173 protein-coding genes and 3 pseudogenes (2 of these 176 cut by a window edge) are annotated in these 179,702 nt (G+C 41.7%); 87 read left to right on the plus strand and 89 right to left on the minus strand.

Going from position 1 to position 179,702, the window contains the following annotated elements; all coding sequences use genetic code 11:
* Positions 1–2: a 2-nt sliver of a LytR/AlgR family response regulator transcription factor gene (locus tag G5B43_RS08505; protein ID WP_165294310.1), read on the minus strand. Its footprint begins 736 nt before the window's first position; a 2-nt sliver of its 738-nt coding sequence is all that appears in the window; the start codon is cut by the window's left edge — 2 of its three bases fall inside, at positions 1–2; its stop codon lies beyond the left edge, outside the window.
* Positions 1–1,044, minus strand: partial view of a histidine kinase gene (locus G5B43_RS08510; protein WP_165294311.1) — the 5' portion only. Its footprint begins 12 nt before the window's first position; the window shows 1,044 of its 1,056 coding nt (coding positions 1–1,044); the start codon lies at positions 1,042–1,044; its stop codon lies off the left edge, out of view. The genes G5B43_RS08505 and G5B43_RS08510 overlap by 14 nt, the downstream gene beginning before the upstream one ends.
* 79 nt (positions 1,045–1,123) lie before the next feature.
* The gene (locus tag G5B43_RS08515) at positions 1,124–2,119 is read right to left on the minus strand and encodes a hypothetical protein (protein ID WP_165294312.1); all 996 of its coding nucleotides are present in this window, start codon (positions 2,117–2,119) and stop codon (positions 1,124–1,126) included.
* A 91-nt stretch (positions 2,120–2,210) separates the two neighbouring features.
* Positions 2,211–2,348, minus strand: coding sequence for a hypothetical protein (locus G5B43_RS08520; RefSeq protein ID WP_165294313.1), 138 nt, complete (start codon positions 2,346–2,348; stop codon positions 2,211–2,213).
* 587 nt (positions 2,349–2,935) lie between these two features.
* Positions 2,936–3,880, minus strand: coding sequence for a homoserine O-succinyltransferase (gene metA / locus G5B43_RS08525; RefSeq protein ID WP_165294314.1), 945 nt, complete (start codon positions 3,878–3,880; stop codon positions 2,936–2,938).
* 430 nt (positions 3,881–4,310) lie between these two features.
* On the opposite strand from metA, the gene G5B43_RS08530 reads away from it, so the two are divergent.
* Positions 4,311–4,736, plus strand: coding sequence for a nuclear transport factor 2 family protein (locus G5B43_RS08530; protein ID WP_165294315.1), 426 nt, complete (start codon positions 4,311–4,313; stop codon positions 4,734–4,736).
* Between the two features lie 67 nt (positions 4,737–4,803).
* On the opposite strand, the gene dnaB is transcribed toward G5B43_RS08530, so the two are convergent.
* The gene (gene dnaB / locus G5B43_RS08535; RefSeq protein WP_165294316.1) at positions 4,804–6,390 is read right to left on the minus strand and encodes a replicative DNA helicase; all 1,587 of its coding nucleotides are present in this window, start codon (positions 6,388–6,390) and stop codon (positions 4,804–4,806) included.
* A 416-nt stretch (positions 6,391–6,806) separates the two neighbouring features.
* Between dnaB and ubiE the strand changes: the two genes are divergently transcribed.
* From ubiE to G5B43_RS08550, 3 genes are read left to right on the plus strand one after another with little or no spacing between them, the layout of a single operon-like run.
* Positions 6,807–7,547, plus strand: coding sequence for a bifunctional demethylmenaquinone methyltransferase/2-methoxy-6-polyprenyl-1,4-benzoquinol methylase UbiE (ubiE, locus tag G5B43_RS08540; protein ID WP_165294317.1), 741 nt, complete (start codon positions 6,807–6,809; stop codon positions 7,545–7,547).
* 15 nt (positions 7,548–7,562) lie between these two features.
* Entirely contained in the window at positions 7,563–8,336 is a 774-nt protein-coding gene (locus tag G5B43_RS08545; protein ID WP_165294318.1) for an SDR family NAD(P)-dependent oxidoreductase, read from the plus strand.
* Positions 8,337–8,365: 29 nt separating this feature from the next.
* Entirely contained in the window at positions 8,366–8,815 is a 450-nt protein-coding gene (locus tag G5B43_RS08550) for a GatB/YqeY domain-containing protein (RefSeq protein WP_165294319.1), read from the plus strand.
* On the opposite strand, the gene G5B43_RS08555 is transcribed toward G5B43_RS08550, so the two are convergent.
* Complete coding sequence (locus G5B43_RS08555; RefSeq protein WP_165294320.1) at positions 8,807–9,763, minus strand: GNAT family N-acetyltransferase; 957 nt, start codon at positions 9,761–9,763, stop codon at positions 8,807–8,809. The genes G5B43_RS08550 and G5B43_RS08555 overlap by 9 nt on opposite strands.
* A 3-nt stretch (positions 9,764–9,766) precedes the next feature.
* Positions 9,767–10,600, minus strand: a complete 834-nt coding sequence (locus G5B43_RS08560; RefSeq protein ID WP_165294321.1) for a 1-acyl-sn-glycerol-3-phosphate acyltransferase — start codon at positions 10,598–10,600, stop codon at positions 9,767–9,769.
* Between the two features lie 194 nt (positions 10,601–10,794).
* On the opposite strand from G5B43_RS08560, the gene G5B43_RS08565 reads away from it, so the two are divergent.
* The 6 genes from G5B43_RS08565 to G5B43_RS08590 all read left to right on the plus strand — a co-directional run bounded on the left by G5B43_RS08565 (position 10,795) and on the right by G5B43_RS08590 (position 17,244).
* Positions 10,795–11,457: a CBS domain-containing protein gene (locus G5B43_RS08565; protein WP_165294322.1), complete on the plus strand. Its 663-nt coding sequence runs from the start codon at positions 10,795–10,797 to the stop codon at positions 11,455–11,457.
* Positions 11,458–11,509: 52 nt separating this feature from the next.
* On the plus strand, positions 11,510–12,403 hold the full coding sequence (locus tag G5B43_RS08570; RefSeq protein ID WP_165294323.1) for an NAD kinase: 894 nt from the start codon (positions 11,510–11,512) through the stop codon (positions 12,401–12,403).
* A 92-nt stretch (positions 12,404–12,495) separates the two neighbouring features.
* Positions 12,496–13,233, plus strand: coding sequence for an isoprenyl transferase (locus G5B43_RS08575; RefSeq protein ID WP_165294324.1), 738 nt, complete (start codon positions 12,496–12,498; stop codon positions 13,231–13,233).
* A 124-nt stretch (positions 13,234–13,357) separates the two neighbouring features.
* Positions 13,358–15,946, plus strand: coding sequence for an outer membrane protein assembly factor BamA (gene bamA / locus G5B43_RS08580; RefSeq protein ID WP_165294325.1), 2,589 nt, complete (start codon positions 13,358–13,360; stop codon positions 15,944–15,946).
* A 61-nt stretch (positions 15,947–16,007) separates the two neighbouring features.
* Positions 16,008–16,541 (plus strand): OmpH family outer membrane protein, encoded by a 534-nt coding sequence (locus G5B43_RS08585; protein ID WP_165294326.1) that lies wholly within the window; start codon positions 16,008–16,010, stop codon positions 16,539–16,541.
* A 118-nt stretch (positions 16,542–16,659) separates the two neighbouring features.
* Positions 16,660–17,244 carry an OmpH family outer membrane protein gene (locus tag G5B43_RS08590; RefSeq protein ID WP_165294327.1) on the plus strand — a complete coding sequence of 195 codons (585 nt, stop codon included), beginning with the start codon at positions 16,660–16,662 and terminating at the stop codon, positions 17,242–17,244.
* 603 nt (positions 17,245–17,847) lie between these two features.
* Here the strand turns inward: G5B43_RS08590 and rplT are convergent.
* The 4 genes from rplT to thrS all read right to left on the minus strand — a co-directional run bounded on the left by rplT (position 17,848) and on the right by thrS (position 21,036).
* Positions 17,848–18,192: a 50S ribosomal protein L20 gene (gene rplT / locus G5B43_RS08595; protein ID WP_105724249.1), complete on the minus strand. Its 345-nt coding sequence runs from the start codon at positions 18,190–18,192 to the stop codon at positions 17,848–17,850.
* A gap of 100 nt (positions 18,193–18,292) precedes the next feature.
* On the minus strand, positions 18,293–18,493 hold the full coding sequence (rpmI, locus tag G5B43_RS08600; RefSeq protein ID WP_105715938.1) for a 50S ribosomal protein L35: 201 nt from the start codon (positions 18,491–18,493) through the stop codon (positions 18,293–18,295).
* Positions 18,494–18,535: 42 nt separating this feature from the next.
* Entirely contained in the window at positions 18,536–19,063 is a 528-nt protein-coding gene (gene infC / locus G5B43_RS08605; RefSeq protein WP_410528481.1) for a translation initiation factor IF-3, read from the minus strand.
* A 47-nt stretch (positions 19,064–19,110) separates the two neighbouring features.
* Complete coding sequence (thrS, locus tag G5B43_RS08610; RefSeq protein ID WP_165294329.1) at positions 19,111–21,036, minus strand: threonine--tRNA ligase; 1,926 nt, start codon at positions 21,034–21,036, stop codon at positions 19,111–19,113.
* Positions 21,037–21,253: 217 nt separating this feature from the next.
* Between thrS and G5B43_RS08615 the strand changes: the two genes are divergently transcribed.
* Positions 21,254–21,877, plus strand: coding sequence for a 7-carboxy-7-deazaguanine synthase QueE (locus G5B43_RS08615; RefSeq protein ID WP_165294330.1), 624 nt, complete (start codon positions 21,254–21,256; stop codon positions 21,875–21,877).
* A gap of 5 nt (positions 21,878–21,882) precedes the next feature.
* On the opposite strand, the gene G5B43_RS08620 is transcribed toward G5B43_RS08615, so the two are convergent.
* Positions 21,883–22,953: a Gfo/Idh/MocA family protein gene (locus tag G5B43_RS08620; RefSeq protein ID WP_165294331.1), complete on the minus strand. Its 1,071-nt coding sequence runs from the start codon at positions 22,951–22,953 to the stop codon at positions 21,883–21,885.
* 2 nt (positions 22,954–22,955) lie between these two features.
* Positions 22,956–24,233, minus strand: coding sequence for a Gfo/Idh/MocA family protein (locus G5B43_RS08625; RefSeq protein ID WP_165294332.1), 1,278 nt, complete (start codon positions 24,231–24,233; stop codon positions 22,956–22,958).
* 66 nt (positions 24,234–24,299) lie between these two features.
* Between G5B43_RS08625 and G5B43_RS08630 the strand changes: the two genes are divergently transcribed.
* Entirely contained in the window at positions 24,300–25,565 is a 1,266-nt protein-coding gene (locus tag G5B43_RS08630) for a DUF819 domain-containing protein (protein WP_165294333.1), read from the plus strand.
* Positions 25,566–25,614: 49 nt separating this feature from the next.
* Positions 25,615–26,058, plus strand: coding sequence for an acyl-CoA thioesterase (locus G5B43_RS08635; protein WP_165294334.1), 444 nt, complete (start codon positions 25,615–25,617; stop codon positions 26,056–26,058).
* Between the two features lie 18 nt (positions 26,059–26,076).
* Here the strand turns inward: G5B43_RS08635 and G5B43_RS08640 are convergent, their stop codons facing one another.
* From G5B43_RS08640 to G5B43_RS08650, 3 genes are read right to left on the minus strand one after another with little or no spacing between them, the layout of a single operon-like run.
* Complete coding sequence (locus tag G5B43_RS08640; RefSeq protein WP_165294335.1) at positions 26,077–27,588, minus strand: bifunctional GNAT family N-acetyltransferase/carbon-nitrogen hydrolase family protein; 1,512 nt, start codon at positions 27,586–27,588, stop codon at positions 26,077–26,079.
* Between the two features lie 4 nt (positions 27,589–27,592).
* Positions 27,593–27,919, minus strand: coding sequence for a DUF3467 domain-containing protein (locus G5B43_RS08645; protein WP_165294336.1), 327 nt, complete (start codon positions 27,917–27,919; stop codon positions 27,593–27,595).
* Positions 27,920–27,970: 51 nt separating this feature from the next.
* On the minus strand, positions 27,971–29,089 hold the full coding sequence (locus G5B43_RS08650; RefSeq protein ID WP_165294337.1) for a M42 family metallopeptidase: 1,119 nt from the start codon (positions 29,087–29,089) through the stop codon (positions 27,971–27,973).
* Between the two features lie 275 nt (positions 29,090–29,364).
* Between G5B43_RS08650 and lgt the strand changes: the two genes are divergently transcribed.
* Positions 29,365–30,180 (plus strand): prolipoprotein diacylglyceryl transferase, encoded by an 816-nt coding sequence (gene lgt / locus G5B43_RS08655; RefSeq protein WP_165294338.1) that lies wholly within the window; start codon positions 29,365–29,367, stop codon positions 30,178–30,180.
* 18 nt (positions 30,181–30,198) lie between these two features.
* On the opposite strand, the gene aroQ is transcribed toward lgt, so the two are convergent.
* Complete coding sequence (gene aroQ / locus G5B43_RS08660) at positions 30,199–30,615, minus strand: type II 3-dehydroquinate dehydratase (protein WP_165294339.1); 417 nt, start codon at positions 30,613–30,615, stop codon at positions 30,199–30,201.
* 37 nt (positions 30,616–30,652) lie between these two features.
* On the minus strand, positions 30,653–32,281 hold the full coding sequence (locus tag G5B43_RS08665; RefSeq protein WP_240904806.1) for a gliding motility protein RemB: 1,629 nt from the start codon (positions 32,279–32,281) through the stop codon (positions 30,653–30,655).
* A gap of 142 nt (positions 32,282–32,423) precedes the next feature.
* Between G5B43_RS08665 and murI the strand changes: the two genes are divergently transcribed.
* Positions 32,424–33,248 carry a glutamate racemase gene (gene murI, locus G5B43_RS08670; RefSeq protein WP_165294340.1) on the plus strand — a complete coding sequence of 275 codons (825 nt, stop codon included), beginning with the start codon at positions 32,424–32,426 and terminating at the stop codon, positions 33,246–33,248.
* A 14-nt stretch (positions 33,249–33,262) separates the two neighbouring features.
* Here murI and G5B43_RS08675 read toward each other — a convergent pair whose 3' ends face one another.
* Positions 33,263–33,682 carry a SufE family protein gene (locus G5B43_RS08675; RefSeq protein ID WP_165294341.1) on the minus strand — a complete coding sequence of 140 codons (420 nt, stop codon included), beginning with the start codon at positions 33,680–33,682 and terminating at the stop codon, positions 33,263–33,265.
* 2 nt (positions 33,683–33,684) lie between these two features.
* Complete coding sequence (locus G5B43_RS08680) at positions 33,685–34,908, minus strand: cysteine desulfurase (protein ID WP_165294342.1); 1,224 nt, start codon at positions 34,906–34,908, stop codon at positions 33,685–33,687.
* Positions 34,909–35,008: 100 nt separating this feature from the next.
* Here G5B43_RS08680 and G5B43_RS08685 point away from each other — a divergent pair, with 100 nt between their 5' ends.
* From G5B43_RS08685 to G5B43_RS08710, 6 genes are all read left to right on the plus strand, one after another.
* Entirely contained in the window at positions 35,009–36,004 is a 996-nt protein-coding gene (locus G5B43_RS08685; RefSeq protein WP_165294343.1) for an acyl-ACP desaturase, read from the plus strand.
* A gap of 88 nt (positions 36,005–36,092) precedes the next feature.
* Complete coding sequence (locus G5B43_RS08690; protein ID WP_165294344.1) at positions 36,093–36,551, plus strand: MarR family winged helix-turn-helix transcriptional regulator; 459 nt, start codon at positions 36,093–36,095, stop codon at positions 36,549–36,551.
* The gene (locus G5B43_RS08695; RefSeq protein WP_165294345.1) at positions 36,548–37,552 is read left to right on the plus strand and encodes an NAD(P)/FAD-dependent oxidoreductase; all 1,005 of its coding nucleotides are present in this window, start codon (positions 36,548–36,550) and stop codon (positions 37,550–37,552) included. The genes G5B43_RS08690 and G5B43_RS08695 overlap by 4 nt, the downstream gene beginning before the upstream one ends.
* Positions 37,553–37,882: a 2Fe-2S iron-sulfur cluster-binding protein gene (locus tag G5B43_RS08700; RefSeq protein WP_165294346.1), complete on the plus strand. Its 330-nt coding sequence runs from the start codon at positions 37,553–37,555 to the stop codon at positions 37,880–37,882.
* Between the two features lie 68 nt (positions 37,883–37,950).
* Positions 37,951–39,264: an NAD(P)/FAD-dependent oxidoreductase gene (locus tag G5B43_RS08705; protein WP_165294347.1), complete on the plus strand. Its 1,314-nt coding sequence runs from the start codon at positions 37,951–37,953 to the stop codon at positions 39,262–39,264.
* Positions 39,265–39,270: 6 nt separating this feature from the next.
* Entirely contained in the window at positions 39,271–40,938 is a 1,668-nt protein-coding gene (locus G5B43_RS08710; protein WP_165294348.1) for a DNA polymerase/3'-5' exonuclease PolX, read from the plus strand.
* 39 nt (positions 40,939–40,977) lie between these two features.
* On the opposite strand, the gene G5B43_RS08715 is transcribed toward G5B43_RS08710, so the two are convergent.
* The 4 genes from G5B43_RS08715 to G5B43_RS08730 all read right to left on the minus strand — a co-directional run bounded on the left by G5B43_RS08715 (position 40,978) and on the right by G5B43_RS08730 (position 43,890).
* Positions 40,978–41,784, minus strand: coding sequence for a M48 family metallopeptidase (locus G5B43_RS08715; RefSeq protein ID WP_165294349.1), 807 nt, complete (start codon positions 41,782–41,784; stop codon positions 40,978–40,980).
* Positions 41,785–41,870: 86 nt separating this feature from the next.
* A complete protein-coding gene (gene plsY / locus G5B43_RS08720) occupies positions 41,871–42,518 on the minus strand; it encodes a glycerol-3-phosphate 1-O-acyltransferase PlsY (protein ID WP_165294350.1) in 648 nt (215 codons plus the stop codon).
* Between the two features lie 27 nt (positions 42,519–42,545).
* A complete protein-coding gene (gene nadC / locus G5B43_RS08725; RefSeq protein ID WP_165294351.1) occupies positions 42,546–43,400 on the minus strand; it encodes a carboxylating nicotinate-nucleotide diphosphorylase in 855 nt (284 codons plus the stop codon).
* A gap of 82 nt (positions 43,401–43,482) precedes the next feature.
* Positions 43,483–43,890, minus strand: coding sequence for a DUF4783 domain-containing protein (locus G5B43_RS08730; protein ID WP_165294352.1), 408 nt, complete (start codon positions 43,888–43,890; stop codon positions 43,483–43,485).
* 106 nt (positions 43,891–43,996) lie between these two features.
* On the opposite strand from G5B43_RS08730, the gene gpmI reads away from it, so the two are divergent.
* Positions 43,997–45,532: a 2,3-bisphosphoglycerate-independent phosphoglycerate mutase gene (gene gpmI / locus G5B43_RS08735; RefSeq protein ID WP_165294353.1), complete on the plus strand. Its 1,536-nt coding sequence runs from the start codon at positions 43,997–43,999 to the stop codon at positions 45,530–45,532.
* A 28-nt stretch (positions 45,533–45,560) separates the two neighbouring features.
* Complete coding sequence (locus G5B43_RS08740; RefSeq protein WP_165294354.1) at positions 45,561–46,112, plus strand: hypothetical protein; 552 nt, start codon at positions 45,561–45,563, stop codon at positions 46,110–46,112.
* Here the strand turns inward: G5B43_RS08740 and G5B43_RS08745 are convergent.
* The 4 genes from G5B43_RS08745 to G5B43_RS08760 are packed head-to-tail and all read right to left on the minus strand — an operon-like array spanning position 46,072 to position 50,240.
* On the minus strand, positions 46,072–46,605 hold the full coding sequence (locus G5B43_RS08745) for an adenine phosphoribosyltransferase (protein WP_165294355.1): 534 nt from the start codon (positions 46,603–46,605) through the stop codon (positions 46,072–46,074). The two genes, G5B43_RS08740 and G5B43_RS08745, sit on opposite strands and share 41 nt — an antisense overlap.
* A gap of 41 nt (positions 46,606–46,646) precedes the next feature.
* Positions 46,647–47,540 (minus strand): helix-hairpin-helix domain-containing protein, encoded by an 894-nt coding sequence (locus tag G5B43_RS08750; protein ID WP_165294356.1) that lies wholly within the window; start codon positions 47,538–47,540, stop codon positions 46,647–46,649.
* Between the two features lie 5 nt (positions 47,541–47,545).
* Complete coding sequence (locus G5B43_RS08755) at positions 47,546–48,859, minus strand: efflux RND transporter periplasmic adaptor subunit (protein ID WP_165294357.1); 1,314 nt, start codon at positions 48,857–48,859, stop codon at positions 47,546–47,548.
* Between the two features lie 10 nt (positions 48,860–48,869).
* Positions 48,870–50,240: a TolC family protein gene (locus G5B43_RS08760; RefSeq protein ID WP_165294358.1), complete on the minus strand. Its 1,371-nt coding sequence runs from the start codon at positions 50,238–50,240 to the stop codon at positions 48,870–48,872.
* 59 nt (positions 50,241–50,299) lie between these two features.
* On the opposite strand from G5B43_RS08760, the gene G5B43_RS08765 reads away from it, so the two are divergent.
* Positions 50,300–50,908: a polysaccharide deacetylase family protein gene (locus G5B43_RS08765; RefSeq protein ID WP_165294359.1), complete on the plus strand. Its 609-nt coding sequence runs from the start codon at positions 50,300–50,302 to the stop codon at positions 50,906–50,908.
* On the opposite strand, the gene G5B43_RS08770 is transcribed toward G5B43_RS08765, so the two are convergent.
* The 6 genes from G5B43_RS08770 to G5B43_RS08795 form a co-directional block, all read right to left on the minus strand.
* On the minus strand, positions 50,909–51,730 hold the full coding sequence (locus G5B43_RS08770) for a DUF4249 domain-containing protein (RefSeq protein ID WP_165294360.1): 822 nt from the start codon (positions 51,728–51,730) through the stop codon (positions 50,909–50,911). It lies immediately after the preceding gene.
* A gap of 4 nt (positions 51,731–51,734) precedes the next feature.
* Complete coding sequence (locus tag G5B43_RS08775; RefSeq protein ID WP_165294361.1) at positions 51,735–54,053, minus strand: TonB-dependent receptor; 2,319 nt, start codon at positions 54,051–54,053, stop codon at positions 51,735–51,737.
* An 8-nt stretch (positions 54,054–54,061) separates the two neighbouring features.
* Complete coding sequence (locus tag G5B43_RS08780; protein ID WP_165294362.1) at positions 54,062–54,877, minus strand: alpha/beta hydrolase; 816 nt, start codon at positions 54,875–54,877, stop codon at positions 54,062–54,064.
* 9 nt (positions 54,878–54,886) lie between these two features.
* Positions 54,887–55,528, minus strand: a complete 642-nt coding sequence (locus G5B43_RS08785; RefSeq protein WP_165294363.1) for a hypothetical protein — start codon at positions 55,526–55,528, stop codon at positions 54,887–54,889.
* Positions 55,529–55,606: 78 nt separating this feature from the next.
* The gene (locus tag G5B43_RS08790) at positions 55,607–58,525 is read right to left on the minus strand and encodes an FAD-binding and (Fe-S)-binding domain-containing protein (protein ID WP_317167501.1); all 2,919 of its coding nucleotides are present in this window, start codon (positions 58,523–58,525) and stop codon (positions 55,607–55,609) included.
* 163 nt (positions 58,526–58,688) lie between these two features.
* Positions 58,689–59,192: a hypothetical protein gene (locus G5B43_RS08795; protein WP_165294364.1), complete on the minus strand. Its 504-nt coding sequence runs from the start codon at positions 59,190–59,192 to the stop codon at positions 58,689–58,691.
* Positions 59,193–59,457: 265 nt separating this feature from the next.
* On the opposite strand from G5B43_RS08795, the gene G5B43_RS08800 reads away from it, so the two are divergent.
* From G5B43_RS08800 to G5B43_RS08815, 4 genes are all read left to right on the plus strand, one after another.
* The gene (locus G5B43_RS08800) at positions 59,458–59,940 is read left to right on the plus strand and encodes an Lrp/AsnC family transcriptional regulator (protein WP_206367291.1); all 483 of its coding nucleotides are present in this window, start codon (positions 59,458–59,460) and stop codon (positions 59,938–59,940) included.
* A gap of 7 nt (positions 59,941–59,947) precedes the next feature.
* Entirely contained in the window at positions 59,948–61,063 is a 1,116-nt protein-coding gene (locus G5B43_RS08805; protein WP_165294365.1) for a DMT family transporter, read from the plus strand.
* 156 nt (positions 61,064–61,219) lie between these two features.
* The gene (locus tag G5B43_RS08810; protein ID WP_165294366.1) at positions 61,220–61,957 is read left to right on the plus strand and encodes a DUF4397 domain-containing protein; all 738 of its coding nucleotides are present in this window, start codon (positions 61,220–61,222) and stop codon (positions 61,955–61,957) included.
* Positions 61,958–62,132: 175 nt separating this feature from the next.
* The gene (locus G5B43_RS08815; RefSeq protein WP_165294367.1) at positions 62,133–63,092 is read left to right on the plus strand and encodes a glycoside hydrolase family 43 protein; all 960 of its coding nucleotides are present in this window, start codon (positions 62,133–62,135) and stop codon (positions 63,090–63,092) included.
* On the opposite strand, the gene G5B43_RS08820 is transcribed toward G5B43_RS08815, so the two are convergent.
* From G5B43_RS08820 to G5B43_RS08840, 5 genes are all read right to left on the minus strand, one after another.
* The gene (locus G5B43_RS08820; protein WP_165294368.1) at positions 63,093–63,755 is read right to left on the minus strand and encodes a response regulator transcription factor; all 663 of its coding nucleotides are present in this window, start codon (positions 63,753–63,755) and stop codon (positions 63,093–63,095) included.
* Between the two features lie 11 nt (positions 63,756–63,766).
* Positions 63,767–64,549, minus strand: coding sequence for a sensor histidine kinase (locus tag G5B43_RS08825; protein WP_165294369.1), 783 nt, complete (start codon positions 64,547–64,549; stop codon positions 63,767–63,769).
* Positions 64,519–65,172, minus strand: coding sequence for a hypothetical protein (locus G5B43_RS08830; RefSeq protein ID WP_165294370.1), 654 nt, complete (start codon positions 65,170–65,172; stop codon positions 64,519–64,521). Before G5B43_RS08830 ends, G5B43_RS08825 begins: the two co-directional genes overlap by 31 nt.
* Before the next feature lie 11 nt (positions 65,173–65,183).
* Positions 65,184–65,942 carry a hypothetical protein gene (locus G5B43_RS08835; RefSeq protein WP_165294371.1) on the minus strand — a complete coding sequence of 253 codons (759 nt, stop codon included), beginning with the start codon at positions 65,940–65,942 and terminating at the stop codon, positions 65,184–65,186.
* A gap of 428 nt (positions 65,943–66,370) precedes the next feature.
* Entirely contained in the window at positions 66,371–66,985 is a 615-nt protein-coding gene (locus G5B43_RS08840; protein ID WP_165294372.1) for a helix-turn-helix transcriptional regulator, read from the minus strand.
* 237 nt (positions 66,986–67,222) lie between these two features.
* On the opposite strand from G5B43_RS08840, the gene G5B43_RS08845 reads away from it, so the two are divergent.
* The 6 genes from G5B43_RS08845 (at position 67,223) to msrA (ending at position 77,319) form a co-directional block, all read left to right on the plus strand.
* The gene (locus G5B43_RS08845; RefSeq protein ID WP_165294373.1) at positions 67,223–67,450 is read left to right on the plus strand and encodes a hypothetical protein; all 228 of its coding nucleotides are present in this window, start codon (positions 67,223–67,225) and stop codon (positions 67,448–67,450) included.
* 127 nt (positions 67,451–67,577) lie between these two features.
* Positions 67,578–70,628, plus strand: a complete 3,051-nt coding sequence (locus G5B43_RS08850) for a collagen-like protein (protein WP_165294374.1) — start codon at positions 67,578–67,580, stop codon at positions 70,626–70,628.
* A gap of 267 nt (positions 70,629–70,895) precedes the next feature.
* The gene (locus G5B43_RS08855; protein ID WP_165294375.1) at positions 70,896–72,029 is read left to right on the plus strand and encodes a clostripain-related cysteine peptidase; all 1,134 of its coding nucleotides are present in this window, start codon (positions 70,896–70,898) and stop codon (positions 72,027–72,029) included.
* Between the two features lie 116 nt (positions 72,030–72,145).
* On the plus strand, positions 72,146–75,682 hold the full coding sequence (smc, locus tag G5B43_RS08860; protein WP_165294376.1) for a chromosome segregation protein SMC: 3,537 nt from the start codon (positions 72,146–72,148) through the stop codon (positions 75,680–75,682).
* A gap of 88 nt (positions 75,683–75,770) precedes the next feature.
* Positions 75,771–76,493: a DUF4198 domain-containing protein gene (locus G5B43_RS08865; protein ID WP_165294377.1), complete on the plus strand. Its 723-nt coding sequence runs from the start codon at positions 75,771–75,773 to the stop codon at positions 76,491–76,493.
* 151 nt (positions 76,494–76,644) lie between these two features.
* Positions 76,645–77,319: a peptide-methionine (S)-S-oxide reductase MsrA gene (msrA, locus tag G5B43_RS08870; RefSeq protein WP_240904807.1), complete on the plus strand. Its 675-nt coding sequence runs from the start codon at positions 76,645–76,647 to the stop codon at positions 77,317–77,319.
* 4 nt (positions 77,320–77,323) lie between these two features.
* Here msrA and G5B43_RS08875 read toward each other — a convergent pair whose 3' ends face one another.
* From G5B43_RS08875 to G5B43_RS08890, 4 genes are read right to left on the minus strand one after another with little or no spacing between them, the layout of a single operon-like run.
* Positions 77,324–77,725: a glyoxalase gene (locus tag G5B43_RS08875; RefSeq protein WP_165294378.1), complete on the minus strand. Its 402-nt coding sequence runs from the start codon at positions 77,723–77,725 to the stop codon at positions 77,324–77,326.
* 3 nt (positions 77,726–77,728) lie between these two features.
* Positions 77,729–78,181, minus strand: a complete 453-nt coding sequence (locus G5B43_RS08880; protein ID WP_165294486.1) for an SRPBCC family protein — start codon at positions 78,179–78,181, stop codon at positions 77,729–77,731.
* Between the two features lie 21 nt (positions 78,182–78,202).
* Entirely contained in the window at positions 78,203–78,568 is a 366-nt protein-coding gene (locus G5B43_RS08885) for a DoxX family protein (RefSeq protein WP_165294379.1), read from the minus strand.
* A gap of 18 nt (positions 78,569–78,586) precedes the next feature.
* Positions 78,587–79,012, minus strand: a complete 426-nt coding sequence (locus G5B43_RS08890) for an SRPBCC family protein (RefSeq protein ID WP_165294380.1) — start codon at positions 79,010–79,012, stop codon at positions 78,587–78,589.
* 138 nt (positions 79,013–79,150) lie between these two features.
* Between G5B43_RS08890 and G5B43_RS08895 the strand changes: the two genes are divergently transcribed.
* Together G5B43_RS08895 and G5B43_RS08900 are read left to right on the plus strand one after the other, a co-directional pair.
* Positions 79,151–80,128, plus strand: coding sequence for a GlxA family transcriptional regulator (locus G5B43_RS08895; protein WP_165294381.1), 978 nt, complete (start codon positions 79,151–79,153; stop codon positions 80,126–80,128).
* A gap of 4 nt (positions 80,129–80,132) precedes the next feature.
* Positions 80,133–81,554, plus strand: coding sequence for an RtcB family protein (locus tag G5B43_RS08900; RefSeq protein ID WP_165294382.1), 1,422 nt, complete (start codon positions 80,133–80,135; stop codon positions 81,552–81,554).
* A 16-nt stretch (positions 81,555–81,570) separates the two neighbouring features.
* On the opposite strand, the gene G5B43_RS08905 is transcribed toward G5B43_RS08900, so the two are convergent.
* The 3 genes from G5B43_RS08905 to G5B43_RS08915 all read right to left on the minus strand — a co-directional run bounded on the left by G5B43_RS08905 (position 81,571) and on the right by G5B43_RS08915 (position 85,199).
* Positions 81,571–81,804, minus strand: a complete 234-nt coding sequence (locus G5B43_RS08905; RefSeq protein WP_165294383.1) for a hypothetical protein — start codon at positions 81,802–81,804, stop codon at positions 81,571–81,573.
* A gap of 81 nt (positions 81,805–81,885) precedes the next feature.
* Positions 81,886–83,013 (minus strand): PepSY-associated TM helix domain-containing protein, encoded by a 1,128-nt coding sequence (locus tag G5B43_RS08910; RefSeq protein WP_165294384.1) that lies wholly within the window; start codon positions 83,011–83,013, stop codon positions 81,886–81,888.
* Positions 83,014–83,021: 8 nt separating this feature from the next.
* Positions 83,022–85,199, minus strand: a complete 2,178-nt coding sequence (locus G5B43_RS08915; RefSeq protein ID WP_165294385.1) for a TonB-dependent receptor — start codon at positions 85,197–85,199, stop codon at positions 83,022–83,024.
* A 232-nt stretch (positions 85,200–85,431) separates the two neighbouring features.
* Here G5B43_RS08915 and G5B43_RS08920 point away from each other — a divergent pair, with 232 nt between their 5' ends.
* The 4 genes from G5B43_RS08920 (at position 85,432) to G5B43_RS19510 (ending at position 87,890) form a co-directional block, all read left to right on the plus strand.
* Positions 85,432–86,187, plus strand: coding sequence for an SDR family NAD(P)-dependent oxidoreductase (locus tag G5B43_RS08920; protein ID WP_165294386.1), 756 nt, complete (start codon positions 85,432–85,434; stop codon positions 86,185–86,187).
* A gap of 63 nt (positions 86,188–86,250) precedes the next feature.
* Positions 86,251–87,195: a helix-turn-helix domain-containing protein gene (locus G5B43_RS08925; RefSeq protein WP_165294387.1), complete on the plus strand. Its 945-nt coding sequence runs from the start codon at positions 86,251–86,253 to the stop codon at positions 87,193–87,195.
* Between the two features lie 33 nt (positions 87,196–87,228).
* On the plus strand, positions 87,229–87,747 hold the full coding sequence (locus tag G5B43_RS08930) for a hypothetical protein (protein ID WP_165294388.1): 519 nt from the start codon (positions 87,229–87,231) through the stop codon (positions 87,745–87,747).
* An 11-nt stretch (positions 87,748–87,758) separates the two neighbouring features.
* The gene (locus tag G5B43_RS19510) at positions 87,759–87,890 is read left to right on the plus strand and encodes a hypothetical protein (protein WP_262887171.1); all 132 of its coding nucleotides are present in this window, start codon (positions 87,759–87,761) and stop codon (positions 87,888–87,890) included.
* Here G5B43_RS19510 and G5B43_RS08935 read toward each other — a convergent pair.
* The 5 genes from G5B43_RS08935 to G5B43_RS19515 are packed head-to-tail and all read right to left on the minus strand — an operon-like array spanning position 87,853 to position 94,010.
* Complete coding sequence (locus G5B43_RS08935) at positions 87,853–88,758, minus strand: NAD(P)/FAD-dependent oxidoreductase (RefSeq protein WP_165294389.1); 906 nt, start codon at positions 88,756–88,758, stop codon at positions 87,853–87,855. The genes G5B43_RS19510 and G5B43_RS08935 overlap by 38 nt on opposite strands.
* A 12-nt stretch (positions 88,759–88,770) precedes the next feature.
* Entirely contained in the window at positions 88,771–89,967 is a 1,197-nt protein-coding gene (locus G5B43_RS08940) for a GTP-binding protein (RefSeq protein WP_165294390.1), read from the minus strand.
* Positions 89,968–89,987: 20 nt separating this feature from the next.
* Entirely contained in the window at positions 89,988–91,013 is a 1,026-nt protein-coding gene (locus tag G5B43_RS08945) for a DUF4625 domain-containing protein (RefSeq protein ID WP_165294391.1), read from the minus strand.
* A gap of 38 nt (positions 91,014–91,051) precedes the next feature.
* Complete coding sequence (locus tag G5B43_RS08950; RefSeq protein ID WP_165294392.1) at positions 91,052–91,534, minus strand: DUF4625 domain-containing protein; 483 nt, start codon at positions 91,532–91,534, stop codon at positions 91,052–91,054.
* Positions 91,535–91,589: 55 nt separating this feature from the next.
* Positions 91,590–94,010 (minus strand): TonB-dependent receptor, encoded by a 2,421-nt coding sequence (locus tag G5B43_RS19515; protein WP_165294393.1) that lies wholly within the window; start codon positions 94,008–94,010, stop codon positions 91,590–91,592.
* 177 nt (positions 94,011–94,187) lie between these two features.
* Here G5B43_RS19515 and G5B43_RS08960 point away from each other — a divergent pair, with 177 nt between their 5' ends.
* Complete coding sequence (locus G5B43_RS08960; protein ID WP_165294394.1) at positions 94,188–95,018, plus strand: helix-turn-helix transcriptional regulator; 831 nt, start codon at positions 94,188–94,190, stop codon at positions 95,016–95,018.
* Positions 95,019–95,154: 136 nt separating this feature from the next.
* The gene (ygiD, locus tag G5B43_RS08965) at positions 95,155–96,018 is read left to right on the plus strand and encodes a 4,5-DOPA dioxygenase extradiol (protein WP_206367293.1); all 864 of its coding nucleotides are present in this window, start codon (positions 95,155–95,157) and stop codon (positions 96,016–96,018) included.
* A 12-nt stretch (positions 96,019–96,030) separates the two neighbouring features.
* Here the strand turns inward: ygiD and G5B43_RS19695 are convergent.
* Positions 96,031–96,200, minus strand: a pseudogene (locus G5B43_RS19695) (helix-turn-helix domain-containing protein); the annotation flags it as partial.
* A gap of 702 nt (positions 96,201–96,902) precedes the next feature.
* On the opposite strand from G5B43_RS19695, the gene hxlB reads away from it, so the two are divergent.
* The 3 genes from hxlB to G5B43_RS08985 all read left to right on the plus strand — a co-directional run bounded on the left by hxlB (position 96,903) and on the right by G5B43_RS08985 (position 99,115).
* Positions 96,903–97,469, plus strand: coding sequence for a 6-phospho-3-hexuloisomerase (gene hxlB / locus G5B43_RS08975; RefSeq protein WP_206367294.1), 567 nt, complete (start codon positions 96,903–96,905; stop codon positions 97,467–97,469).
* Between the two features lie 30 nt (positions 97,470–97,499).
* Positions 97,500–98,129 (plus strand): 3-hexulose-6-phosphate synthase, encoded by a 630-nt coding sequence (gene hxlA, locus G5B43_RS08980; protein WP_165294397.1) that lies wholly within the window; start codon positions 97,500–97,502, stop codon positions 98,127–98,129.
* A 110-nt stretch (positions 98,130–98,239) separates the two neighbouring features.
* A complete protein-coding gene (locus G5B43_RS08985) occupies positions 98,240–99,115 on the plus strand; it encodes an AraC family transcriptional regulator (protein ID WP_165294398.1) in 876 nt (291 codons plus the stop codon).
* Positions 99,116–99,200: 85 nt separating this feature from the next.
* Here the strand turns inward: G5B43_RS08985 and G5B43_RS08990 are convergent, their stop codons facing one another.
* Both G5B43_RS08990 and G5B43_RS08995 read right to left on the minus strand, forming a co-directional pair.
* Entirely contained in the window at positions 99,201–100,196 is a 996-nt protein-coding gene (locus G5B43_RS08990) for an alpha/beta fold hydrolase (RefSeq protein ID WP_165294399.1), read from the minus strand.
* A gap of 80 nt (positions 100,197–100,276) precedes the next feature.
* Positions 100,277–100,429, minus strand: a pseudogene (locus tag G5B43_RS08995) (helix-turn-helix domain-containing protein); the annotation flags it as partial.
* 222 nt (positions 100,430–100,651) lie between these two features.
* On the opposite strand from G5B43_RS08995, the gene G5B43_RS09000 reads away from it, so the two are divergent.
* From G5B43_RS09000 to G5B43_RS09040, 9 genes are all read left to right on the plus strand, one after another.
* Positions 100,652–100,855, plus strand: coding sequence for a helix-turn-helix transcriptional regulator (locus G5B43_RS09000; protein ID WP_165294400.1), 204 nt, complete (start codon positions 100,652–100,654; stop codon positions 100,853–100,855).
* Complete coding sequence (locus G5B43_RS09005) at positions 100,855–101,190, plus strand: HipA N-terminal domain-containing protein (protein ID WP_165294401.1); 336 nt, start codon at positions 100,855–100,857, stop codon at positions 101,188–101,190. Before G5B43_RS09000 ends, G5B43_RS09005 begins: the two co-directional genes overlap by 1 nt.
* Positions 101,183–102,121, plus strand: a complete 939-nt coding sequence (locus G5B43_RS09010; protein WP_165294402.1) for a HipA domain-containing protein — start codon at positions 101,183–101,185, stop codon at positions 102,119–102,121. Before G5B43_RS09005 ends, G5B43_RS09010 begins: the two co-directional genes overlap by 8 nt.
* Positions 102,122–102,306: 185 nt before the next feature.
* Positions 102,307–102,762 carry a hypothetical protein gene (locus G5B43_RS09015; protein WP_165294403.1) on the plus strand — a complete coding sequence of 152 codons (456 nt, stop codon included), beginning with the start codon at positions 102,307–102,309 and terminating at the stop codon, positions 102,760–102,762.
* Positions 102,763–102,854: 92 nt separating this feature from the next.
* A complete protein-coding gene (locus tag G5B43_RS09020) occupies positions 102,855–103,469 on the plus strand; it encodes an RNA polymerase sigma factor (RefSeq protein WP_165294404.1) in 615 nt (204 codons plus the stop codon).
* Positions 103,470–103,557: 88 nt separating this feature from the next.
* Positions 103,558–104,736, plus strand: a complete 1,179-nt coding sequence (locus tag G5B43_RS09025) for a FecR family protein (protein WP_165294405.1) — start codon at positions 103,558–103,560, stop codon at positions 104,734–104,736.
* Positions 104,737–104,936: 200 nt separating this feature from the next.
* Positions 104,937–108,284, plus strand: coding sequence for a SusC/RagA family TonB-linked outer membrane protein (locus G5B43_RS09030; RefSeq protein ID WP_165294406.1), 3,348 nt, complete (start codon positions 104,937–104,939; stop codon positions 108,282–108,284).
* A gap of 38 nt (positions 108,285–108,322) precedes the next feature.
* Positions 108,323–109,708, plus strand: a complete 1,386-nt coding sequence (locus tag G5B43_RS09035; protein WP_240904809.1) for a RagB/SusD family nutrient uptake outer membrane protein — start codon at positions 108,323–108,325, stop codon at positions 109,706–109,708.
* Positions 109,709–109,732: 24 nt separating this feature from the next.
* Complete coding sequence (locus tag G5B43_RS09040) at positions 109,733–110,806, plus strand: TlpA disulfide reductase family protein (protein WP_165294408.1); 1,074 nt, start codon at positions 109,733–109,735, stop codon at positions 110,804–110,806.
* 100 nt (positions 110,807–110,906) lie between these two features.
* Here G5B43_RS09040 and G5B43_RS09045 read toward each other — a convergent pair whose 3' ends face one another.
* From G5B43_RS09045 to G5B43_RS09065, 5 genes are all read right to left on the minus strand, one after another.
* Positions 110,907–111,827, minus strand: coding sequence for a helix-turn-helix domain-containing protein (locus G5B43_RS09045; protein ID WP_165294409.1), 921 nt, complete (start codon positions 111,825–111,827; stop codon positions 110,907–110,909).
* Positions 111,828–111,893: 66 nt separating this feature from the next.
* The gene (locus G5B43_RS09050; RefSeq protein ID WP_165294410.1) at positions 111,894–112,667 is read right to left on the minus strand and encodes an SDR family NAD(P)-dependent oxidoreductase; all 774 of its coding nucleotides are present in this window, start codon (positions 112,665–112,667) and stop codon (positions 111,894–111,896) included.
* A gap of 101 nt (positions 112,668–112,768) precedes the next feature.
* A complete protein-coding gene (locus G5B43_RS09055) occupies positions 112,769–113,683 on the minus strand; it encodes a helix-turn-helix domain-containing protein (protein ID WP_165294411.1) in 915 nt (304 codons plus the stop codon).
* 54 nt (positions 113,684–113,737) lie between these two features.
* A complete protein-coding gene (locus G5B43_RS09060; protein ID WP_165294412.1) occupies positions 113,738–114,577 on the minus strand; it encodes an SDR family NAD(P)-dependent oxidoreductase in 840 nt (279 codons plus the stop codon).
* A gap of 131 nt (positions 114,578–114,708) precedes the next feature.
* On the minus strand, positions 114,709–117,060 hold the full coding sequence (locus G5B43_RS09065) for a TonB-dependent receptor domain-containing protein (protein ID WP_165294413.1): 2,352 nt from the start codon (positions 117,058–117,060) through the stop codon (positions 114,709–114,711).
* A gap of 447 nt (positions 117,061–117,507) precedes the next feature.
* Between G5B43_RS09065 and G5B43_RS09070 the strand changes: the two genes are divergently transcribed.
* The gene (locus G5B43_RS09070) at positions 117,508–117,945 is read left to right on the plus strand and encodes a carboxymuconolactone decarboxylase family protein (protein WP_165294414.1); all 438 of its coding nucleotides are present in this window, start codon (positions 117,508–117,510) and stop codon (positions 117,943–117,945) included.
* Between the two features lie 44 nt (positions 117,946–117,989).
* Here G5B43_RS09070 and G5B43_RS09075 read toward each other — a convergent pair whose 3' ends face one another.
* Positions 117,990–118,313, minus strand: a complete 324-nt coding sequence (locus G5B43_RS09075) for a hypothetical protein (RefSeq protein ID WP_165294415.1) — start codon at positions 118,311–118,313, stop codon at positions 117,990–117,992.
* 33 nt (positions 118,314–118,346) lie between these two features.
* Positions 118,347–119,390, minus strand: coding sequence for a hypothetical protein (locus tag G5B43_RS09080; RefSeq protein WP_165294416.1), 1,044 nt, complete (start codon positions 119,388–119,390; stop codon positions 118,347–118,349).
* Positions 119,391–119,663: 273 nt separating this feature from the next.
* Between G5B43_RS09080 and G5B43_RS09085 the strand changes: the two genes are divergently transcribed.
* Together G5B43_RS09085 and G5B43_RS09090 are read left to right on the plus strand one after the other, a co-directional pair.
* A complete protein-coding gene (locus G5B43_RS09085) occupies positions 119,664–120,641 on the plus strand; it encodes a hypothetical protein (protein ID WP_165294417.1) in 978 nt (325 codons plus the stop codon).
* Positions 120,634–121,740, plus strand: coding sequence for a hypothetical protein (locus G5B43_RS09090; protein ID WP_165294418.1), 1,107 nt, complete (start codon positions 120,634–120,636; stop codon positions 121,738–121,740). Before G5B43_RS09085 ends, G5B43_RS09090 begins: the two co-directional genes overlap by 8 nt.
* On the opposite strand, the gene G5B43_RS09095 is transcribed toward G5B43_RS09090, so the two are convergent.
* A complete protein-coding gene (locus tag G5B43_RS09095) occupies positions 121,697–122,971 on the minus strand; it encodes a tetratricopeptide repeat protein (RefSeq protein ID WP_165294419.1) in 1,275 nt (424 codons plus the stop codon). The two genes, G5B43_RS09090 and G5B43_RS09095, sit on opposite strands and share 44 nt — an antisense overlap.
* A 349-nt stretch (positions 122,972–123,320) precedes the next feature.
* Between G5B43_RS09095 and G5B43_RS09100 the strand changes: the two genes are divergently transcribed.
* Entirely contained in the window at positions 123,321–123,833 is a 513-nt protein-coding gene (locus G5B43_RS09100; protein WP_165294420.1) for a MauE/DoxX family redox-associated membrane protein, read from the plus strand.
* On the plus strand, positions 123,830–124,120 hold the full coding sequence (locus G5B43_RS09105) for a hypothetical protein (RefSeq protein WP_165294421.1): 291 nt from the start codon (positions 123,830–123,832) through the stop codon (positions 124,118–124,120). The genes G5B43_RS09100 and G5B43_RS09105 overlap by 4 nt, the downstream gene beginning before the upstream one ends.
* Positions 124,121–124,168: 48 nt before the next feature.
* On the opposite strand, the gene G5B43_RS09110 is transcribed toward G5B43_RS09105, so the two are convergent.
* From G5B43_RS09110 to G5B43_RS09120, 3 genes are read right to left on the minus strand one after another with little or no spacing between them, the layout of a single operon-like run.
* Entirely contained in the window at positions 124,169–125,554 is a 1,386-nt protein-coding gene (locus tag G5B43_RS09110; RefSeq protein WP_165294422.1) for a RagB/SusD family nutrient uptake outer membrane protein, read from the minus strand.
* A 19-nt stretch (positions 125,555–125,573) separates the two neighbouring features.
* Entirely contained in the window at positions 125,574–128,768 is a 3,195-nt protein-coding gene (locus G5B43_RS09115; RefSeq protein ID WP_165294423.1) for a SusC/RagA family TonB-linked outer membrane protein, read from the minus strand.
* An 8-nt stretch (positions 128,769–128,776) separates the two neighbouring features.
* Positions 128,777–130,822, minus strand: a complete 2,046-nt coding sequence (locus G5B43_RS09120) for a peroxiredoxin family protein (protein WP_165294424.1) — start codon at positions 130,820–130,822, stop codon at positions 128,777–128,779.
* A 140-nt stretch (positions 130,823–130,962) separates the two neighbouring features.
* Here G5B43_RS09120 and G5B43_RS09125 point away from each other — a divergent pair, with 140 nt between their 5' ends.
* The 18 genes from G5B43_RS09125 to G5B43_RS09205 all read left to right on the plus strand — a co-directional run bounded on the left by G5B43_RS09125 (position 130,963) and on the right by G5B43_RS09205 (position 146,071).
* Positions 130,963–131,241 (plus strand): hypothetical protein, encoded by a 279-nt coding sequence (locus G5B43_RS09125; RefSeq protein WP_165294425.1) that lies wholly within the window; start codon positions 130,963–130,965, stop codon positions 131,239–131,241.
* Positions 131,242–131,572: 331 nt separating this feature from the next.
* Entirely contained in the window at positions 131,573–131,815 is a 243-nt protein-coding gene (locus G5B43_RS09130; protein ID WP_165294426.1) for a helix-turn-helix domain-containing protein, read from the plus strand.
* Positions 131,816–131,917: 102 nt separating this feature from the next.
* On the plus strand, positions 131,918–132,259 hold the full coding sequence (locus G5B43_RS09135; protein WP_165294103.1) for a hypothetical protein: 342 nt from the start codon (positions 131,918–131,920) through the stop codon (positions 132,257–132,259).
* Positions 132,244–132,471, plus strand: coding sequence for a hypothetical protein (locus G5B43_RS09140; RefSeq protein WP_165294427.1), 228 nt, complete (start codon positions 132,244–132,246; stop codon positions 132,469–132,471). Before G5B43_RS09135 ends, G5B43_RS09140 begins: the two co-directional genes overlap by 16 nt.
* 220 nt (positions 132,472–132,691) lie before the next feature.
* Positions 132,692–133,192 carry a hypothetical protein gene (locus G5B43_RS09145; protein WP_165294428.1) on the plus strand — a complete coding sequence of 167 codons (501 nt, stop codon included), beginning with the start codon at positions 132,692–132,694 and terminating at the stop codon, positions 133,190–133,192.
* Positions 133,193–133,548: 356 nt separating this feature from the next.
* Positions 133,549–134,652, plus strand: a complete 1,104-nt coding sequence (locus G5B43_RS09150) for an SIR2 family protein (protein WP_165294429.1) — start codon at positions 133,549–133,551, stop codon at positions 134,650–134,652.
* Entirely contained in the window at positions 134,630–136,522 is a 1,893-nt protein-coding gene (locus G5B43_RS09155) for an ATP-binding protein (RefSeq protein WP_165294430.1), read from the plus strand. The genes G5B43_RS09150 and G5B43_RS09155 overlap by 23 nt, the downstream gene beginning before the upstream one ends.
* Before the next feature lie 12 nt (positions 136,523–136,534).
* The gene (locus G5B43_RS09160) at positions 136,535–137,356 is read left to right on the plus strand and encodes a hypothetical protein (protein WP_165294431.1); all 822 of its coding nucleotides are present in this window, start codon (positions 136,535–136,537) and stop codon (positions 137,354–137,356) included.
* A gap of 12 nt (positions 137,357–137,368) precedes the next feature.
* Complete coding sequence (locus G5B43_RS09165) at positions 137,369–138,616, plus strand: Shedu immune nuclease family protein (protein WP_165294432.1); 1,248 nt, start codon at positions 137,369–137,371, stop codon at positions 138,614–138,616.
* The gene (locus G5B43_RS09170; protein WP_165294433.1) at positions 138,606–141,167 is read left to right on the plus strand and encodes a P-loop NTPase fold protein; all 2,562 of its coding nucleotides are present in this window, start codon (positions 138,606–138,608) and stop codon (positions 141,165–141,167) included. The genes G5B43_RS09165 and G5B43_RS09170 overlap by 11 nt, the downstream gene beginning before the upstream one ends.
* 126 nt (positions 141,168–141,293) lie before the next feature.
* On the plus strand, positions 141,294–141,857 hold the full coding sequence (locus tag G5B43_RS09175; RefSeq protein WP_165294434.1) for a hypothetical protein: 564 nt from the start codon (positions 141,294–141,296) through the stop codon (positions 141,855–141,857).
* Positions 141,858–141,876: 19 nt separating this feature from the next.
* A complete protein-coding gene (locus G5B43_RS09180) occupies positions 141,877–142,623 on the plus strand; it encodes a class I SAM-dependent methyltransferase (RefSeq protein ID WP_206367296.1) in 747 nt (248 codons plus the stop codon).
* Positions 142,624–143,186: 563 nt separating this feature from the next.
* A complete protein-coding gene (locus G5B43_RS09185; RefSeq protein ID WP_165294435.1) occupies positions 143,187–143,780 on the plus strand; it encodes an ORF6N domain-containing protein in 594 nt (197 codons plus the stop codon).
* A gap of 36 nt (positions 143,781–143,816) precedes the next feature.
* Complete coding sequence (locus G5B43_RS09190) at positions 143,817–144,563, plus strand: metallophosphoesterase (protein WP_165294436.1); 747 nt, start codon at positions 143,817–143,819, stop codon at positions 144,561–144,563.
* Positions 144,564–144,644: 81 nt separating this feature from the next.
* Positions 144,645–144,797 (plus strand): ORF6N domain-containing protein, encoded by a 153-nt coding sequence (locus tag G5B43_RS19520; RefSeq protein ID WP_262887174.1) that lies wholly within the window; start codon positions 144,645–144,647, stop codon positions 144,795–144,797.
* Between the two features lie 32 nt (positions 144,798–144,829).
* Positions 144,830–144,946 carry a hypothetical protein gene (locus G5B43_RS19525; protein WP_262887175.1) on the plus strand — a complete coding sequence of 39 codons (117 nt, stop codon included), beginning with the start codon at positions 144,830–144,832 and terminating at the stop codon, positions 144,944–144,946.
* A gap of 54 nt (positions 144,947–145,000) precedes the next feature.
* Positions 145,001–145,708 carry a DUF2071 domain-containing protein gene (locus G5B43_RS09200; protein ID WP_165294437.1) on the plus strand — a complete coding sequence of 236 codons (708 nt, stop codon included), beginning with the start codon at positions 145,001–145,003 and terminating at the stop codon, positions 145,706–145,708.
* Positions 145,709–145,717: 9 nt separating this feature from the next.
* On the plus strand, positions 145,718–146,071 hold the full coding sequence (locus G5B43_RS09205; RefSeq protein WP_165294438.1) for a hypothetical protein: 354 nt from the start codon (positions 145,718–145,720) through the stop codon (positions 146,069–146,071).
* 33 nt (positions 146,072–146,104) lie between these two features.
* Here the strand turns inward: G5B43_RS09205 and G5B43_RS09210 are convergent, their stop codons facing one another.
* Entirely contained in the window at positions 146,105–146,293 is a 189-nt protein-coding gene (locus G5B43_RS09210; RefSeq protein WP_165294439.1) for a hypothetical protein, read from the minus strand.
* Positions 146,294–146,412: 119 nt separating this feature from the next.
* Between G5B43_RS09210 and G5B43_RS09215 the strand changes: the two genes are divergently transcribed.
* Positions 146,413–146,574, plus strand: coding sequence for a hypothetical protein (locus G5B43_RS09215; protein WP_165294440.1), 162 nt, complete (start codon positions 146,413–146,415; stop codon positions 146,572–146,574).
* Between the two features lie 340 nt (positions 146,575–146,914).
* On the opposite strand, the gene G5B43_RS09220 is transcribed toward G5B43_RS09215, so the two are convergent.
* Positions 146,915–147,055, minus strand: a complete 141-nt coding sequence (locus G5B43_RS09220; protein ID WP_165294441.1) for a hypothetical protein — start codon at positions 147,053–147,055, stop codon at positions 146,915–146,917.
* A gap of 127 nt (positions 147,056–147,182) precedes the next feature.
* Between G5B43_RS09220 and G5B43_RS09225 the strand changes: the two genes are divergently transcribed.
* Together G5B43_RS09225 and G5B43_RS09230 are read left to right on the plus strand one after the other, a co-directional pair.
* Positions 147,183–147,398, plus strand: a complete 216-nt coding sequence (locus G5B43_RS09225; RefSeq protein ID WP_165294442.1) for a hypothetical protein — start codon at positions 147,183–147,185, stop codon at positions 147,396–147,398.
* 181 nt (positions 147,399–147,579) lie between these two features.
* Positions 147,580–148,206 carry a hypothetical protein gene (locus tag G5B43_RS09230; RefSeq protein ID WP_165294443.1) on the plus strand — a complete coding sequence of 209 codons (627 nt, stop codon included), beginning with the start codon at positions 147,580–147,582 and terminating at the stop codon, positions 148,204–148,206.
* Between the two features lie 561 nt (positions 148,207–148,767).
* On the opposite strand, the gene G5B43_RS09235 is transcribed toward G5B43_RS09230, so the two are convergent.
* The 4 genes from G5B43_RS09235 to G5B43_RS09250 form a co-directional block, all read right to left on the minus strand.
* Complete coding sequence (locus G5B43_RS09235) at positions 148,768–149,268, minus strand: DUF4411 family protein (RefSeq protein ID WP_165294444.1); 501 nt, start codon at positions 149,266–149,268, stop codon at positions 148,768–148,770.
* Positions 149,269–149,274: 6 nt separating this feature from the next.
* Positions 149,275–150,417: an ImmA/IrrE family metallo-endopeptidase gene (locus G5B43_RS09240; RefSeq protein WP_165294445.1), complete on the minus strand. Its 1,143-nt coding sequence runs from the start codon at positions 150,415–150,417 to the stop codon at positions 149,275–149,277.
* A 65-nt stretch (positions 150,418–150,482) separates the two neighbouring features.
* Positions 150,483–151,370: a sce7726 family protein gene (locus G5B43_RS09245; RefSeq protein WP_165294446.1), complete on the minus strand. Its 888-nt coding sequence runs from the start codon at positions 151,368–151,370 to the stop codon at positions 150,483–150,485.
* A gap of 29 nt (positions 151,371–151,399) precedes the next feature.
* The gene (locus G5B43_RS09250) at positions 151,400–151,945 is read right to left on the minus strand and encodes a hypothetical protein (RefSeq protein ID WP_165294104.1); all 546 of its coding nucleotides are present in this window, start codon (positions 151,943–151,945) and stop codon (positions 151,400–151,402) included.
* A 227-nt stretch (positions 151,946–152,172) separates the two neighbouring features.
* Here G5B43_RS09250 and G5B43_RS09255 point away from each other — a divergent pair, with 227 nt between their 5' ends.
* From G5B43_RS09255 to G5B43_RS19395, 4 genes are all read left to right on the plus strand, one after another.
* Positions 152,173–152,466: a hypothetical protein gene (locus tag G5B43_RS09255; RefSeq protein WP_165294447.1), complete on the plus strand. Its 294-nt coding sequence runs from the start codon at positions 152,173–152,175 to the stop codon at positions 152,464–152,466.
* A gap of 273 nt (positions 152,467–152,739) precedes the next feature.
* Positions 152,740–153,099, plus strand: coding sequence for an ORF6N domain-containing protein (locus G5B43_RS09260; protein WP_206367297.1), 360 nt, complete (start codon positions 152,740–152,742; stop codon positions 153,097–153,099).
* A complete protein-coding gene (locus G5B43_RS09265) occupies positions 153,096–153,803 on the plus strand; it encodes a DUF2071 domain-containing protein (protein WP_165294448.1) in 708 nt (235 codons plus the stop codon). Before G5B43_RS09260 ends, G5B43_RS09265 begins: the two co-directional genes overlap by 4 nt.
* 8 nt (positions 153,804–153,811) lie before the next feature.
* Entirely contained in the window at positions 153,812–154,006 is a 195-nt protein-coding gene (locus G5B43_RS19395) for a hypothetical protein (protein WP_240904810.1), read from the plus strand.
* A 4-nt stretch (positions 154,007–154,010) separates the two neighbouring features.
* Here the strand turns inward: G5B43_RS19395 and G5B43_RS19700 are convergent.
* The 15 genes and pseudogenes from G5B43_RS19700 to G5B43_RS09340 form a co-directional block, all read right to left on the minus strand.
* Positions 154,011–154,115 (minus strand): annotated as a pseudogene (locus G5B43_RS19700) (hypothetical protein); the annotation flags it as partial.
* 248 nt (positions 154,116–154,363) lie between these two features.
* Positions 154,364–156,286: a glucosamine-6-phosphate deaminase gene (gene nagB / locus G5B43_RS09275; RefSeq protein ID WP_165294450.1), complete on the minus strand. Its 1,923-nt coding sequence runs from the start codon at positions 156,284–156,286 to the stop codon at positions 154,364–154,366.
* A 44-nt stretch (positions 156,287–156,330) separates the two neighbouring features.
* The gene (locus G5B43_RS09280) at positions 156,331–157,857 is read right to left on the minus strand and encodes a DUF4434 domain-containing protein (protein ID WP_165294451.1); all 1,527 of its coding nucleotides are present in this window, start codon (positions 157,855–157,857) and stop codon (positions 156,331–156,333) included.
* Between the two features lie 27 nt (positions 157,858–157,884).
* The gene (locus tag G5B43_RS09285) at positions 157,885–159,228 is read right to left on the minus strand and encodes a hypothetical protein (protein WP_165294452.1); all 1,344 of its coding nucleotides are present in this window, start codon (positions 159,226–159,228) and stop codon (positions 157,885–157,887) included.
* 61 nt (positions 159,229–159,289) lie between these two features.
* On the minus strand, positions 159,290–160,390 hold the full coding sequence (locus tag G5B43_RS09290) for an SGNH/GDSL hydrolase family protein (protein WP_165294453.1): 1,101 nt from the start codon (positions 160,388–160,390) through the stop codon (positions 159,290–159,292).
* 84 nt (positions 160,391–160,474) lie between these two features.
* Positions 160,475–161,872: a hypothetical protein gene (locus G5B43_RS09295; RefSeq protein WP_165294454.1), complete on the minus strand. Its 1,398-nt coding sequence runs from the start codon at positions 161,870–161,872 to the stop codon at positions 160,475–160,477.
* An 18-nt stretch (positions 161,873–161,890) separates the two neighbouring features.
* Positions 161,891–163,483 (minus strand): RagB/SusD family nutrient uptake outer membrane protein, encoded by a 1,593-nt coding sequence (locus G5B43_RS09300; RefSeq protein WP_165294455.1) that lies wholly within the window; start codon positions 163,481–163,483, stop codon positions 161,891–161,893.
* Positions 163,484–163,493: 10 nt separating this feature from the next.
* A complete protein-coding gene (locus G5B43_RS09305; protein ID WP_206367298.1) occupies positions 163,494–166,661 on the minus strand; it encodes a SusC/RagA family TonB-linked outer membrane protein in 3,168 nt (1,055 codons plus the stop codon).
* Between the two features lie 50 nt (positions 166,662–166,711).
* Positions 166,712–168,103: a DUF4434 domain-containing protein gene (locus G5B43_RS09310; protein WP_165294456.1), complete on the minus strand. Its 1,392-nt coding sequence runs from the start codon at positions 168,101–168,103 to the stop codon at positions 166,712–166,714.
* A gap of 17 nt (positions 168,104–168,120) precedes the next feature.
* On the minus strand, positions 168,121–169,176 hold the full coding sequence (locus G5B43_RS09315; RefSeq protein WP_206367299.1) for a glycerophosphodiester phosphodiesterase: 1,056 nt from the start codon (positions 169,174–169,176) through the stop codon (positions 168,121–168,123).
* Positions 169,154–170,596, minus strand: coding sequence for a calcineurin-like phosphoesterase C-terminal domain-containing protein (locus G5B43_RS09320; protein WP_165294457.1), 1,443 nt, complete (start codon positions 170,594–170,596; stop codon positions 169,154–169,156). The genes G5B43_RS09315 and G5B43_RS09320 overlap by 23 nt, the downstream gene beginning before the upstream one ends.
* A 2-nt stretch (positions 170,597–170,598) precedes the next feature.
* Positions 170,599–172,155, minus strand: a complete 1,557-nt coding sequence (locus G5B43_RS09325) for an ADP-ribosylglycohydrolase family protein (RefSeq protein ID WP_165294458.1) — start codon at positions 172,153–172,155, stop codon at positions 170,599–170,601.
* Between the two features lie 34 nt (positions 172,156–172,189).
* A complete protein-coding gene (locus tag G5B43_RS09330; protein WP_165294459.1) occupies positions 172,190–173,386 on the minus strand; it encodes an AGE family epimerase/isomerase in 1,197 nt (398 codons plus the stop codon).
* 46 nt (positions 173,387–173,432) lie between these two features.
* Positions 173,433–174,833, minus strand: coding sequence for a sugar porter family MFS transporter (locus tag G5B43_RS09335; protein WP_165294460.1), 1,401 nt, complete (start codon positions 174,831–174,833; stop codon positions 173,433–173,435).
* 32 nt (positions 174,834–174,865) lie between these two features.
* A complete protein-coding gene (locus G5B43_RS09340) occupies positions 174,866–175,984 on the minus strand; it encodes a DUF4434 domain-containing protein (protein ID WP_206367300.1) in 1,119 nt (372 codons plus the stop codon).
* Between the two features lie 221 nt (positions 175,985–176,205).
* Between G5B43_RS09340 and G5B43_RS09345 the strand changes: the two genes are divergently transcribed.
* The 3 genes from G5B43_RS09345 (at position 176,206) to G5B43_RS09355 (ending at position 179,095) form a co-directional block, all read left to right on the plus strand.
* Positions 176,206–177,426, plus strand: a complete 1,221-nt coding sequence (locus G5B43_RS09345) for an ROK family protein (protein WP_165294461.1) — start codon at positions 176,206–176,208, stop codon at positions 177,424–177,426.
* A gap of 646 nt (positions 177,427–178,072) precedes the next feature.
* Positions 178,073–178,660 carry an ORF6N domain-containing protein gene (locus tag G5B43_RS09350; protein ID WP_165294462.1) on the plus strand — a complete coding sequence of 196 codons (588 nt, stop codon included), beginning with the start codon at positions 178,073–178,075 and terminating at the stop codon, positions 178,658–178,660.
* A gap of 27 nt (positions 178,661–178,687) precedes the next feature.
* Positions 178,688–179,095: a GNAT family N-acetyltransferase gene (locus G5B43_RS09355; RefSeq protein ID WP_165294463.1), complete on the plus strand. Its 408-nt coding sequence runs from the start codon at positions 178,688–178,690 to the stop codon at positions 179,093–179,095.
* 9 nt (positions 179,096–179,104) lie between these two features.
* Here the strand turns inward: G5B43_RS09355 and G5B43_RS09360 are convergent, their stop codons facing one another.
* Positions 179,105–179,308, minus strand: a complete 204-nt coding sequence (locus G5B43_RS09360) for a hypothetical protein (RefSeq protein WP_165294464.1) — start codon at positions 179,306–179,308, stop codon at positions 179,105–179,107.
* Positions 179,283–179,702: zeta toxin family protein (locus G5B43_RS09365; RefSeq protein WP_165294465.1), on the minus strand; the 420-nt coding region annotated here is incomplete at its 5' end. The genes G5B43_RS09360 and G5B43_RS09365, both read right to left, overlap by 26 nt.

Here is a 179,702-nt window from a genome sequence, read left to right on the forward strand (position 1 = left end):
ATGTTTACTTTGTTTAATCGTTAGCTCCACAAAGAAATAGCCTAAACGCTTGCCGTAGCGCAGACTGTATCGCTGTTGTGCCAAAAGATCCAAACGTTCCTGAACACTGGATAGTCCAATACCGCTACTACGTCCAAATCGTCTTTTACCTTCGAATTTGTTGATGGCAACAAATGTAAACATATCTTTTTGACAGTCTAACTTTATTTTAATGGAACGACAAGTTCCCTTAACAGAAGCGTACTTTAAGACATTGTCCATAAAACTCAATAGTAAAACAGGTGGTACCAAATGTCCTTCCAGTGTTCCCTTTTTCACATACTCGACCACATCATTATTCCCATGTTGGAGGCGGATAACATCGATCAAACTTTCTACTTGGTTGACCTCCTCCCGTAAGCTGATCATCGTAAGCCGGGCTTGCGTTTTTTCGTAGCTGTATCGTTGAACGCTTCCTAACCTACCCAATGAGCGTGCAAATTCCCAATTTCCTTTCAGCGCAAGCTGATTCGCTATCGACGAAAGAACATTATATTGAAAATGACCGTCCAATACAAAACGCAGTTGTTGCTCCTTTAGCTCACTGTTCTCACTTTTCTGTTGCTTAAGAATAGTTAAAGCATGAAAACCCCATATAATCAGCTTAAACAGAAAGACATGTGACAACAGCTTACAATATTCGACAATCCATGTAACAAAAAGATCACCCCAAGTTAGCCTGTATTCACTATTATAGAATACAATTCCATACAAGGGAAACAGTTTATAAATCATCAAATAAGCCATGCTCACCAATGCCGGGTAAAGTAGAAGCAGCATAAAAACGCAGTATATCCAGGCACGTCTGGCTGCACTGTACCTGATAATAAACCATACGATATAGAAAAGGGGGACGTAAAGCAAAAGGAAACTCACCACTGCTACATATATATTCCCTTCAAATTCACTTTGATTACGTGAAACCGTCAACCAATAGTATGCCACCCACCCTAATAGATGGATGAGGATGTGAACAGGAACTTTAAGTTCGGCTATTTTCTTCATCGCGGTTGAATAAGGTAGTGCTTCACATAAGTTTAGGATGTCAACACAAACTTTCTCCCGCTAAAATTACAAAAAATATTTAACTCTTCATCAGTCTTATCAAACGTTTCCAGCTGTCCATCCACAAAAAAGATAATTTCCCGATTTCCTGACAGGTGTATCGAGGACTGATCATCATATAGTACCGCGTCCCCACACGACAGGGCCAATATGACTGATTCCGTCTTCTTTTATTACCTCCTTCCCGCTTTCCGGGCATGGTATGCACATATAGCCAGCCCTCCCATATTTCAGGTCTTGGAGAAACAACTTCCTGCAAATGCTGATATAGCGTCTGGAACATACGCGATGTATAATATTCCAAAGGTTCCTCACTATTGGGGAGGATGGTCGGATAACTTTTATAAAATGTGTCGTCGTTATCATCCAAAGAGGAAAGGATGGGGTATATAGGAATATTTAGTTTATGTGATAGTATAGCTAAGCCTTTACGTACGAGAAGGTCACAATTGAAAAACTGCACCTGCTCACCCTCTGTCCCATCTTTTGCCGGTATAGCCCCGTGATTTCCATCCATATAAACTAAAACGTGAAAACCATTCCGTAGGGCTCCCAGCAACTTGATGAGACAATTGCTTGCATCCGCGTCGATCAACTGTAAAGCTCCGGCATTTCCCATTTTCGCATGTTGCGCAAGCAGATATTCGCCTTGCTCAGCTATAATCTCGTTAGACATAATAATAGCTACCTGTAGCCCTTGTATACACATAACACGGTTAAGTAGTCGATATGACCCCGTGTGGAAGGTAGCTAAAATACCAGGTCGATCCTTGATTTGTCCAATATATGACGTCAAGCCCGCTAAAACTTCTTGTTTGACTGGTAGCACTTTCGACAACTGATCATCCGAAGCACGATATCTAGACATTACTAAACGGCGATAGATATCGGGATAATTAGAGGTTTCTATATGGGGACAGAACCTATATAGATTAGCGGCGAATAACGCGTAAAGCCAAGATGTTGCTACGTCACTCTCGCTTGCTGTGCTTCTTTCCAAAAAATCCATTATCATAATGTTTCTTATTGAATTTCCTAAATCCAGAAGATAAAAAGAAAACCTGACCTCTGTTAGATCAAGTCAGGCTTTCTATAGCTAATTTAACTTAGATTGTTCTGAAAAAACACTTTGGTTCTTTCTTGGATGAAGCTTCTGCATCCCAAAACGCTACCATGGTTGGCAAAGCCACCTGTGCCCGGCGACCTGTAATCGCCTTACGTAACCATACTTTTAAAATCTTCATGTTTTTCAAATTAAGTGTTCATACTAAGCTTTCATGGTGTGGACAGTTCCCATGCCCATACCTCCGTCCGGATCGGAGCCCGATGAAATGCTTCAAAAAATTAAGTAAATATTTTGAAGTTAAAGATATCTAGGGACAATGTATATGATCTTAGTGACAAACCTATAAAAGAACACCACAAAATAATATATACCAGAAAACGAAAGTTTAGTCGTCGATTAGATGACATTGACCCCATCAACAAATTGCCACCCAACAAATTTTGTATACATTAAACATCTACAGAAAAGGAGTTCTCCTATTATCTACCCCTTAAAAACAGCCATACACCGTTACAAATATGCCTTCTACAGTTTTATTTGGCGGTAAAAATTTAAATATACAATTTGGCATCATCGTGAAGAAGAGAGTCATTGTGTATGTTTCTGATGTCTAGAAGACGATATGATGACGATGAAGAGGGAAAGACATCTTTATAGAAACATCGGGGGGAGAAAAATAGTCAGGTCGCGGAAACCGGGCGTGCCGCGTACCTGACTACTTCCTTTTATTCTTTCGAATTGTAACCGCAACGAAGCCGGTCTGCATTATCCCTGTAGCTTGATCTCGCCCAAATTTGGGACGTCTTTTAAATTAAATGGCGTTGCTTGGTAAACATAGTAGTTCAACCAATTGTTAAATAATAAGTTTGCATGGCTTGTCCAGCGAACCAACGGGGGATTATTGGGGTCGTTATCTACATAATAGTCTAAGGGCATATCAATGTCCAACCCCTTTTCCAAATCCCTTTTGTATTCATCATCCAATGTGAGAGGTGCATATTCGGAATGACCGGTGAAATAGAACTCGCGTCCTCCTCTGGAAGAAAGGATAGCAAGCCCCGCATCCTTAGATTCGGACAAAACAGAAATTGATTTCTTATCTGTTATTGATTTTTTCAAAATCGTAGTATGACGGCTGTGCGGAATAAAAAACTCATCATCAAAACCTCTGAATAGCGGATGCCGTTTCTCGGTAGCCGTATGCTTAAATACGCCGAACAATTTTTCTTCTAAAGGCGATTTCTCTACACCATAGAAATGATAGAGCGCCGCTTGAGAAGCCCAACAGATATATAATGTGGAAGTAACATGGGTTCTCGCCCAATCAAATATGCTCTTAATCTCTTCCCAATAAGATACTGCCTCAAAATCCATCATCTCCACCGGTGCTCCGGTGATGATCATACCATCATAGAAATCATCGCGCACTTCACTAAATCCCTTGTAAAACATTTCCAAATGCTCCTCAGGTGTATTTTTTGAAGTATGGGTGTCCAGCCGTACAAATTCTATTTCGACTTGTAAAGGATTGTTGGACAACAGCCTTATGAAATCAGTCTCCGTCGTTATCTTAAGGGGCATTAGATTAAGAATAAGCACACGCAACGGGCGAATGTCCTGTGCCGCCGCTTGTAAATCGCTCATCACAAATATATTCTCTTTCTCCAAAAGTTGAATAGCTGGAAGATTATCTGGTATCTTGACTGGCATACTATTTCCCTCGCTTAAGTTGATCTAAAAACTGACTGCAAAAATATAAAGAATTAACCGGAAGAAAAAACATCCTGTAGTAAACACCTTCCAAACTCATTAAAGATGATACGTCCACATACGCACACCTTTTGTTCATATCCGAACAACCTGCAAAACAAAGAAAATCACAAATAGCTCACAATGAAACATTTCATTTTTTGGCAATGCGATTGGATAGTATCGCACAGAAGATATGGACAATAAAACCATAACGATAATCGGTAAAAAAATTCACCGAATATTATACTGGTTTTACCGAGGAATATCAAAGACTGGTCTAATTGGCATTTCGTACTATCCAGCACGAGGCTACTTTTGAATCATCAAAACAGTTAAAACATAAAAAGATTAAAAAAATAAATATTAACAACATTAAAAACTTACTACAATGAAAACGACAATCGCAACCATCGCAACAGCATTTATCATGATGACATCATTCAGTTCTTTTGCAGCTGAAAAAGTTAATCCGCTGAAAGATCTAAATTCCATGTACATTATCGCTACTTATTTAGAGGCCGCTACCGCTGGCAGCATCGAATTCAACAAGTTTCTGTTTTCAGAGGATTTTGAATATCGAAACACCGCTAACAATGTATGCTACAACAAAAAGACATATACTAATTTTTTAAAGACAAATAAAGGGTTGAAATTCAATTGTGAAACGACCTATGAAATGCTGGATGAATGTGGCAAAGCATGCGTCGCTAAAGCCACAATGAAATTCGACAACTTTACACGTATTGATTATATTACGCTAAACCACAGCGAAGACGGATGGAAAGTAAATAAAGTGGTAACGACCTACCCATAGGACCTGGGTATTTGTTTCAATGTTTAGTTTAGTGAAAAGCCTACATGATGTAGGCTTTTTATCTTTTTTAGAATGGAGCATCGTCTGGCATATCGTTCATTCTTGAAGGCATGGTAATGCCACCACCACCGCTGAAACCTCCAGTCCCACCGAATGCATCAGATGGTCCAATTGCAGAGAAGTTATCCGCTCCTCCTCCAAAGGAATCCACACCTCCAAAATCTTCTTCCAAATCCACGAACTTCACGTACTTACCAATAAAGCGTAAAGGGACTATTCCTGTTTCACCATTCCGGTGTTTCGCAATAATAACCTCCCCTACACCTGCTGTAGGACGTCCTTCTTCGTCTTCAGTAAGTCCATAATATTCGGGGCGATAAAGGAACAATACCATATCAGCATCCTGCTCTATGGACCCCGACTCCCGCAAATCCGACAACATTGGACGCTTACTATTTCCTGGCCGGGATTCTACGGCACGGCTTAACTGGGAAAGCGCCAATACCGGAATATTCAGTTCTTTGGCAACAGATTTCAATGCTCGTGAAATACTACCGATTTCTTGTTCCCGGTTTCCTCCGCCTTTTCCTTCACTCTTTCCGTGCATAAGCTGTAAATAATCCACGATCACCATTTGGATATCATGTTGCGCCTTCAAACGACGACATTTCGCTCTAAACTCAAAGACATTTAATGCAGGCGTGTCATCAATAATAAGAGGGGCTTCTGTTAGTCTCCCTATTCGGGAATGCAATTGCTGCCATTCGTGATCAGCCAGATTCCCTTTTTTTAATTTTTCCTGTTCAATTTCTGTTTCACCCGCTATCAAACGATTAACTAACTGCACCGACGACATCTCCAACGAAAATACCGCCACCGGACGTTGATGGTCTACCGCTGCATTTCTTGCTACAGAAAGAACAAATGCAGTTTTTCCCATCGCCGGACGAGCCGCAATAATAACAAGATCGGAAGGTTGCCAGCCAGACGTCATCCGGTCTAATGCGGTCAACCCAGAAGGAATACCTGTCAATCCGTCCGTACGGTCACGAAGCGCTTCCAAATTGGTGATCGCTTCCCGCATGATATCATCCATCTTCCGCGAATCGCGACGTAAGTTATTTTGTGCGATGTCAAATAGAGATTTCTCGGCGTGATCCAACAAATCAAATATATCGGTCGTTTCGTCGTAAGAGTTGTTTATAATTTCTGTCGATACCTTAATAAGTTCCCGCTGAATGTATTTTTGGGAAATAATACGGGCGTGGTACTCGATATTAGCAGCGGAAACAACTCTATCTGTGAGTTGCGTAATATAATAAGCGCCTCCCACCATTTCCAACGCGCCCATTTTCCGAAGTTCGGCGGTCACGGTTAACAGGTCAATAGGTGACGTTTGCTGAAACAAATTGAAAATGGCTTCGTAGATTTTTTGGTGTGCTTCTTTATAGAATGAATCTGGTTTAAGAATATCGATAACTTCACTAAGTGCATTCTTCTCCAACATCAAGGCTCCTAAAACGGCTTCTTCCAAATCTAAAGCTTGTGGAGGCAATTTCCCTAATCCACTGACTAAATTATTCAAGCTAGCCCGTTTCTTAGCAAAATTAGTTCTGCTCCCCGCATTGTTCGAAAATTCATTCTCTATCGCCATTCCAAAAAAATTCTTCTGTTTATTGTTGATGCTGATCGTAACGAATAACAAAAATATAAAAAATAAACAGGAACAATCCATCTATTTGTACACACTTCGGTGTATTGTAAAAAAGCGCCGTTATAACTCCCTTGCGGATACGGGTTTCCATACTAGTGTTTTCCACACCACCTGTTAATAACCTGTGGAAGGAAAAAAAAGTCTCTTTCAAAACAAAGAGTTACAGGAATGTTAATAACTCCAGAGGGTGTTAAGAACTGTTACGGCAGATATTACCTAAAGCAAAAATAAGCATACCTATACCCTTTTGATTAAGTACCAAATAGTTAATGTTATTTAATGCATATTTCTCCACCCCTGACATACGAAAGAACACAGTTTTAGCAGGATAAAAATCAATATCGTATCTTTGCTTTATGGCAAATGATACCCGAACGATAAAACCTTACAAAGCGCAGAAAGGTGGAAAGAAAGAACAAGTAACAAATATGTTCAACAACATATCCAAAACGTACGATATGTTGAATCGGATGATGACGATGGGTATCGACACGATTTGGCGTAAAAAGGCGATTCGGTCGTTACGCAGCATCCATCCGCAGCTTATTCTCGATGTAGCTACAGGCACTGGTGATTTTGCATTGGAGTCTATCAAGATATTGAATCCCAAAAAGATTATCGGCGTAGATATTTCTGCGGGTATGCTCGATGTCGCTCGCGAAAAAATTGAGAAGAAAGGCCTACAGGAACAGTTTGAAGTTCAGCTTGGCGACTCCGAAAAACTGCAATTCGAGGACGATACGTTCGACGCCGTTACCGTTGCCTTCGGTGTTCGTAACTTCGAAAACCTAGAACAGGGGCTCGCGGATATCCGTCGTGTACTAAAACCGGGCGGCAAAGCTGTCATCTTGGAGCTATCTAACCCAACCACCTTTCCCATAAAACAATTGTATCATTTCCATTTTCATACATTGACACCAGCATTGGGCAAATTGATCTCGAAAGATTCGAGCGCTTATTCTTACCTTCCCGAATCCGTTGCTAATTTTCCGGACGGTGAGCGGTTTGCCGCCATTACGCAAAAGGTGGGGTTCAAGGAAACTAAAGTAAGGCCACAAACGTTCGGGTTCTGTACCATATACGAATGCACGAAATAATAATTTTCAACAACAATGAGAACGGTACTTATAACAGGAGCAAGTTCAGGAATCGGTGAAGCTTGTGCGGAGGTTCTAGCGAGCGAATCCAAATACAGGCTCTTACTTTGTGCTCGCCGTTTGGAAAGGCTGGAAGAATTGAAGACGAAAATTCAATCTGCCTATCCCACTTGCGATCTGTTTTGCTTTCAACTTGATGTACGCGAGAACAACGAAATAGAAAAAACGTGGCGTAATCTCCCTACAGCATGGCGGAATATTGATATCTTAATTAACAATGCAGGACTTAGCCAAGGACTGGAACCTATACAAAATGGGAATATAGGAGATTGGGACAGGATGATAGATACAAATATCAAAGGATTACTTTACGTCACGAAGCATACTATCCCCTTGATGGAACAAAGTGAAGCACCGCATATTATCAATTTGGGTTCTATTGCAGGTAAGGACGTCTATCCTAACGGAAACGTGTACTGCGCAACCAAACATGCCGTGGATGCGCTGACAAAAGCTATGCGCATAGATTTGCTGGAAAAAGGAATTAAGGTAACTTCTATTGACCCAGGTATGGTCGAAACAGAGTTTTCGGAGGTTCGTTTCAAAGGTGATAAAGAGCGTGCGAAAAATGTATACCGGGGATTGACTCCGCTTTCTGGAAAGGATATAGCGGAGATTATCGCATTTGTACTTTCAAGACCAGCTCACGTAAACATCAATGACCTTTTGGTCATGCCCACGGCACAGGCCAATGGAACAGTTGTTGTTCGTGATTCCTCTAATATTTAAATACTATAAATACTAAATACTAAATCAACATGTCATTAGAACAAAAAATCAATCAGGATATTAAAGCGGCCATGATCGCTAAGGACAATGCTAAACTACGTGGTCTACGTGCTATCAAAGCAGCTATATTATTAGCAAAAACTGAAAAGGCCCAAGTGGAAGAGCTCAGTGAAGACACAGAAATCAAAGTCTTACAAAAACTGGCAAAACAACGTAAGGAATCAGGAGATATTTACAAAACCCAAAATCGGGAGGATCTGTATCAAATCGAGATGGAAGAACTGCAAGTCATTGAGGAGTATCTACCTAAACAACTGGATAGATCTGCCATTGAAGAAGTTGTGAAAGGCATTATAGCAGAAGTTGGGGCAACGTCCATCAAAGAAATGGGTAAAGTAATGGGTGCGGCAAATCAGAAACTTGCCGGCCAAGCAGATGGAAAAACGATATCAGAAGTAGTGAAGTCACTGCTAAGTTGACCTCACCCCTTTATCTTTATCCCGTTCATACGTGGTCATGTGCCGCTCTTTTTTGGCGGGATAAATATCTTCCAATGTAATCATGATACCCGTTTCTTCTACCTCACCAAACTCGTCATTCAACGCGGTGCCGAAAGTACGCATGGTAGGTGATAAATTCATATAGGTATTGATAAGCGGCGGTATATTTTCACCTAATTCCCGGACCTTCGCGTTAAGCAGTTTGTATCCATCTTTATAGGCCAACCCATCGAACATCCCTACAAACGGTGTAATATCCGTTTTATATTTTAAATTTAGGTGTTCAAAAGGAACGACTAATTGATCTTTATCCGGAAAGTAATATTCCATAAAATAAATTAGCAAATCGCGTGCGGTTTCGTTATAATGCGGATACATCGTCACTTTTCCGAACAAATACTTTACATCAGGATTAATAACAACCAACGCACCTAAACCATCCCATAAATTATCCAACGAAAATAATCCTTTCCTGTTGTCTATAGAAGGTTGAAACCGAGGCTGTACCCAAGAGCGCCCAAGTTCCAATGTATACGGCAAAAACTCTTTTTTGAATTTATCGGAAAAGTGAAAATAATGCGCTGTAGACAGATGAAGGTTTCCCTCTTTATCAATGGCATTTAAACATTTTATAACGCGGTAGCCGGCGATGATTTCTTCTTCTTCTGGATTCCAAGCAATAAGTTGGTCGTAGTTATGTTCGCATGTATCATTCTCATCAATATCAAGCGGTAATCCTGTTCCACCCCCTGCTCCGCGAAAAGTGACCTCGCGGAGGCGGCCGATTTCGCGCATAATATTGGGAGCAGTATGATAGTTAATTAAATAAACCTCATTATTTCCATTATTGGTATAGCGTACAAAAGCATCTTGTGTCAATTCCTCTTTTATTAACACTCTGTCTACCGGTGGTATAATCTCCTGCATATATTATTTTTTGTCTCCCATTCTGTATACTATCTCTCTCACGTGATGAGCCCATTCGCGTTCACTTCTGGATCGGTCAAATTCCTGGTAAGGAATTCGTTTTCCGACGCGTATAGTTACCGTATGGTTTCGTTGAGAAAACATCTCATCCGGCAAATATAACATCTCCATGTTTACTTTTAGTCCAAATTTTTGTCTCAGTCTAGCTAAATTATAGAAAAAATTAGAATTTTTCCCATCAATGTAAACCGGTACGATGTCTCTTTTGTATTTTTTTGCTTTTGAAATGAAGCTCTTCTTCCATTCCAGATCTGCAATCTTCCCTCGTATTTTGCGTGAAACCAAACCTGCCGGGAATACCAACAACGCATTATCAGATGCATAAGCTTGGTCGATTGCCATAATTCCATTTTTTGCCTGTCCTCCCACTTTGTTTACCGGGACAAAAAGAGGTTCTAGGTTTCGGATATTCATCAATATATCATTCACCAGAAATTTGACGTCGCGCCGATGCCGACCTATTGCCTGCATGATAGCAATACCATCCAGTCCTCCGAGGGGATGATTAGAAGCAAATATAACACTATCGTTAACGGGGATGTTCTCTTCACCTTCCAATACTACTTTTACACCCAAATCCGCAATTAAAGCGTCAACGAAATCTAAACCATATAAGTCCCGGAATCTGCTCATAATATCGTTTATCTCATCTTCATGGATAACGCGCTCCAAATAGCTTATTAACGGGCTCGGAATCCATTTGGCCAACTTTGGACTTTTTTTTCGAATTACTTCACGAATCTGAATAAACTTTACCTGCTCTTCTTCTCTGGCCATTTGTTTTTTAATAAGTCCCGTGTTTGCATAATTATTGGCGTAAAAATAATAAATTTAAATTTTAATGATGTAAAAAGTTATTTACATGAATAGTATACTCGATAAAGGTAATATTGTTAATTTAGCATATAATTAAACAAGAGAACAGAAAACGGTTTTAAGTTTTCTTTGTTTAATTTTTAAAACAGCTCATCATGTATATAGGTGAAATTCTAGCAAAGAACTATTTTGACGTTCAATCAGACGATAGCATTGGGTTCACATTAGATAAAATGAATGAGCTCCATACCACGCAGCTTCCCATTGTCGACGAACGTGACTTATTGGGTATTGTTACAGAAGATCATTTGCTTTCTGCACATGACGAAACACAAACCGTAAGCAGCTTAATGGTGTCTTTACGTTTTGTTTATCTATACGAATATCAACATATTTATGATGCGCTTCAGTACATGGATGCGCATCAATTGGAAATACTTCCTGTCTTGGATAAAGAAAACGCCTATATTGGTGTCGTTTCTATTATAGACCTATTATCTGCTATCAACGAAACCTTGGGCAATAAAGACCCCGGTGCCATCATTGTGCTGGAGTTGGGGAAAAATGATGTATCATTTTCACACATCGCCCATATCTTTGAATCGGAAAATGTACGTATTCTAAATACAGCCGTTCGTGACATTCCAGATACGACTAAAATCGAGATGACCATCAAGGTTGACAAACAAAATATTTCGACGGTAGTTGCCTCTCTGTGGCGTTTTGATTACGTTGTCAAAGCTACGTTCAACGACGGCAGCCAAGATTCAGACATCAAAGAACGCTACGATATCTTAATGAATTACCTAAATTTATAAAACTCATCTTAATTTTATTAGGTTTGCGTAAGTTTTGACAAAACCGCTTTTTATGCAACAAAAATCCATCGCTATATATGGCAGGGCTTTCAATTCATCCGTTGTTCCTTATGTTGAACAATTGTTTTCCTATTTGAAAGAAAAGGATATCACCATTTATATTTATTCTGATTTCTACGATTTTTTGAAAGAACAACTAGATTGCCCTGATACGTTCCTACGTTATTATAACCATCGCGATCTCCCACATGATATTTTGTTTTTACTGAGCCTCGGCGGCGATGGCACAATGCTTTCTGCGGTATCACAAGTTCGAGATTCCGGGATTCCAATTGCTGGGATCAATTTTGGACGACTTGGTTTTTTGGCTTCCATTCACAAAGCAAAAATAATCCAAGCACTCGATGATATTTTTGCGGGGCATTACACATTGCAATCACGGGATTTACTGGAGGTAAGCAGCGATCAGCAACGTATTTTTGGTGACGCCAATTTTGCGTTGAACGACATCACCGTTTTCCGCCACGACACATCGTCCATGATTACAATCAATGTGACCATAAATGGAGAGCTTTTGAACGCTTATTGGGCTGACGGTATTATTATTGCCACACCTACAGGATCGACAGCGTATTCCCTAAGTTGTGGAGGCCCAATTATCATGCCGGGAAGTGGTAATTTTGTGATCACGCCTGTTGCCCCGCATAATCTGAATGTACGGCCGATCGTCATCTCAGCAGACAGTGAGCTGGAATTAGAGATTGAAAGCAGAACCGATAAATATATACTCAGTTGCGACTCACAAAATGAAACGTTGGACACCACAACTAACCTGCGCATTAATCGCGCTCCTTTTCGAGTACACCTTATCCGCTTACCGTCTGATAGTTTTTTCGGCACGTTACGTGAAAAACTACTGTGGGGCTTAGACGTTAGAAACTATTAACGACACATTTTAACACAATTTAATACGTCCTTATTGTTCGAAAACGCCTATCTTTACACCATAAAATCCCCTGTTGGGGAGTCGATTAAAAAATGAGTTTCAAACAAAAGATAAATCCGAAAGCGCTACCACAACATATAGCTATTATTATGGACGGTAACGGTAGATGGGCAAAAGGCTTTGGAAAGTTGCGTATCTTCGGCCATCAAAATGGGGTGACCGCTGTTCGGGAAGCACTAGAAGGTTGTATAGAAATCGGTGTGCCTTATTTAACGCTTTATGCTTTCTCATCTGAGAATTGGAATAGGCCGAAGATCGAAATCAACGCGTTGATGGAGCTGCTGGTTGATACATTGGCAAAAGAAACCAAGACTTTTCTTGAAAATAATATTCGTTTAAACGCTATTGGCAATATAAGCGATTTGCCACAAAACTGCCAAACAAAATTGGAAGATACGATAGCGCTGACAAAAAATAACAGCCGATGTATACTTACACTCGCATTGAGTTACGGTTCCCGAACAGAAATTATTGATGCGACCAAATCCATCGCTAAACAAGTAGCCGAAGGCAAATTGGCAGTGAAAGATATTAACGAACAAACTTTCCGTGACAACCTATACACCAGCGAAATACCTGATCCTGACCTCATGATTAGGACAAGCGGTGAACAGCGTATAAGCAATTATCTTCTGTATCAAATGGCGTATACGGAATTTTGCTTTTTGCAGAAAATGTGGCCTGAATTTACACGTGAAGATCTTTTCGAAGCCATTTACAATTATCAGCGAAGAGAAAGAAGGTTCGGCAAAACAAGCGAACAGCTATAATATTATATTTATTACCTTTGCACCATCAATTCAGAGCCTAATTTAAAAGGCTGGTTATTAATTATTTCTTTTAACAAAAATTAACAAGAGATTGGTGTACTTTAGCACCGAGAAAATAGAATAAATGAAGCGCTTACTATATTTAATAACATTTACACTAGTTTTCGGAGGGCAACCATTATTCGCTCAAATCCAAGGAAACAACCCGATTAACCTAAACGACCCTGATGACATCAGTTATTTAGATCCTAAAAATTACATCATAGGCGGCGTACGGGTTTCCGGTACGGAGTATCTGGACAACGACGTATTGATTACTATTTCTAAGCTTGTCGTCGGTCAATATATCGAGATCCCTAGCGAAGAAACGGCGAATGTCATCAAAACCCTGATGGCGCAAAACTTATTTGACGATGTACAGCTATATGCTGATAGATTTCAGGGAGACAATGTGTATTTGGAAATCCGCGTTCGGGAACGTCCGCGTCTTACCCGCATTGAGATTGAAGGTCTGAAAAAAGGAGAGAAAGAGGAAGTACAAAAACGCTTGAATACCAGTTCGGGTAAGATTGTTAACGAAAACCTGTTGAAAACTACCCGTTCCACCATCCAAAAATTCCTCCGGGAAAAGTCTTTTCTTTATCCCGAAATAGAAATTACAACCAAAAAGGACAGTGCGGAAGCGAACAACGAAATTGTTATCGCCAACGTCACCAAGAACAAAAAAATAAAGGTTCACCGTGTATATTTTGATGGAAACGAAGCGTTTTCCGAACGCCAGTTACGTAAATATTTAAAAGGGGTAAAACCTCGTCGCTGGTATCGTATTTTCGGACCGGGTAAATTTAAAGACGACAAATACAAAGAGGCCAAAGAGAACTTAGTTGCCAAGATGCAAGACAAGGGATATCGGGATGCCCAGATTCTTGTTGACAGTATTTCCCGTTATGACAATAACGAGGTAGACGTGCATATCAGCCTTCATGAAGGCCCCCGTTACTATATAGGAGATATTCAATGGTCTGGAAACTCAAAATATACCGACTCTGTCTTGAACCTATTACTGGGAATGGAGAACGGAGATGTATATAGCGAGGAAAAGTTGAGTACAAAACTGATGGGACCTACCCGGAACAGTGATGACATCAGTTCATTATATCAAAACGATGGTTACCTTACTTTTGGCGCACAGCCTATTATTAAACGTATCTATAACGATACCGTAGATGTAGAAATTGTCTTAAATGAAGGTAAACAATTCACGATTAACAATGTCATCGTCAAAGGAAATGATGTTACGAATGATCGCGTGGTTTTACGTTCCATTTATTCCAAACCCGGACAAAAGTATTCCCGAGAGCTGATTATGCGCAGTATCCGTGAAATTTCCCAGTTGGGTATGTTTGATGAACAGAAGATCCAACCTGACATTCCACAATCGTCGATGAACTACGAAGAAGGGACAACAGATCTTGTATTCAACGTAGCAGAAAAGCCGTCGGATCAAGTTGAACTTTCGGGGGGATATGGTGCCGGACAGGTAATCGGTACATTGGGATTAACTTTCAATAACTTCTCTACAAGTAACTTTTTTAAAAAAAATGCTTGGAAACCGCTTCCGCGTGGCGATGGACAAAAGTTGAGTATTCGTGGTCAGACATCCGGAAAACGATACCAATCGTATAGCTTCTCTTTCTCTGAACCATGGTTAGGTGGTAAAAAACCAATTTATTTTGGTTTGAGCGCTTATACATCTAGCTCTGCTATGTTCGGATTTGATCCTTGGACAGGTAGACAAATAGTCGCAGATTCCGATCTTAGCCGTATTTGGATGACTGGTGTAACGGCTACATTAGGTAAACGTCTGCAATGGCCAGATAACTATTTTCAAGTAAATACATCGTTATCTTTCCAACGCTACAAATTACAGAATTACGCAGGCTACTTTTTATTTGATAACGGTACTTCCTACAATATGAACATTACACAGGAAATCAGTAGAAATTCGGTGGATGCACCTATCTACCCGACTTCCGGATCACATTTCAAATTTTCCGTACAGTTGACTCCTCCCTATTCTGCTTGGAACAATATTAACTATCAAACGGATGCTCCCGAGGTAAAGTATAAATGGACGGAATACCATAAATGGAAATTTGACAGTCAGTGGTATACAAGGATTGTTGGTAAACTGGTCTTGAAAAGCCAAGCACAGTTTGGTTATTTGGGTAATTACACCAATAGAACGGAAACTTCTACTTTCGAACGGTTTAAGCTTGGCGGTGACGGTATGATGGGCTTTGATTTTTTACAGGGTTCCGAAATTATTGCCATGCGGGGTTATGCTAACGGTACCATTATTCCCGAATCAACGGGCTCACAAAACGATGGTATACGTAGAGCTATCAACTCAGGTAGTCCTATTTATGCGAAATATCAATTAGAGCTTCGTCATCCTGTTATGCTGAATGAGCAGGCGACGGTGTTTGTTTTGGCTTTCGCAGAAGCCGGTAATACCTGGAATAAATTCAGCGAGGTCAATCCATTTAAGATGCGTCGTTCGGCCGGCATAGGCGCGCGTATCTTCTTGCCTATCTTTGGTATGTTGGGTATAGATTATGGTCATGCCTTTGATCCAATCCCTGGATTACAGGCCAGCCAATGGAAACAGAACTTCACTTTCAGCATATTACAAAACATGGGTGGCTTTTAAACTTTTTGGAACTATAATTGTCCTAAAATTTAGAGAAATAAGTAGCGTAAAAATTTATAAAATGAAAAAGGTAATATTTGTCATCAGTTTGATTATAGCTTCAGTAACCCTAGCTTCTGCTCAGCGGTTGGCTTATGTGGATTCTGAATATATTTTAAAACACATCCCGGAATATACCACGGCTCAAAAGCAGTTGGATGATCTATCTACGAAGTGGCAGGCTGAGGTCGATAAGCAGTATGAGGAAATTGAAAAGTTGTATCAAGCCTATCAGAATGACCAAGTCTTGTTAAATGAAGATATGCGTCGTCGTAGAGAAGACGAAATTGTCAATAAAGAAAAGCAAGTAAAGGATTTTCAGCGTCAAAAATTTGGTTTTGAAGGCGATCTTTACAAAGAGAGAATCCGTTTGATCCAACCTGTTCAAGATCGCGTATCCAAGGCTATACAGGAGCTAGCAAAAAGTGAAAGTTTGGATTTAATCTTGGATAAGGGTAGTGAAATAGCGATATTATTCGCAAACCCCAGTTTGGATAAAAGTAATGACATCATTACAAAATTAGGTTTAAAACCGAATCCTAGTTTGGCGAATTAATTTTTTTATTATACTTGTGTCAAGAAATCACAATTAATTATTAACGTTATATTTTATAAAACAAAAAAGTGTATTGGTTAATAAAAGAGAACCAAACAAAATGATTAAAATGAGAAGAATGAGAAATTTATTTAGAAGTGTAGCTTTAGTAGCGGTGGTATTTTTGGGCGTACAGCATGTAAGTGCTCAACAAAAGATTGGTCATATCAATGCCGATGAAATTTTTCAGTTGACTCCTGAATTTAAAACGGCAAATGATCAGTTGAGAACGCTTAACGATACGAAGACCCAAGAATTACAAGGCATGTATGCGGAATTTCAAAAAAAACAAACGGAAGCCAACGAAAAATACAGAAGCCGTAGTGAAGCAAACAAGGATAGTATTGACGCACAACTCCAGACATTAGGCCAAGAGCTTCAAAACATCGAACAACGTATACAGGAAGTACAACGTGTAGCTCAGGAAGATTTACAAAAGAAGCAACAAGAGCTTTTGACACCTATCCAAACAAAAGTAATGAACGCCATCAATTCGGTAGCGAAAGAAAAAGGATATGCTTATGTACTTGACACATCCGCAGGAAATGTCATTTATTTTCAAGGTGGAGAAGATATATCAATGGACGTGCGCGCAAAATTAGGGATTAGCCCAGATGCTAAACCAGTAACACCAGCCGTACCTACTGGGCAACCTCAGCAGTAATCCTTTAGCAAACGAACAAACAAAGGAGACCATTTAGGTCTCCTTTGTTTGTTATATACGCCATGGTCTCGATCCAGTATTTTAAACCTGTTTTATATCCCTGGGGATCAGCAGCAGACCTAAAAATGAGATTCCCTTTAAAAAAATATACATGTTTTAACGGCGTAATATTTTTTAATATCTCCTCACATGAGTTTGAGGAGATATTTGTATACAGTTTCGACAAAAGCGCTTTATTGTACTGATGAAACGCTGTATATTATATAGTGGAATAGTCGGCACGTTACTGCGAAATACTTCAACAAAAAAGCAGTCGTCTTAAAAGAGAAAATAAGCCTTCATAAAATAATATAAAAAGTTGATAAGATCCAAATAGACGCTTAAATCGCACATCGATGATTGGGTTGATAAACACCGGAACCTCCTGTCGCTTTATAATGGCTAAACTTATTGTAGTAACATATACTGATAATTGTGAAGCAAACATCGCTAAATCTAAAGTATGAGCTGTAGAAACGGTTATAAAAAGAAAATTTGATGTAAAAAAAGAGCCTAAAAGGCTCTTTTCCTAAATATCTAACAAATTGATAACGGGTTAAAACTCTATTTTACGGTATCAATTACGGCTTTAAAAGCATCAGGGTTGTTCATTGCTAAATCAGCCAACACCTTGCGATTTAGACCGATATTTTTAGCATTTAACTTCCCAATCAACTGTGAATACGAAATTCCATGTTGACGAGCACCTGCGTTGATACGCTGAATCCATAAAGCTCTGAACTCGCGTTTTTTGGTTTTACGGTCGCGATAAGCGTATTGTAAACCTTTTTCTACTGTATTTTTAGCAATAGTATAAACTTTGCTTCTTGAACCGAAATAGCCTTTGGCCATTTTCATGATTCTTTTTCTTCTTCTTCTCGAAGCTACTGCGTTAACCGAACGTGGCATATTATTTTAAATTTAGTTTGGTATCAGGCGTTACGTTTTTCAGCAATCTTACTACCTAATACCCGGTTAAAAAATTATTATTATAAAATCGAAATAAAACTTATTTACCGATGCCAAGCATACGTTTTACGTTGCCCATATCTGCATCAGAAACATAACTTGTTTGTGTCAAATTACGTTTTTGCTTTGTTTCCTTTTTTGTCAAGATATGGCTTTTATAAGCACTTTTTCTTGCAATCTTACCTGTTCCAGTCAATTTAAAGCGTTTTTTCGCGCTGGAATTGGTTTTTACTTTTGGCATAATGAAATTAAATTTTATATCAATCTGTTAGATTTTCGTATTTTATTTTTTTGGAGCAGTCTTTGGAGCAATCGTTAAAAACATCCGCTTACCTTCAAGTTTAGGCAACAGCTCTACTTTTCCGTAGTCCTCCAATGCTTGTGCAAAGCGTAATAATAATATTTCACCTTGTTCTTTAAAAACAATGGCACGCCCTTTAAAATGTACGTACGCACGGACTTTCTCCCCGTTCTCCAAAAACTTGATTGCATGTTTTAGCTTAAACTCGAAATCATGATCATTGGTATTTGGACCAAAACGAATCTCCTTTACAACGGTTTGCTTGGCATTCGCTTTAATCTCTTTTTGCTTCTTCTTCTGCTCGTATACAAACTTACTGTAATCAATGACCCTACAAACAGGAGGATTGGCATTTGGCGAAATCTCCACTAGGTCAAGTTCCAATTCGTCTGCTAATTCTAATGCTTTACGAGTAGGATAAATGCCTTGTTCAACATTATCACCCACCAGACGCACCTCTGGTACCCTGATGAATTCGTTAATGCGATGTTCTGGTTCTTTCTTTCTCATTGGCGGTCTAAAACCACCCGATCTTTTTAATGCCAAATGTTTAAATATTAAACGGTTATTTCTTTAATTAATAATTCCTTAAATGCTTGTGGACTCATTGAGCCTAAATCTATCGACCCGTGTTTACGAACAGAAACTGTGCCACTTTCGACTTCTTTCTCCCCTACAATCAACATATAAGGGATTTTTTTCAATTCCGCATCACGAATCTTACGACCAACTTTCTCATCACGAAAGTCAATCAGTCCGCAAATATCGGAATTATTTAGCGAATCTAAAAGGTTTTTTGCAGTTTCTTCATATTTTTCAGAGACCGGCAAAATTATAAATTGCTCTGGTGCAAGCCATAAGGGGAATTGCCCTCCACAATGTTCTATAAGCACCGCAACAAATCGCTCTAATGAACCAAATGGCGCACGGTGTATCATTACAGGACGATGCTTTTGGTTATCGCTACCTGTATATTCAAGTTCGAAACGCTCAGGCAAATTATAGTCTACTTGAATGGTTCCCAGTTGCCATTTACGCCCCAATGCATCTTTCACCATGAAATCTAATTTAGGCCCATAGAATGCTGCTTCTCCATACTCTACAACCGTGCGGAGCCCTTTCTCTGTTGCAGCGTTTATAATAGCCGCTTCTGCAAGATCCCAATTTTCATCGGTACCGATATATTTTGCTTTATTCTCCGGATCACGTAAGGAAACCTGTGCCGTATAATCATCAAATCCCAATGCTCCGAAAACGTATAAAACGAGGTCAATCACTTTTTTGAATTCCTCTCTAACCTGATCGGGTCGGCAAAACAAATGCGCATCGTCTTGCGTAAACCCACGTACCCGTGTTAATCCGTGCAACTCGCCGGATTGTTCATAGCGATAAACTGTACCAAATTCCGCATAACGAACGGGTAGATCTTTGTACGAACGAGGTTTTGTTTTATAAATCTCACAGTGATGCGGACAGTTCATTGGCTTTAAAAAGAATTCCTCCCCCTCGACCGGTGTTTGGATAGGCTGAAACGCATCTGCGCCATATTTTTCGTAATGACCCGAAGTGATGTACAGCTGTTTATGGCCAATATGTGGTGTCACTACCGGTTCATAGCCAGCTTTTATTTGTGCCCGTTGTAAGAAGTCTTGCAATTTTTGACGTAAAGCGGTGCCTTTAGGTAACCAAAGCGGTAACCCCGCCCCTACTTTTTCCGAAAACGCAAACAGTTCCAACTCTTTTCCAAGCTTACGGTGGTCACGTTTCTTTGCTTCCTCGATAAATTTTAAATACTCTGTCAGCTCAGATGCTTTTGGAAAACTGACCCCATATATGCGGGTAAGTTGCTTACGTGTTTCATCTCCACGCCAATATGCTCCCGCCACATTTGTCAATTTAATTGCCTTGATAACACCCGTGTGCGGAATATGTGGTCCTCGACAAAGGTCTGTAAAATTACCCTGTGTATAGAAAGTAATTTTACCATCCTCCAAATCCTTGATCAAATCCAGCTTATACTCATCACCTTTCTGTGTGAAATACGCCAAAGCATCCGCCTTCGAAACCGACTTACGTTCAAACGTTTCTTTTTGCTTTGCCAGTTCCAACATCTTATCTTCAATCTGCTTGAAGTCGTCGGAAGAAAACTCGCGGTCGCCAAAATCCACATCGTAATAGAATCCTGTCTCAATTGCCGGGCCTATACCGAATTTTATCCCTGGGTACAACACCTCCAAAGCCTCTGCCAATAAATGGGCAGATGAATGCCAAAAGGTGGATTTTCCTTTATCATCATTCCAGGTCAATAATTTAACAGAGGCATCCTCTTCTATCGCTCTCGAAGCATCCCATACTTCACCGTTCACCTCGGCGCCTAATACATTTCTGGCCAAACCTTCGGAAATCGATTGGGCTATCTGCATCGCAGTCGTTCCCTTTTCATACTGACGGACAGATCCGTCAGGCAGTGTAATGCTAATCATCTACGAATATGATTTTAATTTATTAAAAAATTGAAGTTTAACTATTTACAGACAGCCAGCATACTACGCTGTAAATTATCTATAAGTTCGAACGCAAAGATATTCAATATATATAAGAAACGGAAGTCGTTTTTGTATAGGAGACATCTATAGGGAAATACATACATACACGTGTCCGTCTTTTTTTCGTACCTTTGTCCTCTCAAAGGAAAAAGCAATGTCAAATCAAGTTCCGGAAGACGGCACACTACTTCCTCTCATGGAAGAATTCTACACGATACAAGGCGAAGGATACCATACTGGAAAAGCGGCATATTTCATTCGTTTAGGAGGTTGTGATGTGGGATGCCATTGGTGTGACGTCAAAGAAAGTTGGAACGCAGAACTGCACCCACTAACGTCAGCAGATGCCATTATAGAAAATGCAAAAAAATTCCCTGCAAAAACAGTTGTTATTACAGGAGGAGAACCCCTACTCTACAATTTAGACTACCTCACAAAAGGGTTAAAGGAAGCAGGCATACAGACATTTATAGAAACCTCAGGTGCTTATCCGCTATCTGGTTATTGGGATTGGATATGTTTATCTCCAAAAAAATTCAAAGGCCCACGCCCTGATGTGTTGAATGCTGCAGGCGAATTAAAAGTAATTGTTTTCAATAAAAGCGATTTCCAATGGGCAGAAGAACACGCCAGATTTGTCGGCAAAAACTGTAAGCTATATTTACAGCCGGAATGGTCTAAAACCACAGAAATGACACCCCTGATTATTGAATACGTAAAAGATAATCCGCAGTGGGAAATTTCCCTTCAAACGCATAAGTATCTGAATATACCGTAAGCATTTCACAACTTCACCATCCCACCCGTCTTAACGGATTCATCGCAGGCAAAAGCAATTCTTAAACTGTTAACGGCATCTTCCATCGATTTGGACAAATCCAGATCCTCGCGTATTGACTGTAAAAAATGCAATTGCTCCCTGTCGCATAGTTCCTGATGGGATGGCTCATCAGTTAAATCTATCCATTCATCGGGTCTAATAAACTTATTGTTGCTGTCGATATCAGCATAATGCACACGTAAAGATTCTGTTTGGGTATGAGCTTCTACAGAATCAGATTGACCTTTTGCCCCAGCTTTATTAGCGACAATAGAGACCGCACCTTTAGGCCCAATCACATCTTTGACAAAAAAAGCCGTTTCGCTTATCATCGGTCCCCACCCAGCTTCATACCAACCTACAGAGCCATCATCAAAATGAATCTGTAGCTGTCCGTAGTTATAGTTATCCAATGGTATATCATCCGTTAAACGGGCGCCTATAGCAGATACCCGAATGGGGCGAGCTTCCGTCATCTGACACATCACGTCGATATAATGTACACCACAGTCTACAATAGGACTCAAACTCTTCATTAAATTCCGATGTACATCCCACATATATCCCTGACTTTGCTGATTTAAATTCATACGAAACACCAATGGGTTGCCCAATGTTTTTCCTATTTCTATAAATTTGATCCAAGAGGGGTGATAACGAAGAATATAACCAATTACTAACTTCTTACCCGATTCCTTAGCTGCTTGAACCACCCGTTCAGCCCCCACAACACTATCAGCTAACGGCTTTTCGATGAAAACATGTGCTCCGGCCGAAAACGCCTTTAATGCATACTCTTCATGTGTATCGGGATATGTCGCAATACATACCGCGTCCGGTTCTGTTTGGCTCAAAGCATCATCATAATGATCAAATGTCGGATAAGCCGCCTCAAGCATGGTGTTAACACGATGTTTACTATCTCCTCTGGACACCAACCCAACAATCTCAAACCCTGCTAATTTATGATAAGCGGCAGCATGCGATGCTCCCATATTACCACAACCTACAACCAATATCCTTATTTGTTCCATCGCTACGTAAACTTATAATGACCGGGTCTCGGAATTGCTAATTCATCTATTTTCATGTCCCAGTGATAGTCCTCCACAGGTGGCCCCAAAACTTCTTCCGAATGGATAACCTCATCGTAGGACAACGTTCTGCCCGAATATGTTGACAATCTCGCCCAAATCGCCATTAGCGTTGAGGTTATCATGAAATCACCATCATTGATGACTTGCTTCTCTTTTATCGCCTTAAACAGTTCATCATGTTGTGTTTGGTACATATTGTTGAGACGTTCGGTATTATGCCAAGGTTGATCCCCAAAAATCTCATAGTTGGTATTAATTCCGACCTTCATGTATCCCTTTGTTCCCATGGCTTCTACCGTATTGCGTGGTGTTGTTCCATTCTGCTGTCGACCAAAATGGAAACTTCGGAATCCATTTTCGTATTCATATTCAACAGCGAAATGATCATAAACATTTCCATACTTATTCCATGGACGGCTTTGACGCCCACCTGTGGCAGTCACCTTTTGTGGAAGTTCATTATTCAATATCCACGACATATAATCTACACTGTGTATCGTCTGTTCGACAATCATATCACCTGAATATCGTTGGTAATAGTACCAATTTCTTAATTGATAGGCTAAATCATTCCATTCTGGTTGTCTTTCTTTATAACTTAGCTCACCACCGTGGCGAAACGAAGAAATAGCTTTGATTTCTCCGATAGCGCCATCATGCACACGGGAAATAATCTCTCTATTTGGGAAGGAATAGCGGAAGCAAAATCCACTAACCAAACACAATTTCTTTTCTTTTGCCAACTTGATGGCCGCTTCCACTTGGTGGAGTCCAGGTATATCCACGGCCACGGGTTTCTCACAGAAAACATGCTTGCCATGTTTGACGGCCAACGCCAAATGGGCAGGTCTAAAATTCGGCGGTGTGCACAATAACACAACGTCCACTTTCGATTTAATCAGTTTTTCATAAGCGTCAAAACCGAGATAGGAGGTCTTTTCCGTTACGGTTATACGATCACCATACTTTTGTTTTAAAGCTGATAACGTGTTGTTCAGGTTATCTTCAAAAATATCTGCCAACGCGGTTACCTGTACATCGGGATCTGCTGCCAGCGCTTGAAATACCGCTCCTGTTCCTCTTCCTCCACATCCGATCAATCCAACGCGAATGTTTTTTTTCTTTGTTTCTGCAGCGGCTCCAAATATAGGGGTACTCATAGCTGTCGAGCCGATAACCAGTCCGCTATTCTTGATAAAATCTCTACGATTAATCATCTTATGTGTTATGGTTTCAAAAAAGAATATATAAATTCACGAGCAATTTAGCAATTACCACAAAATATGCAAAATGCTATCAGAGAAGTTACACCACTTATCACGGATAATGCCGCTGTACTGGGGTTATTAATGGTCGTCTTAGGTATCGTATTTTATACGGCAAACCTCAAAAATAAATATATAGCAAAGTTTTATTCAGTTATTCCACCGTTGTTACTTTGTTATTTTATTCCTGGGCTGCTTAATTCCGCCAATATTATAGATGGAGAAAATTCTCCCCTTACTGGTATCGGTAGTCGTTTCTTTCTCCCGTCGTGTTTGATTCTTTTTACTTTAAATCTGAATCTGAAAGAAATGTGGAATCTACGCAAACGAGCTGGTTTGATGTTCTTGACCGGCACAGTAGGTATTGTATTGGGTGGACCAATTGCTGTTTGGATTACCTCGCTGTTTGCTCCCCAAATAGTAGGTGGTGCCGGCCCCGATGAAGTATGGCGTGGATTGGGTACACTAGCGGGATCTTGGATTGGCGGAAGTGCGAACCAAGTAGCTCTTAAAGAAATACTACAGCCCTCCCCAAGATTGTTTTCTTCTATCATTGCTGTAGATGTATTTGTTGCCTATATATGGATGGCTTTCCTGCTATATGGAGCAACCAAACAACAAAAATTCAATCAGTTTTTTAATGCAGACGCTTCGGATGTAGAAGCGCTGACCAAAAGGATGGACGAACAACAAAAGACAAACAGCCATATACCCGATACAAAAGATTTTATTATTATGTTATCCCTTGCTTTGGGCGGAACGGGTCTTGCGTCATTATTGGCAGATCCGATAGCGTCATATATGACAATCAACTTCCCTGAATTGGAAAAATTTTCGTTGACCAACAGCTTCTTTTGGATAGTTTTGGTCGCGACGCTGATAGGGATTGCACTCTCCTTTACACCGGCGCGCAAATTGGAAAATGCGGGAGCTTCCAAATTAGGAACAACGCTACTCTATATGTTGATTGTAACGATCGGTATGCAAATGGATATCACAGCTATCTTGGAAAACCCTGGCCTATTTATCGTAGGAATTATTTGGATCAGTATACATGCATTACTTCTACTGTTAGTTGGCACATTGATCAAAGCCCCCTTCTTCTATTTCGCCGTAGGTAGCATGTCGAATGTGGGAGGCGTCGCTTCCGCCACCGTGACCTCGGCAGCTTTTCATCCCTCTCTTGTTTCTGTAGGGGTTATCCTATCCGTATTCAGCTATGCTATTGGCACATACGCCGGATGGTTAACAGCGATACTAATGCAATTGGTTTCTCCTAGCTAGATGTTAGGAGCTGAGGGTTAGGAGATTGAATTACGAATAACAAATACATATGGAACAAAATATCTATTACGAAGGACAGGTGCTTTGGGCTCAATTGGATCCAAACATGCACCTTAGACATTCCGCATATGCTGATTTTTGTGCACAAGCACGGAGCAATATGATGACCCAAGCCGGGCTGTCGCTTGAAGAATTTGCCAAATATCATATCGGTCCTATTTTATTTCGGGAAGAGCTCGTATATTACCGAGAAATCGGACTTAACGAGCGTATATCCGTAAAGGTCGAAATGACAAAGCTTAACCTTAAAAATTTTCGATTCTCTTTTCGTCATGAGATTTACAAAGAGAATGGCATAAAGGCAGCAACCGTGGATATTGACGGCGCTTGGTTAGATCTTCAAAAACGAAAACTAACAACTATTCCCGATACCTGGCATTCCGTTTTCGGTGCTATTCCAAAAGCCGAAAATTATGTAGAAACAACAGAATAATCATAGCGGTGAATCTCCTTATTTCAGGAGATTCACTGCATATAAATCCTTTCTTCTATCCTTCAGTATTTTTACGGTACCATATTCATGCAAATCACGAAGGGCATACAAATCTACATCCGCAATCAACACCATTTCCGTATTCGGCGTAGCTTCTGCTTTGATACCATTGTTGGGAAATGCAAAATCTGATGGAGTAAAAACCGCAGATTGCGAATACTGAATATCCATATTATTCACACGTGGTAAATTTCCGACACAACCGGCTATCGCCACATAACATTCGTTTTCGATAGCTCTCGCTTGGGCACAAGCCCTTACCCGCAAGTAACCATTTTGAGTATCGGTCATATACGGCACAAAAAGTATTTGCATACCTTGGTCGGCCATAATACGACTGACTTCGGGAAATTCCACATCATAACATATCAAAAGGCCGACCTTACCACAATCCGTATCAAACACTTTAATTTCGTTTCCGCCTACCATCCCATAATATTTAAACTCATTGGGCGTGATATGGATCTTTTTATGCACATCTACTTTTCCATTTCGATGACATAAATAGGACGCATTATAAAGTTTTTTATACTCCCTAATAGGCATAGATCCGGCGATGATATTGACATTATAAGACACCGCAAATTCTTGAAGCTTCTCCACAATTTCAGCCGTCAATTCCGAAAGCTTCTCCATGGCAGCGCGCTCCGGCAGATCATTGTATGGGCTCATTAATGGCGTATTGAAAAACTCCGGAAACATGACGAAGTCTGAACCATAGTCACTGACAGCATCTACAAAGAATTCCACTTGATCATAGAAGTCGTTTATATCTTTAAACAGTCGCATCTGCCACTGTACCAACCCCAATCGGATCGTTTGCTTGGAAGTAGAGGAAGATTTCGCATCGGGATCGTAGTAGATATTATCCCATTGCAATAGCGTTGCAAATTCGTTCGACTCTTTATCCTCGGGAAGATAATTCTTCAGAATCTTAGAGACGTGAAAATCATTGGACAATTGAAAAGTGAGTGTCGGATCGAAAATCTCTTTCCGCTTTACTTTTTCAATATAAGTTCGTGGTGTTATTTTATCTGCATAGGCATGGTAGTTCGGTATCCGTCCCCCCGCAACAATTCCTCGGAGGTTCATTTGCTCACAAAGCTCTTTCCTCGCATCATACAAACGTCTACCTAAACGTAGAGATCGAAAGTCAGGGTGTACAAATACTTCTATTCCATAAAGGATATCACCCTCATAATCGTGGGTTGAAAACTTCCCGTCGTCGATAATTTCATAATATTTCTTGTAAATATTGGTTTTCTTCGAATCGATGATCAATGAAAGTGCGCAAGCTACTACACGCCCATCTACTTCCACGCATAATTGCCCTTCCGGAAAAATCTCTATTAGATCGACTATGTTTTCCCTTGTCCACACATCGCCGGTATCTCCACCATAAGCCTTCTCCATGGAGCGCTTCAAATCCTTATAGTCTTCAGTCGTTAAGTTCCTAACCTGTATATCCATGTCCCTACGCTTCTCCTTTTGGGCCTCCGAAATTTAATGGCAGACCCGGTTCACTTGGTTTGATTGCGCCATTGGCTGCTTCAAATCGGTTAATATTATCTTGTAATGCCCCTAACAGACGTTTAGCATGTTCCGGTGTTAAAATAATTCTAGATTTGACCTTTGCTTTCGGCACTCCTGGCATGATACGGATAAAATCCAATACAAATTCAGAGCTTGAGTGCGTGATAATCGCTAAGTTACTATAGATACCTTCTGCGACCTCTTCGCTTAATTCTATACTCAATTCATTATTTTCTGCTTCTTCGCTATTTTGATTCTTCAAGTCCATAAAATTAACGTCTATTTTGGTTCTTTATACTTTTTGATATTCACTTTTCATTTATACGATAAACGATCTAAAATCTTGGCCATCTTCTATTTTGAGCAACACCTCATAAATAAGCCGTATAACATTGTCCAGGTCTTCTTTATGCACCATTTCTACTGTTGTATGCATATATCGCAAAGGTAATGATATTAAGGCTGAAGGAACACCACCGTTGGAATAAGCAAAAGCGTCGGTATCGGTTCCTGTGAAACGAGAAGATGCCTGACGCTGAAACGGAATATCGTTTTCCTTAGCCACATCAATTAGGAGTCTATTCAGGTTGATCTGCACGGCTGGCGCATAAGACAATACTGGGCCTTGGCCACATGCTAAATCGCCCTGCGTAATTTTATTAATCATGGGCGTTTGTGTATCATGCGTTACATCCGTGACGAGGGCGAGATTAGGTTTGATGTAGTATGTAATCATTTCCGCCCCGCGCAGGCCGATTTCTTCCTGTACAGCATTCACGATATAAAGACCGAAAGGTAATTTCTTCTTGTTTTGCTTTAATAAACGTGCTACTTCAGCAATCATAAAACCCCCAGCGCGGTTATCTAATGCGCGCCCTACGTAATAACGGTCATTAAGTACCGTGAATTCATCTTCGTAAGTAACCACGCATCCCACATGGATTCCCATCTCCTCCACCTCTTCTTTAGAAGTCGCACCGCAATCCAAAAAGATATTTTTTAATGTAGGAGCATCCTCCTTCTCACCTGAACGTGTGTGGATAGCCGGCCACCCAAAAACAGCCTTTACCAGACCTTTATCAGTATGGATGTTCACCCGTTTCGAAGGCGCGATCTGATGATCTGATCCACCATTTCGGATCACGTATATAAGCCCTTCTTTCGTAATATAGTTAACAAACCATGATATTTCGTCTGCATGCGCTTCGATGACTACTTTATACGGCGCGTCAGGGTTAATAATACCTACCGCCGTACCATAATTGTCGATATAAGTCTTATCTACATATGGCTTCAGATAATCTAACCATAAGCGTTGCCCCTCCCATTCAAAGCCAGTTGGCGAAGGATTATTGATATATTTTTCAAAAAACTTTAATGATTTATCCGTTACAACAGAAACATGTTTCTTTTTCTCTTTTGTTTTTTTATTTGTCATATTGTTATTCGTTTCTCATGATTACCTTCAATGAGCTGGCAAGCTCGGTTATCTAAAGATGAGCCACCATCACTCATCCTACCAAAGTTAGGAATTTCACCGAAATAGCATAAGAAATTTAGTGCAATATTGATTTTATAAAGGATAATCTTATATTTCCTCCATCATATAGCCCTTGATGGCCGAGGAGAGCGAAATAGATTTATTTTATATGCATATGCTTATATTGCATATAAAAATAAATTTATTTAGGTTTACCGCACAATTGAAGACTTATGCACGCAATATTAAATGTTATCCATTGGAATATAGACCCTATCATTTTTGAAATAGGTTCTTTTGGTCTGCGCTATTACGCGTTATGCTTTTTAGCTGCCTTTGTTGTATCCTATGTCCTTATGTTAAAAATTTTCAAACGAGAAGGTAAAACGCAGGAGTTACTCGACCAATTAAGTATTTATATCTTTTTGGGTACATTGATCGGTGCACGTCTGGGCCACTGTCTTTTCTATGAGTTCGATTATTACAGCAAACATCCGTTGGAAATGATTCTCCCCTTCCGAATGGTCGACGGAAGTTTTCAACTTACGGGATTTCAAGGACTTGCGAGCCATGGTGGTGCCATCGGTATCCTGATCGCACTTTGGCTGTTTTCCCAAAAGACAAAAACGGATTTTATGTGGATTACGGACCGGTTGATTATTGTTGTTCCACTGGCGGGTGCCTTTGTACGCCTGGGTAACTTCTTTAATTCGGAGATTATTGGACTTCCAACTTCGATGCCGTGGGGCGTCGTTTTTGAAAAAGTAGATATGGTAGCCCGCCACCCTGCACAATTGTATGAAGCTATTGCTTATATTGTTATCTTCATTATTTTATGGGCAATGTACCAAAAGAACGCTAAACCAAAAGCAGGTTATTTATTTGGTATATTCTTGGTTTTGCTATTTGGTGCCCGGTTTGTATTGGAATTCTACAAAGAAAACCAAGAAGCCTTTGAAGACACGATGAAGTTCAATATGGGTCAACTATTGAGTATTCCGTTTATGATTGGGGGGCTATACCTTATCTTTCGAAAACAAAAAGTATAAAACAACGGGAATAGAAGTTTATAAAAAACTATCTATTCCCAATTTATAACTATTTAAACCAAAACCACAAATCACCCCTACACAATTTGGAGCAAGATAGGAATGGTGACGGAATGCTTCGCGCTTATGCACATTTGAAATATGTACTTCTACTACAGGGGTGGTAATACCAGCAATAGCATCGCCAATGGCAACTGAGGTATGGGTATAAGCTCCCGCATTGAGCACGACACCATCGTAAGAAAAACCAATCTCATGCAATTTATCGATAATCTCCCCTTCGTGATTGCTTTGGAAATAAGACAGATCAACGGCCAAATACCGTTGCTTCAATTCTTCAAAAAAAGACAGGAAATCTTGACTTCCGTAAATATTTTTTTCTCGTACACCTAATAAATTTAAATTAGGGCCGTTTATGATGATGATCTTCTTCATACACTATCTAAAAGCTGCGCATAAAGATAGCAATATCCTAAATATCTCCATAAAAATTCCGGAATGAAGAACGAAGACCAAAACTAATAACACCGGATTTTTCTGTCGAGGAGCCTTCTATCTTATTATACCGCTGTGCATAGCCTACTTCGAAACGCAGATTATATTTTGGATTCAATACATAAGCCGCTTTTACATCGGCATAGTATAGATCATTTCTAACACCTTGTCCTATAAAGTTACCATGCATATTGGGAATGGTTCTATACGACTGAAAAATATCACCTCCCATGTTTGTCAAATTATCAGGATCAGTGCCATAACGGCTGTACACGCCCTGTATAGAAAAATCTAAACGATCCCAGGAATAATTGGCCATACCAAGTAATTCTCTGAAATTGGCTCCCCTAGGGTGAGCCAATGGTTCCCCGTTATTACTGTAGTTAGAAATGGACACAAAATGTTGATACGTATAAGGTCTTACGACATTGTATTCTGCTAAGAAATTAAGGTTCTGCACCTTAAAGATGTTAAAACCTTTCACCCCCAATTGTGCACCCCATTTGTTATGCGCATATCCATCTCCCCCGAAAAACTCCTTAGCGGTGAACTCTCCCAACAAAAACTGCCCGTAAGCGGTAATGTTATCCCAAACTTTGTATTTAGTATTAAGACCTAAAAACATTTTATCGGGTGACGTCGAGTTGTTAGACTCCACCGGACGTAGGAAAATAATAGGATTAACATAATTAAAATCAAATCCACGATGCCCTGCTTCGTTACGATTGGCCCATACAACAGCTTGAAAAAAGCCAATCGACAAGCGATTTGTGGCATTATAATCTAAATATTGGAAAGCGCCCCATTTAATACCATCGCCAAATCTCCCACCAGAATTAAGCGAATCGATACGTGGATTTCTTGGATCGTTCATATACGCCCATATCGATGTATATTGTACATTCCCTATCTTACCGGTAAATTTCAAATGTGCGTAATTTGAAGAGAAATCTGACAATAACAAAGAACGATAGCCATCTCCAATGTGGTTTTTGTCATACGCTAGAGTGGCTTGAAAATATTCGCTGAAATCATAGGCCAAATTTGCCGTAGCGTACATCCAGTCCTTTTTATTATTTGATAAGTGTTTCGTATTTCCCTGACCGGGAATCACCCCAGCTCTCTCGATATAATCGGTCAGATAGTTAGGAAAAACGCCTTGATTTTCAAAAGCATTCGCATAAAACGTAAATTTATCCTTAATATTTAGCCCTACTTGAACTCCGCGGGTATTCAACCAGGTCGTTCTTTTATCCGCACCAATCATTTCTTTTCCAATCACAAAATCAGGCAGAAAGTCCAAATAAAAGCTATGATCTTCTTTATAAATTTCCACTAAATGCTCATTGAAGATCTTCCGCATAAAAATATTATCCGAGTTCACTTGATTCAAGCTTTGGATAGAATCATACTTGACTAATAAATCCTCTTTAAAAAGAAAAGGTTTGGTAGCAGTATGCATACGTGTATCCGGCGAGTAAAGAAGTTCGTCGTATTTTTGATAGTGCTGATATGAATAAGGTTGATTTTTAACCTGTGCCTTTACATTGGGCATGGTAGTAAACAATACTAACGACACAAAAACAAAAAAGTAATGAAACTTCATAGATGAAAATATATTATATGTTGTTCTTCCTAACAATTACTATTCCTAATTTTATTTCTGCACCAAAGGTAATGATATTATAGTTGGAAAACTTATAAAGAAAAACCATCTTTGCGTAACAAGAGAAGGTGGTAGAGAGACCATGACAGATACAGCAAAACAAGGCCCAATTGGCATATTCGACTCCGGTTTCGGGGGATTAACCGTATTTCAAAAAATCAGGGATACGCTTCCTTTGTACGATTACATCTATTTAGGAGATAATGCGCGCGTTCCTTACGGTACACGTTCATTTGAAGAGGTCTACGATTTCACAAGAGCCTGTGTATTTAAATTGTTTGAATTGGGATGTAATCTCGTTATCCTAGCTTGTAACACTGCTTCCGCAAAGGCTTTGCGAACTATTCAACAAAACGATCTTCCTCCAGGAAAGAAAGTACTCGGCGTTATTCGTCCCACAACAGAATCCATCCACCAGTATACGAAAACGAACGAAGTCGGTGTGCTTGCAACACAGGGGACGGTTTTATCCGAATCCTATAAAATAGAAATCACAAAATTCCACCCGGAAATAAAAGTGTATCAACACGCCTGCCCATTATGGGTGCCGCTTGTTGAAAGAAATGAAATAGAAGGGGTAATAACCAGTGAAATTATCAAAAAAGACATCCAAAGCATACTTGAACAAAGCTCCAATATTGACACACTTATTCTTGCCTGCACACATTACCCTTTATTATTACCTCTTATACGTCAACATACCCCTTCCCATGTAAAAATCTTGCCGCAAGGTGAATTGATAGCCAAAAGTTTGGTCGATTATTTAAATCGCCACCCCGAAGTGGAGAAAATCTGTTCCAAAAAAGGTGGTATGCAGTTTTTTACAACGGATAATCCTGTCGATTTTGAAGAGAAGGCGGCGATATTTTTTGGAGAAAAAGTACAGGCTCAACACATCCTCGTCTAGATACAAAAAGAATATTAAGCCCTCATTTGCAATGCTACGGCATACAATTTCATTTGTTTTACCATGGATAACAAACCGTTTGCACGTGTGGGTGAAAGATGCTCCTTCAATCCGATTTTGTCAATAAAATAAAGATCCGCCTGTGCAATCTCCTGCGGCGTATGTCCAGAAAGCACTTTTACCATCAAACTTACCAAGCCTTTTGTTATAACCGCATCGCTATCTGCTGTAAAATATACTTTTCCGTCCCGCATTTCTGGATACAACCACACCTTTGACTGGCATCCTTTAATAATATAATCGTCTTTTTTATACTCCTCTTTTATCAGAGGAACTTCTTTCCCCAATTGGATGATGTATTCATATTTTTCCATCCAATCCTGATAAAAAGAAAAATCTTCAATAAGTTCGTCTTGTATTTCGTTTATCGTCATCTTTATGCCAACATATTTAATGCTCTTTGCAAGCCGTCTATTAAGATATCCACCTCTTCTTTCGTATTATACATCGCCAATGAGACACGCACCGTTCCGGGTATATCAAAAGCATTCATAACAGGTTGCGCACAGTGATGCCCCGTTCTCACAGCCACACCCAATTTGTCGAGTATGACACCAATATCATAAGGATGCACACCATCCACAACAAAAGAAATAACGGAAGATTTTTGTTTTGCTGTACCTATAAAACGGATTCCGTCAATCTCCGACAAGCGCGATGTCGCGTAATCCAAAAGCTCATCTTCATAAGCCTTGATCGCATCCAAGCCGATACCTTCGATATAATCTATTGCATCACCCAGACAAATTCCCGCTTCAATATTGGGTGTTCCTGCCTCAAACTTAAACGGTAATTCATTATAGGTTGTTTTTTCAAAGGTTACATCCTTAATCATATCGCCACCACCTTGATAAGGCGGCATTTTATTTAATAGTTCTTCTTTCCCATACAATACGCCAACTCCAGTTGGACCATACATTTTATGTCCTGAAAACGCAAAGAAATCCACATCAAGTGCTTGTACGTCTATGGCTAGATGCTGTATCGCTTGCGCACCATCAATCAGTACGGGTACATCATGCTCATGCGCGATATCAATCATCTCTTTTGCAGGATTTATCGTACCCAATGCATTGGACACATACGTGAAAGAGACGAGTTTCGTCCGTTCCGAAAACAACGATTTATACGCTTCAAGATCCAACTCTCCCCTATCATCCATAGGGATAATACGAAGCTTGCAACCTTTTTCATCGCAAAGCATTTGCCAAGGCACGATATTCGAATGGTGTTCCATAGCAGAAATGATAACTTCATCTCCTGCATTTATAAATGCACGACCATAGCATGAAGCAACAATATTGATTGCCTCGGTTGTTCCCTTGGTGATGATGATTTCGTGCTCATGTTCTGCATGAATGAATGCCTGCACTTTACGGCGTGTTACTTCGAAAGCATCGGTGGAAATCTGGCTCAAATAGTGTACGCCACGATGTACATTGCTGTTCATATCGGCATAATAACGTGTAATAGCTTCAATAACCTGTTTCGGTTTTTGTGTCGTTGCACCATTATCAAAATAAACCAATGGTCTACCATTCACTTCCCTGGCTAAAATCGGAAAATCCGCTCGTATCTTCTCTATATCAAATGTTCTCAATCTTTGTACTCCTTAAATATCCTACAAAGTTAGTATATTAAGCACGAAAACACGTCAAGAGGATGTATTTTATTCTCAATTAATTATCTTTGTATAAGATATGCAAGAATTACCATTAAATATCCCTGAGGGCTCGAGAAAAGAGGTTATGGCATATTTAGAACCGTTCATGTTAAATGAAATGAGCGAGTATCTAAAGCCAGTAGAAGAAATGTGGCAACCTGCCGATTTTTTACCAGATGCTTCACGCGATACTTTTTTCGACGAAGTGCGGGACCTGCAGGAAAGTGCAAAAGAGCTTCCTTATGATTTAGTAGCCGTGCTTATTGGCGATACAATCACCGAAGAGGCACTCCCCACCTATGAGTCATGGTTGACTATGGTGGAGGATGTCGAGAAAAATGAGCAGGGCGGATGGATGAAGTGGGTAAGAGCGTGGACTGCAGAAGAAAATCGTCACGGCGATTTGCTGAACAAATATTTATATTTATCAGGGCGCATAGATATGCGGCAATTTGAAATATCAACCCAGTATTTAATACAAGATGGCTTTGATATCGGTACAGGAGCCGATCCCTATCGTAATTTTATCTATACTTCATTCCAGGAGCTGGCCACTAATGTATCACACCGTCGGGTAGCCGGCATTTCAAAAAAGTCCGGTGATAAACTATTGGCTAAGATGTGTGGAGTCATCGCAGCTGATGAAGCTCGGCATGCCAAAGCTTATATGTCGTTTATATCACATGCCTTGAAAGTCGATCCAAGTGAGGTCATGATAGCTTTCGAAGATATGATGCGTAAAAAGATCGTCATGCCCGCCCATTTCCTACGGGAAGCAGGCGAGCCACAAGGTGAAGCATTTGCACACTTCTCCGATGCGGCGCAACGCATAGAAGTATACACAGCCTTAGATTATGTTGATATCCTTCGAGACCTTAACCGCGAATGGGCTATCGACAAAGTAACTGACTTAAACGAAAAAGGAGAAAAAGCGCGAGACTATCTCATGAAACTGCCCGATCGCCTCACGAGGTTGGCGGAAAGAATAAAGATTCCCGAAATTCAATATAAGTTTAAATGGATTCATGAGTAATATCGAAAAAGGCTTGGTCAAAATCCCAAGCCTTTTTTTGTAGTGTATTAATCTTTTTGTAAATTTACTTGTCACACTAATAATTGCTATGCAAAAAGAACAATATACACAGTATTCATTCCTCCTGGACCGTACAGCCAGACGAGTAAAACAGTATGCACAGACTTCTTTTTCAGAACAGGCGTTTGATATCACTATTGATCAATGGTCGATCCTGAAAGTCTTATATAATGAAGACCCCATGACGCATAAGGAGTTGGCTGAAAAAACAGGAAAGGATCAGCCTACATTAACCCGTATTGTTGATATTATCATTAAAAAAGAATTGGTGGAACGTGTGGGGCATCCAGAAGATAGGCGATGTTTACTTGTACAACTTACAACAAAGGGCAAAAAGAAAGTAAAAGAACTCTCTCCGGAGATTGCCCAAATCCGCATGAAAGCTTGGGAAAACCTTTCCGAGGAGGATTTTAAAAATTTCACCAGGATACTGAATACGATATATGATAATTTGAATATTCACGAAAAGCAAAAAGAAAAATTATGATCAAAACAGATATATGCATTATAGGCGCAGGCCCTGTTGGATTATTCGCCGTATTCGAAGCCGGCTTATTAAAAATGAGGTGCCATTTAATAGATGTATTGCCTCAAGTTGGTGGACAGCTTTCGGAAATATATCCGCATAAGCCGATCTATGATATTCCGGGCTACCCGAGTATTAAAGCCCAAGAGCTTATCGATAAACAAATGGAACAAATTGCACCTTTCCAACCTACATTCACGCTAGGGGAACGCGTAGAAAGTTTGCAAAAGCAAGACGACGGTTCTTATCATGTGTTCGGTTCCGATGGTACCGTCATCCATTGCCAAGTGGTCGTCATTGCGGGCGGATTAGGTTGCTTTGAACCGCGTAAGCCTGACCTAGTCAATTTAGAGCTTTATGAAAAATCTCATGTGCATTATATGGTCAAAGATCCGGAGCGTTTCCGCGATAGACGTGTCGTGATCGCCGGAGGTGGCGATTCTGCGCTCGACTGGACCGTCTACCTTGCCAATGTCGCAAAAGAGGTGACGCTGGTACATCGCAATGATTCTTTCCGAGGTGCCCCCGATTCGGCGGATAAAGTCTATCGGCTCGCACAAGAGGGAAAAATAAACCTGCTTTTGTCCCATAATCTGGTTTCCCTCAGTGGAAATGGTCATTTGGAACACATCCACCTGACCAACAAGCAGAAGGAGGACATTGCCGTGCCTACGGAAGACTTCATTCCACTATATGGATTAAGTCCAAAATTGGGGCCAATTGCGGAATGGGGGTTAAATATCGATAAGAATGCAATACAGGTCGATACCTTTGATTATGCCACCAATATAGAGCGCATTTATGCAATCGGCGATATCAACACGTATCCCGGAAAACTTAAATTAATCCTGTGCGGATACCACGAAGCTTCTTTGATGTGCCAAAGCGCGTTCAAATATGTTTATCCAAATCAAAAGTTAAGTTTTAAATACACCACCGTAAACGGTGTCAACGCATTTTAAATGGAAAATATAATCAACATTACCGTCGAAGATCGCGATGGAACCACGCAGACCATCGAAGTTCCTACAGATATTAATTTAAGTCTGATGGAAATCCTGAAAGCTTCCGATTATAATATTCTAGCGACGTGCGGAGGCATGGCATTATGTGCTACCTGCCACATACAGGTACTAGATGGCGGCGACCGACTTCCAGAAGCTACCGACCAGGAGCTCGACATGTTGGATACACTACCAGATGCAGACATGGAAAGCAGGCTAGCCTGTCAATTGAATCTCACCAATAACGACGATGGATTGAAAGTAAAAATCAAAGGAGCAGTACAATAACAAATCGCAGAAATTTTTACGCTATGTTTTCGTACTTTTGCCCCAAAATAGAACAAAATTAGTTTATCATGTTATTAAATCGATCTGAAAGAAGCTTTCCGAGAGTCATTATCATCGGAGGCGGTTTTGGCGGAGTCGAAGTTGCCAGAAGCTTAAAAGACAAGGAAGTCGAAGTGTTGTTGATCGACAGGAATAACTTCCATACTTTTCAGCCGTTGATGTATCAAGTCGCTACCGGAACATTAGCGGCGGATGCCATCTCCTTCCCTATCCGTAAAATGTTCAAATCACAGCAGAACTTCCGATTTAGAATGGCTGATGTTACCGAAATCGACCGTACGCAGAAGATCGTTAAAACATCGGTCGGCGACTATGATTATGATTATCTGGTCATTGCGACAGGTGCTACATCCAATTTCTTCGGCAACAAACAAGTAGAAAAATATGCCCTTCCTATGAAAAGCATTCATGAGGCTTTAAATATTCGAAGCTATGTTTTACAAAACCTGGAGGAGGCCGTGCTTCGCAAAAACTATCATGACCGGGAGCGCTTTCTTAATTTCGTTGTCGTAGGCGGTGGTCCCACGGGCGTCGAACTTTCCGGCGCTATTGCCGAAATTCAGCTACACATGCTCAAAAAAGATTACCCCGAGTTATCCAAAAATGAAATGAAAGTATATCTCGTAGAAGGTACAGGAAAAATCTTGGCAGCATTGTCAGAAAAATCTTCACAGGACGCCGAACGTTATCTACGAGATCTTGGCGTAAATGTATTACTCAATGCACAGGTAACCGGTTACGATGGCGACACGATTACATTTTCTAATGGAGAAAGCATCCCAACGAAAACAGTGATTTGGGGAGCTGGTGTAATGGGGCAATTTCCGACAGGGATACATCCCGAAATCATTCAGCGTGGTAACCGTATCCAAACAGATGGGCAGTGTCGCGTGAGTGGAATGGAAAACGTCTATGCTATCGGCGATGTTGCAGCGATGATTACAGAAGATACTCCTAGAGGGCTTCCGGGTGTAGCGCCCGCTGCACAACAACAAGGCGCATACGTGGCCAAGCATATCCTAAAAAGCATGAACAATCAACAGGTTGCTGATTTTAAATATTTTGATAAAGGCTCTATGGCCACTATTGGAAGAAATAAAGCCGTAGTCGATATGGGCCGTTTCCACATGAAAGGATTTTTAGCTTGGCTCACTTGGATGTTTGTCCATCTGGTCTCTATTTTTGGATTTAGAAACAAATTGGTGACCTTTGTTAACTGGACAATTAAATTTTTCACAAAAAACAGCGGTATCCGCCTGATCATCAATAAATACAAGCGTCCAGATGTCGAAAAGGAAACAGAACTCGAATATCATTCATAAATAATCATGGAAAACAAAGCCATAGCCAAAATTTTTAAATTATATAGTCAACTCATGGAGTTGTTCAACGAAAACCCGTTTCGAACAAAAGCTATGGCTTCTGCCTCCTTCAAAATCGATAAATTGCCTTTTCCCGCAGCAGGTGCTACGATAGACCAGCTCAGTACACAACCGGGCATTGGCAAAAGCACAGGCGAAAGAATTATGTTGATTCTAGAGTCGGGATCATTCCCCGAATTGGACAACCTTATTGCACAGACTCCACCAGGCGTTATGGCCATGCTTACGATAAAAGGGCTCGGACCGAAAAAAGTCCGGTCTATCTGGAAAGATCTAGGTATAGAATCGATTGGAGAGCTTCTGTATGCCTGCAACGAAAACCGATTAATGGAAGCCAAAGGCTTTGGCTTGAAAACACAGGAAGAAATTCGTAAATCCATCGAATTTTCCAACGCAAATCAAGGATTATTCTTGTATGCAAAGGTAGAGAAAATTGCGACAGTCCTACTAGGAAACCTCGTCAGCCGTTTTCCCGAGAAACAGCATATTTTTACGGGAGAAATTAGACGAAAATGTGAGATCATTGCGTCGGTTGATATCTTGACGACCTGTAGTATTTCAGAAATACGGTCTTTTTTAGAAGATACGCTGGTATACACGGCCGAAGAATATCAAGATGCTGCTGTTCAATTAACCGATGAACTGGGAGTCCGCTATCGTATACAATCCACATCCGAAGAACGTTTTGCTATCGATTTGTTGCTTACGACAGGGAGTGAAACACATATAAAAGAACTACAAACTATTCAAGCAAACTTACCAACTTTTTCATCTGAAGAAGCAATCTATGAGGTGCTTGGGTTATCATATATCGAGCCCGAACTAAGAGAAGGTTCAGGAGAAGTCAATTGGGCGGAAAATGGAGAGCTGCCTAAGCTTATTACATATGCCGACTTAAAAGGTACATTGCACAATCACTCGACCTATAGCGATGGTGTGCATTCGCTGGAACAGATGGCGATGTACTGCAAAGATGAACTGGGGTTGAGCTATTTGGGAATCTGCGATCACTCTAAGACAGCCGTTTATGCGAGTGGTCTTAGTATAGAACGCGTAAAAGAACAATGGATAGAAATCGACCGGTTAAACGATAAATTAGCTCCTTTTCGAATTTTCAGAGGAATAGAATCGGATATTCTCTCCGACGGCAGTCTGGATTACCCAGACGATATCCTTGCAAAATTTGATTTTGTTGTTGCTTCTATCCACAGCAATTTGCGCATGGACAAAGAAAAAGCTACCCAACGATTAATTACCGCGATTGAAAATCCATATACCACTATTCTCGGACATCCGACGGGTCGTTTGCTCCTTAGTAGACCCGGCTATCCGATTGATTACAAAAAGGTAATAGACGCCTGTAAGGCTAATCGGGTGGTGATCGAAATTAATGCCAATCCATTACGGCTCGACCTCGATTGGCGTTGGCAACGATATGCGTTGGAAAAAGGTGTGTTATTATCCATTAATCCCGATGCCCACCGCACCGAAGGTTTAACGGATATGCAATATGGTGTATATGTAGCACGAAAAGGCGGATTATCTCCTGAACGCTGTCTTAATGCGTTTTCTCTTGAGGAGATCGAACAGTATTTTGCAGAGAAGAAAAGATAAAAGAAAGGGCCCGTATAATTACGAGCCCTTTCCTTTCTTTTATTTTTTATAATACTGCATCGCTTGGGGGATGAGCTTCTGAATATCAGCAACCCGTCTCGCATCGCTAGGGTGCGTGCTTAAAAATTCCGGTGTGGAATTGGCTTTTGATTTCGCCGCAGCCATGCGTTCCCAAAAAGATACCGCATGTTGTGGGTTATATCCCGCCATTGCCATGAACATCAAACCAAGCTGATCAGCTTCCGACTCGTTACCACGTGAATATTTCAATAATGCCAGTTGACCTCCGATACCGTAAGCATTGTTTACCAATCCTTGCACAATAGAGCTCTTTCCTGAAGTTGCGACACCTAACACCTGCGCACCAACCTGTAAAGCATACTGATTGGACATCTGTTCCATAGAATGGCGAGCTATTGCGTGTGCAATCTCGTGCCCCATGACGGTTGCCAAACCATCTTCATTAGCGGTAAACGGTAGAATACCGGTATAAACCGCCACTTTGCCTCCGGGCATACACCAAGCATTCACATCCCCACTTTGCACCAAATTAAATTCCCAATTGAAATTAAACTGATTGGATAGACCTTCCGCCTTCAAATACTGGTTTACAGCTGATGCAATTCTATTACCCACTTTTTTCACCAATGTTGCATTCGATGTCCCAGTGACTACTTTGGTATTCGGATTGCTCAAGAATTCCTTGTATGCTACAGCAGCCTGCTGCTGTATTTGGTCGTCACTTACAAGCGACAACTGCTTCCTACCCGACAATGGCACAGTTGAACACGCTGCCATAATCGCTATAATAGCCGCAAGAGAAGTATATTTAAAAATCTTTTTCATAATAATATAAGCTTATTCGCAAACTTATAAAAACAATACAAATCCTATGCCTAAAACTTTAGGATTGCCAATTTTTGGCTACAAAACTAACCCTTCTTTTTCTTAAACAAATAAATCTTGGATTCATGTCCCTTTAAGAGCCTTTCAATATTTTTCTGATGCGTTACCAATATCAATGCACAGATGGCTATTCCATATAACAAAACCGCAGGAACGGATGTATGGAAAATAAACGCAATACTGAATGGAAATGTAAATCCTGCAAGTATGGAACTTAGCGACACATAATGTGTGATAATCAACGTTAACAAAAAGACACTTACACAACATAACGCCGCCTCAGGATGGATAGCAATCACCATCCCGAATAGTGTTGCAACACCTTTGCCACCTCGAAAACCCGCGAAGATAGGGAAAAGATGCCCCAATACGGCAATAACGCCAAGCGCTAATTGGAAGTTAACAAATTGAACAGAACTTGGTATACCTACAACAGCAGAATCCAAAAGATAAGGTAAATTGGTTGCTGTCCAGCCTTTGAATATATCTACAAACATGACAATCGACCCAGCTCTTTTACCTAAAACCCGAAAAGTATTGGTTGCCCCTGCGTTCCCGCTTCCATATTCCCGCACATCTACTCCATAGAAAGCCTCACCGAACCATACCGCAGATGGGATGGAACCAAACAGATAAGCTAAGATAACTATGCCTATTAGATAAATCGAAATCATATATTAATTTAAGCTTCTTAAAGATAACTATACAATTTTAGCTTTTAAGCTTAAATCCAAACTTTTTACGGAATGGGTTAATGCCCCCACCGAAATATAATCAACCCCAGTTAACGCATAGTCGCGGATTGTTTCGAATGTAATCCCGCCAGAGGCCTCTGTTACCAAACGACCATCCACCATCTGTACTGCCTTCTCTACATCATTGGGGGTAAAATTGTCAAACATGACACGGTCTACATATTCATTAGACAATACATCTTCCAGTTCTTGAAAGCTCCGCACCTCTATTTCGATAGGAATAGATAATCCTCTCGTAGTTCGATAACTGTGGGCACGAATTAAAGCATTGGAAATGCCCCCAGCATAGTCGACATGATTATCTTTGATGAGAATCATATCGTAAAGTCCAAATCTATGGTTAGCCCCTCCTCCGATACGCACAGCTTCTTTCTCCAAAAAGCGTAGCAATGGTGTCGTTTTCCTCGTATCCAACACCTTCGCTTTTGTTCCATCTAATTGTTTAGCATATAGCCTAGTTCGCGTGGCAATCCCGGACATGCGTTGCATCACATTCAATACCAGTCGTTCAGCCTTTAATATGCTATGTACACTCCCTTGCACAAAAAAAGCTATATCCTCTGGCTTGACCTCCATACCATCTTCCAATGCTATATCAATCTGCAAATCAGGATCTATAATATGGAAGATATCTTTTGCTACGTTGATCCCAGCTAAAATACCCGTATCTTTTACAAGCAGCTTTGCTTCTCCCCTTACGTTTTCTTGGATAGTGGACAAGGAAGTATGGTCGCCATTACCTACATCTTCTTGCAGTGCTAACGCCACAAACTGCTCCAGTTTACTCAACTCAACTGCCATTTATTCGAATTAAATTAATAAGCGAAGATGACAAAAATATATTTTAATATAAAATCCTATATCAACTTTTAACAGCTTATCTCTACTCAATTCGTATTTCAGCAACCTTAAAATCCTTATTGTTAGACTGTATAAATTTTATGAATACCCGATAGTTTTTTGAATTGGCTTTCAAGGAAAAAACAACGAACGAGGTAGTTGAATTGTTAGCACGCTGTAGTTCTTTCAGTCCATCCACTTTATTTGTTCGAAAAAAATCATTTAATAACAGCTCTGCTTGAAATTTAGTGAAAGCCCCTTCGTCCCGTTGTACGGAAAGATTGACGCTGTTATCAAAAATAGTTGACAACTTCTTTGCGTTACCCTCCCTTAGGGCAGCTGATGCATCTTTCACCACATCATCGAAGGAGGTATTCATCGCGAATGCCGACATACCTGCGACACACCAGAACACGATAACAGCATACTTAAACACCTTTTTATACCTCATAAATTCTATTTCCATTTCTGTCCGAGAACCTACTAAAACTATGCCAATACGCGTGTTTAAAGTTATGACTTATTGCCATTGTTCTATAAAATAAATATATTTGTATGTGAGCAATTCAGAAAACAAAAGAGTAGCGCTACTAATCTTAGATGGTTTAGGCTACGGTAAAGACGATAATTCAAACGCTGTACGCGCAGCGAAAACTCCATTTCTAGATCATTTATTAACCACTTATCCAAATTCTCGGTTAGAAGCATCCGGAGAAGCTGTCGGGCTTCCAGAAGGACAAATGGGTAATTCAGAAGTAGGCCATATGAATCTCGGCGGCGGCCGTATTGTGTATCAGGAACTTGGACGGATAAACAAAGCAGCAAATGAAGGAGAATTCAACTCGAACCCCGTGATTAAGGGGGCTTTTGAATATGCTAAAACAAAAGGAAAAAAGGTACACTTTATCGGATTATTGTCCGACGGCGGTGTACACGCACATATTCATCACTTGAAAGCACTTTGTGATGCTGCACAGCAAAACGGACTTCAGCAAGATCAAGTATTTATCCATGCTTTTATGGATGGACGCGACACCGATCCCAAAGGCGGACTAGGTTATATAGAAGATTTACAAAACCATTTAACACACTCTACCGGAACCATTGCAAGTGCTATCGGACGCTATTATGCCATGGATAGAGATAATCGATGGGAACGTGTCAAGGAAACGTATGATCTCCTGACAAAAGGAACCGGCACACCTACAACAGACGTAAAACAAGCAATCAAGGAGTCCTATAACGATGGAATAACAGACGAATTCATCAAACCCATCGTGGTAACCGACGCAGATGGAAAGCCACTGGCAACCGTCCAAGAAGACGATGTCGTATTCTGTTATAATTTCCGTACAGACCGGGGTCGTGAGATCACGATAGCTTTGACACAGGAGACTTTCCCAAAATACGACATGCAACCCCTGTCGTTATATTATGTAACGATGACCTCCTATGACGAAACATTTAAAAATGTCCACGTCGTGTTCCAGAAAGAAAATTTGACGAATACATTGGGAGAAGTATTAAGCCGTCAAAATAAAACGCAAGTTCGTATCGCTGAAACAGAAAAGTACCCTCACGTTACCTTTTTCTTTTCCGGAGGTCGCGAAGAAGAATTTCCGGGCGAACGGCGTTTGCTTATTCCTTCCCCGAAGGTGGCAACCTATGATCTCCAGCCCGAAATGAGCGCAGAAGGTATTACAACGGCGATCTGCAATGATATAATAGAAAATAAACCAGATTTTATTTGTTTAAACTTTGCCAACCCTGATATGGTGGGACATACCGGAGTCTTTAGTGCTGTCGTAAAGGCTGTTGAAACCGTAGATGCCTGCACAAAAAAAGTAGTGGAAACGGGGCTAGAAAATGGTTACTCGTTTATTATCTTGGCCGATCATGGGAACTCTGAGTTTATGATCAATGAAGACGGTTCCGTAAATACAGCTCATACGACCAACCTTGTACCTTGTATCTTGATAGATAAGGATTATCAACAAGTTAAAGATGGAAAATTAGGTGATATCGCCCCTACTGTGTTAAAATTATTAGGTGCCGACATTCCAGCAGATATGAATGGTGATGTATTGGTATAAAAAGAAGAACACATGGTGCAAAGCAGTAATGGCAATAGCTGTTACTGCTTTGTTCTTGTCGTGCACTTCCGGTCCACAAGACAGAAAAGTAACACGGGAAACATATTTTGATATCCCGGCTTACTTTCAAGGGGAAATAGCACGTTTGACGCAGGAAAAACCTGTTGTAGACAAAACTGTGGTTAAGGATAGCCTATCGGAAGCCAAAGAAATACAAGTTGCGGATTGGGAAAATGAACTTTCTAGTTTTGCTTCCATTGATTTAAACAAACCTGCTTACGCAGGCATTCTAAAAAAGGACAGCACAGCTAATAAAGTAAGAATAACCTCCTCCGATCCTAAAATTGATATTACTGCTGTTGAAATCGAATACGGGGACAGTGGAGAACCAGTTGCGTTTCATATACAGCGGAATATCCAAAATTCACTATACGAAACGCATGAAACGCTCTATTATGCTAGAAACAAAAAATATAGTCTAGAAAAACATCAATCTGTCTTAATCCTTGGTGATAAGTACTATCACATCAAAGGGTTGTTTAAGAATCAAACCGCACCAGAGAAATCACCCGGTCACTAAATCGTGTCAAACGACCTTCGCTCTGTAGGAAGTCCAAGCTAATGATAAAAGCATACCCGATGATATCAGCTCCCAGTTTCTCCAATAGTTTGGAAGTGGCCACGACAGTTCCACCTGTAGCCAAGAGATCATCGTGAACCAAAATCTTGCTACCTGGAGCAAAAGCATCCTCATGCACCTCAATAGTTGCCTGTCCGTATTCTAACTTATAAGATTCCGATATCGTCTTAAAAGGTAACTTTCCTTGTTTTCGGACCGGAATAAAAGGAACACCTAGCCTATTAGCCAAGAGCATACCAAATAAAAAACCGCGGCTTTCCACTCCGGCGATGGCATCAATCTCTATCCCTTGCAAATGCTCAACTAATTTGTCGACGATCTCACCACAGAGTTGCTGATCTTTTAAAATTGGCGTAATATCTTTGAATACAATTCCCGGTTGTGGAAAATCGGGTATATCCCGGATTATAGTTTTAAGACGTTTTTCTAACATTTTTACTCGTAATTAGAGGACGATCGTTATAGTCCACTGACTTAATTAAAATCCAAATAAGGCGCAATTTTACGCACAAAATCATCATCTAACGCATGCATCTTTTCTAAATCGGCCAACGATGCAAAAGCGCCATGCTGCTCCCGATAACGTACGATATGCGTAGCTTCCTTGTGGGAGATATACGGATGTTGTGCTAGCTTCTCTACCGGCAACTGGTTTATCGCCCACTTTTTGATTGAGCTATCTCCCAGGACCAAAGAAGATTCCATTCTTGCAAACTGTTCTGCCGAAATACCATACACCTCCTTTATTTGGCCAATATTATGAAAGCCACCTAATGCATCTCGAAATTTTACAATGCGTGAGCTAAGAACCGGCCCGATGCCCCTAATTTTCTGCAACGCGGCAGTATCTCCTACCGATAAGTCCACTATTATTTTTTTTATAGACGGCTTTGTCTCTTCCTGAGATGAAGAAGTGACATTCCGTTGTGGTATAGGAACTGTCTTTGGCAAGGTGATGTACGGCGCTATCCGCTTAAAGTCTTCTTCAGAAACCACATACATCTTCGCGACGTCCGCTTTTGTACGGAAGCGTCCGCCTTTGGATTTATAATTTTTAATAACCTGTATTTGTCTTTCGGTAAATCCTAACATTTTCCATTTCTCTACAGGTAAATTATTAGGATCGAAAGGAAAGAGCGGTTTCTGTACTACCTCATGGAATACACGTACGCTTTCGGCACTAGCTTCAAGCGTTTTTCTCTCCTTCTCAACTAGGGAAGAAATTAGCAAAATATCATCCGTCGTCTGTCTAACATAAAAACTATATACAAAAGGTGTAATTCCTATCAGCCCGATAAAAATCGACAACACAAGAAAGCCCCTGCGTTCATTCTCACTCATTCCAAAAAGGAGGGCTAATTTCTTCATCACCGTTAATTCAAGGCACTTGCATCGACTTCTTTCACCCTTGTACCATCCTGTAGAATCTTAGAAATAGCGTTAAAAGGTCTCGATACCACTTTATCATTTGCTTTTAATCCAGATTTAACAATAATGTTGTTATCGTCTTGGATACCTGTCGTTACCTCGGTCATGTTTACGACATCCTCGTTAAGGACAAACACATACTCTTTTACGTCAGCATTGTCTACTGAATCCGCTTTATTTATATTCTCCCGCACAGTCACTGCCTGGATAGGAACAACAAGACCTTTATCTGACTTGGTATGGATCTGCACTGTTGCTGATAAACCCGGTTTAAACGGAGAAGAGTTTTTGTTATCTTCATCGATCAAATCTTCATATGAAGATGCCTCGATACGTACCTTCACATTAAAATTCGTTACCTGCTCAGCCGTGGTCGCTACAGTTTCTGCTCCTGCTGAAGTAGAAGAGCTTGAAATCTCCGTTACCACTCCCTTAAACTTACGTCCCTGGAAAGCATCCACTTCTATTGTCGCCTCATTGCCCACTCTTACGCGGTTAATATCATTTTCATTTACTTCGACATTTACTTCCATGGTGGACATATGAGCTATACGCATAATTTCCGTTCCGGCCATCTGCGCTGTTCCCACTACACGCTCGCCGAGTTCTATTGACAATAAAGAAACAACACCATCCGAAGGCGCGTATATCGTTGTACGTGCCAAACTATTGCCTGCTTCCTGCAATTGAGCCTGCGATTGGTTCACACCGAACCGGGAAGCTTCCACTTGCTGACGTTGAGATTCCACCGTAGCATGCGCAACTTCATAATCTGCCCTCGCTTTGTCCATCTCCGAAGCCGATATCACTTTTTTATTAAACAGCTCCAGGCTTCGATTATAAATGGCTTCGGCGTTGATAAGACTTGCCTCTTGTTGTTTCAACATTTGCTGTGCTGCCGCAAGGTTCGCTTTTTGCTGGCTTACCATCGCCACCACTTGGTCATAACTGGATTGTAACAGATCCGGTTTTACACGACATAATACGTCCCCTTTTTTGACAACCTGCCCTTCACGGACATTTAATTCTATTATCTCACCGGAGACTTCCGAACTCAACTTCACCTCAAATTCCGGCTGGACTTTTCCACTCGCCGAAACAAGCTCCGAGATGGTTCTCTCCCTCACCTCATCCACTGCGACCTGTTGTACACCGCCATCACCAAACCAACCGAACTTACTGCCTATTACAACGAATACCAAGATTATTACTGCAGAAATAACCAATATTTTAGGTAAGTTGCTCTTCTTCTTTGCCATGAATGATATTTTAAAAAGTTATAGGGTTTCCGATATAATAATCAATGACTTTTCCACGGAACACCATTTCGTATTTCCGACGGATCATGTCAAACTCCGCTTTATTCATATTTGTCTGTGCGGTAAACATTTCCATTGAATTGGCCATGCCCACATCATAACGTTCCTTGATCGTTTCATAAGCGACTTTAGACGTATTAAAAGCTACCTGTGAGGCAAAATATTGCTTATTGGCAGATTTTAAATCTAAAATAGCCTGTGCAATGGTTTTTTCCAGATCTCTGCGTGCCAGTGCCTCTTCATTTTCCGCCTGTAAATAGCCTATCTTTGCTTTATTTACAGCTACCTTTGTCCGGTTATTATTAAAAATGGGCACCTGAAGGCTGAGACCGCCACGAAACGATTTGTTTAAATCAACCTGATTGAAGAACGGGATTTTTTCTGAAACGATCAAGTCCCCCACCAGAAACTGATCATACGCACGCGAAGAATAGTTCGAGCCGTATCCAGCAGACAAATTCAGCGTAGGGTAATAAGCCCCTTTAGCAATATCTATATTTTTTAACGCTAGTTCTTTATTATAACCTGCTTGTTCAATAGCTGGCTGGGTCAACAGTGCCTTTTTAAACACATCGTCGAAAGAAGTAATAGCATATTCTGCCATAATATCCGCTATGCTAGGTTTTTCTAAACCAAATGTCGTATCAGGAGATAGCTCCATAAGCTGCTTTAAATTAAGTAAAGAAAGCTCATAAGCATTCTCCGACGACATGATATTCAACTCATCCGTTGCCACTTGGCTTTCCGCTTGCGCTAGATCAGCTAAAGTTTTGTTTCCTACTTGAAATTGAATGCTGTCTTGCCGTAGCTGTTCCCTGGAAAGCTTAATTTGTTGCTGTGCCGCTTCGTACAACTCCCCATTTGTAATCGCCTCCAAATAGTTGGTCACCACAGATAAAATTAAGTCGTTTTTAACTTTTTCAACTTCCGTCGCGTCGACAGCAAGTTTTATTTTGTTCGCTTTGATTTGGTTGATTTTTTGGAAGCCTTGAAATAGGGCGACACTCGAAGATAACTGCGCTCCCGCCGTGGTTGTCCAGAAGTTTCCGCGGATCAGTTGTCCAGAGGTCTGATCAAAGGTCAGACCATAATTATAGGAATTATCAGCACCAATACTCAAGTTTGGATACAATTCTGATTTTGATTGATAGAGATCCTGTTCGCTTATCTGATACCCAAATTCCGCTTGTTTAATTTGGAGATTACGCTCAAGCGTTGCCTCTATGGCCTCCTGTAACGTTACCTGTGAATATCCTAGAGGTAATCCTATAATGAACAAAATGGGAAACAATACAATATAATAGGATATTTTTTGTGTCATTTGATTAATTAAGCATAAAATGATTGCTAAATTTGGCATAAATATCTGATATTATCAACATGTATTTTATTAACGCCCCCTTTTTTTTACGGTGGTACTATCCGAATGTAACTTTCCACAAGTCGAGAAAAGACAAAAAAATATATCTCACATTCGATGATGGCCCCATTCCAGAAGTTACACCCTTCATATTAGACACGCTTGCTGATTACCACGTCAAAGCTACCTTTTTTTGTGTCGGCAATAATATAGAAAAAAACAGGACAATTTACGAGCGCATCCTTGCCGAAGGACATCAGGTCGGCAACCACACCTACAATCATTTACGAGGGTGGGATACCGATGATAGCGTCTATCTGGATAACATAGCAAAATGCCAACAATTAACAGGTACTAACTTATTTCGTCCACCTTATGCGCGTGCAAAAAAGTCGCAGCTAGCTGCATTGTACCAGACGTACACAGTGGTGTTTTGGGACGTTCTTTCCGGTGACTTTGACGAGCAAATCAGTCCGGAAAAATGTTATCAAAACGTTATCAGACATGTTAAAAACGGCTCTATTATCGTCTTCCACGACAATATCAAAGCATTGCCGCGCGTATCGTATGCGCTACCTAAAGCAATCCGCTACCTAAAAGATAAAGGCTATGATTTTGGCGTGTTATGATTACGGCATCGGATTATCCTCAAGATTATCCCAATCGACGTCCATATCCACAACCTGCAGTCGAAACTCCTCCGCGGACGCTACGGAAAAATAACCCAGCGCATTATTGGATATATTAGACGTCGGGTTTGCCGGAGCAGCAGAGCCCGGATTCGTACCCTGGTACTCATTCCAATAATTAAATACTTTTTCATCGACACAATAACGCCGAACAGCAATATAATCTCCTGGCTGCAATTCCGCATCTAAATCGGAAACTTGATGTGTTACGTACAGACCATCATTGAATTTATCCTGAAATACGCTGGAAAAACCAAAGTTCTCGTTATTGATAGCGATATCATACTTATAATAGTTAGGCATTTTAGGCGGATCATTAAATTTAAAGGTGGCAAAGTAATAGCTATCTCCCAAAATATTCTCTTGGACGATACCGGTAGAATCCACGTCAACGTATACTGGCATATAACATGAAGAATGAAAAGACTCGCCGTCAACTTCCACATACAACGAGTAATTTCCACCGGACTCTGGCGTGAAATCCCTAGCCACATAGTTCCCGTCATTTTCATGCTGAAAATTGTGGTATCCCCCCCTACTGTCCACTACAAGTACAACCGCATTCGTTACACCGACCGAATTAACCGGTTCATCAAACGCAACAGTCTTGGATACCCGTATACGTTGAGTAGATTGCAGATCCGAGAGATTTGCTTCGATCACCACTCGCGGATCTGCATCGTTCAAATTCACTTCGATTATTTCTTCGCATGCCGAAAAAAACAAAACACATAATATATAGACGTAGCTCCTTACCTTCATATCGTCAGAATTTAAAGTTCCATGTAACAGATGGAATAATACCAAAGAGGGCTATTTTGTAGGCCTCCGTTATGTTTGTATTATTTTTGTTCTCGCGAAAGTCGATAACGTACGCATTCTTTCGATTATAAGCATTGTATACACCAAATGTCCAGCTCGAACGAAAGCGTTTATTGGAGACGACGGGTTCATAAGTAGCAGACAGGTCCAAACGGTGATAGTTGGGCATTCGGTAGCCATTCCTCTCCGTGTAATAGAACATTGTTTTTCCGTCAACCTCATACTTACCACTCGGAAACGTCACGGCATTTCCCGTTTGGTATACAAACGTCGCTCCCAGCGTCCATTTTTTAGTAAGTTCGTACATACCGACCACGGAAATGTCATGTGTTCTATCTTGACGCGCTCTAAACCATTGCCCGTTATCAATCTCATCAAATTTACGCTCACTTCTGGCAAGGGTATAGCTAATCCAGCCGTGCAACTTCCCCGTGCTTTTCCGGAGATACGCTTCAATACCGTATGATCTTCCTATTCCGTATAGCAAATCACCCTCCAGATATTGGTTTGCCTGTAAATCTGCCCCATTTCGGAAATCTATCTGGTTGTCCATATGCTTAAAATAGGTTTCTAACGAAAATTCATATCGGTTGTCTTTAAAATTCCGGAAGTATCCTACCGCAACCTGATCAGCAATTTGGGGCTTAATGTTCAAGCTGCTCACCACATATTGATCCGTAGGTAAGCTTGCCGTGGTGTTGGTCAGTTGATGTAGATTTTGCGCAATACGGTTGTAAGATGCTTTGATACTATGCCGTTCACTTAACATGAAGCTGGCCGAAAAGCGTGGTTCGATAGTCAAATAATGTTTAGCTACTGCTCCTCTTCCGTAATATTGTTCGGCGACAACCTCACCATCCCCGTCGTAGGTATAAAAAGTACCCGGCCCCATCACCATAAAATCGTTGACACGAACTCCATACAGTAAAGAAACCCAATCAGTTGGACTCCAAGTATGCGATACATAGGCCGCAGCCTCTATTCCTTGCCGGCTGTCTACATCAACGGAATTAACAGATGTATTCTCTCCTGCGGTAATACTTGCCGGATAAATGGATTGCTGCACAGCATGGACTCCAAAACGCCAAGTACTGATCGGATTCTGATAATAGGAAAAATCCTGCTTTAAATTCCAGTTACGGATTTTGGAAGCTATACCAAAATTACTATCATCGCTAGATACCTGAACATTGTAACTGAAATCACTGTATATCAATGAAGTGTTACTAAATAACTTATCATTAAAAATATGGTTCCATCTTACCGTTGCCGTAGCGTTCCCCCAATCAAAATTAAAGAGGTCGGAATAGCCCAAATCATCTTTGCCAAAATAGCCTGATAGATAGAGCGTGTTTTTATCATTAAACCGGAAATTTAGTTTCGCATTCAGATCATAGAAATAGAGTTTACTGTTCTTGACGTCGTCATCGTTTGACAGCTTCAAGAACATATCGGCGTAGGTTCGACGTCCGCTGATCATGAACGAACTTTTATCTTTGATCAAAGGGGCTTCTACTTTCAGGCGGGAAGCAATAAGACCTATCCCACCTTCGGTTGTCAGTTCCTTTTGATTGCCGTCCATCATGGTGATGTCCATAACAGACGATATACGCCCCCCGAATTGAGAGGGGATTCCCCCTTTATACAGTTGAACATCTTTGATCGCATCGGAGTTGAACGTAGAGAAGAAGCCTAGTAAATGAGAAGCATTATACACTGTAGCTTCATCAAGTAAAATAAGATTTTGATCACCTCCGCCGCCACGGACGTAAAAGTTAGACGACCCTTCTCCTGCACTCTGCACGCCCGGCAGTAATTGTATGGTCTTTAATAAATCTCTTTCACCAAAAACAACCGGAACATTCTTAACTTCTTCCATCGTAAAGTTCAATACACCCATCTGTGGACTAGAGACGTTTTTATCCTTCCGCTCAGCCGATACAACAACCTCTTCTAATGTATTATCTTCCCCATGGAGCTCCACATTAAGGCGTCGACTACTGTTTAGATCGATCTCCTCCGAATAGGATTGATAGCCGATATAACTAACCGTAACGCGATATTTTCCCGCTGGAAGCGTTAACGAATAAAAGCCGTACGTATTGGTGCTAGCCGCTTGCCGACCAGGCTCTACAGAGACCACCGCACCGATTAACGTTTCTCCCGATCCAGCGTCGCGAACGCTCCCGCTGAGTACAACCTGTTGCGCTAAGGCGTTTATACCACTAAACAGGACAATAAAAATCAACCACAACCTATTCATCTATCGGTTTATTTCTTAGCACTTTTGTCCTGAAAACACTGTGCAAAAAAAGCCATTTGAAAATCAATCGATCTTGCCCAATATTCGTGATTATGCTTACCTGGCATCGTCAAATAATGATGCGGTACATTCAGATAAGTAAGCTTTTCATGCAATTTATTATTTACTTCAAAAAAGAAATCTTCTGTTCCACAATCGATAAATAACCGGAGCGACTGTGGTTTTACAAGATGTGTCAACTCCATAACCGTATGTGTATCCCAGACCTCCGCGTTCTCATGATACTCGCCGAGATGTTCTTTCATACCCCAGTTGTTCGGAAACGGGCGGATATCTACGCCACCCGAGGTGCTGCCCGCAAAAGCGAATAAATCTTGATGACGAAAAGCTAGATACAAAGCGCCGTGCCCCCCCATACTCAAACCCGTTATCGCACGGTTCGCACGATTGGATCCGACTTCATACTGCTGTTCGACAACGGGTATAAGTTCTTTAGTGATAAAAGTTTCGTATTGATAATCATCATCTTTCGTGTCCCAATACCAGCTATTGAAACCACCGTCAGGACAAACGACCAGATATCCATACATATCTACAAGGTGTTTGATATGAGGAGCGGTTTTCAGCCAACTCGCGTAATTGCCCGAATGCCCGTGCAGCAAGTAAAGTGTAGACGTTGCTTTTTTATGTTCCGGAGAGATCACAACCGCTCTGACGTCCTTGCCCATCCGCGTACTTCTCACCGTGATGGTATCGACCGTTGCAGCATGTAATTGCAGTATACCAGCAATTACGGCTAGCAAAAGAAAAATCTGTTTCTTCATACCTACTTCTTACAAACCATCAGTAAACGCCGACAAGATCCGTGGATATTGCTCCGCATCTTTCGCCCACAGTTTAAAGGAACGGTTGTATAAATTCAATTCCGCGAACACTTCTGCTTCTTCGCCTACACTGTTAGCAAAAAATAGCTTAAACGCATAGGTTCCGTTTCCTGTTAAATCGACAGCCGTTTTATTGGACGAGAACACAAGAGGCTCGAGTATAGCGTCTGTCATCCCGTTACTAGCCGGTTCTTCGTAAAGCGTTGCTATTGCTCTTACAAAGTTGTCGGACTCTTCTCCTAGCGAACTAAATTTGATTGCGCCCTCGTGAAAAGCTTTTTCCTCATTTACCTCCCCATCCTCAAAGACCCCTCCTGGAATATTTTTGGAGATTTCGATTTGAAGTGCGAGCGTGTCTTTATCGTTCAGAGACTTCCCCACGTACACCATGGAGGAATCCGTGTCTGTAGATTTTATCAGAGTCAGGAATATAGCCGGATTATCCGTCGTCGAAGTAGCTACATACTGCCTAAGGTTAGCCGTCAACGCATCCTCTGTTGTTTTTTCGTTACCTTTTTGATTATTTCCGCAGCCCGTTAATGTTGCTGCTAATAGCATGACCGCCACCGCTTGTGAAAATGTAGTTTTCATCTGTATATTATTTTGTTTATTTCCAAAACGCACAATATCCCCACATAGTTTAGAAGCAAAATACGAATAAATTGTTTACTATACCAAGGCATCATATAATATTTCCACCGGATGATACGATTTTCGGCCGGTACCGTCCTTAATTTGATGACGACAGGATGTTCCTGCAGCAGCAATAAGCGTTTGTTCATCGGTGGAGCGCACAGCAGGTAACAACACGAGCTCACCCACTTTCATCGACACCTCGTAATGCTCTTCCTCATACCCGAAAGAACCCGCCATACCACAACAACCTGAAGGAATGACTTCTACGCTATAATTTTCGGGAAACGACAATAATTTTTCTGTATAGCCGACCAAATGGAACGCCTTCTGATAACAATGCCCATGCAATTTAATCTTCTTCGTCCCGTTGGTAAACTGCTCTCGGTGAATCCTACCAGCCTCTATCTCCCCAACAAGAAATTCGTCAATCATTAACGCCTGTTTGGCCAACATCCGTGCCGCATCCTGCAAATGCTTGTCTACCAACTCTACATATTCATCCCGAAACGTGATAATCGCCGAGGGTTCTATCCCCAAGAGCGGTGTTTCTTCTGTTATCAAATCTTTTAACAGCTCCACGTTTCTTTCCGCAATCACCTTAGCTTCTTTTACAAAGCCTTTGGATAAATACGTTCGTCCGCTTTCCACATGTTTAGGTATAATAACATCATATCCCAGTGAGGTTAGCAACTTATGTGCTGTTATGCCGATGGCCGTATCGTTGTATTCGGTAAACTCATCGCTAAATAGGTACACCTTTCGTTTGCAGTTCTGCAAAGTTTGCCTCCGAGCCCATTTGGACAACGTGGTGAAATGAACAGTGGGCAGGGATCGCTTAGGAGCAAATCCCACCACCGACTTGACCACATCAGCGAGGAACGGTGTGTTGACGACAAAGTTATAGAGGGGTGCAACATACGAACCCAATCGCTGGCTCTTGGTGAAATTAGCGATGACAGAGGAGCGGAAAGGCACACCATGTGCATCATAATAATGTTGCAAAAACTCGGCTTTCATCTTGGCGACGTCTACACGCGACGGACATTCACTTTTACACCCCTTACAGCTTAAACATAAATCCATCACCTCCTTTATCTCTTCATGGTCAAACCGATTCGTTTTCGTCGAATTTGTCAGAAATTGACGGAGCATATTAGCTCTTGCTCTTGTTGTATCTTTTTCATTGCGGGTCGCCATAAACGATGGACACATCGTGCCGCCCGTAATTTCTGTTTTCCGGCAATCACCCGAGCCAGAGCATTTCTCCGCTAAGCGTAGAATTCCTTCATCTTTCGTAAAATCAAAATAGGTTTTTATCTGCCTATCATCCACCACTTTATCATAACGCAAGGAAGTATCCATTGGAGGCGTATTAACTATCTTATTTGCATTGAATACGCCTTGAGGATCAAAAATTGCTTTCGTCCGCTGCAGCAATTGATACACCTTATCGCCTAATACTTTTCCAATAAACTCACCCCGCAAACGCCCATCACCATGTTCACCGCTCAACGATCCATTGTATTTCAACACCAAATCCGTAGTGCGTTCCAATATTGACCTGAATTTCTGACGCCCTTCCATCGTTTTCAGATTGATAAAAGGTTCGATATGTAATTCGCCCGCACCGGCGTGCGCATAATACGAAGCGTGCACATTTTCCTCTTTTAGGAGAACTTGTATATCGCTTACATAGGCCGGCAGATCTTCAGGAGAAACAGCACAGTCCTCAATGAGATTAACCGGTTGTTCATCGCCTGGCAGATTCCGTATCAGCCCCAATCCCGCCTTACGCACATCCCAAACCAAATTAGTTTGCTGCGTCCCCACAATAAAAGGATACGCATACCCCAATCCCTTCTCAACAAGGTCCTTTTTCAAAGCCTCCGCTTTTTGGTAAAGTTCCGCCTCTTCATCTGCACGGAACTCGATAATCAATAATGCCTGTGGGTCACCTTCAATAAAAAAACGATTATGTTGATACGTAGGGTGCCCTACCGTAAAGTCCAATATATATTTATCAACCAACTCCGAAGCTTCAGGACGGTGGGATAAAGCGACGATATTACCCTCCATACATTCTACCATATCGGAAAAATGCACACACAACAAACCGATCTCCTTCGGTGGAAGCGGCATCAAACTTAACTTGGCTTCGGTCACGATACCAATCGTTCCCTCCGACCCCGCCAACAAATCACATAAATTAAATGGCTTTTCATTGTCCACCAGAAAATCCAACGCATATCCAGTATTTCGTCGGGTCAATGTTTTTTTAGGATATCCCGATACGATCGCCTGTTTATTTTCCGGAAGCGACAGCAACGTGTTCAGCTCTCGATAAATTTCCCCTTCCCGTGTCTGAGACGCTAGCTTTTCAAAAAGTGCAGCTTCATCTAATGCCATAAAAATCACCTCCGAGGTATCATCGAGTAACACCTTCGCTTCCAACAAATTTTTGCGGGTATCCCCCCAGACGATAGAATGCAAGCCGGACGAATTATTACCGATCATACCACCCACCATCGCCCGGCTCGCCGTAGAAGTTTCGGGGCCGAACATCAATCCATGTGCCCGCAGATAACTATTTAAATCATCGCGAATAATACCGGGCTGTACACGCACCCAACGTTCCTCCACATTCAGTTCCAATATCTGGTTGAAACAACGAGATACATCAACCACGATACCACTTCCTACCACCTGACCGGCAAGTGAAGTGCCTGCTGTCCGTGGAATGAGCGTTAGACGCTTTTCTCCAGCGAACAAAATAAGTTTCTTCAAATCGTCTTTGCCCTGTGGGATCGCCACAGCAAGCGGAAGTTCCTGGTATACGGACGCGTCGGTTGCATAAGCCAACCGCATGGTCTGATGTTTTGGGTTCTCGGGCAAATAAAACAACTCTCCCATCAGTTGGGAAGATAGTCGGTTTAGTTCATCTATAATCTGCACGTTTGTTCTCGTATTTGACAGAAACAAAGCTAAATAATTTGGTCAGCTTTTTCGAATTGTTTCTCTTTTTACAAAAACATTTGTTATCGGCTATTAGAACGACTGTATATTTAAAATTGCTTATGCTTTCTAACTTTTTCACCATGTCTATCAATATACTTGGTCAATCCAGTAAAGCTTCACGCAATGCTTGCCGGGATCTATAGAAGTTAAGACTACCCTCGTAAACAATATTCCATTCGTTATTAATTCCCTCAACCTCCTCGTCTTCTTTCGCATTGTTTACCTGTCTAACCATAACGCACCAAAGAAATTGATCTTTGAGATAAGAGAGTGAATGCGATTGCGTTTCGCTCCATATGCCACCGCTGTTCATCCACACATAACTTAAATTATTACCGACCACAGATGTCATCTCTTTTTCAAAATCACCTTCTTCGAAATCTTGTTTATCTTCATCGTAAAATAATCTTTTGGCCTTGCCATTCTCGATCCGAAGAACGAGATAGTTTGTACTTTCTTCGTTTTGAACATTTTTCAATGAGCCTGCCCAATAGCCATCATAAGAACCTAAGTTTGCTACAAATTGTGCATCTACTTCTACAATGCCAATAAAAAGCGCGACAAATGCCAATACAGCGATCCGGATGTTATGTTTTAGTTTCATTTGGTATTTTTTTAAATAATTTGTTTGTATTTATCTTTATTACAATAGCATAATTAATAAGCTAAAGTTAACTGTATAGCACTATTCCAGGAATACCCATTATTAGGTATTTTAGCAGGTGCCCCTCTCTTCGCCGCCATTTACACCATACTTGCTCATCATCGCAACAACAAAAAATATTCAACATTAAAAAACACAAACAGAACAATATTCTACAATAGTATATATATTTTGAATATAATTCTTTTAACCGTATCTTTGTAACATGAAGACAAAAATGGAGTTTAGCTTAGATCAAATTGATTATCAGATCCTGCGTATTATGCAAGAAAACGCACGTACGAACAATGCAGATATTGCGCGAGAGCTAGGAATGGCACCCTCCGCTATCCTAGAGCGGGTTAAGAAATTGGAACAGAAGCAGGTCATCCTACAATACAATGCGAAAATTAATCCAGATGCGCTCGACCAGAAGTTGCTGTCCTTCATTTTCATCAAAGCACAGGATCCAATTGGAACGCAAAAAGTAGGTTTGCTCTTAGCCAAAATTCCTGAAGTGCAGGAGGTACATGACATTGCAGGTGACGATGGGTATCTAATTAAGGTACGTACTAACGATGCAGCCGGATTAGTAGATCTGATGCGCAATTCACTAGGAAAAATAGAGGAGATTATTTCCACACGTACCACGATCGTTTTAGAGACAGTAAAAGAAGAACAAAAACTCGTTATTCCAATAGAAGATTAATACGAACATGACAAAAGGAAATCAAAATATGCCAGCCACAAGCAGCATTATCTTTGCATATCTTGTAGTATACATCGTGTGGGGTTCTACCTTTTTCTTTATAGAAAAGGCGTTACATAGTTTCAGCCCGTTTGTCCTCGGTTCTATCCGGTTTATCTTAGCAGGTTCCATCTTGATGGGATATTGTTATATCAAAGGATTTAAGCTGTTCGCAAAGACAGCTGTTAAGGATGCGCTGTTTGTGGGATTTTTATTGCTCTTTGTCGACATGGCTGCCGTGATCTGGTCTGAGCAATATATATCGAGCGGCATCGTCAGTATTATCGCAGCAGCGACAGCTATATGGTTTGTTATTCTTGACAAGCCAAAATGGAAAGAGAATTTTTCCAGTGTACCTACGGTTTTAGGTTTAATTTTTGGTTTTCTGGGGGTTTTTATGTTGTTTGCCGAACAGCTTTTTGTACAAACCGATTCCTCGGGAGATAAAAACATGAAAATAACAGCGATGTTCGTCCTTGTCTGTGGAACAATTGCCTGGACGGTAGGCTCTTTGATATCCAAATATAGTAAAGATAAAAGAACTCGGCAGATGGAGGAACGTGGAGAGGAAGATATACACGTCATGGTAAAGACGGCTTGGCAGATGGTCTGTGCAGGTACCGCCTTTACTGTGGTTGCTTCTGTAAACGGTGAATACGCCCGCTTTCAGATGCGTGATGTATTGCCTGAAGATTGGGGAGCTATCCTATATCTCGCAACCATGGGTTCTATTCTAGCATTTGGCAGCTATATATGGTTACTACAGTATCGTCCCACTACCGAGGTCAGCACACATGCATATATAAACCCGATTGTTGCTTTAGTATTAGCGCACTATTTCACTGACCATAATGTCACATCGTTACAAATTGCGGGGCTCATCGTTGTACTGGGCAGTGTCTTGCTAATGAATTGGAACCTTTACAAAAACAACAAAAAAATCAAAATTTACAAACGTGCTAAACGGATAAAAAAACTAAGGGAATTAGCACCGCAAAGCAGTATCCCACGGATAATGGCATTATCCAATTTCAATCAAAGATACGAAAAGAAAAAAGAGACTGTAAACAAGGAAGACCAATAAAAAATATTTTTTTAAAGTGTAGCATTTTCTTAGCGTATTTCGTATTAATTCCAAAACATATTGAGCAAATGAAACTTGCATAAGCTACTATCTAGGGAATAGACCAATAATAGCTTGTATTAAAGTTCATTAGAATATGAAAAACAATTTAATACGATGAAAAAGTTATCACTACAATTTTGTTTCTTATTACTTATCAGTGTCTTCACTTTTAGCAGTTGTTTAAAAGATAATGATGATGGTCCATGGAATAATCCGCCTGCGGCCGGTGTTATGTATTTCGTTAATAGCTTTCCTGATGCACCTTCAGGTCTATTGTACCGTTTAGATGGTAATGTTATTGGCAATCCCCAAACCGGTATGCCTATGGTGCTGGAATATCAAATCTTCTCTGGGGCACAACTGCTACATCCTGGTAATCGTAAGTTAACGATAACAAGCTACAACGATGATCAAAGTGTCATAGTAGACACGACACTGACCATTAAGGTTGACAGCGGCTATACGTCTTTTGTATATGGTACAGAAGAACAGCCTATTTTTGCGATGACTCAGGATAAAGTCATTGAAAACCTTGGTCAAAACGAATCCGGTATACGTTTCCTGAACTTGGCGCATGGTGTAAGTAGCATTAATTTACATATTGAAGGCGAAGATGCACCATTATATAGTAATAGACCCATCGAAACAGGAGCGTCTGTGGTACAACATCAAGCTTTCCAGGCAAAAACTAGCGGTACTTACACGTTTAAAATCACTGATGCAAGTGGAAATGAATTGGTTACGCGCGAAGACAGGGAATTAAAACGGGGCTATTATTACACCATTATATTAACAGGTAAAGCAAACGATGACGACAGCCCATTATATATTGGTGTAGTCGAACATCGTTAATTATATTGGGATTCAGGAGAGATGCAAGACGATGTGTCTCCCCTGAAATTTTCACAGCGCATATTATTATCCCGCAAATAGCGCCGGGCAGATCGCCCATGTTACGTACAGGATATTCATTTATTTGCTAATGAGATAAAACTTCCTATCTTTAAACGAATATAATCCTAGCACAATGAATAAAGTAACGTTTTTTACCTGTTTTTATTTCTTATTAGTATGGTCAAATGTATCGGGTCAGCAGAACCCCGTTTTCCCAGGATGGTATGCGGATCCCGAAGGCATTGTATATGATAATACATATTGGATTTTTCCGACCTACTCTGCACCTTACGAAGAACAAGTGTTTTTTGATGCTTTTTCATCTAAAGATTTAGTCAACTGGCAAAAACATCATCGAATAATTGACACATCGGAAGTAAAATGGGCAAATAAAGCTATGTGGGCGCCGGGTATTATAGAAAAGGGCGGTAAATACTATTTTTTCTTTGCAGCTAATGATGTCCATGAAGGTGAAATTGGCGGAATTGGTGTATCCGTTGCCGACAAGCCTGAAGGTCCATACAAAGACCTATTAGGCAAGCCTTTAATAAATGATATTGTCAACGGGGCACAACCTATTGATCAATTTGTATTTAAAGATAAAGACGGTCAGTATTACATGTATTACGGTGGATGGAAACATTGTAATGTCGTAAAGCTCAGCGACGACTTCAAAAGATTAGTGCCTTTCGATGACGGCACCATTTATAAAGAAGTAACACCCGAAAATTATGTGGAAGGTCCTTTCATGTTTATCCGAAACAACAAATACTATTTCATGTGGTCTGAAGGCGGTTGGACCGGCCCAGATTATAAAGTTGCCTATGCTATAGCCGATAGCCCTTTTGGCCCATTTAAACGCATCGCAACTATTTTGGAGCAGGATAAGACTATCGCGACCGGTGCAGGGCATCATTCTGTCATCAAAATTCCCAACGAGGATACCTATTATATCGTTTACCATCGCCGGCCGCTAGATAAGACAGAAGCACACGAACGCGAAACTTGCATTGAGCGCATGACATTTGATGATCAAGGTTTTATCAATCCAGTGAAAATGACGTTTGAAGGGGTTAAACATGAATTACCTTAGCTAATCTAATTTTACAATCCCATTTTTAATGGCGTACATCGCTAGGCCGGTCCGGGTTTTCAGCTGTAGTTTTTCGCATACCGCATTGCGATAACCTTCTACGGTACGGACACTGACGCACATCTCGTCCGCTATTTCTGCATAGTTCTTTTCCGAACAGATCTGCTTCAGGAATGTAATCTCCCGATCGGTCAGTTTTACAAAAGTTTGGATATCACTTGCCTCCGTCAGCGCCTGTATAGAAAACAACACTTTGTGGGTAATTAGTTCATTAAAGAAATAACCGACAGTCAGCACCTCCTCAAACGCTCTTTTAAGCTCGCTAGGTTCGGCATCCTTGAGCACATAACCTTTGGCACCATGCCGGATCATCTTGATGATGGCCGACTCCGCATCCATGGTACTCAGCGCCAGTATTTTGATCGACGGATGGTTGATCCGCAACCACTCTGCCGTGGCATAGCCGTCCATTTCCGGCATACTGATATCGAGCAGGGCGATATCTGGTAACTGCTCTACTTCCTGCAAGCGATGGATCAAATCCCTTCCATTAGAAGCTTCCAAAATTACGTTGTAACCCGGGAAACCGTTGATAAGTCCGGTTAGTCCTTTGCGAAAAAGGGCGTGGTCGTCTACGATGGCAATATGTTTGGTATTCGTCATTATCTTTAATATTAGTTATAAGGAACATGCAGTATGATCGTTGTACCTTCTCCAGCAATACTTTGGATGTCGGCAAAGCCCCCCATCAGTGCTGCCCGGGTTCTGATATTTTGCAAACCAAGTCCGCCTGTTGCGCCTTTTTCGGTGTTGAAACCAACACCGTTGTCCTGAATATGAATGCTTAATTCACTTTCAGCAAAGTCGAACAAGATTTTTATTTCTGTAGCTTGTGCATGTTTCAAGATATTTTGTAAACTCTCCTGCACGATGCGGAAAGCGATTGTCTTGCGCTGTTCAGGAAGCGTATTTTCATCACCTTCCGTATGCAGATGACACCGCATCAATCCATTACGCCCTATACGCTGTAATTCGTGGCTTACCGCCTGCACCAGCGATATCCACTGCAGTCGCTCGCTGCTCAAACTTTTGGCGATATCCCGCAGGTCGGTCATGGCTTGCCCCACATTGGACTTGATATCTTCAAGCAAATCCTTATCAGCATCAGTGCTTTGCCTGGCAATGTTAAGCTGCACTTTAGCTAAACTCAGCAGTTGCCCCACGTTATCGTGTATCTCCCGACTGATGGAATCAAAGGTCTCCTCCTGCATTTCCAGTCGCGATTCCAACAATTGCTTCTGATACGCTTCAGACATCGCTTTTTTCTCTTCCCGGTATCGGAATTTACGCCGTTGATGGTTGAACATAATCAATACCATTACGCACAGCAAAGCCATGAACAGCACGACCACCGTAATGATGACCGCTAAGATCTCTTGGTAATGGTCAACTGGCATATAAAGGCATAGGTAAACAGGGAATACATCACGATATTGGAGATTTGCAAAGGAACCCACAATAGTGTAGCTAGATTAACATGGTATTCAGTTAAAAAACGATACATACCCATATAAGGGACACTACAAACATAAAAGAAAATTAAACCAATGGCAACCCAAAACTCACTACAGTTCCGTAACATAAGCGGCTCTTCCGCACTTAACAATTCGTAACAATAAACAATAGCAAAGAAAATAGTAAACACACCACCTATCATGTAAACATAACTGTTCCATTCGCTAAACTTAAATACAAAAAACACCAATAAATACCATAATACCGGAAACAGGTATAAAAAAACCTGAATAACCTTCCGTGCCCAACGCAATTGAATAATCTGCTGAAAATAATGAGCAAATGCCACATATTGCATCAACATAAAACAATTGTAAATCTGTGCACTTTCTTTTTCGGACATAAATTCCGTTTTATAGAAGACACCCCATTCTACTACTCCCGTATATAGCACTAATAATGATATGATCCGGACAGGAAAAGATATTGCTTTCTTTAGGCTAACAATGGCCGTCAGTGAGGCCATCGTTAATACCCCTAAATAAATATAATACGTGATGTCCATCAGGTATGAAACTACTTTATATCTCCTCGAGGTGGCGGTGGAGGAACGGGGCGACCGGTATTCAAACCACTTTTATCCTTTTCTTGCTTCTTAAGGGTTTCTTCATACCTCACGCGGTCAATATCCTCAAAATTGGTATCCCGGCCGTCCTTTGTATACGTAAACATAACAGAAAGCCGCTCCAGGTATTTTGGAGCATCCCTATTCCTGAAAAAACCACCTTCCGCTTCCTTATTCGCATAGGAAACCAACTGCACTTTCAAGCCATCAATCCGCTTCTTGCCCTCTTGAAATCGAATTTCTCCCAAGATTTCCTCGATAATATCTTTCTCAAAAAAAACATACTCTGTTTCAATATCCCCATCTCCGGTAGATGTTTCCAGGACGGGTTGAATGCTATTTTGATAATTGTTTCGCAAGGTATTTCCCTTTTCTGCGGAGATCTCCTCCAATCCTCCCTCTTTGTTCAACAAATAGTAGGTACTCGGAAGATTGGACCATCTTTTAATGCCCCCAAAGAGCAATACAATATCTTGCTTTCCCTCCGTCTCTACACCAAAATATACGGCTATGTTTCTGCTTTTCTCGATGAGTTTTTCGATGTCCGCAATAAACGCCTTTATATCGCTTATAGAAAAATTTTCGGGTGCTTTTATGCTGGCATCCAGCCTGTCAAGCATCGGCTTTTTATTTGTTTTGTACCAGTTTTGTCTGGCATCACCGACATGCGTCGGGATAAATGTTCTAATTGGAAGTTCTGGCTTATCCATTATGATATCTAATAATATTAAAAAAATAATGTTAGTTAAATTGTAGTTCTAAGATACAATATTATTTCATGTTTTTACAATAAGCATGTAAAAATGATATAATGCAGTTTGCCGTATTACAAGATAAAAATGTGCCTTCTTTTATATTAAAAAGCATTTTTCTGCTTTCGGGATTTTGTCAGCTTTTTTTCAAATACCGTAATCCCCCTCTCAACAGGAGGGGGTTTTCACGGGGGTAAATACCGTAACGCCACGCTTGATACGTATAGCGCGATGGCGATAACTTTGTTTCTATCAAATGGAGAGATAGTATATAGAAAGCCTAGGACAGGCAAAAGCTGCTATCTGGTGGAGATGGATAAACGAACTAATCTTATTAAAGACATGAAAACGAAACCACTTAACAACGTCATGAAAAGCGAATTTCCTCAAATAGAAATCATCGAGAGAACCCCCTTCACTTTGTACACAGCTTTCACATTGGCTTTATTCATGATAATATCATCAAAATTTGTCGCATTCTTAGCAACAAGTCTCCAATTTTTATCATCTAATCCACGGACATACCGAACAACATTCATCCGGGAAGAAAGAATAAGATATATATCACCGAATACGACAGCTTCCTTGTCCACTTTCTTGACGAATACAACACTTCCATTGCCGATTTCCGGGCTCATAGCTTCACCGGGGTTGACGAAAGCAAAATCGCTCCCTGCAAGAACAGGGATATCCAGCTCGTCCGTAACCGGCAGTGTTGACAAATCATCTCCAAAGGCATCCAGGTCAATACTGTACAATGGAATCTTGGCAACACCCCCACCGGAAACAAGCATTTGTCCCTGGCCGGTTAACAACCATGTCTCGCTGACCTCGGGGAAGTGTTTAACAATAACACCTGCTAGGTTTTTACTGATGGAATAGTTTCCCTTTTTTATCTGATACAGTCTTTCGGCTCTATTTAAACCGATTTCCCTTGCAAAGGAATTGACATTTAGTCCGAAATATTGTATAACCCGGTCTAATCTTGCCCAATCTGACATATTCAAAATTCTATTTGTGTAAAGATATAAAACATCATGCATAGTTTACAAATTTCAAGCCAAAACGCAAAAACTAACATAAAACCAATAATTAATTGCAAAATTACAATTTATTATTGCTTTCTTATCAACAATTCCATTATCTTTGCACGCAAACATAGTTAAAATAAGCATGTCAACAATAAAAAGAAAACGGAAATAACCCTACTAACATCAACTAATGATAACCTATGAGCTATGGATTCAATTAAAAAAATAAAAGATGAAAAAGGCGTAAAAGAAATCACAGTAAATGAAGTAATGAACTTATTATCAATAAATAAAATACCAATAAAAGATAAAAACTATGTAAAAGAACATCTTATTATAGAAAAAAAACGCAAGACCGATTATTACGAAATCAAGGTCACGGACATCGACGGATCAGTTCTCACCTTTCAGATCGAACTGAAAACTTACCCGTAAAAAATATAAATTCAAAAAAAATTTTTATTACAATATTATATTGTATATTTACAAAATAAATAACTATAAACAAATTACGAGACGAATTAAGAATTAACCGATCTCAAATTAATTAATAAAAACAAATATGAAAATCAAACAACTATCCAAAGTAGCCTTAGCGGTTGCACTCAGTAGTGCGATCATGTTTGAAGGCTGTAAGAAGTATGATGACGACATCACACGACTTGAACAAGGCATCGAGCAGAACAGTTCTGATATCGCCAGCCTGAAAACACAACTTGCGACACTCGCCGCTAACAACGTGGTGGAATCGGTCACCTCTATAACTGGAGGCTTCAAAATCACTTTTAAACGTCCAGATGGTACTACGTTCTCTTATGACATTGTTAATGGAGATAAAGGCGATAAGGGGGATAAAGGTGATACAGGAAACAACGGTACCTCACCGCTAATCCGTATCAACGCCACAAGTGGCAATTGGGAAATTGCCCAAAATGGGACTGATTACGTCGATACGGGTATCAAAGCAAAAGGTGATAAAGGTGATCAAGGAACGCCTGGTGCACCAGGTCAACCGGGTCAACCCGGAGTACCAGGTCAGGATGGCCAAGATGGTCAGGATGGTGAAGATGGAGCACCAGGGCAAGACGGCTCTGTGGTCACTATCGAAACGATAGGGGGCAAACAATACTGGCACATTGATGGACAAAATACGGGTGTCCAAGCTTATTTTGGCGATATCGCCATGATTGCTACCGATGGAGGCTACAATGTCGTGTTTACCGATGCGGAAGGAAATTCCTCCAGCAGCGTCTTTCTTGCAACAGAAGCTGTCGCGGTTAGCAGCCTAACATTGGTTCCATCTCTTCACAGTTCCAACACACCAGTTGTCCTGTTCCCACGCATTGTCAATAATGCGACCAGCAGAACAACTTACATGCAAGGTTACGCTACTATTACGTATAACTTGAATCCTTTCGGAGTAGCTACCGCCAACTATGAATCTAGCGGATTGTTGACCGAAAAAACAGAGGAAGTATCTTTCCGTTCGTCCGGAGCAACACCAAGCGCAAGTTTTACAAAAGTAGGCGAAGCCAAAACTTTTGGTGACATCACGGTGAAATACAAACCTGTAAACAATACAGGGAACAGCGTATTCCCGAATCCGTCAGGCAATGAGCATTTGCATATCGCATTGCAAGTGAAAAATAACAAAGCAGCGAGCAACCAACAATATGTAGCCTCTCCTTTCAATCTTGCCAAAGAAGAGATCATCGAAACAGACGAAGTAACAATCGAAAAAGCTATTAAAGCATCGGAAACTGCTCCTTACACATTAGTTAATGGTTATAGTTCGGGAGCATTTACCGGCAGTGCGTTCGTGGAGGCAGGCACAGGCACTCCAAACTTATCATTGAGCAATACTGCTGCCGCTGCGAAAACCAACGCGCACTTCACGCTGCACATCCGCAATAACGCCGAAAACGATTTGGGCAGCGGAAATTCTTATGAAGGTGCTATCGAGCTGGAAAAAGAACTAAGAGGTTTCTTCGGCCGTGCACAGGTAGGCAACCAAATTGTATCTATGGACGATAACGGACTAGATGGCTATGACCTTCGTTTTGCGTTAGCAAATCCAAACTCCACAGAAGCAAATTGGCTGAAAGTGGATGCAGCTACAGGTGCCATTTCCGTAAAAGAGTCTACTCCCGGTCAATACAATACGGCTGCTTTGGGCAACCATGCAATTGTAAAAGCTGACTTATATGCTACTGCTACTTCAACCACGTCTATCGCGACCCGCTACGTAAAAGTAGGTTTCACACAGGGCGTAATACAACCAGTTGACGTAAAAGGAAACATCAACCATGCTTTAACCAGCACAGCGTCTGCGACGAAAGATGTACAATGGATCGTACCAACAACATTAGATGCAGCGTACAACACCACAGGAAAATCAGCGAACGATTTCCACAATTCTTACAACTGGGTATTTGATGCTGCCGTAAGAACTATTGCTGACCCATCTGGTTCTGCACAGCTTGGTACTGTTCCAACAACATGGTTCACTTTCCATGACATGGACAACACAACACAAGCCGTAACAAGAAAAGTAGAAATCAACCAAACACTGGTAAACCCGGGAACTTACAAATTGACTGGTCGTTACGTTCCAACAGCTTCCAATTCGTCAGATCCGGTGGTTAACGTAGAAATTTTGGTAAAAGTAAGCATCAACGGTAATATCTCTTACGCACCTATCCCTGCTTATTGGGAAAACAATGCAGCACGTGTTTACGGTACACCTAATGGCAGCAGTTGGTACATGGGTGGCGACATGAACGAGTATATCACCTTAAACAACACCATTTCTGGTCCTGGTGTAACATACAACTTCTCTATCCCATCAGCTGATCACCAAGCAATCGCGGCATTCGGAACAGGCAACCTGTCTTCCAGCGCTATCGTTAATGCATTGGGTGGCGAGCAATTGCACGTGGTAAATCCTGCGGCACCGCAACACCATTCCAACGCGGCCCGCGATGCGTTCAACTATATCACAGGATGGACATTTACCAAAAATACCTTCACAGTACGTGTGAACTACTATTTAAACGGTAATCCAGTTCCATTCAAAACTGAATCGATCCCTGTTCGCTTCAAGAACCCCGTGAAAACAGTTGTGTTGAAAAACAATGGCGCAGCCACCGTAACAGACAAACAAGGCGGCAACAACAATCAGGATGTAGCCCTTCGCAATTTCGTGCGCGTGGAAGATTATCAAGGTGTTACATTATTCAACTATCAAGGCGTCTTGAACAGCAACAATGCATATGACAACACGAGGTTACAACGTTATGGTATCACTGTATTCGGCGGTAGCGCATTGAATCCTACGTTATCGACATCTGCGGTGACACTGGATAGGGCATACTACAACAGCAATCCTTCTGTTGACATCTCTGGATCATTACCAGCAACCACTTCTGTATCGATTGTGAACGTCGGTGGATCAGCTACAGCTCGTTGGACGAACAACGGTGCAAATACGATCACACAACCGATCACATTAGTATTCAAGATCAAAGTTGCCAACAGGTACAATGACGGCGCAAACAACAACCTTTCTGACATTGAGCAAGAAGTTAAGGTGGTCGTTAACCCGCAAAACTAATGTTCTATATTATTCAAATACGGAATAGTTCAATTTATTAACAATAGCAAGAAGGTGGTATGGAAACATACCACCCTTCTTCTAAAATTTCCTTTTTTTACTCCAAAAAATTATGAATATAGAAATAATAGAGACCGTAGGCTACATAACTGCCAGCGGCATATTGCTTTTCATTGCACAACGCGTGAAAGCAAAACTTCAAAGAGAACAGTCCAGCTGAACTCCATCAAAATTCTCTACATTTGATAAGCTAACAGAAGAAACGCCATGAGAACCCGCCTCTTTCGCTTTATTATTTGCCTGCTCTGTGTATTCCAGGCGTGTAAACATACCGACATCAAACCGGATCACGAAGATAAGTTCCGAACGATCGTGGTTTACTTAGCCGCCAACAACAACCTAGAACTCGAAGCATATAAAAATATAGCGCAAATGGAGAAGTCCTTAGGCAATGTCGACGGTAATCTGATCGTTTACGCAAAACTCCCCAACAACAAGCCATCGCTTTATCAAATTGATAAAAAAGATGGAACAAGCGGTAAAAAAATAAAGATTAAGGACTACGAGCCGCATGATTCTAGCGACCCCGCTACCATGCGCCTTGTTTTAGAGGACGTTAGAAATCTATTTCCGGCAAAAACATATGGATTGGTGCTATGGTCACACGCCACGGGCTGGATACCCAGCAGTAGTGGCAACATTAAACTGAAATCCTTTGGAGACGACGGCGGCAGTCAAATGGACATTAAAGACTTCCATTCGGCATTACCCTTCACCTTTGACTTCATCCTATTTGATGCGTGTTCAATGGCAAGCGTAGAAGTGCTATATGAAATCAAAGAAAAAGCGAAATATTTCATTGCATCACCAGGTGAAGTTATTGCTAATGGTATGCCCTATGACAAAATCACCAACGATCTCTTCTCTTCCGACATTAATGCCTATAGTATTTTGGCAAAAAAATACCACAGCCATTACGACAATCTTTCCGGTCTACATCGGTCAGCCACCATATCTGTTATTGATGCTTCGAAGCTACAACATGTGGCCCGGGAAATCAAACAAGTTCTTCATTCACAACAAGCTGCCCATGCAGACTATAACCGTGATCAGGTACAGCGCATGGATTTTGATCGAATTGGAAATCCACTGATCGCATTTGACTTCCTAGACTTTATCGAACAGAATTATAACCATGCCGCCTCCTTTCCAAAGTTAAAAACCGCACTGCAAGAAGCTGTTATATACAAGGCCAACACACCATTTTTCAACGGTTTTGCAATCGACAAAAATTCAGGTTTAACCTGTTACATTCCCCATCCAGATAATGAAAAAACGGCACACGCGTATTATCGTACTTTAAAATGGTATGCGGACAGCGGCTTTGACAAATTATTATAAATAAGATACAGAAATATTAAATTCACCCTCGATCTGTTCAAGGGCAGTACGCTTTTTAGTTCTGCCTAAAAAACTGTATTTTCGTCTGTTGATTTTTAGAGGATAAGGCATAGCGTATGCAGTTAGTAAAATTAGAGATTAAAGGATTTAAGAGCTTTGGTGACAAAATCACCATTAACTTCAACGAGGGTGTAACCGCCATTGTTGGCCCCAATGGTTGCGGCAAATCGAACGTCGTGGACGCTATTCGGTGGGTATTGGGCGAACAGAGTACACGTATGTTACGTTCCGAGAAGATGGAAAACATCATCTTCAACGGAACAGCAAACCGGAAGCCGGCAAACCTGGCCGAAGTATCCTTAACCTTCGAGAATAATAACAAATTGCTGCCAACCGAATTTTCGACCGTTACCATTACCCGTAAGCTATATCGTAATGGCGACAGCGAATACCGTCTGAACGACGTTAAATGCCGTTTGAAAGATATTACCGATCTCTTTTTAGATACCGGTTTAGGTGCGGACACCTATTCGATCATCGAATTGAAGATGATTGACGAAATCATCAATAACAAGGACAACTCGCGTCGGAATCTGTTTGAGGAAGCGTCCGGCATCTCTAAATACAAAGTACGCAAGAAACAGACCTTATCGAAACTCAGGGATACCGAAGCCGATCTGGATCGTGTCGATGACCTTCTTTATGAAATCAACAAGAATCTAAAACAATTAGAAACACAGGCTAAAAAAGCAGACAAATATTTCCAGCTTAAAGAGGAATATCGCGAAGCCAGTGTCGGATTGGCGTATTATCGGCTGGAGGGATTCAGTACCGATCTAGAACGCATCGCCGAACAAGAAAAAGGACAGCAAGAGCGTATTAAGGAAACATCGGCTAAAATTGAAGGCCAGGAGAATCAACTACGCACATTGCGCGAAGACATTCTTTCCAAAGAAAAAAATCTTGCAACACAGCAAAAAAGTACCAACGAATACGCTAATAAAATCCGTAGCTACGAATCCGATAAGAAAATAAAGAATGAGCGTATCATTCACTTACAGGAAAAAGAAACGCGGATTACGGCAGAACTTAACAACGACAAAAAACAACTGGAACATGTCCAATATACCATTAAAAGACTGAATGAAGAACTTTTTGAGGAACAAGGCAAACTGGATGTTTTTCGGTTGGATATCGACCGCAACCAAACGGAGGTTGAAGAACTTCGGGGGCAGCAGTCGTCTGCAAAAGGGAAGTTAGACAGTTTTACCCAACAGAGCAGCGAACTTCAAAACAGGATATATAAACTCGAAAAGGACATCGCCGTACTGAACATCCAGAAGGAGGCTTTGCAACAAGAATCGGTACGTGCGATGACCGATGCTTCTGCAAAGGTGGAAGAGTTAAACGAATTCAACAAGGCAGTTGCAGATTTGGACGAACAGGTGAAGATGCAACAAAACCAATATGATGCGGCTATGCAAGGGGAGAATGAATTGCAGCAGCAAATCCATGCAGTCGAAGAACAACTAAACGAAACCCGCGCCCAACTAAACAGAGAATCCCGTTTGGTCGACGCGAAGCAAAATGAGTATAACCTTACCAAGTCCTTGGTAGATAATCTTGAGGGATTTCCGGAATCCATTAAGTTTTTGCGCAAAAATGCTGGATGGAAGAAATCCTATCCCCTCTTTTCGGATATTCTCTTTTGCAAGGAAGAATACCGTGTTGCAATCGAAAATTACCTAGAATCCGTCATGAACCACTATGTTGTGCAAGACCAACAGGAAGCCGTACAGGCGATTCAGTTATTGAGTGATGCATCCCGTGGGAAAGCAAATTTCTTCGTATTGGATGCTATTCAAACGGTCAAAACAAAGCCTCAAACACCTGAAAATACGATCCCTGCATTAGAGGTTGTTAAGGTAGATAAGAAATACAGCTTGCTCTGCGAACAACTGCTACAACATGTATTTTTACTAAAACCCGAAGCTTCGGATAGCTTGGCAGAGACATTACCTCAAGACGACCTAGTTATCTTACACCCTGAGGGAAAATTCTCTAAAAACCGCTTAGGCTTAAACGGAGGTTCTGTCGGCCTGTTTGAAGGTAAGCGTATTGGTAGGGCAAAAAACCTAGAGAGCCTTAGCAAAGAGATCAAGGAGCTTAACCAGAAAATCGAAAAACTACAGCAAGCCGAAGCCGATAGCATAGATACACTAGCGACATTACGCACTGCGTCGCAAAAAGATGTTATCGACGAACTTCGCATGGTATTAAATCGTCTGCACAATGAATTGATTTCAGTAAAAACCAAACAGGAACAATATCAGACGTTCATTACCAACAGCCAGAACCGGAAACAGGATATTGAAAGCAAGATCACGGTCATCCAATATGAGTTGCAAAAGGCGGAACCGGAACTGCAAATATTAAAAGTAGAAGCAGAATCGAACCAAAAGCAATTAATGGAATTGCAAAATGCCCATGCTGAAATTGCCGAGGTGCTGAATGAGAAGTCCGCTTCGTTTAATCAAGAGAACATCCGTTTCCACCAACAGCAAAATAAAGTATCCAGTTTACAAAAGGATCTGGAATATCGGGAAAGCCAACAAGAAGCCTTCGAAGCCCGGATAGAGAAAAATTCGTTGGAATACGAACAGGTGAAAGTGGACATGAAAGACACTTCCCATATTGTAGATCATAATGATGAAGACCTTGTAGCAATGTATGCGCAAAAAGAGGAACTCGAAAAAGGCCTTCAGGAAATTGAAGAGGATTTCTATACTACACGTCGCATTATCAATGAGCTGGAAGAAGAAATCACCCAATTACGTCGTAGCAAAGATCAGAACGATTTTCTATTGTCTGAATTGAAAGATAAAAAGACCGCTTTACAGATTGACCTCAATAGCTTAAAAGAGCGTTTATCTGTTGAGTTCAATATCGACATCAATTCTTTGCTCGAAGGTGATATGCCAGAAATTCCAGCTAGTCAGGAAGAATTGGCTACAGCATGTGATAAACTCAAAAAGCAGCTGGATTCGTACGGCTCCATTAACCCCATGGCAAAAGAGGCCTACGACGAAATACAGGAACGACACACTTTTATCTCTAAAGAGAAAAGCGACCTGTTAGATGCTAAAGCATCCTTGATGGCCACGATCAATGAGATAGATCAAACGGCCAACGACAAATTTATGCACGCTTTCAATACCGTCCGTGAAAACTTTGTACATGTATTCCGTTCGTTGTTCAACCAAGAAGATTCCTGCGATATGGTATTGACCGATCCCGCCAATCCATTGGAATCGGATATTGATATTATAGCGCGTCCGAAAGGCAAACGCCCCTTGTCTATCAATCAGCTGTCCGGTGGAGAAAAAACATTGACGGCTACCGCGCTGCTGTTTTCATTGTACCTACTGAAACCTGCTCCATTCTGTATATTTGACGAAGTGGACGCCCCGTTGGACGACACCAACATTGATAAGTTCAATAACATTATCAAAGACTTCTCGAAGAACTCCCAGTTTATTATTGTTTCGCACAACAAACGAACAATAGCCAGCACGGATATTATTTACGGTGTCACAATGGTAGAACAAGGCGTTTCACGTGTCGTGCCGGTAGATTTGCGGGATGTAGCGTAGATTACTTTCCAATATTTGGATCTATTTTGTTGTAGATTAATTTCTAGTATGTATATTTGTGTGGAATCAGTCTAAATAAATACATACAATGAGAAAAAATCAACTACTTGTGCTTTTAGTAGCACTTCTGTACTGCACCCTTTCGCAGGCTGTTTATGCACATGCCCTTTGGATAGAACCATCCTCATCTTCTGCGCAGAAAAGCACCGTACATACCGTTAAGGTTTTTTACGGTGAATATGAACATGGTACACGTGATTTGGTCAAAGACTGGTATGCCGACTTAAAAGAACTTAAACTTTGGGTACAACATCCCAACGGCCAATCCACACTGCTTGAGACTACCGCAGCTGACGACCATCTTGCAGCCTCTTTTACTCCAGAGCAAGATGGGCTGTATCTTATTCATACCACCCATACGGCAAGTGAATTAGGTGGGCAAACCAAGTACATCTTTTCGGCGTCTCTTCCTGTAGCTGTAGGACAATCGGATTTAATGATTACCAATCCGAAAGAACCAAATTTGCTGGCTTTTGTGTCACCAACCGAAAACCGGACGGACCAAGAAGTAGATATCTTTGTCTTTGACAATGGAAGTGCACCTACGGATGCTGCGGTCACCGTTATTAGCGCCGAAGGCTGGGCAAAAACTTTTAAAACCGATTCAAACGGCAAAGTAAGTTTCCGTCCCTTATGGAAAGGCAGATATGTCGTTGAAACTAGTAAATACCTTCCTGAAGAAGGCGTTTGGAACGAAAAGCCCCATACCCATGTTTGGCAAGGCGTCACTACTACTTTCAGCGTTAATTAGAATTAGCAGGACGACAAACTGCCAATACCTCTTTTAAAAATAAACAATGAGCCGATTAGATTTGCTAATCGGCTTATGAACTATCAATGGAATATTCTTATTCCCGTCTCTCATCTAGAATCCGTAACTTTATAGAAGTTAATAAGATATTATGATGGAATTTGGACACAGCAGCTCCTATAGCAGCCGATTGATTTTCTTCCTGTTATTTACTGTTTCATTCTCTTGCGCGCAGTCGAAATCCGACAGCACTTCAGACCATGCCGATGAATATCGCACCGTCAATGCAATAACAGATACCGCGACATTTGCAGCAGGCTGCTTCTGGTGTGTGGAAGAACAATTCAAACAGCTAAACGGTGTTACCGCCGTGATATCTGGCTATACAGGCGGTCATGTTCGCAATCCAACTTATCGGCAAGTCACTACGGGCAGAACCGGGCATGCCGAGGCTTGTAATATCGTTTACAATCCTGACGAAATCTCTTATGATGAATTGCTCGCTGCCTTTTTTGTCGCACATGATCCCACGCAGCTTAATCGTCAAGGAGCAGACGTCGGCACGCAGTATCGTTCGGCCATTTTCTTCCACAACGAACACCAGAAGAAGCTCGCAGACTATTACATCAAGCAACTAAATGATGAAGGCGCCTACGAGAAAAAAATCGTAACAGAGGTCAGCCCCTATGGTAAATTCTACGTGGCAGAAGACTATCATCAGGATTACTATGTCAATAATATGAACGAAGCTTATTGCCAAATGGTCATTAAACCCAAGCTGGAAAAATTCAGAAAGGTATTTAAAGGAAAACTGAAGAATGAGTAAATAATCACACGGCCAATATCCACCTCACCTCAAACCTATCAACGATCTCTACCAATTTCTGGCTCTCGTGATCGACGGTGGCAGAATGTGCGGTATCAAATTCGAGCTTTTCAATTAATACCTGCCTTTCACCCAGCGTCTTGCAATGCAGAAAAACGGCCATATAATTGCCAACTTTCCTTCCTTCATTATATACAAGATCTGACCCATGAATAATAATACTGTCAGAAAAAAGCGAGCCAATAACGATAGGCTTTTCTGGATGCCCCTGCCATCCTGTTTCAAAAGGTTCGAACAGCAGTGAACCGCCAAAGCAAGTTTGGTAAAAGGCGAGTGCTTCCCTACAGTTACCAGAAAAAGTAATGAAGACAGCACTCGCACATTTAGCATGGTTAGAAACGATCATAGTTTATTGCCCATCAGGTATTTCCGGTTCTACCAACTTGATTAATTTCTCCAGGGACTCCTGCCAACCTAAATAGCACATCTCTGCAGGAATTGCTTCGGGAATCCCCTCTTGTACCACTTTCAGTTCTGTACCACATGAAACCTTATTCAGCCATACGGTTGTTGTCATTTCTCCCGGTAGCGCGGGATCGTCAAACTTATCGGTATATTTTATAAACTCATTCGGCTTTATTTCCACATACGTTCCGCCAAATGAGTGGCCATTCCCCGTACTGAAATTTATAAATGTCATATGATACTTCCCTCCCTCCTCGAAGTCCATCTGTTGAACGGTACATACGAAGCCGTATGGTGGCAACCAAGTTGCATGAGCTATGGGATCCGAAAATGCGCGGAAAACCTTTTCTGGGCTTGCCTTGATTACTCGATGTAATGAAACTGAATTCTCCATGATTAATATTATTTTTTAAGTGAACTATTGTACTTTTGCATTAAACCGATAAGAAACAGCAAGAATACCCAACACGACCAAAGGCATCAGCATGAAGCCGATATTTTGATCTACACAGGCATGACTGATGAAGGCGAAGATCAAATTGAAAGTGAGTCCGGCATATGCCCATTCTTTTAATTTAGCGGGTGCTGTCGGATAGGAAATAGCCAACACGCCCAGTACCTTACATATGATCAATGCGTATGCAAAGTAATCGGGGTAGCCCAAAGGTCTAGTACCTATAGTCGCTTGCTCTGGTGAAAAAAGCAGTGCACTGAGTGGCATAACGCCTTCCCACAGGATAATGATCGTAGTTGCGACCCAAAAGATTATCTTATTTCTTTTCATAATAGTAGAGATTAAGGTTTAGGATTGTGTTGATTCAACGTAACGCACAAAGTTGTCCAATATAGCCTGCCACCCTTGTTTCTGAAATTCCGGATCATTTTCTGTTTCCGCATCAAACGTGGTCTCTATTGTAGTTTTACCACCTTCTGGAGTAAACAATGTGGTCGACCTTCTGCCATCGGACATCGTGTACGAGATCTCTTTATGTAGCTCAACGCTATCATAAATGCCTTCAAAGTCAAAACCAAAGCTACCGTCTTTGGCTTCCATTCTGTTTTTAAACTTCCCGCCTACTCGCAAATCATTTTCACTGCTTGGCGTATGCCAGCTTGGGTCAGGCGTGTTCCATTGCATGATATCACTTGGTGTGTTCCATGCCTTCCAAACATCTGCTACGGGAGCATTTGCTACTGCTTCTACCGTAATTCTTGTTACTTCTGTCATTGTTAAACTTCTGATTATTAATTATTACAATCCAAAATTACCAAAGAATACACGACTACGTCTATTGTAAAAACGACAGCCTTAGGGGTAAATTATGACAAAACAATTTGCTAACTTCGTTTAAATCATTTCATGACTATGCAGATTTCTGTCTATGTTCCCGAGTTTGGTGTTATCGAGGCGATTACACCGCCGTTCAGAACCTTTCAAACTGCCAACGAGTTCCTCACCGTCTTCGGCAAAAAGCCCGTTTTTACGGTCGAATACGTCGGTCTGCAAGAATATGTACCAGCCAACAATGGCGAATACGTAATCAAAACCAATAGGCTACTCAAAGACGTAGCCACCACGGACCTATTGATTATTCCCCCAACTTTCGGTGACACGATCAAAGGGATCCAAGCCAACGCAGAAGCGATCCCCTATTTTAAAAAACTGTACGAAAAAGGTTCATGTCTCGCCAGTTTATGTATCGGAGCCTTTCTTTTAGCCGAAACTGGATTGCTCAACGGTAAGAAATGTTCCACACACTGGGCGCATGTAAACGAGTTCAGAGAACTATATCCTCATGTGGAAGTCGAAGACGGTGCAATTATTACCGAGCACGACAATATTTACAGCAGTGGTGGAGCAAGTAGTTTATGGAACCTCATTCTATACCTGGTAGAAAAGTTTTCCGACAGAGAAACGGCCATCATGATCTCCAAATATTTTGCGCTGGATATCGGGCGGGATAGCCAATCCCAATTTGCGATATTCAAAGGACAGCGGAATCATGGCGATGACGCTATCAAAAAAGTGCAAGACTACATTGAAACCCACTATCAGGATAAAATATCCATCGAGATGTTAGCCAATTTAGTCCACATCGGCCGCCGAACTTTTGAAAGACGATTTAAGGAAGCCACCAATAACACCCCCATCGAGTATATCCAGCGAGTACGGATAGAAGCCGCTAAAAATTTCTTTGAAGCGTCCCGAAAGAACGTCAGCGAGATCATGTTCGATGTAGGTTATACCGACACAAAAGCATTTCGAGATACTTTTAAGAAGATTACGGGGCTTACCCCTATTGAGTACAGAAATAAATTTGCGAAGGTAGCTACCGAAGTGTGAAAAAATGGAAAATAAAAGAATTAACGGCAACGACTTACTTGCCTTAGGATATAAAGAAAACCACGCGATGGGCGTGGCGTTGAAGATCAACAAGAAAAGACTCGGTTTCAGTCGAGAGCAAATGTTGGCAAAATTCAAGGACGTGCTGGACCGCCCAGAGTCTTATTTAAACGACAAGACCTTTAAACCTTTGGCCGAGGTCCTGTTAAATATTGACGCGATCGAAAAAGAAACGATTTCTTTGAACGAAACCCCAGATGAGTATGCTGTATATGGCGAAGACCATATCGAAGAAGGAGCCAAGAAGCAGATGGACGTCGCTATGACGTTGCCAGTCACCGTTGCGGGTGCTTTGATGCCCGATGCCCACCAAGGTTACGGCTTACCCATTGGTGGTGTGTTAGCGACCAATAACGCCGTTATCCCTTACGGTGTAGGTGTGGACATTGGTTGCCGAATGGCGCTTTCGGTATTTGATTTACCGAGCGATTATTTAGACACCAACCGGGAGAACCTAAAGAAAGTGCTCTTGGCCAATACACGTTTTGGAGCAGGCCATGGTTATTTAAAACACGAGCGCGTGGACCACCCTGTTTTGGACAACGAGCTGTTTGATACACACGATCTTATCCGATCGTTGAAAGACAAAGCATGGACGCAGCTAGGTTCTTCGGGTGGAGGGAATCACTTTGTGGAGTTTGGCGTGATAGACTTTACCGAGGCAGATGAAAACCTAGGTGTAGCGCGTGGGAAATATCTAGCACTATTAACGCATTCCGGTTCGCGTGGACTAGGTGCAACCATTGCGGGTCATTATACCAAACTCGCCAAGGATATCTGTAAGCTACCTTACGCGGCCCAAAATCTGGCTTATCTGGATCTAAATACTGCTGAAGGACAGGAATATTGGTTAGCCATGAATCTAGCCGGCGATTATGCCTCGGCCTGCCATGAGGTTATCCACGATAAGATCAAAACAGCATTGGGTGCCGAATTGCTGGCCAAGGTCGAGAACCACCACAATTTTGCATGGAAAGAGCAGTTTGAAGGAGAAGAAGTGATCGTTCATCGTAAAGGTGCCACCCCGGCAAGTAAAGATACAATGGGTATCATTCCGGGTTCAATGGCTACCCCAGGTTTTTTGGTTCGCGGCAAAGGCAAAGAAACCGCCATCAACTCCGCCTCGCACGGCGCAGGGCGGTTGATGAGTCGTACACAAGCCATCAAAACATTAGCGGCCGCCGATTTAAAGACCATGCTAGAGCACCACGGTATTTCGCTATTGGGCGCCGGAATGGACGAAGCGCCTATGGCATACAAAGACATCTATACCGTAATGGCCGCTCAATCCGATCTGGTCGATATTGTAGCTAAATTCTCCCCAAAGGTAGTCCGTATGGCAGACGATGGATCTAGGGAGGATTAAAGATGCTGACGGGGCTTTAAAACAGCAGTAAACTTCTGACATAGTTTACTGCAAGCCTTTGTGCGTGTTCGGTCATATCACTCTCCATTAGCGTTCCTTCTTCTATCTCCGAATCGCATTTTTCACCATATGTCGGGCTATCGGTATTGGTTTCGTTTGTCGCGACCCGTTCAGCCGGCAGGTTTATCATCCCAGAGCCGGCTTGTTGCAAGTAAGTTTGCTGTTCTGATCTATTCTGTTTGTCTATCATACCTTTTTATAATTTGTTCAAAAACAAAAATAAATAGATGGATGACAACAGCATGTCAGTAGCTAGCTCATCATTGCCCCATTATGAACATTTTTTTTCCGTCGATTGGGCACGACGTTTTTTCTTCTTTCCCCATTTCCGGTTGTACCATATCAAAAAACCCGTTAAAGGAAGACTTGCGCAAAACATCGAACAGATGAAAGCAAAAATTTTGCTAGGCAATCCCATGAAAGAGCCGACGTGGAGATCGAAATTCAAGGCACGAATCTTATCCGCAGTATTTAGGTCGTTGGTACCATAAGAATACAACAACTGAGCCGTTTGCCTATCATAATATGACCACTCGAAGTGGTACGTTCTGCCTTTTAGCATCCGGATCTGAAAATCATAAGGAGCGTCTACCTTTTCCCGAACACGCATCGACACCATATCTGCCTTCGGATAGCGTCGCAACACATCAGCAAACGCACTATCCAAAGCCCCCATGTGGGAACCTTCCGTTGGCGATGACTTAGGAATTTCCCACGCCGTGCGATGCTGTCCTCCACTAAAACTATACGTGAAAGCTTGGTCAAACCAAGAAAAGGAATAAACTAAACCCGTCATGGCCAGCACTAAGGCAGGGATTAACATATAAAATCCCCAAACGTTATGTAGATCGTAATTCAATCTTTTAAAAGAAGCCTTCCATTTAACCGTAAATGACCTTTTCATGTGCTTTCGATTCCATTTTTTAGGCCACCAGAGTACAAGTCCACTTAGGCAAAGCAATAAAAAGACGAGGATAGAATATGCCACTATGGGTTGTCCGATTTCCTTCCCTAAGAGCAGGTTTCGGTGCAGTTCGAGCACAACGCGAAAGAACTCCTTGTTTTGGTCTTCCACATAGACAACTTCCGCGGTGTAAGGGTTGACATACACCCTATATTTTGTTCCCGCCCGAAATACCCACGTGCGGCCGGGAGCAGGCTGTATATCAGTTCGGGCAATCTCGTATGAAAGCGGTACGGCAGCTTGCGCCTGCGCAATCATGACCGAAAGCGGTTGGTATGGAATATTTTCTATCTGTACATAGCATCTATCACGATATGCTATCTCTCTTATTTCATCAATAAATACGTAGAGACAGCCCGTTATACTGACAATAAAAGTGATTAGGCCTGTTATTAAACCTAACCACAAATGTAACCATCCATTTAGCTTCTTCAATAAGCGCATCAGTACGTATAGGTCAGGTTTAAACTTGCGCGGGCGCCATTACCCATCGTGTACCGAAGATTGTCTGCACTATATTGACTATAAAATGGGTAAAACGATTTGTTGAAGATGTTTTCAACTCCGAAACCTACACGCACCGCTTTATGCAATTGATAGGAGCCGCTTAGGTTAAAAATACTGACCGATTTAACCGGACCAGTTCCAACCCTATAGCGACCATCCTCCTGCGGATCAAAACGATCCCTGCTTCCGGTGTACACCCAAAAAAGCTGCAGGTCCAGCTGATCCGTTGCACGGTACCTTGCGTATGCCGTTGCCTTCGGCGGTGCAATACGTGCAAATCCCAGATATTCTTTGGTGCCGTCTTCTTTTTCTGCTTTACCTTCCACATAAGCATAAGTGGCGCCTAGCCCAAGCGATGCCGCCAGTTGTGCGTCAAGCGTCAGTTCATAGCCATGGACTTTCTCGGGATTACGCTGCGGCAATAGCGTACCACTCTCGTTGGCCACCAAATTTGCTCCCAATTTCGACGTACTGATATAATAAGCCGCCGTTAGGTTAAAAATTGAAAAGCGGCTGCTAAACCCAGCCTCATAATTATTCGTGATGATTGGATCCGTCTGCAGGAGTGCCATATCCTGAACCGTTGCAGCCCTTAATATGCGCCCTAACTCATTCAGGCCAAACGCTTGAGAGAAACTGACAAAAGGATTAAAATATTCGTACTTATTATAACGAAGTCCTGCGTTAAACATCGCACTTTTATAATTAATCCGTCCACCTTTAACAGCTACTACTCCCCCGCCATCGGCATCTTTAGGGAGCGTTTGATAATCTTTTACATCTACCTGTGCATTCTCATAGCGGATGCCCCCTTTGAATATCAGGTGGTCAAACATATCTATCTTTAGCTGAGCGTACGGCGCAATATTGGTCATATCCATATTTGGTATATAAACACGGCCATCTAGCAGTGGCTGGTAGGTGTCATCCTCCAGCAGGTCCATTCCATAGGCTACCGTACCCTTTATCCGTCCGTTACCGAAAGGAGTAAGTAAATTCAGGCGCAAACCTTTCTTTTTGGAACTGATCTGCGTCTGTCCCGGCCCGTACCATCCATTTGCCTTGGCTACATAGCGGTTCGTAGAGAGGAATTGGTGAAAATACCCCGTTAAATCCATCTCGGTGTGGAATGGCAGATCACGCAGCGTATACGTGGCAAACACGTTATGATTTTGTGGAGTTCCAGCAGGTGCACCCGGATCTTCACCCTTTACTCCTATAGCCGGACGTTCACCATATACACCGGGTTCCACCACATAGTCACTGTTCTGCAAACTCTTGAAAAAGCTATACGCCACGGTAAGTTCGCTCCGTTTGTTAAATCGATATTGGCCTTTTGCGAACGTGTTCAGCGCGTAGGATTGTCCCAGCCCATCTTCCTGTCCAAGGACACTTCCATCGGCAGCTTTCAACAAGCCAGTGTAATTATAGGTTGCACTCGCCACATACGAAAATTTGTCGAGCGTCCCGCTGAAAGATTGCGACAGCCTGTACCCGACTGAATTGTTAAGCGATCCCGGATGACCATTTAATCCTAAAAAGGTCTGTCCCGCAATGCGTTTATCCGCATCGGGCTTCTTAGTAATATAGTTTATAATACCACCTCCCGATCCGTTACCATAAATTGATGTTGCACCCTTGATAACCTCCACACGTTCAATAATGGCCGGGTCGAGCGAACGGATATCCCGGTTGCCGTTCATCAGCGGCGTAGATTGCGGTATCCCATCTATCAATACCAACACGCTACGGCCACGCAAAGTCTGCCCCGAGTTAGTCGCCTTGTTGGTAGACGGTCCTAAGCCCGGCACTGTAAATGCCAAAATTTCGCTGATGGACGGGTTAATATTGATTTGCTGTTCGATCTGTTCCTTTCCCAGTATCGTCACAGAAGATGGCACTTCATCGATCCGCTCGGGCATACGGCTGGCTGTCACCAAGACTTCTTGAAGTTTTTCATTTTTAACCGAATCAGCTGTACGGTTCTGCTTTGTGTTCAACGTAGTGGTCGTTTGGTCCACTGGCCCCTGTTGCGCTGAAGACGCTTTAGGCAATATCTCCAAAAATAGTAAATGGCACAAGAAGAGAAATGCCCCGGTCGTAATCTTTCGCATATTATTTTTTAACGGTTGTAGTTCCTTATGTCACGTCGTCGGATCCGACTGCCGGCTTCCATACAGACAAATCGACGACAAATCTATATTTTGTTTAGAACTAATCCAAATAATAATTACAATAATACCGAATTGTAAATATTGTCGGGTTCGACTACAACTATCCCGTATTGAGATACAAACCGACTGTTTATTAGAATGATCTTTGTCTTGTCATCAAAAAAGAAGAACAATGAGTAAAATAGCATTCGTAACAGGCGGAAGCCGCGGCTTAGGAAAAGACATGGCATTGCGCATTGCCGAAAAAGGCTTAGACGTCGTACTAACGTATAAAAGTAACAAAGAAGAAGCCACCAAAGTAGTTGAAGCCATTGAAGCAAAAGGCCAGCGGGCCTTTGCCATACAACTGGACACTTCAAAAACAGACATCTTTGATTCCGTCATTGCGGAGGTTCGAACCAGCCTAAAAGAAAAACGCGGACAAGAAACAATTGATTTTTTAGTCAACAATGCAGGCATCGGGGTTGTTAACCCTATTACAGAAACCACAGAAGAGCAGTTCGATACCCTCTCGGCTATCCATCTAAAAGGCGTATTCTTCTTAACACAAAAACTCATTCCGCTACTTAACCCGGGCGGAGGAATCATCAATATCTCTTCCGGGTTGACCAGATTCAGCATGCCTGGCTATGCCGCCTATGCCATGATGAAGGGCGGTATCGAAGTTTTCTCCCGCTACTTGGCAAAAGAACTGGGCAGCAAAGGCATCCGGGCGAACACTATCGCTCCCGGCGCCATAGAAACAGACTTTGGTGGTGGCGCTGTTCGTGACAATGAGCAATTCAATCAGGCCGTTGCTTCGGTCACGGCGTTAGGTCGTGCAGGTTTACCCGAAGACATCGGCAGCGTGGTGGCGTTTTTATGTACGGAAGATGCCCGCTGGATCAACGCACAGCGTATCGAAGTTTCAGGAGGCATGAACATTTAACAAAAAATGTAAAAAGAAAAGTAGAAGTTTGTATCTTCTACTTTTCTTAATGGAACAGCGCATATGAACGAATTAATCCGAATCGATACGATTACTGAATTTCACCGGTTGAACGGCATACCGCTTCCTGATCACCCACTCATCAGCGTAGTGAACTACGGAGACCTTCTCAAGACCGAGGGACGTTTTCAATACTTAAAATCGTTTTATAGCATTGCCCTGAAAAAAGACGTCGTCGGGAAATACCGTTACGGGCAGCAATCCTATGATTTTGACGAAGGCTTAATGACGTTTTTTGCTCCGCAGCAAGTACTCCAAGTCCTGTATACCGAGGACGACGTAAACCGCTCTCCTTCGGGGTATATCTTATTGATTCATCCTGATTTTCTGTGGAACACGAGTCTTGCGGAGAAGATGAAGCGATACGCGTTCTTCGGATACGAGGTCCATGAAGCCCTTTTCTTATCTGAAAAGGAAGAAAAGATTATCCTAGAAATATTCGGACAAATCCAGCAGGAATATTCAGGCAATATGGATGATTTCAGTAAGAACATCATTATTTCCCAAATCGAATTGCTGCTTAACTATTCCGAGCGTTTCTATAAACGGCAGTTCCTCACCAGAGACCAAAGCAATCACGAAATCCTAACCCGGTTCGAAAAGGCATTAGATCGTTATTTTAAAAGCGACGCATTGCTGGACAAAGGCCTACCTACCGTACAATACCTGAGCAATGAACTACATATCTCGTCGGATTATCTGAGCAGTACACTAAAACACCTTACCGGTCAGAATACCCGGCAACATATCCAGCATAAAGTTATCGAGCGAGCGAAAGAGAAACTATCGAATACACCGCTTTCGGTTAGTGAAATTGCCTACCAGCTTGGTTTTGAACACTCGCAGTCGTTCAGCAAACTATTCAAACAAAAAACAAATCAGACACCTTTGGAGTTTCGCAAAAGCTTTGATTTGAATTCATCTCCGAATAATGATATTTGGCAGTAATTTTGATTGACCTTTCCGTGTAATTAACAAACAATGATAAAAAGCACCTTAAAACCTGCTGTTGTATTAGCTATCTTGGGACTGACGATACAATGCAAATCCGTAAATACCGCGAACAGCAATAAAGTAGGAAATGATTCTACATTATATGCCACTTTAACTGGCGAAGAAAATTATGCACTTCACGGTGCCATCACAATTAAATTCAACGTCACCAACCCTACCGACGACACCTTGAAATTCACCCAATACCATACGCCATTTGAAGGCATGATGAGTAAATTTCTTAATGTTACAGACCAAGCGGAAAATGACATCGCGTACATAGGCGCGATGACTCGCCGGGTGATGCCACCACCCGCAGAGACCTACCATGCCGTGGCGCCGGGTGAAACGAAATCCGTAAGCTTTGACCTGAAACACGGATATAAAATAGAAAAAGCTGGTTCCTACACCTTACAATATATAGGAGAAAATATCAGCGGCGTAGCCAACAGTGAGCCTATCGTTATTACCATTTCAGAAGACCAGGTCAGCACGACTCCGCATTAAAATACAGCAATATGAACAAATTTCTCCAGAAACTAACGGCAGACGATCAATTCATCATGGAGAGTCACCCTACAGATGTCAGCGCAGACATAACAGAGGAAGAAGCTATGTTACGAAATTTTCCTGCACCATCTGGTGGTTGACCATGGCACCAGCAATATTACCCGTTGCGACCGCATAAGCTACCGAGCGCATCATCCCAGCGCAATCTCCGCACGCAAACACACCGCTCACGCTGGTCTGCTGGAACTGGTCAACCTTGATATGGCCCGATTCTGTCAGCTCACAGCCCAAATCGCTATATATACCCGCATGTTGCTCGAACGGTGGTGCAGCATACAGAGCTTCGAAATCCAGGAGACGGCCGTCGGTTAGGGTGACGCCATGGATATTTCCGGTTACCTGCTCAATTGACACGATCCTTTCCTGTTCAATGCTGATGCCACGCGAAACCAATTTTGCCGTATTCTCCTTAGAAAAATCTGCATTTCCGTTGGTCAGTATCGTTACGTTGTCTGTAAGGTTGTTCACCAGTGAGGCCAAGTGTAGCGCCTTTTCCCCGTTGACCATAATACCCGTTTTTTTACCTCTGAATTCGTAGCCATGGCAGTAAGGACAATGTATGAGCGTCTTTCCCCAGCTTTCAGCAAAGCCGGGTATATCAGGGAGTAAGTCGCGAACGCCTGTCGCGAGCACGAGCTTACGCGCCATATATGACGCGCCTCCCTCCACTTGTATTTGGTAGCCATCCGCCCCGTTATGCGCGCTGATGGCACGTCCCGAAAAGAATGCTACCGTAGGGTACGCAAGCACCTGCGACCTGGCCTTATCTGCGATATCTTTCGGCACCGCACCGTCATGCGTAATAAAGTTGTGCGAATGCGGCGTAAAACGGTTACACGGCAATCCGCTGTCGATGATAAGCACATTGCGTAATGATCGACCGAGCGCCATCGCAGCCGAGAGGCCGGCATAACTGCCGCCAATAATAATAACATCAAATTTGTTCATATTCTACAGGTATTAAATATTTTTTGGAAATTCATCCTTCCACCATGTAAAGCGCCAGTCATCGGCTTCCTCTTCCGTTAATAGACAGGCTTCCAGTTCCGCTATACACTTCTCCTTTTCCAGATTCTGCCCAATAAACACCAGTTCATTGTTTCTATCTTCCCATTGGGGGTGCCAGCGTTTCATCAGATCGCTCCGTATCTCCGCGTAGGTGGGATACTGATAACGCATTTCCTCCGGCATACTGCTCCACCAAGAGCCGGCACTTTCCAACCGTACACTACCGCCAGCCTGACTAAAACTGATTGCTATATCCGGTCTGGATGCCATCCAGAAAAGTCCTTTTGCCCGAATGATATTATGTGGATAATCCTCATGAAGATACTGATGTAGCCGTTGTGGATGAAACGGCCGTTGTGAACGGAAGACGAACGACGAGATACCATATTCCTCTGTTTCGGGTGTATGCTCGGTTTCCAGTTCTTTTATCCAGCCTGCAGAAGATGAGGCCTCTTCAAAATCAAATGCACCCGTGCCCATGATATCTTTCGGATCTACCTGACCGAACTGTGTACGGATGGTTTTGGCACCAGGATTAAGCTTACGGATCGCCGCCTCTAGAACGCCCAGTGTCTCGTCCGATACGAGGTCGGCCTTGTTCAGTATGATGACATTGGCGAATTCGATCTGATCGGTCAACAGGTTAACGATAGTCCGGTTATCCATATCATCATCCGTAAGTTCCCTGTCCCAAAGCGTCTCCGCACTGCCGAAATCCCGGAAAAAGTTGAAACAATCCACCACAGTCACCATAGTATCGATATAACTAAAAGAGGAGAGATCGATACCATTGTTCGGATCGACATAACTGAATGTCTGAGCGACAGGAATAGGCTCAGATACCCCTGTACTTTCGATCAAGAGATAATCGAACCTATTCTCGTTTGCCAGTCTTTCTACTTCAACCATGAGATCCTCTCGCAATGTACAGCATATACAACCGTTGCTCATCTCGACCAGTTTCTCCTCCGTACGCGAAAGTACATTCTCACGCTCAACGGCTTGCGCGTCGATGTTGACCTCACTCATATCATTTACGATGACAGCCACTTTCCGTCCCTCCTTGTTATGCAGCACATGGTTCAATAACGATGTTTTTCCGGCTCCTAAAAAGCCGCTTAAAACGGTAACGGGTAATTTTCTGTTCATGGTTTATTTTTGTTAGACGATCAATGATCGTGTCCTTCTTCCGCATGTATTTCAAACGACAGCTTGATCACATCTTCGCCGGCAAACCTGGTTGCATAGTCTGCCAAATTCCACTGCGCCCGTGTCACGGTAGCCTTGGTTTCTGCCGAAGCAAATTTTCTTAGCAGATAAGTAACATCTTTCGCTCCCTCATTGGCATGTCCTATTGTAAAGTAAAATAGCGTTCCGGTTGTACCGGTACCACTTGCTCCGGTCACGTTAGTTCCGTCGCCATATTTAGTCTCTCTTGGTTGAAAGATCGCGCCGCTCTCATCCTCTGTATCTGTATTCAGTACGAAATCTCCACCAATTAAAAACGCCTTATAGTACTTCGCTACCGCTTCGCTTTCGATATATTTCTCCTGTACTTCGTTTCCGGCTTCATCAAACTGTTTCAGTTCAACTTTGTAGATTCCATGAGGATCCAAATGCAGGTGTCCTCCAGTGATAGCTGATCCTTGTGCATCAAAAGTTACGGCAATTGTTTCGGCTTCCTCTTTGTCTGCCAAGTCGTGGAAATGATCACCATGTGCATAACCCTCTGCCTCAGTGAATAACAACTGATAGGCAACCGGTACCTCTGCACTTTCGATCGTCAACTCAGACTCGACTGTTGTCGCGTTTCCAAGTTGATCCGTCACGGTAAAATGTAAATGATATTCGCCTGCAGGCGCATCCGCAGAAATATCCAAATGCTCATGGAAGGTCGTATTTCTTACGCCGATATACTTGCCTTCGGTCCAAGATTTTTCAATCTTGTATTCCCCACCACCTTCCTGATGGATCTCAACCTCTATCTTGGCTATCAAACCCTCTGCAACGATATCTCCGTCCAAATGTAAATCCGAACCCGCAACGGCAGTTTTACTGTTTTCAAGTCCGACTTCCGAAAGGATAACCACTGGCTTCCCAACAGGAATCTCATCATCGTCTTTGTTACAAGAGCTTAACGTGCCGAATAATCCTAATACAAGGAATAAGAATAAATAAATGTTTGTTTTTTTCATGTTAACTTAATTTTAGTTTTAATAAATTGTTGATAATATTATTCTACGATACTGATACTCAATCCCTTTATGGTATTCCAACCTACGTGGTCAGATACAGATACCATAAAATGATAGTCCCCGGGATCAATGTCGGCAGGCACTTCGATCTGTTGCACCGCCTCATACGTTTTTTGACCCGATGGTATATCATACGACTTGATAAACAAAAATGGCTTTACAGGATCTTTTTTAGGTTGCAGATCGCATTCTTCAAACTCAGTGCTATGGCTGTGGTGATCAAAGTTATGATGAATATCTATGCTGTAGGTCCCCAGTTCAACATTGTCGCTGAATTTCGTTTTAAAGGTAAATGTCTCGCCTCTCTTCAACGTGCTGCATTGAACGGGAAAAGCATCACCACTAAGGTCAATAACAGGTGCATCATTATCGACAGTTGTTTCGTCGTTGTCCTTTTCGCAGCTAGAGAAAGAAAAAGCTCCCAACAGCATAAATAAGGTCAGTTTTTTAATTCGTTTCATATATCTATTTTTTGCTTTTTCCATCATTGTCTTATTTCGCATATTAAAGTCGTTGTCATGATTTTCTTTTGTTGGTGAAGTCAAAGGGAACAGAAAGCGAAAGCACAATGTTCCTTCCTGCTTCGGGCATTTCGATCAGTCTATAGAAACTGGTATGGTTCAGATATCTGGTATTAAATAAATTCTGCACCTGCAGGTTTATCTGTATCGGCCTACCATAGACCATTAAAGAATGGCCTGCCTGTACGCTGACAAGCTTATATCCCGGTGTTTTTTTCTCTGGAGGAACGATTTCGTTTTGCGGTGCCACCAAACGCAGATCAACAGCGAAGTACGAATCCTCTAAGAAGCCCGTACTCGGTTCCCAACTCATATTTGCGAGGAACGAGGCCGGCGGCGAGAACGGTAAAGGATAGCCTTTCTTGCTCCCCGACAGTTGTTCAGCTTTTACATATTCAGCAAGCAGCTCGGTACTCAAAACTTCCGAGAACCGGTAACCTATCTTGATCTCTCCACCATAACGTAATACCCGACTTTGCGTATATTCGAAAATCTGATTTCCGGCTCCATAAAAATGGTCGTGACGGGGCGTAGGGTTTAAGTATATATAGTTACTAAAGTAGTTATAGAAAGGATTCAGTTCTAAGCTGAGTTTTCCTTTGCTGTAGCTGAGTCCCGCATCGAATTGATACGATTGTTCGGGCGGTAGAGCCGGATCCCCGAGTTCGTAGCTGAAATAATGATAGTTGACACCGTTTGCAGCCAGTTCTTTGGCTATGGGTACACGGAAACTTTTGCCAACGTTGGCCTTCATTGAAAAATCCCCCTCATCGTAAGTGGCACCAAAAGACCAAACCAAGCTGTTGAACGTTCGCTGGAGATCATTGGCCCGCGCGAGGTACGCCGTTTCTGTAACGCCATTCACCTCTGAAACGACAGACGGGAACCAGTCTGTATATTCTATCGTTTCGATATGGCTATAATCATATCGTAAGGCCCCGTGCAGCGAAGCTTTTTCACTTAACCGGTACCGGTCGTATAGAAAAGCGCCTGCCGAACGCTGGTTAAATCCGGGAATGAGGAAACTCCACCCACCAATCCGGTTATGCTGGTACTCACCGTTGATTCCCGCCACAAAGGTGTGTTGCCCTACGGAAAACCTGTCACGAAGGTTCAAAGAGTAGACCTTTTTATCGTATTCCCGTTCAAGGGTTGAAGGCATTTTCATATTGTCCGGATATACAGGTGGCATATAGCCGTGATTTACATACTGACTGTATTCCTGGCGGAAATTATGTTGAAATCCAGCTTCCATTTCTATACGATGGAAACCTATTTTCAAGGAGCTTCGGTTGATCGCCTTAAAGTGGTTCACCTGTTGATACGGCATTTGCATATCCCGGCTGGAGGCGTCGTGCAGTTCGGTATCGACTCGTCGGGGTTCAAGCCCATGGGCATTGGCAAAGAAACCGCTTTGGGCCGAATTGTTGCTGAGATAGAAAACAGACTGGAAATTTTCGGTAGTATATCCGCCATTTACATGGAAGTTTAGTTCTTTGCCGGCAGTATTCCGAACCTTTCGCTTATGAAGCAGCACCGGATAGTCGTAAACGTGTACCGTATCCGTCGGAATCCGATAATCACCGTAACGCTGATAGCTAACCCGTCCTCCGTAGACCCACCTTTCTGTTCGCCCCTGTATATTAGCAGACGTTCCGTAAAGGCTATTGTTCGATTTTCCGATGAAGTTTAGCGATCCCGTAAGCGATTCCTTTTCGGACAGCGGCTCTGGCTTTATGTCAATGACACCGCCGATAGCGTCGGAGCCATATAGGAAAGACGCCGCCCCTTTGATTACTTCGATATTTCCTGTCGCAAATTGGTCGATTTCCAGCCCGTGATCGGCGCCCCATTGCTGTCCTTCATGTTTGACACCCTTTTCGACGACCACGACGCGGTTGAAACCGAGACCTCGGATCAAAGGTTTAGACTGTCCAGATCCGATACCGATATTGCTTATCCCCGGAAGCCGTGAAAGTGTCTGCATTAAGCTTCCACCCAAATGCCGATGGATATACTGCTGATCGACGAGCTCTTTATTCAGCGCACCGGCAGGCGTCGTGGCGTAAATCTCTCCCAGGACATCAACTTGCTTTATCGCGTAATTGGTCTTTTGCATAACGATAGCTCCTAAGTCTATCGGGGTACTTTCCATCATAATTGTTCTCTCTTCCGGGATATAACCTACATGACTGAGCACGACGACATGTTTACCCTGCGGCAAACCAGCTATCGAAAACTTTCCTGCATGATCCGATTTTGAGGAATGCCCGATGGTAGCGATTACGATCGATACATTAGACAATGCTTTACCGTCAGCACCCATTATCACACCTGAAAGCGTAAATTCTTTCTTCTGTGCGTAGGCACATGTTATTAATAATACGCTCAACAAGTAGATAATGCTATACTTCATCAATTTGCAATTCCTTATCAGTTCCACAAAAGCAACAAAGATGCAAATATAATACACAACAACTTCAAAAGCAACTTAATTGCCTTTATTTTTTAATGATTTGAAAACCAGAACCTTTATTTAGGCCCGCAAAATTTTCCGTACATTTACATTCATCAGCACACGAAACATTTGTTCATGGAAGATGTTTTCAAAATATTCCGGATAGATGGCAGAGATGCCGAATATATCGCCACGCAGGTAAACGAGCCCCATCAGCATGACTACGAGGAATTGCTCATCGGTACAGCGGGACGGCTCGAGCACTTTATCGATTTTAAATCCGAAATCATGGAAGCTCCTTTTATCAGTTTTGTGACACAGGGAAAAACGCATCGCGTACGGCCTCTACTGAAAGACGGGCGTTGCGCTATCTGGGGAATCCGCTTTAAAAGTGAATTCATCGCCGAAACCGCATTCCGTTTCTATGCAGCTTTCCACGATAGGGCGAGCTTTTGCATGGCCGACGGCCCTTGCTTTCATCGATTGGATGTCATCTGTCAAATGATGTACGACGAATACCAGCAAGACGTGGTTGACCTTTCCGTAATCCGCGACCTACTCAATACGTTATTCACGATGATTCAATCCGAACGTAATAAACAAGACCTCAACAACGACGAAGCCAACCAGATAAGCAGCAATACCTTTCGTAATTTCCTAAAGCTTTTGGATAAGTACTACAAAGAAAACCGCGAGGTAAATTTCTATGCAGAACGCCTATTTATGTCCAGCCGCAATTTGAACCATATCTGCCAAAAAGTACTACATCAAAGCGTTTCTGAAATTATTGAAACCCGAAAACTTACGGAGGCCAAAAATCTCCTGATCACGACTGACCTAACGATCGCAGAGATTGGCTATGCCCTGGGCTATAACGAAAAGACATATTTCACCCATGCCTTCAAACGGAAGTCTGGCATTACACCATCTGAGTTCAGGAAAGACATGCGCAAGCTCATCACATAATACCCGCAATACATACCATACTTCTCAAAAACACAACACTTCTTCCGAAACGTATTACCACCTTCTTTATCACAATGACGATCTTTGTAAGGAAGTTGATAATCTCAAAATGGACAGAAAAGATTTCGTAAGAACAATGGCAATATTACCTCTAAGTGCAACGGCTACCAAGCTAGCCGCCCTTCGCAACGTTAGCGATAGCTTCGAAACTACCGAAAGAATGCCGGTCTTGTTTTTGGGGCATGGCAATCCAATGAACGCAATCGAAGACAATATATTTACCCGCGGCTTTCAAGAGATCGCCAAAACACTTCCTACGCCCAACGCGATATTATGTATCTCGGCCCATTGGGAAACCAAGGGCACTTACGTAACCGCCATGCCGCAGCCAAGAACCATCCACGACTTTGGAGGCTTCCCCCAGGAGCTGTTCGATGTGCAATATCCTGCACCCGGCAGCCCAGAATTAGCCAAAGTAGCTGCAGAACTCGTCCGATCGACCAGTGTACAGTTAACAAACGATTGGGGCTTAGATCATGGATGCTGGACCGTGATAAAATTCTTGTACCCGCAAGCCAACATACCAGTTGTCGAGATGAGCATTGACTATACACAAGGCCCTGCGTATCATTATGCGCTAGCACAAGAGCTTAAGGCGCTTCGGCGAAAAGGGGTATTAATCATTGGCAGCGGCAATACAGTACACAATTTAAGAAAAGTAGCATGGTCTAAGCTTAACGAAGTTGGGTTTGCCTACGAATGGGCCGAACTTGCGAATGAAAAAATCAAACAGCTTATTTTAAGTGGCAACCACCAAGATCTGATCGCTTACGAAAAACAAGGCACCGCATTCCAACTGGCCATTCCTACACCAGAACATTACGTGCCCTTGCTGTATACACTCGGGCTGCAGGAAAAGGACGAAGTACCAACGCTATTCAACGATGCATTGATCGGCGGCTCACTGAATATGCTTTCGGTAAAGATAGATAAAGCTTGAGCTCCCCTTCGTTCAGTTGAATAATCGCCTAAACTCCAAAGGCGTCTGGTTAGTTTTTGTTTGAACAGTTTACTGAATGATTGTGGGTGCTCAAAACCCAGTCCATAAGCAATCTCACTTATAGACAGGTTGGAGGTACTCAATTTTTCTTTGGCGTAATCTATGAGCTTATTCTGGATGTGCTACTGCGTGGTCTGTTGCGTGTGCAACCATAACAGCGTTCCATGTTAAACAATGGAACAAAGGCGGCTGTATTCACATGATTAGAAGTAGCTAGATCAACGATTGACGTAGTCAATTCGTGGATGTTGCACGTTGCAGATTATTTTATACCCGACAGGATATAATTTTATGATTTTTACTTATGATCTATTAACATTGTTCGGCAAAGAAGTTGGTGTAATTGATAAAAATAGAGAATAATAGCACGCGAATCGAAAGTAATTTATGAAACAAGTCGCTTTAATTTTATTCTGCTACCTAACCCACACATGGGCTTTGCACAAGGGCAGACCAACGAGAAACAATTTATAGGCCGATATGGTCGTTATGACGGGGTGTGTCTATTTGAAGATGGACAATTTCTGCTTTACGAATATGCTACTGCCATATTTGGTCGGTACACCAAAAATGGCGACATGATCCTATTTTATCCAGACGGGATTTGTTACCCTCTCCATTTGCGAAATCTACTATTTCTCATACTGTGTGTGAGGATTCCCTAGAACTGTACCGATAGACACGTCCGTCGTCTAAACAAGGATCAAATCTATAACATATAGTCCTGTTTGTATAACGAAGGAGCTTAGGTACCTCCCTACCTTTGCTGCATCGAATATGAAAATCATCCCGCTAGATAATAGCTGATGACAAAAGGACATAGCATGGCGACGAAGAAAACGTACGAACTGAACTTGAACATTGTTACCGATGAAAATCGACACGTTGCGAATTTATTAGCATATGATGCTATAGAGAAACTAGCAACATCTATACAAAACTCAAAACGGATCTTTTTTGCGGGAGCAGGACGAACAGGCCTGGCTTTAAAAATGGCAGCCATGCGTTTCATGCATCTTGGCTATGAGGTATACGTAATGGGCGAAACCGTTACGCCGGCAATTTTAGAAGAAGACTTATTAATCGTAGGTTCCGGATCTGGAACCACTTCAACACTGGTTACCGCAGGAAAAAAAGCGAAAAGCCAGCATGCAACGCTGGCAGTACTTACGGCAGATAGCCAAAGTACACTAGCACAATTAGCAGATCAATCCGTACTCATTCCGGCAGCCATTAAGACCGATTTCGGCGTATCCGCATCTCAGCAATACGCAGGCAGTCTGTTCGAGCAATCCATCCTTCTACTTTTCGATGCCATCTTTATGACCTTATGGCAGGAATCAGGATTGAGTAAAGAAGATTTATGGCCGAAACATGCCAATCTCGAATAAGTAAACACATTTTTTAGATTATTTTATATTATGGCAAAATTACAAGTAGCAATTGATCTACTTACAACAGAAGCAGCATTGGAGTTAGCAGCAAAAGTAGCTCCGTATGTAGATATTATTGAATTAGGAACTCCATTGATCAAGGCAGAGGGTCTAAAAGCGGTCACTGCAATGAAAAATGCCCATCCAGATAAATTGGTCTTTGCAGACATGAAGACACCAGACACGGGCGCATTAGAAGCAGAAATTGCCTTTCAAGCAGGTGCAGATCTAGTAACGGTTATGGGCGCTGTAGATGATGCAACAATCAAAGGTGCTGTAGAAGCAGCAAAAAAACACGGCAAACAAATAGTCGTAGACACCATCGGCGTTAAAGATCGTGTAAAACGGGCAAAAGAAGTAACCGCATTCGGCGTCGCATTTGTAGAGTTACATGCAGGTCTAGACGAGCAGGCACTTCCCGGTTACTCTGTTGAAACCTTGATCAACGAAGGTAGAGAAGCACAGGTACCGTTTTCGATAGCAGGCGGTGTTAATTTAAATACAATCAAAGACGTTGTTGCTGCCGGCGCAACAGTCGTGGTCGCTGGAGGAGCAATTTATGGTGCGGAAGACCCGGCTGAAGCTGCAAAAGCCTTAAAAGAAGCTATTGGAGCATAATCTTACGTAAGATCTTGGCCCAAGAAAGCTAAATGTGGTGAATTTATTTTTTTTATTAACCAACATTGCAGCACAGTTTTTGCGCTATCGGTATTCATTAAAAAAGGTATATGACCACCCATCATTTAAAAGATATACAAACGAATTTTGAAAGGGCTATTACGCCCTTTCACATTTTTGATTTAGATCAGGACAACTTAGAACCATACAGAGAGCCTCATACCAAAGACCATTTTTGCCTGATGTTTATCGACAAAGGACAAATGAAAATGCAGGTCGAAGACCGGAACTACGAAATTACTGGAAACAGCATCTCCGTGATATTTCCCGGGCAGCTATCTTCCAAAGAACAGGTCAGCAGCAACATTTCTGGCAAGATGATTTTGTTTGATGAGGTGCTTTTTTGCTCCGATATTCTACGAAACGAATTGCGTATTTATAACTACGATATCTCTACCAAACTAAATTATATCGCCTTACCAGAAAAAGAATCAGAAGAGACGCGGATGTTGCTACAGCAAATTGAATTGCTGTATCATGATCTTACCTCTGTTAAAAAAGAGCAAGCACGTTTTTTTATTAAAATACTCTTGTTAAAATTGGTCGAATTTGTTCATACCCATGTGGATAGAGAATCGTTGAAAAACGAAAACGCAAAAGTGTACGCAAGCTTTTTAGAGCTTCTCGAACGCAGTTTCAAGACAGACCGAAGCGTAGCTTATTATGCAGATCAATTGCATATCTCCACAAAAAAACTGAATCAGATCACAAAAAAATTAGCCGGACTTACCGCTATAGAGACGATCCATTCCCGCATTATGAATGAGATCAAGCAGCTTCTGCTACTTTCCACCTATTCGCACAAAGAAATTGCGTTTGAACTAGGATTCAATTCACCGGCAGCGCTCAACAAATTTGTACGCTCCAAGCTGGGCGAAACACCTACGGAACTTCAAAACCAACTTATACAGATGTATAACACTTAAACTACAACTTAGTATTTCACATGCATAAGAAGGCTAGTACCAGCCGACCGATATAAAACATTCCAGCGATGGTTCCGCAATCGGTTTATTTCAAAAACTCCTTTAACGGCGTTATAAAGCGGTCGAAAGCCTCAATATGCGGGAGGTGTCCTACATTATCCAGTTCGACCAATTGTGAATCGGCTATCCGCTTTTGCGTTTCTTTTCCAAGAAGCTGATATTGTCCCATTTTAGCAGCAACCTCGGGATCTTTTACATTGTCTTTCCCAATAGCCGTCCTGTCGCGCGTTCCGATAATTAATAGTGTAGGCACTTTGATATTCTGAAACTCATAGACCACCGGCTGTGTGAAAATCATGTCAGACGTTTGAGCATTGTTCATAGCCACGATCGGGTAATCGGGGTGTTTTGCCCACCCCGTAAGCAGATATACCCATTCATCGTAGTCCGTCTTCCACTGATTATCGTAGTAGGACCCTAATTGGTATTTTTTTGTCGTCTCATAATCGGCCTTCAGTTCCTTTTGGTAATTGCTATTTATAGAAGTGTAAGGCGCTACCACTTTCCAATCTTCCAATCCGATCGGATTTTCCAGCACTAATTTTTCAACTCTTTCCGGATACATCAATGCAAACCTTGTGGCCAACATTCCGCCCATCGAATGACCGAGCAGGTATATCTTATCAATATCCAGTTCCTCTAAAACGGCTTTCGTGTTCTGCGCCAACTGCTGAAAGGTAAACTGATAACCAACTGGCTTGGACGATTTGCCAAAACCTATCTGATCGGGCACGATGACGCGGTATCCTTCCTTGGCAAGTGCCTCTATGGTGGTTTTCCAATAGGCGCCATTGAAGTTCTTGCCGTGCAGCAGTACGACCGTCTTACCGTTTGGATTCTTCGCAGCGACATCCATATAGGCCATTTTCAACTGCTGATTTTGATTATTCATATCTAGGTAGTGCATTTCAAAAGGATATTCATAATTCGTCAACATAATATCCAGCACCGGCCGGTCTGGCTGCGAAAAGGCGGTCTGGAAAACCGCGAAAAATAAGATCAAGAAGGTGTGTTGTTTCATGATATCGTGTTTTTGACTGTACGTATTTAATAACAGCTCTTTATGGAAGAAGTTTGTCAACACCCAATATTAACTTATCGTTAGTTAAACGACCTGCGAAACGCCAACGGTGTCTGCTCCGTTTTTGCTTTAAACAGCTTACTGAAAGATTGCGGATGTTCAAAGCCCAATCCATAAGCGATTTCACTTACAGACAACGTGGTCGTACTTAGTTGCTCTTTAGCATAATCTAAAGTTGGTTGTATTCCAATTGTTGGGCGGAGATAAATCAATGATTGATGTAGTCAAATCGTGGATGTTGCATGTTGCAGATTAGTTATGGATAACTAGTTACCGAATTTGTCACTGAATAAACAATCCCTAAAAGGTATACTATCCGTTAAAAATATAATTTTATACCCAAAGTGGTATAATTTTAAAATTTTATTTATATTTATATCAGAAAAGGTATAGATATGGATTCATTAAGATCATTTGTAAAACAAAAGCGAAAGGAACTAAAACTTACGCAAGAAGATCTAGCATTAAATGCTGGCGTCGGTTTACGCTTTGTGCGTGATCTTGAACAAGGAAAGAAAACACTTCGATTGGATAAAGTAAATGATGTATTAGCATTGTTCGGTAAAGAAGTTGGTGTAATTGATAAAAATAGAGGATAATGGCACGGGAAGCGAAAATATACTTTCAAGATCAATTAGCAGGCTACCTAATTGAAGGTGATCGTGGTTATACATTCCACTATGACAAAGCATATATAAGCGCCGCTGCTCCACAACCCATCAGCTTGACGTTACCAATTTCTGAAAACACATACCACAGCAATGTACTTTTTCCCTTTTTTGATGGTTTAATTCCCGAAGGATGGTTATTAGAAATAGGAGAAAAGTATTGGAAGCTCAATCCTCGAGATCGCTTTGCGTTATTAACGAATCTATGTAGAGACACTATTGGTGCAGTTTCTGTCTATCCGATGGAGGTGGAAGATCATGAATAATTGTCTATTTTGTTATAAGCCGGTTGAAACTGGTGAATACCATACTGTCTGTTCGAAAAAATTCTTTGGAACAACCCAAGTTCCGCTTTTAGAATTAGATCAAGAAAAACTGAATAAACTAGCTCAGATTACCGTTAATGAGCGACTAGCATTAACCGGCGTGCAACCAAAAATATCACTCAGTCTAAATGGAGAAAAGGGTAATAAACGGCTGACTTTAGTTGGTTTATGGGGAGATTATATTCTAAAACCTCAATCTAAAGATTTTCTCCTTGTGCCAGAAGTTGAAGATCTCACCATGCATTTGGCCAAACTGTTTAAAATAGAAACAGCTGAACATGCGTTAATACAAACCTCCACTGGAGAGCTCGCATATATCACCAAACGGTTTGACCGTAAAAAGAAAAAAAAGATTCATGTCGAAGATTTGTGCCAACTGTCGGAACTTTTGACAGAACAAAAGTACAATAGTTCTTACGAGCGAGTGGGGAAAATCATCAAGCAGTATGCAACTAATTCGGGGTTAGACGTTATCAAATATTTTAGATTAGTATTGTTTAGCTTTTTGACTGGCAATAATGATATGCACCTAAAAAACTTTTCATTAATGCATACCGATAAAGGTATTATATTATCACCAGCATATGATCTTCTAAATGTTAATTTAATCTACCCTAAAGACAAAGAGGACGTGGCTTTAACCTTAGGCGGTCGTAAAAGAAAAGTAAAGCGGGCTGACTTTGACCAGTTTGCTGCAAGTTTGGGAATTTCTGAATTGGTCCGGAATAATATATACATAGATTTCTCTAAACAAGTATCGCAAATACAGGATTGGATTGATCAAAGTTTTTTGAACGATGAATATAAGGAAATATACGCTCAAATTGTTGATAAAAAATGGAAGCAGATTGGATTGCAAGGTTCTATATAGAGCGGCTCAAACACAAAATGTATATTGTCATATATAAACTATCCCATATGATACAGCCCCCTTTAATTCTACTCTGCTCCCTCACCATGCTGATTGGCGTTGTACAAGGGCAGACTAACGAAAAACAATATATAGGCAGATATGGTCATAATGACGGTGTGTGTCTTTTTGAAGATGGATAATTTTTGCTTTACGGTTATGCTACAGCCGTATTTGGACGCTACACCATAAACGATAGCAAAATCCAGTTTCATCCCAACAGACGCGATTTATTTGAAATATATGGACACCGCAGTCCACAAATCGAGGGAGACGAGTCTCGCTGGCAATTTACCGGGTTTGAAGAAGGGTATCTAAAGCAACAAGAAAATACGGAATGGAAGGAGATTCTGGAATGGAAGGCACAGTACGCAGCGATGGTAGCCGATCTGGAACATTCCTATACGGATGATGAAACACAAATTGAATATCATAAGATACCTGTGCAAAAAAACAGTGGTCAAAAATCGGCATCATTACCTCTTGCCGCGTCCACTATTTTCCACACGGAATGCGAAGGTTCTCCTGAACTATGGCCGCCAAATACAGAAAACGGCGTAAATGCCGAGGCCTCTTTTTTCATAAACAATTATTTTCGTTAACAATAGCTACCTTTACTTTCTAGTACTGCCTCATCGGAAAACGATGCTTGACAGGTTATGAACAAAAAATATATATTTCCTACTAGCGTCTTATGAAGACATCAAAGAAAGAAAAAACAAATACCTACGCTAAAAACGATGACAAGGAGCTATTATTGAGATTGCGTGCAGGAGATCAAATTGCATTTGAAGAAATTTACCACAAGTACAAAGATCGAATAGCGACGAAACTTTTTAGTGTGCTCAAATTAGACGATCTGGTAGCAGATGCATTACAAGAATTATTTTTTAAAGTATGGGAAAAAAGACAAACTATAGATCCCGATCAAAATATTGGCGGATATTTATATCGCATTGCTACTCACTTGGCACTTGATCATTTTCGAAAATTGGCACGTGAACAGCGTGCCAATGCAGCTATTACATTTACTCCCCAAGAGGATGACCTGCAGCTATATCAAGAAAAGTTTGACAAAGAACTTTTCCAATTGATTGACCAATTGCCCGAGCAGCGTAAAAGGGTTTTTATGATGTGTAAGTTCGAAAACAAAAGTTACGAAGAGGTTGCTGGGAAATTACATATATCCACAAATGCCGTCAAAGACCATGTCGTAAAAGCCAATAAGTTCCTGAAAAAGAACTACCGAAAAATATTTCCATGGGTCGGCTATATTATTGCGCTCCATGCATTGAAAGACTTTCTATAATTTTTTTTCATTTGGAGCTACCCGAATTATTTACCCGCGCGTATTCTTGTAAACCTGATCGCGATGGTATATAATTAAATAATTCAATGTGGCAACAGACAATAATATAAACGAGTTACTAGAACGGTATTTCCACGATAATCATACCCCCGAAGAGTACGCGCAATTGCTGGCGTATTTTGGAAAGAAGTCGTATACTAAGGAAGCACAGGAATTACTGTATAAAGCCATAATATCCGATGAACTTACTATTGAGGTTTCCGAGGATAGGTTAGAATACGTAACGGAGGGTGCACTTCTGGCGTTGCAACAACGCATAAAACCAGTGAAAGCGACCCTGATCCGACGTCTACTGCCCTATGTTGCCGCCGCGGTGCTCATTTTGCTTGGCGGGTGGCTCTACTTTTATATAAATACGAATAATTTACCTAATAACCATACGCACGCTTCCATTTCAAATCCTACCGAACCAGGCAAAGAAAGTGCAACACTTACGCTGTCCAACGGACAGAAAATCCACCTAACGAATATTTCCAATGGAAATGTAGCTATAGAATCTGGTGTTATTATCACAAAAAGTGCGGATGGCCAACTGATCTATGAATCTGGAAGAGATGTTTCCGATATTGGAGGTACGAATACCCTTACGACCAACAATGGCGAGACCTATACGATCGTCTTACCCGATGGTTCAAAAGTCTGGCTTAATGCCGCCTCGAGATTAACCTATTCTTCTGGGCTAGATAAACAACTTATTCGGAAAGTCCAGCTTCACGGAGAGGCATATTTTGAAGTTGCAAAAGACAAAGAACATCCTTTTATTGTACAAGTTGCTGACCAGGAAATCGAAGTTCTGGGCACCCATTTTAATGTAAACGCCTATTCTGATGAGCCCAGGACAAGCACCACGCTGATAGAGGGATCTGTGAAGATCACTTCAGGTGGTGAAAATAAAATTATTAAACCTGGAGAACAAGCATATACGAAAAATGGGCGTATGCATGTACATAAAGTAGATATAGAGTCGGTAAAGGACTGGAAGGAAGGAGAGTTTTATTTTGATAATATTGACCTCAAAGTTGCTATGCGAAAAATTTCAAGATGGTATGATATACATATCGAATATGACGACTCTATATCGGATGGAATGCTGGTCGGCGGATGGATATCACGCAATACACGCTTGACTGACGTGCTCGAACTCATTGAATCGTCTGGGTTAGTACACCTAAAGCTAACCGGACAAACCATATACGTTTCGCGATAGCCGGGACATCAAAAGAAAGGAAAATATGACATAGACAACGAAAAAGACGTCAACATTACGCATGCTCATAATAGTGATCACTTCGATCCATACCGCGAATAGTACGTTTAAATAGAATAAATGAAACCAAAGAGAGTATAAAAATAATATTGATAAAGACAAATAGCTTTACCCGCTATTGTGAGATTACTAAACTAACAATGCGATTAACCCTTATTATATTAATAACCACATTGCTACAAGTCAGGGCAACTGCTTTAGCGCAGCATATCACTATCCATAAAAAGGATGTTACGTTGAAATACGCCTTAAAGGAAGTTCGTAGGCAAAGTGGCTTTAATCTTTTCTATGACGGAAAGATTATCACAGACAAACAGAAAATCGATGTTGATATAGATCATGTCACAATCAACCAGGCACTCGAAGTCATTCTGCGGAATACCGGCCTGAAATATGAGATGAAAGGGATCAACATTGCGATCACAAAAAGTCAAACGCGACCATCAAAGCCAATAAATTTAGGTAAAATGGAGCAAATAATGATTACAGGCTTGGTATTGGATGAAAGTGCGAAACCGCTTGTGGATGCAACCGTACAAGTCAAACATGGCGAAAAAGTAACAAAAACGAATGCGGACGGGCGCTTTTATTTAAACGATATCCGTGATGGAGAAACACTGGTGATTTCATTTGTAGGCTATGGTAATAGAGAAATCAGTGCAGCCAAGGATCTGGGGGCTATTCAACTTATGCCACTGGACAAAACCGTGGATGAAGTACAGGTCATAGGCTATGGATCTGAATCTAAACGATTCAGTGTAGGCGCTGTCAGCAGTGTTTCAGCCGAGACGATTGAAAGACAACCCGTGACTAACCCACTGTCAGCTTTACAGGGACAAGTGGCTGGATTGGCCGTTACGTCGTCCAACGGTGTGCCCGGATCAACAGTTATGTTACAGGTGCGTGGGCAAAACACCTTAGGTACCACGCTTCAAGCAAAACCGTATGATCAACCGCTGTTTATCATTGATGGTGTTCCATTCGCTCCCCAAAATGTAAACATTAACCTACTGAATAATCTGGCAACCGCACAATCGTATAATGGCGGAATAAGCCAGCCTACCGGACTTAGCCCGTTTAATAGTATTAATCCAAAAGATATAGAAAGCATCAGCATTTTGAAAGATGCCGCCGCAACGTCCATCTACGGTTCGCAGGGAGCCAACGGCGTCGTCCTCATCACGACCAAGAAAGGACAAGCCGGTGAAACAAAATTAGACGTTAGTGTTAATACGCAGTTCAACTCGGCGGCCAAGCCGGTAAGATTTCTAAATACACAACAATATTTGCAGGTCCGAAGAGAAGCTTATACTGCCGACGGTTTATCCCCATCGGATGATCCGGGTGATTACAATGGATTCGCACCAGATCTCATGTTATATGATCAGGATAAATATACCGATTGGGCAGCGATTATTGCGGGAAAGATAACCAATAATACAGATGTACACGCCACGCTATCTGGTGGTAGCCCGTCTACAACCTTTCTGATCTCGGGGGGCTACACACAGTCAAACTACAACTATCCCGGCAATTTTTCTGATAAGCGCATGACGTTTCATTCCGCGCTGAACAATACATCGTCAGATAAACGCTTTAAATTAGGTCTGGTAGCAGATTACGGATATGACCGAAATACATCCGCTCGCTACGGCGGGGCGCAGAGCATGGTATTGCCGCCAAATTTGCCTGATTTGATCGATGATTCAGGAGCGCTCGTATGGAATTACAAAGGAGTTCCTCTAAATGTGGATAATTTCTATGGTTCGTTGATGCGACCAGTCTATCTACAAAACTATAATTTCAATGGTTCTCTCCACCTGTCCTACACCTTACTGCCAGGACTGACCCTAGGTACAAATGCAGGGTATAGCCGAAACAACTCTATTGAGCGGTCCGAAAATCCGGCCCGTTCGCAAGATCCCACTTTTGCAGAAGCTAGTGCCGCCTTTGGTGATAACGTCAACCAATCGATTAACATAGAACCGCAATTGAATTACGAGTTTTATACTGGCAAAGGCGAGTGGACCGCCTTAGTAGGGGGTACATACAGAAAAATGTCCAATGATGCCTATCAAGTAGAAGGATATGGATACGCTAATGACAATTTTCTCGGCTCTATCATAGGTGCTTCCACCACCTATCCCTTTGAACGCAAAAACCTCTTTAAATATGTAGCCGGTTTTGCACGCCTCAAATATATACACGACCATAAATACATTGTAGAAGTGTCAGGTCGTCGCGACGGCTCCAGCAATTTTGGCCCAGGACGTCAATTTGGTAATTTTGGATCCGTCGGGGGCGGATGGATATTCTCAGAAGAGGCTACAATCAAAAAGAATCTCGCCCTTTTGTCTTACGGAAAGCTGTCGGCAAGCTATGGAACCACCGGGGGCGATGCTTCAAAGGCCTATTCTTACCAAGCACTATATCAAAATATATCCGGTGCTCTTCCGTTTCAAAATATCCGCCCAACTTATGCGTACAACCTTTATAATCCAAACTTTAGCTGGTCCACCAAGCGGTCGTTAAATGTTGCTATGGATATCGGTCTATATGGAAATGCATTGAATTTGAATGCCACCTATTATCGCAATCGGCAAGGCAATCAACTAGTCGATATGCCTTTGCCCGCACAGACAGGATTTGCAGTTGTATTTGGCAATTTAGATGCCCTCGTCCAAAACCAAGGCTGGGAATTCACTGTAGAATCCACCAATGTCAAGAAAGAAAGTTTTTCTTGGAATTCTACATTTAATATTACATTCAACAGGAACAAACTACTTGATTTTCCTGACTTAGCCTCTTCTTCCTATGCGAGCAAATACATTATAGGACAACCAACATCCATTATTATGGGGTATCGATATAAAGGGGTAAATCCTGAAACTGGTTTGTATGAATTTTATGATAAAGATGGAAATGCTACCCATACCCCTAAAGCAGGTAACGCGAATACTGGTGGAGATCAGGTACCCATCGGGCATAGGGATGTGAAATACATGGGTGGATTGGCCAATAATTTGTCGTATAAAAATTGGGGCTTATTTATATTCTGTCAATTTTCGAGCAGCTATTCCCCGAACTATCTCGCGGCCCTATACAGTACAGATTATCCAGGAGGACCGACGAATCAGCCTTCCGAAATACTAGGCCGTTATTGGAAAAATCCTGGCGACCAGTCTCTCCTCCAACGATTGGGAAGCAGCTATGCCTCGGGGTCATTGTATACGATTCCTCCGTTTACGCAATCGGAGGCAGTGTATGGCGATAATACGTATCTACGTATAAAGACTGTTTCGCTTTCCTATACGTTTCCTGAAAAACTTCTTCAGAAGATCGGTGTTAGCACAGGAAGTATCTACATGAACGGCCAAAATTTGTTGACTTTCACAAACTATGAGGTAGGAGATCCAGAGCAGCCAGGTACATTTACCGCACTTCCTTTACAGCGTATCGTTGCTTTGGGTTTAAATCTTAAATTTTAAAATTAATCATCATGACGATAGTCAATTTAAAAAAAAATATGCTCCGGACAGTATTTGCAATGATAATCCTTTGCCAATTGTTTTCCTGTGGAAAATTGATTGAATTGGATGGAAATCCACCGACATTTATCACCAATCAACAACTATTTTCTGATAGTGCAACAGTTATGTCGGCCGTTGCTGGAGTCTACACGTATAGCCAAAGTAGAGGGTTCGGCTTTAGTGATGCCAACCTCACCATTGCAACAGGACTTTCTTCTGACGAACTTTCTATCGTCGATAACAATTCCTATTTTGCGCAATTTTATAGCTACACGCTAACCCCATGGAGTAGTGGTATTATAGGGCTATGGAACTATCCATATCAAGCAATCTACAGAGTTAATGATATACTCGAGGGTGTTACCGGCAATTCCCGTATTTCCGAATCGCTCGCTAAACAAATCACTGGAGAAATGAAAGTCGTCAGAGCATTATATTATTTTTACTTGGTGAATCAATTTGGTGGCGTCCCCTTGGTTACCTCAACGGATTTTGAGCAAAATGCCAAACTACCTAGAAGCTCCGTAGAGACTATCTATACACATATTCGCACGGACTTACAGGATGCGGTCAATGATCTTTCGGCCGATTACCCGTCCGCTGGAAGGGTGAGGCCCAATCGATACACGGCCAAAGCACTGTTATCCAAAGTCAATTTATATCTTGGCGATTGGCAAATGGCCTACGATGAAGCGGATGACATTATTGGTAGCCACTTATACGGTTTTGCAGATGTCCCCCTCCGGGCTGTTTTTCTAGAAGAAAGTGAAGAAGCGATTTGGCAACTACCAGTCAAGACATCGTATAGACAAACCGATGAAGCCCAAACATTCATACCCAATACTGGAGCTGTACCTCGATATTTAGTAACCTCATTTTTGTTAGATCAATTTGAAAACGGAGACCAGCGTCTTTTGGAATGGATTGGTGAGACAACCGTAAACGATACGCAGTATCGGTATCCCAATAAGTACAAAAATAAATCTGCATCCGAAGTACCGACGGAGAATTATATGATATTTAGGCTTGGTGAAATTATATTGACACGTGCTGAAGCAGCAGCTCATCTCAATAACATGGATCAAGCTATAAAAGATGTCAATGTTGTTCGTAAACGGGCAGGTTTATTAGAAGTACAGGTGGATCAGAGATCGCAAGAGGATGTGCTCAATGTGGTAATGAAAGAAAGACAAACAGAGCTATGTTTCGAATGGGGGAACCGATGGTTTGATCTAAAAAGAAATGTGACGGACGCCTCCTCAGCATCTACTGTACTTCATACACACAAATCCGGCTATAAGCCTACTTCAAACCTCTACCCTATCCCCCAAGCACAACGCGATTTAAATAATCGATTAGAACAAAATGATGGTTACAATTAGCAACACACACATAATTTGATACACATGAAAAAAACAAAAATATTAGGCGCAAGCATCACCATGATCCTATTTATGATACAGTTTAACTCTTATAGTCAGAACACAGTCCTAAAGGGCTGCCTTAAAGGGCTTTCAGACGGTGAGGTGACGCTGTTTTATAACAATAAAAACCAATCTATAGCCGATACGGTAAAAGCTATCGATGATCATTTTACATGGCAAAGTAATTTAGATGAACCTGTCCGCGTTGCGTTAAATGCCGGCAATGAACATTTTTTTTTCTTTGCGGAGCCAGGTCAGCTCACGCTTGTCGGCATAAGAGATTCTCTAAACACCTATAAACTTAAAGGATCATTAATGCAAGAACACGAAGATTTATACAGAGCATCAACACGTGGTTTGATGCAGGAATGGGATTCTCTGTATAAGAAAATTGATTCGGTATCCGATGAAGAAAAGGCCCTCATCGAACGGCGACGTGTAGAAATTAGTCAGCTGTTCATCGTCAAAGCACACAAATTTGTTGCCACGTATCCGACAAGCCCTTATAGTTTGTATCTGATAAATCTGGAAAATGAGTATGCCGTAATTAAACGACTTTATGCTCTAATTGCCCCATCGGCAAAAAATACGCCAGCAGGTCAAAAAATAGCGCTCCGGCTTGAAAAAATGTCAAGGCGGCAGATCGGCAATCTTTTAGAAAATTTCACCCAACCGGACACTGCTGGGCATCCGGTAGATTTCCAGCAGTTTAGAGGGCAATATGTGCTGGTCGATTTTTGGGCCAGTTGGTGCATGCCCTGCCGTGCCGAGAATCCGAACGTCCTGAAAGCCTACCAGAAATTTAAAGATAAGGGGTTTACGGTATTGGGCATTTCACTCGATGAGAAAGCATCCAATTGGAAAAAGGCAATTAAGGATGATGACCTGCCCTGGACACAATTGTCTGATTTAAAAGGTTGGAAAAGCGACTTGGTTAACAGACTTGGCATCGAATTTATACCCAGTAATGTGCTGGTTGATCCCGAAGGCAAAATAATCGCGACGGACCTGCGAGGTGAAATGCTTGAAGAGCAATTGAAGGAACTCTTCGAGTAAGGCTTGCAGTAGTCGGGTATACAATAGATGCAACCATAGAAACGTTGTCGCATTTCTCGTAAGCTTTCAAAAAGCAATTTTTTGCCCGTCAGGAGGTGCACTAGTTAAACGACCTGCGAAACGCCAACGGTGTCTGATCAGTTTTTGATTTAAACAATTTACTGAAAGATTGGGAATGCTCGAAACCTAGTTCATAGGCGATTTCGTTAATGGTTAATTCCGTGGTTGAAAGCTTTTCCTTCGCCTTGTCTATCAGCTTCAGATGAATATATTGCTGCGTATTCAGACCGATAAGCGAACGGAGCAGATCACTCAGATATCCCGAAGATACGTTGAGCTGTTCGGCTAAGAACTGTACTGTCGGAACACCATATGTTAACGACTGTTGGCTATTGAAATAATCAGCCAAAACTGTTTCAGCCTTCTGTAATATATTATTATTTATTACTTTACGGGTTACAAACTGGCGTTTATAAAAACGGTTGGCATAACTCAGCAGCAATTCAATCTGGGCGATGATAACGTTCTGACTAAATTCATCCACACGACTATTCAATTCCTGTATCATGATTTCAAAAAGGGAGACCATCATTTCCCTTTCACTTGCGGATAAATGCAACGCTTCATTGACCGAATAGGAAAAAAATCCATATTCATTGATTCCTTTTGCTACCGGATACCCCTGTAGAAAACCCGGATGAATGAGCAGCAGATAAGCATATGTTTCTTTATTGTACTCTGTCGATCCGACAAGTTGATTGGGGGCTGTAAACAACATACTACCCTCGTTAAAGTCATAGTAATCCTGCCCGTATTTTAGTTTCCCACTATTTTTGGTGATGAACGTAATTTTATAGAAATCCAACACATCATAAATAGGAGCCATATCCGTATTAAACGTATTGCCTTCATGGAAATGCACCAAGCTAATCAACGGATGCTGGGGCTTGGGCAATCCAAAGGCTTGATGGCTTTCAGATATAGATCGGAACCGCACCAGATTTTCTTTCTTCTTTTTCATCCTTTAAATTTAACTAAATACCCGTGACAAATGTATGGTCATAGGTTTTTAGTTTTTCTAAACAAATTACCATGGAAGTACATTATCCGGCCCAGAAAAATCAGCTGGTCCCGTAAAACTACCCGTAGGCAGATCTTCCGCCAATGCTACTCGAATCGGTTCCAACGAGCCGTATTCCACGGTATCCGTTCCCTGAAAATTATTGAGTGCTGTAGCCGTAAAACCGGGGCTTACCAAATGAACTTTGATATTCGTGCTTTCCAATTCTATCGCCAAAGACAGAAAGATACCATTAAGTGCCGTTTTGGAAGCACCATAAACAGCATCAAATCCCGAACGATACGGATTGTTTGGATTTGCATTTGTCGTAAGAGAACCCAGAGCACTGGAAACGGTGACAATCCGGGGAGCGGACGATTCTTTCAACAAGGGTAAAAACGCCTGCGTCACCGCTAGCGTTCCAAAAACGTTAGTGTTCCATACCGTACGCAGTTCACTTATCGATGCTATACTAGGCTTTTGCGATCCCAGTACTTCTTCCATAGTTTGCCCCTCTTTTCCTATATTCGAAATAGCAGCATTGTTGACCAGCAAACTGAGATATCCAAAATCGGCTTGAATTTTTGTCATCGCCTTATGGATAGCATCGTTATCTGTGATATCCAACTGTATGGCTCTTGCATTTGCGCCAAGTTTAGCCGCGGCCGCTTCTCCTTTTTCCAGATTTCTTGCTCCTACAAACACCGTGTAATTGTTTTCTGTCAAGGCCTTAGCAATTTGAAAGCCCACACCCGTATTGGCACCCGTTACGAGTGCAATTTTTCTTTGTTCTATTTGCATCTTTTTATTTTTTAATTGATGCAACAAAGTTCCCTATTGCCGTATTGCGGTCTGTAGCCAAAATGAGGGTTCTTGTAGTCGGAATGGGGATAATCGAAAAATCAATTGAATAATCGTCGGAATTCCAAAGGCGTCTGCTCCGTTTTTGCTTTAAACAGCTTACTGAACGATTGCGGATGTTCAAAGCCCAATCCATAGGCGATTTCACTAATAGACAAGTTGGTTGTACTTAATTGTTCTTTCGCGTAATCTATGAGCTTGTTCTGAATATGCTGTTGCGTGGTCTGCTGGGTGTGCAATCGCAACAGCGTTCCTAAATAGTTCGGCGAAATGTTCAGTTGTTCCGCTATGAGCGTGACTGTTGGCATACCGTTTTCCAGCACATTGTCTTTTTGAAAAAGGTCAGAAAGTACGCTTTCAAAACGGTCCAGCAATTCGTAACTTGATTTTTTTCGGGTTAAAAACTGGCGTTCATAAAAACGTTCCGCATAAATCAGCAGCAATTCCAGTTGTGCTACAATGAGTTCTTGGCTGAATTTGTCGATATTAGACTGGTATTCCTGCTCCATCTTCAGCAAGATGTCTACCATAATTTTCTCTTCCTTATCCGAGAGAAAAAGCGCTTCGTTTACCGAATACCGGAAAAAGTCAAAGGATTTTATCTTTTTTGCCAAGCGCGTGTTCCAAAGAAAATCAGGGTGAATAAGCAAAAGCCAGCCTGTAGGTTCTACCACAGCATTCGGGTCGACTTCTATTTTCAGAAACTGAAGTGGCGCAACAAACGTAAGGACTCCAGAATCAAAATCATATTGCTGTTGTCCGTAATTGAACTTGGCATTGACATTCCGCTTTAACCCCACCGAATAAAAGTCCTGAATCCATTTCATCTGGCTATCATTGATCGGATAAGCAACCTTACTGTAATCGATCAAGCTGATCAACGGATGTTCAGGATTCGGCAAACTGCAAAACTTGTGAAATTCTGCAATAGAATTAAAGCGGAATGTGTTTTCCATAATAGCTAATTTACTTATTTTCTTTATATCATCTTATTTTTTACCGCGGCATCATTAGAAAGCGGTCGACAGCGTGTAGCTTTTCCATTGTTCGATATCTTTATTTAGCAAATCCGCCTTATTTTTCGCTATGTCGTAGGCATCGGTGCCCAATAATAAATGAACCGGCGGGGTAGCTTCTTTACTGATAGCGATCAATACATCTGCAGCTTTCTCCGGATCATTCGGCTGATTGCCGCTGATACTATTCAGGTGTGTTTTTTCGGACTGACGAGCAGCTTCATACTCCTTAATAGGTGAAGCTGGTGTCTTTACAGAACCGTTCGCCAGAAAATCCGTACGGAAATACCCCGGATAAACAACCGTCGCGCTCACCCCAAATGCTTTTGCTTCTTCCGCCAATGCTTCGGTAAAACCCGCAACCGCAAATTTGGTCGCACAGTAAATACCCCACCCAGCAAAGCCGCCAAAAAGACCACCTACCGATGAAATATTGAAAATAGCACCCGATTTCTGCTTACGTAAATACGGCATTGCATTTCGGATCACATTCAACGAGCCAAATACATTGACATCAAAATTTTCTCTAGCCTCTTCGTCGCTCAGTTCTTCTAATGTGCCTATCTGTCCGTACCCCGCATTATTTACCACCACATCAATTTTGCCGAAATGAGCCATGCTTTTTTCGATAGCCTCCTTTACATCATGGTCATCCGTTACATTTACTTCGATTGGAAGAAAGACCTCCGATGTATCCCCAATCTCCTCGATGAGCGATTTAGCGCTCCGTGTTGTAGCCACGACGCAATAGTTATCTTGTAGTAGCTTCTTTACCAATGTTAGCCCCAGACCTTTTGAGGCCCCTGTAACCAACCATACTTTTCTTGTTTCCATTTTCTTCATCTTTATTATGTTAGAACAATAAGACAAAGTTGGTTGTATTCACATAGTTAGAAGTAGCTAGATCAACGATTGACGTAGTCATATCGTGGATGTGGTTCGTTACGGTATTCGTTAGGTAGAATTTAGTTTCCAAAACGATAATTCAATGACAATAAGACTTTTCTATTGTCTGGAAAATCCGAATGGAATATTTTCAAGTCGCCATATTCACTCGTTAACTGCGGGTTAGCATTTCTAAGCAGACCATTTACAGCCAACTTGATCATCCCTCGGTCACCAAACACTTTCTTCTCTGCCGCTAAATCCATACCATATCTTTGATCCGTACGTGTTGGCCCAGTCGTCACTCCCGAACGGTAGTACAACGAAATTTCGGAGCGAAATCCATATTTAAATTGTAAGGTGTGACGGCTATTCGCCGTCCAGCTCGATCCTTTGGCATCCAAGTTCACGTTGCCAATCTCCCCAGTATAGTCGTTATAAAAAGCATTGGCGTAGTGGCTCGCCGTCCACCACGAATTCAGTGTTTGATTATACATCACACTGGCACTGTAATTCAGAAAACGTCCGATATTTTCAGGTCGGGATAAGTTTTCGCCTACTTGATCTCCTTGACGAATAATCCAATTAATAATATCCCGCCCATAAGAAACACCTAACGTGGTAAACAATCTATTTTTAAATCCGTGGCCTATTTCGGTGATATAGCTTTTCTCCGGTTTTAAGTCTGGATTTCCTTCGTGGTAACTATAGGCATCCTCGTAGATTCGAAACACATTGATATCATGATCACCCGGCCGCTCTATACGACTACTAAATGATGTCCTTAACGTATTATTGTCATCCAAGTTATATAGCAAAGAGCCACTCGGAAACAAATCAAAATAGCGTTGATCATTTTTCTTGTCCAACGTCACCTGGTTAGCCTTTATAAACGTATACTCACCACGCAAACCAGCTTGATATTCTAATTTTTCATACTTTCCCGAATAAATGGCATATAGTGCCTCGATATGTTGCGTATACTGGAAACGGTTAGAAGTTGCCACATCCTGTATCCAAGTGCCATTATCCAGTACCGTATTGACCACGTCATTATTGATAAAAAAGTATGTCCCTTTCCAACCAAGTTCAATTTTACTTGCATCAGCAAGCGGCCTGCTATAATCAAGCCTTCCCGCATAGGTCGTATTACTCAAATCTTGCACATTGGTACGCCCGGTAGCAGTTTCTGTATTCTGCTGAAGATTAAAAACATCCGTTTCAAAACGATTATTATAATCATTACCATGCGGAGCAAAATCAAAATTGAATTTCAAGAAGTGATCTTCACCTTCATATCTATTCGAATAATTCACGTTAAACGTCCAATTCTTAAAAGACTCATCAAAATGGTTATTACTCATTGCGCGTTCGGCGTACACACCACCCGGGTACCGCCATGTGTCCATCTCAATAGTTGCATAAGGTTTATAACTACCTTCCATCCAATGCACGCTTCCATCCAATATCCCTCCGTCAGCGAATTCGTACTTTGCACCCGCGCGCACGCTATGAAACGTCGCATCATCCAAAAATTTCCGTTCATTTTGCCGTTGAAAGGACAATAAATTCCCTTGGTCATAAAAACTTCTTTCTGTTAGGTTGTGGCTGTTCGTACGGTTATAGCTTTTATTCCCTTGCACATACATATCTAAGCCATTGACTTTATAATGTAATCCACCGCCAAAGCCCCCCTCAAATTCTCTCCCCTGAGCAGCACGTAAAGATACATCCCCGCCGAAACCTACGATAGCATTACGCTTGGTCACAATATTGATAATACCCGCCGTACCCGAAGCATCCTCACGAGCAGAAGGGTTACTCATCAGCTCTAATTTTGAAACTTCAGATGCCTGTAACCCACGCAATATACTCGCTAATTGCGCGCCCGATACATACATGTCACGGCCATCTATCCGCACATTAGCACCAGTACGTCCTTGAATAGAAAAATTCCCTTTACCATCGGAAACCAGTCCCGGTGTTTTCTCCAGCAATTCTAACACATTATTTCCCTCCGCCAAAATGCTCCCTTCCACATCCACGACCATTTTATCCGCATATTGACGGACACTCGCCTGTTTTCCGATCACTTGCACAGCCTCTATCGCCTGATCCGCTGATTGCAGAAAAATCGGAATTGCTGTCTGCGGAACATTTGTCAACCTATACGGCTGACTATAAGTCGATATATAACCCACCGAACTGTAATGCACGATATATTCACCACGCTTTGCCTCCATTTGGAATGAACCATCCTTTGATGCATTGCTTTCCGCAATCCATGTCGAATCCGGTAAAAGCAAAAGGCGAACAGTAGCATCTTGCAGCGGTATTCCATCGCCATTAAAAACTTTCCCTGACAGCGTCGTCTGAGCAAATAGTCCCATCACAAAAGATGCGAACAATATCGATAGTATCGTTGATTTCATTGTAATAATCTCCCTTGTCCCTCTTGTTTTGGAAGAACCAGCTTTAGCATATAAATTAAATATTAGTTATTGTTCGACATCTTCGTCGTCTACTACATCAAAAGCAAAACATCCGCTTCCAATACAAATAGAACAGAACTTCATGTTGCTTTTTACCCATCTGCACGCTTGTGTAACGTTTTCAAAACGCACAAATATAGCACTATTTAGAATCATTACAAATAAATAGCGATTTTTGACAAAAATCTATTATAACAAAAAAGCAACAGCAAACGTAACTTTGGAAATTATGGAGGCGTCGGCACTATTTATAACAGCCGTCTCCATCTGGACCAAAAATTTTACGGGAATACTTAACACAGATCAAAAGCGTTCTAGCTGAACTAAAGGAAATTTGATTAATTTAGTGCAGCATCAATAACATATAAACTTTCAAGATAACATCATATGGAAAACAGATTCGACATGCAACAAACAGAGCCCGATGGCTTTAAAGCTATGCTGGGTTTAGAAAACTACTTACGAAACGCGCAACTGTCTAAAACGCATCTCGGGTTAATCAAAATACGCGCTTCCCAGATCAACGGGTGTGCATTCTGCATCAATATGCATACCTCGGATGCCTTACAACTGGGAGAAACGGCACAACGTATTTTCTTGCTCAACGCTTGGAAAGAGACCGAATTATTTACCGAAGAAGAAAAAGTGGTTTTGGCCATCACCGAAGAAGTAACCTTAATCAGCCAAAACGGACTAACCGATGCTACCTATGCCCATGCTGAAAAATTCTTTGACGAGCATTATATCGGGCAGATCATCATGGCCGTTGCGACGATAAACGCTTGGAACCGGATTGTTATTAGCACGAAACGGACGGTGAAATAGGATAACATATTATCACCTTAATGGGTAAGTCAATAAAATCTGGATCAGTAGGCCATATTAAAATATTTCGCTTCCCACTTTTTCTTATTTTTTTCGTGCTCAGCGGGATGAATCTTCGTCAAATGATACCCATCACAAAGTTCACAAGCATACACATAGCGCACCTTCGGCTTGTTCAACCGAAAGCTCTTCCTCGATTTCGACCTCTTGCTGTAACGCCATTTCATCCAGTACATAAAAAATTTCGCTTCGGCGTAGCTTCTGAAACTCACCTTTCCGCTGCCCCGGCATTTCGTTCTCTCAATCTGATTAATTTCAACCTGTGCCATCAACTTATCTGTCATGGATCCTCGTTTCTTACGTTTCATGATAACCTCCTTTCTACATCTTAAAATATTTTATTAAGTTTTTCTTTCAGCCACAATGTCAACAACATTTAAAATGCGCTTTTCCAAGTTTTCATCTGGTTCTACCGGCCCGAGAACTTCCGTTTTATGCTTATCGCATAGATAAAGCGCGAGCCTCTTATCTTTTCTCCTTACGCAACGTTCAATAGCGCTATCGTTTATCAGAAAAGAACGCCGTACCAAGAAAAAACGATCCCCGACTGCTTTATGTACTTCTGTCAAGGTCTTTTCCGTTGCAATGTATTCCTCTCCATTTTTCAGTTCAAACCAAGGTACTCCATCCCGCATAAAGAAAAGCGCAATTTCTCTGTGCTTAATACGCCTCGTGGTAGCACCGAACCTGTGTAAGTATATCTTGTCCTCTTCAGCAGCTATATCAGCTGAAGCTTTCACCGTGATAGCATCCTTATAAGTTTCGAATTGTGCTTGTAACACCACAAGCTCTTCTTTCAGACTTCGAACCATCCTTTTATCCTCAGCAGCTATTTTGGCAAAGGCCGCATTCTTACGTTCACCGTCTTCCTCCCAAGCTCTTCGTTCCGACCGCAACTTCTCCAACAGCAAATCAGCTTGCTTCATATAAAAAGTGATGACGTAACAGGTATTTACAAAAAGCAACAGCAGTACGACAATGTAAACATCAATATACAAGAAGGTAGAACCGCGCAATGACAGCGAAAGGGTATCAGAAAATAGATTAAATATACCAAAAACAGCCATAGATGGTAAAAACAAACAGTAGAAAACCTGCCATACAAACCGCGCATAAAAGGAAATATCCCACGGCCATTTACCATCTAAGTATTTAGTCATTATGGAGATAGAGAATAGCACAGCCAAGCAAGACAGAAAATACAGCAACCAAATGTCTGAAAATTCGTTATGCGTGGCCGATTCCAGCATACCTCCCCTATATCCGTAATTACATAAAATCCCGCTAAATACCACACTAGCGAATATTATCGGCCAGAAATCGCGGTAGCGATTGGGAGACGGCTCCGCCTTCTCCTTAGCGGATATTGGTGGTACTTTCTTCATAAACTAACAATGGCAATGTTTATCTTCGGGTTGTTAATTCAAGATTAAGTTACAAATAAAAAAAAGAAGTGCCAAGCCACAGATAGGCAAAAGTCGTTGCCCATAACACATAAAAGCCTTCTGTAAACCGTTTCAATACCTATTGTGCCGGATTCGCCCGCGATAATTCCGATTTCAGTCCGCCATTTCCCGACTTCAACAAAAAACTGTCAATTATTGCCCATCTGTCGGTTCGTGTATGCTTATTTTTATGAAACACCAACGTAGATTGTTATGAAAAAGACAAAGCAACCCTGGCCATATACGCTCCTCCTATTCGTAATGATGACACTCATTGGTGTGGCCGTTATCCACCTTGTCCGAAATTTTACCACCGAGCTGGAAGCGCTTCTGCATGAAACAGCCGGCTCTATTATACTCTGGAAAAGCATCCTACTTTTAGGGAATACCAGCTTAATTGTTGCGCTGCTTGGCATCATGTATCTGCTGTATGCTAAAGTATGCGGGTTACCTATTCCGAACAAAGGGCCGTTATCATCTATCCTTGATGCACCCAACCTTCGGCAAGCTTTCGATTTTAGTGTATCCCTACGTAACACGTATGTGCTGCTTATTGCCTTACCGACCACGTTCTACGCCCTGTTTCTACAAGCTTCGACTATCGTCACCCTGCTTTGCAGCATTGCCATTCTTTTGTTAATCTATCTGGTAGAGGCACACAAGAACATAAAAAATGGCATCACTACGCTTGCTATCCTTGTCCTACTTTTTTTCTGTTTCAACGTCAAACTCACCTCTTTGCAAAACTATAGCTTACTGGGTGATTCTAGCCCCGAAGTACTATCTTTTTGCGTCAGTTTCGTGTTTGCAACCTCTATGGCTATCCGGCATCGCCGGTTTTACGCAGTCGATAAGAAAAGCCCCTCGAAAGAATCTTGGATGGTTCCTTTAACGATCATGACTGCCGTGCTCTTTTGCTTCTATTTCCAGACCGTCCTGCTCACGATCAACTGTCATTTCGCCCCACGCGGTGGCGAAAATTACCGCGCAATGGTATACGCCAAATGTCCGATTCACGACCTGCATCTGAAATATCAAAAAAATGGAAAAGAAAAATATGCCGTCATTGAAGTGCACCCGAAGCTATTCCATCGTGTACAAGAGGGCGATACGATCAAGCTACATTTACATACCGGAAGATTAGGCTGGCCATGGTATCACGATCATATCAGTAAGCGCTATTATGATTAATGCACTCCACATATTGCAGGAGGCCGTAAACCATTACAAACAATGGTTCGCAGCGGAAAGCGCTGAAAGCCTACAGTTGGCCTTGCAGCATGCCTGTGAACAAACCCTAACCGAGATCAACAACCTTTACCGCCAATATACCGAGCATCAGCTCGCTGAACACGCTGTTCAACATTGCCATCGCTTGTTGACAAATATGCATAACACCCTTCATGAAGAACGTCCAGCAGACAGCATGCTTCTCGAGCTATTGGCGGCGATGATCGAGCAATATGAGCTTTCCTACGAATCTTATCTCCTGCATACCTCTACCCTATCACGCTATGCAGAAAAAGAACTTCGCGAAGCCGTCCTACTACGCTTGAAGAACGTGCTCCCCTCTTTACGAAAAAAGAATATCCCGGCAGTATACCTCGCCGAACTGTCGTCCGCGATCAACAGTCTTTTCACCACGGGTAAACTGCCTGAGCTGAAATTCAGCCATCGGCATTACCTATTTATGTTTTTGACGGCACTCGAAGAGATGGCGGCGGACCAACGCAACAAAGATTGGACGACACGCTTTCTACACATCCTCATCAATTATAATTTTAACCATATCGGATTCTTCAATCGGTGGAAAGAACTACAAATTAGCCTTCTCTCAAAAAATAATGAGTATCAAAACAATCTAAGCCTACTCCAAAAGCAAGAAGAAGACCTTCAGTTCCATATCCCCGTACCCACCTACAGCTACGACCCACTACGTCCATCACTCGCGACCTACATGTCAGATTACCTACGCACCACGCTAGACGCTATACGAACCGAAATTGAAGAGAACCCGTCGCTCGATGAAGACGCTTTTTTAAGCACACTCAATTCCCATGAACTGACGCTCTATTTTCACTACGGATATCGCGTCAAGCTCTTTCGCTACCCCACCAAACGGGAAGCAGCAAAAGCATTCTCCAGATATGTAAAATCGAAGACCGGGAAAAAGATATCTTACAAAACACTGGAAAAATTCGATCAACCCGTGCTAGAAACCGCTTCTTATAGCATCTTTAAAAAATTCAGTGAGATTCTGGCGCAGCTAAAGCGAGATTTTGGGTTGTAGCCATTCGTTTAGATATCACATCGCACAACTGCCGACCCAGACCATGTAGTAACTGTTCATGCTGATCAACAAATTTCAAATACTTTTCTTTTTTATGCTCCTTGCCTTTTAGCTGGTAACCTAGCGCCAAGCACATGGCACCTGCCAGCGTATTCATATTCGGCAGCGAAAGATCCACGACAGGCACCAACACCTCGATTCCTTTATCAACTTTTCCCGACACAATCAGGATAGTCCCGTACAGCAAACGGCCCTCGAGCTGACCGGAAATAAATTTCATGGCGCGCCGCATGTATTGACCAGCATCCTCCAACTGGTCTTTTAAGAAATATATCAATGCCAGATTTTGGTAGAGCGCACCAGCAAGTTGACCTGAAATTTCATCACCTAATTCTTCCTCAACCCTTTTTAAATTGGTAAAATAACCATCCATATCACCAAGCTGACCTTTGCAAATACCCGCGTTGACTATGCAAGCCCAACGAATTTCCAGTTTAGGATCATCTACTTGCGCTAAGCAAGTCTCGAACAATTGTAACGCGCGATTATAATCTTCTGCATAAAGCGCATCTTCCGCATCCATAAAGTCGTTCAGTAGGTGCTCTTCCGAATCTTGCTTTTTCTTCCTAAAGAGCAGATTCCAAATCTGAAGCCCATCCGAATTCGAAGGGATACTGTGAATACGTGTTTTGTGCGGCAAGAGATTACCCAAAAACAGGAAGCCATTGACCATGCCACCAACTGCCCCTATGCAAAGCTCATGAGCAAAATTGGAAGATAGCGGAAACGCCAAAAAAAATAGCCCCGCAAGCAACAAATTGGCTATAGGCCCCATCACAACATATATAAACCTCCTGATCCCGTAATTTTTTCGATTGGAAAAAATCGTAATGATATGTGCCCCTCGAAGTTTATTGTAGATATTTAGCTTGGTCTTGAAAAAGTGCGTACGCAAAATGATGTGTCCTTTCCCAAACTCCAATCTGCGCGGATATTCGCCCACAAGACGCGCTCCACACCAATGCCCTAACTCATGGACAATAATTCCTATTTGCGCAGTTACAGCCAGTATACCTACGTTGATGGCGAAAAAACCGAGCGCTTCCCATTCTCCGTCAAACATCGAAAGCACTGCACCCACACCAAATAAAAGTAGTGACTGTACCGACACGACCAGCAAGAAAAGCTTTAGTAGAACAGAAGGCGATAAACGTTTATAATTGTGCTTCATATCATAATTTAGATTTCTGAAAATTAATCCACCGTTTGTGCTAGCAATATAGACAATATTCACTTTTTTTTCAAAAAAGGGGGATCATCCCCTTTCATCCCTCCTTCTCGCCTTACGATAATATCTCAGAAAACACGTTTACGATCATCTCAACAGCGATTTTTACGAGAGTCCATTATCGCAACCTGCATGTCTATTCCTCACCTTTTCGATTTTTATCTGCCCTCCAAGAGCTATAAACCAACACCCTCTTGCTCAATATCATCCCCTGCACCACCTCTATTTTCTGCGACCTTTGAATTGTAGACGCTGGACAATTGTCTTGATCAGCGCTTAAAGAGAAAAAACAATGAAAAAGAAAACCACACATATCATCACCCTGATCAGCATCGCACTGCTCCTGCTTTGGGTTCCCGTGAGTTTAGATAAGCTCTTGCATTTCCATGCTTTCAAAGCCGGTATCCTCCGCCAACCGTTTTCGAACACCATGGGCCAGGTGTTGATCTTTTTGCTGCTTCCTTTAGAGATATTGGTTGTAGGGTTAATCGTTAGCAGTCGGTTTCGGTTGGTGGGTTTTGGGCTGTCATCGCTCATGATGGCAGCCTTTACCGCCTACATCGGCATAGCATTGTTGGGCGCATGGGAGAAACTACCCTGCGGCTGTGGCTCGGTTATCAGTGGGATGAGCTGGACACAGCATTTCTGGTTCAACCTATTTTTCCTTGCCCTGAGCATCTGGGGCTATTATTTACAACGAGGTTTACATCGAAGCAGCGGCTCTAGGCAAGCCGCTGTGGAGGGCTTGTCGGCCAAAAGACAGCATACAAACATTTTTACAAACATTTTAAATTTTATCCGATGAAAAAATTCATCATCAAAAATGCAATGGCTTTAGTGGCTTTAGCCATTGCAGGTACTACATTAATGTCGTTTGGGTTGGAGTACTCTTCAGATACACAGAGTCTCCATTGGTACGAAAAAAATGAGGCAACGGGAGAATATACACCTTCACCCGGAAATCAACCGCCTAGTGAGTGCGAACCAAACCCAAGCAATCCTATTTGTGCTTTGGCATTTACCGAGGAACAGACAGAAGTCGACGATTCCATGGAGACGATAGCTGAGGTCGTGCTAAATAGGTCAAATTAATGTAGCTTAAAATAACCATGTCACCGTGAAAAATGGTGACATGGCTTGTTACCTCCATTCCGGTCGAAACTCCAGTACTTTTTCCGGGAGCGGAAGCGTATATCTAGCGTCATTCGCAGGCAAAAAATATGTTTCGCCGTTAATGGTCCTACGTTGCTCAATCATTGCGCCTTCCTGATTTAAACGGCGTATGTCAGTCCACCTGATTCCCCTATAAACCAATTGCTTCCGACGCTCCTCCAGAACAATCTCCAATGCCTCCTGTTCAGATAATCCCTGCAAGTAAGTGTAATCATACTCCTCTGAACATCTTTTTGTCAAGAAAGTCGACAACAGTTCCATACCCTCTTCCACCTTCCCAGACCTTACAAGGCACTCCGCTTTAATCAGATAGATTTCATCTATGGCTAAGCCGGCAAAATAATAGGTATTGCCAGAATAGTTGCCTTTAAAGTCAATACCATTTGCCCCTACATTAAAGAATATTTCCTTTCTAAGATCATGCTCTTTATATAAATTAAATAATCCGGACGGCACTTTCGCGCTCAGTGTCCGGTTTATAGAGTAGAATGATGCTCCTTGCATATTAAAGACCATGATAATTTCGGGGTTGTCAAAATTAATCTGCTGAAAAGGGTAAGCTAACGTTTCATCCAACTCATTATAATCTAAAAGCACAGCGTATTCCTCCAGACAAGTACCCGCGTACTTTTCAGCAGCTCCATAATCCCCCATAACCAAATAAACTCGAGCTAGTAACGCGTTGCATGCAACTTTAGAAGGTCTATTTTTCATTACGGGCAATTCCGGCAGCAAACCACTGGCTCGTTGTAAATCGCTTATTATCCTGTCGTACGTATCTTCCACCGACACGCGTTGTATTCGTTCCGAGAAGTCAGACTCTAATCGCAAAGGTAGCCCCGGAGTCGCCTCCGCTTTCACTTTATCATACGGAGGAGCAAAAATTTGAGCCAATTGATAAAACGCATGTGCTCTGTGAAAGAGTGCACTACCCATTATGGCATCAAACTGCGTTGAATTAATTTCGCTACGTGTTAAATTCTTCAAACCATCCAACGCCACGTTTGCATAAAAAATTGCTTCATACACTCTATCCCAATCATACACCACATCCCCCACATATGGATTAGGACTCCATAAATAATAATTCTGATGTTGTGGTCTCAAACTGCTGAAATTAGATTCTAAATAATAGTAGTCATCCGAAGAAGCCTCACCTAGATGGGGAACGGGTCCTCGAGCGGCACCACTTCCCATGCCGTTCATTACCTGATCCCGATCAAGCAAAGCTTGTAATTCTTCCAACGTGGTCGGAACAATATGGCTTTGGTTTGGACTGACGTTCAAGAAGTCATTCCTACTACAAGCGCCCAACACGAGACTAGCGAGAAGGCATATCAACATTTGTTTCATGATAAGTCAATTTAAAAGGTTACAAATTTGCCACTATACCAAAAGATAAACTCGGTGCAGGCTTTACTACATTATTAAAGAATGGATCGACCCCCTTATCATTCTTGCTCCAATGAATGTGTAGGTCTCTACAATACAAGAAGAGCTTCAATGAGTGTAATGGGCCTTTTTGCAAATTGGTAAACGTATACCCTACATTAATGTCCTCCAAGCGGATATTATCCGCACGATGTATATGTACACTAGCATATCGATAGAAATTATCACGGTTGGCGACAGCCGGATAAATCATGCTCGGCACATACGTATGGTTTTCATCGCCTGGCTTTTGCCACCGAAGCGCATAATCACCATGCCCCTGCCATCCATACATTAAGCCTGCGTTATATACAGTAGGCGTCCGAAAATAATAGCCAAACTTATAACTAACGTTAAAAGAAAGAGAGATATTTCGCCATGAAAATGTATTTCTTATTGCTCCATAATGAACAGGCTGAGTAGGGCCGTGGTAATTCATGTCGGAGAGCAATGTCCCGTTATAAATAGCAGTATAATCTCGGCTCTCCATACCATCCACGATACCTAGCGGAGCACCATCCTGCGCATCTAATCCTGCCCAGTGGAAACTATAGGCACCATATAAGGGCTGACCTATAATGGGCGAAATTGTATTTAAGTTGATCACGTAAGATCTTCCTATGTTACTTGCCTCCATCAGGTATCGCTTGAGTTGATTCCTAGAGAAGCTGTAAAAAAAATTCGTTTCCCATAAAAGTTCCCGCGCTATATTTTTAGATTGGATGCTCAAATCAAGCCCTTTAACCTGCATATTTGCCGTATTGGTATAAATGGAGGAAAAGCCCATGGTGGGGTCGGTAGGGGTTTCTGCGAGCAGATCGACGGCGTCCTTTACGTAATAATCTACCGAACCTGAAAGTCGATGATCGAACAAGGAAAAATCTAATCCCAGGTTCATCATTTTTACCTTTTCCCATTTTAGATCGCGATTAGGCGGACGCTGGATAATGGCCGTCATATTGGAATGTGTCTGCCCTCCTGCATAGATCGCCGCTCTTGTCTGCGCAGAAGCAATCCTCGAAATGTTCCCATTTGCACCATAGCTCGCTCTGAGACTTACTCTTGAAATCCAGTCCCGCTGTAAAAAAGGTTCTTCGGCGAGATTCCATACCGCACCAAGAGACCATAATGGTGTGCCTTTCATATTCGTTTCCACGCCAAAAAGGTTGGCTTCGTCCTTTCGCGCGCTTCCCGAAAACACAAATCTCTTCCCCAGTGCATAGCTGGCGTTGGCAAAATAAGAAATAAAATTATCGGTCATCTTAGAGATAAAGTTATTTCCCTGCGGAACCAACATCTCATAATTGTGTAGCAATGTCGGATAACGATTGAACATATCCACGTTTGCATTGATTGCACTATACCGCTCATTGTAGCCATAATGAAAGCTACTATGTCCTTTCGTTACCTTTGAACGTATTTCGTAACCCAGAAGTGCGTTCAGACGACTATCCTTGCCCACCGCGGTTTCAAAATTTAATTGTGCCCGTCCCTGATGGCTATGCATCTGCACATCCGAAAATTGGATGGTTCCCCCTGTCGGAATAGGTGATTGCGCTCTCTGTTGCCCGTAATCAATCTGGGAGAACATATTACTGATATTCCGTGCCTCAAATGAATCTTCTCCACGGGCTAAAGACGTTTTCACCCAATTTCCCTGAAACTGATATTTTACATCGACCGTCAACCCCTTCATGATACCCACATTAAGGCCCGAATTGACGATAACATCCCGATCTCGCATTTTATCCGTATGGCGATTTATTTCGTCTACCGGAATAAAATCCCAATCCTGCAACAAGCCCCTCCCCACCGTATCCACGAAACCCTGCCGATAGAAACCATAATAGGGCAAGCCGTTTCCTCGTTCGTCGATCAACTTCGCATACGGACTTAGCCCATCTCCGAAATCCGTTAATAACCCATTGTTACGCCCGTTTTCTTGTGCACGTTCGTTGAACAGGACACCTAGACTTATGTTGGCTTTTTTGTTAAACCGATAGCTGTTCTGCATACGTATCGAGATTCTTTCAGAGCTCTCTGCAACCAAATTCGACAAGGATCTATCATATCCTGTATTCAGCGCGTAGTTATAGCCGCCACTATTTCCATTGATTCCAAGATTGTACTGTTGGTCAAGTCTCTGCCGATAAAACGCCCTTTCGATATCCTGTAAAACATTCCTCTGTTTTAGTTCCTCCAGCCTTTTTTCCTTATCCGATTGATCCGCGATCAAAATCTCTATTACTTCAGGGATCGGAGACCATCGGTCAGCTATTGTAAGTGCATTTTTCGCTCCATCAAAACGGCCAGATTGGTATAAGAACCGCTCCCATTCTACCATTTCGCTACTGTTCATCAGCGAAACATTTTCCAAATCAGGCTTTCCACTAGCAGTTACCGTACTATTAAACGTAACGGCGGTCTTTCCTTTGGTTCCTTGTTTGGTTGTGATAACAATAACGCCATTGGCCGCTCTAGCCCCCCAAATTGAAGCTGCTGCTGCATCCTTCAATATGGTAACACTGGCAATGTCATTCGGATTAATAAGATCGATGCTCCCCTCAAATGGGAAATCGTCCAAAACGATCAGCGGCGCGGCATCCGCAGTAATAGTACTTCGCCCCCTGATCAGAAACGGATCACTCTCTGACGCATCACCTCTATTGAAAAGCAGTCCAGAGCTTGTATTCTCCAGCCGGTCGAGTAACGAAGGCGATACCACGCGCGAAAGCACTTCCTCATCAACCACATCGACACTTCCGGTCGAGAGGTCTCGAGAGATTTTCTGATAGCCCGTATTTAAAACCTCCACCCCTTCAATCTGAAAAGAAGATGGCGTGAGCAATATGAACTTATCGCCACCGATTAACTTACTACAAGCAATCGTCCGTTCTACATAGCCAATATGATTGATACGCAAGCTATCACGTTCATTCGCAACAATAAGGAAACGCCCGGTATGTTCCGTTTTTACACTACTCCTGCTACCCACCACAGCTATGGTGACATCGGCAAGAGGAATATTTGTAACCGAATCCTTAACTACAGCACGGATGTCGATATCTTGACAACGTGCATATTTACCTACTGCCATTAGCAAACAGCAGGAAATGATAATTTTCATTCTATTCATGCTGTTTATTATTGAGGGTTACTAATAACGAAGTAGTCCAGCTCTTTATTCTCAGCCGATATTCCTATTCCAAATTCAGCCAATCGACTTTCGAGTTTTTCCGGTTCAACTTTGAGCGTCTGTACTTCCCGATTATTTTCTACCCATATTTGAACGGCGTCATCGGTAGAATTAACATACCGGACGAGATTGCCAGACCATTCCTCGTTATAATTCAGTTGATCTACAAATTTTTGAATCGAAATATACTTACCACCCTTCCGAACTGGCATGTCTAGTTGTGTATAATTGGTTCTTATTGATCGCAAGACTTTACAAGACGTATACCTCTTTTCGAACCGGGCGTTGTAACCGAGATAAAAATTTAAATCAGCGAGCATTTTAAATCGTACCTCATCTTCACTAACGTTCATTGGCGCATAGAATAAATAACAATAAGCATTTTCAAATCCTCTCTCTTTTTGATATACGATATGCTCGTCTACTTCTAACATAATTTTGTTAAGAGGGATATTAGCAACATCCTTATAAAGTGACAAAATTGCACGATTGAGATAATAATAAAGTCGAGCATTACCCACATTCCGTTTGCCATATCCTCCTGTTCCATCAACATAACCCGTAAAAATAGATTTCATGAAAACGGGCGCATTGCGTTCGTTTGCATAATTCTCGAAAGGTATATTGAAATCTAGAAATAAGTCATCCTTCTGCTTTAGATTAATTGGTTTATCTGCTAGGACATCCTGTATTACTTGGCCAAAATTCTCAACAGAACCTGTTACATATCTAATTTTACCATTTACAATCCAAATTTGATGCGGAACATATTTATGCGGGAAATATTCGCGAGATAATGTATCCTCAAAAACATAGAGTTGCCTGAATTCTCGCTCTTTTACAAAGCCTGCAACTTTTTCTTTCGATTCGTAACTAGTTGCAACCAAAGCTACTGAGTCTTTATATAATGGTATGATCTTTTCTAATTCCGTAAGTGACTTGATACACGGCCCACACCAAGTCGTCCAAAAATCTAATATAATCAACTTTTTATCACGGTAATCGTTCAACGTGATCGTATCCTTACCGTCAGGATGGTTTACCACCTGCAATGGCAAACTCCACAAATCCTCCGGTATGGCATCCCCTATCTGTAAAGGTTTGATTTCGGTTTGCCCTTCGGCAGTCCGCGGTTGTGCGGACTGCGCCCAGGCTGTTGATAGATTAAACAACATGAAACAAAGGAGTCCATAAAGGAGGACTCCTTTGTTCTTCAAGGCCATCACGGGAAATGATCTCCTTGAAAAACAAAGCCATACCGCCATCAATGGTATGGCTCTGCTCGTCATTGCCTCTAACCCTACCACTCTCCTACTTTTACTGTACCGCTTATCTACGCCAGAGGTACATGTGTTTAGTAGGTCAGTAGTGGATCTCCAGTAGCTTCTTAGTAGATCTCCAGTACCTTTTCGGTACACTCCCCGTACACTAACGGTACACTCGCGGTACATTAACGGTAGCTCAGCTATTTTACGCAAAGGTTGCGTAAATAGTACTACATCCTTACTGCATCTATACTTGATCCTCGCTTTAAGTGTGCCTGAAAAACGGTAAAAAACCAACCTGTTTCTTCGGGTGCTGTTCGGGTGTCCTTCGGGAGCGCTTCGAGTCCGCTTCGGGACTGGTTCGGGACAACTTCGGTATTGCTTCGGGTGAGCTTCGGTTGTTCTTCGGCTGCCACCCGAACAGCAGTCGAACACTTCCCGAACAGCACCCGAACCAGTGTCGAACAAATCCCGAGGATATTCCGAAGAAACGTCGAACACCTCTCGAACGGTTGCCGAAGCTACGTTAAAGGAGTCTACGATCCTACGCGTCTTTAAATTCGTACGTGCTGTCGTATTAATACCAGTTCGGGTAGTGACAATATTTTTGATAGGGTCCTGTAGAAACACATTTTGATTATGAATGTGTCTGGGTGGATACACAGTTACCTGTGTCGTTCTGTCCGTCTTTACGGGCATGGCAAGCCCATTAGCATAAAATTGCTGCATGTTTTAATCGGTTTTATGATTAGTAATAAATTGATAGTCAAAAGAACCGACCTCTTCTCCTTCCGAGAAAGGAGCAATATGCGTAAAATCAATTTGGAGTATTGAAAAGGAAAAGCTAATTTTAAAGTGCTGAGATAAAAATGCTTTTACTGACCAATACAGCCTATGCAATCGATTGTGCATATTTTGTTTTGGAGGTCGGTAAAGCAGAAAACAAAAGGGTGAAATCCGTCCTTCAGGGACGACGGGGCGAAGTAGGCCTCATTGCGTTTGCAGGCGTACCTTGCCCCCTTCACCTTTTGCGATCTGCTTATTGCTTTTTATTCTGGCGCGGCGATAACGTTCTTTATTTGTTGTTTACGGGATTGGTGAAGCGGCACCTCTTGAAGGTGGCTTTGGGTAGTGGTGTTGTGGTTTAAAATCGTTCTTATCATAATCTTCAAGTTATGTAGAACGAGTCCGAATACTGTAGATGTATAGAAAGGCAATGCCTCACCGTACTTGCTACAGCATCTGATAACGACCACCACTATAGCTTTCCAGTAAGGCATGCCCTCCCTTAAGGATAAGTGCAAATATAGCACTTTACCATGAAAGGGCAATTCTTACCGTCTCGAAGGTGGTCGTTACTCAGACTTCGAGTCTCGTAAATTATTTTGACTGCCCTCCTTGAGGACAGCATAATATCAATTAGTTAATACAAATATAAATAAAAATACTAGCAATAGCTAGTAAAATAAAAATATTTTTATGTCTTTATCAAAATCTCCTTTGGAGTTATACATAATAGAAGCTGTTAAAAATAAACGTAAAAAGCTGAAAAAGAGTCAAGAAGATATCGCTAAAGTTTTAGGCGTTACAGTTGGATATATTGGACAAATAGAGAGTAAGAAACTAAAGAGCATGTATTCGTACAATCAACTTAATGAACTTGCAAAGTACTTCAAGTGCAGTCCGAAGGACTTTATGCCCGAAGAACCCGTTGAAGAATAAATAACTAGCAATATGAATATTAAGTTGGTCAGCACTTATCATCTCATTATAACACTTTCACTATTTTTTGCTAGCTGCAACACTAATAAAAGTAGTTTTAACATGAACACCATATACGTAGAAAAACTGAATGCGCTTGAGGCGTCAATGATCTCCTACATGAAGGAAGCTGAACCTAGTTATGGTCATGATGATGTCAATAAATGTGTTGATATATTGAAGGAATACCTTCAAAAAATATCAGAGAGTAAGTCTAAGGTTGAAGGGGAAGAAATTGTCGAGTCGACCGTTATATCCATGAATCGCCTCAATGAAAAATGTGATTATGGCTTGATAGAAACTGGCGAAAGAGAGCAAATAGCAGATATTATTATATCTGCAGCTGCTGACAAAGGTTACACTACTTTAGAAGAGGATATTACGGAAGAATGGAGAGAATGGTAGAATGTGAAAAAACTGACTCGGGCGGGAATACCTTCGAAGTAATACAAGCTAAGAGGGAAATATGTAAACAACGGCTTACTGACTTATATTTTAACACCAGCGCGCCCGAGCCGTATGAGATGCTGTTAATAGAAAAAGCAATTGGAAAAAATCCGGGAGAGTTGATGAAAGAGTATGTTGAGAGGTATCCGGCAAAGAAAACGAAAGAGTAAAAAACGGAGGTTGCAGGTTTTAACCTCGCTAAGTAAGATAATTATTAACCGACAAATTAATATCTGATGAACCAACCAATACCAATGAACCTTAAATCCTGCACTTTTATTTAGTAAAAGCTAACGCTTTTACGGGAAGCCGTAGTGCGGTTTGAAGGGAAGGACGTAGGTTTGAATCTATTCCTGATGGACCAAGGATATAAAAGATTTTAACATAAAGATGATTAGAGATAGAATATGGAATGAGCTATGTGATGCAAAAAAATGTGACCTCTACCTAGGGGGATACCTATCCTACTTAAGGGCAAAGCGGAAACGTTTTAACATGGGAAAGATAGTTTTTGCAATAGCTGGTATCGCTGTTAATAATTGGCTCCCTAATTCTTCATTGGTAGTTCTGTTTACCTTAACACTTTTTGAGTTATTAAAGGACATAATTCCAGAACTATCTGTCGATGAAAAACTGATGGATAAATTGCCAGAATATAGAATGTTGTACGTTAGCAAATTTGACAATTTGGACAGGCTGTTTCTTATGTTAAATGATGAATCGATTTCCAAAGCAGGTGCCACTGAGGAATACTTTAAAATTCGAGAGATAAATATCAGAATCGAAGATATGGATAATTCTATCCATCTGCCGGAAAAGAAGAAAATTTTCTCCAAAGCCGAATCAAAATTCAATATTTTCATCAATAATATGTATAATTTGGAATGTTGAATAGTAAGAGAAATTCCTACAATTTATCACTCCTATAATTCATAGATTAACGCAAAAGTTATGAGTAACAATAAAGACAACAAACCAAAACAACCAACAAAACCCGAAAAGACTGACTTAGGGGCACAAGTGCCTAGATCTGCAAACCCTAAGCCACCAAAAACCAAAGGAGGGAAATAACATGGCTAAACAGAGTAATAATAAAAGCTATACTACTAAAATAGTTAAAACAGATAAACCTTCTACAAGAGCTGGGCAACTTCCAACTTCAAGAAACCCACCGGCGCCAAAACCGAAGAAGTAGATATTCGAGCCAGATTTTTCAACAATTAAGATTTTACAAAAAGAGTATTGATATGGATAATGAAAAAATCCTGAAAATTATAGAAAGCTGTCATTTCAACTTCTTAATAGGGTCTGGTGCATCTAGGAATTATCTAGAAACACTATCTAATATAGAAGTACTTTTAACAGAACTAGACAAAGAATACCAATTCAATACTACAAACAGAAACTATATCAACTTCTTACAAGCTCTGAACATCTTAATATTAAAAAGAAAAAATAAACTCCTCCCAAAAGAAGTAAATATTTTCACTACCAATATGGATCTCTTTTTGGATGTCAACCTTGACAATCTGGGACTAGAGTTTAATGATGGTTTTGGGGGAAAGTTCATTCAGACGTTTGATACTTCTAATTATCAAAAGTCCTTTTACAAAAACAGCGCTCAGTACAATGTTAGTTCAGAACTACCTCTTTTTAATTTATTTAAGCTACATGGATCGCTTACATGGGACAAGAGTATTGATACAGAAATTAGGTATAATGCTTTATGCGACCCTTTAGATAAATTGAATAAAATTTCCTTCGAGAATGGACAACTGATACAGTTGACTAAAGAAAATGCCACTTCTAAGACTTATTTAGAATTAAAAGAAGAAGCTCAGAAACTCGATCTTGAGGATCACAATGCTATTAACTATCAAAACTTCGCTAAAGAATATGATCGATTAGTAATGATAAACCCCACAAAAGAAAAGTTCGAGAACACAACACTAAGATTAGAGTATTATGAACAGATGCGTATGTACTCTAATATTTTAGAAAGAGAGAATTCCGTACTCTTTGTATCAGGTTTTTCATTTGTTGATGAACACATTAGAGAAATAACCCGGAGGGCTCTTAATTCTAATCCAACTTTACTGGTCATTGTATTCAACTTCGATGAAATAGGTAAAAAAGTAATAGAAGAACTATTTCCAAAACTAAAGTATAAAAATCTGTATACAGAACTTACTGGTTATACTTTCGGAAAAGTAGCTACCTCTGTTTTTGGGGCGTTAGCTAAACAATTAGAAACTTCATTCAACAGCCAACCAGTTGAGTCTAAGGAAAAAGTTACGACACCTGAAACAGTACTAAAAAAAACAGAAGATGGAAAACCAGGTAACGAATAACAACTTTGTCGCAGAGTCTATTCTAAAGATTGGTTCTGTCAGTGAAGTTAAAGGCAAGAACATAATTGTTAAAGTCGACAAAAACAAGAACGCACCCCATCTCCTATATAACGGAAGAATTATAAAGAATGTATCGGTTGGATCCTATATAAAGATAGGTAAAGGCTACAATGAAATTATTGGAAAGATTGAAGGAGAGTTTATTTCTGAGGATAAAAATCTCGATAACAACAATTATACAAATCATAAAAACATAATAAAGAGATTTCTAAACATAACCTTAGTCGGTTACATAGAAAACAATGTATTCCGCCAAGGATTGAAAGAGCTTCCTTTAATAGATAATGACTGTTACTTACTTAATGACTTAGAATTTAACTGTATACATAGCTTCGCAAAAGTTGACGACGATAAGATTAAACTCGGCACTCTACTTAATGAAACAAATACTTCCATAGAAATCGGCGTAGATAAATTATTTGCAAGTCATATCGGTATTTTTGGTAATACCGGAAGCGGGAAATCTTATACGCTTTCGAAAATTTATCATGAACTGCTAACAAAATACAAACATTCAAATAATTTCAAAAATAAAACGAAACTAATTCTCATAGATTTTAATGGAGAATATGCAGTTAATGAAACGAAAGATAATATTATAATTTGCAAACAATTCAAAAACAGGTTCTTTCTTTCTACATCAAAGAACGACGGCGATCGGTTTCCAATCCCTGAATCAGAAATTGACAATCTTACATTTTGGTCTATTTTATTAAAAGCCACTGATCAGACTCAAAAGCCTTTCCTCAACAGTTGTCTCACCAAGAAAACCCTAACAAAAAACATAACAACTGAAGAAGGGTTAAAAAATTTAATATACAACAATATTGCTACTATATTAACTCAAGGTTCTAAATCTTTAGATAAAGATTTCCATATATATCTTCTTGACGAACTTTTAAAAATCAGCAATAATAATAATCTTTTATTCCCGAACATAAAAGATATTAGACTTCGACTTAAAAGTGGCTTGAAAGTTAAATACGGAAGTCAAATAGAACTTGATAATATTGATCACAACACAAATGCGGTTGAGTTTTTAACAAAATTAAAAGACATAATTTTTTCTTTAGAAGTAGACATTTCCAAACTAACAACTTTCGTTAAAATTCGGTTGCAGATTACACTAAATTATTTTGATGTTATTACGCGAGGATATTACTCCAAAGAACATATCGGTCCTCTTTTTAATAGACTTGAATCTAAATTCAGCGAAATAACGAAAGTGTTTGCCGTAATTAAAGAGGATCAAATCATTACAAATGATCGTCCATTTGTTATTATCAACCTAAATGATGTTAACGTCGAAATGAAGAAGATAGTTCCCTTAGTAATCTGCAAATATTATTATGAGCATTATAAAAAGAATAATCTAGAAAGAGAAAACTATCTAAATATAATTGTTGATGAAGCCCATAATATCCTTTCAAGAAACTCAATTCGAGAAAGTGAAACATGGAAAGATTATCGCTTGGAGACATTCGAGGAGATCATAAAAGAAGGAAGAAAATTTGGAGTCTTTTTAACAATATCTAGCCAACGACCATATGATATATCTGATACTATAATTTCTCAGTTACACAATTACTTCCTACATCGCCTAATAAACAATAAAGACATAGAGGCCATTGGGAGAACTGTCTCATATTTAGATAAGATATCTTTCGACAGTCTATCGATACTTCCTCAAGGGGGGTGTATTCTAGCTGGACTGTCCGCCGATTTACCTGTTGTAATCAAAATTGATCCGATCCCGAAAGACAACAAGCCTCACAATGAGACCATCATATTAAGTTCCAAATGGAAGTAGTCACTATTTATTATGGATAATTTGAAAGAAGAACATACCTTCGACTTAATCAAAGCAGAGTCAGATAGAGAATTAATACTTCATATGGAAGTAGATCTTTCAACTCCTGAAGAGCCAAAAATAAAACAACTATTTGCCCATGAAATTGGTCACCTAGTAGGTTTACTTATAAACAATATACTGACAGAACAGTTCGGAAATCCGAAACGGATTTCCTTTAGAAAAGGTGATGCAATATTTGAATATGATTGGATAGACAATATCTTTCAAGTATTAAGTTACAATATCGAAAAAGATTATTATGGACATAGCGGACGAAAAATAAACGAGTTTTGCAAAGAATGTCAACAAACTCAAAACTATATAAACAAATCCTATAATCTTGAAAGACTTACTCCTTATATTTCTTATTTGCTGTTAGGGGGATTATTTCATTTATATTTTGATGCAAAATTGAAAGGATATAAAGTACAAGAATACCACTTTGATAAAATATTTTCGGATGAAAATGACGATAACGTTTCGTCTATAGTTGGTGCCGCAGGTAGTGATTGGACCAGTGTTAGAATGTATTGTGGAGAATATAGGATACCAAACGAAATACTTCTGGAATATCGGCAGCAGTTATATAACATATGTTTAGCAACTGGCTTATTCAGTCACTTTGAAGAGGAAATTGATAATCTAATTGAAAAAGGCAAAATGGAATACAAGGGCGAAGATATGGAAGAGTTGCTTAATAGACTAAGCTTGTCTTTCAAAGATTATTTATCAGAAAATGATTTCCTAAAACAGTTAGATAATCTAAATCACCTTATTAGAGACCGTATTTAATTATTATATAGCATGACAAATAACAAAGCACCGAATCAAGAAAACCTTAGAGAAAGCACTTCCGAAAAGGATATTTATTATTACTATGATGAAAATCAAAAACCCGTGTTAAAAACAAAAGAGATTTTCAAAAATACAAAGCTAATAATATTTTATCCCTATTCAGTAAGTAATAAAGATAATACTGTAAAGGCCAAGAGAATTCGAAAAATTGAGTTTGTTGATTGGTCATTAGACCAAATACCTAACGATTTTAAAACAGAAGGTAAATATGGTCTAAGAACCCTTCGCGCGAGAAGCTTTTTCTCGTTATTGTACTCTAGGTATAAAGAGATATCAGAATATAAAGTAGGTCCCAACATCCAAACTAGTTTTAAAAAAAAATCAATTCAGTTCAAATGGTCTGATCTAAAACAGATATTTAATACGATACAAAAGGAAAAATTATCATACGACCGTGAAAGAAATTTTTTGATAAGTAAAGAACTGGCTAAAATTAATAAAACCATTGTCGTTAAACCTAGATTACTTCCTTCTGGAGATCTTTCACGGTACCTTTCGAGATTTGATTCCTATACAAAAGTTAGCGCCCAAGACTTAAGTGCTTTATCAGGTGTGTTAGATTTAATACCCCCTAGTGTGATAGAAACAACTTCAAATTTCCTAAGAAGTAAAGACAAGATAAATGAAGTCTATCTAGAAGATGTAATCAATAAATATGAGAAACTTTTATCAGCTACAAAAGATAACGAGAAACAATGGCAGGACTTTTTTGAAAAGAATACTTGGGTATTATCTCACTTATTCCCTTATGAGGTAATCATACGGAAACGTGAGGCATTTGTTGGAGGAAAAACTATAGAAAATGACGAAGGAAGAATTGTTGATTTCCTATTTACTAATGGGTTTACAGATAATTTCGTCCTCATCGAAATTAAAACCCATAAAAAAGAATTGCTAAAAAAAGTTCCGTATAGGAAGCCCTCCACTTTTTGTATGTCAGATGATCTATCTGGTGGAATAGCCCAATGTTTAGACCAAAAAGACACCTATGTTAAAGATTTTGGTAATAAATACCCCTCATTTGATCCTAAGTGTATATTAATTGTTGGTCGAAAAGACAATCTTAACAGTAATCAGAAAAATTGTTTTGAATTATTACGAGCCAATCAAAGCACTGTAGATATTGTAACTTTCGATGAACTATTCAAGAAGTTACAAGGACTATTGAAAGTTATTAGTTATTCAGATGTCAAATAAAAAACACAATATTATAAAAGAAGAGTTACTCCCGAATCTCTCCTACTATCTGCTGTTCATTGGGTTCTTTATCTCTTTTCGTGAACCTGTAAGCAGTATAATAAATACTATATTAGTACAACCGCTATTCAGTAAGATCTCGTCCAGTCTCATAACCGATATCGCATTCTTAACATCACTCATTATACTATCTAGGATCATATGGAAGAAACGAGACCATATGTGGATTATAAAATGTACGGCTATATCGCTCATAGCATTTATCACATTTCGTTTTGGCGGCTATTGGACGTACACCCCGACATACATACTAAGCTATATATCAATTAGTTATATTGACTTAGGAGTCATAGCATGTATTGTGCAGTTGATTTGGCATGCCTCTTTATCATGTAAACAACAACAAGGCCTGAGCAATAACGATCAGCGCAATGGAGGCTTTGTCGAAGATAATGCCGTAGAAGAAACAAAAGACGATTCTTACGAGAGAGCCCAAGTAGCGGGGCAAATTGCAAAACAGATAGTCACGACAGATAATAAAAGAGCATTTGCAATAGGAATCACCGGTCGATATGGATCCGGTAAAACATCCTTCATCAATCTGATTTGTCATGCACTTAAGTACGAAGAATCAAATTCTCTAGTAATACACTTCAATCCGTGGGACGCTAATAATACTGCAGATATTCAGAAGCTATTCTTTGACGAATTAAGTACATCGTTGGCAAATGAAGATCGTGCCCTATCATCGTCTATGTACCATTACTATCGAAGACTAAATGGAAGGAGCTCGTTTGTTGGGAACATCATAAACAATTTAAGGGACTTATCCTTAATCTTCGCTCGCGACCTGGATGACGAGAAAAGGAAAATCAATGACATGATGACCAATCTTTCTCGTAAAGTTATCATCATAATCGATGATCTGGATCGTCTGCATAATGATGAAGTGATTGAGGTATTACGTTTGATCCGCAATACGGCTAACTTTGGTAATATGGTATATATCGTTGCTTACGATAAAGAGTACGTCGAACAGTCCATTAAAAAACTGAATGAAAGAACATATAAAAACTATCTTGACAAGATTTTCCAAATAGAGATTCCGCTGCCAAAATCGGAGAGTTATTTTATCGCTGATGCTTTATTAAACAGTCTAAAGAACTTTATCAAAGCTGAGGAATTTGAATATATTGAGAGTAAATTTGTCCCTCTTCACTTTAATAATGAATTTGAAGGTTCTATCGCGTCTATTTTCAGAAACCACCGGGATATAATAAGATTTGCCAATAGCTTTAAACTAACATATTTACTGGTCTCTGAGGAAGTAGACTTTGCGCAATTCTTTTACTTACAACTTTTAAAATATAGATATCCGCGAGCTTATGATATGCTGTACGAACAAAGAAGGGATATTTTTTCTTTAAATGGTAACAATCTTTTATCGACACAGCGTTACCATTTGAAAATCAGCAAAGTGACAGAGGGTAAACACACGATTCTTTCGGAGAAATTGAGTCCTCATCTAGACATCGATGATATTCACATTATAGACAGAATAGTAGAGAATCTTTTCAAACACGAGGACGAGCATTCTTGGAAAACTAACGTAAATGACATAGCAAATGCTGACTATTTCGAAATCTATTTTTCCAATAGGATATCATCAAAAAGTTTATCGGAGAAAGAATTTCGGCAACGTATGCTTGAAAATTCGGGCAACTATGACGACTACATTAATCAAAAATTTGAGCAAGGCATACAACTTCGGCTTCTCAAACGAATACTCAGCCTGCGTATCAAAGAATATAAAGATATTGACCATTATGAAGCGATTGTATCGTGTGTAGGACATGTCATTGCACCTAAATACATAGAAGAGGAAGGTTTAGGTCCATTTCCTTTTAAAAAATTTATGGGAGCTTATATCGACAACGATAGACAGATTATTGAATACATCTATAAAGGAGATAAAGGCAGATTTATTAATTTTCTGAGAAAGGTCTTTAGCAACCAAAGTTACCGGACACACTTTTTCTTAAATGAACTTATAAGGTTGATCATAAATCAATACGGAAATGCATATCATTTATCGCTCGACGAACTAATTAATTTCCAAATCCACTATTTCAGTCAAACCTCAGATGTCTGCGGGCTATCAGATGAGGTCGTGTGGTTATTCTGGGGAATAAGAAACTATGAAAAAGATAATTTAAAGGAAAATGGTGTTATCATTAACAAGGAGAATTGGCAGATTAATCGCGAGGCTATCGAGGTTTTAAAACATCGTATAGTAAATTTTGATCTAAGATATTTCATTGAGTCGCTTATTTTTAAAGTCCCTAATACCGATATGACCTACACACTTCAGAAAAAATTGGTTTTTGATACGTTCGCTGATCTTAATGAACTTACGAAAATCGTTCAATCTAATACACACACGGATGATAATATAAAATCAGAATTTTTAACCTTTATAAAAAAGTATCAACAAAATGAAAACGTTACGGATTTCGAATTCAATTATATATTTCAAGATAAAGAAGCTTAGCGTTTACGAATATTTATAGTTTCGGCAATATATCCTGCAAAGATTTACAAGTGTCCCTTGAAGTTATTGTTCAATTAACACACCTGTGAAATTAACTAATTTTATAACATAAATATTAACCTAAAAATGAGCGTAAAAAAAAGCGTATTAGAACAGAAAACCAATACAGAATTGGAAAAATACATCATTCCTGAGAGTAGATTTGTACCAGAGGCTATCAGATATGCCTTTGAGATCTTAAAATCCAGGGGAAGACATTTCAGCGACGACGAGGTCAAAAGTATCGAGTGGTTAATAGCTACAAAAGAAGAAGTCGAAGACAACGTCGTTCACGAAAATTATATCAAAGCTTCAAATCTTTTTTTGGTTTCTGTTGGACTAGGATTAATCAATATATTCCTCGCCCCTGAGATTACCGCCGAAGGGTCTACGATCGCTGTTTCTATTTTTACCTTGGGTTTCTTACTGATAATCGGGCTGTTGATAAGAAAAAGTTTCGATTGGATGAAATATGTTCTGCTTGTATTCATGATTATAGGAGTTCTCGCAATCCCGTTGTTATTGCAGAATATTATGTATCAACCTGTCGTGGGAATTATTAATCTCATACAAACAGCCCTTCAGGTGGTTACTCTCGTTATTTTATTTAAAATACCGGCTAATCATAGCGCAGAAAAACAACGTGTGTAGAAAACACGTACAATCCTATATGAGCAAAGCTAATAGCATAGAAAAGGTCATGTCGCACCACGATAATATTTACGAGCCGGCGTTTGTCAAAAAAATGTTCAACCGGATGTCAAGTTCGTATGAACGAATGAACTATATAACCTCCTTCGGCTTTTCCATTCGCTGGCGCAGACAATTCTTAGAAAAACTTGGAAAGTCAAACCAGCAATTACATGTAATTGACCTGCTTTCAGGGCTAGGCGAAAATTGGACATTCCTAAAACGAAATTTTCCGAATTCAACCTTTTATGCTTTAGATTTTTCTGACGAAATGATTTCGCGATCGAGTAATAAAAGCAATAAATTGTTTGCTGGTGACCTTAATTTACTGTGTGAAAATATTCTTCAAAATAAATTAGAGTCTAACCATTTTGATATTATTTCTTGCGCATACGGCCTCAAAACGTTCAATGAGCAACAGCTAGAAGTTTTAGCCGGCGAAATACATAGAATTCTAAAACCCGGTGGAAAATTCAGTTTTGTTGAGGTCTCAAAACCGAGTAAAAAACTTCTATGTACCCTCTACGGGTTCTATTTAGGAAAAGTTATACCATTGCTCGGAAAAATATTTTTAGGAAACCCGCACGATTACAAAATGCTTTGGATCTATACGGAAAAATATGGCAACAGCGATTTGGTGAAGCGAATATTTGAGCAGAATAACTTAATAGTCACGGAGGAGAAATATTTTTTTGGTTGTGCGACCGGCATTAGCGGCAGGAAGTGATTCCTTTATAATTATGTATTTGTACATGTAAATGCCTGCACTGCACATCTTTGTTTTCTACCGGAACAACGTGCGAGAATTTATGGTTGAACTGACCAATGCCATTAAACATGCGAGGTCGGCGCAAGGAAATATCACATCGTTGCATACGCCTGTCTATTTCTTTACCATTATGTATATGTACACGTGAATGCCTGCTCTGCACATCTTTGTTTTGTACCAAAACAGCGTGAGCATGTCAGGTGCGTTGTTGATTATGTTATGTGACAAAGTCGTCAACTACATGTTCATTGGGCGTTACCGCAAGGAACATGTTCTCACATTGAAGCTAAATAACGTTCAACACATCGATTTGCTCGTTATGTCAACGAACAAGTCCACAATGTAACGTGACAAAGCCACCAACTACAGTGAGTGGTTGATGATGTCAAGATACATTGCCGATAACTTCATGGAGGTCGGGGCTATGTACATGTACAAAAATGGGAGATTCTATTGCTTTACAATAAAATTTTATTGTTACATTTAGTACTATAATGAATTATGAACGATACCATTAAGTTATGAGTAAAACCAAAACAGTACTAAAAGCAGCAGCCATAGCGGACGATGCCCTCGCCAACAAGATATACGAGTTTAGAGGACAAAAAGTAATGTTGGATAGTGATCTGGCGGAGCTATATGGGGTGGAAACGAAAGTTCTGAAACAAACTGTACGAAGAAATATAGACAGATTTCCAGAGGATTTCATGTTTGAACTAAACGATGAGGAGTTCAAATTTTTGAGGTCACAATTTGTGACCTCAAAAACAGATGGCCGTGGAGGTAGTCGATATACTCCTATGACGTTTACTGAACAAGGTGTAGCGATGCTGTCAAGTGTATTAAGAAGCAAACAAGCAATCCAGGTCAATATCCAAATAATGCGTGTTTTCACGAAGCTGCGTCAGTTCCTGACAGACAACTCCCGTATACAGCATGAACTTATGGAAATGCGATTAGCGATTGAAAAGCTTTCAAAAAAACAAAAAGGTCACGACCGAAATATAGAACTGCTCTTTGAATACATCGACCGACTGCAGGAGAAGCAGGACACCTCTCCTACCGCGTCAAAAACAAACACGGTAATAGGTTTTAAAATTGGTGACGAGAAGTAATAATCGACATATTACGGTTTGCGTTAAAGTTCGAGAATGAAAATACAGGTTATAAGTGACCTTCATCGTGAATTTGGCTCTATGGATTTTCCTGTGAGCGATATAGACGTCTTAGTTTTAGCTGGAGATATAGATATAGGCACAAAGGGCATAACCTGGCTTAACTCATTGGGGTTACAAATACCCGTGATCTATATTCTCGGAAATCATGAATACTACAAAGGATCTTACCCTCGTACTTTAAACAAGATAAAAGAGTACACTAAAAGCGGTAATATCCATGTGCTGGAAAATGAATACATCGATATAGGAGATGTACGTTTTCATGGAACCACGCTTTGGACAGATTTTTCGTTGTTCGGCCCAGCCCGCACATATGGTATACTATGTCAAGATAAGATGAACGATTATAAACGTATCAGAAAAGACCCTCAATTTTCAAAACTGAGAAGTATAGATACCTACGAGATACACCAAAAAGCGCGATTTTGGCTTGAAAAAAGTCTCAAAAACAGCACTGCTAAGAACAATATCGTAGTCACTCACCACGCACCAAGTATTCAATCTGTTCCCACTGCTTATAAGGACGACCCGATAAGCTCCGCATACGCCTCGGACCTTGAAGAAATGATCCATAACTACCAACCGCACTATTGGATACACGGGCATATCCATACGCCTTGTCAGTACAAGATCGGCAATACTACAGTGATATGCAATCCACATGGCTATATCGACGAACCTTATAATGGCTATCAGAAGGAGTTGATTATTGAATTATAAAACGCAAGCCTCATTGCATTACAGTAAAAGTTTATTATTACCTTTATTGGTATAATAAATTATGAACGATACCATTAAGTTATGCGTAAAACCAAAACAGAACTAAAAGCAGTAGCTATAGCTGATGATGTCCTCGCCAACAAAATATACGAGTTCAGAGGACAAAAGGTAATGTTGGATAGTGATCTGGCGGAGTTGTATGGGGTGGAGACACGGAGGCTTAAGGAGATGTAAGGAGAAACATTATTCGTTTTCCTGAACATTTTATGTTTGAGTTAAATAAAGAAGAATATGACTCCGTTCTAAGATCGCAAAAATGCGACCTTACAACAAGGACGCTATTCCAAATACTTACCCGACCGCTTGCAGGAAAAGCAGGATAACTCTCCTACTGCGCCAAAAGTAAAAAAGGTAATAGGTTTTAAAATTGGTGACAAATGAAAATTCCGACCATACATGGATATATCGATAGAAGGATCTTAATAAACTTCACAGCCGACCCCAAAGTGGTCGAGAAAATTATTCCGTTTCCATTTCGGCCTAAAATTTATAAAGGAAAAGCTATCGTTGGAATCTGCCTGATCAGACTTAGAAACATAAAGCCCAAAGGATTACCTGATTTCCTGGGGGTAAATTCAGAAAACGGTGCTCACCGGATCGCTGTTGAATGGGACGAAAACAATGAAACAAAATCTGGGGTATACATTCCTCGTAGAGACACATCCTTAAAACTGAACACACTCGTTGGCGGTAGGATATTTCCTGGTAAGCATCATTATGCGAAATTCCATGTGGAAGAAAATAGCGGTAATTTTCACATTGATTTTAAGAGTTCTGATAACACGCTCATATCCATTGATGCAACCGAAGCCTTACTATTTAACGAAAGTTCGATTTTTGAAAATTTGGATAATGCCTCGGCTTTTTTTGAAGATGGAGATCTCGGATACTCGCCCAACAAAAGAAAATTTGATGGGCTGAGGTTGAAAGCATATGAGTGGAAAGTTCGGCCACTTGACGTGTCAGCAGTGAAATCTAGTTTCTTTGAAAATGAAGAAATTTTCCCTAAAGGTTCCGTTATGTTTGACAATGCGCTGCTGATGACAAATATTGAACATGAATGGAGAAGTGAGGATAGTAAATAACAAAGAAGTATGAAAAAGAGTTATGGTTTTGAGGTATCGTTAAATGGAAAAAAACTAGCGCGAGCCGGAATACCAAAAGATAATTATGTGGTCAATTGTATCGTAGACGCCGTTCATAGAAAAGATGGCAGCGAAGAATTATATATGCGAATTGGAGGGTTAGACAACGATGCACAGATACATGTCGGTTGGTTTGGTGAACAAATTAAAGTTGGTGATAAAATATCGATAGAAGTGATAGACGACCAATTTGATCAACCAACCTCTACAAGCAAAAAATTCACTGAAGAGGAGATCAGAGAGCAAAAAATGAAACACTATCTTCATCTCAAAGAGGAATTGAAAGATTATTTGGATGAGTAGAATCTAAAGGTTCCATCAAAGAAAAAGTACTACTTAACCGCCACGAACCCGAACGGAAATGCGAGGTCGTCGGACGGAAGTATCACGTCGTCGTACGCCGACGTCGCTTCGGCGCACGACTGTACGCAACTTCCGCCTATCTTTATCGCGTCGGCATACGGGAAACTCATCTCGGCATACGGCAAACTTGTCTCGGCGCATGGGGAAACGTTGTCCCCACATGCCGACAAAGTATCGGCACACGGGGAGATAATGTCGCAGTATGGGGAAACTATCTCGAAGAACGGAATTATCACATTGGCGCCCGAAAGAATGATTTCTCCATATGGGAGATTAGACAGATGACCATCAGTATCACATCCCCATACGGATTGTTCACATCTCCGTACCACGACACGGTGTCGTTGCCCAGCGCATCGTCCAAGTCGTCCGACGAAAGTACGCCGGCGTACCGGAAAATAGCGAATAGTTATTTCATTACGATTATGTACTTGTACATGTAAATGCCTGCACTGTATATCTTTGTTTTGTACCGGAACAAGTTACCTATGTTCCTTGCATTGTTGATTATGTTATGTGACATAATCGTCAACTACATGTTCATTGCGCGCAATTGCAAGGAACATGTTTACACATTGAAGCTAAACAATGTTCAAAACATGAATTTACTCGTTATGTCAATGAACAAGTTCACAATGTAACGCGACAAAGTCACCAACTACATTGATTTATTGGTTAAGTCACTGTACATAGCCGATAACTTCATGGAGGTCGGGGCTATGTACATGTACAAAATGGAAGATTCTATTGTTTTACAATAAAAGTTTATCGTTAGCTTTAGTGCTATAATGAATTAAGAGACCCCATCAGTATAACTTCTCCATACGGATTATTTACATTCCCGTACCGCGACAGGGTGTCGTTGCCCGGCACACTGTTCAAGTCGTACGACGACAGCACGCCGGCGTGCTGGAAAATGGGCAAATAGTTATTTCTTTAGCATTAATCTTTATTGGTGCAATTTCAAATGGAAATAGCCCAGGTCTCTCCTACTATAGTATCCAGAAGACTTATTAATCAAATAATCATATATTTATCGTAGTTTATCCTCGTGTCCGAATCACCCGAGTTAGCAGAGGCGATCAAAACGCATGCTGAATATTTTAAGGGAAGTTATTTCATACATGCTGCCGTATTCCAAAGCAACTATCGGTTTGAGAAGCTTCAGTCTGTCGAGCTCTTGAAAATAGGTTCTAAACGATTGGTTAATGATTATAGCTGGACAACAGACAAACTCCAAGGCACTACAACGTTTTTGATGCCGTAGGATTGAGCTGCACGTTTGTACCAATAATTCTACGCCGCAGAATGTTACCGAAAACCAAAACTGGAAGTTTTTTTTCAAAAGTCTCTCACAACGCTTTTCAAACATTGCATTTACCGAAAAACAACTATATATTAGGGGAGCAATTATTAAACGTTAACCGATCAATAAGATATTACAATACATGATAGCAAAATTCTTAGAATTAAATAATGGTAAACTCAGATTTGCGTTTCTTTTTACTTCAACAATCTTTACCTCAATCGCGCTAATTTCAATTCTTACAGCCATCATTAACGGAAATGAATCTCTTGAATGGTTAATTGTGGTTACTATTCTAATAATGGCGTCTATTGGTCTTCCTGTACTCATTTTGGGATTTACGTGTTTGATATGGTTTAATAAAGCTCGGAACAGAAACAGAGCATTTCAAACAGATCCTTTCGACAAATTAGATCGATTGGGTTTTAAAACAGTACTGACTCACGAAAAAACAAAATGGTATTTTACGGAAGAGATAAAAGAAGCTGAGATTAATGGTTATAAGGTACAATGTGATGTGCAAAGGGAAACGCCAAAAAAGATCGACTTCATACCTCAAGTTATTCCCATAAATATGACGAAGGAAATTTTCAAAAAAATAGAAAAAGAACTCAAAAACGAAGATATATATTTTGATTTTGATATATACCTGAGAAAAGTCTATTCTTTAAAAAGAACAACGGGCCTAACGAGCCAAAAGCTCGATGATGATCTCAAAAAGTTTGTTGAATTACTGAGATCAAAGGGTTTTGAGCCTCAACAAAAATGAAACAAACCAGACACTGACACACCGAAGGGAGGATCCGCTTCTATCGGTGTTCCAATCTTTGCACTATCATTCTTACTCCTCCCGTAGGTAATCTAAGTGGCCAGAGAAATTTACCAAGACATTAGCGGTTAGCGGGTGCGCAAGCCAATTATCTACAATGATTCACAGCATTGACATATAAAAAAATCCAAACAGCTTTTTCGGTTTTAATCGGAAAAAGCTGTTTTTGTAATCTTCCCTACCCTATCGAGCCTCATTATTTCGTTCAAAATCCTTCTAAATTCAGTGTCCTTTCGACTGTGGCACTTTCTCATTATCATTGGAGTGTCCCGACGCGACTTAAAGTGGATGACATAATTAATACGGAATATTATGTCTATTCAAGAACTAATTTACGTTATCGGTGGAAGCATAGGACTACCGTCTATAATTATTTTAACTATCAAGTGTATTTATTCTTTTGTTATGCGTAATACGCCTCTTGAGTCAAGCGAGGAATATTACCAAAATGGTAAACTGAAAAGTAGAAACACAAAATTCAGAAAATGAATGGAAGCATTTTCAGAAGCGAACCCCTAACTCCCGGAACATACTGATGCTGTTCAGATATTGCACGCCTAGCGCGTCACACGGTTCCGGTATTTTTACTTTGTTTTTAGCGTTAGGTTGGCTTACTTCATGTGTAATGAGTATCCGATTGCCAACATCAGCAAGTGAGTAAGCAACCAACCATGCGTCTGCTTCATCTGCGTGCAAGAACTCATTTAAAGCGGCAGGTCTGTAATGATCCGCTCTGGAAGTAGCCCATGCCGCTACCTGAGCGTATTGCTGGATAACGGTTTCGGAAGCTACAAAGAAGCCTTCGGGCAAGGACTCTTCAACCCATTGAGTGAGTGCGTCCTGATTGTGTCGCAATTCTTGACGAACCTTGTCTATACTGATCAAGATACCTTGCGATGCCAGTTCCTGTATCTTTGTCCAAAAGGTCGGAAAAACGTCAAAAGGGTAATGCATACGATGCGCCTGTATGAAGAAATTGGTATCAAGAACATAACAGGCCATACGCTATCATTTGATGACTACTTCATTAATAAAATTGGTGTATACATCGCCAAACAGTCCTGTCAATTTGAATGCATCTTTATAAGTCAATGCTCCGCTTTTAACAGCGCTATCGACATAACTGGCAAAAGTAGGACTTATCCTACGTTTATTGGTACGATAGAAATCTCCACCACTCGCTTGCTGCTTTTTCTTGAGGCGAGCGGCTTCCATATACTGATTGTAGAAATTAAAAAATGCTGCCCTACCAAGCAGTCCAAGATCCAACGCCCTACGTGCGATGACGATGGGACTCACCTTGAAACGGGTGGCCAGCATACGAATATCGGCGATGCCAGTCCAGACACCAGACAGTAGACGAGCAGGAACTAAAAATTCGGCAGCAACTTGGTCACATAACCGTTCGGTAGGATCATCAGCTGGCAAAAGTCTATCTTGATTAAACCCTGCACTTTTACCCAACCACACGTGTACTAGCTCATGTACCAATGTAAATAGCTGTGCAGCTTTCGCATCCGCATTATTGACAAATAAAAAGGGCACGTATTCATCGACCAATACAAAACCCCTGCACTCATCAACTGGTATAGACCGATGGGTATTATTACCCACGACGCCATTCTGCACAACAATAATACCGATCCGCTCTATAGTATCTATTAGCTGTGTGAGGGTTTGCTCCCAAGTAGCAAAAGCGAGTGTCCAACCTGCTCGCAGATTTAGCTGGTTACGAAGATCTTGAACAATCTGCTCAACTGGTGTATTCTGATCGAACTTGCCTACATAATCCAAAGGCCTAACTTCTAGTTGGACAAGATATTCGCGCAGCCATTCCTGCCTCCGCGTTAATTCCAGTATACTATCGTAAACATTCGGACTCACCTGATAGGTAGGATTGGGCTTTCCCGTACGGAAAAAAGGAAAGTCAATAGATTCATTGGGTGGTTCTTGCAGAAACATGTAACCGAAAGGCACATGCACTTTTTTGGAAAATGCTTCTAGTTGTTTAACCGTAGGCTGTTTATCTCCTTGCAACCACCTATCAACTTTCAGTGTCGGATATTTTAGAGAAAATCCAGTTACATCATATCCTGCACGGGATAATGCCCATGTAATGATATTTTCGTTGACTGGTACCGTTACTGCCATAATGCAAAGTTATTGATTCTTTCACAAAACTTGTTATGCGAGGCAAACAAGTGGATGAATACACATTATAAAAGGTTCTTACTTAAATTATTAACGATAGTAAGATACGACTTTTTATTGAATTTCTGCTGGTAGAACGAAAAATTTAAGTATGGGGGCAATGTGCCTTCTGACAGATATAGATTCGTTTGTGAATTAATTCTCCCCTTAAGAATATTGTGATAGGCAATTCTAACATCGTCAACGGGAAGTTCCTGTAAAACAGCTAAACATGACCGGTAGAAAAACGCCGGCGTGACGGAAGGCACGAAACCCACCAGCTGTTTCAGGAGTTTTGTGTATTCTGGTTTACGTAGGGAAGCCATCATAAACGATGCATCCAGTTCTTCGCAATGGTTTTGGGAACTGCGATACTCGACAACTTCTCCTTCTTCTGTATACACCAACATGCCAACATGCGATGGAAGGATACGAAGATATTTTTCCAACAGTGACACATGTGTAAACAGATAAACTTCCGTGAACGCTTTATAATAGTCAGCAAGTTGGTTATCCAGGCGTTCGGGTGTATCGAGCTCTGTCTTGATTTCAAACACCTTGTTCGTACCGTTGATTAAAACCGTATCAGCAATAGACTGCCCTATCCGGAATTCGTTGAGCAAGATAGTATCCTCCAGAGCATAGTATTTTAATACGTAATCATTTAACAGTTTATTCTTATAAATATACTCGTGCCGATAATGTTGTTCCAGAAGATTGTAGGAATATGCTATCAAATCGTCGAGCCGAGCGGGCTTGTCTTGCACAAGTTTTTCCCACCCAGCATATTTCTTCATCCTACGGATATAGGAGGACTGATTACTACTGGTTGATAGCTTTTTAAATGCTGCATGCGACACCAACGAAGCCAATTCGCGCAACTGTGCTTTGTGGTATGTCGGGCAGGTCTGCATAGAGCAAAGTTAGTAATTTGATTAGATTTTTAAATTAATGTTGCTATGTCTACTTTTCGATCCGGGTATTTATTGATATTGACAACAAATTTATTGTCTTTAGCAAATACAGAACTCGGACTTATAACAACCTCGAACAGCCCAGATTTTGTAATTACTCTTAAGGAACCATCTGGAGTGCGAGGTATCTTAACAAATCGTTCCATACCCTTAGCTAACAATGAATACCCCCTATCTTTACTGTCATAAAAAATTATTTCTTTGTCCTTATTGGTTTCAAGTTTCTCCCGTTCCTTATCATATGTATCCTTATCTATCGCACCTGCATCTAACAAGCCTTGCAGCTTAAATAGAGAATCAATATAATCATTTTTTTTGTCTGTACTTGCTTTGGCAAGCAAAGCTTTTTCAAATTCTTCTGTGTCTTTTCGTTTAGAAGAAAGTACGACAAGAAATCCTATAAGCGGAGAAAGGAAAAGTGAAATAAAAAATGCCCCGAGAGATCCAATTTTTCTCTTGTCTCCTATCGCTGTGACCACCATGGTCAAAATAATCCACAAAATAAACCATTCCATAATTGGTGTAAAATATTTATTGTTATCGATGTATTGAATATTAGCTTATACTATTTTTCTTATCGAGCCGATATATCAACTCTTTTTCCATGATTTCTAATTCGGCATAAAGGTAAAGCATGAATTCTGCGGCAAAGTATGGGAAACCGTAAAGCTAATGGATATTTCCATTTTTAGCTATATTTAACCCATGTACTAAACAAAAGAAAAAAAACTGAAATTGGTTAATGAAAGATATTGAAATAAAGCTCGCGTCCGCAAATGACGCTATTAAAATAGAACCGATTTTCTCGCTATATCGGGAATTCTACGGAATGGGAAAAGATAGCTCGGGAACAATAGATTTCTTACGTGAAAGACTTGAAGGCAATGAGTCAATTTTGCTATATGCGCCTTCCACATGCGTAGACTTTATTAAGACCTTATTCGGATGTTATTCGCATGTTGTTCGGAAGATTACCGGCATTCTACCGGTAAATTACCGTGTATGTACCGTGCGCAACACGGTAAATCCTCGGTAAATACACGGTAAATCATCGTTGAACGGGCGAACAGAGTCCGAACAGTGTATAAACAAAGGTTAAATAGCATTCGAAGAGACGTTAGAAACGCTATAGCTTTTCGTTGAGTCCCTCATTAACCAGCAAGGATGCGACCTCGGCATATGAAAAAACAGCGAAGGCGTGTATCTTCCTGTTTACGTGTATGCACAAAATGAGGGATTCGTCGCATTACAATAAAAGTTTATTGTTACCTTTATTGGTATAATGAATTATGATCGAAACCATTAAGTTATGAGTAAAACCAAAACAGAACTAAAAGCAGCAGCCATAACGGACGATGTCCTCGTCAATAAGATATACGAGTTTAGAGGACAAAAAGTAATGCTAGATAGTGATCTGGCGGAGTTGTATAGGGTAGAGACACGGAGGCTTAAGGACCAAGTAAGGAGAAATATTATTCGCTTTCCTGAACATTTTATGTTTGAGTTAAATAAAGAAGAATATGGCTCCGTTCTAAGATCGCAAAATGCGACCTCAGAACAAGGCCGCTATTCCAAATACTTACCCGACCGCTTGCAGGAAAAGCAGGATAACTCTCCTACTGCGCCAAAAGTAAAAAAGGTAATAGGTTTTAAAATTGGTGACAAATGAAAATTCGAACCATACATGGATACATCGATAGAAGAATCTTAATAAACTTCACGGCTGCCCCCAAAGTGGTCGAGAAAATTGTTCCATTTCCATTTCGACCTAAAATTTACAAAGGAAAAGCTATCGTTGGAATCTGCCTCATCAGACTTAGAAACATAAAGCCCAAAGGATTGCCTGACTTCCTTGGCGTAAACTCAGAAAACGGTGCTCACCGGATCGCTGTTGAATGGGACGAAAACAACGAAACAAAGTCTGGTGTATATATTCCCCGTAGAGACACATCCTTAAAACTGAACACACTTGTTGGAGGCAGAATATTTCCCGGTAAGCATCATTATGCAAAATTCCATGTAGAGGAAAACAACGATAATTTTCACATTGATTTTAAGAGTTCTGATAACACGCTCATATCCATTGATGCAACCGAAGCCTTACTATTTAGCGAAAGTTCCATTTTTGAAAGTTTGGATAAAGCCTCGGCTTTTTTTGAAGATGGAGATCTCGGATACTCGCCCAACAAAAGAAAATTTGATGGGCTGAGGTTGAAAGCATATACGTGGAAGGTTAAACCACTTGACGTTTCAGCAGTGGAATCTAGCTTCTTTGAAAATGAAGAAATCTTCCCTAAGGGTTCGGTGACGTTTGACAATGCCCTACTGATGACAAATATTGAACATGAATGGAAAAGTGAGGATAGTAAATAACAAAGAATATGAAAAAGGGTTATGGTTTTGAGGTATCGTTAAATGGAAAAAAAATAGCGCGAGCCGGAATACCAAAAGATAATTATGTGGTCAATTGTATCGTAGACGCCGTTCATAGAAAAGATGGCAGCGAAGAATTATATATGCGTTATCAGGTAAAACTTTATCCCCATTATAAAGAAGGTTTCTGCGCCACTTACTGAGCAAACTGGGATCTATAGCCAGCTCCTTTGCAACTTCTGCTACCGAACCTCTAACAACGCTCAGATCCACCGCCATTATCTTAAATGAATCATCAAACTTTCTATGCATCTCTACAAATTTAAAATTACTTATTAAATATGTCTCGCACTAAAGGTAGTAACTCCAATCTTATGTTGCATCAATAAATGAAGTACAATCTCGAAGTATTAGTGACAAAGAATAATTGTACTATAAGCCAAAGCATATACCAGGTCTAAATATGCAAACTTGAAAGCTGCTACGTTCTTTATTTTCCAATAGTCTTAGTTGTTATGTTTATGCCTTTATTTCATCAACAACGGGCATGCTTTCTATAGTTACATATAAGGCCAGCGTACAAAGGCTTCAATTGCTTCGTAATCTGCCAAGCCGAGCTGGTGATACAGCGCAGCCGTCTCGCAGGTGCGATCCTCGGCTCTTACCCAAAACTCTCTCGGATCGTCGCCAGGGAATACTGGGGTATCCTTTTGCGATTGGTGCTTGAATATGGACAGCCGCTTTCGTCTTACCTCGTGCGGCGAAAGCGGCACTGCCATCTCGATTTCATGAATAGGATACTCGTGCCAAGCTCCACGATAAAGCCACAACCAACATTCTTTAATCCATTCATCCGTTCGCGCCAGTCTTTGCAGCGCTTCCAAAACAATATCAAAACAAACCCTGTGTGTGCCGTGTGGATCCGCAAAATCGCCGGCAGCAAAGACTTGATGCGGCTTTACTCGGCGCAGCAGTTCCATGGTTTGCAGGATATCATCCTCATACGTAACCGTTTTAGAAAACTTACTTCGGTCGTAAAAGGGAAGATCCTGAAAATGTATATTTTCATCTGGCAGCCCGACGAAGCGTGCACCGGCTATTGCTTCTCCTTTCCGGATTAAAGCTTTGATGGTTCGGATCAGCTCCGTATCAATCTGGTTCGGTTGCTTCTTTTCAAAAAATGCTGTGGTCTCTGCGTAGAAATTTTCCGTCAATCCCGTATCGCCGCCGGTTATCGTGCTAAAGTCGCGCGTAAATTCGATGTAACGCAACACATCATCATCCCATACGGCTGTATTACCTGAAGTTTGATAAGCCACGTGGACGTCATGGCCCTGGTCTACCAACCTGATAAAAGTTCCGCCCATGGAAATAACATCATCATCTGGATGAGGAGAAAATAGCAGCACGCGTTTCAATGCCGGCTCCGCACGTTCCGGTCGATTGGAATCATCAACACCAGGTTTCCCGCCCGGCCAACCGGTGATCGTACGCTGCAACTGGTTAAAGATGTCAATATTGATGTTGTAGGCAGGTCCCTTTTCCATGATCAACTGTGCCATTCCGTTATTGTTGTAGTCATCTTCCGTCAGCTTCAGAATGGCCTTACCTAACTTGGTCGACAGCCAAATGACAGCTTTTTTTACAAGTGTATTATCCCATACGACCTCACGGGCCAGCCACGGCAAATGGAAACGCGTCAGTTGTGACGCGGCACCCTCATCGAGTATAAACTCCACATGGTCCGACAACTGCAGGTAGGTCGCGGGGATATCGGCAGATATCTCCCCTTCCACCGCTTTTTTTACGATTTCAGCTTTCTTTTCATTCCAGGCCATCAACACGATTTCCCTGGCCTTAAAGATCGTCCCCACTCCCATGGTAATGGCTTTCGTAGGGACATTTTCCTTCCCCCCGAAATCTCGGGCTGCATCGCGTCGGGTGAGATCGTCCAAGGTAACAAGCCGGGTGCCCGAGTTAGGTGCTGAGCCCGGTTCGTTGAAACCGATGTGTCCGGTGCGTCCAATTCCAAGAATTTGGATATCCAAGCCGCCGAGCGACGATATTTTTCGTTCATATGCTTCACAGAATGCCTGGATATCCACTTCATCTAGCGTACCGTCTGGCATATGGATATTTTCACGTCGAATGTCGACGTAATCGAATAGGTGCTTATTCATGAATGTTACATAGCTCTGATCGGTATCCGGCCGCATGGGATAATACTCGTCTAGGTTAAACGTAACTACATTGGCGAAGCTCAACCCATCTTCCCGATGCATCCGAACAAGCTCCCGATATACTTTCACTGGGGTGGCACCTGTCGCAAGGCCCAGCACCGCTATTTCGCCTTGCCCTTGTTTGGCTTTTATAATGCTTGCTATACGCTGTGCAACCTCGATCGAGGCTTTGCTTTGATCGGAATATACCCGAACGGGAATTCGTTCAAAACGTGTTTCTTCTAATAAATTTAATCTTGCCATCTTTTTAAACTAGTCATTGAAATACATTTATAGACAGGGTGATGTTACCATTTTGGATTTACCAACACTTCATCACATAATATCAAACACCCGGTATCCTGATCAGCTAAGACTTTGATGTATCGCGCATTGATCTGAATGCCATTCACCGCAGCAATATCGATCCAACAGTCGTGTCGGTCATTTTTTGAAGCTGTCATGGCCACCGCTTTCACCCTTCGATACGTTTTTCCATCCATTGATGCATAGAAGCTAACTACCGATGGTAAGGCGATATCCTTCGGTCGGTAATGTAGGAACCGGGCAGCCAAACTGTTTACAGTTGTTGTCTTTTTAAGGTCAATCACAACCTCCATCTTCCCGTCTTCGAAACCGACCCAAGTAGGCTGTCTATCATCTTCTTGGCCCAATCGGCTATCGGACAAGTTGCCTTTACCATAAGCTGTTGCTGGCTTCGTCAGGTACTTCACCTTCGCCCCCACCGCGGTGTGTGCAACATCACCTTTAAAAGTCTGCTCGAGCAGTGGCCAGCGTCCTTTTCCAGCTTTCCACTCCATAAAGTCGAGGTAAGCCTGCGCGGATTCTATCGGTTGCCCAATCGGCATATCGGTAGTCGCTTTATCCAGTATTCCGTACACCGAAAAGCTGATTACCTGTTCGGCACCCGCCATAGTGGCGCCCACAATCTGCGACAGGTAACGCGGAAACGCCGTCGGGATCAAGGCGGACTCCCGAGAATTATCTTCCCTTTCCCAAGTAAACGATTCGACATTCGACCAAAACTGGATATCGGTATCTTGGTGAATTTGACCTAATTTTTTGAAATTAGCTTTCATCCGTGGCATCGGAAGTGGCTCACGTACGCATCCGATCTCGTCTTGATAAGCAATAATATCTACTTTTAATTTTTTTATCTGCGCGGCAAACATGGGATTATCGATATCGGCATGGCATATTCCATATGGAGATATCATGATCTTGGCCTTAGGCGTAAGATTACGTGCGCTTTCCGCCAGACTATTTGCCGCTTCAATGGCCTGATCGGGCAGAATGGGTTCCATACTATCTTCGACTGGCAGGTACCACCCAAAAAACGACTTGTGCCGACTGAATAGATCAGCCGTCTCCTTCATGATCTGTAACTGTATTTTCTTGATCATCGGATCCCGAATATTATCATCTTGATTGATGGCCCAGCCACAGCTCATAAACACATGCATTCCATGCTGATCAGCCGCTTCCATGATCGCTTCCACCGGACTTTGTTGGCCTTCGGGATAGGCTGGGGGCATAAATTTGGAGGGATAGAAGGACTTCTGTTGGTCCGCTACGGCCATGATCACGACATAAGACAGTCCCATTTCAGCGTATTCCCCTATCTTGGTTTTCCAGAATTCCGGAGTCCTATAATCGACATGTGCAGGATTCATATATTTGTTTCGCACATCTTGATAAGGCAAATTGATCCATGTACCTTTTAACGGCTTTACGGCCTGGGCCTGAGCTTGCTGGCTACAGAAGCCAACCAATAATAAAAGAGTCGTAACCCATTTTTTTAATATATTTTCCATACTTTACTATTTATTGCTGGGCGAAGGCTAGTCAATGTAAAACCAGCCCACCCCTTTTTCCGTATATACCATTTTCCAATGAGCGCCTTGTTCCTTGATCAACGATAAAGGAACCACTGCTTCCGCAAGCACATCCGACTGTAGCGAGGCATCTTTATATAGGGTTCGGGGTGTTTCATCCGTTAGATTTCCCGTCGTCCAGATCCCTTCCTTCTTCGCAAAGGCATACTCGTAAGCAGTGTTCGTGTAATAACCTGACTGGAGCGATAGATCGAAAAAGCGCAGCCACCATTCAGGATGCCGTTTAGCGACAGCCGGATTGCTGTAGCCAAGTGAAACGATATCGGCTTGTATACTCAAAGCCATCTTCGGGTTTGCCTGTTGTATGGCCTTTGCCAGGGAGGTGTACTGGATTAAATAATCGTAAGTCAGCGCTGGATCTAACCAATCCTGTGCCGCTGTTTGTAGCACCATTACATCAGGCTGTACCTCTTTAGCCATTTTGACCATATCCAAACCAAAATGTTCCCGTATCTCGGCCATGGTACCCTTTCGCACGGCCATTCCCCAAGCAGCATACAACACCTCTGGTGCAGATTCCTTGATGGCAGCCTTTATCTTCTTGTTAAAATCCAATATCGCATCTACGCGGAAATCCATCCATTTGTTGTACAGGGTCTGATCGTTGCGGATGTAATCAAAAGACAGTGTCGCCGCATTAGTACCTCTCTGCTGAGCGGTAAATTTTTTTCGGGCATAGGCACTGATATCGCCATAGAAGCCATTCGATTGCAAGGTTTTCCATTCGGGAAAGTAGCTCTCGGCAAACTCGATACCTGCTACATCATAATTACTCAAGATCGCCTTTACGCGGCTTATCTGCCAATCGACAAATTCGGGACGGTGGAACGAGTAAAAGTGGATCCCTTGACTCGGATAAGGCGTTAAAAACTCCATTTGCCATTCGACGGGCAGGCTAGAGTCACCGTAAATACAATTACCCAATAGCATGATCCATACCGCGATCCCTTCCTTCTTTAATGCTTGCAGGTAGTCGGGACGAAGCAACTGATTGTCTTTGCGCCCGTCCCAATAGCCGGCTACAAAAAAATGGACAGATTTAATATTGGCCATTTTTAGGTCTGCTACCAACGTTTCCGGTGATATACCTTGCTCGTTCAGCATGACGGGGTCAATTTGAATAGAATTACCTTTTATCTTTTTAAGGGCGGGGGTTTCCACAAAACCTTCCTTGGGAGGGTCGCCCCCCGGTCCGTCGTCTTTACCGTCCGTAGCTGCTGGTTCTGATGCTTTGCAGCCCAGTAGCAGTATGAGGAATAGCAAAGCCTGTAATCTTATACCTATATGCATTATACTCCTTTTGTTTAAAAAAAACGACAGTAAACTGTCTTAATCTACTCCGATTTACGCTTTACTTTATTGGCTGCTCAGCTAAGGGCCAGCCCATGATGGTCGCAATATAGGGGATGATAAACATCGCCATCTTCTGATGTCCCGTGTAACCCGGATGCCACGCCGCTCCCATATCAGAATCATCATTTAGTACACCACGCAGGGACGCCGTCGCAAATACATTCGGATCATGTAATAACTCGGGTAAAGCAGCTATGTACTCTCCTACGGGCCCTTTTACCCTCGGTGTCACACACAATATTTTCACCTCTTTTCCATAGGCAGACCTCAGCCGTTGAATGATCTGGCCATAGGCTGCTATAAACTCCGCCTTGGACGGGTTAGGCTGTGAGGAGAAATCATTAGAACCCAAGTTGATGACAATCAGATCAGGCCTATATTGATCAAATCCGTAGCGCGTAGACGTATCGCTGTTCCATGTTCTCAACAGGGCATCTTTCATCGTATACCGTGAACTGGTCAGCGAGTCACCAAAATTCCGGGCAGCTCCCCTGCCCGAATGCGCAATTAAGGCATAGTCAGCGTCGAAATAACGTGCTAAGATAGCCGCGTAGGTTTTATCGGCATTTTCCGTACCTACGGAAAATGGTTCATCACGATGTGTCCCATCTGCACCGTAACCTACCGTATGCGAATCGCCGATAAACTCCATAAAGCGATCTTTCTTCGGCACCTGGCCTTTGAAGAACGCTCCGTTAGGCAGCAAAAACCGATGCAGCGTGGTTCTTCCAAATTCACCTTCGGATCTTTTCTGTACCCGTATGCGGTGCAGTTTGTGCTTTGCCAACCCCTCTACAAGTTGTATCAGCGTATCCTGCGAAGCGATATGGATGGTCTTGAACAGCTGATCATCTACAAATACGTTATAGTAACTTTCGCCCGTATCTGAAGCACGGACGGTGCATGCTTCGCCTGCCAGCATAAACTGGAAATAGGTTCCAACCCAATCAAAGGTAACATCTCCATCCATACTTTCTACCACACGACCGGTATAGCTTATCAGCGTTGAATTTGCTGGTATTTCTAGTTTCAGGCTTTGTGCATACGACGTCGAGCTAGCGACTAAAGCCCATATAAGACAACATATTCTTCGAACCATATAATTGCTATTAATCCTCATCCACGGCACTTTCAGGGACCGCGGATCAGGGGTTATCATCTATTATTTCATGAGAGAACCGTGTTAACGGTTGTAACGCATCTGATAAGCCATCACGCCAGCTGTTGATTTATCATTCGTAGCCATCGTAGCATAGATCGTCACGGTCTTGCCCGATATATTGACATCAAGGTCACCGTAGCGATTATAGTTGGTACCACCGTAGGCATCAGACTCAAATAACATAAAGTCGCGGTATCCCACATCGTCCGACACCAATGTCATTTTGGTCGGGTCGGTGATGTCATACACCTTGACATGTGTTGCATCCCAAGCAAAGAAACCCTGCGTCAGCATCGCTAGGAACTGGTTACCATCGATAGTAAACACCTCAAAATCAAAGATCTTGTAATAATGGTTAGACGTATTCATTCCGAATACATCCATAGTCGGCGTAAATTGCACAAAGCGGCTTCCTTTAGCGCGGTTGGCATCGGCAGCATCATAGTTATTATACGTCAGATAGTGATCAGATTCGGCATCTAGCGATTTACGTTGCACCGTAGCAAAAGTCCACGGCGTTGCAGCAGCATAACGGATTACCTGTGGTGTTGTACTACGCACAACACCATTGTCGAATTCCCAGTAATAAATCTGGTTGTCTACTGCGGGCGCGGTGGCATACACATAGGCTTTACCTGTTTTTAGGTTACCAATTACACTAATTTTTCGACCTAGTTCAGCAGGAACGCCAGCACCTGCAACGTAGTTCAAAATTAACTGAGGTGCACTGTCTATATCTTCATAAAAATAAAGCATTAGACCGGCGCCATAAATATTATACCGATTCACCACAAAGTGATCGGCATCATCGGCAACTACTTGCATACAGAAGGTTGTCGGAGCCGGAATTGTCTTGATCAAAGCCTTCGTATTTGCATCGTACACCCGCACCCCTACCTCTGCTCCGAGAGTACCACCTGCAAAATCGGCAACCAGTATCCGATCCTTTACAACTGCCATCCCCGATATATTGGTACGGACGATACCGAGCTGGTCGGCGGTACTGAACCAAAGTTTCTTAAACGTGGTGCGCGGAAGCGTCGGGACCGCTTTGATCACGAGTTGCTTTACATTGCCATCGCCATCGGTTACACGGATATCCAATGGATTGGTAAAATCCATGATTCCACTAAGAGCAGGTTCGATTCGGCTATTATGCTCTAAACTTGCTGTTGCTCTTAATTTAGACACATCAACAGGCTCCTCTTCAGTTGTCGGCACATTAACATATATGGTATCTCCATCTTCGTAGGGCCCAGCTGCGACCGCCGGATACTCGGTCGATTGACCTGGGATAGCTAGAAAAAAGTTGAGTAGCCCTTTGTCGAACCGCGTATCTTTACGCAGTTCGGCTTTTTGGCAGGCCCCAAATATGGCTATCAGGGCGGCCATAACGGTATATTTGTGATATATTTTCATCTTGTCGATCATTAAAGGTTATTTCCACTCATCAAATTGCTCGATAATCGGGTTACGTTGCAATTCCGTCAACGGAATCGGAAAGCGATTATATTTTTCTGGGTACACACGTGTCCTGCCGTTGTCTACATCCACCAGTTCGTACATAAATTTCGGCACATCGTTTACCATCGTACGAATAGGTTTAACCCCTTCGATTTTCTTTCCGTTCAACTCGGTAGTTGCTAGGTTCCAACGACGAAGATCCCAGAAGCGATGACCTTCGAAAGCCAGTTCGACCATACGTTCCCGACGAATCAGGTTTAACAGGTTTCCTTTGTTCGTCGCCGTTAGATCCTTAGTAAAACCAGCACGTCTCCGCACCTGGTTGAGGGCTTCCAAGCCGTCGGTAAGCCGATCTTGCTCCGCTAGAGCTTCTGCATAGATGAGCAACGCTTCCGCATACCGCATAAAGTAAAACGTAAGTTCGCCCCTACCGAGATCCGTAAGTTCTTCATCAAAGAGTTTACGCATATAGTAACCTGTGGAGGTGGTACCACCACCTACGGCGTATCCGTCTTTGCCGTCTACGAAAGTTTCAATGACCCGCCCCTTCCATGGCGCACCATTATACAGGATCGAGGCATAAAATCGTGGCTCACGTCCTTCATACGGACTTGCAGCATGCGCTGGATTAGACCAATTGAAGTCCGTTCCATCAGCCATTTGGTACTGCCGAACCAGATTATCCGTTGGGCTTATCTGCGCGTATCCACCGTCTAAGGTTGGTGCGAAAAAATAATCAAACGAGTACGTGAAATTTGGCGACTGGAAACCGAATTCGAGGATACTTTCCTTGTTTTCTAGTCCTTCGCTTCTGCGTTGATTAAATAAAGCCGCATAATCTGGATGCAAGTCGTACAATTGCAAATCCTTTAATGCTTCGACCGCGTCCGAAGATGCTTTCCAGCGCTTTGCATACAGCATGGCCCGCGCTTTTAGACCAAGGGCCGCTCCTTTCGTGAGCTTTCCCTTTTTTGCTGCCGGCACCGTAGGGGGTAACTGATCTGCTGCCTTGTCTAAATCGGCCGCGATAAAATCCCAGACTTCTTCGGGCGTGCTACGTGCTTTTGGTTCGCCATCATTCAACCCTTTGTACAGGATGATGCTCGCGCCATAACGCTTAGCTAGTTCAAAGTAGACGTAAGCCCTGAAGAACAGCACTTCGCCCTCAGCGATACGTTGGTATGTCTCTGGTAATTGGCCGCCTCGGGTGTACAAGCCGTCTAGAAATTCATTACAGTCTCTGATCCATCGGTAACCCCAGCTCCAGTTGTCTAGCAAATTAGCCCCCGGCGTAATCAACGAAACCCCCAAAATCTGCAGATTCGTTTCATGGGTAGGCGTATTCCGCTTAAGAACATCCGAATAAGCATCCTGATTCACTTGATTGGTGTAGTACAACTGCCCAATGAGGGGATAGAATTTATTTAAGGACAATTCTACGTTCGATTCACTGCTCCACGCCACCTCTTCGGTATAGACATCTGTCAACTCAGGTTCGATAGAGCAGCTTGTGATGGTTAGCACGGTAGCTAATGACAGCGCGCTATAAATATATTTAAATGTCATCGTACTAAAATTAAAAGGTTAAGGATACGCCAAATTCATAAATACGTTGCTGAGGGTAGTATCCCTGGTTTACGCTCGGCATTTCGGGATCTAAATAATCTAGGTTACTCCATGTAAATAGGTTGCTACCGGAAGCAAATAACCGTAATTCCTGAATGTTGGCCTTTTGCATCCATGCGCTCGGTAGCGTATATCCCAGCTGCGCTGTTTTCAATCGCACATAAGAGCCATCTTTTATCCAAAAGGACGAAAACTTACCACCACTCTGAGCCGACTGCGTACTCAGGCGCGGATAGGTTGCGTTCGGATTTTCCGGAGTCCAGGCATTTTCGACCAAATATTTAGGGGAATTGCCGTCTTGGTAAAAAGGCATTGTATAGAATGTGTTGTCGTAAATGCCCGAGCTGGTATACAACCCAGATAAGGCCACATCGGATAAGGCCGCTCCCTGAAAGAAAGCGTTAAAATCAAAACCCTTATACGATCCTCCCAAATTAAGCCCGAACATCATCTCGGGTAGATCATTTCGTCCTATAACGGTCCAGTCCTGATCAAAAGTGATTCGACCATCGCCATTTAAGTCCTTCAGACGGATCTCGCCGACCCGGGTAGGACCAAATAAGGCGCTGCTATTAATTTCTTCATCTGACTGGAAGAAGCCGTCCGCTTCGAAACCGTATTTTAAACCGATCGGTCTGCCTGTCCGTCTTAACTGATCGGGCACATTCGCATCTTCTGTGGTCTCAATAACCTTGTTTTTTGCCAAGCTGACATTTCCACGGATATTATATGTAAATTCGTTAATGGTATTGCGGTGGGATAAGATGAGTTCAAATCCACGGCTATCTACGATTCCAGAATTCACGTAACTAGGAAAATAGCCACCAAATGAAGGTGGGTTTAAGTTACTTTGTCCCTGCAAGATATCCTTCGTTACACGGTAAAAAACATCAGCCTCGACGCCCAGTAAGCCGTTCCAAAGCGTAGCTTCCAAACCACCATTATACGTCATCGTCGTTTCCCATCGGATATCCGGATTTGGGACAGTCGTTATATTTAGTGGTTTCCCCGGATTATTTCCGATCAACACCACCGGATTTGCACCAGGTGTCAATGTCCGAAGATATTGATAGTCAGGTATCCTATCATTACCGAGTTTACCCACGGAGGCCCGTAGCTTCAGGTCGCTTACGAAATCGACGGACTCCCGGAAAAAAGGTTCGTTGGAAATCCGCCAGCCCGCTGAAACTGCAGGAAACCAGTCCCAGCGCGTATCTGCCGGAAGTAGAGGCGACCCATCATATCGGCCAAGTACTTCTAGTAGATACTTGTCTGCATAGTCATAATTAAAGCGAAATGAATAGCCTGCGCGGCTAAACATGCCGTGACTACCCTTTACTAAGTCGTCGATCACTTCATCGCCCCAGTTCAGGTCCATAATATCCGTGATAGGGTAACCTCTCCGACCGCCAGACATAGAACTGTTGTCTTGTCGTAGGTATTCGTACAATAACAATGCATTTACCGAATGTTCACCAAATTTATTATCATAACGTATAGAGGTTTGTATGGTCTTTTGCCAAGAATCGTTAAACCACTGGTTCAGGTTAGCAATCCCGCCCGAAGCATGACGAGCCCAGCCCAACGCATATTGCTTTGTCGAATTATTATACACATCGAGCTGATAAGGCAGTAAATACGCTTTGCGTACTGTGTAGCCCTTATCGAAACCACCGTTCGCCATTAGACGAAGTCCCGAAACACCCGGCACTTCATATTCTAACGATAAATTGCTTTGCAGACGATTGGAGCGAGAAACATTTTCACCAGACAAATCCCTCGCTGCCAGCGGATTTTGGTTGCCGTTACCGGGATTTAAACTGCCTATCGGCACGCCATCTGCATTATAGGCGGGGAGAAAAGGATAAGACATCATGGCCTGTGCAAATACCGAAGCATAGCTATTTCCCAATCCGGCGGAGAGCCCTGGTTCCTTACGCACGTCGTCTCTATAGGAGACATTGAGTGTAAGTTTTAAATTATCCAATACATCCGCATCCAAGTTGACCCGACCATTATAGCGGTCGTACGAAGTACGATCAATAATACCTTCCTGATTATAGCCCCCTACCGATACAAAATACTTGTATCGGTCGCTTCCGCCATTCAGTGTCAGATTGTTAGTCAGTGTCGGCGCACTGCTTTTAAACAACATATCAAACCAGTTGGTATTTCCGAATACGCCTTCCGGATCGCCGTTTGTGATGCGCTCGATTTCCTCGGGCGTAAAGCGCCGTCCGGTCTCCGCTATACCGTCCATCTCCTGTGCTTTGTTGTAATATCGCGCATATTCAGCACCATTTAAGAACCGTGGAAAAGAAGTGTTGGTACTGAGTGCGTAAGACCCGTTGTAACTGATCGTCGGCTTTTGTGATTTTCCCCTCTTGGTGGTCACCAATATTACACCGTTGGCACCTCTTACCCCATAGATCGCTGCTGATGCGTCCTTCAGTATGGAAATCGATTCCACCTCATTCGGGTTAATCTGCGGGAAGTCCCGTTCGATTCCGTCCACGATGATTAAAGGACTGCTATTCCCTAACGTATTGTACCCTCTAACCAATAAGGAGGCACCATCCGAACCGGGTTGTCCGCTCGTCTGCCGTGTCACTAATCCGGGAAGCCGGCCTTGTAACATCGATGAAAGATTTGCTGTGGGCGCCTTGGTCAGTTCGTCGCCACTTATTTGGGCTATGGCACCCGTGACACTGGATTTTTTCATTTGTCCGAATCCCACTACAACAACTTCATCCAAAACAGCATCACTCTTTGTGAGGTAGATCGCAATCGGACCAGAAGGGATTGAAAGTGTGGTGTCCTTTGCTTGATAGCCGATCGCAGAAACATAGAGACGGGCTTTACTGCCCTCGGCCGCCAGGGAAAAATGCCCGTCTTGATCGGTCGTTGTAATATGCTGCTGTTTGGCCAGCCTTACCGTCGCACCCGGTACTGGCTGCTGATTGGCCACGCTGCGCACGATACCCGATAACGCGGACTGCTGTGCATAAGATCCCGTGATCACACCAGTGAGCAGGCATCCTACAAGGATACATCTCGATAACAAATCATATCGATCACGCATACCCTTTTCTTTTAGCTGTTGATTTACTCGAATCATAAAAGTTAATGGTTAATTGTTTCTAAATTCATATCTATATATTTATAATATCATTGACGCTTTTGCATATGAGTTACCTTTTTAAGGTAGCGCTGATAATCCCGAAAAAGATCCAGTGTTCTTTTTTCGCCTACGCGAATCGACATCTTCGGATCGTTAAATACGCCAGGGAACTGGTAGCATAATATCTTTTCGAAATTCTCAAATAAGTTAAGGTCCCGGATAATCTCATCCATAGGCCTCGGATACAACGATTGATCCTCATTGAACAGAAAAGTCTCTAGGTCGAACCACAAATGTGCCCCTTGTGCGTCGCACAACGACTGGAGCAGATCGGCCGATTCCTTCCCCGTTAAATCCCCTTCTGGCATGCGTGCAAATCCAAACGGACAGAGAATATCCAGATTTTGCAGTAAAGCTGGATAGGTATCGACACCTAAAGGCACCTGCATGCTGTTTGTCGCCAACATAACGGGCTTTGCAGGGGCTATATCATTACAATACGCTTTAAATTCACGAAAGAAATCGACAATTTCCTTCTTGCGCTGCATCCGCATTGCATCAGTCTTTTCCCAGTTATCTAAATTTCCACCACTCTCTTCCGAAACATAAAAACCGTAAAACGATGGATGGTGACCATATTTGTCCCAGAGCTCTTTTGCCACTTTCTTGTGCCATTCGAGCGATTCGCTCGTAAAGTCAAACCAGGCAAACATCCCCACTCCTACGAACACATGCATATTCAGCTCGTCCGCTTCAGACAAGATTGCTTCCACCGGGTCGTGCGCAACAATAGGCACGCGTTCTTTATAGAGTTCCGAAGGATAAAAGGCCTTTCCCTGATAATTTTCGACCGTCGTTTGGTGTTTACCGACATATTCTTCGTTTCGGAATACTTCTTGGATTACGACGATATCCATTTTCAACTTATGCATCCCGCGCACCATTTCCTTCCATTGCTCATCGGTCATTTTTTTAATGTCGGTATTCCAGTGTTTGCCTTCGGTTTCACTCCAGTGGTATATACCTGCCCAAGCCCCATCGATTAAGCGGGTAGAACGGATGTCAGATTCGATCACCTCGATTTCCTTTATCTCGCGATGCGTTTTGCCGCCTTCCTTAACCAGCAGAATGATCTTATTCTTTCCGATCAGGTTATGCGTAGGTAACACATGCTTAATCTCGTAGGCTTGGCCGGGTGCAACCAGCTTTTTCGAATAGTGCAATAGATTATCAGCGTGCTCTGCATGTAAATAAACAGACAGTTCGATCTGTTTTAACTGCGCATCCTCGTTCTTCAAGCCGGCACGGATATCAAGATCCACTTTGTTCGTGATTGTTGTCGGTGGGATCAGCGTCAATGTAATGCCGTCTTTGGCCATTAATGCGAATGGAAAGATAGCCCATAACATTCCGACCAATACACTTAATTTTTTCATCATATTTGGTTTCTTCATTTCTATTTTTTCTTTTTAATTATTTCGAGTAAAAGTTCCGGCTCGTCTGTCGTGATTCGGTCTACACCACTTTGTAGAAAAGTGCAGAGGGCAGCTTCTTTGTTTACCGTCCATACATTGGTGGTCAACCCCCTACTTTTCGCTTTTGCAAGCAGTTGCGGATCGGCTTCGTACTTATAAAAATCATAGTCTAGTCCGGTTATTCCATCGGCTTTCAACTCATCGACTGTCTTGTTTCCCATTAAATATGCCGTCTTTGCTGTCTGATCTTGCGCTTTTATCCGCTTCAGAACGTTGTAGTCAAAGCTGATGTACTCGATGTAGGCCTGAGCTTTGAGACGATGTACGATCGATAGCACGGAGTCGACCAATTCTGTATTTCTTCCAGTAGGAGAGGGCTTAATCTCCAAGATCATCTTTGTCTTATTTTGCTTTTTTGCCATAGTGATGAAATCTGTCAGCGCCGGTACAGGATCCCCGCCCGCTAATGTCGATGCGTAGAGTTCCTTTGCGCTAGACTCCTCAACAGATAGCCCTCCTATATGTGGGTCGTGCGATAATACGACGACTTTGTCTTTTGACAGCCATACATCAAACTCCGAAGCTTCGCATCCCAATTCTACCGCATGTTGGAACGACCGGACAGAATTTTGCATCACGCCGACCTTACGCCATGCACCTCGATGTGCCACCACTTTGTTACGGATGAATTCGTCCTTCACCAATTCCATCTGATAGTACTGCTTACCGACTGCTACAGTAATTCCGTAAGCGTGGGTACCCACGTCTCGTACCGCCTTTCGCTTTCGCAAAGAAATCGTCCCATCTTTATCGATGCGGAACAACCGCGCGGTATCAGACACTAGCGTAATTCGGCCTCTATCGGCATGGCCAAATAGCACAGTGCCGATTGTAGCACCCTTTTTATTTAGGGGAATCAGGTAGCTATCCATTGTTGCTCGAGGCTTCACAGCAGGTTGCGCTAGCACCGAGGCACATAGCAAGAACCCGATCGCCAGCATGCCCCCTATTTTTTTATCGTTTCTTATGTTGTACATCTTGTTTAAATTTATTTCCAAACCGGTCTTCCACTTCAACAGTGATCTCACTGTCCGCCTTTACCGGACGCGCATAAAATAAATGGTCTGTTTCTGCCGTCCATATCCAATCGTAGTCGTATGTGGCCTTATGCGTACTCACCTCGCGGGTCGTCCGCGGGTCCAGACCTACATAATTCATCATCAAACCTTTATAAATCCCATCTTCATACCAGCCTACTTTCCAGTGCGGATCGTGATTCCAGACCAATACCGTTAAATCCTCTACGCGTTCGGGATTTTCACCGACCGCATACGCACGAAATTGATGATTATCAGACTTGCCGATAGCTTTATAGCGCCAGCTAAAATCGTCCCCATCCGCTAGATATATCGAATAGCCAGGAGGCGTTCCATCTGCACAATCGGGTCCCTGCCAAAATATGCCAGATAAAGATGCCTGTGTATGCTCCCATATATGGGGAGCAGGGTGATAATGGTCCTGCAGGTGTGTATGACCCGAGATAATATGTACCTGATAAGATTCCAATAACGCATAAAGATGCGACGCATTACGCATCACTTGCTGCTGGCTATCCTTCCGAAAAGGTTTGTGCGTAGTCGGAATATGAAGCGATACCACTACCGTACTTCCCGTAGGAACGGTCTTTAAATCCTGTTCTAACCACCGCAGCTGGCCTTCAGGCAGGTATCCCACATACTCATGCCCACGCCCAAGGTAGAATACATTATCCAAGACCACATAATGCACATTCCCTCTATTAAACGCATAGTAGTTTGGTCCAAAATTCTGTTCAAAGTACCTTGTCGCCTGCGCATTTGAACGCGAGTCCGGCCGCAGGTCATGATTACCTTTGGTATAAAAAAAAGGGATTCCCGTACCGGAAAACACTTCGGTCAATGCAGTGAGCAGTTGTGGCTGATCGCCGACCATATCCCCTGTCAGCATGCCATGTAATACATAATCCCTTAGTTCGGTTTTTGTATACCGAAGCAGATCCTCCGCATAGGCACGGCAGCTGTCCACATCTTTCAATTTATATACCTGCGGATCTCCAATCACGATCATTGCGTGCTTGTTGTCAGGGGCTGATTTTTCCAATTCAAAGTCGTAGGAGGTGGCAGGCGCTTGCCTATCATTCAGCATCCTGTAAAAATATGGCCGCCCATCACCAAGTGGAATCTGGTAGCCAGCCGGTAACGTCAGATAGACCAACTCGGCGTCGTGCGCGAGATCGAGGGTATAGCATCCCAAGGTGTCGGTCAATACGACAGTCCGCCCATCAGTAACCGCTACACCTGCAAGACCTGCACCACCAACAACAGAGACCCTACCACCGATCTGTTGATGGAGCGCCTGTGCATAGGCTGGTCCACCCAGTCCATAAATCAACAATATGACAAACATCGTCCGTATCATACCTATTGTTTTAAATCCGAGGGCGTAGAACGATAAATCAGATAGTCGGCAATATAAAGTCCATATCCTTGATCCGGCGACAACAACTTCACTTCAACACGATGTTTCGCATCAGCGAGCTTATAACACCAGAAAAGCTCCGGACGCCGATCTATTGGATCGGTATACAGGTTTGCCGTCTCTACGAGTTGGCCATCAACATACAGACCTGCCTGCACTAGCCTATCGTTAGCGCTTTGATCTTTTTTCAACAGGTACCCACTTAGCACCATCCCATTGCCTTCGAAGTCGAACGTGTATGTAGCCGCTGTCTCTTTGGCTATTTTTACACGCTCCGCTGGAAAATGTCCTGCAAAGTTCTCTTCAAGAGCTGCAACAGCTGCCACCTGTATCGGGATATGTACATCGCGGACATCTACTCTGCCACCGTGTTTTTCAATATTAGCGCTTGCGAGCTCAAAATTTAGCCTATAAATGTCCTCGAGCGCGTAAGCGCTATGACTAAAGACTTTGTCTTCTGCCCGCTTCAAGGGGTTCAGATATTTCGGCGTTATCGCATCATATCCGATCATCGTGCCGAGTACGCCGCAAGCCGTGGCGGGATTACAATCCGAGTCCTGTCCCGCACGAGTCGCGACATCCATAGTCCTGAAAAAATCACCTTCACCATAGAGCAACGCCATCACCACATATGCGGCATTTACTTTAGCATCTATATTTATTGGATGGAATACGAAATTTGGACAGCCTACATCCTCGGCCCAATTCTGTTGGATGTGCCACCAGCACTGCTTCCAGTCTGCCGGATATTTTCTGTGCCATTCGATCACATCCGAAATGCAGCGGTATAATTTGCTTTTAGGGGGGATAGCCGATAATGCTTGCTTTACTACAATGTGTATATCTTTCCGGTAGAAAGCCTGTGCATACATATTTGCGACAAATACACCGCCATAATAACCATCGCCCGAGGCGATCATAGTCCCCGTTTTTTCGCAGATTGCAGACGCTGCCTGCGGCATTGCCGGACTGATTAACCCAGCGAAATCAGCCTCGATCTGAAAATCGATATCGTCGGCATGCGGATTATTTAACCAATGTCCAGCTTCGATAGGCTTCACACCGTTTCTTAAATTGTATCGTGCCATCTGGTTAGCGTGCCACAGTTCATATTCTGTTCGGGCAAATGCAGCGGCAAACGAATCGATAGGCGCGTCCAACCCTATCCGGTCAAACACCTCCATGAATGTCAGATCCACATAGATATCATCATACAGGCCAGGAAATGCCTTCATCGCCTGATTGATATAATCGTCGTTCCACGGAATCGATTCATAATCCTGTATAAACGTACCCTGATAAACGAATTCCGTTGGCCAGCCGTAGGTTACACCGATCGTCTGCCCAGCCCAGCCGCCCTTAATCTTATCCAGCAAAACGGATTTCGGCATGGATATCCATTCTCTCGATTTTTCCTTTCGCTGTGATACAGCCAAGAGCGGCAATAGTAGCATCCAGGCGATATGGTATATGGAGTAGATGTATCTCGAAGTTTTCATATTGATCATTTAGGTATATACGAATAATCTTTGCCTAAGCTCGCTGTACAGCCGGTTCCTTACAGGCAATATCCTCTAAGGTTTTCCAACATTGGTACAAACCTCTAGGCACATGAAAACATCCCTTCCATTTACCTCCTTTTAATTGCAGCAGCACCTCGCCCCTGCGGTTTAAGTAACCGAACCACTCCGGATATTCCTGATCTTTAAAATGTGTCCAAGTATACTCGTGTACCTTTTCAAACCATGTTAGACAGGCTTCCGATCCGGTGAGCTGATAGCCTTTCAAGAGTGAAATTAAGGTCTCTATGTGCACCCACCAAAGTTTCTGATCCCACTCCAGTTGTTGTGTCGGGTGCCCCAATCGATCCATAAAGTAAAATATACCACCATGCATTTGATCCCATCCGTATTCTAACGTGTTCAGCGTTATCTGTACGGCTCTCTGAATAAGGTCGTCGCGGTTTAGGCGAACCCCCAGATCCATAATAAACCACATCGCTTCTATGCCATGCCCCGGATTAATTAGCCTTCCATCAAAGGTATCAGACAGCGTACCATCCATCTTCACGTTTTCCACAATAATGCCGCCACCTATTTCCGGTCTGTAAAACACGTTGAGGACCTCATGTATACATTCGTTTATCAGGTTATTAAGCATATCCGCCGGCAGCAGATGCTCAATTTCCAGAGCGAGGTTACAGAGTATCATCGGCAACGAGAACCCTTTCAGTGCACGCTTTCCGTCAGCTGCTTTACTCCACTTTCCTTTTGGGTTATCGACTTTAGAAAGTATCACTTCAAATGTCTTTTTGGCGACGGCCGCATACTTTTCGCTTCCCGTCGCTAAGCTCAGCTGACCAAAAGCAATCGTGGCAAACGTATACGAAAATATGTTGTAGGGTTCAACCAGCGGATTACCGTCGCGGTCAAGGGAAAAATACCAGTTGAAATCACCATCGTGACCGTGATCCAGCAGGAAAGCTGCGCCATGCTCCGCCGCCTCCAACCATGCTTGGTTCTTTTCAACTTTATTGTACATTGAGGCAAACATATAGACCTCACGCGCTTGCAGCCATATAAATTTATCCGTATCAAACACGTTGCCCATCCTATCCAGACAGGTAAAATACCCGCCACATTCTTTATCCAACGAATGGTCCAACCAAAAAGGCATTACATTTTCTAACAGTTCCTTCTTATACTGTTCACTAAGCTTCCTAAAATCCATTTATCTTATTATATTATTCTTACTTACAATTTTGTCACCTATAGTTCTAATGAATCCAGTGTCGTTCTATATCTTCCAGCGATCTACCTGTCGTTTCGGGCACTAGTTTCCAAACGATCAGCATATAGGGTATGCACATCGCTGCAAAAAGCAAAAAGGTTCCTCCCGGAGAAAGATTCTCGAGCATCCACGGCGTTAGCTGACCGATAAGGTACGTTCCTACCCACAACGAAAAGCCAGCAATAGACATCGCTAAGCCGCGGATAGAATTCGGGTACATCTCCGAAAGGAGTACCCAAATAACTGCAGATATGGAGATTGCACAACAGAATACATACGCCAGAAAGCAGACGAGCATAAATATATTCGGTAGGCCGATCGAGTCACCCCAAACGAAGTAAACGCTGATGAGTAAAAGAAAAACAATCATTCCCGATACGCCTAAATATACCAGCTTCTTACGTCCTACTTTATCAATAATGAACACAGCCAATACGGTCGTGAGCACATTAACCAGTCCGACAATCACCTGATAGAACAGCGAATCACCCCCTGACAGGCCACTGCTTTCAAAGATCGTCGGCCCGTAGTATAGCACTGCGTTAACGCCCATAAACTGTCCCAATATGGCTATGGCAGCACCAATCCATACAGCTTTGCGTACGCCAGAATTTCCCAACAACTTCCAATTTACTTTTTGGTTGGAAGAACTTGTCAGGCCAATTTTTGCAACTTCCGCTTCTGCGGCCGTCGCTGATCGGTAAATCCGTGACAGTACAGACTTCGCACGCACCAACCTTCCTTTCAATATAAGCCAGCGCGGGCTTTCCGGGATAAACAGGAGCACAACGAGGAAGAAAACAGAAGGCAGAGACGCAACCCCTAACATGCCACGCCATACCTCATCGTAAAAAGCCAATCGAAGGCTGGTATTCTCTAGATATTGTGCATCGCCTAGCGCATAATTTAGTAAGACGTAGTTGACCAAATAAGCCCCCAAAAAACCAACAGTGACAGCAAGCTGGTACAACGACACCAAACGTCCCCTATATTGAGGCGCCGAGAGTTCGGAAATATACATGGGAGAAACAATCGAAACAATCCCTGTCCCTACGCCTCCGATAATCCGGGCGTAGACGAGTTGATCGAAATCGGTAGAAAGCGCACAATATACCGCAGAGACGGTAAAGAGTAAAGCAGATAGCAGCAGGGTCATCCTCCGTCCAAAGCGATCGCCCAAATACCCCCCGCAAGACACGCCTAAAATCGAGCCTACCAGCGCACAACCGACATACCAGCCTTGCGATACTGTATCCAGGCCAAACTGAACAGTTATCTGGGCAATTGTGCCCGATATTACAGCGGTATCATATCCGAATAGAAACCCTCCTATTGCGGCTACAACAGCCAGGAAACTAATGTATTTTAAATTAACAGATTCGTTCATCTTATGCTACTTTTAGGTTTTATAAAGTTCAATTACTGGTTAATTTTGAAGTACTGTTGGTATCGATTGTACAGGTGGCCGGCTTGCGCATAAGCCGACTGCGGACTCATGAAGTGGGAAAACTCAAAGGTTATCGCTTTTTCGTATCCGGCGCGCTTGGCAGCTTCTAGCTTCAGTCGCAATTTATCAAACTTGATGGGTAAAAATTTGATCGGCATATCGCGATCAAAAGTTTCCGCATTGGTCCAGCATGCAATACCATATCGATCCGCCAACTTTTTATTTACGCTGAAAAAAGCGTCCAGTTCGTAATAATCGATGTGCCCGTCCTGAAAGGCACAGGCATCGACAACATCCTTGATCCCATCGAATATTTCTGCCCAATCGTCCTCGTGTTCCTGTACCGAAACCGCGTCAGCACGCGAAATACTAGACGATGAAGCCATGACTGCTTTTTTTCCGTCAATCCAAGGAGAAATAAAGGTCGGCAGGCCATTTGAAACGTCTTTGCAAGCTTTTCCCAATTGCTCAAACGTGGCAATCGCCCCCTTGGTTTTACGGCTGATCTCGCCACTGATATACCATCCACCAAAACTTTTATAGCGGCTACCATAATTCTTCCATACCTCCTCGATCACATATTTGTTATGTTCCAACTCATGGCTAAGATCACCCGTATCCCAATAGCTACCCGAATCATATAGGCCAAAGTAAAATATCATGCCGTACTTCTCCGAAAGCCTTAAGTACATATCCAACAAATCGACACCAGGCTGATAACACCCCTTGCCCATGAGGTAAGCAGAAGGATACGTTATAAAGCGACGATAACCAGCTCGGATCAGGATAACCGTATTGATACCAAGCGCTTTCATATATCTAAAATCAAGATCCCATTCAGACTCGCCCCAGTTCTGATGCGGTATATCGTGCGAAATCTCATCGATAAACGTAGCTGTAATAGGTAGAGCGAGAGCCGAATCAGTCAACAATCGGTCCCGTAGTGACGGATCCAGCGACAATCGGTTTTCAGCCGACTGTCTGTCAGCATCGCAACTTTGCAACAGCCCGACCGAAGCCCCCGCAATGCCTGACGTAATCCCTAATTGCAAAAAGTTCCGTCGACTGTATTTATCAATTCCATGTTTCATTTTAGATTTATTTTTTTTAATACGTTAATACGGGCCGGTCAGTCACCCGACTAACACTTCGCTAAATTAAAAATAATTTTATTAATACATCGCGTATTTATTAATTTATTTTAATAATAACACTACAACAACAATAATATATTAATATAAAGACGTTATTTAATAATATAACAAGGTATTTTTATCTTTTTTTTATTACTTTTGTTATGAAGTATAGACCCATGACATTTTTTGAACAGTTAGAAAACGAACAAACATCAGGCGTTGCCTATAAAAATAATTCCATTAAGAAGAGTCTGATCGCTATTCTTTCGACCGAAGGACAGCGCACGATCAGTGCGCTCAGCAAGGAGTTAAAGTTGAGCGTCCCGAAAATTACAAATGTAATCAGTGAATTAATCGAAGACGGATTAGTGAGTGATTACGGTAAATCAACGACGGTGAGCGGAAGGAAGCCTAATGTTTATGGATTGGTACCAACTTCAGGGTTTTTCCTTGGGGTCGATGTCAAACACAACCATGTTAATATCGGTCTCATCGACCTCAATAAAACCATAGTTTCAATTGCGGAAAACACTCCTTACGAGCTTGCGAACAGCAAAGAGTCGTTAGACAATCTATGCCGACTCATTAATAGTTTTATTAAGAAAACAGGCGTTCCTAAAGAAAAAATACTAGCAATGGGACTTAATTTGGGTGGTCGTGTCAATTATAAAACGGGTTACAGCTACAGTTTCTTTCACTTCAGCGAGACACCACTGAGTAAGTATCTTGACGACGCGCTGAAGATTAAGACATTTATCGAGAATGATTCCCGAGCTATGGCTTATGGAGAGTTTATGGGAGGGGTCGTTACGGATGAAAAAAACGTGCTATTCCTCAATCTTGATTATGGTATAGGCATGGGTATCTTGATTAATGGGCAGATTTATTATGGAAAATCAGGATTCGCAGGTGAGTTTGGACATATCCCTATTTTTGATAACGAGATATTATGTCAGTGCGGCAAAAAGGGATGTCTTGAAACAGAAGCCTCCGGACGAGCACTTATTGAACTTTTCACGCAACGCTTGAAAGAAGGATATGTAAGCAATATTACGCATACAGTAGATGTCGAACAGATCAAGTTGACACACATTATCAGCGCAGTTCAAAAGGATGATAACCTTGCCATTGAGCTCCTGGCTGAGATTGGAGAAAAAATAGGAAGAGCTATTGCTTTACTCATCAACTTATATAATCCGGAGCTCATCGTATTAGGCGGACCTTTAGCCCTTACGGGCGACTATATCCTGCTTCCTGTCAAAAGCGCAATTAACAAGTATTCCCTTAATTTAGTAAGTACAGATACAAAAATTAAACTTTCCAAACTTCAGGAAAAATCTGGTGTCGTCGGAGCATGTTTCCTCGTCCGTGATCGATTATTGGAAATCAATAATTAGAATTATTTTTGGTATCATAGCTTCTTCATCTTTTTGGCCATCGAACAGTACTATACAGTTCCGTCATTTTATCTGTATGCACATCCTGATAAATTGCACTTGAACTTATGCCTTTGAGATCTTAAAATCCAGGGAAAAATTATACCACTGCTCGGAAAAATATTTTTAGGAAACCCGCACGATTACAAGATGCTTTGGATCTATACGGAAAAATATGGCAACAGCAATTTGGTAAAGCGAATATTTGAACGGAATAACTTAAGGGTCACCGAGGAGAAATATTTTTTTGGCTGCGCGACAGGCATTAGCGGCCGGAAGTGATTCCTTACCATTATGTACTTGTACATGTAAATGCATGCACGCCATTGGGCGCTACAGCAAGAGGCATGTTCACACATTGAAGCTAAATAACGTTCAACACATGGATTTACTCGTTATGTCAACGAACAAGTCCACAATGTAACGTGACAAAGCCGCAATGTAAAGTGACAAAGCCGCCAACTACAGTGAGTGGTTGGTTATGTCACTGTACATAGCCGCTAAGTACCTCGAGGTTGGGGCTATCTATATGTACAAAATGAAAGATTCTATTGCTTTACAAGTTACCTTTATTGGGACAATGAATTATGAACGATACCATTAAGTTATGCGTAAAACCAAAACAGAACTAAAAGCAATAGCTATAGCTGACGATGTCCTCGCCAACAAAATATATGAGTTTAGGGGACAGAAGGTAATGTTGGACAGTGATCTGGCGGAGTTGTATGGGGTAGAGACTAAGCGCCTAAATGAGCAAGTACGAAGAAATGCATCCCGTTTCCCTGATGATTTTATGTTCAACCTGTCTAATGACGAAATTATAATCTTGAAGTCGCAAATTGCGACTTCAAGTTGGGGCGGCCGTAGAAAAGCACCTAATGTCTTTACAGAGCATGGAGTACTTATGCTATCAAGTGTTCTCCATAGCGAACAAGCTATTCAGGTGAACATACAGATAATGCGAATATTCGCTAAGATCCGTCAATATTTTTCGGACAACACTGAGATAAAGATCGAAATAGCCGAAATAAAGTATACTGTAGAGAATATAGCAAAAAAACAAAAAGGCCACGACCAAAATATCGAGTTGCTTTTTGAATACATCGATCGCTTACAGGAAAATGCACCCCATACCTCTTCTAAAGGAGTAACGGTGGTAAAGGGGTTTGATGTTGGGAGCAAGAAAAACAATTAGCGCAATTACCGAAAACATCAATTTCAAATGGAAATAGTTTTAAACGATACAAGAAATATAACCAGAGATCAAATTTTGCCATTATACGAAGCCAATGCGTGGAGTGCAGTCCAGAAACCTGATCTACTGCTGAAAGGGCTAATAAATTCTCATTCGCTGATTACCACTTGGGATAGGGACGTCTTAGTAGGACTTGGTAATGCAATTTCCGATGGACATCTCGTAGTATACTATCCGCATTTACTCGTCCTCCCCTCCTATCAGGGCAAAGGTATTGGACACATGATTATGGATAAGATGCAAGAAATATACAAAGATTTCCATATGCAAATGTTAACTGCGGACGGTAAAGCCATCGATTTTTATAAAAAGGTAGGTTTCGAAAGAGCTGGACAAACCGAGCCAATGTGGATTTACTCGGGCGGAGATCATTAGAATGGCCCCTTATCTTGCCTTTGGCATATTTGCAAGAAGGTCTTTTGCCGGAACTTCTTTCACCTCTCCTTCTATCTTTACCACCAAACTTTCACCTTTTAGCGCACTTTCTTCGGCTAGCTTACGCAAAGCTTTTTGCACACCTAGTCGGACACGCTCGGCAAAGGGAAGGGTAGAAATGTTGTCTTTATCCGTTACCATAATAATCTGCATATATTCTTGACCAAATTTCGTCATTTACAACGACTTCTCCAAACTCATCTTTTTGAGCAATAATTTCCGGTGTCAGATCCATGTTGTCGAGTACCAACCATCGGTCACATATAGGAAGATAAATATTCAATAAATTTGATAGACCTCGATGGTACCGACGAACAACAACCTCATCAGGAATATGGTGACCTCCCATGGAAACCCTCTTTTTAACTCGCTGAATAGCTAAATCCGGAGACTCCAACCAAAAATATAATAACGTAACAGTGTAACCAAAAGTTTGTGCTTTTTGAACCAATGACTGATAACTTCTGGTGGAGAGAGTGGTTTCAAAAGCAAAATCTGCCCCCTCCTTCATTAGTTCGCTTATCCTTTCGAGCATGATACGACCTGC

Source organism: Sphingobacterium sp. SGR-19, assembly GCF_011043555.1.
Classification (GTDB): domain Bacteria; phylum Bacteroidota; class Bacteroidia; order Sphingobacteriales; family Sphingobacteriaceae; genus Sphingobacterium.

Bases quoted from the DNA above. Each gene is read 5' to 3' on its own strand.
- G5B43_RS08515 (WP_165294312.1), bottom strand. From the start codon at position 2,119: ATGATAATGGATTTTTTGGAAAGAAGCACAGCAAGCGAGAGTGACGTA.
- G5B43_RS08520 (WP_165294313.1), bottom strand. From the start codon at position 2,348: ATGAAGATTTTAAAAGTATGGTTACGTAAGGCGATTACAGGTCGCCGG.
- metA (WP_165294314.1), bottom strand. From the start codon at position 3,880: ATGCCAGTCAAGATACCAGATAATCTTCCAGCTATTCAACTTTTGGAG.
- G5B43_RS08530 (WP_165294315.1), top strand. From the start codon at position 4,311: ATGAAAACGACAATCGCAACCATCGCAACAGCATTTATCATGATGACA.
- dnaB (WP_165294316.1), bottom strand. From the start codon at position 6,390: ATGGCGATAGAGAATGAATTTTCGAACAATGCGGGGAGCAGAACTAAT.
- ubiE (WP_165294317.1), top strand. From the start codon at position 6,807: ATGGCAAATGATACCCGAACGATAAAACCTTACAAAGCGCAGAAAGGT.
- G5B43_RS08545 (WP_165294318.1), top strand. From the start codon at position 7,563: ATGAGAACGGTACTTATAACAGGAGCAAGTTCAGGAATCGGTGAAGCT.
- G5B43_RS08550 (WP_165294319.1), top strand. From the start codon at position 8,366: ATGTCATTAGAACAAAAAATCAATCAGGATATTAAAGCGGCCATGATC.
- G5B43_RS08555 (WP_165294320.1), bottom strand. From the start codon at position 9,763: ATGCAGGAGATTATACCACCGGTAGACAGAGTGTTAATAAAAGAGGAA.
- G5B43_RS08560 (WP_165294321.1), bottom strand. From the start codon at position 10,600: ATGGCCAGAGAAGAAGAGCAGGTAAAGTTTATTCAGATTCGTGAAGTA.
- G5B43_RS08565 (WP_165294322.1), top strand. From the start codon at position 10,795: ATGTATATAGGTGAAATTCTAGCAAAGAACTATTTTGACGTTCAATCA.
- G5B43_RS08570 (WP_165294323.1), top strand. From the start codon at position 11,510: ATGCAACAAAAATCCATCGCTATATATGGCAGGGCTTTCAATTCATCC.
- G5B43_RS08575 (WP_165294324.1), top strand. From the start codon at position 12,496: ATGAGTTTCAAACAAAAGATAAATCCGAAAGCGCTACCACAACATATA.
- bamA (WP_165294325.1), top strand. From the start codon at position 13,358: ATGAAGCGCTTACTATATTTAATAACATTTACACTAGTTTTCGGAGGG.
- G5B43_RS08585 (WP_165294326.1), top strand. From the start codon at position 16,008: ATGAAAAAGGTAATATTTGTCATCAGTTTGATTATAGCTTCAGTAACC.
- G5B43_RS08590 (WP_165294327.1), top strand. From the start codon at position 16,660: ATGAGAAATTTATTTAGAAGTGTAGCTTTAGTAGCGGTGGTATTTTTG.
- rplT (WP_105724249.1), bottom strand. From the start codon at position 18,192: ATGCCACGTTCGGTTAACGCAGTAGCTTCGAGAAGAAGAAGAAAAAGA.
- rpmI (WP_105715938.1), bottom strand. From the start codon at position 18,493: ATGCCAAAAGTAAAAACCAATTCCAGCGCGAAAAAACGCTTTAAATTG.
- infC (WP_410528481.1), bottom strand. From the start codon at position 19,063: ATGAGAAAGAAAGAACCAGAACATCGCATTAACGAATTCATCAGGGTA.
- thrS (WP_165294329.1), bottom strand. From the start codon at position 21,036: ATGATTAGCATTACACTGCCTGACGGATCTGTCCGTCAGTATGAAAAG.
- G5B43_RS08615 (WP_165294330.1), top strand. From the start codon at position 21,254: ATGTCAAATCAAGTTCCGGAAGACGGCACACTACTTCCTCTCATGGAA.
- G5B43_RS08620 (WP_165294331.1), bottom strand. From the start codon at position 22,953: ATGGAACAAATAAGGATATTGGTTGTAGGTTGTGGTAATATGGGAGCA.
- G5B43_RS08625 (WP_165294332.1), bottom strand. From the start codon at position 24,233: ATGATTAATCGTAGAGATTTTATCAAGAATAGCGGACTGGTTATCGGC.
- G5B43_RS08630 (WP_165294333.1), top strand. From the start codon at position 24,300: ATGCAAAATGCTATCAGAGAAGTTACACCACTTATCACGGATAATGCC.
- G5B43_RS08635 (WP_165294334.1), top strand. From the start codon at position 25,615: ATGGAACAAAATATCTATTACGAAGGACAGGTGCTTTGGGCTCAATTG.
- G5B43_RS08640 (WP_165294335.1), bottom strand. From the start codon at position 27,588: ATGGATATACAGGTTAGGAACTTAACGACTGAAGACTATAAGGATTTG.
- G5B43_RS08645 (WP_165294336.1), bottom strand. From the start codon at position 27,919: ATGGACTTGAAGAATCAAAATAGCGAAGAAGCAGAAAATAATGAATTG.
- G5B43_RS08650 (WP_165294337.1), bottom strand. From the start codon at position 29,089: ATGACAAATAAAAAAACAAAAGAGAAAAAGAAACATGTTTCTGTTGTA.
- lgt (WP_165294338.1), top strand. From the start codon at position 29,365: ATGCACGCAATATTAAATGTTATCCATTGGAATATAGACCCTATCATT.
- aroQ (WP_165294339.1), bottom strand. From the start codon at position 30,615: ATGAAGAAGATCATCATCATAAACGGCCCTAATTTAAATTTATTAGGT.
- G5B43_RS08665 (WP_240904806.1), bottom strand. From the start codon at position 32,281: ATGAAGTTTCATTACTTTTTTGTTTTTGTGTCGTTAGTATTGTTTACT.
- murI (WP_165294340.1), top strand. From the start codon at position 32,424: ATGACAGATACAGCAAAACAAGGCCCAATTGGCATATTCGACTCCGGT.
- G5B43_RS08675 (WP_165294341.1), bottom strand. From the start codon at position 33,682: ATGACGATAAACGAAATACAAGACGAACTTATTGAAGATTTTTCTTTT.
- G5B43_RS08685 (WP_165294343.1), top strand. From the start codon at position 35,009: ATGCAAGAATTACCATTAAATATCCCTGAGGGCTCGAGAAAAGAGGTT.
- G5B43_RS08690 (WP_165294344.1), top strand. From the start codon at position 36,093: ATGCAAAAAGAACAATATACACAGTATTCATTCCTCCTGGACCGTACA.
- G5B43_RS08695 (WP_165294345.1), top strand. From the start codon at position 36,548: ATGATCAAAACAGATATATGCATTATAGGCGCAGGCCCTGTTGGATTA.
- G5B43_RS08700 (WP_165294346.1), top strand. From the start codon at position 37,553: ATGGAAAATATAATCAACATTACCGTCGAAGATCGCGATGGAACCACG.
- G5B43_RS08705 (WP_165294347.1), top strand. From the start codon at position 37,951: ATGTTATTAAATCGATCTGAAAGAAGCTTTCCGAGAGTCATTATCATC.
- G5B43_RS08710 (WP_165294348.1), top strand. From the start codon at position 39,271: ATGGAAAACAAAGCCATAGCCAAAATTTTTAAATTATATAGTCAACTC.
- G5B43_RS08715 (WP_165294349.1), bottom strand. From the start codon at position 41,784: ATGAAAAAGATTTTTAAATATACTTCTCTTGCGGCTATTATAGCGATT.
- plsY (WP_165294350.1), bottom strand. From the start codon at position 42,518: ATGATTTCGATTTATCTAATAGGCATAGTTATCTTAGCTTATCTGTTT.
- nadC (WP_165294351.1), bottom strand. From the start codon at position 43,400: ATGGCAGTTGAGTTGAGTAAACTGGAGCAGTTTGTGGCGTTAGCACTG.
- G5B43_RS08730 (WP_165294352.1), bottom strand. From the start codon at position 43,890: ATGAGGTATAAAAAGGTGTTTAAGTATGCTGTTATCGTGTTCTGGTGT.
- G5B43_RS08740 (WP_165294354.1), top strand. From the start codon at position 45,561: ATGGCAATAGCTGTTACTGCTTTGTTCTTGTCGTGCACTTCCGGTCCA.
- G5B43_RS08745 (WP_165294355.1), bottom strand. From the start codon at position 46,605: ATGTTAGAAAAACGTCTTAAAACTATAATCCGGGATATACCCGATTTT.
- G5B43_RS08750 (WP_165294356.1), bottom strand. From the start codon at position 47,540: ATGAAGAAATTAGCCCTCCTTTTTGGAATGAGTGAGAATGAACGCAGG.
- G5B43_RS08755 (WP_165294357.1), bottom strand. From the start codon at position 48,859: ATGGCAAAGAAGAAGAGCAACTTACCTAAAATATTGGTTATTTCTGCA.
- G5B43_RS08760 (WP_165294358.1), bottom strand. From the start codon at position 50,240: ATGACACAAAAAATATCCTATTATATTGTATTGTTTCCCATTTTGTTC.
- G5B43_RS08765 (WP_165294359.1), top strand. From the start codon at position 50,300: ATGTATTTTATTAACGCCCCCTTTTTTTTACGGTGGTACTATCCGAAT.
- G5B43_RS08770 (WP_165294360.1), bottom strand. From the start codon at position 51,730: ATGAAGGTAAGGAGCTACGTCTATATATTATGTGTTTTGTTTTTTTCG.
- G5B43_RS08775 (WP_165294361.1), bottom strand. From the start codon at position 54,053: ATGAATAGGTTGTGGTTGATTTTTATTGTCCTGTTTAGTGGTATAAAC.
- G5B43_RS08780 (WP_165294362.1), bottom strand. From the start codon at position 54,877: ATGAAGAAACAGATTTTTCTTTTGCTAGCCGTAATTGCTGGTATACTG.
- G5B43_RS08785 (WP_165294363.1), bottom strand. From the start codon at position 55,528: ATGAAAACTACATTTTCACAAGCGGTGGCGGTCATGCTATTAGCAGCA.
- G5B43_RS08795 (WP_165294364.1), bottom strand. From the start codon at position 59,192: ATGAAACTAAAACATAACATCCGGATCGCTGTATTGGCATTTGTCGCG.
- G5B43_RS08800 (WP_206367291.1), top strand. From the start codon at position 59,458: ATGAAGACAAAAATGGAGTTTAGCTTAGATCAAATTGATTATCAGATC.
- G5B43_RS08805 (WP_165294365.1), top strand. From the start codon at position 59,948: ATGACAAAAGGAAATCAAAATATGCCAGCCACAAGCAGCATTATCTTT.
- G5B43_RS08810 (WP_165294366.1), top strand. From the start codon at position 61,220: ATGAAAAAGTTATCACTACAATTTTGTTTCTTATTACTTATCAGTGTC.
- G5B43_RS08815 (WP_165294367.1), top strand. From the start codon at position 62,133: ATGAATAAAGTAACGTTTTTTACCTGTTTTTATTTCTTATTAGTATGG.
- G5B43_RS08820 (WP_165294368.1), bottom strand. From the start codon at position 63,755: ATGACGAATACCAAACATATTGCCATCGTAGACGACCACGCCCTTTTT.
- G5B43_RS08825 (WP_165294369.1), bottom strand. From the start codon at position 64,549: ATGCCAGTTGACCATTACCAAGAGATCTTAGCGGTCATCATTACGGTG.
- G5B43_RS08830 (WP_165294370.1), bottom strand. From the start codon at position 65,172: ATGGACATCACGTATTATATTTATTTAGGGGTATTAACGATGGCCTCA.
- G5B43_RS08835 (WP_165294371.1), bottom strand. From the start codon at position 65,942: ATGGATAAGCCAGAACTTCCAATTAGAACATTTATCCCGACGCATGTC.
- G5B43_RS08840 (WP_165294372.1), bottom strand. From the start codon at position 66,985: ATGTCAGATTGGGCAAGATTAGACCGGGTTATACAATATTTCGGACTA.
- G5B43_RS08845 (WP_165294373.1), top strand. From the start codon at position 67,223: ATGGATTCAATTAAAAAAATAAAAGATGAAAAAGGCGTAAAAGAAATC.
- G5B43_RS08850 (WP_165294374.1), top strand. From the start codon at position 67,578: ATGAAAATCAAACAACTATCCAAAGTAGCCTTAGCGGTTGCACTCAGT.
- G5B43_RS08855 (WP_165294375.1), top strand. From the start codon at position 70,896: ATGAGAACCCGCCTCTTTCGCTTTATTATTTGCCTGCTCTGTGTATTC.
- smc (WP_165294376.1), top strand. From the start codon at position 72,146: ATGCAGTTAGTAAAATTAGAGATTAAAGGATTTAAGAGCTTTGGTGAC.
- G5B43_RS08865 (WP_165294377.1), top strand. From the start codon at position 75,771: ATGAGAAAAAATCAACTACTTGTGCTTTTAGTAGCACTTCTGTACTGC.
- msrA (WP_240904807.1), top strand. From the start codon at position 76,645: ATGATGGAATTTGGACACAGCAGCTCCTATAGCAGCCGATTGATTTTC.
- G5B43_RS08875 (WP_165294378.1), bottom strand. From the start codon at position 77,725: ATGATCGTTTCTAACCATGCTAAATGTGCGAGTGCTGTCTTCATTACT.
- G5B43_RS08885 (WP_165294379.1), bottom strand. From the start codon at position 78,568: ATGAAAAGAAATAAGATAATCTTTTGGGTCGCAACTACGATCATTATC.
- G5B43_RS08890 (WP_165294380.1), bottom strand. From the start codon at position 79,012: ATGACAGAAGTAACAAGAATTACGGTAGAAGCAGTAGCAAATGCTCCC.
- G5B43_RS08895 (WP_165294381.1), top strand. From the start codon at position 79,151: ATGCAGATTTCTGTCTATGTTCCCGAGTTTGGTGTTATCGAGGCGATT.
- G5B43_RS08900 (WP_165294382.1), top strand. From the start codon at position 80,133: ATGGAAAATAAAAGAATTAACGGCAACGACTTACTTGCCTTAGGATAT.
- G5B43_RS08905 (WP_165294383.1), bottom strand. From the start codon at position 81,804: ATGATAGACAAACAGAATAGATCAGAACAGCAAACTTACTTGCAACAA.
- G5B43_RS08915 (WP_165294385.1), bottom strand. From the start codon at position 85,199: ATGCGAAAGATTACGACCGGGGCATTTCTCTTCTTGTGCCATTTACTA.
- G5B43_RS08920 (WP_165294386.1), top strand. From the start codon at position 85,432: ATGAGTAAAATAGCATTCGTAACAGGCGGAAGCCGCGGCTTAGGAAAA.
- G5B43_RS08925 (WP_165294387.1), top strand. From the start codon at position 86,251: ATGAACGAATTAATCCGAATCGATACGATTACTGAATTTCACCGGTTG.
- G5B43_RS08930 (WP_165294388.1), top strand. From the start codon at position 87,229: ATGATAAAAAGCACCTTAAAACCTGCTGTTGTATTAGCTATCTTGGGA.
- G5B43_RS19510 (WP_262887171.1), top strand. From the start codon at position 87,759: ATGAACAAATTTCTCCAGAAACTAACGGCAGACGATCAATTCATCATG.
- G5B43_RS08935 (WP_165294389.1), bottom strand. From the start codon at position 88,758: ATGAACAAATTTGATGTTATTATTATTGGCGGCAGTTATGCCGGCCTC.
- G5B43_RS08940 (WP_165294390.1), bottom strand. From the start codon at position 89,967: ATGAACAGAAAATTACCCGTTACCGTTTTAAGCGGCTTTTTAGGAGCC.
- G5B43_RS08945 (WP_165294391.1), bottom strand. From the start codon at position 91,013: ATGAAAAAAACAAACATTTATTTATTCTTATTCCTTGTATTAGGATTA.
- G5B43_RS08950 (WP_165294392.1), bottom strand. From the start codon at position 91,534: ATGAAACGAATTAAAAAACTGACCTTATTTATGCTGTTGGGAGCTTTT.
- G5B43_RS19515 (WP_165294393.1), bottom strand. From the start codon at position 94,010: ATGAAGTATAGCATTATCTACTTGTTGAGCGTATTATTAATAACATGT.
- G5B43_RS08960 (WP_165294394.1), top strand. From the start codon at position 94,188: ATGGAAGATGTTTTCAAAATATTCCGGATAGATGGCAGAGATGCCGAA.
- ygiD (WP_206367293.1), top strand. From the start codon at position 95,155: ATGGCAATATTACCTCTAAGTGCAACGGCTACCAAGCTAGCCGCCCTT.
- hxlB (WP_206367294.1), top strand. From the start codon at position 96,903: ATGGCGACGAAGAAAACGTACGAACTGAACTTGAACATTGTTACCGAT.
- hxlA (WP_165294397.1), top strand. From the start codon at position 97,500: ATGGCAAAATTACAAGTAGCAATTGATCTACTTACAACAGAAGCAGCA.
- G5B43_RS08985 (WP_165294398.1), top strand. From the start codon at position 98,240: ATGACCACCCATCATTTAAAAGATATACAAACGAATTTTGAAAGGGCT.
- G5B43_RS08990 (WP_165294399.1), bottom strand. From the start codon at position 100,196: ATGAAACAACACACCTTCTTGATCTTATTTTTCGCGGTTTTCCAGACC.
- G5B43_RS09000 (WP_165294400.1), top strand. From the start codon at position 100,652: ATGGATTCATTAAGATCATTTGTAAAACAAAAGCGAAAGGAACTAAAA.
- G5B43_RS09005 (WP_165294401.1), top strand. From the start codon at position 100,855: ATGGCACGGGAAGCGAAAATATACTTTCAAGATCAATTAGCAGGCTAC.
- G5B43_RS09010 (WP_165294402.1), top strand. From the start codon at position 101,183: ATGAATAATTGTCTATTTTGTTATAAGCCGGTTGAAACTGGTGAATAC.
- G5B43_RS09020 (WP_165294404.1), top strand. From the start codon at position 102,855: ATGAAGACATCAAAGAAAGAAAAAACAAATACCTACGCTAAAAACGAT.
- G5B43_RS09030 (WP_165294406.1), top strand. From the start codon at position 104,937: ATGCGATTAACCCTTATTATATTAATAACCACATTGCTACAAGTCAGG.
- G5B43_RS09035 (WP_240904809.1), top strand. From the start codon at position 108,323: ATGCTCCGGACAGTATTTGCAATGATAATCCTTTGCCAATTGTTTTCC.
- G5B43_RS09040 (WP_165294408.1), top strand. From the start codon at position 109,733: ATGAAAAAAACAAAAATATTAGGCGCAAGCATCACCATGATCCTATTT.
- G5B43_RS09045 (WP_165294409.1), bottom strand. From the start codon at position 111,827: ATGAAAAAGAAGAAAGAAAATCTGGTGCGGTTCCGATCTATATCTGAA.
- G5B43_RS09050 (WP_165294410.1), bottom strand. From the start codon at position 112,667: ATGCAAATAGAACAAAGAAAAATTGCACTCGTAACGGGTGCCAATACG.
- G5B43_RS09055 (WP_165294411.1), bottom strand. From the start codon at position 113,683: ATGGAAAACACATTCCGCTTTAATTCTATTGCAGAATTTCACAAGTTT.
- G5B43_RS09060 (WP_165294412.1), bottom strand. From the start codon at position 114,577: ATGGAAACAAGAAAAGTATGGTTGGTTACAGGGGCCTCAAAAGGTCTG.
- G5B43_RS09065 (WP_165294413.1), bottom strand. From the start codon at position 117,060: ATGAAATCAACGATACTATCGATATTGTTCGCATCTTTTGTGATGGGA.
- G5B43_RS09070 (WP_165294414.1), top strand. From the start codon at position 117,508: ATGGAAAACAGATTCGACATGCAACAAACAGAGCCCGATGGCTTTAAA.
- G5B43_RS09075 (WP_165294415.1), bottom strand. From the start codon at position 118,313: ATGAAACGTAAGAAACGAGGATCCATGACAGATAAGTTGATGGCACAG.
- G5B43_RS09080 (WP_165294416.1), bottom strand. From the start codon at position 119,390: ATGAAGAAAGTACCACCAATATCCGCTAAGGAGAAGGCGGAGCCGTCT.
- G5B43_RS09085 (WP_165294417.1), top strand. From the start codon at position 119,664: ATGAAAAAGACAAAGCAACCCTGGCCATATACGCTCCTCCTATTCGTA.
- G5B43_RS09090 (WP_165294418.1), top strand. From the start codon at position 120,634: ATGATTAATGCACTCCACATATTGCAGGAGGCCGTAAACCATTACAAA.
- G5B43_RS09095 (WP_165294419.1), bottom strand. From the start codon at position 122,971: ATGAAGCACAATTATAAACGTTTATCGCCTTCTGTTCTACTAAAGCTT.
- G5B43_RS09100 (WP_165294420.1), top strand. From the start codon at position 123,321: ATGAAAAAGAAAACCACACATATCATCACCCTGATCAGCATCGCACTG.
- G5B43_RS09105 (WP_165294421.1), top strand. From the start codon at position 123,830: ATGAAAAAATTCATCATCAAAAATGCAATGGCTTTAGTGGCTTTAGCC.
- G5B43_RS09110 (WP_165294422.1), bottom strand. From the start codon at position 125,554: ATGAAACAAATGTTGATATGCCTTCTCGCTAGTCTCGTGTTGGGCGCT.
- G5B43_RS09115 (WP_165294423.1), bottom strand. From the start codon at position 128,768: ATGAATAGAATGAAAATTATCATTTCCTGCTGTTTGCTAATGGCAGTA.
- G5B43_RS09120 (WP_165294424.1), bottom strand. From the start codon at position 130,822: ATGCAGCAATTTTATGCTAATGGGCTTGCCATGCCCGTAAAGACGGAC.
- G5B43_RS09125 (WP_165294425.1), top strand. From the start codon at position 130,963: ATGCTTTTACTGACCAATACAGCCTATGCAATCGATTGTGCATATTTT.
- G5B43_RS09130 (WP_165294426.1), top strand. From the start codon at position 131,573: ATGTCTTTATCAAAATCTCCTTTGGAGTTATACATAATAGAAGCTGTT.
- G5B43_RS09135 (WP_165294103.1), top strand. From the start codon at position 131,918: ATGAACACCATATACGTAGAAAAACTGAATGCGCTTGAGGCGTCAATG.
- G5B43_RS09140 (WP_165294427.1), top strand. From the start codon at position 132,244: ATGGAGAGAATGGTAGAATGTGAAAAAACTGACTCGGGCGGGAATACC.
- G5B43_RS09145 (WP_165294428.1), top strand. From the start codon at position 132,692: ATGATTAGAGATAGAATATGGAATGAGCTATGTGATGCAAAAAAATGT.
- G5B43_RS09150 (WP_165294429.1), top strand. From the start codon at position 133,549: ATGGATAATGAAAAAATCCTGAAAATTATAGAAAGCTGTCATTTCAAC.
- G5B43_RS09155 (WP_165294430.1), top strand. From the start codon at position 134,630: ATGGAAAACCAGGTAACGAATAACAACTTTGTCGCAGAGTCTATTCTA.
- G5B43_RS09160 (WP_165294431.1), top strand. From the start codon at position 136,535: ATGGATAATTTGAAAGAAGAACATACCTTCGACTTAATCAAAGCAGAG.
- G5B43_RS09165 (WP_165294432.1), top strand. From the start codon at position 137,369: ATGACAAATAACAAAGCACCGAATCAAGAAAACCTTAGAGAAAGCACT.
- G5B43_RS09170 (WP_165294433.1), top strand. From the start codon at position 138,606: ATGTCAAATAAAAAACACAATATTATAAAAGAAGAGTTACTCCCGAAT.
- G5B43_RS09175 (WP_165294434.1), top strand. From the start codon at position 141,294: ATGAGCGTAAAAAAAAGCGTATTAGAACAGAAAACCAATACAGAATTG.
- G5B43_RS09180 (WP_206367296.1), top strand. From the start codon at position 141,877: ATGAGCAAAGCTAATAGCATAGAAAAGGTCATGTCGCACCACGATAAT.
- G5B43_RS09185 (WP_165294435.1), top strand. From the start codon at position 143,187: ATGAGTAAAACCAAAACAGTACTAAAAGCAGCAGCCATAGCGGACGAT.
- G5B43_RS09190 (WP_165294436.1), top strand. From the start codon at position 143,817: ATGAAAATACAGGTTATAAGTGACCTTCATCGTGAATTTGGCTCTATG.
- G5B43_RS19520 (WP_262887174.1), top strand. From the start codon at position 144,645: ATGCGTAAAACCAAAACAGAACTAAAAGCAGTAGCTATAGCTGATGAT.
- G5B43_RS19525 (WP_262887175.1), top strand. From the start codon at position 144,830: ATGTTTGAGTTAAATAAAGAAGAATATGACTCCGTTCTAAGATCGCAA.
- G5B43_RS09200 (WP_165294437.1), top strand. From the start codon at position 145,001: ATGAAAATTCCGACCATACATGGATATATCGATAGAAGGATCTTAATA.
- G5B43_RS09205 (WP_165294438.1), top strand. From the start codon at position 145,718: ATGAAAAAGAGTTATGGTTTTGAGGTATCGTTAAATGGAAAAAAACTA.
- G5B43_RS09210 (WP_165294439.1), bottom strand. From the start codon at position 146,293: ATGTGGGGACAACGTTTCCCCATGCGCCGAGACAAGTTTGCCGTATGC.
- G5B43_RS09215 (WP_165294440.1), top strand. From the start codon at position 146,413: ATGACCATCAGTATCACATCCCCATACGGATTGTTCACATCTCCGTAC.
- G5B43_RS09230 (WP_165294443.1), top strand. From the start codon at position 147,580: ATGATAGCAAAATTCTTAGAATTAAATAATGGTAAACTCAGATTTGCG.
- G5B43_RS09235 (WP_165294444.1), bottom strand. From the start codon at position 149,268: ATGGCCTGTTATGTTCTTGATACCAATTTCTTCATACAGGCGCATCGT.
- G5B43_RS09240 (WP_165294445.1), bottom strand. From the start codon at position 150,417: ATGGCAGTAACGGTACCAGTCAACGAAAATATCATTACATGGGCATTA.
- G5B43_RS09245 (WP_165294446.1), bottom strand. From the start codon at position 151,370: ATGCAGACCTGCCCGACATACCACAAAGCACAGTTGCGCGAATTGGCT.
- G5B43_RS09250 (WP_165294104.1), bottom strand. From the start codon at position 151,945: ATGGAATGGTTTATTTTGTGGATTATTTTGACCATGGTGGTCACAGCG.
- G5B43_RS09255 (WP_165294447.1), top strand. From the start codon at position 152,173: ATGAAAGATATTGAAATAAAGCTCGCGTCCGCAAATGACGCTATTAAA.
- G5B43_RS09260 (WP_206367297.1), top strand. From the start codon at position 152,740: ATGAGTAAAACCAAAACAGAACTAAAAGCAGCAGCCATAACGGACGAT.
- G5B43_RS09265 (WP_165294448.1), top strand. From the start codon at position 153,096: ATGAAAATTCGAACCATACATGGATACATCGATAGAAGAATCTTAATA.
- G5B43_RS19395 (WP_240904810.1), top strand. From the start codon at position 153,812: ATGAAAAAGGGTTATGGTTTTGAGGTATCGTTAAATGGAAAAAAAATA.
- nagB (WP_165294450.1), bottom strand. From the start codon at position 156,286: ATGGCAAGATTAAATTTATTAGAAGAAACACGTTTTGAACGAATTCCC.
- G5B43_RS09280 (WP_165294451.1), bottom strand. From the start codon at position 157,857: ATGGAAAATATATTAAAAAAATGGGTTACGACTCTTTTATTATTGGTT.
- G5B43_RS09285 (WP_165294452.1), bottom strand. From the start codon at position 159,228: ATGCATATAGGTATAAGATTACAGGCTTTGCTATTCCTCATACTGCTA.
- G5B43_RS09290 (WP_165294453.1), bottom strand. From the start codon at position 160,390: ATGGTTCGAAGAATATGTTGTCTTATATGGGCTTTAGTCGCTAGCTCG.
- G5B43_RS09295 (WP_165294454.1), bottom strand. From the start codon at position 161,872: ATGAAAATATATCACAAATATACCGTTATGGCCGCCCTGATAGCCATA.
- G5B43_RS09300 (WP_165294455.1), bottom strand. From the start codon at position 163,483: ATGACATTTAAATATATTTATAGCGCGCTGTCATTAGCTACCGTGCTA.
- G5B43_RS09305 (WP_206367298.1), bottom strand. From the start codon at position 166,661: ATGATTCGAGTAAATCAACAGCTAAAAGAAAAGGGTATGCGTGATCGA.
- G5B43_RS09310 (WP_165294456.1), bottom strand. From the start codon at position 168,103: ATGATGAAAAAATTAAGTGTATTGGTCGGAATGTTATGGGCTATCTTT.
- G5B43_RS09315 (WP_206367299.1), bottom strand. From the start codon at position 169,176: ATGTACAACATAAGAAACGATAAAAAAATAGGGGGCATGCTGGCGATC.
- G5B43_RS09320 (WP_165294457.1), bottom strand. From the start codon at position 170,596: ATGATACGGACGATGTTTGTCATATTGTTGATTTATGGACTGGGTGGA.
- G5B43_RS09325 (WP_165294458.1), bottom strand. From the start codon at position 172,155: ATGAAAACTTCGAGATACATCTACTCCATATACCATATCGCCTGGATG.
- G5B43_RS09330 (WP_165294459.1), bottom strand. From the start codon at position 173,386: ATGGATTTTAGGAAGCTTAGTGAACAGTATAAGAAGGAACTGTTAGAA.
- G5B43_RS09335 (WP_165294460.1), bottom strand. From the start codon at position 174,833: ATGAACGAATCTGTTAATTTAAAATACATTAGTTTCCTGGCTGTTGTA.
- G5B43_RS09340 (WP_206367300.1), bottom strand. From the start codon at position 175,984: ATGAAACATGGAATTGATAAATACAGTCGACGGAACTTTTTGCAATTA.
- G5B43_RS09345 (WP_165294461.1), top strand. From the start codon at position 176,206: ATGACATTTTTTGAACAGTTAGAAAACGAACAAACATCAGGCGTTGCC.
- G5B43_RS09350 (WP_165294462.1), top strand. From the start codon at position 178,073: ATGCGTAAAACCAAAACAGAACTAAAAGCAATAGCTATAGCTGACGAT.
- G5B43_RS09355 (WP_165294463.1), top strand. From the start codon at position 178,688: ATGGAAATAGTTTTAAACGATACAAGAAATATAACCAGAGATCAAATT.
- G5B43_RS09360 (WP_165294464.1), bottom strand. From the start codon at position 179,308: ATGCAGATTATTATGGTAACGGATAAAGACAACATTTCTACCCTTCCC.